This is a genomic window from Bradyrhizobium sp. MI1.11 (assembly GCF_055811255.1).
The window spans coordinates 1-201,429 of the sequence record NZ_JBVVPM010000010.1; the positions used below are offsets into that span (position 1 = coordinate 1).

The following is a 201,429-nucleotide window of genomic DNA, read 5'->3' on the forward strand; positions in this document are numbered from 1 at the left end:
CACCTCCCGCAGAACAAAAGCGGAAAGTGTAACCCATGTGTCCGGTACGAACTGTCACCTATGTCTCGGGTCGCTCAGCGATTTTGCATCCCTAATTACTATCTCCTGCGATTTTGTACTCCTGACCCGTAGCGGTCGGAGCCCCGCTTGCGGGACTGCGTTGTCCGAGAAAAAGCCTCGCGGAGCGTCCCGAACTCAGGAATCGTCATTTTTCCATCCCGGTCACGAACCAGGAGGGTGAGGAGATCGGGAAAGTGCCAATGGATGTCCTGCACTGAAATCCCGGCCTGACATGTTGACGAGAATCGGAGTGATCTCGGATACGCACGGCCTTCTCCGGCCGGAGGCCGAGCGCTGTCTTGCGGGAGTGTCGCATATCCTCCACGCCGGTGATATCGGCGCGCCGGAGGTTCTGGAGCGGCTTTGCCGAATAGCACCCGTCACCGCCATCAGGGGAAACGTCGACGTCGGCAGCTGGGCGAGGCGCTATCCCGAAACCGAAACGGTGCACCTCGGCGCTCGTTGCTTCTATCTTCTGCACGATCTCAAGACGCTGGCCATCGACCCTGCGGCAACCGGTGTGAACGTGGTGATAGCAGGACATTCGCATCGGGTGCAGGTCAACACGATCAACGGAGTGCTTTTCCTGAATCCCGGGAGCGCCGGTCCGAGGCGCTTCAAGCTGCCGATCACGCTGGCGACGCTCGATCTGGATGAGGGCGACCTGCGGCCCACCATCCATGAGCTCGACGCGTGAACGAGGTACGTGCGTCGCAGCTAGTGGGTATTCGATTTTTGCCACCGCTCCAGATCAATCGGGGGACGCTTTGGGTCGATCTGCTCCTTCTCGGGATTCCCTGCCAAGGCTGGTCCGTCTGCCGGTGGGTTGGCAAATCGGTCTGCTGTCGCGGATCGTCGACCGGGGTTTCTCTCGGATCGTTTTCAGGTTCTTTTGCTTTCGGCATAAGCTGTCCTCTCTACAATCCGTCGATGCGGCGGCACGCGATCAGCGTACTGGCGCGGCACGGAAGTACCGATCATCATCTCGAAATTCGGGCGATCCATCGCGGGGTCATGCGCTGATGAGAGGATGGAGCGGAGCTGTTCGCGCTGCTGATCGTTGAGGCAGCCGGCTCCTGTGGAGGGGCGGCCCAGATAGTCCGTTGCCCCGAACATCTGCGGGACGGCGAACCAGACGATGAAACCCACAAACAGGACCGCGGCCACTCCCGATCCCGCCATCATCAGCTTCCGGGTGCCGTCCTTCTCCGTTTCACGCGATAGATCCTTGACCATGAACAAAAAGCCGTCGGTAGGAACTGCGGGGTCAACACGGGCAGGAATCGTTCGTTCCTACGGGCATGTATCGGCCGCCGAGGCTGCCTGCGCTGTCATATGGGCTCGCAGGACCGAAACCCTCTCATCCGTGTTTTGCTGTCATGACGCACATCATCTTCAACGACTACCGCAATCCTGCTGCCGAACAGGCCTATGAGATCGCATGGGACTTTCTCGCCCGTAGTGGAGCGATCCACGATGAATTCGATGCGTGCGTATTTCTAGCCCAACGCATCACCATGATGGTCCAGGAAGGCCAGGAAAATCGGATCCGGATGGCGAACCGCGCGATCTCCGAATACCAGTACCATCTCGAGAACCTCTGCAAGTCGGTCCGCGGCGCGGCTGCTTCGCGGGCTTGAGGGCTCGCGAGGAGTTCCGCTGATCACTGCCGATCGGCGATCGTCAGCTTGCCGCGTGCCCCGGTACGTCCGCCCCGGCGCGGTGCAATGGCCGGAACGAGTGCCGGCGCTTCCCCGGCCATGCGCATGGCGAAATAGGCGATCGTCGCCTTGAGACCGTCTTTGAGCGCCACGCGCGGGCGCCATCCCAGCGCTCGAACGGCTGTGTCGATCACCGGTTTGCGGCGCTTTGGATCGTCCTTAGGCAACTCCTCGAACCGGAGCGGGGAAATTGATTCCGTGTACGCCAGCACGTCGCGCGCAATGGCCTCGATGGTGACCTCGTGGGGATTGCCCAGATTGCACGGACTCCATGAGGAGCTGGAGGCCGTGCACGAGATCGTCGACGAAGCAGAAGCTCCTGGTCTGCGTACCACCTCCATAGATCGTGATCGGCTCTCCGCGAAGTGCCTGCACGATGAAGTTGGAGACCACGCGTCCGTCATTCTCCAGCATCCGGGGTCCGTACGTGTTGAAGATGCGCGCGACCTTGATTTCGACCCCGTACATGCGATGATAATCGAACATCAGCGTTTCCGCGGCCCGCTTGCCCTCGTCGTAGCAGGCCCGGGGCCCGATCGGATTGACGTTGCCGAGATAGGTTTCCGGCTGGGGATGGACCTCCGGATCGCCGTAGACCTCGCTGGTTGATGCCTGCAGCACCCGCGCGCCTTTCCGCTGCGCGAGCTCCAGCATGTTGATGGTGCCGAGCACGCACGTCTTCATCGTGCCGACCGGATCCTTCTGATAGTGACGGGGCGACGCCGGGCAGGCGAGGCTGTAGATCCGGTCGATGTCGCCCTCGATCTCGACGGGATCGCGCACGTCATGTTCGATGAAGCGAAAATTCGGATGATTGAGCAGCGGCCGGATGTTGTCGATCCTTCCCGTAAACAGGTTGTCGAGGCAGATCACGGTGTGGCCGCGCTGCAGAAGCGAGTCGCAGAGGTGGGATCCGATGAAGCCGGCGCCGCCGGCCACCAGAACGGTGGGGGAGCGGCGGGACGCGTTGATGCGGGTCTGAAGTGTCATGGTGGTGCCTTTCAGATTTGAGCGACCTGCATGGGACGCGAGGCGGGAAGTTGCGGGGCTTTCCGACGGCGACGGACCGATGCCTCGGCATAGTAGGTCTCCACTTGCCGGGCGCGATGGTCGGAGGTGTGGTCGGCCAGAACGCGCCGCCGTGCGTTTTCCGCGATCGTGCGCCTTTGCTCCTCGGGCATGTCGCGCAGGATCTCCACGACGTCGCGGGGGGTCGATGCGAGCAGGATTTCCCGGAAAGGCTCGAAGACGGTCTCGATTCCAGGCCACCGGTCCGAGATGACGGGCGTGCCGCACGCGGCCGCTTCGAACAGACGAACGCTGGGCGAGAAGCCGAGCGCGCGCATGTCGGCGCGGGTGGCGTTTAGCGTAAAGCGTTGCTCTGCGTAAAAGCCCGGATGATGTCTCGGCGTGAGGTGCTCGATCCGGGCGACATTGGCGGGCCAGACCACCTCATCGGGATATTGCGCGCCGGCGACGACGAATTGCTCGCGTGACAGAGTGCGAGCGGGGGCGAGCAGCAACTGCTCCAGAACCGGTTGCCGGTCCTCGCTATAGGTTCCGAGATAGCCTAATGCCCACTTCTTCTCCACGCGTTGTGGCGCGTAGATGTCGGTGTCGGCACTGCAATACAGCACCCGCGCCAGCGGACTGCCATAGTTCTCCTCAATCATGCCGGGCACCGGGCCGCCGGCAAAGGACAAATAAAGGTCGAAGCGCGGGATCATCGCCGCGGAAAGATAGTCCAGGCCCTGCTCGAGCTTGGCAAGCGTGACCGGCGTGTCGATGTCGTAGAAGGCGGTAATCCCCCGGGCGTGGGTCGTGATCCATTCGGAGATCGCGATGCCGTCGGGCACGTAGGAGCCAATGACCACCAGATCGGCATCGCGGATTATCTTGCCGAAACGCTGCGGGATGTCCTTCAAGGATTGATAAAGCTCGACGGTCCAAGCGGAAGGCTTGGCAAGATCACGATGCTCGCGATACCAGGGGACGTCGCGTTCCAGAAACGTGACGTGGTGACCTCGTCGTGCGAGGGCTTCGATAAGGGCGCGGTAGGTCGTGGCATGACCGTTGCCCCAGGACGAAGTAACCGAAAGACCGACGACGACGATGGTGAGGTTCATTCTGCTGCCTCGATTCGCGAACTGCTTGCGGCAAAGAGATCGTTGAACTGGCGCGCGCGCTGCCCGTAGGTGTGATGGCTCAGAATGCGCGCACGAGCGCGCGCTGCGATCGCCTGAGCCCGGTCGAGGTGCAGTGCGGCAAGATGCTCTGCGACCTCGGCCCCGCTCGCGGCCACCAGCACCTCGCGATCTGGTTCGAGAAAATGATCGATGCCGTCCCACTGGTCGGTGATCAGGCAGGCTCCGGCACCGATGGCTTCGAACACGCGCGTTGGCGGCGAGAAGCCGTAGCGGGCCATGCTATCGCGATTGACGTTCAGCGTAGCCAGAGCGGAGCCGAAAAACGCGTTGTGGTCGCCGGTCCCGACATGCCCGACCTTGTGCAGATTGGCTGGCGTGTCTTTCGAGTCCCACCCCGATCCACCGAGCACGAACGTCTTGTCCGGCAATCGGCAGGCGACATCGATAAAGAACCGCTCGACGCGCTGCTCGCGATCAGGGAGGCGGTTTGCCAGCAAGCTCAGATCGCAGGTGAAGTGCGCATTGGGCGGCGCCGGAAAGTGCGTGGCGGGGTCGAGCGCATTGTAGATCGGCACGCAGTCTCGCGCGCCGATGCCGCGATAAGCGGATACGACAGCATCGCCGCCGCCATAGGTCAAAACCATGTCGTAGGACCGGATCGCATGGCGCAGATGATGGTCTGGATTGTCCGCCACCGACTCCAGCGTCGCGGGGGCATCGACGTCCCAGTAGATGCGCATCGCATTCGACGGAATTTCGGCGACCGCGTTCTCCAGCTCCCGATCGAAGACGCCGACGCCGCTGGCCTTGACCAGCATGTCGGCCGAGCGGGCCGCTTCCTCAAGCGAGCTTCGCCAGCCGTCGGGCGTCGCGGCGTAGACCACCACCTTCGCCCAGTCCGGATCGTCGATGTCGCGATGGGCCTGGCGCTCGAAGGCATCGGGCTCGAAGAATGTGACGTCGTGGCCGAGGGCCACAATCTCCTTCAGCATGCCGCGGTAATAGGTGGCAGCACCGTTCCAGTAGGATGAGACGAGGCTGGACCCGAAGAAGCAGATCTTCATGCGGAGGCTCCGATGTATCGCAGGGGCTTTTTGGAGTGGCCTGTGGCCCGGAGGTCCTGCACGATGCCGACAAGCTGCTCCGCCCGGTGACGGCAGGTGTGACGTTCCTTGATTGTCCGGAGTCCGGTCTCCACGGTGGAGGACCATAACTCCCGGTCATCGAGCAGCGCACGAAGCGCCCGCTTCATTTCGGTGCCGTCGGAGGCGCCGAGATAGGCACCTTCCGGGAACAGGCCTTCCGCATCCGACCAGGGGGCCGAGACCAGTGGAATGCCGCAGGCCATCGCCTCGAAGACGCGAATGGTTGGAATGCCCGGAAGCAAGCGGACATAGGGGCCGCGGGGAACGTGGACAGTCGCGCGTGCGCCGGCGAAAGCGATGGGAGCCCAGTGTGCGGGCAGCCAGCCGCCATACCGAATGCCTGCCGCCTGAATGGTGTCGAGCGCCCCGTCCGAATAGCGGACGCCATAGACCCCCGCGCGCAGCTTCAGCTCGGCCACGGGTTCGACCAGAAATTCGTTGAGCTCGGTGCTGCGTTCGCCGTCGCCCCAATTTCCGATCCAGACGACATCGTCGGTGCGCTCGACATGCGGCAGCGGATGGTACAGGGCGATGTCGGCCGCCTCGTGCCAGGTGAAGGCCCGGTCGGCCCAGCCGAGCTTCAGATAGATTTGACGAAGGACCTCGCCGAAGGCGAGCACACCGTCGAAGCCGTCGAGGTCGAACTGCGCAAGTTCGTCCGGTGCGCTAACGGCGCGATGATGGGTGTCGTGGAACAGCAGCGTGAACGGAGCGCCGTGAGCCCGTCTCGATCCGATGTCTGCGATTAGATCAGGCGAATTCCATTCGTGGACGACGACGAGATCGGCGCCGTGCAAGGCTTCATCGAGATTAAGGGAGGCATCGTAGCGGCGGAGGCCGATGCCGGGAAATAGCGTTGGAATATCCTCCATCGTTTGACTGCCACCCTCGCGGATCGCATTCAATCGGCTCCAGCCGTCGATCGGCTCGAACACGACGACCTCATGGCCGAGCGCGTGAAGTTCGCGGGCATAACCACGCAGGAAATGGGCATTGCCGTTGTTCCAGCAGGAGGTGAACGCGTGGTAGAACAGAACGCATTTCATGCGCGTACCTCCATGGGGGCGGGCGCGTGATGGACGGCAAGCAGCTCCTGGTAGAGGCTGAGATAGGCGCTCGTGGTCCGGGTCAGCGAGTAGGTCAGGGAATGCTCAAAGGCGGCACGTTGCAGCCGCACCCGCTCGCGATCGTCGGTGCACAGACCTGCGAGTGCTCGATGCAGCGCCTTGCTGTCGGTGGGATCGACGAACAGCGCGGCCTCGCTCCACAATTCCCTGAAAGTGGGAATGTCGGACAGGATGAGAGCGCATCCCGCCGCAGCGGCTTCCAGAACGGAGAGGCCGAACGGCTCATAGAGCGCAGGGCTGGCGAAGATGGCGGCGTGCTGCAAGTACGCGCGCATGGCTTCGTGAGACAACTGCCCGAGCCAGGTGACGGAAGCCGAAGGGCACTCGTCCGCCGGCCCGGCGACCTGAACGGGCCAGTCCAGCCCAGGCGCTGCAGCCGCCAGGACTTCGATGTTCTTGGCGCGGTCCCAGAGCCGGCCCGCCGCAAAGATCATGTCTTGCTTCCGTCCCGCGGGATCCTGAGGGGAAATTCCATTCCAGATCACGTTGCCGCGCGAGCGAGGCCGATAGATTTCCGCAACGTCATCGTGGAAGGACTGGCTGGGACAAACCCAGGCTTGTGCCGTGTCGAGTGCGGCCGTCACCCGTTCGGTGTAGCGGCGCCACTTCGGTTCGCCGAGCCAGCCCGTATCGCGGCAGGCGAGCCCCCAGGAGTTGACGCAGGAATGCGCGACGACCACCACAGGAGCGCGCCAGGCGAAGGTCGCCTCGCGAAAACTATTGAAGTGAACGACGTCAGGCCGGATTCCGGCTTCGAGCTTCGCAAGCACGCGCCTGGCCTGGGCCAGATCTTGTCCTTCCGGATCCTGCCATTCGAGCGCTAGGTCCGTTTCGATCAGGCGGACCCGCGAGCCACGGAGCATCTCAAGCTGGCCGGCCTGCGCGCGGGGGCCCATCGTCACCAGGGTGACGTCGGCGCCCTTTGCAGCAAGGGACGAAGCAAGAGAGGACGAGTAGGTCCAGACGCCCCCGACGGTATCGGTCGTCATCAGGATCCTGAGCTGCGAGCTGCGGCTCATGATGCCACCTGCAGTTCGAGAGTCTCGAGCGGGACCGGGCGATCGTTCTGCACGTCGCTGAACTGGTCGAACATCGCAAGATAATGCCGGTGTGCGCGCTCCCAGGCGAAATCGTCGGGCTCGCCCCACAGCTTCCGATAATCCGGCGAGCCCGGATAGGGATACAGCGGGACCGGATCGTTGGCCCAGATGCCGGCATCCTGCATGGTGCGGCGCCAGCGCTGCACGATGGGGTCATCGTCCTCGGGGACTTCGATCAAATTGGCCTGCACGAAAGGAACGTGACGGCGCGCTTCGACCAGGCGTTCGGCCAGCTGGTCGGTCGTCATCTTGCAGTTCTTGGCGAGCGCGGCGCGGCCCTCGACGGTCAGGCTCTCGATGCCGGCTTCAATCGAGACGCAGCCGGCGCGGCCGAGCAGCGCCAGCATATCCGGCCTCCAGAGGTCGATGCGGGTCTGTACCCCGAACTTCAGCCCGCGTGTCGTCAGCCCTTCCAGCAGTTCCGCGTTCGGTAGGAAAATCTCGTCGATGAAATAGACATACTCGATGCCCTGATGACGCAGGCCGTCGATCTCTTCGAGAACGATGGAGGGAGGCCGCTTGCGGTAGGCGTTGCGGAAGTTCTCCTTGGCGCAGAACGTGCAGTTGTACGGACATCCCCTGGATGATTCGACTTCGGCGCCTGGCGCCTGCGGCTCGGCTTCGAAGCGATGATGGTGATGATGGTGCCGCCGGATCATCTCCTCCGGCCAGTCAAGCGGCGGCTGATCCTTGAACGCGACCGCCTGCGGCCCCTCATTGACGCGTAGCGATGCGCCATCGGCGAAGCACAGGCCCGGAAAGTCCCGCTCGCCATTGGCGAGACGCAGCAAGGACGCCTCGCACTCGCCCATCACGACGATGTCGGTGCCGAGCTTTCGAAGCGCGGTCCTTGGCACAGTCGAGCCATGCGGGCCCACCGCGACGAGGATCGGAGCCAAATCGCGCACCGCCATCGCGAGCTCCTGCGGAACGCGGAGCTCGGGAGGGGCACAGCGCCAGAACAGATACGTCGGTGCCGTGGTGATGACGATCTGGTCGGGGCCGAACGCGCGCAGCTCGGCTTCGATATCGGCGAGGGAAAGATCGAACATGTGGGCGTCGAGCAGCAGCGTCTTGTGCCCGGCCGCCTTCAGGTAATGCTCGGAGATCCCGAGTTCGAGCGGAAGGTGAGGGGATCGGCAGCCGAAATAGATGCTGCCGCCAAAATCCCAGTTTGGATTGATGAGGGCAACACGCGTCATGCCAGCGCCTCGCGGTTGCCTTGTGACGATCCGAACCGGCCGTCCAGCCAGGTGTGAAGGGATCGGAGGCCGTCTGCGAACGAAACCTGAGGCGCCCAGCCAAGCGCGCTGGAGAGTGCGCGCGTGTCGGTGACGTACCAGGGCTGATCCCCCGGCCTCCAATCAGCAAAGCGATAGGCCACCTTGCGGCCGGTCAGATCGGTGATGCGGTCGATCAATTCCAGCAGACTGATTGCGTTGGCCGGACCGCCGCCGAGATTGAAGACGCGTCCACGGGCGAGCGCGATGCCATCGAGCACGGCGAGCCAGGCCGAGGCCGCGTCGGAGACGTGAAGCGCATCGCGGACCTGATGGCCGTCGCCATAGATCGTCAGCTCCTTGCTGCGGATGGCGCTCAGCAGGAAATGCGCGATCCAGCCCTGATCCTCGGTGCCGAATTGACGGGGCCCATAGATGCAGCTCATCCGCATCACCACGGTCTGGAGGCCGTAGACCCGCGCATAGTCGTGAACGTATTGATCCGCCGTTCCCTTGGAGCATCCATAGGGGCTGTAGAAGTCGAGCGGCGCATTTTCCGAGATGCCGGCGGCCAGCAGGCCGCTTGTCGGCGTGTAGCGGCGACCGGTGAGCGCGATGTCGCCATCGTCGATCAGGCGTCCGTAGACCTTGTTGGTCGAGGCGAACACGATTGGCGCGGCGTTGTTGTGGAGCCGCACGGCTTCGAGCACGTTCAATGTGCCACGCGCGTTGATCTCGAAATCGGCGGCCGGATCGCTCACGCTGTCGGTGACGGCGACCTGGGCGGCCAAGTGCAGCACGGCGCGGGCTTCGCGTACCGCGTCGATCACCGGGATCGGCTCGCGAATGTCGGCGACGGTGATTGTGACCCGGTCGCCATGCCGGGACTTCAGCCATTGCGCATTCTCCCGCACGCCGGCGCGGGCGAGGTTGTCCAGGATCAGCACCGGCTCGCCACGCTCCGCGAGGCGATCGGCGAGGTTGCAACCGATAAACCCGCAGCCGCCGGTGATCAGGACGGGTCTGTTGTCTCGTTCACTCATCACGCGACCAATCCTCGTTGCTGCAGCTCCTTGGTGGCTCGCTCGGCCTGATCGTCAGCGATCTGGTCGGCGAGATATTCCGCCAGCTCTTCGAGCCCGGCCCTGAATACGACGCGAGGCTCGAAGCCGAGCACGTCGCGGGATTTTCCCATGTCGGCGAAGCAGTGCCGGATATCCCCGGCGCGATATTTCCGCGTCAGCTCGGGCGCAATGTCGCGGCGCCCCATGACTTCGGCCAGATCCTCCGCGACCGACAGAATGGTGCGACTCTGGCCCGAGCCGACGTTGAAGACGTCCTGCGCGTGCTCCGCCTCCAGCGCCAACCGGCAGGCGCGGGCAACGTCATGGACATGGACGAAATCGCGGCGCTGCCGGCCGTCCTCGAAGACGAGGGGAGGGCGGCAGTTGAGCAGCCGGGCGGCAAAGATGGCCAGCACGCCGGTATACGGATTGGACAGGGCCTGACGAGGCCCGAACGCATTGAAGAAGCGTAGCGCCACGGTCGGGATGCCATAAGCCTTGCCCGTGATCAGGCACATGCGCTCCTGCGCATATTTGTTGAGCGCATAGATCGAGCTCAGCGAAGGCTGCTTTGTCTCCGGCGTAGGAACGGGGTCGAGCGGGTGGCCGGCCGCATCGCGCAGCTCCCAATCGCCGCGGCGAAGCTGCTCGACCGCCCGCTCCTCGCAGGCGACCACGCTCTGATCGGCGCTTCGGTAAAGGCCCTCGCCGTAGATGCTCATGGACGAGGCCACCACGAGCCGCGAGACCGGGCGCTTGGATAGCGTCTGCAACAGCACGGCGGTACCGAGCTCGTTAGTTCTGACGTAGGGTTCGATGTCGTACATGCTCTGGCCGACGCCGACCGCTGATGCGAGATGCAGCACCATGTCGGTGCCGCGCAACGCATGATCGACCGCGAGAGCGTCGGTGACGTCACCGACGACGAGCTCCGCGTCTTTGGCAAGATAGGCGGGACGCTGGCGGTTGCCTCCGTGGACCTGCGGCGAGAGATTGTCGAGCAGGCGGACTTCATAGCCGGCCGCCAGCAGCGCGTCGGCCGCATGCGACCCGATGAATCCCGCACCTCCAGTGATCAATACTCGCGTCATTCACCGCTCCGTGCCGCCGTGAGATCGATCCTGCGGGATCAATCCGTGATGAGAATGAAAGCGCGCTGCTGTTCTGGTCGGGCGACCGGCGCGCCAGTCACATTTGGAATTAGAAGCGATGCAAGGAATGTTCGTTCCTGCGAAACCTACAAACGAATATTTCTCTAACCTGGATCAATAACCCAGGTGAATCTGTCCGGTGCAGCGGACTAGAAATGCACGCCGTGACCCGGCGCCTGCAGTTCGAGATGGCTCGCGACCGTCGCGCCGATGTCCGCAAATCCGTCGCGCTTGCCGATCGGAGAAGTTGACCGCGTGCTCCACGCCAAAATCGGCACTTGTTCCCGCGTATGATCGGTACCGCTCCAGGTTGGGTCGCAACCATGATCGGCCGTGATGATCAGGAAATCGTCGTCGCGCAGGCGGTTCAGCAGATCCGGAACGCGTGCATCGAAGGTTTCGAGTGCCGCTGCATAGCCCCCGACATCTCGGCGATGGCCGTACAGCGTATCGAAATCGATAAAATTTGCGAACAAGATCCCGCCCTCTGCAAGAGAGGCCAGCCCATCGAGCGTGGCATCGAACAGCGCTTGGTTGCCGTCGCCGCGCAGGTTCCTCCCGGTGCCGCGATGGGCGAAGATGTCGTCGATCTTGCCGATCGTGACGATGTCACGGCCTGCGCTTTCGGCGAGATCGAGGATCGTCCGCTCCGGCGGCGGAACGGAAAAGTCCTTCCTGTGCGCTGTTCGCTTGAAGTCACCTGCCGACGTGCCGATGAAGGGACGTGCGATGACGCGCCCGATGTTGAGGGGATCGATCAGTCGGCGCGCAATGCGGCAGACCTCATAGAGGCGTTCGAGTCCGAACGTCTCCTCGTGCGCTGCGATCTGAAACACGCTGTCGGCCGATGTATAGCAGATCGGTTCGCCCGTTCTGATGTGACGCTCGCCGAATTCGGCGATGATCTCGGTGCCGGACGCGTGACAGTTCCCGAGGATGCCGGGCAATCGAGCCTGTTTGCACAGGCGCTCCATCAGGTCGCGCGGGAAGCACGGCTTGGTTCTTGGAAAATAGCCCCAGTCGAACGGCACCGGCACGCCGGCGATCTCCCAATGGCCGGATGGCGTGTCCTTGCCTTTGGAGATCTCGCTCGCGCAGCCAAATCGCGCATGCTCAGGACGGCCATCGAGCCCCGGCGGTACGCGCCCGGTGGCGAGACGGCAAGCCTGGCCAAGGCCGAGCGCGACCAGATTGGGAAGCCGAAGCGGCCCCTCCCGGCGTGGTCCGTCGGCATTGCCGGCCATGCACATGTCAGCAATGTGGCCGACGGTATCAGCACCCTCGTCGCCGTAATTGATGGCATCGGGCGCGGCGCCGATGCCGACGGAGTCCATCACCAGGATCAGGGCACGCATGTCGGCTCCGAGATGGCCGCGCGCGAAGACGCTGCGGACGGCGCGAGCCCGGTTTTCGCGCAATAGCGTTCGACCATCTGTGCGCAGAAATCCGCGAACTCGTTGACGTCGAGCGGCGGGCTGGTGTGATGAGGCTCGATACCCCGATGTTCCGGGGTGAAGCAGAAGGTCACCGTGACCTGAAACTCGGCCAGCGCGTCCATCTGCCGATCGAACCAGGCGAGCGCATTGGGACGGAAGCTGTCAGCCCAGGACAGGCCGGTCCTGAGATGCTGCACGCCGAGTCGGCGCATCCAGCGCACGGCGTCATCGAGGCGGTGGTCCTCGAAGTGAAACCACTGGCACAGGCCCATCGCAGGTGCATATTGGCCGAACAAGTCCGCGGCAGCTTTCGGCGTGCCGTCCTCGCGCAGCAGCCCCATGTGGAAATGCCGGTAGTAGGAGGAGCCTTCAGCTTCCTTGTGCCGCGTGGTCGCCTCCCAGCTCGAAGGCAGATCGTACAGGCTGTACCAGTGAATCCGCGGCGCCCGGCCAGTCAATAGCTCAGCGGTCCGCGTCAGTCCCCAGGCCTGCACCTCCTCGGCACCGAAGGACGAGACTCCCACCTCCGTCACCCAGACCGGTAGCGAGGTGACCGCCTTGATCTCCTCGATCTTGGCGGGCCATTCCGCGATCTGCCACAGGTTCCAGTCCAGCGGAAAGCCGTGCACGGCCACGGCATCGACATGATCGAGCACGCCGCGCGCCTGCATGTTGCGCATGAAGGACGGATCGATCGGCGACATGCCGCCAAGCACACGCGGGAGTGTGGGATGCGCGCTGCGGATCGCCTTTCCGGCAGCCAGCGCCAGGCTGGCGAACATGGTCCAATCCGGATCGATCAGGATGTCCCAGTGCGATTTGTTGTTGGGCTCGTTCCAGATCTTGGCGGCTTCGATCATCGGCCGGTCTCCCGCGACGGATAAACCGGACCTTCCGCCTGCGGCCTTGTCACCCGCTTGCAGAGATAGACTTCCTCTTCCGGATGCGCCGCGATCGCAAAGCCGGCGCTGCGCAGCATGGCTTCGGCGCAGGCGCGGTTCGGCACCCACCAATTGGTGGGGTCGTCGGCATATTTGTTCTCGATGAAGTGCAGCTTTGGATAGCCCGGGGAATCGAACTGATCGGTGGTCCAGAAGTCGTAGTTCTTGTCGAGGGAATCCACGCGGCTGTCGCCGCGCTGCATCGACTGGAACAGCAGGAGATCGCCGGCCACGTGCTCGTGGATCAGGTCGAGCGCCAGCAGAGGGTGCCGCAGGTGGTAGAGGACGCCCATGAAGATCACGAGATCGAATTTTTCGCGCAGCTGTCCGACATCATAGGCTGACATCTTGCGGAATTCGATCCTGAGCCCGTTCACCTCAGCCGCGAAGCGGGCTTGCGCGAGATATTCGTCGTCGGTGTCCAGGCCGAGGACGCGCTCGGCGCCGCGCCGCTTCATCTCCATAGCGTAGAAACCGGCATTGCAGCCGATGTCGAGCACGGTCTTGCCTTCGAGGCGGTCCGGAATGATCCCGGAAAAGCGGCGCCATTTCACGTTGGGATAGTCGCCGAGAAAGTGTGAAGGCGCTGTCGGCACGCCGTTGAGGTCCAGATTGTGAAACCATGGCCCGAGCGCATCGACGCGCTGGCGGATTTCCTCGCGGGAGAGGGCGCCACTGCTCATGCGGTCACTCCATTGTTCATTGCGGGGGCCGGGCGGGCTGCCTCCGGCGAACCGCCGGCCAGTAGTCGAGAGCGTCCGTTCCCGGGAGAGCTTTCCGCGAGCAACGCCATTGCTGTCCGGTAGCCGTCGATGGTGCCGACGTCGACATAGGATTCGCCAGCCTTGACGCCGAGACCCTGGCCGCCGGCCGCGATGTAGGCATTGACGAGCGTCCCGAAATATTCATCCCGGCGCTCGCGCTTTGTCCACAACGACTGGAGTTCGCGAAATCCGTTGCCGGACATCTTGAAGGCACCCCATATCCATTTCGACGCCGCATCCGGCTGCTTGACCTGGATTTCCGTGACGCGATCGCCGTCGAGCACGACGGCATCGAAGAACTCGGGGTGTTCGACTGGAAATAGCAGAAACGACAGGTCAGCGGCCGGCAATGCCTGCAGGGCCGCCTTTGGGAACCAGACGGTATCCGGAAGTCCGACCAGGATGTCTTCGTCGTGGCCAACCACCGTGCCCGCCCTGAACACGGCATCGCACAGCCCCGACGCATCGGGCTGCACGACATAGGCGAGCTGGGCGCTGCCGTAATGATCGCCGAAATATTCGAGGATGTCCGATTTTCCGGGGGAGATCACGAAGCAGATCTTGTCGGCGCCCCCAAGGATCAGCCGCTCCAGCAGATATTCGGAGACCGCGCACGGACGGTCGATGCCGTCGTCCCGTTGGCTTCCGACCGGAAGCAACTCCTTGGAGAAGGCAAGCGGCTGGATGCGGCTGCCGCGGCCCGCGGCCGGAACGATGCCCCACATGATCAGGCCTCCTCGGGTTGCTGTCGGCGCGCGCCAAGGGATGCCGTCTGCTCGAACAGCCAAATCAGTTCGGCTGCGCGCTTGTCGGATGTGTGCTGATCCATGGTCCGTTCATATGCGCGCCCGGCGATGTGCTGAAGCTCGGCGTCGGTCATCGTCAACGCGGCGAGCGTGTCCTTCGCATCGCGTGCGATCAGGATCTCCTGCCCGGGTACAAAGAATTCATCGAGTCCCGGCCAGTCGTCGCTGAGCAGCGGGGTCTTGCAGGCAGCGGCTTCGAACAGGCGGCCGGAGGGGCACCAGCCCATCTCCGCCATGGCCTGGCGCGTGACGTTGAGTGTCAGCCGGGACGACGCAAAGAACGACGCGTGCTCAGACGGCGGCAAGTGCTGCACGAAGTAAATGTTTGGCGACCAGGGAAAATCTTCCGGGTATTGTGCACCCCCGATCAGGAAGCGCCGATCCTGCCTGCTACGTGCGGGTTCGACGAAGAGGGCCTCGAGCGCGCGCTGGCGATCCTGCGAATATGTGCCGAGATAAGACAGATCCGCACGGTAATGCGGCTGCGACGGCACCGGCCGATGAATGTCCGTATCGACATGGCCGTAAAGCGGACGGACATTGTCAGCGCCAAGCCTGTCGCGAAATTCGTTGCAGATGCGTGGACCGCCGGTGAAGCTCAGGACCAGGGCGAAATCCCGCAGGCCGCGCGGCCCGATGTAGGGAACGGTCTCGCCAGCCATCAGCTTCGCCAGGGTGACCGGCGTATCGAGATCGTAGAACACGGGCACCGCCCGACCCTCGGACAGGACGAGCTCCGTCGCGGTGATCGCGTCGGGACAATAGGAGGTCACGATCGCGACATCGGCATCACGAATGTCGCTGCGCGCCAAAGGAAGCACATCGTCCCAGTTCGAAAACAGTCGCAATTGCCCACCGGGCAGTTCGTGCAAATCCCGCGCGCCGGCGTAGTAGGGCACGTCGCGCTCGAAAAAGACGACGCTGTGGCCGGCTCGCGCGAGATGCTTGCAAAGCCCTCGCCACAAGGTGGCGTGACCGTTGCCCCACGACGAGGAAATTGTCAGGCCGAAAATGACGATCTTCACGCTGGCACCCGTTGATTGATCCCGGTGATCTTGAGTCCGCGATTGTCCACGCTGAGGGTGCTGACGCTGCCGGGGTCGATCTCGATCGAGAGGAAGTCGTCGATCTGTTTCCGGGAATAGTGCAGCAGCGCCGCGCGGATCGGTTCGGCATGGCTGACGGCGACGACGACGGTGCCGCTGCCATGATCATTGCGCACCTGTTCCAGATGGGCGACGACGCGCTTCTGGAGCGACCGCATGCTTTCGCCGCCTGGCGGGCGGTTCGTTCCGCGTTGTTCGTTCCAGCGCGACCATCGAGGGTCCCCGGCGAGCGCCTCGAATGACAGTCCGGTCCATTCGCCGTAGTCGAGCTCGTCGAGTGCCGGCACGATCTCGACTGGCAAGCCGAAGCGCGCCGCCAGGATGCAGGCCGACTGCATGCAGCGCCGCTGCGGGCTCGACTGGACCATGCTCGGCGGCGGCGTGAAGGTATCGGCGCATCGCGCGATTTCTTCGCAGCCGAGATCATCGAGCTCTACGCCCTTCATCCGGCCACAGAGCGTGCGGCCGAGCAGGGCATGATGCCCATGGCGGATCAGATGAATGATCTCCGCCATCAGGCGTATGCCTTGTCGTCGATGAAAGCGCGCGTTCGCCGTCCGGCCTCCTCGTCCGTGAACTGCTGAGGCGGCGACTTCATGAAATAGCTCGAGGGGCCCGTCAGCGCGCCGGCCTGCCCGCGGTCCATGGCGAGCTTGGCGCAGCGGACCGCGTCGATCACGACGCCCGCCGAGTTCGGGGAGTCCCAGACTTCGAGCTTGACCTCCGCGCTCAAGGGAACACCGCCGAACGTCGTGCCCTCCAGGCGGATGAAGGCCAGCTTGCGGTCGGTCAGCCACGGCACATGGTCGCTCGGGCCGACATGGATATTGTCGGCATCCATGGGCACGTCGAACTGGCTGGTCACGGCCTGGGTTTTGGAGATCTTCTTTGACGTCAGCCGCTCGCGCTCGAGCATGTTCTTGAAATCTGTGTTGCCGCCGACGTTGAGCTGGTAGGTTCTGTCCAGCCGCACGCCGCGTTCGCGGAAGAGATTGGCGAGCACACGGTGCAGAATGGTGGCGCCGACCTGGCTCTTGATGTCGTCGCCGACGATCGGCAGGCCTGCATCCTCGAATCGCCGCCGCCAGTCGGGATTCGAGGCAATGAAGACCGGGATGCAATTGACGTAGCCGCAGCCGGCCTCGATCGCGCGCGCGGCGTAAAATTCGCTCGCGCGCTGCGAACCGACGGGAAGATAGGACACAAGCACGTCCGTGCGCGACGTCGCGAGCACCTCGGAGACGTCGGCTTCCGGAACATCCGCAATCGGAACGTCGTCCTTGAGATATTGGCCGACGCCGTCCATGACAGGGCCACGTTGGACCATGACGCCGGTGGGCGCGACGTCGGAGAAGCGGTGCGTGTTATTCGGCGCTGCGAAGATTGCCTCGGCCACGTCGCGTCCGACCTTGCCGGCATGGACGTCGAAGGCCGACGCGACCTGAATGTCGCTGATGTGGTAGCCGCCGAGATCGGCGTTCATCAGCCCAGGCACCGGCTCATTCGATTTGGCGTCCCGGTAATAGGAGAGCCCCTGAACGAAGGAGCTCGCACAATTGCCGACACCGACGATGCCGACGCGCACGCGCCGCCTGTCCTGAAGACGAGAATGCATGGATCTAGGCCCTCCGGAAGACGTGCAGCGTTAAGGCATGCAGTGTTGAAGACGTACTGTGTTAAAGACTTGCAGTGTTGAAGACTTGCAGTGTTGACGTAAGTACGTCGGCGAACGTGAGGAACGTATGTTCGTTCCTGAACTCACGGCACTACGTCAGATTCCGGCCAAAAAAATTTCGCGCCCTTAACCTGGGATAGAATCCCGAGCAGTTTGGCGGGAACTAAAAGCTTCCATGATGAAGATGAAGAAGATGATGCTCTGAGAGAGCCCGACACCACGAAAGAACAAATCCTTCCGTCCGGCGTTCACGGCGAACAGTCTGACGCGACGACCTATTCGTCGCTCGCTCTTTGTCAGCAGTCGAGGTGTGACATGTCAACCAAATCACAAACCAGCGAAGCCCAGCAGACCACCAGCCATGACGTGATCAGGAAATGGGCGGAGGAACGCGGCGGAAAGCCCGCGACGGTCAAGGCTACCGAGGAGGACGGACACGCCGGTATCCTGCGCATCGATTTCGATCCGCTCGACGAAGGTCTCGACCGGATCAGCTGGGACGAATTCTTCGCGAAGTTCGACGAGACCGGCATCGCGTTCCTTCACCAGGACCGCACCAAGGATGGCAAGATGAGCCGTTTTCACAAATTCGTGCGGCGTTGATCGGATCACCGCGAGTGTCGGTTAGTTGGACGGAAGCGATGCGGGCAGGCGACTTCGAACGTGCCTGGGCGATCAGCGACCGCGATCTGGCGATGCTTGCGTATCCACCCAAGCACACCGGGCCTCGTCACCTGCAGCGTATCTGGCGCGGCGAGGAGCTGACGGGCAAGGATGTGCTGGTCCGCTGCTACCACGGGCTCGGCGACACCATCCAGTTCCTGCGCTTCATGCGGCCGCTTCGTGACGTCGCGCGCCGGGTCACGGTCTGGTGCCAGGGCGAGCTTCTGCCGCTGGTCGAGCGAACGGCTGGCGTCGATCGGGCCTTTGCGCTCCATGATGGTACGCCTGAGGTCGACTTCGAAGTCGATGTCGAAATCATGGAGGTGCCGCATGCCATAAGGGCGGGGCGGGAGCACGTCGAGATGCGGGCACCTTACGTATCGCTGCCGCCGGCGGTCGCGCCAGCACTTGCGCAAGTGCGAGGTCTTGAACTTCGAGGTCTTGAAGTTCCAGGTCTTGAAGTTCCAGGTCTTGAAGTTCCAGGTCTTGAAGTTCCAGGTCTTGGACTGCGAAGGCTTGCCGTCGGTCTGGTTTGGGAAGTCGGCAACTGGGACAAACGAAGGACCATCCCGCCGTCCCTGTTGGGGCAACTTGACGTTCCCGGCGTGACGCTCTGCTCGCTGCAACGCGGGGCCCGAGCGCGCGAACTGGCCGAGATCGGCGCGAGGGACGTCAGCACGCCTGACATTACGGTTCTCGGTCATCTCCTCCAGCGGCTCGATCTGCTCATTTGCGTCGATACCATGGTGGCCCATCTCGCGGGAGCACTCGGCTGTGATGCGTGGGTCTTGTTGCATGCGGATTGCGACTGGCGCTGGCCGTCATCCGAGTCCCACTCCCTTTGGTATCCGAGCCTGCGGCTGTTTCATCAGAGGACGCCAGATAATTGGGATGATGTCATTGGAGAAGCGCGGCAGGCCCTGATTGCACGCTCCGCAATCCGTCAAGGTGTCGTCCGAAACGGGCTCAAGCGAGCGCAAGGTCCGCCGTAAGTGGCCTGAGACGCGAGGACGACGCATCGTCGCGGCTGGACGGAATCCCCAGATAAGTCGGATCGAATCTTGCGAGCCGCACGAGTCCCGGCCAGTCCGTGATCGTTACCGTCTTACCCTGCCATTGCAGGAGGTTGCATCGTCGCAGTTCCTGAATTGTGCGGTTGGCGTGCACTGGGGAAATGCTGCACGCTGCCGCAAGGTCCGATTGGGTAAAGGGTGATGGCAACCTGAGATCTCTCGCCAAGCCGACGCTTTGCAGGCGGGTAGTGATCTCGCACAGCAGATGCGCAACACGCGTCAATGCATCACGGCTGCCCAGGTTCACCGTCCAGTTGCGCTGAATGGCGTGGCTGGTGAGCAGCATCAGCAGCAATGCGCGAGACATCGCGGGCGAACGCGCGGACAAATCGTGAAAGAAGCGGTGTGGCACGAGAGCGACGATGGCCGGGCCGAGTGCGATCAGGTTGCCGTCAACGCGAGGACGATAAAGCGTGTGTAGATCGGCGATGTCCCCGGGAACATGGATTGACGTGATCTGCCCGTCCGCACTCTCTGCATCCTGCCAGGACAGATATCCCTGAAGCAGCAGGCAGCACTGGGTGGTATCATCGCCATGCCGCAAAACGGCCTGACGCGAACTGAGATGCGCGATTGTGCTTGCCATGTCCGCGAGCAGGTGGAGATCGTCAGCCGTTACGGGAGTGAGGCTCGCCAACCGGTCGGCGAGCTTGGAGAACGCAAATCCTGCCTGCATTGGTCGCCTAATAACTCAGAACCCGTCCCCAATTTGATCGATGAGAACGACAGAACGCATTAAACTTTGATAGTTTCGCTCCATGCAGGTGATTGTTTGTCTGCCCCGCACGCGCGAAAAAGGCGACGCGCCATCGGCGCCCGGGATCAGGTCTGCGTCGATGACGAGGTTCTTCTCCCGGTGAGGGCGGCGTATCCTGCCGCAATTGCGCGGAGCCGATCGACAAGCTAAGTCGTTGATCTCTTGAGCGGTGAAGCGGGCAAGCCTGATTGTTCGCGCACGTCTTCTGCCCAAGGGCTGTGACGGTCAAACCCGTACATCCGGCCTCGGCCTTCGTTCTGCGTGGCCGGTGCTGAGCGAACTTGGTGGCAGCTGTCCGCGAAAATCCACCATCAATGTGCCGTCCGTTTCGACTCAGGGAGGGCGCGCGGAACATCGCCGACATCGTCAAGGTCAGGCGCCTGGCCGTATCCCATGCGTTTCATCTGCTGATGTACCTGCGCCATTTCAGCGTCGCTGAGGCGCGGCGGCTCGCCGATAGCCAACGCATGGACATACATCTTCGCCAGCGTCTCCACCTCCACGGCGAGCCAAAGCGCCTTTTCGAACGTTTGGGCCGTTACGATCAAGCCATGATGGCCAAGGAGGCAAGCGTTGCGATCTTCGAGAGCCTTGAGGGCGTAGTCCGATAGTGCCTGAGTGCCGAAACAAGCATATGGCGTACAGTGCACATCGTTGCCACCCGCAACTGCAACCATATAGTGGAAGCAGGGAATGCGACGCTCATGAACGGCGAGAATCGTGCTGAAGGTGGAATGCGTATGCAGCACGACGTTGACGTCTTCGCGTGCTCGCAGAATATCGCGATGAAAGCGCCATTCGGATGAAGGCCGATGGTTGCCCTGGTAGTTCGCGGCAAAATCCATCGCGACAATGTCGTCTGGCCGCATCCGATCATAGGGCAGACTGGTAGGCGTGATCAGCATGCCGTTTGGAATCCGGTGCGAAAGATTGCCGGATGTGCCCTGATTGAGGCCGTTTCGATTCATCTCCCTGCAGGTATCGACAATGCCTTGGCGGAGATCGGCATGATTATGGTCTGTCATGAAGACGGCTCCGAGAAAGCGATCCAGGACTGGTAGGCGGCGGAAAGGTCGCGCGGTTCGAACCCATCGTTGCTGAGTGATGTGACGGCTTCAAGGATCACGCTCGAAACCGGCAGCGTACGCGAGAACCGCCGCCACAGCAGCGCAGCGCCAAGCGCCGTTCCGTCCGGAGACCGACTCACCCAGACGCTCTGCGAGGATCGCAAAGTCGCAAGGCAACGGGCGAAGGGCAGGTTTGCGGCAAAGCCACCATCGATGACTATGCGTTGTGAGCTCTCGAGCGCATCAAGACAGCGGTTTGCGCTGAATGCTGCGTAGAGCACCGCTAATGCCTGCCATTCGGCAGGCGTTTCGGGGGGCGGTCCGATGACCCGTCCGCGGCGAGCCGCGCCCGGAAACAGTCCATCATCGCCGACGAATGAGGGGAGCGCCAGGGTTCCCCTCGACAGCAGGGTGGGCAATGCGGCAAGGACGGCTGCATCGGAAGCACAATTGTTCCCGCGGATCAGGTCGTATTCGCGGCCGGTCGCGATCAATGTCGAAGGCGCATTCTCGCCATCGACATCGATATTGAGAACCATCGCGCGCGTGCAATCGAGTTTGTCCAGGGGGAGGCCGCGCTGAAAGCCGATCATCCAGGTACCGGTCGATAGGATCGTGGCATCGGCCATGCCGGCGGCCTTGTAGCGGAACAGGTTGGCGTTGGAATCATGGACGCCACAGAGGATCTCGGTCGATTGCGCCAGGCCGGAGCGCCTGGCTACGGATTCCGAAACTGTCCCTAGCACCTCGCCGGCGGGTACGCATTCGGGCAGCAGATGTGTCCAGCCGCGCTTGCGCATAAGAGAAGAAGGCTGCTGGTGGATGAGGTCCCAGATATGGCTCTGAGCCGCGAGCTGTGAGATTTCACTGGCCGCACATCCGCCAAGCCGCAAGGCAAAAAACTGCGCGGTGGTCAGATAGGTTTTTGCGCGGGCGAATTCGAGGGGATACGCGCTTTCCTGCCACAGCAGCTGTTTTCCTAGCCGCATCGCCCCTCCGATTCCGCAAAACACTTCATCGCAACCGGGCGCGATTCGCGCATATGCTTCATCGATTGCCGGTGGAGAGACGGCATCATAGTCCATCATCGGCAGCACTGGCGTATCACCGTCGACGAGAACCGCACCGCATCCATGCGCAGCCACGATCACGGCTCCAATGGCATGGCGTTGAGACACGACGGCAAGGGTATCGAGAAACCACTCTTCTAACCCGGCAAGGTCATAGGCGAGGTACGAGCCCTGAGTCATCGGCACATTTGGAAGCGCATGTGTTTCGAGCGGCCAGCCGTCCTCGCTCGCCACTAGCAGTTTGAGATTGGTCTTGCCAATGTCGAGAACTGCGATACGGGGCGAGGCGATCGAGCGCATCATCGCTGGCTACCGCGGCGCTTTGCCGGCGAAATGAGGAACCGCCGCGACGGCAATCAAGATTCCACCCCAGATCGCCAGCGTGAGGAATTGGCTGAGGTTCAGAAGGTTGAATGCCGATGAGATCACCTGAAGGATGATCAGCGCAAGCAATAGCCCGCCGACTTTGCCGAAGCCACCAAACGGATCGATGCCGCCGAGGACGGCCGCGAGAATGGTGACCAACAGATAGCTCTCGCCGTATGCTGCGTTGGCCGAATTGAAACGTGCCAACATGACCACCGCTGCCACGCCCGCGAGCAAGCTGGAAAACACATAGAGTTTGAGGAGGACGGCGCGGGTATCGACGCCGGAGTAGCGGGTCGCCTTCTCGTTCGAGCCGATCATGTAAACCTTTGCCCCGAACGGCGTCGCGTTCAGCATGAGCGCGACGGGCAAGGCGCAGAACACAAGTACGATCAAAGCAAAGGGTACCCCGAAAACCGTTCCATTGCCGATAAATACAATGGGCTCCGGAAATCCGGAGATGACGTTACCGCGCGACAGGCCGATCGCGATGCCCTTGCAGAGCGTCATCGTGCCGAGCGTGGCCAGGATCGGCGAAACGCCGAGATAGGCGATGACAAAACCGTTGAGGAGGCCGACCAATGCGGCCACTGCGAATCCTGCAGCGATCGCCAGCACCTGAATGCCGACCCAGGCAAGGCCCTGACTCCCCGGGATGTAGTGCGTCAGCAGGAAGGCGATGGTCAGTCCGGACAGATTGGCGGTCGCGATGATCGAAAGGTTGAGTCCGCCGGATAGCAAGGCCAGCATCATCGCAAGTGAGAGGATGCCGAGTTCGGGCATCTGGAAAGCCATGGATTGCAGCGTGTTGACCGAGAAGAACCGGTCGCCGATCGTGATCGCGAACGCCACCCAGAGCGCGAACAACAGCAGGGTGAGGGTGGTGACCGTGCCGCTGCCGGCGAGGCCGACCATACGCCGGCGAAGCGAGAGGGCGGGCGCATTGCTCATCGGCGCGCGCTCCGGGTTCGCCGCTCTCGCTGGGACCAGGCGGTCGCTGAGACCGAAATGAGAATAACCAAACCGACGAAGAACGGCGACCAGTAGGACGAAACGCCCAACAAAATGATTCCGTTTTGGAGCACCGCGAGCAGTGTCAGGCCCAAAAACGTGCCGAGGACTGTGCCGACGCCGCCCATCAAGCTGGCGCCGCCCAGCACGACGGCGGCGACCACATCGAGTTCCTTGCCTACCAGCACTGTCGGGGCAACGGATTGCGCGAGTTGTGCCTGGATCAGGGAGGCGATTCCGGCCATGACACCCATGTAGCAATAGACCAGTATGTTGAGACCGAAAATGTGGAAGCCGAGCCGCTGTGCAGCGTCGGCATTGCCTCCCATGGCATAGATTTGCCGGCCGATATTAGTTCGATTAAGCAGGAGCCAGGTGACGAGAAACGCCAGCGCGAGCGCAAGGATCTGCAGGTTGATGCCGTACGAGCTATCCTTGCCCCATTCGAATTCGAACCAGAATATTCCGGTCGCAAACCAGTCGGGCAACGAATAGATGTATTTGCCGCCGGTGAAGAAGATCAGAAGTCCATAGAAAATGTTCAGAGTTGCGACCGAAACGATGATCGATGGTATTCGAAGTTTCTGGATGAAGATCGCGTTGAGGGCACCCAGCGCACCGCCAATCCCAATCGCGATCGCAAAGACGCTGATCCAGTTCGCGCCGTAAGCATTGGCAAGCGAGAGTGTGACATATTGCGCCACCGACGCGGTGGCGGTGAACGAGATGTCGATACCCCCGGCGATCAGCACGACCAATAGTCCGAGCGCCAGGATGCCGACGAAGGCGTAGGAGGTCAGCAGATCAAACAGATTCTGCACGGTCAGGAATTGGGCATTCGCGAAGCCCAAGCTGGCGCAGAGCCCGAGGATTACCATCAGCAGCCAGAACTCATGGCTGCGACGAAACCTCCCAAATGATGCAATGCGCGATTCAGGCATTGACGGCCTGCCGAAGCGCATCTTCGGAAGTGGCTGCGGCAGCCACATCGGTTGTCAAACGCCCTTCCCGCATCACCAGCACGCGATGACTATGATAAAGGACCTCCGGGATTTCGTCTGATATCATCAGCACCGCAACGCCGTCGCGGGCCAGCCGCCGGATGATTTCATAGATTCCGTCCTTGGCGCTGATGTCGACGCCCACCGTAGGACTATCGAGGATAAGCACCCGCGGGCTGGTCGCCATCCATTTGGCGAGCACGACCCGCTGCTGATTGCCCCCGGAGAGGGTCTTCACCGCGTTGGCCGGGTTGGAGACCTTAATCCCGAGTTCGGCAACCCACCGAGCCACATGGCTCTGTCGCGCGCCTGCGGCAATCAGGCCGAATGCGCCAGCCAGACGTTCCAGCACCGTGAGCGTGACGTTCGCCGTGACGGACTGATTCAGGATGAGACCAAGCGTAAGCCTATCCTCGGATACATAGGCGATCCCTCGATCGATCGCCTCTGCATTTGTCCGGAGCGCGATCGGCTGCCCGTCAAGCGCGATGGTGCCGCGGTCGGGCGGCTTCATGCCGAACAGCGATAGCGCGAGTTCGGTTCGACCCGAGCCGAGCAGACCGGTGAGACCCACCACTTCCCCTGCGCGCAACTGCAAGCTTACATCCTCATACTCACCCTGGCGGCCAAGGCCCTTCACTTCCAGCACGACCGGGCCAGCCGCAAGCTCAGGCGCCTGTACCTGATACTCGAAGGACTTACCGGTCATCAGATGGCTGAGTTTCCCACCGTCGATTGTGTCTGCAGCAAAAGTACCGACTTTGGCGCCATCCCGCAGTACCGTTACGCGTTCGGCGATTTCAAGCACCTCGTCGAGACGGTGACTGACGAAAACGACGCAGATGCCAGCACGCTTCAGCTCCCTTACGAGCGCGATCAGGGCGTTCACCTCGTGGCGGGTCAACGATGCCGTCGGCTCATCCATAATCAGGAGTTTGGCATCCGCAGCCAAGGCGCGGCAGATCGCGATCAGCTGGCGTCCGGCAATGCTGAGCTCTGAGACTTTCGCGTCCGGGTCGAACTCGACGCCGATCCTTGCCATTGTGGTCTTCGCGGTGGCGCGCATTGAGGCCCAGTTCACCGAATGGAGGCCGCCAAGATGGTGCGCCATCGCGATATTCTCGGCGACGGTGAGGTTGGGGAATAGCGAAAGATCCTGGTAGATGACCTGAATGCCGCAATGCGTGGAGTAGACCGGGTTTAGTTTGGGATATTCCTTGCCGGAAATTGCGATACGGCCGCCAGGCTCCGCTGCCTCGACGCCCGAAATGATCTTGATCAGTGTGGATTTTCCGGAGCCGTTTTCACCGACCAGGCAATGCACCTCGCCGACTTCCAGAGTGAAATCGACGCCGCGGAGCGCGTGCACGCCGCCGAAGCGCTTCGATATGTCGGACATCTCCAGGAAAGTCGCCAAAGGTTCGCCTGCAATGGACGTTCGATCGTGCGATCACTCGAGTGGTACTGCATTCCCGACCGGAAGGGCCGGGAATGCAGCGCGATGAGGCGACTAAACGGGTGTCGGCCTAGAGCCCTCCGGCGATCAACCCGTCGATGGTTTCCTTGTTGATGCGCATGATCTTGTCCACCTTGATCTGCTTTCCTGCAACGTCGACGGCTGCCTTGCCAAGGCCGGGTACATCGACGCCATCCGTGATCGGTTTGCCATCGAGCACGAGTTTGGCCACCGCGACCATCGCGTAACCCGCATCGGTGGGATTCCACAGAAAACCTTCGCGGATCGTATCGTCCGCGATAAGCGACTTCGCCTGGCTCGGCAGCACGGTGCCGACCACGGCGATCTTCTTGCCAAGGCGTTGCTGACGCACAGCATTTCCGGCCCCGATAGGTCCATTCGAACCGAAGCCGAGAATACCACGCAGGTTCGGATAGGCCTTGATCACGTCGAGCGTCGTGCGTTGGCTGGTGTCGATCTCGTCGGCGCCGGGGAAGCGGTCGGCGACGAGCTTCATTTTCGGAAAATTCTTCTGCTGGTAGGCAATCGCGGCATCGGCCCATTTGTTGTGAAGCGGCGTCGTAAGAGTCCCGACATAGACCACATAATCACCTTCGCCGCCCATGTCCTTGGCGAGACGTTCCATCTGCACCTCGCCGAAGCGAACGGAGTCGATCAATTCCACATTCCAGTCACGACCTTCCTGTTCCGGACCCTCATGCGTGATGACCTTGATTCCGGCGGCCTGGGCGCGCTTCAGCACGGGCTCGCAGACTTTTACATCAAGCGGGACCAAGCCGATCACGTTGACTTTCTTGGCAATCAGATCCTCAAGGAGCTTTACTTGCTGTGCCGGATCGACGTTCGCCGGGCCAACCATAGTGGCATTAATGCTGAAGTCCTTCGCACCCTTCTGGATTCCCTTTTCAAGTGCGTTGAACCACGGAATTCCCGCGATCTTCACGACCGTGACCATTTCCTTTTGGGCTTGCGCAAAGGCAAGGCCCGGAAAACCGGCACCGGCAAACGCGGCCGTACCACCGATCAGCTTGAGCGTCTGACGTCTGTCCATTGTTCCCTCCCAGGAAACTATCTTGGATTCCGCACCCTCGATCTGAGAGTCGATGGGTGGGGGCAGTCGAGCCTGTTCTTGCTTGGGGGCAGAAAGAGTTGCCTGTCCAACCGCAGGACCTTGAGGGAGATTAGAGACCGGCACTCCAGAACGTGTCAAGCAAGCGAGATGTTCGCCAGCCACGTCGCAGTGCGATACCTGATCGCGTCTTCGAGCTGCTGAGTGAGGAGCTGCGAGCGATCGGCGTTCCTACAGCGATCATCTCAGCGAAGGAGCGCTACGCGACCCTGCCGGACGAAAGCAAGTAGTCCGGGCTTCTGGCTTCAACCCAGCTTCAGCAAGCGGGCTTCGTTCGGCTTCGCGTCGCGATTCACACTTTTCCCTGAGTGTCATTTTTTTCGTCACGCGCGTGGATGCCACCATGAAAGGCCGGCCACGGCCAGCTTCGCCGTTGCACAATCCCTTGCCGCCCACGAACATCCGACTGTCATTGTTACGTTTTCTGCTTCCCGCAATTGTCGTCGGTTGGCCGTGCGTGCAGATCGTGTCTCGCGCCGGAGCGTCCGCCCTCGGCTTGTCAGCATCGCAAGTTGCGTGCCATCCTAACGCAACACGCGCACGGGAAGGTCAATTCCCGGCATGGCTACGCGCCGCGTTAGGGTGGAACACAAACGCTCAGGGAGACACGACATGGTGTGGACGCTTCGTCTGACGGGGCTGGCTTGCGCCGGCTTGCTGTTGTCATCGGTGAGTGCTCTGGCAGGTCCTAAGGTCGTCTCCGGCCCGGGCGCCGACCCCGCCTGCTTCAAGCCATGGTCGTCCGAGACCAAATTCTTTCAGTGGCCCAAGAAGGCGGGCCCCTACAGGATCGCGCTGGTCAACGGTTTTGTCGGCAACACCTGGCGCATCCAGATGGTGAAGACTGCCAAGGCTTTCGCCGATCAGCCGGGTATCAAAGAGAACATCAAGGAGTTCAAGGTCGTTTCCACCGGGACCGATGTGGCGGCGCAACTTGGCGCGATGGAGGACTTCATCAACCAAGGCTTCGACGCAATCGTTACCATTGCGGTCGCTCCCGACGGTTTTGATCGCATCATCCGTCTTGCCGACAAGAACAACGTCGTGGTGGTGCCGTTCGACAACGTCCTCGACACCGACAAGGTGATGATGGTCAACGAGGACCAGAAGGAAATGGGCCGGATGTCGGCCAAATGGCTGATCGACGAGAGCGGCAAGAAATCCGGCGACATCCTTGAAGTCCGCGGCCTGCCGGGAAATTCCGTCGACCGCGACCGTCATCTCGGTTTCCGCGAGGTAATAGAATCGCCCGGCAACAGCTTCAAAATCACCGAGGTGGTGGGTAATTGGGACACCGGCACCTCGCAGAAGGTGACTGCGGATGCGCTAGCAGTGCATGGCCATTTCGATGGAGTATTCACCCAGGGCGGATCCGACGGCACCGTGCAGGCGCTGATGGCTGCCAAGCATCCCTTTGTGCCGATGTCGGGTGAGGGCGAGAACGAATACCGCAAGCAGATCGCCGATCACGCCAAGGACGGACTGAAGGGAATGTCCTACGGCCAATCGCCGGCGCTGGTGGCGATCGCGACCAAGGCGGCGATCTCGGCGCTGCAGGGCAACATTATGCCGCAGCTGATCTCGATCCCGATTCCAGTGGCGACCTACAAGGATCTCAAGCCCGGCACGAATTACTGGCCTGAGCTCAATGCCAACTTCTTCGCGCCGAATCAGTTCACGCCGTGCGGCGTGAACTTCACTGCGCCGGAGATCATGTCGCAGAGCGAGAAGAACACCCAGTGACGGCTCCAGCGATGTCTCTGTCACGGCCCGGCATTCGCCGGGCCGCCGTCGCGTGAAGGCCCGGGCATGCCGGTTGCCGACCCGACGCAATCCGCCTTCCTGGAGCTTGCCGGCATCTCCAAGCGCTATGCCGGCGTTCGGGCGCTGGAAGGGGTCGATTTCGCCTGCGAGCGCGGCAAGATCCACGCCGTGCTGGGCGAGAACGGCGCCGGCAAGTCGACCCTGATCAAGATCATTGCCGGTGTGGTGCAGCCCGACAGCGGCCGCATGCGCCTCGCGGGGAGCGAGGTCAGCTTCGCCACGCCGTCGGCGGCGAATGCAGCCGGCGTCGTCTGCATCTTTCAGGAGCTATCGCTGATGCCCGACCTCTCGGTCGCGGACAACATCTCCATTGCATCCCCGCCGCGGCGGTTCGGCCTGATCGATGCGAAGGCCCAGCGCCGCCGCGCCGAAGAACTGTTGTCCGAGATCGGCTGTGAGGACGTCAACCCCCTGAGGCGCGTGCGCGATCTGCCCCTATCGAGGCGCCAGGTGGTCGAGATCGCGAAGGCGCTCGGCAAGCGGCCGCAGTTGCTTATCCTCGACGAGGCGACATCGGCACTGACGAGCGCCGATGTGGAGAAGGTTTATGCGATGCTGGCACGGCTCAAGGCCGCGGGCGTCGCAATCCTGTACATCTCGCACCGCATGCACGAGGTCGAGGCGCTCGCCGACCGCGCCTCGGTGTTTCGCAACGGCCGCCATATCGAGACCTTCGACAAGGGGAGGCGTTCGACCGCCGATATCATCCAGCTCATGATCGGGCGTGACATCGCGGCCCAGTATCCGCCCAAGCCTGCGCGAAATGCCGCGAAGCCGGTGCTGGCGCTCGAGAACCTGTGCTGGGAGAGGCAGCTCGATCGCATTTCACTGAGCATCGGCGCCGGCGAGATCGTCGGGCTCGGCGGTCTCGACGGGCAGGGCCAGAAATCCCTGTTGCTTGCTCTGTTCGGTGTTTTGCGCGGCGTCACTGGTCGTCTCACGGTGGCGGATCGCGAAGTACGTCCCGGCTCCCCGGCGGCGGCAAAATCGGTCGGCATCGCGCTCGTCCCTGAGGACCGCAAGACCGAAGGACTGATGCTGCCGATGTCGATCGCGGACAATCTTGCGATCGCATCGCTCGACGCGCTTTCCACTGGCCCATTCATCGATACCGGCCGGGAACGCACCGCGATCCAGCGAGCCATCGCGAGGCTACAGATCAAGTTGGACGCAGCGAGTGATGCGGTCTCGACGCTGTCGGGCGGAAACCAGCAGAAGGTCGTGCTCGCCAAATGGCTGATGACCGATCCGCGCATCATCCTGCTCAACGATCCCACGCGCGGAATCGACGTAGGCACCAAGCAGGAGCTCTACCGGCTGATGCGCGAACTCGCCGACCAGGGCGCCGCAATCCTGTTCTACTCGACCGACTATGACGAGCTGATCGGCTGCTGCGACCGCGTCGTCATCATGTATGACGGCCGCATCGTGCGCGAGCTCGAGGGCGACGACCTCACCGAGACCAACATTGTCGCAAGCTCCCTGAATGTCGACACCGATACCGCAGCGGGGGCGGCGCATGCTTGACGATATCGCGATCAGGATCCGCCAGAACATCGGTCTGGTCACCGCCATCCTGTTGTTCTGTGCCCTCTACATTTTCTACAACGCCGCGCATCCCCGCGGTTTCTCCTCCGCCGTGCTGGTGCAGAATGGCGACGAAATCTTTGCGCTCGCCATGCTGGCGATGGCGCAGACAGTGCCGGTCTTGATGTCGGGCCTTGATCTCTCCGTCGGAGCGGTCATGACCATGGTGGGCTGCTTTGCGAGCTACCTCCTGACCGGCGCGGCAGGTGGTGCGCCGCTGCATCTCGACATGTTCGGCGTGCATCTCGGCCTCGGCACCTTTCCGGGCGGCGTGAGCGGCATTCTGCTCGGGATCGCCGTGTGCCTTGCGATCGGCGCGGCTGCCGGCTTTATCAATGGTTGCGTCGTCGTCTATGGGCGCATCCAGCCGATCATCGCGACGCTTGCGACCGGCGCGGTCTACATCGGCATCGCGCTTTTCCTGCGTCCGACCCCGGGCGGCAAGATCGATGTTGATCTGAACTGGGCGCTGACTAACTCGCTCGGCGATTTCGCCTCGACCGTGCACATCTTCGACGATGGCGCGGCTGCCTGGTTTGCGCCGTTCGCCTGGATCCCGGTGCCCTTTGTGCTTCTCGTTCTCATTCCGCTGCTGGTGTGGGTGCCGTTCCGCCGCTCCGTTCTCGGCCGCGCCGTCTATGCGATCGGCTCGGCCGAGGGCGCGGCTTATATGTCCGGCCTTCCGATCGAGCGCGCCAAGATCGCCGCCTTCACGCTCGCGGGCTTCTTCGCCGGCTGCGGCGGTCTCTTCCTTGCTATCCAGACTTCGTCTGGGAATGCGGACATTCCGCAGGCCGGCGCCTATACGCTCAACTCGATAGCCTCCGTGGTGATCGGCGGCACGTCGCTGCTTGGCGGAACCGGCAGTGCGATCGGGTCGATCTTCGGCGCCATGGTCTTGCGCGTGATTTCCTTCTTCTTCCGCATCTTCGACATTGCCCCTCTTCTGCAGCCGCTGTTCGAGGGCGTGATCCTGCTCGCTGCCGTCAGCATCGGCGCGTTGGGTATGCTGCGCGTCAAGAACACGTTGGAGCTGTTTCGATGACGGCGGCCTCATTCAGCCTCTCGCGCGACGATCGCCCGATCCTGATTGCGGCGGCGTTCATCGTCGTCATTCTCGTCGCGGGTACGGTTTACACATTCGCCCGTTTCGGCAGCGCTCCCCTGTTGTCTCCGGCCTATCTTCTGCAGCAATTGCAGATCGGTGCGTTCCTCGGGATCGTCTCGGCCGGCATGATGATCGTGATCCTGATCGCGCAGATCGATCTGTCGGTGCCCTGGACGCTCGCCGCCGCGGCCATGATGGCGACCTCGGTCGGCGGTCCTCTCGCAATTCCGGTCGGGCTCGGGGTCGGCGTTCTGGTCGGGCTCGTCAACGGCGTCGGGGTCGCGTATCTGCGGGTCCCCTCGATGATCTTTACGTTGGGCGTGAACGCCGTGATGCGCGGCCTGATGGTCGCGCATACTGGCGGCTACGCACCGCAGACCGGGGCGACCGACCTGATGCGGATGCTGGCGGGCGATCGTACGCTCGGCATTCCCAACGCGCTGTTCGTCTGGGCCGCGGTGTCCGTGCTGGTGGTCGTCATCCTGCAGCGCATGTCGCTCGGCCGCTACATCTACGCCATCGGCAACAAAGAGGCGGCGGCCTATCTGGCCGGCGTCAACACGCGCCGCGTCACGGTGGTCTGCTTCGTGCTCTGCGGCCTTGCTGCCGCGCTCGCGGGCGTGCTGCTCGCCGGCTATTCCACCAAGGCCTACCAAGGCATGGGAGACGCCTATCTGCTGCCCTCGATCGCCGCCGTCGTGATTGGAGGCACCAACATCCTCGGCGGCCGCGGCCGCTATCTCGGCACGCTGATCGGCGTCGTCCTGATCGTGCTCCTCAACAGTGTATTGTCGATCATGGAGATGCCGGAGGCGGGCCGCCAGGTGATCTATGGTCTCGTTATCATCTTCATGCTGCTCGTCTACGGGCGGGGCGAACGCGTCACGAGCTAGATGGCCGGCCTAAGCTTACACGGCCGCGCGCGTATTGAGGAAGATCGAATACAACGAGGTCTGTCCGCAAATGTACAGGCGGTTGCGCCGTGGACCGCCGAAACAGACATTCGCCACGATCTCACCGATCGGGATCGTGCCGATATGCGTCCCGTCGGTCCCGTAGCAGAACACGCTCCGTCCCGCCGACGTCCAGATGTTGCCATGGATGTCGCAGCGAAATCCGTCATAGAGCCCGTCGGGGCAGGTGGAAAACAGCGAGGGCTCAGCGACCTTGTCTCCCTGCACCTTGTAGGACCAGATCGTCGCGGGCAGCCCGTCGACGTGGGTCGCGCCGGTATCGGCGACATAAAGCAGCTTCTCGTCTGGCGAGAACGCCAGCCCGTTCGGCTGCACGCGGTCAGAGACGACTAGGCTGATCTCGCCGCCCGCTGGATCGATCCGGTACACGTTGGAGGCGCCAATCTCGGATTTGGCATGTCGGCCCTCGTAATCGCTGTCGATGCCGTAGGTCGGATCCGAAAACCAGATCGAGCCGTCCGATTTCACCACGACATCGTTGGGCGAGTTCAGCCGACGCCCTTCGAACTGCTCGGCAAGCACCGTGATGGAGCCGTCGTGCTCGGTCCGGGTGATGCGGCGCATGAAGTGCTCGCAAGTGACCAGCCGCCCCTCGCGATCGGTCGTGTTGCCGTTCGAGTTGAAGCTCGGCGAGCGGAACACCGACACCGATGAATCCGTCTCGTCGAAGCGCATCATCCGGTTGCTCGGAATGTCGGACCAGATCAAATAGCGGCCGGCCGGAAAGTAAGCGGGTCCTTCGGCCCAGCGGCAGCCGCTGGTGAGTTTTTCGAGATTGGCGTGACCAAAGACCAGGCGGGCAAAGCGTGGATCGTGCGTGACATAGGGGAGCATCGTTCCTCCTTCGTTGCCGCAGGTCGTGAAGTGCCCGCGTGCCGGTTCCGCTTTTCTTAGCAACCCGAATGTATGAGCGGAATAGTCTTGTACGAGACCCGCAATCCTCGCGTTGACACCCGACGGCAAATACATACGCTGCGCGTCGCTGCAATGAGACGAGCGCGCGATCAAGGCGCGAAGAAGGAAGAGCAATCCACCATGATTTCGCAATCAGCTTTGCCGCGCCGCACACTTGGCCGGACCGGTCTCGAAGTCTCCATCCTCGGGTTCGGAACCGCACCGCTCGGCGATCTCTTTCTCGAGCTCGACGACCACACTGCGATCGCCGCCGCGAGCCGCGCCTTCGAGCTCGGCATCAATCTGCTCGATACATCACCGCACTATGGCAACGGCCTGTCGGAGCATCGCTGCGGAACGGCGCTCCGGCGCGTGCCCCGCAAGGATGTGGTGCTTTGCACCAAGACGGGTCGCTGGATGGATCCGTTTCACCAGCCGGAGACTCGGTCCGGATTTGTTGGCGGACAGCCGCACCGGGCCGTCGTCGACTATTCCTATGACGGCACCATGCGCTCGGTCGAGCAGTCGCTGTTGCGGCTTGGCACCGACCGGATCGACCTGCTGCTAATCCACGATGTCGATGTGTGGACCCACGGCAAGGACGCGATCGAGGACCGGTTTCGCGAAGCGATGTCCGGGGCCTATGTAGCGCTGGACAAACTTCGTTCCGAAGGTGTGGTCGCGGGCATCGGGATCGGCGTCAACGAGGCCGAGATGTGCGTGCGCTTCGCGCAGGCCGGATCCTTCGAGGTGATGCTGCTCGCGGGGCGCTATTCGCTGCTGGAGCAGCCAGCACTCGAAGAGTTCATGCCGCTGGCGCTGAAGCAGGGCATCGCGGTGCTGCTCGGCGGCGTGTTCAATTCGGGAATTCTGGCGACGGGCGCCACCAAGGGCGCCAAGTACAATTATCAGGACGCACCGCCGCATATCCTTTCGAAGGTTGCCGAAATCCAGCGTATCTGCGCAACTCATGACGTAGCGCTGCCGACGGCCGCTCTACATTTTGCGCTCGGTCATCCCGCGGTCGCGAGCGTGGTCCTCGGGGCGCATAATGCGCAGGAGGTCGAGCGCAACGTGGCAGCGCTGACCACCACGGTGCCAGCCGCGCTCTGGAGCGATCTCAAGGCCGCGTCCCTGCTGGAATCGGAAGCCCCTGTTCCGAGCTAGACCGGATGAACGCGCTTGAATCGGTACAAGGCGAGGACTCGGATCACCTCTCTCCGCGGGGGAGAGGTGCACCGAATGATACGGTCGGAATCGTGAATTTTTGCATCGATGCGCGGGCGTGCGTGGACCGCGTAAGAACGGCGGCTTCTGGCGGGCTATCAAGGCACGAGGTCGGGGGTTAAGCTGCCCTCCGGTAAGCGAACAGCGCCTCCACAGTAGTGGGTTTGGCACCGTAGCGGTCTCCCGCTACGATTTCCCCGAGCTTCGCATGTGCGGCTTTGACCTATGGGAGGACTACCCGTCGGGCAAAACACCCGCCACTCCGTCAACCCCTCCCCACAAAAATATTCCACTTTACCGAAATTCGGTTTTGGCGTATGTGTCGCTCATCCCGGCTCATCCTTGAGGGGCGATCTTGTGGTCGTCACGTTCGCGAGCCGGGCTTGCGGTGGACGCGGCAGCGTTCGGGTGCGAGTGGCCAAGGGCAGGGCGGATTGCTCTCCGTGAGCCCAAGGCTTCGTTCCGACGAGCGGCGCTGCTAGGCTTCGTCTCGTCTGTAAGTTTCCGGCTCTGTCGACAGGGCTGGAAAAACTGCGGCGAAATGGCGAACCGTGCGTACGGCAAAACCGTGTGGTCCTGGCCGTCGTTGCTACGGTCAAGCCCTGGCGAATGCGGCATCTGCGTCAACCGGCGCGGTGCCGGTGAATTTCGCGAAGGCGAGGGAGGCCAAAGAGAACTCGGCTCCCGGGAGAGCACGGCATAAGCCGTCCAACCATCGCGCAGGGAAGGCCGAGTGATTGGCACCACCTGTATGCTGCTGTGCGGTTTCCTTGCGCACCATTTTCGCGCAGCGGACCGCGGGTGCGAGGTCAGCACCCGGCCTTTCCTGCGCCCTCTTGGCTTAGAGGGTGGAGTGACGAAGCAAAGCTCGGGCGAAATGCGCCGCGAGGATGCGAAGCTATGCCTGTTAGGCCGTAGGATGGGTAGAGCACTTGCGAAACCCATCATGCTTCCGCGCGGATGAAACATGATGGATTTCGCTTCGCTCTACCCATCTTACCAGCGCTGCTACAAGTGCGTGACTGGCTAGCTGCAGCTCAGCGGCACCGGCTGGCCGGGATGCAGCTCGTACCAATCATAGCAATCCGGACCGGCGCCGTAGAATCCATATCCGGGGCGGAAGCGGCCATCGCGGTGAAACGCGTGCTGGCCGAAGCCGCGGGTTGCGGCATGATCGCCGAAGCCTAGGTGCTCGCCGCCGAACCGGGCGCCGCCGCCGAAGCCGCCCTCGTGCCCCATGCCGCCGAAATGCGCGCCGCCGCCAAAGCCCGCATGTCCGCCGCCGAATCCGCCACCGCCAAATCCGCCGTGGCCGCCGCCACCACCACCGCCGCCGTGCGCGTCGGCCGTGCCGATGGCGAGCGTCGAGGCGAGCGCCGCTGTTGCCAGAATCATGATCACTCGTTTCATGGAAAACTCCTCTCGTGTTGAGCCCGGTCATCCCTGAAGCCCGCTTCCGCGTCGCGCGGTGCGCGCGAGGCCGCTTGATGGCTGGGCGTGTGACGCTGGAGAGGTAGGAGCGCTGCGCGGCAATCCAACTGAATTCGACGTCAGACATTGGGGTCAGACATCGGGCTCGCCGCGCACGAAGGTGATTGCGCCGCGCGTAGCCGCGACGCACGCAAAGGAGCGGGCTGACGAGATCAGTCCGCTCCCTGTCATTCGATACGCGTCCGGCCGGCGAAGTCACCCGGCCGGATGCGTTGGCGCGATCAGAAGAAGCTGCCGGTGCCGGGCTCGCAAGGCACGTTGTTGCCGGTCCACGGCGCGGTGGCGAAGGCGCCGACGCGCGGCGCCGGCACGCAGCCACGTTCGCCCTGATAGACCGGCGCGCTCGTTGCGACCGTGTCGGCCTCCATCGCGGGCTGCCGCACGAGGCGGTGATGCTCGCGCGCCATGGCGGGGCCGCCGAGCATGGCGGCCGCAATCAGTCCCATCGACAACAGTTTGGACGTGGTCATTCGCTCTCTCCTTTGATGACATCAGGCCGACCAAGCCGGCTGGTCGTCGAGGTGTGCGCGATCGGGCCCGATTCAAATGCACGATTTGCTCACCGCAATTCAACGGCCCGTGAGCCGATGTGACGTCGCAACCACGATCGTGCGAATCCATAACATCCGTTGTCCCCCGGACGACTGCGAGCGCGTCGAGCTCATATGTTCGATGCAGCGCAGTTCGGAGCGGAGCCCACAAGATGATCACGACATTGGCAACACGCGTCGCTCTTGCACTGGTGCTGCTCCTCAGGCGCGCAGCCGACATCATGAACTGCAATTCAATGGCGCCCCATGCGCCGCAAGCCTATCTCCTACCTCAGCGAGTGGCCGGCAACAGGCGACATCAGGGCCGCGCGTTCGACGAGCACGGGCATCGCACATGACCCAACGCGTCGCCGAGCCCACGCGCCCCTACCGCGCGCCGAGACGCCGCGTGGAACGTGGAGCGAGGGTCATGAACCGGATTCTCCTGATCGAGGACGATGCCGAGACCGCCGAGGCGATTGTCGCCGAGCTTGCCGACCGCGGGTTCGAGGTGCATTGGTCCGCCGACGGCGTCGATGGCCTCGACCGCGCGCGCGTGTCGAGCCCCGATGCCATGATCGTCGATCGCATGCTGCCGGGCATGGATGGGCTGACCGTCATCGAGGCACTTCGCAACGACCAGGTCAGGACGCCCGTTCTGGTCCTGAGCGCGCTCGGCGCGGTGGACGACCGGGTGCGCGGATTGCGAATGGGCGGAGATGATTACCTCACAAAACCGTTCGCGATCATCGAGCTGGTCGCGCGGATAGAGGCGTTGCTGCGCCGTCCGATCGACAGCCGCGAAACCATCCTGCATGTCGGACCGCTCGAGCTCGATCTGATCGAGCGGACCGCGCGGCGCGGCGAACGCCGGCTCGAGCTGCTGCCGCGCGAATTCCGCCTGCTCGAATACATGATGCGCCGGAACGACCAGGTGCTGACGCGTGCGATGCTGCTGGAGGAGGTCTGGAACTACAAGTTTGTTCCGGCAACCACGAACCTGATCGACGTGCATATGGGCCGGCTCCGTCACAAGGTCGACGGCCCCGGAGAGGTGCCGCTCATCCACAACGTCCGAGGCTCCGGCTTCGTCCTGCGTTCGCGGCAATAGGGGCCGGCGATGCGTCAGATCCAGCTGATCCGCTCCAGCACGTTCCTTTCGGCCCTGGCCATGGCGGCCGGCTTCGCGCTGTTCGTGGTCGGCCTGTTCGCATTCATCTACTGGAAGCTCGACAACTATCTGGTCGCGCGATCCGATCGCATGATTACCACCCAGATTCACTTCATCTCAGACCTGTCGCCGGCCCATCGCATCAGCGCGATCGCGGATCATCTCGATCAGGATTCCAGGGGCGTGCAATACGCGGGACTGTTCGATGCCGCGGGCACCCGCCTTGCCGGCAACATCGACCACGTGCCGCGCGAGCTCGGGCTCGATGGAGCGGTGCAGGGCGTGCGCCTCGATCTCATCAAGTCGCCGACGGTGCACAATCCTGTCGTCAGGGTGGTTGGCAAGCGCCTCGACGGCGGCGATGTCCTGGTGGTCGGACGGAATGTCGATGAGACACGCGAGATCTCGAGCGTGGTGGGGCAGGCGCTGGCCCTGGGCCTGCTGCCGGCCTTCAGCCTCTGCCTGCTGGCCGGTGCCTGGCTCAGCCTGCGCGCCCAGAGGCGCGTCGAGGAGGTGAACCAGCGGGTCCAGCGCATCGTGGCCGGCGAGCTGCGCGAGCGGCTTCCGCAGGACGGGACGGACGATCCGTTCGCGCGGCTCGCCGGGATCGTCAACGGCATGCTCGACGAGATGGAGGCGATGATCAATGCGCTCGCCGGCGTCGGCAACGACATCGCCCATGATCTCAGGACGCCGCTCACGCGCGTCCGCCTGGCGCTGGAGCGCGGGCGCTCCCATGCGGCCACGCTGGAGGAGCTGCAGGAGACCATCGACAAGGCCATTGCCGGCATCGACCAGTCGCTCGCGATCGTCACCGCCCTGCTGCGCCTGACCGAGATCGAGAACAACCGCCGCATGGCCGGCTTTGGCGAGGTCGCGCTCGACGAGATTCTGCGGGAGGTGTGCGATGTCTACGAACCCATCGCCGAAGACAAGCGCGTGGGGCTCGGTGTCGTCATCGAGCGCGATGTGCTTGTGTGGGGCGACCGGGACCTGCTGTTCGAGGCGGTCGCCAATCTCGTCGACAATGCCGTCAAGTTCACGCCGTCAGGCGGTCGGGTCGAGCTCGCCCTGGAAGCGGACGACGACACTGCGCTGGTGCGCGTCAGCGATACCGGGCCCGGCATCAGCGAGCAGGAACGCGAGGCGGTGCTGCGGCGGTTCTATCGCTCCGACAAGATGCGCCATACGCCGGGCGTCGGCCTCGGACTGAGCCTGGTCGCCGCCATCGTCAAGCTGCACGACTTTCGGCTGATCGTCGGTCCCGCCCCTGGTGGACGGATCGAGATCCTTGCCTGGACCGGACGGATGGGCAAGGCCGCCACGCGCCGGTCGCGGACATTGCTGCGCGCAGACGCAGACCAGATGGGATGAGCCACATGGTCCACGATGCTTTCGAGATTGATCAGCCGGCCTGGAGTGCGGGAGCGACAGATGCAGACTAGCCACGAAGTGATGAGGATCAATCCCCCTGCGACGCCGGTCGCACCGGTGTCGGCGCCGTTCCTCAGCGCATATTCCGCGGCCATCGGGCGCTACGACTTCCTTGAGCCCGGTCAGGAGCAGCAGCTTGCACGCCGCTGGCAGCAGACGAGGGACCGAAGCGCAGCAGACGCGCTCGTCACCAGCCATCTCCGGCTCGCGGCCAGGCTGGCGCGAGGCTACAAGAGATACGGCCTTCCGATGGTCGATCTGATTGCCGAGGCTAATCTGGGCCTCGTAATTGCAGCGTCACGCTTCGAACCCGGCCGCGGCGCGCGCTTCTCCACCTATGCGGTCTGGTGGATCAAGGCCGCCATTCACGAATACATCCTGCGGTCCTGGTCCCTCGTCAAGATCGGCACGACGGCCGCGCAGAAGAAGCTGTTTTTCAAGCTCCGCGGCGAGATCAGGAAAGCCACCGGCAGCGCGATGTCGGGGCTCACGCCTGACGTTGCCGAACTGATCGCCGGGAGGCTCGAGGTCACCGCGCGTGAGGTGATCGAGATGGACGCGCGGCTGCATGGCGACATGTCGCTGAACGTGCGCATCGGTGGCGAAGACAGCGGAACCGAGCTGGAAGCCTTGCTGGTCGACGGGGCGGTCGACGCCGAGACGGTGCTGGTCGATCACGAGCAGACCGAGCGGCGTGCCAGCGCCTTGCGTGTTGCGCTCAGCGGGCTCGCGGCGCGGGAACGTCGCGTCTTCGAGGCGCGGCGGCTGACGGAATGCCCCGTCACGCTCGATCGGCTGGCCCACGAACTCTCCATATCCAGCGAACGTGTCAGGCAGATCGAGATGCGCGCCTTTGCCAAGGTCAAGCGCGCCGTGATGCTTGCCGTGCAGGATGCGCCACGGGGCACCGCATGCAGCGTCTGAATTCGTTTTCATTTGAACGCAGGTCCGGCCGCTCTCATCTGTCCGACGATCCCGCGTAACTCCCTCCAGGCAGACCCCCATGGGAATTGTTCGCTTCGCGCTACGGCTTCCGCACACATTCTATGTGCTTGCTGCGCTGATCCTGTTCCTCGGCGGGATCGCAATCCGGTCGATGCCGACGGATATTTTCCCGGAGATCCGGATCCCCGTGGTCACCGTGATCTGGAGCTACACCGGCCTGTCCACGCCGGAGATGGAGCAGCGCGTCAGCACCTACAGCCAGTATTCGATCAGCGCCAATGTCAGTGGCATCAAGAATATCGAAGCGCAGACCCTCAACGGCCTCTCGATTCAGAAAATCTACTTCCAGCCGGACGTCAATCTCGATCTCGCGATCTCGCAGATCGTCTCGGGGACCAATGCCATCCGCGCCCTGATGCCGCCGGGGATCCAGCCGCCGATCATCGTGCAGTTCAATGCCTCGAGCGTCCCGGTGCTCCAGCTCAGTCTCCAGTCGAACAGCCTGAACGAGCAGCAGCTCTACGATTTCGGCATTTACCGCGTCCGCCAGCAGCTGGCTCCCGTTCCGGGCGTGACCCTGCCCACGCCTGCCGGCGGCAAATACCGCCAGATCATGGTCGACATCGATCCGAACAAGCTCCTGTCGCGCGGATTGACGCCGCTCGACATCGTCAATGCGGTGAACACCCAGAACCTGACGCTGCCGACCGGCACGACCAAGATCGGCGATACCCAGTACACCGTTCGAACCAATGCGACGCCGGCCACGATCCAGGATCTCAACATGATCCCCGTCAAGTTCGTGAACGGGGCCACGATCTTCCTGAAGGACGTCGCCCAGGTCCGCGACGGCGCCCAGGTCCAGCAGAACATCGTGCGCGAGGACGGCCACCGCGCCGTCCTGCTCAGCATCATCAAGAACGGAAATGCCTCCACGCTCGCTGTCGTCAACGGCGTCAAGGCGGCGTTGACGTCGATCCGCGCGGCGGCTCCGGCGGGGCTGAAGATCAACGAGCTGTTCGACCAGTCGATATTCGTGACCCATTCGGTCAATGGCGTGCTGCGCGAAGGTGCGATCGCCGCCGGCCTGACCGCGCTGATGATCTTGGTGTTTCTGGGATCGTGGCGGTCGACGCTGGTCGTCCTGATCTCGATCCCGCTGGCGATGCTGTCTTCGCTGATCGTGCTGTATTTCCTCGGCGAGACCCTCAACACGATGACGCTCGGCGGGCTCGCCCTCGCGGTCGGTATCCTCGTCGACGATTCGACGGTGACGATCGAGAACACGCACCGGCTCTGGACCGAGGAAGGCATGCCGTTGCCCGAGGCGACCCTGCACGGAGCCGCTGAAATCGCCATCCCGACGCTGGTCTCGACGCTCGCGATCAGTTGCGTGTTCACCTCGGTCGTGTTCCTGGAGGGCCCGGCCAAATACCTCTTCACGCCGCTCGGCCTGGCGGTGGTGTTCGCGATGTTGGCGTCCTACGGGCTGTCGCGAACGCTCACGCCGATCACCATCGGCCTGCTGCTGAAGGGCGAACGGCGTCATGGCGAGAGCGCGCGCCCGTCAGGCATCTTTGCGCGCGCCTCCGCTGCGTTCGAGCGCGGGTTCGAGCACCTGCGCGAGGGCTATTCCGATCTCCTGCAAAAGTTGTTGCGGCGTCGTGCCGTCGTGCCCGTCGTCGCCGTGCTTGTGCTGGCGCTCGGAGCCACCATGTTCGCCTATGTCGGCAGGGATTTTTATCCCGTCATCGACGGCGGCCAGATCCAGCTCCATGTTCGCGCGCCAGCGGGTACGCGGATCGAGCGTACGGAAGCGATCTTTCAGGCGGTCGAGGACAAGGTCCGCGAGGTCATTCCGGAAGGCGACCGGGCGTTGATCGTCGACAATATCGGTCTTCCGGCGCGGGCCTACAATCTCGCATTCACCGACGGCTCGACGATCGGAGTGAATGACGGCACCATTCTGGTATCGCTGAAGGATGGGCACAAGCCGACGGCGGATTACGTCAGGAAGTTGCGGCAGGTGCTGCCAGCGGCGTTCCCGGAGGACACCTTCTATTTCCAGGCGGCCGATATCGTCACGCAGATCCTGAACTTCGGGCTTCCCGCGCAGATCGATGTCCGCACGGTCGGTTACGGCAGCAACAATCTGGCCGTGGCCAAGGAGCTGCAGAAGAGCCTCGCGGCGATCCCCGGCGTGGTCGATGCGCATCTGCAGCAGGAGGTCGATGCTCCCGCGTTCTACGCCGACATCGACCGCACCCGCGCCGCACAGCTCGGCCTCAATGCGAGCACGGTGGCGACCAATATCAATGTCAGCCTCAGCTCGTCCGCGCAGGTCTCGCCGAATTTCTGGACGGACCCGACGTCAGGCATCCCCTATTACCTCGCGGTGCAGACACCCGAATACAGGGCTGATTCGCTGAACGCCCTGGGTAATACGCCGGTGTCGGCCTCAGCCGCCGCAAGCGGCCAGACGGTGCCCGGCTTGCTCAGCAATGTCGCGACCTTCAAGCGGGGGACCGTTCCCACCAATTCGAACCAGGCCAATGTCCAGCCGGTGTTCGACGTCTATGCGAGTGTCCAGGGCCGCGATCTCGGCAGCGTAGCGGCCGATATCGAGAAGGTGACGTCAGCCCTGCAGAAGCAGCTCCAGCCAGGCAATTCGATCCAGGTTCTAGGACAGATCCAGAGCATGCATCAGTCGTTCCGCGATCTCGGGATGGGACTGCTGTTCGCCGCTATCCTGGTCTACCTGCTGATGGTCGTGAACTATCAGAATTTTGGCGATCCCTTCGTCGTCATCCTGGCGCTGCCGGCGACGTTTTGCGGCATCGTGACGATGCTGTTCATCACCGGGACGACGCTGAACGTGCCCTCGTTGATGGGAGCCATCATGGCGATCGGCGTTGCCTCGGCCAATTCCATCCTGCTTGTGACCTTCGCGCGTGACGAGCAGCTGAAGGGGCATTCCGCGTTCCAGGCGGCGCTGAGCGCGGGCCGAACGAGGATCCGGCCCGTCTTGATGACCGCGGCCGCGATGATCGTGGGCATGATCCCGATGGCGATCGGCGGTCCGGGCGAGGAGCAGAATGCGGCGCTCGCGCGGGCGGTCATCGGCGGCCTGCTGTTCGCAACCCCGACCACCCTGCTGATCGTGCCTTATCTCTTTGCGATGCTGCGCAAGAGCAACGACGGCAAGCCTCGCCACGGCGTATTCGAGGAGCAACCGGAATGAGCGACGTTCGCGCAAGAACCGATGACGACGGTGCGAGAGATCGCCCCGGGGCGGAAAACCTCCGGGTTGTGGAGCTGCCGAGCAAGGGCGCACGATCCGGACGCCGTTATGGTGGGGCGCTGCTGGGCGGAGGCCTGCTCCTGCTGCTTGCGGGCGGTCTCGGCATCGGCGGCTGGCGGCACTACGAGGTTGCGCGTCAGGTGGCCGCCGTGGCCGAACAGGTTCGGACCAACATTCCGGAAGTTCGGGTGGCGACGGTCAAGCCCAGCGGCGACATCATGAAAGTCAGCCTGCCGGCGACAACGACCGCATTCGAAGCGGCGAACATCTTCGCGCGGACCAGCGGCTACATCGAGAAGCGCCACGTCGATATCGGCGATCGCGTCAAGAAGGGCGATCTCCTCGCGGAAATCACCGCTCCCGAGCTGGATCAGCAGATCGCGCAGGCGCAGGCGACACTCGCCCAGAATCAGGCTGCGCTTCAGCAGGCGCAGGCGAGCCGGGAGCTGGCCGACGTCACCAACTCGCGCGACAGCAATCTTGTCAAGCAAGGCTGGTTGACGGCACAGCAGGGCGACAACGACCGTCTCACCCTGCGCGCGCAGCAGGGGGCTGTGGGCGTCGCCCAGTCGAACATCACGGCGCAGGAGGCGCAGATTCGCGTTCTCCAGCAAGAGAAGTCCTACCAGCGTGTGGTGGCGCCGTTCGACGGTGTGGTCACGCAGCGGAACGTGGACAATGGCAGCTTGGTGCAAGCCGGCTCCACCTTCATGTTCACGATGATGCATTCCGATGTGGTCCGAACTCAGGTCTTCGTACCGCAGGACGAGGCTTTCGGAGTTGCCCCGGGCGTCGATGCGGACATCCGCGTTCCCGAGATTCCGGGGCGGACGTTTGCGGGCAAGGTCACGCGGATCGCAACCGCGCTGCAGCCGGGGAGCCGAACGCTGCTGACCGAGATCGACGTGCCCAATCCAGATGGTCTGCTCAGTCCCGGCATCTATTGCACCGTCGAATTATCGATACCGCGCAGGACGCCATCAATGACGATCCCGTCCGACGCGCTCGTCTTCGATCAGAATGGCCTCCACGTCGCGGTCGTGCGGAACGGCACGGTCCACTTACAGCAGGTCTCGATCTCCAGGGATTTCGGCACCACGGTGGAAGTGCGCGACGGCGTGCAGCCCGGCGATCAGGTCGTGCTCAATCCTGCGGTCACGCTGGCAGAAGGCAGCAAGGTCACCGTTCGCAAGCTTGAGACGAGCTAGGGACACGAGAGATGATACGGTTCGCGTTTGCAATGATGGTCGCTTTCCTGCTCGGCTTCTCTCCGGGCCAGGCACAAATCGCAACGACCGGCAGCACCGCAATGGATCTGCCGACGGTGCCGGGCGCGATCGTGATCTCGCCGCTCAACAGTCCGGGGCCGTTTTCCGCAACGACTGTGCCGGGTGCTCCGGATACGACGCTGGCGCCCGTTCCGCTGGCGTCGGATCCGGTGACGCCGGGGACAGTGGTCATCTGCGCGCCGCCATCGTCATCGCTGTCGCCGGTGCCGGCGACTCCAGCTGTATCGCCCACGGGTCTTTCGCCTCCGGGCATCGCGGCTCCGATCCTGCCGCTCACGGGACAGAGCGGTAGCTCCATCGGGACGATTCCCGCGGCCGCTCCGGCGGGAACAGGTGCAACAGTGGCCTGCAGTTCAACGCCGGGAGGACAGGTGACCAGCGCTGCGTCTCTGCCGCTTTCGATTTCGCAAGTGCCTGCAAGCCCCGCGCCCGGCACGATCCCGGCGGACGCCAGCAACGCCGGCGGCACGGGCATCGACCCGAACGCCACCGTCGTGCCGAGCCCTAACAGCTCGGCTTGCGCGGAAGGGGTCTCTATGAACCTGGCGGAGCCCGCGACGGTGGTGCCGGCGAACGCCTCAGGCGCTGCGCCGACGCCGGGCGTATCGCCGATCCTGCCGCCGGGATGCTGAGGTGGACTTGCAGGGCTTCCGTGTTATCGCATCACACGGCATTCGCCAGTCATATTGCCGGGCGCAACTTGCGGACTTCGGCATCCGGGGGAAGGACGCTTCCACCATCCCTATATTTCCAGTCTACCATGACGGCCTTGTTGCCCCTGATCGCGGTGCGACCGACGAATGTTCCCATCGTGCTTTGATGATCGATCGAACGCCAAATTGCCGGTCCAAACGGTGTATCGAAGCTGACATTGCCAAACCCATCCGCCATCGTTTCGGTATCGAGGCTCCCGAGCCGCTCGATCGGAGCCACGATGGAGCTGATCATGGCGTGACCGACCACGGAGCCCATGGTGGGAGCCTCGCCGTAGCGCGCGGAATAGGCCGACGCGAATGAACTGTTGGCCTGGTCCAGGATCTCGGTCACGGGATAGCCGGTCACGATCCATCCTGTCGGCGCGTCCTCTCCGAGCGGATGGAGATATTCGGGTTCGCCTGTCGTGAACGACACGACATCTCGTCCTTCGAACAGGCCGCGATCCTTTCCCTGCCGGACGAATTTGGTGAGATCGGACCCGAAGGTGATATTGAGGATCGCCTCGGGATTCTGCTGTGCGAGCGCGTTCACGACCACGCCGGCATCGATGGCAGCCAGCGGCGGCCACTGACTGCCAACGAACGCGACATCGGGGCGACGTTGGCGGAGAAGCTGCATGAACCACCTTACGGCCGACTGCCCGTACTCGTAGTTCGGAGCGATTGTCGCCCATCGTGTCGCCTTGAGTTGAGCGGCCTCCTCAACCAGCATCGCTGCCAGCATGTAGGTCGAGGGGCGGAGCCTGTAGCAATATCGATGTCCCCGCTCCCAGACGAGGGCATCCGTGAGCGGCTCGCTCGCCACGAACAAGACCCGGTTCTGCCGGGCGAAGTCGCTGATCGCGAGGCCGACATTCGACAGATATGCGCCAGCCAGCAGATCGACGTCGTTCCTGCGCACGAGCTCCTCTGCCGCGCGGATCGCGACGCTGGGTTTGCCTTCGTCGTCCCGGCTGACGACCTGCAGCTCGCGACCGAGAAGGCCGCCTTTGGCGTTGACCTGCTCGACCGCCAACTGCCAGCCGCGACGATAGGGCAGGGTGAACGCGGGGGCGCTGCTATAGGAGTTGATCTCGCCGATCCTGATCGGTCGCGTGCCCTGCGCACGGATGATGCCGGGCGAAAACACCGAAGCGCCGATGCCGCCCAAAATCTGTCGTCGAGAGATGTTCATCACGCAAGGTCCGGAAGATGGAGTGAAGGGCAGTGTCGGCCGAAAGGCATCGCAACCTAATGGCAGGTGCAGGATGGGAGCCGGTCGCCGTCGGATGTCGAAAGCGAGATGCCCGGTATTTCAGCCAGAGTGCGGGCAAAGGCGAGTGCGGGAATGTCAATCTCCTGATCGAACAGCGCGCTCACCGGGCCCACAAGATCAAGGGCCGTCTGCTGACGGTTCGATTTCGCCATGATCCCTGCCCACGCAGCCGCAACTTTCAACTCATAGAAGCGGCATTGCTGGTCCCTGGCGATGGACAGTCCCTCGGCGAACAGCACCTCGGCTCGCGAAAGATCGGATGGTCCGTTGGCCAGGAGAATCTCGGCCTTGATCCGCAATAGGTCCGCAAGGCACCACAATTGCCGGCCTTGCCGCGACATCGACAAGGCCTCTTCCACCGCGGCCAGGGCCTGCGCAGCCTCGCCGATCGCGAGCAGGCCTTCAGCGAGCGATCCGAGAAACTCGGGATTGCGCATCAGCCATCCGTTCTCGGTCCGCGCCTTCAAACCGCTGCGCAGCAGGGCTATTCCGTCGTGATGCTTGCCTTGCAGAACCAGCAATTGTCCCTTCAGGCAGGATGTCCAACTAGTCCAGAAAGCTATTCCCTCGCGTGTGACGAGTTCGAGAAGAGAGGATATCGCCTGATCGGCAGCGGCAAGATCATGCGTCATCAGCGCGATCGGGCAGACGGCGTTGCGGAGTGCATAGGCGATCGCAAGCTTGTCCTTCTCGCGCTGGGCCTCCTCGAGGCACTCGGCGGCCAGAGATCTGCTCTGGGCGATCTTTCCCTGCAGCAGCAGGACGCGCGCCAACATCGCCTTGGCGAGGACACTCTGGTTCAGCAAAAACCACATCTGGTTCGCACCGCCGTTCAATCCGTGAGCCGAATGGTCCAGGGACAGCGTCAGCTCGCGTCGTGCATCCTCCTGCATTCCAAAGAAATGCGTGGCAGCGCCGATCAGGCGACGGCCTACCGCCTCGTTGGCGGGATTTCCGGTGCGTAGCGCGATCTCGAGGTAGCGTTCGCCAACCTCCTTGGCCGCGGCATATTGGCCCGAGTTGAGATTATAGCTCCACAAGGTCCAGACCGCCTTGAGCTGAAGCTCGAGATCGGACAATTCCTCGGCGAGCACGAGACCGATGCTCAGCGCCGCCTTCATGCGGTCCGCTGTTCCCGCCGTGTTGAGAAGTGCGAAACCCAACGCGACATAGAGCTGCGCCTTGAGCTTCGGAACGCAGGTGAACCCGGGACCGAAATGCGCAAGCGCGTGCTCGATCCGCGTCGAGCATTCCACGAAAGACAGCAACTGCATCCATACCGGAACGAATCCGGCCGTCAGTTCGATTCCAAGCGCGGTCTCTCCACCGGGCGAGAACGCCCAGTCGAGCGCGGCGTGCACGTTGCCGATCTCCTGAGCGAAACGGGAGATGTCGTCGGGAGCGGGAGAGGCATCGCCGAGCGGTGCGATGATCTGCCTGAGAAAGCCGGCCTGCCGCCTTGCCGCCCGCTCGACGAGGCCTGCCTCTGCGAGCTTCTCCAGCGCATAAGCGCGGGTGCTCTCCAGGAGCCGCCATCGTCCCTCGAATGAGGGGTCCAGCGACACCAGCGATTTCCCGACCAGATTGAACAGGGTTTCAATGACGTCCGACCGCGACAGAGTGTCGTCCATCATTGCACTGGCCGCATCGAGCGTGAAGCCGGCCGGAAACACCGCGAGCTGGCAAAGCAGGTGCTGCTCTGCCGGGGTCAAAAGGTCGTAGCTCCAGTCCAGGGTCGCCCGCAGGGTCTGGTGTCGCGGCAACTGGTCGCGGCGGCCGCCATTCAGGAGCTCGAAGCGCTTATCGAGACGGAGCAGTACGGTGTCCACCCCGAGATTGGCGGCCCGGGCCGCGGCAAACTCCAACGCGAGCGGAATGCCGTCGAGGCGGCGAGAGATGGCGGCGATCTTCCGGAGCTCCTCCGCGCCCGCAACGAAGGTCGCACGTAGGGCCCGCGTTCGCGCGACGAACAGCTGCACTGCGCTTGCCCGCAGCAGCAAGTCGGGATCGTGCATATCGGGATCGGGAACCGACAGCGCCGGAATGGCCGCAACATATTCGCCGTCGATGCGGAGACCTTCGCGGCTGGTCGCGAGCACGGTGACGTTCGGACAATAGCGAAGCACGGCACTGGCAATCTGCGCGGCGACTTCGATCACATGCTCGCAATTGTCCAGGACAAGAAGCAGACGGCGGGTTCCGATGGCCTGCGCAATGCTCGCGGCCGAGACTTCCTTGTCGTTCGAGGCGAGCTTGAGTGCACGGGCGCATGCGGATGCCGCAAGTGCCGCATCCTGCAGGGTCGCGAGTTCGACCAACGCCACGGAATCGTTGAATGCGGGTGCGACGCTGCGCGCCAACTCGATAGCCAGCTTCGTCTTTCCGATGCCGCCGGGTCCGACCAGGGTCACGGCCCGATAGGCCGAAAGCACATCGACCAATTGGCTCATGCAATCCTCGCGGCCGATGAGAGGCGCGCGGATGCTCGGCAGGTTGTTGGTAAAGGGTGCGTCGGCCGCAATCGTTACCGGGTCGGCCGCAGGGTGCTCCAGATGCCCGCTTCGCCAACTCCCGGCGAGCGTATAGCCGCGGCCCGAAACGGTCTTGAGGAGATTGCGATCCTCGCCGAGTGCCTTGCGGACGGCCGAGATATGGACCTGAAGCGTGTTGTCTTCGACGGCCAGGCCCGACCAGACGCTTCCGATCAAATCATCTTTGGTGACCAGGAGACCCGCGGAGCCGACCAGCCTCTCGAGAACCTCAAACGCACGGCTTCCGATCGGCACCGTGACGTCGTTGTGCCTCAACTCTCTTCGTTGGCAATCGATATGCCATTGTCCGAAAGAGTAGGTGCGATCAACCGACATAAGGGGGCCCGTGAATCAATTCCGCCGCCGTGATCCGGGGGAAATCACGAGCCCGCCCCTTGAGGTCACCGATCCCTGGCATGGATTTGAAAGTGTCAATGCGGTTGGGTCTCCTACAGGGGAGATCGTCAGCGTGTTAAGAAGGCCCGCTCAGTCGCCGGGGCTTCGTTCATTATCAATGCTGACACCCGACACGTTGGTGATCGATACACGAATTCGTGACGACGTTCGGGCGCGTGTCAGAATGGAAAGGGTCCCTCGGAGGGAACCTGATGCCATCAAAGGAAGCATCATTTACTCGGCATCGCCGAGAATCGTCAGCGCAAGAACTCCGGAGCCCAAATGCTTCCAGGAGACGTGCACCAGTCGCAAGAACGGCGGCCTGGTCGTGAGCCGCCGTCCTTCCTTCCGCCGAGAGGTCAAAATCCGGAACGTTGAGGCGATCAACTTCCGGTCGGCGTCAACCGGACTTGCTCCGGTTCGCGAACTCAATAGCCCGAGGTGGGCTCGCAGGGCGGCCGGCGCCAGGGGGCGGTCGCGTACGCACCGACGTCGGGAGCACGGGCGCAGCCGCGCTTGGCGGAGGCCGGCACGCGCTGAGCCGACGCATAAGCCTCGACATTGGTACGCTTCGCGTTGCCTTCGCGGGCCATCGCGGGGGAGGCGATCATGGCCGCGACAACGAATCCGGCCGACAAGAACTTCAGTGTCGTCATCGAACATCTCCTTGAGAAAGCGACGCCAAGAACGCCTCGGCCCGCACCTGAGACATGTGCATGCGTGCGCCGGATCCGCAGTGTCGATCGAACGAACATTTTCCTCTTTGCACGAAGCCGTCGCGGTGCGTTGAATTCATACATCGACGGCTCATCCGACAGGAGGTTCGCGCGCTAGTTTGGTGAGGACGTCGCCTGGTCAGTGCGTCCATCCAGCAGTGGGCCAAACCATTCCCATCTTTCGCCGGTGAAGCGCATCATCCGGAGCTGCTCGATCGGACGAAAGTCCCTCGGTGATGTCTTTATGCGAACACCGGGAATGTAGGCTTCGAGGTCGAGATCGAGATCGGTGGCCACGCGCATGATCCTTTCGTGCGTGAGATCGTCGCCGCAACGCCTGATCACCTCCACGAGTGCACTCGACATGTTGAAGGCCACCAGCGGCCCGCTCTCCGATCGATCTGCCTCCGGATAGTATTTCGCCATGAACGCGCGAAAATGCTGCATGCCCGGATGGCTGTCCCACTGCGGATCAGTCACGTCCATCTGATACCCCGCGCTGAGAATTCCTTTCGCATTGTCCAGTCCGGCGGGCTTCAGCACCGCGCCGACCGAGACCGAGACGTTCGTCACGATGTGGATGGGATGCCAGTCCAGTTCGGCGAGCGTCCTGATCGCCTGCGCGGCGAATTTGGGTGTTGCGATGTCGATGAATATGTCGGGCGCAGCGGCCTTGATCGCGGCGACCTCGGAGTCGATCGTCGGGGTGCTGACCTCATATGATTGGCTGGCAATCACCATTTGCGCGTACTGGTCCTGCAGCACGTCCTTCAGGCCGAGCAGATAGTCGCGTCCAAAGTCGTCGTTCTGGTACAGGATACCGATCCTTGCCCCCGGATGGTGCCGCAGAATGTAGTCCGCATAGATGCGTGCTTCGGTTCGGTAGCTCGGTTGCCAGCCGATGGTCCACGGAAAGTGCTCGGGATCCGCCCAGCGCGATGCTCCGGTGATAACGAACAATTGCGGCACATGCCGGCTATTCATGTATTTCTGGATCGCTGCGTTGCTGACCGTGCCGAACGGAGCGAAGATCGCAAGCACCTCGTCGTCCTCGACGAGCCGTCGCGCTTGCTCGACCGCTTTGGATGGACTGTAGGCGTCGTCGTATGAAATGAAATTGATCTTCCGGCCGTTGATCCCGCCATTGTCGTTGACCATGCGGAAATACGCGCTCATCGTCCTGCCGATGATGCCGTAAGCAGATGCCGGGCCACTGTAGGGCATGATGTTGCCGATCCGGATCTCGGTGTCGCTTGCGCCGGGATCATATCGTGGCTCCGCGGAAGCGCTGCCGACTGCAAGCGCAGCGCAGGAGATGAAGAGCTTTCCCAGGCGCCACGCGTTGCCCGAAATCGAATAACCAGTCCTGCCTGCGATCAAGCGATGCCTCCATGGCGCTGCCGGTCTTTGCACATGCCAACCCTGACGAGGCGTGGCTCGGCCGCGCCCCGCTCGAGGCGGCGGACGAGCGTGCAGCAGTCGGCGTCGCGACTATAGCGCGGACGGCGCTGCGCGCCCGGTTGCGGATGCTGAAGAACTGTTAAGTTTCGCGGTTTTCGGGTCGGCTATCCGAATCGGTGCAATCGGCCCTGCCGCGAAGCCGGCAGGGTGCGCCGCATGGCGCGGTCGCACTCCCGGATTACGGGCACCATCATCCGCACCTGCAGGAAGCAGAATACTGGATTGTGGTATCTCGTCATCGATGCCAGTTGTGGTCGCGAAATTGGCCTATGCCGAAGACGGGCGCGGCACCGCCCGGCCGTTCGAGACCCATTCGCCCGGCGGGCGTCAGTGCGCCGCCATTCAGCACGTCGCGATCGGGGTACATCGATGCAAAGGCTGCCGGCTCCTGATCAGCGAAAGACCAGGCTGCGGACGCCGACGATATCGTTGCCGTTGAGAGTAGCGCCGCTGCGATTAGAATCTTGAATACACTCATAGCGATTCTCCATTGTTTGCTCCGTGCGGAGAGTCGCTTGGCGATGATCGCTGCTCGGCTGGTGGCGTTTCCGAAGTTTTTTTGATGAAAATGATCTAGGTCGTCGGAGCGGAAAGTCCCGGTGGATCTACATCACTCCTGCGGGAAGAGTCTGTCACGCTTGTCAGGATTCTCGCGCGTTTGTGCGTAGTCAAACGCGTCCGGTGTCCGTTTCTGGGAGGCGGATAGTTTGAATACCTGGAGTGTGAGCAATGAAATCATTTGCTGTTGTTTGCGTCCTCGCCTGCGTTGCGCTTTCGGGCACCGCGTCCGCCCGCGGCGGCATGGGATCGCATATGTCGATGGAGAGCGGCGGTGCGCTCGGGACGAGCGCCGCCGCGCCGGGCACGAACTCGCTGGGCACTGCGCTTTCGTCGTCCGACGGCGGTGGTCACGCAATGAAGGGGCCGTTGCTTGGCACAGACCAGACCATCGACAAGGAAGATGCCCGGCTTGAGAAGATGCTGGAAGGATCGATCTGCCGCGGCTGCTGAACGGCGCGCATTGCGAGACAGGGGCCGGCGGCCGCGCCGCCCGGCTACCTGTGTCTTTCGACAGGGTTGGTGCTAAGCTGGACTGAAGATGACGAAACCGCTTGGGGCTGTCCCAATGATGGCTGAGCCGGGCCAGCGTCCCGTCTACATTTGCGCGGAATGGGAAATCGATCTTGCCAGACGCGAATTGCGCTCGAACGGCGAACTCGTTCCGTTGGGGGGGCGTGCCTTTGAGATTCTTGCGGAATTGGTTCAGGCGCAGGGCCAGCTCGTCACCAGGGACGACCTGAAGCAGCGGGTCTGGCGGGGCGTCTTTGTCGAGGAGAGTGCACTTCGCGTGCATATCGCTGCGATCCGAAAGGCGCTCGGTTCCGACCGCGACATGTTGTCAACCAGCGTTGGCCGCGGTTATCGTTTGCTGGGAGCATGGCGGGTTCAGCATACGGACACCCCGCTACAATCTGCCGCAACCGGCCTGCTGCCGTCGATCAACATTCCCAGCGCATCATTCAATCTCATCGGCCGAACGGCTGCGATCGCACATTTGTGGCGGCTTCTGTCGGCCTATCGCATCGTGAGCCTGGTCGGGCCTGGCGGCATCGGAAAGACGTCGCTCGCGCTAGAGGTCGCCAGAACGCCGCCGCCCGGCTTTGTGGCTGACCGGTTGCTGGTCGAGCTGGCCCCACTGTCCGATCCGAAGCTCGTCTGCTCGGTCATCGCCAGTGTCCTCGGCACCAAGCTCGAGGGCGAGGAGATCTCACCTGATGCCATCGCGCGCGCGATCGGCTCTCGGCCATTGCTGCTCATTCTCGACAATTGCGAACATGTCATCGACGCCGTGGCGCAGGTGGCCGAGTTGGTTGTCAGCCACTGTGCGGGGACGGTCATTGTTGCGACAAGCCGGGAGGCGCTGCGTATCGAGGGGGAACATGTCTACCGCGTACCTCCTCTGGGCGTACCGCCTGAAACCTGGCACGAGCCCACTGACGCTTCTGCGTATAGCGCAGTGGAATTGTTCACGAGCAGAGCGAAGGCGCTGGGTTCGAGTTTTGTACCCGACGAGGAGAACACCGGCGCCATCGCATCCATCTGCCGCCGGCTCGACGGCATTCCGCTGGCGATCGAGTTTGCGGCGGCGCGCGCAGTCATGCTTAGCCCGCCGAAGATCGCGTCACTTCTCGATGACAGGTTCAAATTCCTGACGACCGGCCGGCGCACGGCGTTGCCGCGGCAGCAAACGCTACGCGCAACGCTCGACTGGAGCTACGACCTCTTGCCGGACGACGAGGCGTGGCTGCTCCGGCAGCTCGGCATATTCGCCGGCGAGTTCCAGCTCGATGCAGTGATTGCTGTTGCTGGCGAGAACATCGGCGATGTGACCGGCCAGCTTGCCAGGCTGGTGGCAAAGTCGCTCGTTCTCGCGGATATTTGCGGCGACAGCCCGCATTATCGTCTGCTGGATACGACGCGTGCCTATGCATTGGAGAAGCTGCGTGCCGGCGGAGAACATCCCGGCGCAGCCTACCGCCAGGCGAAATACTACTGCGGATTCTTTGCCAGCGCCGAAGCCGACAGCGAAGTGAGGCCGCAGGCGGAGTGGCTCACCCTCTATGGCCGACACATCGACAACGTGCGAACGAGTCTCGATTGGGCCTTCTCCCCCGGCGGGGACTCGCAAGTCGGGGCCGCCCTGACGGCGGCCGCGGTCCCGCTCTGGGTGCAATTGTCGCTGCTCGCCGAATGCCGCGAGCGGACCGAACTCGCTTTGGCGCGCCTCGATCCGTCGGCTGCAAACGCGCCGCGACTTCGGATGCAGCTGTCGGCCGCGCGCGGCTGGTCACTGATGTACGGTGTTGGCAGGGCCCGGGAGGCCGGTCCCGCCTGGGCTGCGACCCTACAGCTCGCCGAGCAGCTCGGTGACAGGGATTACCTGCTGCGCGCGCTGTGGGGGCTCTGCATCGATCAGTTCAATAACGGCGAATTCCACAAGGCGCTTGAATTTGCTAATCGCTTCGCGGAGGTCGTGGCCGATTCCGGCAATCCCGTCGATCGCATGATGGCCGACCGCCTTCTCGCAACCACGCTGCATTATCGCGGCGACCAGCGGCTCGCCTATCATCATATCGGCCGAACCCTGTCGCGGCTCTCGGAACTTGCGGCAAAGCCGCAGGTCATTCGTTTCCGGTTCGACCTGCGGGTCTCGACGCGCTATTTCCAGGCGCGGATCCTGTGGTTGCTCGGCCTCGCGGATCAGGCCTTGAGCGTCGTCGAGCACAACGTCGAGGAAGGCCGGACCAGTGGTCACGCACTCACGTTTTGCAGCGTCCTCGGCCAGGGTGCCTGCCCGATTGCGTTCCTGGCCGGCGATCTCGACGCCGCCGAGCGCTATTGTACGATGCTGCTCGAACACACCGAGCGACATCCGATCCGCCTGTGGAATCTGTGGGCGCGCGCCTTCAGAGGAATGCTGATCTCGCGCCGGGGTGACCTCGCGACCGGATTGCCCCTGCTGCGCAAGACGTTTGAGCTCGCGGGCGAGGCGCGCCACCTGCCGCGCTTTCTGCTTCCCCTCGGTGAACTCGCGGTATGTCTCGGCGACGCCGGCGAGGTATCGCAAGGCCTTGCGACCGCCGACGAGGCGCTCGCGCGATGCGAGGCCAGGGACGAGGGGTGGTACGTCGCCGAACTCTGGCGCATCAAGGGCGAATTGCTGCTGCTTCCCGGCGAGCACCGCTCGGCGATCGCCGCCGCGCAGGCCTTCGACAGGGCATTCGAGGTGGCGCGGAGCCAGGGCGCCTTGGCTTGGGAGCTGAGAACGGCGATCAGTGTGGCACGATTGAAAGTGAGCGAGGGGCATCCGGCCGATGCACGCCGTGTTCTCGCGTCCGCATACGGCAAGTTCACTGAAGGTTTCGAGACGGCGGACCTCCGCGACGCGCGTGCAATGCTGGCGAAGCTCGGATCGTAGGTCCTAGATGCCCCGGGAGCGGCATCCGATTCAACCAATCGGATGCCGGTGCAGCCTCGGCGAGCACCGCATCGGTCGGGGCAAAGGGCGCTTATGGATCAGGAGAGGGTCATTTGGCCGCAGACGCGTACGGGCGCGCCGGATTCAGCTCGGCAAGCAACGCTCTCGCCATCTTGAGGCTGCGCGTATCGAAGCCCTCGGTAAATCGCAGATAGACGGACGCAAGCATATCGTGCGCCTCCTGGCAGCGACCGCCTCGCTGCCATAGTCTCGCAAACCCGATCGCCGCGCGAAGCTCATAGCCCAGCGCTCCTTGATGACGAGCGAGGTCGAGCGCCTGCACGAAGCTCATCTCCGCCTGCGAAAGATCCGGATTGCTCTTGTGCATCAGCGCTTCAGCCCTTGCGCGCAGCATGTCGGGCATCTCCATCATGAAGTTGCAGTGCCGGGCCTGGACAATCGCCTGATCAATGGTGTCGAGGGCTTCGTCACCGTGACCTGTAGCCGACAAGGCATCGGCGAGGGACATGCGCAACCCTGCGACCGCACCGAAGCTCTGGCTCTGCAGCTTGTCGATCGAGCCTTTCAGCATAGCGAGCCCGATGCCGGTCTCGCTTCGGGCCAGCAGCGTGATCCCCTTCATCGCCTCGCCGACCATCTGGAGAATGGCGAGGTTGTGCCTTCGAGCCTCCACGACGAGCCTGTCGATGTGTTCTTCGCAATCCGCCAGATCGCCATTCCAGAAGAAGACGTCGAATGCCCATGCTAACGCTCGGCAGAACATGACCGGATGGTTCGTCGCGATCACGTCGGAGATCGCCCGGCGCACCATTTGCGCTGCTTGATCCGGATATCCCTGAAGCCAGAGGACGCGCGCAAGGGTGATTTGAGCGCGTTTAGGGTATTCGAGGGTGAGGCCGCTAAGGATGTCCCCATCCATGCCCGGATGACGCAACGCCGCTTCGATGTATGAGCGGGACTCAACGAACCTGCCGAGATATTGGTAGGAGATGCTGAGCAACACGCGCATGCGCGCGACGGCAATGGGATCGTTGCTGGTCAGCGCAACGGCTTCGCCGCGTTTGGCGGTGGCCAGTACCTCATCATATCTGCCGACGAACAATTGCAGCAGGTGCAACTGGTCGATCAAACGGATCTGCCCTGGCACGTCGCCGATCTTCTCGGTCAGTTCAAGCGCCCGGTTGAGATGATTAACGCCCACTCCGTCGAGCCGTCCCGTGAGCATGCGGGCGGCGCCCAGCGCAGTGTGAAGGACGAGACCCTGCCTGATGCTTCCATTGGTTTCATCCAGTGCTTCGATGGCGCGAGTGACCCAGAGTTCGCATTCCGCCAGGAGCGACAGCTTGAAAAACAGCGGAATCGATGCCGCAGCGAGCGCCACGCCGATTTTGCGGTCTCCCTGATCGGAGAAGCACCACGTCAGCGCGGCGCGGACGTTACCGAGCTCCTCGGCAACCGCCGAAAGGTCTCGGTTCGCTTCGCTCCCGATCCTTTCAAGGAGACCGCGAAAGTAGCAGGCGTGACGTCGCGAGATCGCGCCAGCGTCCCCGCTGGCGACAAGTTTCTCTTGCGCGTACGCCCGGGTCGAGTCGGCAAGGCGGTAGCGGGTTGGTTGCGAGCCGGTGTTCAGTGTAAGCATCGACTTGGCAACGAGGCCGTCGATGATCGCCAGGATCGTGTCGTCGTCCTCCGTGGCCGCGGCAATCGATCGGGCGGCGTCCAGGGTCATGCCGCCGACGAACACCGACAGCCGGCCGAGAATCACGCGCTCCGGTTCGGATAGAAGATTGTAGCTCCATTCGATGGTTGCGCGCAGCGTCCGGTGTCGGGGCAGTGCCGTGCGTCGCCCCTCCCACAGCAAATTGAGGTGCTGATCGAGGAGCTGGACCATCGCCCTCGCGCCGTATGCGCCCACATGGCCGGCGGTGAGTTCGATGGCAAGCGGGATGCCGTCGAGCCGACGGCAGAGGTTGCCGACGTCCGGGGCGTTCGCATCCGTCAGCGTGAACTCGCCGCCTCCTGCAGTCGCACGCTCCACGAAGAGTTTCACGGATGGGTAAGCGAGGGCGTTCGCGGCCGTCAGAACGGCCTTCTCCGGCGGGCTCGGGAGCGGCGGGAGACGGTATGTGAACTCGCCTTCGACGCGCAGCAACTCCCGGCTCGTGGTCAGGATGTGCAGCTCCGGGGCCGCCTGGTAGAGCCGCTCGGCCAGCGCCGCCGTTGCTTCGATGACATGCTCGCAGCAGTCCAGAATGAGCAGCATGCGCCTGTCGCGCAGGAATGCCGCCAGGCTGCTCGCCGGATCATTCGATCGCGCCGGCAGTCCAAGTGACGATGCGACGATCGCCGGCACCGGAGCGGCGTTGCCGGTTTCGCCGAGACCGATGAAGTGGACATGTCCGGCGAATTCCGCGAGCAGGGCGTGGCCCGCGGAAATGACGACCGTGGTCTTGCCGATGCCGCCGGGGCCGACAACCGTGACGAAGCGGTGGGCTCTCAGACTTTCCGAGATGTCCTGAATGGTATGCTCACGCCCCACCATCTGCCGGGGATGCGCCGGCAAATTGTGGACATAAGTCGGATTGGTCGACGCAGCTTGCCTCTGTTTGGGGCGTGAGACCGCGGCGACGAAGCAGTAGCCCTGGCCGGAGACCGTGCTCAGATATCTGGCGCCGGCATCGCCGTCTCCGAGTGCTTTGCGGAGTGCGGCGATATGGACACGCAGGCTGTTTTCCTCGACGTTGGCGCCCGGCCATGTCGTGGCTATCAGATCCGTCTTGCTGACGACGTTGCCGGCCTGCCGGACCAGCGCGAGCAGGATGTTGAACTCACGATCCGATAATCGGAGCGGGCTCCCGTTTCGTTCAATCCGTCGCTGCGAGAGGTCGAGGCGAAACGGCCCGAAGAGAAAGATCTCATGGGCGGACTCGTCTTGAGCGGAGCGGCCGGCTTGGGCCATCATGTCGTTGCTTTGCCAGCGGGGGACCATTTTCGGATATCAACCCGGCGCACGACTCGTCACGTTCTATGACTTGGAAGCACACCAAGACGTGTGAACGCAGTGGCCCTTAAACGGTAACATCCGGTAGTTTCGGGGTAAAGCATCGGGCTCTATCACTTTCGTCTGAGGCTTGGATGTGCGGCGCCACGATGCGCGCCTTATCCGATCAATGTCGGCTTGAGAATGTCTTCCAGTCCGATCCGGCGGAGCAGTTCCGCGCGGACGCTGTCGGCGACGGTGTCGACGGCTGCAGCCCCGTCGTCGTCCGGACCGAAATGAACGCGTAGCGGACGCTGTCCGAATGGCATATCGACGATATCGGCTATGGCGGTCGCGACGTCTTGCGGAGTTCGATCCTTCGCCGGAAGCTGCCCAAGTGCCGACAGCGCGATCTCGCTCAAATCGGCCGTCGGACCATCCGCGTATTCCTCTGCCCGAACGGTGTCCAGCGGCCGGCCGGAGCGAATGTAGTGGCCGGGCCCGAGCGCGCTGGGAACGACGATGGTTGTCTCGACACCCCAACGCGCGAGCTCGCCGGCATAGCCGAGCGCTAGCGCATCCAGGGCAGCCTTTGAGGAAGCATAGGCGCCCAGGAAAGGAACCGAGCCGCCTCGCGCGCTGCTCGACGAGACCCATATCAGCAGGCCATGGCCCTGCTTGCGCAACTGTGGCAACGCGGCCCGATTGAGCCGTTGCGCACTCAGCACGTTGGTGTCGTAGAGTTCGGCAAGCTGGGCCGGTGTAAAGGCCTCCGCCGGCCCGTAGAGGACCTGGCGGGCATTGTGCACGATCACGTCGAGGCGGTTGTTCTCAGCGACGATGGCGTCGATAGCCGAGTTGACGGAGGCTTCCGAGGAGACGTCGAACGCGATGGTTCGGAGGTCCGCGCCACGCTTGCCGTCCTCGGCTCCGCCATCCGCGCCGCCGTGCTCATCCACTTCCGGCATTGAAACGTAGACCGTGTGGCCGGCCTGTGCCAATTTCCTGCAGGTGCTTCGTCCGATGCTGTTCGCAGCTCCTGTGACGATGATCACTTTGCCCATTCGAATCCCAATCGCATTCCACCTTCCGCAAAGACACCAGCGCCATCGCGACACGTTCGTCGTTTGGCGATTGATCGCCGCCCTTGTGCGAAGAGTTCCTGAAATACAGCCGGGCGCAAGACGGGTCTTTCGAGCCCGGCGGCTGATTTCCAGATCGCACGAAATATTTCGAGAAAGCCCGAAAGCGGATGAGGACGGGTCTCCCGCGGACCCGGCAGGCTCGAACGTGCCTTCGCGAAATTGGCGTTGGCTTTCAGAAGATCGCGGCTGTGGCCGCCGGCTACAAGAGCCGCTCGACAGAACGGGCCGTGTGACGCGTCTGTGTCAGCTTGCTCGTTACGAGGAGAAGCGATGAATCAATCAGGCAAACTGCCGCGTTCGGGACTCGGACCGCTCGTGTTGATAGCGGCCATCCTCGGAGGCGGGGCTGCGGCGTTCGCGTACACTGCGGGCTGGCTCTCGCCCGGGCGCCTGACGCCGGAGCAGATGATTGCGGCGCTGACGCCTCCGAGCGGCGCACCGCTCGGGCACCGGCGAAATCATGCGAAGGGGATCTGCTTCACCGGCATCTTCGAGGCCAACGGAAACGGCGTAGAACTTTCGCGGGCCAAGGTCTTCGAACGCGGCACGTATCCGGCGCTGGGTCGCTTCAATCTCGGCACTGCGGATCCGAACGCCGTGGATGCAACTGTCCGTGTGCGCGGTTTGGGATTGCAGATCGCCGCAGCGGATGGCGAAGAGTGGCGGATGGCCCTGATCAACCCGCCGTTCTTTGCAGTGTCCACGCCGCAGGCGTTTCACGACCTGCTGATCGCATCCGCCGAGAAGGAGCCGGAGGCGATGAAGATTTTCATCCACGCAAATCCGGAATTTGCCGCCTTCGCGACCTGGGCGAAGACGGCGCCCTGGACCACCAGCTATGCGGAGGAGCCTTACCACGGGCTCAACAGTTTCATCTTCACGAACGCGAAGGGCGGGGAGCACGCGGTGCGATGGTCGCTGCTGCCCACTGTGCAGCCCGTTCCGGTTTCGCAAGCCGAGCTGGAAAAGCGCGGTCCGGATTTTCTCGAGCAAGAGATAGTGGAGCGAATCAGGACCGCCGGCCCGCAGCGCTGGACCATGGTTACGACGGTCGCAGATCCCGGCGATCCGATCGCGGACCCGAGCAGGCCCTGGCCCGAGGGGCGCCGTACGGTGCAGCTCGGAACGCTTGCCGTGCAGCGGATCGAACCCGAGCGGGATGGACCCTGCCGCGACATCAACTTCGATCCGACCGTGCTGCCGCGGGGAATCCGGCTGTCGGACGATCCTTTCCCGGCCGCGCGCTCGTCGGTCTACCGCAAGTCCTACGATTTGCGTGCGGCCGAAGCCGGCGACTATCCGCGAACCGAGTCGGCGAGGCCATGAGCAACGCTCCGCATCGTTTCGCCCTGATCCAGCGGCTGCTGCACTGGCTGATGGCAGCCTGTATCGTTGCCATGTTCTTCATCGGCGTCGGCATGGTGTCCACCGTGGCGCCGAAGTACTTGCCGCTCATCCTGATCCACAAGACGCTCGGCGTCACGCTTCTGGTCCTCGTTGTGATCAGGCTGGCGCTGCGGCTCCATTACGGCGCGCCGCCGTTGCCGGCAGATCTTCCGCCGGCGATCAAGCTGGGAGCAAGATTGTCGCATCGGCTCCTCTATGGCTTCATGATCGTCATGCCGTTGCTGGGTCTCGGCATGCTTTGGGCTGCGGCTTATCCAGTCGTCCTGTATGGCGGGATTCGAATTCCGGCGTTGCTGCCGCAGAGCGACCGCGTGCATACATTGCTATGGAATGCTCATTTTTACCTGGGCTTCGCGTTCTTTGCCCTCGTGCTGCTGCATCTGGCGGCCGGATTGTTCCACGCATTGATCCGCCGCGACGGCGTATTCGGGACGATCGCACCCTTTCCACCGCGGAACAGGACGACGCCGGCGGAATGAGCGCTTCGCGTGCCGGCGAAATCCGCACCTCAAATTTCTAAACCTCCAGCAAGGATGACGACAATGACCAAAGCAGATCTCCAAAGCCCGACGGATCTGGGGGCCAATGCGAACCGGGACGTTCCAGCCGCGCTCAGAGCGCTGCTGGCTGATGTCTTCGCGCTGTACCTGAAGACCAAGAACTTCCACTGGCACGTGTCGGGTAGGCACTTTCGCGACTACCACCTCATGCTCGACGAGCAGGCTGAGCAGATCTTTGCCATGACCGACGACATTGCCGAGCGGGCTCGCAAGATCGGCGGAACGACGTTGCGCTCAATCGGCCAGATCGCACGCGAGCAGCGCATTCTCGACAACGACGCCGACTATGTCGACCCGCAGGACATGCTGGCCGAGCTGCGCAGCGACAATCAGCAACTGACGCGAGAAATGCGCCGGGTCCACGAGCTCTGCGACGAATACGGCGATGTCGCTACCGCAAGCCTGCTGGAAAACTGGATCGACGAGACGGAGCGGCGGATCTGGTTCTTGTACGAGACCGGCCGCGACGGCCCGAACTCGTAAGCACCTGGCATGGGATGCGGCCGCAAAGCGAAGCGGGCCGCCGCGCAGCGACGACGCGGAAGCGAGGGAGATCCTCGCGTCCGCGTATTGCTGTCTGATCGTCTTCGCATCGATCGACCAGGGCGCACGCCACCTACCCGTCGGTCGTGAATCCCGCAGCAGCGTTTCACATCGTGCGGATGAAACAATGGCGCTGCATCCTCGAAAGATGACTGGACGCGGATCTCTATAGGCTTGACCGCATCCATGACCGGCAGGCCGGTCATACGTACAAGGGTCAAGCCATGACGGATATGTCGAACTCGAAGGCGTCGCTCGGAAGGGCCGTTCACGCGATCAGCGGAAAATGGGGCAGGTTCGTTGCGCTGGGGGTCGGTGAACTGATCCTCGGCGGCATTGCGTCGGCCAATCTGATGGCAGCAAGCCTCGCTTCCGTGCTCGTCATCGGCGTCACCATGGCAGTCGCCGGGATCTTCCAGATCGTGCATGCCTGTTCGGTGCACGGCCTGCGCGGCTTCCTGTTCTGGCTGCTCGCCGGAATCGTCTATGCCGCTGCCGGAGCCGTCATTCTCTATGATCCGCTGCTCGCGTCGTTCACGCTGTCGCTCGTGGTGTGCGCCTTCCTCGTCGTTGCCGGTGCGACACGGATCTGGGCAGGTTTCCATATCCGGCCGGCGGCGGGCTGGCGCTGGGTCGTGGCAGCCGGCGTTGTGACGTTCTGCGTCGGCGCCATGCTGATTGCGGTCTTGCCCGCCGTCGGCCTGTGGCTGCTCGGTGCGATGCTGGTCGTCGATCTGGTCTTCCAGGGTTGGGGCTTTATTGCATTCGGGCTCGCGCTCAGAAGTCGGGCCTCGCGGCATTCGGCCGAACCGGCGGCGGTGTGAGCCATGATGACAGGGTCGACATTCACGCGGCACCGGGAGATCGCCTGGCGCAGCGGTCGCACGAAATCGACATCGCGGCTGGTTGCCGAGGAGAGCGCCATCGCGCTCACCTACAACGGATCGACCCATGCCGTGATGATGGGAACGCCGGCCGATCTGGAGGATTTCGGTGTCGGCTTTAGCCTAACCGAGGCGATCATCGATCGCGCAAGCGAGATCAGGAGCATCGAGCTGATCTCGAACGAACTCGGCATGGAAGTGCGGATGTGGCTTGGGGGGGACCGCGTGACGACCCTGGCCGCGCGGCGCCGCGCCATCAGTGGTCCGGTCGGGTGCGGTCTATGTGGCATCGAAAGCCTTGAACAGGCGCGTCGCACGCCATCGCGGGTCGGAGGCGATGCCATTGCCTTTCACGCGCGGGACCTGCTGAACGCCATGCATGCGCTGTCTCCGTTGCAGGTTTTGAATCAGCACACACGATCCGTTCACGCGGCAGCCTTGTGGCGCCCTCGCACGGGCATTGCCGTGATCAGGGAGGATGTCGGCCGGCACAACGCGCTCGACAAGCTTGCCGGCGCAATCGCCCGCGACGGCAAGTCAGCCTGCGACAGCGCCGTGCTGCTGACGAGCCGCGTTTCGGTGGAGATGGTGCAGAAGGCTGCGATGATCGGCGCGCCGGTCGTTGTGGCCGTTTCCGCGCCGACCGCGCTCGCGATCCAGACCGCGAACGAGGCGGGAATCACGCTACTCGCCGTCGCCCGCGATGACGGATACGGCGTGTTCACGCATCCGCGCCGTGTTCTGCTGCCTGACGAGGCCGCGCCGCGCGCCGGCTGCTGACTTCAGCGGACCGGCGAATATGGCCATGCAAACTGCAGCACTGGAGCCCCTGGCCGGGACAAGCGTCGAAGCCTGTGCGCCGGAACGATCGCTGCTGGTTGCCTCTGTGCTGAGCATGTCGGGCGGTTTCCTCGACGCGTTTACCTGGCTGTCACTCGGCGTCTTCGCGAGTTCGCAGACCGGTAATGTCGTCTTCCTCGGAATCTATGCGCTATCAGGGCAATGGCAGCGCGCGCTTCATCATCTTCTTCCGCTCGTGGCCTTTGTCCTGGGAGCGTTGGTGGCGGTTCGCACCCGGGCGGCGTTATGTTGCCTCATCGGAGAGATCGTCTGTCTCGCCGCGACGATGCTGTTGCTTCATCGCGTTTCGGATGAGATCACGATCCTCGTCATCTCTTTTGGCGTCGCGCTGCAGTCGGCAAGCTTCAGACAGGTCGGTCACTGGAAATACCTCTCGGTCACGGTCACCGGCAACATGCTCCGCGCCATGGATCAGTTCGTTGCGGCGCCTGATCGCGATGCGGCGCGCGGCGCCGGAACCATGCTCACGCTCTGTTTGGCGTTCCTGCTAGGGGCGGCCGTCGGCGGTTGCGTGACGAAATGGTTGGGAACCTGGAGTCTCGCTCTGCCGATTGCATCGTCGGTGTACGTGCTCTGGCTCTGCCGCCAGCGAAGCCATTCGCGCTGACGTCGCGCTCGCTCGCTGCGGGTCGAGGCGTTCACCATGCCATTCGGCAAAAGGACGTTCCTTCGCGGAAGCGCATGCGCCGTCCCCGCGGATAAGCTCCCGGGTGCGGCCGCGGCCCTTAAGGTCGACAACATTCCGCAGCCGGCCGCACGCGCGCCGGCGGCCGCGAACCGGGCGTGAGCGAACGGGAGTCTATCCGATGGATCCGACGGCACTCCTCCTGTCGCGGCTGCAATTCGCCTTCACCATCTCGTTTCACATCATCTTCCCGGCATTCACGATCGGCCTTGCCGCCTGGCTCACCGTGCTGGAAGCGATGCACCAGTACAGCGGCAAGCCGGTCTACCGGACCCTGTTCGCGTTCTGGCTGAAGATCTTCGGCGTGGCATTCGGCATGGGCGTCGTATCGGGCGTGGTGATGGCGTTTCAGTTCGGAACGAACTGGAGCGTGCTCTCGAAGATGTCGGGTCCGATCCAGGGCCCGCTTCTGTCCTACGAAACATTCACCGCCTTCATGCTGGAGGCGGGCTTCTTCGGCATCCTCATCTTCGGCCGGCCCCGGGTGTCGCCGTGGTTCTACCTGTTCTCGACCGCGATGGTTGCGCTCGGAACCACGCTGTCGGCGTTCTGGATCATGGTCAACAACAGCTGGATGCAGGTGCCGACCGGCTACGTCCTGCAGAACGGCCAGTTTGTGCCTGATGACTGGGCGCAAATCATCTTCAATCGCGTGGTCTGGGTCCGGTTTCCGCACATGCTGCTGGCGTCCTACCTGACCGGCGCGTTCTGCGTGGCGGCGACCGGCGCGTGGTATCTGCTGCGGCGGACCTATCGCGCCGAGGCACATGTGATGCTGCGGATGGGCCTCGCGCTCGCGGCAGTGCTGCTGCCGGTCCAGCTCTTCATCGGGCATCTCGTCGGTGACTACGTCCACGACTACCAGCCGGCCAAGTTCGCCGCGATCGAGGCACGCTGGCATGACGAGCAGCCGGCCTCGGAGGTGCTGATCGCAATTCCCGATTCGAGCACCGAATCGAACAAATACGCGATATCGATTCCCGTGCTCGGCAGTATCATCGGCAGCATGAGCCTGACATCGAAAGAGGTCGGCCTGACCAGCTTTGCGCCGCAGGACCGGCCGCCGGTGACGATACCCTTCTTCGCCTTCCGCGTCATGGTCGGCTGCGGTTTCGTGATGCTGGGGCTGGCTTGGCTTGGGACTTGGCTCGGCCTCAAGCATCGGCTCGATCGGAGCCGCCCGCTGCTGTGGGGCATCTTCCTCAGCTTCCCGCTGCCGTGGATCGCAATTCTCACCGGCTGGTACACCGCGGAAGTGGGGCGCCAGCCATGGACCGTCTACGGCGTGCTCCGCACTGCGGACGCCGTGACGCCGTTCCTGACCGCGTCGGCTGCGTTGGCTTCCCTGATCCTGTTCGTCGCGGTCTACGCCTTCATCTTTTCGTTCGGGACGTATTACATCTATCGGCTGCTGCGTGCCGGCCCGGCGGGACTCGGCGGCAAGCCGCTCCTCGCTCCCGTGCCCAATCGGCCGATGTCGCTCGCCGATCAGGTGCCGACCGCCCGCAGCTATCTCGAGGCAGGAGAGTAACCATGGTGATGTACTGGGTTGCCCTTCTTGCCATCAGCATTCTGATCTATCTCCTCCTCGACGGGTTCGATCTCGGCGTCGGCATGCTGTTCGGTGTGGCCGGCAGCGAGGCGAAGCGGCATGCCATGCTGAGCACGGTCGCTCCGGTCTGGGACGGCAATGAGACCTGGCTGATCGTCACGGGCGTGATCATGTGGGGCTCGTTCCCCGTTGTCTACGCCATGGTGATGTCGGCCCTCTATATCCCTGTCGTCGTGATGCTGCTTGGATTGATCCTGCGCGGCGTGGCCTTCGAGTTTCGCGGCAAGGCCCTCCGTTCGCGCTGGGTCTGGGACGTCGGTTTCGTCGCGGGCTCGTTCGCCGCCAGCTTCATGCAGGGCGCGATGGTCGGCGCTCTCGTCGAAGGGCTTCAGTTCTCCAACGGCGATTATACCGGTGGAACGCTCGGCTGGCTGACCGCCTTTTCCGCCCTGTGCGGGATTGGACTCTGCTTCGGCTATTCGCTGCTCGGGGCCTGCTGGCTGGTGAGGAAGAGTGATGGTCCCGTTCGGGATGCCGCGCGGAGCCAGATCCCGCCGCTGGCGACCGGCGTCCTGGTGTTCCTGGTCGTCGTCTTTGCATATGCGCTTGCCGAGCATCTTCCGATTCTGCAGCGCTGGACCGACCGGCCCTATCTGCTCGTGTTTCCCGCGATCGGCGCCGGTGCGGCCGCGATGCTGGCCAAGAGCATCCTGGTCCATGACGATTATTGGCCGTTCCATATGGTCGCGCTGATCTTCGTGGCGGCTTTCGCCACGCTCGCTCTGTCGTTCTGGCCCTACATGATCCCGTTCGTCATCACGATCGACGAGGCCGCGGCGCCTCATGCAAGTCTCGCCTTCATGTTCTGGGGCGCCGGCCTGGTCGTATTCCCGCTGATGCTGCTCTATGTCGCCGTCGGTTATCGCGTTTTCCGCGGCAAGGCGGCCCCAGCGGCCGATCACCACTGACCGCTGCACGGCTCGAAAGACGAACAAAAAGAAAGGCGCCGGTTTCGGCGCCTTCCTCGTTCTGGTCCCTATGTGGCTTTGCTTCAGGATTTGGGCATGACACCGGGGCTACTGTCCGGCCATTGGGCGATCAGCTTCTCGTCGATGTTGAAATGCTGGGCTACCAGCGTGGCCGGCGTGTGTGTCAGCCAGTTGGAGAGCGACACCTCCTCGTAGCGGGGCGCACGGAACACGCCGACGAACTGCAATTCGGTGTCGCCGACATTCTCGACATAATGGCCGAGATTGCGCCGGACATAGCCGATGTCGCCGGCCGAGAAATCCGTCGTCAGCGCGTTGGGGCCGGTGTCGAACACCGTCATCCGCGCCTTGCCTTTGATGTAGTACTGCCACTCGTCGGCGTTCGGATGCCAGTGCATCTCCCGGACCGCTCCCGGCGGCATCGTCACCAGCGCCGCGGCGACGGTGGTGGCCACCTTGAAGTTGCTGCTGTCGGCGACGCGGATGCTGCCGGCGGAGCTCTCCTTCACCGGCGCCGAACTGCCGAGCGAATGGATGAACGGATAGGGCGGTGCTTCGGCATGCTTGGCGACTGCGGCACGATCGGCGGCGAGATCGCTGGGCAGCGTGCCCTGGAAGATCCATCGATTGTGCAGCGGGATCTTCGCGAAAGCGTCGGCGGGGACGCCGAAATTCTTCCCGAGTATCTCGGGCGGCGTATGGGCGAGCCAGTCCGTCACCAGCAGCGTGTTGAACTCATTGGCGTGGCCGTCGTCGAAACAGATCACGAATTCGCAACCATCAGGCCCCAGGCCTTGCAGCGAGTGCGGTGCGCCCGGTGGGAAATACCAGAGGTCGCCGGCCTTGAGGTCGCCGACATAGGGGCGCCCCTGCGTGTCGAGCACGGTGATGCGGCAGCTGCCGTAGGTCATGATCGCCCATTCGGCCGCCTGATGCCAATGCAGCTCGCGGATGCCGCCGGCGGACAGCCGCATGTTGACGCCGGAGATTTCCTTCGAGATGGCGAAGTCCTCGACGGTGACTTGCCGTGCCCAGCCGCCATTCTGGATGCGCCTCGGCGCATTGTTGAACGAGGCCCAATCCGTCGGCAAGCCACCGACGTCGGTCGCCGGCGGGCTTTGTGCGGAGGGGAATTGCTTGCCCAGTTCGGGATTCTGCGGACCGGGATCAGTCAGGCTTCCGGGGCTCTTGGCGTTGACGGCGCCTTGCGGCGGCTCGTCCGGATTGCCGAAGGTTGCGGCCTGCGCACTGGAACCGACCATGGCGGCGCCTGCCGCGGACATGGCCAGCAAATCACGTCGTGAAAACATCTTGGGTCGCTCCTGAAAACTGTCGAAAGCCCTCCCGTAGCGACGGGGCTCCGGCCGACAAACCTAGTTTCCGCTTGCCGCTTCTGCTTCCGCGAACGGCGCTGTTTTTGCCGGAATGCATGGCTGCTTCGGCCCGCCGCCCGGGATCGAACGTGTGCAATTGCGAAATTCGGCTTCGTTCTGAAAAGACGGCTCTGCCTGCGCGATCCTTAACTGAACCGGAGAATTGCCATATCGAGAGATATCGAGATGACCACGAAATCGGTTCGTCCCTATCGCGAGCCCGCCGGCGGCTGGGGCGCACTCAAGGCGCTCAGCGAGGCGCTTCTGGTGCAGCGGGCGCCGCTGAAAGGTGCAGCGACGCTCAGCCGGATGAATCAACCGGAGGGTTTCGATTGCCCCGGCTGTGCCTGGCCCGATCCGAAGCATACCTCGTCATTCGAATTTTGCGAGAACGGCGGCAAGGCGATCGCCTGGGAGACAACATCGAAGCGCTGCACGCCGGAATTCTTCGCCGAGCATACCGTCACGGAGCTCGCGGGCTGGAACGATTACGATCTCGAAATGGTCGGGCGGCTCACTCATCCGGTGGCCTACGACGCCGCATCCGACCGCTATCTCCCGGTGGCGTGGAGCGATGCATTCGACATGATCGGTCGCGAGCTCAAGGCCTTGCCGGATCCGAACATGGCGGAGTTCTACACGTCCGGGCGGACTTCGAACGAAGCCGCCTTCCTCTATCAGCTCTTCGTGCGCGAATACGGCACCAACAACTTTCCCGACTGCTCGAACATGTGCCACGAGGCGACCAGCGTCGGCCTGCCGTACTCGCTGGGCGTCGGCAAGGGAACCGTGCTGCTGGAGGATTTCGACAAGACCGATTGCATCTTCATCTTCGGCCAGAATCCGGGCACCAACAGCCCGCGGATGATGACCAGCCTGCGCAATGCGGCACGCCGCGGCGCGTCCATCATCTCGTTCAACCCGTTCCGTGAGCGGGCGCTGGAGCGCTTCCAGGCGCCGCAGAGCCCGGTCGAGATGATCACGCTGTCGTCGACGACGATCAGCTCAAGACTGTTCCAGGTGCGGGTCGGCGGCGACGTCGCCGTCCTCAAGGGGATCATGAAGATTCTGGTGGAAGCCGACGATGCCGCTCGTGCCGCCGAGCAGCCGGAGATCCTGGACTGGGATTTCATTCGCGGCCACACCATCGGCATCGAAGCGCTGATCGATGATCTCAAGCGCACGCAATGGCCGGACATCGAACGTCAGTCCGGCCTGACGCGCGAGGACATGGAATATGCGGCCGGCGCCTATATGAAGGCCGAGCGCGCCATCCTCGTGTACGGAATGGGCATCACCCAGCACTGGCGCGGTGCGAACAACGTCCAGCAGATCGCCAACCTCGCGCTGTTGCGCGGCAATGTCGGGCGCGATGGCGCCGGCGTATGCCCGGTTCGCGGTCATTCCAACGTGCAGGGCGATCGGACCGTGGGAATCACGGAAGTTCCCAAGGCGGACTTCCTCGAGCGCCTGGAGCAACGCTTCGGCTTCACGCCTCCGGCCGCGCCGGGACACAACGTGGTGACCGCGTTGGAGGCCATGATCCGCGGCGAGGTGAAGGCCTTTTTCGCGATGGGCGGCAATTTCGCCGCGGCCATTCCGGACTGGCAGGCGACGCGGGCTGCGCTTGGCAAGCTCGATCTGACCGTCCACGTCTCAACCAAGCTCAACCGCAGTCACCTGATCCACGGCCACGCCGCCCTGATCCTGCCGTGCCTCGGGCGCACCGAGATCGATGTGCAGCAATCGGGGCCACAGTCGGTCACGGTGGAGGATTCGATGTCGATGGTGCATGCGTCCGCCGGCCGCAACAAACCGGCATCGGAGCATCTCCTCAGCGAGATCGCGATCGTCGCCGGCGTCGCCAAGGCGACGCTGGGCGAGCGCACGGTGGTCGACTGGGACGGCTTCGTCGCTGATTACGACCGGATTCGCGATGCGATCGAGGCGGTGTTCCCGATCTTCCAGGGCTACAACGCCCGCATCCGCGTCCCCGGCGGCTTCCATCTTACCTCGACGGCACGCGAGCGCATCTGGGCGACGCCGTCGGGCAAGGCGAACTTTTTGGTCTTCCCGGGTTGCGGCGAGGACCCGCCGCAGAGCGATCCCGATTTCCTGTGGCTCACCACCATACGCAGCCACGATCAGTACAACACGACGCTCTACTCGATGTCCGACCGCTATCGCGGCGTGTTCGGCCAGCGCGACGTGGTCTTCCTCAACGAATACGAGATGAGCAAGCGCGGGCTTGCCGACGGCGACCGCGTCGACCTGATAACCGCCTCGACCGATGGCGCCGAGCGGATCGTGCGTAACTTCCGCGTGGTAGCCTATGCCTTTCCGACCGGCTGTTGCGCGGCGTACTATCCGGAGACCAATCCGCTGGTGCCGCTCTATGCCCGTGATCCCCTGAGCTTCACGCCATCATACAAGGGCGTCCCGATCCGCCTGGTGCGTGCGGCCGCGGCAGGGGAATAGCGGCACCGCCGGAGTCACATATCCGCGTGAAGGTCGCAGCGCGGCGGATCGACGGGGATGGCGATGGGCAGCGTAAACCAGAACCGGGCGCCACTCGTACCATTGCTTTCAGCGCCGATCCGGCCGCCATGCGCTTCGACGATTGACCGGCAGATCGGCAATCCCATGCCCATGCCGCTGTCCTTGGTCGTGAAGAAGCTGTCAAACAGACGATTTGCATGCTGGGCGGCGATGCCGGGACCGTTGTCCTCCACCGAGCAGCACAATGTTGCGGCGTCCTGTGTGACCGTGCTGATGACGATCTTGCGATCGTCATATCCGGCCTGCGTTATTGCCTGCGCCGCGTTGATAGCGAGATTGACGATCACCTGCTGGAGTTGGGTGCGATCTCCGAGAACCAGCGGCGCGCCCGGATCGGGCCGGTGCAGGATCGTCACGCTGCGGGATTCCATCTCGTGTTGAAGGAAAAGAAGTGCTTCGCGGATGATCTCGTCAAAGGACAGCAATGCCTGCTCGGGGGCTTTCCGGGAGGCCATCCCGTGAACGCGCGCCACGATGTTCGCGGCGCGCTGGGTATCCACGACGATGTTCTCGATGGTCTTGCGGATCTCGAGGATATCGGGCGTGGGCCTGTTCAGCCACCGTAGGCCGGCGGCGCCGTTGGTGGCGATGGCGGCCAGCGGCTGATTGACCTCGTGCGCGATCGACGCGGTGAGCTCGCCGAGCATCGAGACGCGCGCGGCATGCGCGAACTCGGCCTGTACCTGCTGGAGCTTCTGCTGGGCGCGAATGCGTTCGGAAATGTCGATGGTAACGACCAGGCTTGCTTCGAGATTGTCAATGGGGCCGACGCGAGCCGTCGTAAAGAGAACGTCGACGATGCGGCCGTCCCACGTGACCATCTGGGTCTCTTCCTCGAAATTCGTTTCTCCGCGGAAGCGGGACTCGATAGCCCGGCGGAACGTATCTGGACGTTGCTTCCAGGTCTCGGCCATGGAACGTCCGACATAGCCTTCCCCGAAACTCTGGATGGCCCGTTCGTTGGCCTCCTGAATCGAGAGTGCGTCCATGCAGGTCCGGAGGAAATCGGGATGGCTATCGAGATAGAGGCCCAGATCGGTAACGCCCTCGGCGCGCAACTTTCGGAACAGCGCCATCAGCCTGCTGGTGTCGAGCTGCCGAAGCGCGATCGGCATCCGGCTGAACAAATGGCGGTAACGCTGCTCGCTCCGCTCCAGCTCGGCATGGGCCTTCTTCTGCGCGGTGATGTCCATGACCGCGCCGACGAGCGTCAGCGAAGCGGCCAGAAAAGCGGCGAAGGCAATCGCCGCGAAATTGTCTCCGAGCAGCGAGCAGGCGAAGGACAGCAAGGTCAAAACAAGGCTACCCCAAGCCCACAGCAGAATCCGATCCTGTATTGTGTGGATCGGCAGCAAACGGCGCCACCATCGACGAGGCTGTACGGGGTCGGAGCCATCCAGGCATTCGAGCGTCATGCAAAAGGTTTACCGCCCCGCCGGAGGCCGGTCTTTTGCCTTTTCGTCGGCGCTTTGTCAAAACGCACGAAGCTGTGATCGAGCTGGCATCATGCCGCCAGTTAACTACTCAAGCGGATTCATGGCGCAATCCAGTATCCGCTTCGCGCGTGGCTGGAGTGGATGTCTCGGCCGACCGCGGCTTGCGTCCGGTGAGCCAATTGCTGAGCCGGTCCAGATAGAGATAGACGACGGGCGTCGTGTAGAGCGTCAGGATCTGCGATAACATCAGACCGCCGACGATAGTGTAGCCGAGCGGCTGACGCAGCTCGGCGCCGGTGCCGGAGCCGATCATCAGCGGTACGCCGCCCAGCAGCGCCGCCATCGTCGTCATCAGGATGGGGCGGAAGCGCAGCGTGCAGGCCTGGTAGATCGCCTCTTCCGGGCTGAGCCCGTGCTGGCGCTCCACCTCGAGGGCGAAATCGACCAGCATGATGCCGTTCTTCTTGACGATGCCGATCAGCAGGATGATGCCGATGATGGCGATGACGCTGAGATCCACGTGGACCGCCAGCAGCAAGAGCAGCGCGCCGATGCCCGCCGACGGCAGCGTCGACAGGATCGTAATGGGGTGGATCAGGCTCTCATAGAGCACACCGAGGATAATGTAGATCACGATCAGCGCCGCGCCGATCAATAGCGGCGTGCCCGACAGGGAGGACTGGAACGCCTGCGCATTGCCCTGGAACGAAGCCGTTAGCGAGGCGGGCTTGCCGGTGCTCTTCTCGATGTTCTGGATCGCCGCCACCGCGTCGCCCAGTGCGACGCCGGGCTTCAGGTTGAACGAGATTGTCACCGAGGGGAACAGGCTCTGGTGATTGATCAGGATCGGCGCGGGCTTGATTTCGCTGTGAACCAGCGTGCTCAGGGGGACCTGCTGGCCGGTGGCCGAGTTCAGGTAGATGTCCTTGAGCGCTTCGGGGCCGTACTGAAAACGTGGGTCGACCTCCATCACGACATGGTACTGGTTCAGCGAGGTGAACATCGTGGAGACGATGCGCTGGCCGAATGCGTCATCGAGCGTGTTGTCGATCGTCGTGGGCAGGATGCCGAAGCTCGATGCGACCTCGCGATTGACGGTGACCTCCAGCCTCGGGCCGGCATTGGCCTGGTCGCTCGCGACGTCGGTGATGAGGTCGAGCGCGCGGAGCTTCTCCAGAAAGATCGCCGACCAGTTGGTGAGCTCGTTGGAATCGGCGTCCGTCAGCGTGTACTGATACTGAGTCTTCGACAGCCGTGCGCCGATGGTGATGTCCTGCGCGGCCTGCATGTAAAGCCTGATGCCCTGAATATGGGCGAGCCGAGGCCCTAGCCGCTCGATGATCTGATCGGCGCTGGCCTTGCGCTCGGGCTTCGGCTTCAGGACGATGAAAATGCGTCCCTGGTTGAGCGTCGCGGTCGGGCCGCCCGGGCCGATATAACTCGCCACCGACTGGACCGCTGGATCCTTCGAGAGGATATCGACGACCGCCTGCTGGCGCTCGGACATCGCGGGGAAGGAGATGTCCTGTGCGGCTTCGGTGATGCCGACGATCTGCCCGGTGTCCTGCTGCGGGAAGAAACCCTTCGGTATGACGACGTAGAGGTAACCGGTCAGCGCGATGGTCGAGAGCATCACCAGCAGCGTCACGAAGCGATGGCGCAACACGATTCGCAGGCCTCTCGCATAGAGTGCCAGCAGTGCGTCGAAGCCGCGTTCGAAGGCGAGGTAAAGCCGGCCGTGCTTCGCCCGCGAGTCGTCCTTCAGCAGGCGCGCGCACATCATTGGCGTCAGCGTCAGCGAGATGATGAGCGACAGCAGCAGCGCGGCGGTGATCGTGACGGCGAATTCCTGGAACAGCTTTCCGACGTAACCGCCCATCAGGAACAGCGGGATGAACACCGCGATCAGCGACAGGGTGATGGAGACGATCGTGAAGCCGATTTCGCTGGAACCTTTGAGCGCGGCCTCCATCGGCGTCATGCCCTGCTCGAGATGGCGCACGATGTTCTCGATGACGACGACGGCATCGTCGACCACGAAGCCCACCGCGATCGACAGTGCCATCAGCGAGAGGTTGTCCAGGCTGTAGCCGAGCACGTAAAGCACCGCGAACGTGCCGACCAGCGACAGGGGAACCGTGATCGCCGGGATGATCGTGGCCCAGAAATTCCGCAGAAACAGGAATATGACCATCACCACGAGTGCGACCGTCAGCATCAGCGTGAATTGAACGTCGGAGACTGCGGCGCGAATGGTGGCGGTCCGGTCGGCGGCAATCGTCACCTTGATCGCGGGCGGAACGGAGGCTTGCAGTTGCGGCAGCAGCTTCTTGATGCGATCGACGGTTTGGATCACGTTGGCGCCGGGAACGCGCTGCACCGCCAGGATGATGGCGCGATCGTTGCCGTACCAGCCGGCCAAGAGGTCGTTCTCGGGCCCGTCGACCGCCGTACCGATGTCGCGTATCCGCACCGGTGAGCCGTTGCGATAGGCGATGATGAGGTCTTCATAGGCGGCGGGCTTGAGCAACTGATCGTTGGTGTTCAGCGTATAGGTAACGCGCGGGCTGTTGAGCGTGCCCTTGGGCAGGTCGACATTGGCGCCGGCGATCACGTTGCGAACGTCTTCGAGGCCGATGCCGCGCGCGGCAAGCGCCTGCGGATTGACGCGAACGCGGATTGCGGGTTTCTGCTGGCCGCCGATGCCGACGAGGCCCACGCCCGGCACCTGCGAGATCTTCGGCAGCAGGATGTTCTCCGCATAGGCATCGACCGTGGTCAGCGGCAGCGAGTCGGACGTCAGCGCGATCAGCATGATCGGCGTCTCCGCCGGGTTCACCTTCCGGATCGTCGGTGGGTAGGGGATATTCGGCGGCAAGAACGGGCTCGCGGCATTGATCGCGGCCAGCACGTCCACCGCTGCGCTGTCCACCGTGCGCGACAGCTCGAATTGCACCGTGAGCTGGGCCACGCCGAGCGCACTGGACGAGGTGAGCTGAGTGATACCGGGAATCTGGCTGAGCTGCTGCTCGAGCGGAGTGGCCAGCGACGAGGCAATCGTGCCCGGGTCGGCGCCGGGCAGTTGCGCCGAGATCTGGATGGTCGGGTAGTTGACGTTCGGCAGCGCGCCGACCGGCAACAGCGGATAAGCCGCAAGGCCGCACAGCAGCAGGCCCGCCATCAGCAGCGCGGTTGCGATCGGCCGCAGGATGAAGGGGGCGGAGATGTTCATGGGATTGCGTCCTGCACGGCGCTCTGCAGGTCGGCTTCACGCGCGGCCTTGCCGTGCAGCTCGAGAACCCGGCTGCCTTCCGTCAGTCGATACTGGCCGTCGACGACGACGACGTCACCGGATTTCAGGCCCTGGTCGATCAAGGCCTGGCCATCGGTGATCTGGGCGACGTGAACGGGACGCAAGGTAACCGTCCGGTCAGCGGCTACGACATAGACATAGCTGCCGTTCGGCCCCTGCTGCACGGCCGAGCCGGCGACAGTGAGCGCATCCTTCTGAATCTCGAGCAGCAGGCGCGCATTCACCAACTGGCCCGGCCATAGCCGGTGCTCATGGTTCGGAAACACCGCCTTGAGCTGGACGGTGCCGGTCGTTCCCGCGATCTCGTTGTTGACCAGCAGTAGCGTGCCTTCGTCGAGCTTTGTCTTGTTGTCCTGGCTGTAGGCGATGACCTTCAGGGCGCCCTTTGCGGCGTGCTCCTGGATCATCGGCAGGTCTGCCTGCGGCAGGGTGAACAGCAGCGAGATCGGCTCGATCTGGGTGACGACGACGAGGCCATTGGCGTCGGTCGGATGAATGACATTGCCGACATCGATCTGGCGAACGCCGGTGATGCCGGGAACGGCCGACGAGAGGCGCGTATAGCTCAGCTGGACGTTGGCCTCGTCGATCTGGGCCTGGTCCGCCTTCACGGCAGCCTTGAGCTGCGCCACCTGCGCCGTCTGCGTCTCGATCAATTGCGGGGTTGCATAGCCCTTGTCGCCGAGTTGATTGTAGCGGGAGAGATTGGCTTCGGCATTCGCGAGCTGCGCCTGGTCCCTGCCGCGATTGGCCGTCAACTGCTCGATCTGGGCCTCGTAAGGACGCGGATCGATCTGGGCGAGCAAGTCGCCGGCCTTGACGGCCTGTCCCTCGGTGAAGGCGATCTTGACGATCTGTCCTTGAATCTGGCTGCGCACGACGTCGGTGTTGTAAGCGATCACCGTGCCGATGCCGTGCAGATAGATCGGAACGTCCTTGCCCGTGACCGTGGCGGCGACCACCGGCACCGCAGCGGGCACGGGTGCGGCTGCCACGGCCGGCGATCGGTCGGTGCCGAAGAACCAGAAGCCCGCGCCGAGCATGATCGCAGCGAGAGTGAGGAGCGCAATGGTGAGGTTCCGTTTCACGGTGATGGTCCTTCTTGATCTCAGGGATTGCCGGAGCCGTCGATCGATGTCGTGCCGTTCAAGGACGTTGTGCCGTTCAAGGGCGTCGGGCCAGCCACCGGCACGGACGGACTGATTCCGGCGCCTCCGATTTCAGTGGCGCCCAGCGGAATTCCGACGCGGCCGACCGTCGATGTCGAGGGCAGGGACGGGACCGCTGCGGTGCTGCCGGCACAAGTGGTCGATGAGGTGCCGGACAACCCGCCGCCGTCGAACAATGCTCCGGTCGATGCGGCGTTGCCGGACCCGGCGCAGGCGCTCGTGCTTTGCGCAGGGTTGATCGGCGAGATGCCGGGCGTTACGATTTCGGTCGATCCCAACGGAATGCCCACTGGCCGCGTGGATTGCGGGTTGAGCGGCGACGTCGCAAGCATGCCGGCGGGAGGCTGCATTCCCGGCGCCGTTGTTTGAGCGATGGCCGCAGCCGGGACCAGCCACAGCATGGCGGTCGCAAGCATCACACCGTTGTATGTTGAATATTGTTGTCGCATGGATGAAAGCTCCGGCCGACTGCGATCGAACAATAGGAAGCTGCGCCGGCGCGGGTATTTCCAGAACGCACGCCCTGCTGCCCGGCTGCACGACGACGAGGCGAATCCGGTGCGTCGTGCATCGCATTCTGTCTTGCGCGACCACGTTCGACGCATCGCCTCGCCGTTGGCCTGAGATAGCCTTCGCTATCTCAGGATGGCCCGGGCGTGTGCGATCTCCCGACTGCACGCGGCGAGGTCGCCGCCGCGATTGGCGGTGCGCGCGCGATCGAGCGAGTCGAGCGCCTCGGTGAAATCGATGCCATTGCCACCAGCTGCTTCCGCGAGCGAGCGGGGCGTGGGTTGATGACCGCGCAGCGCGCTGAGGCTCTCCGGCTTCCAGCCGTGGGAGCCAGCGTCTCTTTCTATGGCCAGATCGAGCTGGGCCTGGGTTTGCGCGATGTCATCCGTGCAGGTTCCGGCACGAGCCGGCATTGTTGCGTACAGCAGGGCGAAGAGGGCCAAGCTGCACTTTGCGATGGATGTCATTGTTCGATCCTATGCTTGAATTTCGAGTGACGTCAGGAACGTTGCCTTGAATGACAGGGCGCGCATCGATCGTCTTTCGTGTACGAACGCCGGCCGTTCACGCTTGCGAGAGGTCATGTCATGAATGTCAGCGTACATAACGTGAGCCCCCAAAAATGCCTCGCTCAACGGGGCTACGTCCGGAGGATGTTCGAGCAGCGATCGTCGCAGCTCGCGTGTCCAGGCGTGCGAAGTGGCAAGGATAGTTGTTTGCGGAAATACGCAAGCAAGCCTTGAAATTAGTATCGCGTCATTCCAACCCGGAGTGATCCCGACATGAAACACATCAGCGCCAGCCTCGCCTTTGCCGCCGCTCTCTCCTTGTTCTCGGCCGTCGCCCCTGCGCGCGCGGAGCCCCTGAAGAACATCGTCCTGGTGCACGGCGCCTGGGTGGATGGGTCCGGCTGGAAGCCGGTCGACGAGATCCTGACCAAGGAAGGCTTCCGCGTCACCATGGTGCAGGAGCCCGAGACCTCGTTCGCCGACGACGTCACTGCGGCCAAACGTATTCTCGATCTGCAGGATGGCCCGACGCTTCTCGTCGGTCACAGCTACGGTGGCTCGATCATCACCGAGGCCGGCGTACATCCCAACGTCGTCGGTCTTGTCTACGTCGCCGCACATGCGCCCGACGTCGGCGAGGACGAATCGGCGCTGGGCAAGAAGACGCCGAGCGTGCTCGGGAAGACCGAAGGCGTCATCAAGATGACCCCCGACAAATTCACCTATCTCGATCCCGTGCAATTCCCGAAACTGTTCGCGCCGGATCTGCCGCGCGAGCGGGCTGAGTTCGTCGCGCGCTCGCAGGTCCCGGCCGCGACACAGGTCTTCAGCACGCCGCTGACGGCAGCGGCGTGGAAGACCAAGCCGAGCTGGGGCATCGTCGCCGGCAACGACCAGATCATCAGTCCGGATCTGGAGCGCTGGTACTATGAGCGCGCCAAGAGCCAGACCACTGTGATCCCCGGCGCGAGCCACTCGGTCTACGAGTCCCGTCCGAAGGAAGTGGCGGCGGTCATCGCCCGCGCCGCGCGCAGCATTCAGTCGCCGGTCACGCGCTGACCGTGCTTTTGCTGGTCCCGACGCACGACCGGCAGAAGGAAGGACGGCGGGAGTGACAGCACTCCCGCCGCCCCGAATATTCCATCCGGAGAATTCCCATGAAAATGATCGAGACGACCAGCTCCGCTCTGAACTGGAAGGTGACGACGGTGAAGCGGGCCGGACTCAGCCGCGACTTGCCGTCCGGCAATCCGGATTTGATGTGGGTCGCGAATTCGTCGACACTGATCTACGGCGAGCGGGATGCGGTCCTCGTCGACACGTTCCTTACCGCCGGGCAGTCGAAAACGTTGCTGGACTGGGTCGTTTCGTGCGAGCGAAATCTGACCACGATCTATGTCACGCACGGGCACGGAGATCACTTCTTCGGCCTGGCGCCGCTGCTCGATCGCTTTCCGCATGCGAAGGCCGTTGCAGTTCCCGAGGTCGTCGAGGAGATGAAGGCGCAGCTTGCACCTGAAGCGCTCGATGGCTTCTGGCGCAAGCGCTTTCCGGGCGAGATCGCAGAGCGTCTGGCCGCGGCTGCGCCCCTCGAAGGCGAGCTTACGCTCGAGGGACACAAGCTCGTCGTCGTCGACATGGGACGAACCGATACGGCCCGCTCAACTGCTCTTCATGTCCCCTCTCTCGACCTGATTGTCGCCGGCGACACCGTGTACAACGGCATTCATCCCTATCTGGTCGAAACCGATACGCAGAGCCGGCTGGAATGGATCGCCGCGCTCGGCCGGCTCGATGCCTTGAAGCCGCGCTTCGTGGTGGCCGGACACAAGAAGCCGGACAACGACGACGATCCGCGCAACATCGCTGAGACCCGTCAATACCTGCTCGATTTCAACCGCCTCGATAAGGCGACGACATCGCCGCGCGAGCTTTACGAGGCGATGCTCGAGCTCCATCCCGACCGTGCCAATCCGGGATCGCTCTGGAGCGGAGCCAACGCCGCAAAGGAGCTGAGGTCGTGACGAGCTGGCAGAACAATCGAGCCGCGCGCGATGCGCGCATTGCGGCAGGAGCCGGCCTTGCCCGCGGCAAGGTCGTTGAAGCGCACGACGTCACGCGCCTGCTGGAGGCCGTGGTCCGATCGGGAGACCGGGTTTGCCTGGAGGGCGATAACCAGAAGCAGGCGGATCTCTTGAGCCGCGCGCTGCTGGCGGTCGATCTGTCCAAGGTCAACGATCTGCACATGGTGCAGTCGGGTGTGGTTCTGCCCGAGCATCTGGACCTATTCGACCGCGGGGTCGCAAAGCGGCTCGACTATGCTTATTCAGGACCGCAATCGGCGCGCATCGCGCGCATGCTGTTCGGCGGCAAGATCGAGCTGGGCGCGGTTCATACCTATCTCGAATTGTTCGCCCGCTACTTCATCGACCTTACGCCGCACGTCGCGCTGATCGCCGCCGTCAGCGCCGACCGCGAGGGAAATCTCTACACCGGCCCGAATACCGAGGACACCCCGACCGTGGTCGAGGCGACCGCGTTCAAGGACGGCGTCGTGATCGCACAGGTCAACGAAATCGTCGACACCGTTCCGCGGGTCGATATCCCGGCGGACCGTGTCCATTTCATCGTCAAGGCCGACAAGCCGTTCTTCGTCGAGCCGCTGTTCACGCGCGATCCGGCGGCGATCACGGAAGGCCAGATTCTGACAGCGATGCTCGCGATCAAAGGTGTCTATGCGCCCTATGGCGTACAGCGGCTCAATCACGGCATCGGCTTCAGCACAGCCGCGATCGAGCTCCTGCTGCCGACGTTCGGCGAGAGGCTGGGGCTGAAGGGCACGATCGCGTCCCATTTCGCGCTGAATCCCCATCCCGCGCTCATTCCGGCGATCGAGTCCGGCTGGGTGCGGCAGATCCACTCGTTCGGGTCGGAGGTCGGCATGGACGACTACATCCGGGCCAGATCCGACGTCTACTTCACCGGTTCGGACGGCTCGTTGCGCTCCAACCGCGCCTTCTGCCAGACCGCCGGGCTCTATGCCTGCGACATGTTCATCGGCTCCACGCTGCAAATCGATCTGCAAGGGAACTCGTCGACCGTAACCACCTCGCGCATTGCAGGCTTCGGCGGCGCCCCGAACATGGGGGCGGATGCCCGCGGGCGACGCCATCCGAGCGCGCCCTGGCTGAAGGCCGGAGCGGAGGCCGATCCGGACAGCTCGGTACTGATGCGCCGTGGCCGCAAGCTGGTCGTGCAGATCGGCGAGACGTTCGGCGACAAGAACGTGCCGCTGTTCGTCGAGAAGCTCGATGCGATCGAGCTCGCCGAAAAGCTGAAGCTCGATCTCGCGCCGGTCATGATCTACGGCGACGACGTCACGCACATCATCACCGAAGAGGGCGTGGCAAACCTCTTGCTGTGCCGCACCGCGCAGGAGCGCGAACAGGCCATTCGTGGCGTTGCCGGCTACACCGACGTTGGCCGACGGCGGGACTACGGCATGGTCTCGCGCCTGCGCGAGCGCGGCGTGATCCGCAGGCCGGAAGATCTCGGCATCAATCCGCTCGATGCGGATCGCAGCCTGCTGGCGGCGCGCTCGATCAAGGATCTCGTGCGCTGGTCGGGCGGACTCTACGCGCCGCCCTCAAAATTCAGGAATTGGTGAGGGACCGACCATGGAAGATCTCAACTTTCAACACCAGGTTCGCGCGCGAGCCGGCGGCACCAGGCAACGCGCGATTGTCGGCGTGGTCGCTTCCGGAAATCTGGAAGTGCTGGTCGAGCGGAGCTTGCCGGATGCGGAATGCGTCGTGGACATCAAGACCGCGGCCATAGGCTTCGGAGCTGTCTGGAGCGCCGTGATCGGCGATTTCGTCGAGCGCTATTCGCCGGGCGGGCTGAAGTTCTCGATCAATGACGGTGGTGCGCGTCCCGATACGGTGTCGCTTCGGCTAGCGCAGGCGGTGCGATTGATCGCGGAGGCCGGCCAATGACCGCTCCGCTCAAGGACATCAGCCCGGCCGAACGGGCCCGCAGCACAAGCTTCTACGAGGCGTCGGCCCGCACGCGGCTGGACCTGCTGCTCGACGCCGGCAGCTTCGTCGAGTTCATTGGACCGGAGCAGCGCGAAGTCAGCCCGCATCTGAAGATATTCGACCTTCCCGAGCAGTTCGACGACGGCATCATCGTCGGTCACGGACGGCTTGATGGCTCGCCGGTGTTCGTCGCTGCGCAGGAAGGCCGCTTCATGGGTGGCGCGTTTGGCGAGGTGCACGGCGCCAAGCTGACGGGGCTCCTCCGCGCCGCGCGTCAGATCGGCTCGATCCCCGTCCTGATCCTGTTCGATACCGGCGGCGTCCGCTTGCAGGAGGCGAATGCTGGCGAGCTGGCCATCGCCGAGATCATGCGCGCCTTGATGGAAGCCCGCAGCGCAGGCGTGAAGGTCATCGGCCTGATCGGCGGCAGGTCCGGATGCTATGGCGGCGGCGGCCTGATCGCAGGCTGTTGCTCCGCTCTCGCCGTCTCGGAGCCGGGGCGTATCGCAGTGTCGGGCCCCGAAGTGATCGAGACCAATCGCGGCGTCGAGGAGTTCGATTCCCGCGATCGCGCCTTGGTCTGGCGGACCATGGGAGGCAAGCATCGCCGTCTGCTCGGTGCCGCCGATGTCTTCGCCGACGACAATGTGCAGGATTTTCGCGAGGCCGCGCTGGAGCTGCTCGGCCTGGTCGGACCTTTCGGTCTCGACAGACTGAGGGCCGAGCAGCGGCGGCTTGCCGACCGGCTGCGTAGCTTCGGTGACTGCGGCGATGCCGTGGACATCTGGACGGCGGAAGGCATCGCGCATGCCGAGGCCGTTCCAGAGCTGCCGGCCGATCAGTTCATTGCTCTTGCCAACCGCATCGGGAGGACCAGCCGTGACGCTCGATAATATCCTCGCTTCGCTCTTTCCCGACGGCCATGAGGTGAGGAACGACAAGGGCGTCATCCTCGGCTCGGCGACGCTGCGATCCGGCGGCCGGATGCTCGTGCTTGGTGTTGCAGACCGGACGGCGTTAGGCGTCGACGAAGCGATCAGGCTGTCGGGCCACGTCCTGGAGTCGATCGACCGGGACTCCGGGTCGATCCTGGTGCTCGTCGACAGCGACAGCCAGCGCATGAGCAAGCGTGACGAGCTGCTCGGGTTGAACGAGTTCCTCGCCCATCTGGCGAAGGTGCTGATCCATGCGGATATGAATGGCCACCCGACCGTCGGCCTTCTGTATGGTCACTCGGCTGCGGGCGCCCTGCTTGCGACGGGCCTAGCGACGCGCGTGCTGGTCGGATTGCCAGGGGCCGATCCCGCGGTGATGGACCTGCCGTCGATGGCGAAGGTCACCAAGTTGTCGATGGAGGCCCTGCAGGAAAAGGCGAAGTCGACGCCGGTGTTCGCGCCGGGCCTGTCCAATCTCGCACAGATGGGCGCCGTTCACATGACGTGGAGCAATGCCAGGTCGCTTGCCGACCAGTTGGAGGCGCTGCTGGCCGGCATGCCGGCCGTGCAGGATCGGCGGGATGCGCTCGGCAAGGAGCGTGGCGGCCGGCTGAAGGCCACGGAGATCGCGGAGCGCGTTCATGACCTCGCCCTGCAAGCACGGTGAGCGTCCACCGGGTCGTCACGACCTGGTCTTCATCAGCCCCGAAGGCTGGCGCGCGATGCTGGACGCGCGCGACGACCTCGCAGCCGATTCCCTTCTCGCGCGCTGGCCAAAAATGCGATGGCCGACGATCAGGCGACGCGCTCTGCCATGCGAGGCAACCGGCCTCGCGCTGGGCCTGCCCTTGCCGCCCTCTGCCGGCAAGAAACGGGTCTCTCTCGTGGTCGATATCGACCACGTCGCCTCGGTTGCGAGGCCGCCGCCGCTGCGGCAGGCGCGGGCCTACGCGCCGCGCAACTGGTGGTCGACGCTCGACCGGCTCGACGGGCTGGCGCTTCGCCATGCGGTGGAGGTGCGCGTGTTCGGCAGCCTGGCCTGGCAGTCGCTGACCGGGCTCGACTACGTGACCGACCGTTCCGATCTCGATGTCCTGTTCGAGTTTCACCGCGAAACCGACATCGATCGTTTCGTCGCCGACGTCGCTGCGATCGAGACTGATGCGCCGATGCGGCTCGATGGCGAGTTGATGGGCGCCGACGGCGCTGCGGTCAACTGGCGCGAATTCCACAGCGGCACCAGCGAGCTTCTGGTCAAGAGCCTCGCGCGCGTGGTCCTGCTCGGCAGGCATCAATTCATGTCGGGAGCTACGGGATCATGATCACCACGGCCGCAAGAGGCGTGGAACGGCCGGTTCTGCGCCGGGCGCAGATCGCGCCCGATGTCTCCGCGATCGGCGCCGTCGCCGCCGATTGCCTCGTCCAGGAGCTCGAAACCTGGCCGAAGCCGGGGCTGGTGAGCCATGTCGACAACGGCAGCCACGACGACATGGATGCGGGCACGTTTCGTCGCAGTGCTGCGGCCATCAGGCCCTACCTGCAACGCCTGGCCGATGCGGGCGCGCTTGGCTGCGGCATGGGGCGGCTGCGCATCATCGGCCTTGAAGCGGAGCGCGCCATGCTGGCGGCGACCGCGGGGGTCAACACGCACCGTGGCGCGATCTTCGGGCTCGGCCTGCTGTGCGCGGCGGCCGGCGCGAGAGCCGGCGGGTTGGTCGATCCCGGACTTCCGCTTGGCGCTGTCGTGGCGCGCCTGTGGGGCGACAGCATATTCGATGGTCCGGTGCTGCTGCACAGCCATGGCAGCGCAGCCCGCCGCCGCTTTCGTGCGGGTGGTGCACGGATGGAGGCCGCAAACGGATTTCCCAGCGTCTACCGGATCGGCTTGCCGGCCTTGCGCGGAGCGACGCCGATTGCGCTGGAAGATACGGAAGCCGCCCGGGTCGAGGCGTGCTTTGCGCTGATCGCATTCGTCGAAGACACCAACCTCCTGCATCGCGGTGGGCTTGACGGCCTTCGCTTTGCACATGACGCGGCGCGTCGCTTCATCGCTTCAGGCGGCGTCGGCGTGTCCGGCTGGCGTGCGCGGGCGCAGTCGATCCACGAAAGCTTCGTCGCCCGTCGCCTCAGCCCGGGTGGATCGGCCGACCTGCTTGCGATGACGCTCTTCGTCGACGCCCATGAAAGGCCGATTTCATGATGTCCAACGCGATCCTGATGGCGCTGGTGCCGGTCTTCTTGGTTCTGTTGCTGGGATACGCCGCCGGAAAATTCCATATCGTCGACAATCTTCACGTCGACGCCCTCAACGCACTCGTGATGGATTTTGCGCTGCCGGCCTCTCTGTTCGCGGCGACAGCCTCGGCGTCACGCCGTGAGATGATCGAGCAGGTTCCGCTCTTCCTGGTGCTCGGCGTGACGATGCTGCTGGTCTATCTCGCCTGGTATTTTACGGCGCGTGGGGTCTCCAAGGTGTCCCGGTCGGAAGCATCATTACAGGCGTTGACGATTGGCTTTCCGAATCTCGCCGGCGTGGGCCTTCCGATCATGACCTCAGTCGTGGGGCCGGCCGGCACTGTGCCGGTTGCCGTCGCATTGGCGGCGGGCTCGATCCTCATCAGTCCGCTGACCCTGATCATGGCGGAAATGGGCGCCGCCAAGGCTCGCGGCGAGCAAATGGCGGCACGGCAGGTCCTGACGGCAATTCGGCGTGCGATCACCAAGCCGGTGGTACTCGCGCCCGCGCTTGGCATCCTGTTCTCGTTATCGGATGTGAGCCTCGACGCGTTGGCCCGTGCAAGCCTCGCGCTGATTGGAAGTTCGGCTGCCGGCGTCGCCCTGTTCCTCACCGGAGCCATTCTGTCGGCGCAGTCGTTTCGGCTGGACTGGAAGGTCGTCGCTGCAACGGTGGCTTCGGACATCGTGCGCCCGCTGCTGGCAGTTGCGGTCATTTGCCTCATTCCGATGACGAAGGACGCGGCGAAAACGGCTATTCTGCTCGCCGCGACGCCGTCGGGCTTCTTCGGAATTTTGTTCGCGGTCAACTACCGGCTGGATTCCGCAAGGGCAGGGTCGATGGTCATCGCCAGCACCGGATTCAGCGTCGTGACCCTGGCGATTGCGATCGCGCTGCTCTTTCCCCACTAGGCCGCGGCGATGACGCTTGCGATCCTCTGCTCGGGCCAAGGCGGCCAGCATCGGGACATGTTCGCCCTCACGGGCGACGCGCCGGACGCCGCGCAGCTGTTTGCGCGTGCGGCGGCGTTGCTCGGTGGCAGGGATCCGCGCGAATTCGTCCGCGGCGAACCTGATGAGGCCCTGCACCGCAACCGTGCCGGCCAGATTCTCTGTACCTTGCAGCCGCTCGCTGCGGCGTGTGCGCTCGCAGATGTCATGCCGCGTGGCGTCATCATTGCCGGCTATAGTGTCGGCGAAGTCGCGGCCTGGGGTGTCGGCGGACTGTTCGATGCGACTGCCACGCTCGATCTCGTGGCGCGCCGCGCAGAAGCCATGGATGCGGCCACGCGCGCCGGCGACGGTCTGATCTTCGTCCGTGGTCTTTCGCGAGACGAGATCGGTCGCCTTTGCGAACGTCACGGCGCGGCGATCGCCCTCGTCAATCCCGGCGATGCCTTTGTCATCGGCGGCGGCCGGGAGGCGCTGAGCGGAATTGCCGCAGACGCGCGGGCGATACGCGGCGCAAGGATCGTCGCGTTGCCGGTTGAGGTGGCCTCCCACACTACACGGCTCGCCGCCGCGTCCGCCCTATTTCGTGAGACTCTGCGCCTGGCACCGGTGGTGTTCCCGCCGGGGAGCGGTGCGCGCATTCTGAGCGGAATAGATGCCACTCCGGTTGTGTCGGCCAACAAAGGTCTCGACAAGCTTGCCGCGCAGATTTCGCAAACCGTGCAATGGGCAGATTGCTTGCAAGCCTGTGTCGAAGCGGGCGCGACGGGGTTTCTCGAGTTGGGGCCGGGATATGCGCTCAGCAGGATGGTTGCCGAGATCGAGCCCGGGCTTCCGGCTCGTTCGCTGGACGATTTCAGGAGCCTTCACGGTGTCCGCGCCTGGATTACGCGTCACCTGAGCGCCCAAGCGCGATAAATTCCGAAGAGACAATCGCGCTGCGCGGTGGAAAAAAAGGGGCCATCCTTGGGGGAGGACGGCCCCAAAATGCTCGTATGCCCAGGGAGGAGAAAGAGGCTCGAGCCGTGACTTGGGGGTCTCAGTCACCTAACACACACAGCATCGCCGATCGCGCGGCCAAAGTATTTCACGAACCCCTGTTATTTCTCATTTCGCATGATTCACGTGATTTCCGCGGGCAGCGCGTGGGACACCGTCATGCGTGTCGCAGCGGGATCGCCGAGCCTGGACGAAGCCGACGCGTTCCGGCTGGCGCATCGCCAGCGCGCGGGGGTTTCACCTGTGATCCGCTTGAAGACGGTCGAGAAATGCGCCTGGGTGCAGAAGCCGACGGTCAGCGCCACCTCGGCGAGGACCGTGTCGGAATTCGACAGCAGTGATTTCGCACGCTCGATGCGCTGATGCAGCAGGTATTCCCGCGGTCGGTATCCCGTCGCGGCACGAAACTGGGCCGCGAAGTGCATCCGCGACAGTCCCGCCACCCTGGCAAGGTCGGACAGGGTGATGCCGTGGTCGAAGTTCGTCCCGACATACTCCTCGACGCGCCGCAGCCGCCATTTCGGCAACGCATTGACTTTCGCGTGAGGGAGCTCGCGCCGGGCAATGTGCATTGCCAGCGTCCGGCCAATGCAGCGTGCGAATTCCCGGTCGGCAGAATGGCCGCGTTCGGTCAGTGCTTTCGCAAGCTGCTCGGCAAACGGGTCGCGGAGCAGGACGAGGTCGTTGAGGCCTTCCGGCGCGGCGGGGCCTGCTCCAGGCCGTAGAGGCGGAAAATAACTGCCGGCAGAGACGTGGAAGTGCAGGAAATCGCACGGCGCGTAGAACTGCGCACTGAGCCGCTGCGACGGTGCGCCGATATACAGCGTGCCTGCCGGCATGACGCCGTCGAAGACGGTGTGGCGGCCTCTGGTCAGTTTGACCCGTGTTGTTTTCAAGGCGATGGCCAGGAAGTATCGGTCGCAAGGCGTCGCGGCTTCTTCGTGCCTTATGCCTGTTTGGGTCGAGGTCCAGCGCGAGATCGTGATGTCGTCGGACGCGGTGCCGCCATGTTGGCCGGGCTGGCGCCACCTTCGTTCGAGGGGAAATGCGCGAGACTCTTGCGGGGAAGCCGATTCGCGGCGGCTGGGTTGATACGTCACCCGGGCGCCGGCCGCTTGCATATCAGTAAGCATCGTTCGTCCCCATTTCCTGGATTCGGCTGCCGTCGGGACGGCAGCAGAATGCAATTGGTCCATGTTCGAACGATAGGTGCGACCGCGTCGGAAGGCTCGTTAAGGAAGCTGAAGCGGTATTAGATTTTGCAAGTGCGAGCGGGTGCGACCGCGTGTCGCGAAAAATTCAATTGGAATCAAAGGGATCAAGTGCATGTGTGGAGAGAACACACCGAACGAGGGTGCATGCGGTACTGTCATGTCCGGCCGGCCGTCTTCGTCTGATTCAGGGCAGGCGTGGCGAGGCGTCGAGGCCGGGTGTGAGGCCCGGTGCGATGGCAGCCGCTGGCGGAATGGCGGGTTCGCGCGAATACGGAACCGCTTCCACCTCGGGGGGCTGCTGGGATGTGGCCTGAAGGCAGTTCGCGCGAGGCGGACGTCCCGCGCCGAACAGATCGGCGACGGGATTCACGAAGTTCGTGCGGAATCGCTCAAACCGGCTTTGGGTTTCGCTTGAGGGCTGCCGGATCGTCACCGTCGCCGTCATGCCGGAGACCAGCGGCACCCCCGGAGGCACCGTGTCGATGGCGACGCGAACCGGCACGCGCTGCGCAAGCCGAACCCAGGTGTAGATGGGATCGACGTTGGGCAAGCCTTGGGTGCCGGATGCGGCGTTCGACACGCTGACGCCGCGGGTCACGGTTTTCACATGTCCCTGAAGCGGCTTGGAGTAGCCGACGAGCTGTGCCTCTGCGCGATCGCCCACGCACACGCCCGCCATCTTGGTCTCTTCGAAATAGCCGTCGATCCAGAAACTGTTGGCATCGATGATGGAGACGTTGCTGGCGCCGGTGGTAGCATAATCGCCGACGCGCAGCAGGAGGTTGGTGACGTAGCCGTCGACCGGACTCGTCACGTTGGTTCGTTTCAGGTTCAATTCGGCCTGAGCAAGCTGATGCGCCGCCGCCTCATACGCAGCCTTCGCTTGCAAGGCATTGCCGGCGAAGATCTGCTGTTCCTCCGGCGTCGTTGCGAGGTTGGACAAGCGCTGACGCCGGTTGAACTGGGCCTGCTTCACTTCGAGATCCGCCGCGCGCTGGTCGAGGACGGCCTTGCCGACATGGGCGGCCACCTCGAAGTCGAAGGGGTCGATGACGTAGAGCACGTCGCCCTTATGGACGAACTGATTGTCGGTCACCCGCAGTTCCACGATCTCGCCCGAAACCTGCGGCGCGACGTTGGCGACCTGGACGCGCACGCTGCCGTTCCGGGTCCAGGGCGCGGTGACGTAATGCTGCCAGGTCGCGAGCGATATCAAGACGGCGACCAGTGCAATGCCGAGGGTCGCAAGATGTTTGGCCGCGCCGTGGATGAAGCGGCGGGCGCCCTCGCGCAGCACCTTCGCGGAGGGAGCCGCCTGTTCCGGAGGTTTGACGCCGGCCGCGGCGTGATCGCCGGTGTCGCGCGCTACGGTCTCCGGCATGTTCGAACCGTCCACGGTGTCTGCGGCATCCACCGGCGCCTCGGTCGTTGGCTCGCCATGAAGCGGGGCGGCGTTGCGGGGCAGGGTGGCTTCCATGGCTTTTCTCCCTAGAAGAACAGTGCGAGCATGCCGAACATCGCCACGTAGAGGCTGAGTTCGGCCAGCGAAGGGTTGCTGAAGAATCTCGTGAAGCCGACGAAGCGCAGCAGCGGGCGCAGCATCAGGAACGCGAGCATCGCTGTTGCCGCATAGGAGACGATGGGGGCAATCAGCACGCCACCGATGACGAGTTCCCGATAGGTGTTCATCATGGTGATGTCCCTCGGCTGGAGCCGGTCGGAGATTGTGGCGGCATGAACGCCGCACTTGCCGCAATCAGCGCGGCGATGGCTGCACTGGTGGGCAGGTTGCTTGGCGCTCCCGCCTGGTGCAGCGCCCCGGCCGAAGCGAGGATCGCACCGCCGTCCCGCCGGACGAGGGCCTCTCGCGCGGCCTGCGCCGCTCCGGCGAGCGGGCCCTGGCCGACCCGGTCCAGTTCGGCACGGCAACGTCGCAGGGCGTCGGCCTTGTCGAAAAAATGCATGGCCGTGCCGGCGATCTGATCATTGATTGCGGAGGGGCCGTTTGCGGTCACCATCTGTTCAATCCGCGCCGCGTCGCGAAAGGCGGCTTCCTCCGGCGCGAGATGCCGGGCTGGCCCGCTGTCGCGGCGGCTCAGCTCGCGCCGGACCTCTTCCAACAGCAGCCGAATGCGCCGGCCGCATGACAAGGGAGGCAGCAGCAACTGCGCGGCAAAGACGAGGACGGACGAAAGGCAGGCAAAGAAGCTCGTCAGCAGAAACACCTCGGGGTCGTAGCTCTGCGGATTTGTCGGTGCGAGCACCGCGAGCGTGAACACCAGGACGAGACGGCCGAGGGAAGACAGCATCGGGCTCGGCAGCGAGACCAGCAGCGCGAGGCCGATGACGACAGGCGCAAGACCGATCGCCAGCAGCTGAAACTCGGACACCCCATTGAAGACGAGATACTTCAAGATGCCGGCCAGCACGCAGGCGATCGGCATCGCCATCACCGCCACCAGCGTGAAGCTGCGTGGCGCGGGCGAGGTTGAGCCGAGGCCTATGATCACGGCGACGAGTGAAAGGCAGAGCTCTGTTGTCGGCCAGCCCGCCAGCACGAAGAAGATTGCGATCAGCGTGAACGCGATCGCAGCCCGTGCGCCGGCTTCGGCCGCAATGCGGCGCGAACGATAGAGCGGTGCGTGCCATGCACGATAGGGACGCGTCCCTGCACGCAGCGCATCGAGGCTGCTGCGCACTTGCGCGTTCTTGCGGCTGATTTCGATGCGCAGCCAGGATCGGGAAATCGCGATCAGCCCGGCCGCATCCTGGTCCGGATCGTCACCATTCTGCGCCGGAGCGGACGTGGCGGAGAGCGCTGCCAGCATGCGGCCGAGAGAGAACGCGCTGACGAGATCGACCAGCGCGGAACGCGCGGCCGCGGCTCTTGTCGGGCCCACGCTCGATTCCGCCGCTAGGCTCGCGATGTCCGGGCGCAGTGCTGCGATATCATGCAACAGGCTCGCCGCAACGGGTGCGGATGGCGCTTGGCCGCGCTCGGCATCTTGCGCGAGATCCGTGACCCGCCGGTGCAGCGCCTCGATGCGGCTTGCCAGGGCCGGATGATAGTTCGGCGCGGCCAGAATTTCATTCACGAGCGCCACCGCGAGGACCCCGACGCTGATGGCCGCGCCCCGCGCGACGCCGGTCGGGAATACTTGCAGCGGGCTGTCGATCTGCTGAACGGCAATCAGCGCGACCGTGGTGCAGCAGAGAGACGCTGCATAAGCGCGATTGCCGTCGAGCATCCCGACGGCGTAGACGCAAAGGCCGATCCAAATGCCGAGCACCGCGAGCAGGAGACCGTCGGTTTGGGAAAACATGCCGGCGATCGCGATCGATGCCGCCACGCCGATGGCGGTTGCAAGCAATCGGTAGCCGGCCTTTTCCATGCCTTGACCGCGCGTGGGCAGTGCCAGGATCGCCACCGTGAGGGCTGACGACGAGGGCGATTCAAGCTCGAGCCAGAAGCTCACATAGAGGGCGAGAAGCATCGCGAGCCACACCCGCAGCGCAAAGGCCCAGGAGCTCGCCGGAAACCCGGCGAAGACCAATGGGCGCGCCGCGGCGGCAGCATCGGCATTGATTTGCATCGCGCGAGATCCCCATTTCCCTCGGCAGAACAGCCAGCCCCGCCAGTGCTGTGATACGCGCGCGAATATGAGGTGCGAGGGGCTCGCCGGTATTTCCGGTTCACCAACCTCGTTGCCGGATTGCACGTCGGGTTGAGGGAAAACGGCGCTCGTCCGCGCCAGCCGCGGGCCGGACTATTGCGGCCCGTTGCCTGCCAGCGCGTCTTCGAGGCAGCGGATGATCTCGTCACCGCTGGAAGGCTTGCCAAGATAGCAATGCGCGCCTGCGGCCATGACGCGCTGACGCACGGTTTCACTCGGAAACGCCGTCATGAAGATGATTGGAAAATGGCGGCCGGCGGCAACCAGCTGGGCCTGCAGCTCATCGCCTGTGATGACCGGCATCTGGACGTCGGCGATCATGCATGCCGGATCGTCTCCCTGCGCCTGCCGCAGGAAGTCCACGCCGGATTCGTAGGCCTGGGCCTCGTAGCCGACCGAACGCACGAGGCTCGCCAGCGATGCCCGAACGCCTTCGTCGTCGTCTACGATCGCAATCACCAAGCTTTTGGCCATGGGGGCGCCTAATCCTGGCCGCGGTGTTCCGCAAAGAAGAGCATCTCCCTCGACGCGGCCGATGGCGCTTTATGCACCTGGGGCAGTCCCGCCGGAATTATACTCAGGTTTGGTCCGAAGTCCTGCGGGTCTGGGAAACTCCGAGCGCCTCGGCCTTGCGAACGAGGTCGGCGAACGACCGGACCCCCATCTTGCGCATGACGTTCCCGCGGTGGATCTTGACCGTGATCTCGCTGAGGCCGATCAGGGCGGCGACCTGTTTGTTCATCAGGCCGGCGGTGACATGGCCCATCACCTCGCGCTCGCGCGCCGTCAGGGTCTCGTATTGGGCGCGGATGTCCTCCTTGGTCGCGGCTTCGGCCCGGTGCTGCGCATCGCGTTCGAGCGCCGCGGTCACGGCATCGAGCATGTCCTGGTCGCGAAATGGCTTGGAGAGGAAATCGACCGCGCCGGCCTTCATGGCACGCACGGACATCGGAATGTCCCCATGGCCCGTCATGAAGATGATTGGATAGCTGATGCCCTGCCGGACGAGCTGGCCCTGCAGGTCGAGCCCGCTCACGCCGGGAAGGCGGACGTCCAGCACGATGCAGCCGGGGCCGTCGGGCAGCGAGCCTCCAAGCAGTTCGGACGGCGAGCCGTACAGGCGCGTATCGAGGCCGACCGATCGGAACAGGCTGTCGAGCGAGGCGCGGATCCCTGCGTCGTCATCAACGATGATAACGACCGAGTTGAGCGATTGGGCGGGCGATTGCGCGTGGTCTGGTCGTGTCATGGTCTGATGTGTTCTTGGCTGTATGGCAGTGTCAGGCGGAATGTCGCTCCCGCGCCCGGGGTGCTCTCGACCGACAACTCGCCACCGTGAGCTTCCACCGTCGTTCGGCAGATCGCAAGTCCCATGCCCATTCCGCCGCGCTTCGTCGTGAAGAACGGATCAAACAGGCGTGGAATGTCGTCCGGCCGGATGCCGGGGCCGCTGTCCTGCACCGTGATGGCGAGTCTCTCGCCGTCGACGGCGCTGGCGCGCAGCATGACGGTACGGGAACCGCGCTGGTCCGACATGGCCTGGGCGGCATTGACCAGCAGGTTGACCAGCACCTGCTGAAGCTGGATCCGGTCGCCGCGAATTGGCTTCAGGCCAGGCGTCGTCTCGACAGTCAGGACGACGTCGTCATTCGCGAGCTCCCGCGCGACCAGAAGGGCCGCTTCCTGGATGATCTCGGCGATATCGAGACTGTCCTGCTGGGCAGGCGCCTTCTTCAGGAAGGTGCGGATGCGGGCCACGACCTCGCCGGCACGGCGGCCCTGCGCGACGACGTGAACGATCGTGGCCGCGACCTCCTTCAGATCGGGCACGTCGCGCCGCAGCCATCGCAAGCCGGCCTCGCCGCTGGTGACGATCGCCGCCAGCGGCTGATTGACCTCGTGGGCGATAGAGGCGCTGAGCTCGCCGAGGGTGGCAACGCGCGCGGCATGGGCGAGCTCCGCCTGCGCCGCGAGCAACGCATCCTGCGCCTGCTTGCGCTCGGTGATGTCGACGACGAAGGCGAGCACGTTGCGGTCGCCGTCAGGCCCGGAGGGGAAGGTGATCGTGAACAGCACCGGAACCTTGCGTCCGTCGAGCCTGACGAGCTCGGTTTCGCCTTCGTAGAACGGCTCGCCTTCCGCGAACGCGATCAACGCGCCGAGGAAGCTGCGGTCGTTCTCGCCGAGAAGCAGGTCCACATTCTCGATAAAAGTCGAGGCGCCGTTTGCGCCTGCCATCTTTTGCAGGGCCGGATTGACGTCGGTGATTGCAGCGAGCCGGCGGGCATGCCGGACGAAACCGGGATGCCGCGCCAGATGGTCGCGCAGGCTGGCTCCCGCGGTATCCAGCGATTGCAGTGCGGTTCGGAGTTCGCTCCAATCCTCTTCGACGACGCCGATCCGGCTTGCGTCGAACATCCGGCGGTATCGCTGTTCGCTTCGCACCAGCGCGTTGTGTGCGGCCACGCGGTCGGTGACGTCGGTGTGCGTTTCAAGGACTCCGACCGGCTTGCCAAGACGGTCGTGCTGCAAGGCCCATCGGGCATCGACGGTGAGCGCCGCGCCGTCTTTCGTTCGTTGCTGCACGCGGCCTTCCCATCGACCGGTGCCCACCAGGCCCGCTTCGATGACCTCGCGCCGGTCGGGATATCTGGTTTGCAGGAGCGCGTCGGCGAGCTGCCCGACCGCCTCGTCGGCAGACCACCCGTAGACCTGCTCGGCCGTCTTGTTCCAGAAGGTGATCACGCCGCCGCGGTCTCTGACGAAGATCATGTCGTGCGAGAGGTTGAGCAGGCGGGCCTGCGCGGCGAGGCGCTTCGTTGCCGCGTGATTTTGCAGCGCCAGCAAGGTCGTGATCCCGATTGCCGCGAGGCTCACCAGCACACGAAGGGCGGGTGAGGCGATGGTCCGCAGATCGTGCGACAGGAGATAGGCTGTTATCGTCAGGACGACGCAGCCGGCCGCGGCAACGATGGTGTCGTCGCGCCGGTTGGTCTTCGCCGCGAGCAGGATCGCCACGATATAGAGAACCGCCACGGCGCCCTCGAGCGGCGTCAGGACGTCAACCAGGAAAACCGCAAAGGCGAGGACGGCGGACAAGGACCGCAAGCCGGTGCGGCTCTTGGATGAGCCCGTGGTCAGATCATGACGCGTCATCGTCACTTGCAGTCGTTCTTCTCACATCAGCTATCAGCGCGTTGATGCCGCGATTTGATCGCGTTCACAACATCCACCCGCGCGATTTTCGTGCTCTCGTGGAAGACCTGTCGCGCGCTCGATGCGGTGAAACCGCCGGCAAGCGGCATTCCCCGGAAAAACCAGGGAGCTCGCGTGGTCCCGCCGGCGGATGGTGCGCAGAAAGCGCGTCAACTTACCGCAGGCATCGCGCCGCAAGTTGTGCCCGCAGCCGCGATCCCGCTGAGACGTCGCATCGGTGCGCTCACCCGACGAACAGGTCGTGATCATACCTAGGTATGACGCGGTCAACCCGAGAACCTATAGACGCACCCGCGGGTAGAATGGATCGCGCACACCGCCGAATTACTCTGCTCCCATGGCATTCGGGCAAGCCGGTCAGGCCAGGCCGGATCGAAAACGGGACAAGGAGATTCGACGATGTCGCTGCAGATGTCACGCTCACAGGCGATCAAGGATCATGACGTTCGCGCGATCGATATCTCGGCAATCGATCGCGATCCGCTCGGGCTATCGAAACTTCCTGACCGGTTCGACGAAGGCGGAACAATGCTGTCTTTCGTCCATCTGGACATGGCCCTGGCGGTCGAGCATGCGGCGGACGCCGGACGTTCTGCCGCTCGCGGGCCCCGCTTCAGGCTCTCCGCAAAACTCCTAGCACCGCCGCCTGCCGAGAGCGAACGGGCCTTCGCAGGAGGAGAAGCCGCTGATCCGGTGATGCGGCGCCTGTCCGATGCGCTCGCGGCGACCGAGGCCACGCACGATACCCATTCCGCCATCATGGCCGACGCCCTGCGGCTTGCGATCCTCACCCGGACGTTCAGTCGGCAGGCTCCCAGCGCACGGGCCGAGCTCGATCAGGCCGACGCCATTCGCGAGGGGGATGCTGGAAGGACCGTACGGTCGCTGCAGAATTGGCGTCTCAGGCGGGTCCTGCAATATGTCGACAAGAATCTGACTGCAAAGATAACGCTTCAGGACATGGCCGCCGTCGCCGGCCTGAGCAGGATGCATTTCGCCGGGCAGTTCCGTGCGGCCGTCGGCGTGCGACCTCATGAATATCTGCTGAGGCGCCGCATCGAGCGCGCCCAGGAGCTGCTCAAGCAGGCCGAAATTGCGCTCGTGGATATCGCCCTGACCGTGGGTTTCCAGACCCAGGCGCATTTCACCACAGTGTTCAAGCGCTTTGTCGGCGATACGCCGTATCAATGGAGAAGCGCTTATCTCGCGCAAATTATGCCGCTGCCGTGCGCAGGAGCGGGTCCGTCATGATCAACATTGGCATTCAAGCCCTGCTCCTGTCGCACGCCAGTCTTCATTTGACGCTGACGCATCATGAATTGATGGAGATGATCGAAATTCTCCGTGCTCTCGGCAATTCGTACCGCCTCGCTGCGTCAGAGCCGGGAAGCGGTTTTCTCTATGGACGCCTCGCCTTCAACTTCTGTCGAGGCGCTGTGATGTGGGCCGCGCGGTAGGCGGCACTTCGGTGGTACCCCGGCGTCGGGTATCTACGGCAGCGACTGTTTGCTGTGCGTGCCCATATCATTCGACCCTTGTGCAGACCATCAGGCTCCGGATTGTGAAGAGGATATGCCTTATTCAGATGCCTTGGCGAACTGCGGCACCTTGGTCTCGGATTCTGCCAACCAGATGCTCGCAAGCAAGACGGTCGCTGCCAAAGCCGCTGTCACGCCGAGCAAGAATTGCCAGCCCGCCTGCTGGAGCAGCCAACCGGATAGAAGCGCGCTGATGGCGGTTGATAGGAATACTGTTTGATCGTGCAGCGCTTGAGCCTTGGCGCGCTCTGAAACGTGATAGTTTCCGGTCAGAAGCGTGCTTCCGCCGACATAGAGAAAATTCCAACCAACCCCCAGCAGCACCATCGAAACCCAGAATGCACTCACGCCAGTTCCAAGAAGTGCGGCCGCGGCAGCGCAAGCGAGCATCAAAAGTGCGCCGAGCCGGATGATCGTGGTCGGGCCTGCGCGCTTGATCAATGACCCCGTCGCCAAGGATGGGGCGAACATTCCCAAGGCATGCCATTGGATCACGAACGCAGCGTCGGCATATGTGTGATGATGCGAGATCATCGCGATTGGAGCCGATGTCATCAGCATATTCATGCCGGCATTTCCGAAGGCACTGCTGAGAACGGCCATGATGAACCCCGGCTGGCGCGCGATCTGCGAAATCGGGCGGCTTTCGGTTTGCTCCGACTCATCGTGGGATGGCAGTAAATTCAGACGAGCCTGAACCATCAAAGCGACAAGCGCCAGGCAGGCGAGAAACAAGTATGTCCCTGCGAACTGGACCGCAAAAGCCGCCGGCTACAAGACTCATGGGTTTGTGGAGAGGCGGCGACTCAAGCTGTTCTGGTGCGCTTCGATGGAAAGCTAGATTTGTCGTTCGAGCGGGTAGGTTAAATTGGTGGGCTTTTCCGTTCCTTTGGCCAACTCTCGCCTGTCGAACCGACGGTCTGTCTCGCAACGCTCCAGCCCTGTGTCGCCCCCTGTCAATCCGCTCACGCAAAAATATTCCACTTTACCGAAATTCGGTTTTGGCGTATGTGTCGCTCATCCCGGCTCATCCTTGAGGGGCGATCTTGTGGTCGTCACGTTCGCGAGCCGGGCTTGCGGTGGACGCGGCAGCGTTCGGGTGCGAGTGGCCAAGGGCAGGGCGGATTGCTCTCCGTGAGCCCAAGGCTTCGTTCCGACGAGCGGCGCTGCTAGGCTTCGTCTCGTCTGTAAGTTTCCGGCTCCGTCGACAGGGCTGGAAAAACTGCGGCGAAATGGCGAACCGTGCGTACGGCAAAACCGTGTGGTCCTGGCCGTCGTTGCTACGGTCAAGCCCTGGCGAATGCGGCATCTGCGTCAACCGGCGCGGTGCCGGTGAATTTCGCGAAGGCGAGGGAGGCCAAAGAGAACTCGGCTCCCGGGAGAGCACGGCATAAGCCGTCCAACCATCGCGCAGGGAAGGCCGAGTGATTGGCTACACCTGTATGCTGCTGTGCGGTTTTCCTGCGTGTGCATTTCGCGCAGCGGACCGCGGGTGCCAGCCGGCACCCGGCCTTCCCTGCGCCCTCTTGGCTTAGAGGGTGGAGTGACCAGGCAAACCTCGGGCGAATTTCGCCGCGAGAACGCGAAAACGTGTCCTGCGGGTTGCAATGCGTGTCGGAGGACTGCGATGTCTTCCACCAGATGTCGTTTTCATTTTAGAACGACGCTTCATGATCAGAAAGAAGCGTGACGGCACAAGCCGCCAGCCCGATAACGAAACTCCAGTGTTGTCAGCCTCACGCATCTTGCGGCGCGGCTGCGCCGGCGGTCCGTCGCCGTGCCGGCAGGAAAAACGCTGCAATCGCGCCGGCCAGCGACAGCGCTGCGGCGAGGCTCATCGCCGCGGCAAATCCGCTCTCGAAATGAGCGGCCGAATCGACCCCGCCATGGGCCGAGAAGTTCGCCACCAGCGCGGCGATGCCGAACATGCCGCCGAGGAAGCGGCCCATGTTGAAGATGCCGGACGCCTTGCCCATTTCGGCCACCGCGACCGAGCTCAGGATGGCGTTCTGTGCTGCCGGCATCGCCATCGAGACACCGACGCCGGCCAGCACCAGCGGCGCGACCAGAGCGGAGTAGGTAACCGCGGAGCTCACGATCTCCGCGATCCAGCCGAGGCCGATCGCCTGCATCAGCAATCCCGTCACCACCAGCGGCCGCTCGCCGAACCTGTTGACGACCGCGCCGGCGATCGGGGCGGTGACGAACAGCGTCGCTGTCCAGGGGAGCAGGCGAAGTCCGGCGCCGAAGGCGTCGAAGCCCAGCGTGGTCTGGAGGAACTGCGGCAGCAGGAACAAGACGCCATACATCGCGGCGTAGAACAGCACGCTTGCGGACATGCCGGAGGCAAGCGCCCGCGATGAGAACAGCCGCATCGGCACCATCGGCGCGGCCGCGCGCAATTCCCAGAGCACGAAGCCGGCCGTGAACACCAGGCCCGACATCAGCGTGGCGATGATTTCGGCGCTCGCCCACCCCACGGCGTTGCCGCGCAACAGGCTCCACACCCACGCCAGCGCCGCCAGCGCAACAAGCGCCAGTCCGGGGATGTCCAACGCGGCGGCCGGGCCGAAGCTTTCGCGCAACCGTGCCAGCACCAGGGTGATCGCGATCAGGCCGATCGGCAGGTTGATCCAGAACACCCAGCGCCAGCCGAAATGTTCGGTGATGAAGCCGCCGATGGCGGGGCCGATGATCAGCGCGCAGCCGGTGATGCTGGCGAAAATGCCGAGCGCGCGGGCGCGCTCCTCGCGGCCGAACGTGCCGCTCAGGATCGCCATGGCCAGCGGCATCACCAGCGCAGCGCCGGCGCCCTGCAGCGCGCGGGCGGCGATCAGCGCGGTGGCATTGCCTGCGAGCGCACAGGTCGCCGATGCAACGACGAACAGGGCGAGCCCGGCCGCGAACATGCGGCGGCGACCGAAGCGGTCGCCGAGCGCGGCACCGGTCAGGAGCAGCACGGCAAAGGTCAGGTTGAAGGCGTTGACGGTCCATTGCAGCGTCTCGACCGGGCTGCCGAATTCGGCGCGGATGGTCGCGAATGCCGTCGTGATGATCATGGCGTCCAGCGCCATCATGAAGGATGCCAGCGCGGTGACGCCGAGCACCCAGTTCTGCGCGGCGCGATTGGTCGGGGTCTGCATCGCCCTCTCTCCGTGTGTCGCGCCAGCCTGTCGCGGCGCGTTCTGCGGGCTAGACGAGGGCTGAGCGGCAAAGGATGCGCCCAAAAATAATTGTTTCCGGGCCGCATCCTTCGCCGGTCGGCAAACGTCCTAGGGGTGATGCGGCCATGTGCGCGATTTTGAGCGAACCAGGTCGCGACATGAGCAAGGAGCGCGCGATGAGAAGGACGTTGATCAGGTACAAGGCTAGGCCGGAGCTGGCCGATCGGAATGCTGAGCTGGTTTCGGCCGTATTTGCCGAATTGAAGGCGGCCGGGCCGGACGGTGTGCGCTATCTGACGCTGCGGCTGGAGGACGACACCTTCATCCATCTTGTCGAGGCCGCGGCCGAGGACGGCTCGAGCCCGATCCCGAAACTCAAGGCATTTCAGACGTTCCAGGACGGCATCCGTGACCGCTGCGCGGAGCCGCCGCTGGTTCGTGATGTGAGGATTGTCGGCAACTATCGTATGCTGGACGAGTCCTGAGCAGGCGAAGCGGAGGAGCAATGGCGCCAGACCCCCTGGCCACCGTCGATGTCGAGGCCCTGCTGGCGCGGATGCGGCCGAAACTCCATCGCTACTGCGCGCGCATGGTCGGCTCGGTCATCGACGGTGAGGATGTGCTGCAGGATGCGCTGATCAAGGCGATGGAAGCGCTGCAATCGGTCACGCCTGTCAATATGGAGGGCTGGCTGTTCCGCATCGCGCACAACACCGCGCTGGATTTCCTGCGCCGCCGCAACCGGCAGGAGGCGCTGCATTCGGCCGAGGAGGTGGAGATGATTGCCGACCGGCTCGATGATGTGGAAAGCCGCCAGATCGCCGCGACCAGCCTGCGCACCTTCATGCGGCTGCCGGTGGCGCAGCGCTCCAGCGTGATCCTGATGGACGTGCTCGGCTGCTCGCTTGCCGAGGTCTGCGACATCATGGATTTCAGCCTGCCGGCGGTGAAGGCCGCGCTGCATCGCGGACGCACGCAGCTGCGTGAGTTCGCCGGAGAGCCGGACGACGTGTCGCAGCCGGGCCTGTCGGAAGCCGATCGGACGCGGCTCAGCGCCTATGTCGGCCATTTCAACGCTCGCGACTTCGACGCGATCCGCGCCATGATCGCCGACGACGTCAGGCTCGAGCTAGTCAACCGCACCAGGCTGAAAGGCAAGGCTGAGGTGTCGAACTATTTCGGCAATTATTCGAAGGTCAGCGACTGGCACCTGGTGACGGGGCAGGTCGAGGGACGTCCCGCGATCCTGGTGTTCGATCCGAACGAGCCAGCCGGGCGGGCGAAATATTTCATGCTGCTCGACTGGTCCGCCGGCAAGCTCGCCACTATCAGGGATTTTCGTCACGCAGCCTATGTTATCGATGGTGCGGAGTGCGTGGTGGATAGAGGGTGAACTTGCCTATGTGCTTTTCGCGCAGCGGACCGCGGGTGCCAGCCGGCTCGCGCGAAATGCGCCGCGGGAACGAGAGTTCATGTCCGTTTGAAAGATCAGTCGCATCACTTCCGGGGATATGTCGAACGTTGCTCGCGCTACGCAGCCATCTCACGCGGCGCTGCGGTGGGCCTTTGTCTTTGCCCTTGTCTCTCGCTTTGCCTTCGGCTTCTCCGGCGCCGGGGTGCGTCGAGCACCAGGGCCGGGGTGAGTATGAACCTCCTTGGCCAAAAGCGGCTCGCCGCATTCGGAGCAAACCATGACCGGATCGAAGTCCTTGCCGCATTTGCGGTGTTGATGCAGCAAAGGTCGTCCGCGCGCGTCGACCATATGAGTGTCGCCCCAATGCACGATTGCCATCATGATCGGATAGAGATCGAGCCCCTTCTGAGTGAGGATGTATTCGTGCCGCTTGGGCGAGTCCTGATAGGGGATACGCCGCAACACGCCTTGCCGGACCAGCTTCTTCAGCCGCTCGGCGAGCAGGTGGCGCGTGATTCCGAGCGAAGACTGAAAGCCCTCGAAACGGCGTGTGCGCAGGAAGCATTCACGCAGGATCAGAAGGGTCCAGCGGTCGCCGATCACGCCGATGGTTCGGGCCATCGAACACGGCTCGTCCTCCAGCTCACCCCATTTCATTCCAGATCTCCACTCTGCCCGCGGCTTCCGCGCGAATATCGTTCAGGAAGCCTTTGGTTCAGATACCATTCTAAATCGGTACCTACTGCGAGACAATGTCTTTGCTAGAGCACAAAATCTACTCGAATTGACAGTTCGGTTTTAGAACTGTAAGACAATCTGCGGTCTGAATTATGATCCGACGACCGGATCCAGACCTGACCGGGAGAAGTCCCATGCAAAAGAGAAACGCGACCGTGGCCGTGATCGGCGCCGGTGATTTTATCGGCAGCGAGATTGCAAAGAAGTTCGCCTCCGAGGGCTTTACGGTGTTTGCGGGACGCCGCGACGGCGCCAAGCTCGAACCGCTCGTCAAGGAGATCGAGCAGGCCGGCGGCGAAATTCACGCGCGCGCGCTCGACGCGCGCAAGGAAGACCAGGTCATCTCGTTTCTCGGCGATGCCGACAAGCACGCCCCGCTCGAGGTTTGCATCTTCAACGTCGGCGCCAACGTCAACTTTCCGATTCTGGACACGACCGAACGGGTGTTCCGCAAGGTCTGGGAAATGGCTTGCTATTCCGGCTTCCTCGCCGGCCGCGAGGCCGCGCGCCTGATGCTGCCCCGTGGCCAGGGCAACATCTTCTTCACCGGTGCGACGGCGAGCTTGCGCGGCGGCAGCGGCTATGCGGCCTTCGCCAGCGCCAAGTTCGGCCTGCGGGCGGTCGCGCAAGCCGCGGCGCGCGAATTGGGCCCGAAGAACATCCACGTGGCGCATCTGATCATCGATTCCGGCGTCGACACGGAATGGGTCCGGCAACGGCGGATCGAGGCGCTTGGTCCGAACGCGCTGGATAATCCCGACCTCCTGATGCCGCCATCATCGGTCGCCGAATCCTACTGGATGCTCTATCAGCAACCCAAAAGCGCCTGGACCTTCGAGCTGGAGATTCGTCCCTTCGGCGAGAAATGGTAGCGAAGCCGGTTCACGACGGCCCGTGCAAGGGTTCTGAATGAAGAGGGTTCAGGATCAATTGCCGAAGCGGTGTTCTGGAAGTCCCTGTGCGATGCCCTCAATGGCCAGAACATGACCCGCTTGGGGTTCGCGGCTCAATTGCTCACGATCTAGAAACTTTCGCGCCGTCGTCACGAACAAGGTCTTCAGATCGGCTCCGCCGAAGCACACGCAGGTCGGATTGGTCGCCGGCACCGGAATGACGGTGTCGATCCGGCCGTCCGGCCGATAGCGCACCACCCGGCCGCCGGAGAAGAATGCGGTCCACAATCCGCCGGCGACGTCGATACAAGCGCCGTCGGGCCTCTCCCCGGAGGCGCTGCAATCCGCGAACAGCCGCCTGTTTCGGATCACGCCGTCATCGAGATCGAAGTCGAACTGCCAGGTGCGGTAACGCCTGGTATCCGTGAAGTAGAGCGTGCGATTGTCGGGTGAGAACGCGATGCCGTTCGTTACGATGACATCGCCGAACATGCGCACCGTCCGGCCGTCGGCATCTACGCGATACAGCGCTCCGTTCGGTCGATGCAGCTGGTTGTCCATGGTGCCGATCCATAGCCGGCCCCGGGCGTCGACGCGCCCGTCGTTGAGGCGGTTGTCGAGGCCGCTTTCGACCTCGCAGAGCTGAACTGGACGACCGTCATCGGACGCGCGGCGATAAAGTCCCAGATCCTTCGCGAGCAGGTGGGAGCCATCCGCCGTCAGAGCCTGACTGCCGAGAAAGTTGCATGCGTACGGAACAACCTGATGAGCGCCTGTCGCCGGATCGAACGATTGATGCAGCCGCCGGTCGACGTCGACCCACCACAGCTTACGGGAGCGGTCACACCACAACGGCGTCTCCCCGAGGATGTCGCCTGCGGCGACCGCGGTCTCGACCCGATATGCGGGGATCATGTCGGCGGTCATTCCGATATCCGATTCCAGCCGCGAGCCGGGCGATCAGTCCTCGTTCCAGGAGGCGAGGGCGTGCGCGACGCACCCGTTGATGTGCTCGGTGAGCACGGTTTTGGCGCCTTTGATGTCGCGCTTGAGGGCGCATTCGAGCAGCGCCTTGTGCTGGTTGATCGTCTCCGCGCCGCGGTAGCGCAGCGCATAGCGGAAATATTTGTCGAACACGACCGCGTGGGTCTGCATCAGCTCGCGCGAACCGCAACTCGAGATCAGCGCCTGGTGGAATTCGCCGTCGTAGCGTTTGCGCAGCTCGGGATCGTCACCCTCCTTGAGGACGGTGCGTTCGGTGGCCGCCAGCTTGTGATGCGCGGACACCACGCGGCCCTCCCACTCGACGTCGCCGGCACGAAACGACTCGGCCATCGCGTGATGCTCCAGCAGGATGCGCAGGCCGGCGAGCTCACGCAGGTTCTGGATGGAGATCGGCGCCACCTCGAAGCCGCGCTGGCCCTCGGCAACCACGAAGCCCTCGGAGGTCAGACGATTGAGGATCTCGCGCAGCGTGGAGATGCTGACCCCGTAGTCCTCCTTCATGGCGTCGAGCTTGAGGCGTCCGGATGGCGTGAGCACTCCGAAAATGATGTCGGCCCGGATGCGCTGATAGCCGCTGTGGCCTGCCGACAGGGGCCGTTCCTCGACTGACGTCATGCCTTCTGATCCCGCCTGTCCCGATCATCGGCCACTTCGGACGCGGCCGAACCATCAATGTTGCCAGCACCTATAGCAGATTTCAGATGTATGACAAATCATCATATGAAATAGATATCGTCATTTGACACGGAAATATATGTGTGATGTCTAAATAGGCTGAGGGCACGAAAAATAATGGCTTAAGCCGCCGGTCGTGCCCGGTCGAACAGGGAGGAAACGATGAGCTTGTTGGTACGGGCGCTGTCTGCGACGGCGATCTGCGTGGCGCTGACGGTCGGCGCATCCGCTGAGGACATTCAGGAGCGCACGATCAGGTGGGGACACCTGAACAACACCGATCACCCCGTCAGCGCGGGGGTGCAGAAATTTGCGGAGATCCTGCTGGCGAAGAGCGGGGGCAAGATGAAGATCCGTGAGTTCGCGGCCTCGCAGCTCGGCAACGAGCTGCAGCAGCAATCGGCGCTGCGCGGCGGTACCCAGGAAATGCTCTCGGCCTCGACGACGTCGCTCGCAACCGTCGTGCCGGAGTTCGGCCTCATCGACTTTCCATTCATCGTGAAGACCATCGAGCAGGCCGACGCGCTCGGGACCGGAAAATTCGGCACGTCAATGCTCGATACGCTGCCGTCGAAGGGGCTGATCGGTCTGGGCTATTGGGGCCTCGGCTTCCGCAACGTCACCAACAGCACGCGGCCGATCACCAAGGTCGAGGATTTCAACGGCCTCAAGCTTCGCGTCATTCCGAACCCGGTCTACCTTGAGACCTTCGGATCGTTCAAGGCCAATCCCGTTCCGATGGCCTTCGGCGAACTCTACTCGGCGCTGGAGACGCGCACCGTCGATGGCGAGGAGAACCCTTTTACGGTCATTCTCTCCAACAAGTTCTACGAAGTGCAAAAGTACGTTTCCGCCACCAATCACACCTTCACCCTGAACATCATCCTGGTGAGCAAGGCGTTCTGGGACAAGCTCTCGCCGACCGAGCAGCGCCTGATGCGCGAGGCGTATGAGGAAAGCCGAGGCTATCAAAAGGAGCAGACACGCCTTCAGACCGAAAAGGCGCTGTCGGAATTGCAGGCCAAAGGCATGCAGTACAACACCGTCGCGCCGGAAGAGCTCGATCGCATGCGCAAGACGGCGCAGCCGGTGGTCGACAAGATTGCCGCCAATCTCAAGCCGGAAGCGGTTAAGCTCTTCAACGACGAGCTCGATCGCATCCGCAAGGACGTGAAATAGTCGACCTCGTCAGCATGCAAGACGCAGAGCCGTCCAGTCGGCCGGCTCTGAACCCGACTTTGCCCGGACGGCACGTATGGCGCGATTTATCGACCTGTATTGCACCCTGCTGAAAGGCATCATCGCCGCATTTCTCGCGGTGATGGTGGTGCTGGTGTTCGGCAACGTGGTTCTGCGCTACGGCTTCAACTCCGGTATCGCGATTTCCGAGGAGCTGTCGCGCTGGCTCCTGGTCTGGCTGACTTTCCTCGGTGCGGTCGTGGCAATGCGTGAGCACGCCCATCTCGGCGTCGATAGCCTTGTGCGGATGCTGCCGGCTTACGGCAAACGCATCTGCTTCATCGTCAGCTACGTCCTGATGCTGTTCGCCGACTGGCTTCTGCTCTCGGGAAGTTGGCGGCAGACGATCATCAATCTCGACGACCGCGCGCCGGCGACCGGCCTGTCGCTCGGCATCTTCTATGGCGTGGGCGTGATCTTCGGCGTTTCGGCCGGCGTGATCCTTCTCTACGATCTGTTCCGCGTCATGTCCGGACAAGCCAGCGAAGCCGACATGGTGGCCGTCAGGGAATCGGAGGAGCACTGATGCTGTCTCCCAATATCGTGTCGCCCGGCGCTCACATCCTGAAAATCTCCGGGATCACGCCATGACGATTGCCGTCTTCACTTTCTCGCTGCTCGGCGCCATGGCGCTGGGCATGCCGATCGCCTTTGCGCTGATCGTCTGCGGCGTGGCCCTGATGAGCACGATCGACATGTTCGATGCCCAGATCGTGGCGCAGAACGTCATCAACGGCGCAGACAGCTTTCCACTCATGGCCATTCCCTTCTTCATGCTCGCCGGCGAGGTCATGAACAAGGGCGGTCTGGCCAAGCGAATCGTCAATGTTGCGCTCGTCGCAGTCGGACATTTTCGCGGCGGACTCGGTTACGTCACGATCCTCGCGTCCTGCATCCTCGCGTCGCTCTCGGGCTCCGCGGCGGCCGACGCCGCAGCGCTGGCTGCGCTGCTGGTGCCGATGATGGTGGCGGCGGGCCACAAGAAGTCCTATGCGGCGGGTCTGGTGGCGGCCGGCGGCATCATCGCGCCTGTGATTCCGCCCAGCATCGGGTTCGTCATCTTCGGTGTCGCCGCGGGCGTGTCGATCTCGAAGCTGTTTCTGGCCGGGATCGTCCCGGGGCTGCTGCTCGGGGCTGGGCTCTGCCTGGCCTGGTGGTGGGTGGTGCGCCAGGAGAACCTGACGCCCCCGCCAAGGGCATCGCTCTCGGAGATGGTAAAAGCCGTGGTCGACGGCTTCTGGGCGTTGATGCTCCCGGTCATCATCATCGTCGGCCTGCGCTTCGGCATCTTCACGCCGACGGAAGCCGCAGTGGTCGTCGCCGTCTATTCGCTGTTCGTCGCGACCTGCATCTATCGGGAATTGAAGCCGTCGCAGCTTTATGAGGTGTTTGTCTCCTCGGCCCTGACGACGAGCATCGTGATGTTTCTGGTGGCAGCGGCGCTGGTATCGTCCTGGCTCATCACCGTGTCCGAGATTTCGGCACAGATCGTCACCCTGCTGAAGCCTTTCATGGGCAACAACACGCTCCTGATGCTGGCGATCATGGTCGTGGTGGTGATCGTGGGAACGGCCCTCGACATGACGCCGACCATCCTCATTCTCACGCCGATCCTGATGCCGATCGTCAAGGCAGCGGGCATCGATCCCGTCTACTTCGGCGTCCTCTTCATCATCAACAATGCGATCGGCCTCATCACGCCGCCGGTCGGTATCGTTCTGAATGTGGTTTGCGGCGTCTCCAGGATCAGCATGGAGGACATCATCAAGGGCGTCTGGCCCTTTTTGATTGCACAATTGATCGTCCTGTTCGCGATGGTGCTATTCCCGGGACTGGTGACGATCCCGGCCAAATGGTTTGCCGGCTAGACCCGTCGGCAACAAAGGAAGGACAAGCGAAATGGCCGCAAGGATCATGATCCTCAACGGACCCAATCTCAATTTCCTCGGCATCCGCGAGCCCCACATCTACGGCTCGACGACGCTCGGGGAGATCGAGGCGAGCTGCAAGGCGCTGGCCGATCAGCTCGGAGTTTCGATGTCGTTCCATCAAACGAACATGGAGGGCGAGCTCGTCAGCCTGATCCAGTCCGCCCATGGCAACGTGGAAGCCATCATCATGAATCCCGCGGCCTATTCATTCACCTCGATCGCGCTGATCGACGCGTTGAAGATATTCGAGGGTGTGAAGATCGAGGTGCATATCTCGAACATCCACGCGCGGGACGAGCTGCACCGCCACTCGATCACGTCGAGTGCCTGCACGGCTGTCATTTGCGGCCTGGGTCCCTATGGTTATCTCGCGGCGATGCTCGCGGCGGTCCAACGGCTGGGGCAAATGCCTGCGACCATGGCACCGGCTCTGCGCGGGCTTCCGGCCGGCGGCAAGGCGTAGGCATGGAGGGCGGAATGCGCGGCACGGGATTTCTCGCCATCTGGAGCGACGTCGAGGCTCACGACCTGACCGACTACCGACACTGGCTGACGCGTGAACACACGACCGAGCGCGTGACGACGAAGGGCTTCCTGGCATCGCGTGTCTTCCGCGCGGCAAGGGACGACATCGACCGCTTCTTCATTCTGTATGAGCTGGAGACGCCGGAGGTCCTCGACGGCGAGGCCTATCTGGCGCGCCTCAACGCACCGACGCCGTGGTCCCAGCGCATCATGCCGAAGCTCGGCAAGTTCATGCGGGGCGGCGGCGTCATGATCGCGCGGGCGGGGCGAGGCGAGGGCGCATCGATCGTGGCGCTCCAGATCGAAACGCTGCCGAAGGATCCCCAGGGTCTCGCTCAGGCGTTCGTTGCGTGCGATGGGATTGCCGCCGTGCAGATCGGCGCGACCGACGAGGCGCGGACATCAGTGCGGACGACGGAGAAGGGCATGCGGAAGAATGAGGGCTTCTTCGCGGGGCTTTTGCTGATCGAGGCGCTCGACGTCGCCTCGTTGCAGGCTGCCTTGCGGCGGGCGAGCGAGCTTGCGCCCGACGTCATGGTCGGGGCGAGCGAGCCGGAAGTTTATCAAAGCATGTTTGCGCTCGACGCCCGTATCGCGGATTTCGGCTGATGACAACGTTCTCGCTCGCCGCGTTGACCGTGCTCGAGCTTGCGCCGCCCGAGATGATCGAATTGGCGGCGCATTGCGGTTACGAAAAGGTCGGGCTCAGGCTGTTGCCCGCCACGCCTGGCAGTGTTGCCTATCGCCTGATGGACGATGCGCCGCTCCTGCGGGAGACGCTTCGGCGGTTGGAGTTGACGGGGGTGTCTGTCGCCGATCTCGAGGTCGTTGCGTTCAGACCGGAAACCGAGATTGCCTCGTTCACGCCCTTCTTCGAGGTGGGCGCGCGCCTCGGCGCCAAACACATCCTCGTCGCGGCCTACGATCCGGACCTGGCGCGGTTTTCGGATCGCTACCAGCAATTTTGTGAAGCGGCAGCAAGCTATGGCCTGACCTCCGACCTCGAATTCATGCCCTGGACCAGCGTTCCGGACCTGAAGACCGCAATGCGGATCGTCGGCGACGTCGATCATCCCGGTGCCGGCATTCTGGTCGATGCACTGCATTTCGATCGGTCGCAATGTTCGCTTGCGGACCTCCGCGCTATCCCGGCGCAACGCTTTCACTACTGGCAACTTTGCGACGGCCCGGCCGAGCGCCCGGCGACCACGGAGCAGCTCATCCATGCCGCTCGCGAGGAGCGGATGTTTCCGGGCGAGGGCGGAATAGACCTGATGGGGCTTGCAAGCGCGATGCCGAATGATCTGACGATCAGCATCGAGGTTCCGACCGTTCAGCTGGCCAAGAGCGTCGACGCCGCGACGCGAGCACGCCGGGCGTTGGCGGCAGGCAGAGCCGTTGTCGAGCGGGTGCGCAGCGAGAGGTGAGAATTTCGGGACGAGAAGGGTAGTGCGGGATGTCGCAAGCCGATCGCTCCTGGGACGTCGAGACCGATCTTCTGGTCGTCGGGGCGGGTGCCGCCGGCATGACGACGTCGCTGGTGGCCGCCCTCGAAGGGCTCGACGTGATCCTTTGCGAGAAGTCGGACACGGTTGGCGGCACGACCGCGACCTCCGCCGGCACCATCTGGATTCCGGGCAATCGGCAGGGATTGCTTGCAAGGATCTCAGACTCCACCGAGGCGGCGCGGGTCTATCTTGAAGCATTGCTCGGCGAACACGCCGCGGACGCGCGTGTGGATGCGTTCCTCCAGACGGGTCCAATGATGCTCGATTATCTCGAGCAGAGGACGAGCGTACGGTTTGCGGCGCCGCCGGTCCATCCCGACTACAAGAATCTTCTAGGGGCAGCGATCGGTGGTCGTGCTCTCGGCGCCGTTCCGTTCGACGGCCGCAAGCTTGGCAAGGACTTCGAGCGCATAAGGGCCCCGCGGCGAGAGTTCATGGTCCTCGGCGGCATGATGGTCGGAAAGGCGGACATCCCGGCGTTGCTGGCGCCATTCCGCAACTGGACGAATTTCAGGCATGTCGTTGGTCTGCTCGGTCGGCATTTGCTTGATCGACTTCGCTACAACCGCGGAACGCGTCTGATCACGGGCAACGCTCTCGTCGCGAGGCTGTTTGACAGCCTTCGTCGTTCCGGCGTGGATCTGCGATATGAGACCGAGCTCACTGAGCTCATCCGTAATGGCGACGCAGTCGTCGGGGCCGTTTTGTCATCGCCCTCAGGAGCATTGGCGGTACGTGCCCGCAAGGGCGTGGTGCTGGCAACGGGAGGCATCGGCTGGAGCCGCGAGCTTCGCGACAGGTTTTTCCCCGAGGCCGCGCGCCGATTTTCACTCGCGCCTTCGTGCAATACCGGGGACGGCCTGCTCGCGGCCGAACGCGTCGACGCGGTGATTGAGCGTAATTTCGATAGCCCCGCCTTGTGGATGCCGAGCTCGGTCATGACGCAGGCGGACGGCTACGTCTCGGTATTTCCGCACATTATGCTGGATCGTGCCAAGCCAGGACTGCTTGCGGTGAACAAGTCGGGCCGCCGTTTCGTGAATGAAGCCGACTCCTATCACGACTTCGTGGAAGCGATGTTGCGATCGGACTCGTCTTCGGTATTGGCAACGCCAGCTTTCCTGATTTGCGATCGCGCCTTTATCGGCGACTATGGCATTGGTCTCGTTCATCCCGGGACGAGGGATTTGGACAAATTTCTCAAGGCTAAATATTTGCTGGCGGGCGAAACGATTGAAGCACTGGCCGAAAACATCGGGGTCGATGGCGGCGAGCTTGCTCAAACGATCGAGCGATACAATCGCTATGCCGAGAGCGGTGTGGACGAAGAGTTCGGCCGCGGTTCAAGCGAGTTGAACCGGTTCAATGGTGATCCCCGGAACGTGCCAAACCCGTGCCTGCGGCGGGTCGGTCCTGGGCCATATTATGCCGTCGCAGTATGGCCGACGGATCTCGCTAGCAGCGCCGGCTTGTGCACGGATTCAACCGCCCGCGTCTTGTCTAGCCGTGGGACCGCCATACCCGGACTCTACGCCGTCGGTACCGATTCATCCTCGATCTTTCGAGGCACTTATCCGGGCCCGGGCACGATGATCGGGCCTGCGATGGTATTCGGATGGTGCGCGGCAATGCATGCCGCGGGCGCTTCAGCTCAGGACGAAGGTAACTGAAAGCCGGATCGTTCGCCGCTCAGGGCTAGGAACTCTGCGCACCATCGAGGCTTGACTCAGCGGGCCAGCGTCGCCGCCGATTTGCTGGCCTGCACGGCCCCGCCTCCAAGCCCCCATACCCCCCAGGGTGGGGCCGTGTCTCTCGTCGCAGGAGATGCAATGCCGGAGCCGACCGATCACGACATCAGAGAACGCGCGCACCGCTTGTGGGAACAGGCGGGCAAGCCGGAAGGCCGCGAGGAAGAATTCTGGCATGCGGCCGAGCAGGAGTTGCGCAACGAGGACAAGTCGAACCCCATGCGGACGCCGGATACGCTGTGACCGACAAGAGATGCCCATTCTGCCACGGTCTGGGATGGGTCTGCGCAAACCATCCGCTCCGCGCCTGGAGCGAGGAACTGGGCGGCTGCCGCTGCGGTGAGGGAATGCCCTGCACCTGCAACACGACGGAAGATCCCGAAGCAAGGGCGGTGGTCGTCGAAGCGGACACGACGTGGCACTAGCTAGACCTGGCATTGACGGCGGAACAGAGCCTTCCAGCAGGAATTGAGGTTGTGAGCAGCACGGGCTGCGACGCAGGCCCGTGGCTACGGCGGGGTTTGCGGTGGACGAGCGGCAAAAGATAGAGCACCAGATCGAACTCGCAACGCGAGCGGCAGCCCTTGTCAAAGACGAAACCACCGTCCAGCGATTCAGGACGTTCGCCGAGGAGCTGAAGCAAAAGCTGCTTCGCATGATGCGGCGCGGAAAGGTGCGAGCGCGCGCCTACGAACTCTGGGAGCAGGCCGGTCGCCCGGTCGATCGGGACGTGGAGTTTTGGCTCGAGGCCGAACGGCAGATCGACGAAGAGCGCGATCAGCGGAGGCTCTCGGATTCCTCAGACAAACGGTAGAGGTTCCGGGAGCCACATCGGCAGCGAACAAGCTTCGGCCGCGCGTTCCCTGGACAGAGAAAAAGCCGCCGAGTTCTTCACCTGGCGGCTTCAAAAGTCCGTAGCTGTCGGTCGCCTTTCCAGCCTCGTGCGTACCGCCGTTACCTTGTTTGCGGCCATGCAAGTTCAGTTTAGGCCAAGGCGCTCGATTCTGCTGTGACCTGAAGCACACATTGAAAAGACAATGTCGGGAAGCTTGGGAGGGCGCCGACTTTGATGGGATTGCCCCGCCATGGCGCTACGCGCCGGCCGTGACACCCAGGCGGCCTATGCCTGGAAGCTTCAGCGCGGGGCGGCGGATGTCGAGGCCGAGCACCGCGCCGAGGAAATTGATCTCGACCCCTTCGACCCAGCCGATGGTCATGCCGAGATAGCCCGACAGCGAGGCGTAGAGCCCGGTGCCGGACGCCGTGATGCCGGCCCAGCGTCCGCTGTAGGGAAAGTCCTTACCGATGGCGGTCGGCGGCAGCACGGCGCGCAACTCGGGAACGGCGTCAAGCGCCGCCTGCACGAAGGTGTTGGAATTCGGCCCCGGCCAGGCGCTGTAGTCGCCATAGGCGCGGAACTTATAGTTCTCGATGACGGTGCGGATCTTCGGAATCAATGCTTCTGCCCGCGCGCCGTCGACCGCCACGACCGTTTCCGGCATCGCGCCGAACCAGCGGCCATCGGGCGCAAAGCCGTTGCTGCGAACAGGGTCGCCCCAGGCCGTGTAATCGTATCGGCTGTAGGTCGCGGCGCCCTTCTCCTTGACGACGATCCAGGTATGGACAGCAAAAATACTGCGCCAGCGCACCGTGCGCGCGGCGAACACGCGGATCAGCGCGTCCGGATTGGCGGACGCGGGCGGCAGCAGGCCGGCGCTGGAGCGATCCGCCGTCTGCCAATTGCCGCGGCCGTCGCCGCGCAAATAATAGCGGCCGGCCGACACGGCGATCGGCAGGAAGATCAGCAGCAGGAACAGAATCAAGGATTTCCTCAAGGGCAAACGGCGGTCAGGCGGGACGATGCCACCAATATAGTTCGCAAGGCACGCCGCGCCAGCGCTCTCCTGCTCTTGCATTCGGATGGTGCGGCCATATGTTGCGTCCATGAGGAAGTTGTCGCTCGTCGAGGACCAGGCCATCCAGGCGCGAATCGCGTACATCGCGGGCGCCGAGATTTTCGATCGCCTGTTCGCCGGCATCCGGTTCGACGAAATCGACGGCAATCTGCTGTTTGCCATTGCCAGCGACGAAGACTGCGCGGCCGAGATCGAGGACGAGTTCTCGCACCAGCTCGCTGTGGTCGCAACGCATATCCTCGCGCAAAGCGTGGATGTGGTCGTAGTGCTGCCGAAGGTCCTGCAATAGCCCGCTAGCCTTCTGGCCGTCCAAGCCGCTTGCCTTCACGCTCTGTCTCTGCTTTTCAACGCAATTGCAAAATTGTAATGACGTCATTGGGCGCTCAGGCCCGAGGCGCGTTATCGACGGAGCTCAACGGGAGGGCTCGTCGTCGCTCGCCTCTATTTGCGAAACAAAGTTGGATACACATTGGCGCCCACCAGGAAAGCCCGGGCCACGACCGGCGCGATAAAGACACAAAGCAAGAGCTCAAAAAGCAAAGGCTCGCTAAGCAAGAGCGCGAAAAGCAAGAGCACGAAGAGCACAAGCTCGAGAAGCAGGAGCTCGACAAGCAAGCGTCCGGACAAGAGCGCCTCGCGTTCCGCGGTCGCCTCCTCATCGCCGCTCGGCATGCTGGCGCTGCATCTGCTCGAGCAGTGGGAGAAGTCCGACGGCCTCGTCTTCCTCTGCGACGACGAGAGCAGGGCGGAGCGGCTGGGCGGCGTGATTCACGCTCTCGATCCCTCGGTCGACGTGCTGGTGTTTCCGCGCCTGAACACGCTGCCCTTCGACGGCCTCGAGCCATCCCGCGAGATCGCGGGACGGCGCAGCTCGGTGCTGCGGCGTCTCGCCAAGGCAAAGAAGCCCGTCTTCCTGGTGTCGACCGCGGAAGCCATCATGGAACGGCTGCCGCTGCCGGCGAGCTGGTCGCGGTCGAGCCTCACGCTGAAGGTGGGCGCGCCCTATTCCGGGCCCGAGCTGGAGACGCGGCTGGAGGCTCTCGGCTACGATCTCGACGAAGAGGCGGAGTATCCGGGCGGCGTCCTGTTCCACGGCAAGACGTTCGAAGTGTTTCCCGCCGGCGCGCTCGCTCCCTTCCGGATCGAGCATTCCGGAGACACGATTCGCAAGATCGTCGCGGTCGATCCGATCGAGCACGAGGTCGTCTACGAGACCGCGGAATTGATCATCGATCCCATGTCCGAGCGGATCGCGCTGGGAGCTACGCGCGGACAGCGGGCGACGCTGCCTGATTATTGCAGCCGCGCGCGGTGGATCGCGGATGCCGGGGTATCGACCCACGCCGAGAGCTGGCAGGCCACGATTGAGGACGCCGCCGGCCGCAGGGATGCGGAGCGCGAGTATCTGGGGCAGGCGGATTGGAAGCAGCTGAAGAAGCGCATCAGCGTGCTGCCGCGCAAGGCCGCCTTCATCTCGACTCCGGAGTTCTCGAAGCTGGCCTCGCCGCGCAAGGCGCTTCGCGCCTTCGTCGCCGACATGCAGCGCGGCGGATCGCGGCTGCTGTTCGTCGCGGCCGTCGAGGACGACCTTCGCGCGATGGAGCGCATGAGCGGCATCAAGGCGGAGCGCCTGGCCGATTGGAGCGAGGTGGCGAAGGCACGGAGCCGCGAAGGCGCGCTGCTGGCCGATTTCGACGCGGGGTTCATTGGCGCCGGCCGCAAGCCGCTTGTCGTCGTGACCGCGTCCGACGTGCTCGGCAGCCGGGCCCATCATCCCCAGCCGATGGCGCGCGCATGGAACCCGGCGTTCGATCATCCCGATGTGCCCGAAAAGGGCGCCGCCATTGTCCATCTGCAACGCGGGCTAGCCGTGCTCGATGGCTTGCAGACCCTCGATATGGGCAAGGGATCGCGACGCGAGATGATCAGGCTCAAATTCGCGGGCGACAATGCCGTGCTCGTTCCACCGGCCGATCTTGCGGTGATCTGGCCCTATGCCGGCGAACCCGGCAAGCTGACGCTCGACAAGGCGGACGGCAGCAGCTGGTGGGCGCGGCGTACCGAGGCGGAAGCGGAAATCCAAGTCGCCGCCAAGGCGCTCGCCAAACACATCAGCCAGCGCCTCCGCCGTCGTGCACCCAAACTGGTGCCACCGGGGCCGGCTTATGAAAAATTCGTCGCACGGTTCCCCTATTTCACGACAGCGGACCAGGGCCAGGCCATTCAAGACGTCCTCGACGATCTTGCGGCGGGCCATCCCATGGACAGGGTGATCTGCGGTGATGTCGGATTCGGCAAGACCGAGGTCGCGCTGCGGGCGGCGGCGGCCGTGGCGCTGTCCGGCAAGCAGGTGGCGATCGCGGCGCCGACCACCGTGCTGGCGCGGCAGCATGTCGAAACCTTCCGCAAACGGTTCGGCCCTCTTGGGATCGAGGTGGGAAGCCTGTCGCGAGCCAGTTCAGGCCCGGAGACGAGAGAGACGAAAGAAGGACTGCGGCGCGGCACGCTGAAAGTCGTGGTCGGCACGCAGGCTCTTGCGGCAAAGGACGTGAAGTTCGCCGACCTTGGCCTCGTCATCATCGACGAAGAGCAGCATTTCGGGGCGGCGGAGAAGGCGAAGCTCTCAGGCCTCGCCAAGGGGGCCCATTCGCTGTGGATGAGCGCCACGCCGATCCCGCGCACGCTCGCGGCGGGTCTTGCCGGCTTCAGGGACCTCAGCGTGATCGCCTCGCCGCCGGTTCATCGCCTTCCCATCGTGACCAGGATCGCGCCGCTGTCCGACGCTGCCATTGCCGCGGCGCTGCTGCGCGAGCGCAGGCGGCACGGTCAGAGCTTCCTGATCTGCCCACGCATCCAGGATCTGGAGCCGATGCTGGCGCGCGTGCAATCGGTGGCGCCGGAGCTGCGCATCGTCTGTCTTCACGGCAGGTTGCCCGTGGACGAGATCGACGACCGCATGATGAGTTTCGTCGACGGCGAGGCGGACGTGCTGTTGGCGACCAATATCGTGGAAAGCGGGCTCGATATTCCGCGCGCGAACACCATCGTGGTGTGCTGGCCCGAAAAGTTCGGGCTTGCGCAGCTGCATCAGCTCAGGGGACGGGTGGGACGCGGCGGCACGCGCGCTTTTGCCCATCTGCTGACGGAATCGACCTCAGAGCAGTCCGAGAAACGTCTGGCGGTACTGGAGGAGTTCAGCAAGCCGGGTGCCGGCTTTGCGATCAGCGAGCGCGACCTCGACCTCAGGGGCGCCGGCGATCTGTTCTCGGAACAGCAGTCCGGCCATGTCCAGGTGTTCGGACCGGTGCTCTACAGTCATCTGCTGAAGCGGGCGTCCGAGCGAGGCAGCGACGCCGGCGCCGATCTGTGGGTGCCCGATCTCAATATGCCGTTGGCCGACATGCTGCCTGAGGGCTACGTGCAATCGGAAGCGGTCCGGCTCGAGATCTATGGCCGCGCTGCCCGATGCCGAAGCGACGACGATCTGGAAGATCTGGAGGAGGAGATCTCGCGTCGTTTCGGTCGGTTGCCGCCGGAGGCCCGCGACTTCTTCGCATCCGCCAGGCTCCGGATCGATTGCAAACGGCGCGGCATCGTCAGGCTCGATGTCGGGCCCGAGGCGGTCGCCGCGACGTTCCTGCCGGGGCGGCTGCGGAAATCCAGAGGAAAGTCGCAGACGGGAGCGCTGCAGCGCGACGGCGACCGCGTCGTTCACGCCGGCCGCCGCGACGCGGATCCGTTCAGCCGGGTCGAGGAGTTTCTCGACCTGCTGGACGGCTAGGGATCATTCGGTCTGCTCGACTGCCGCGGGCATTTTCGCCACCGACATCAGCGAGCGGGCCACCTGGTTGAGGAGCTGATCCGCGTTCTCCTCCTCCGCGAGTGATTTCGACAGCAGGGCGACAACGGCGCTGTGGCGAAGCTGCTGGGCGAGGTTGCGCGCCGTGGTATAGCCTGCGATCTCGTAGTGCTCGACGCGTTGCGCCGCGCCAATCAGCGCGAGGTCGGCCGCCGCATCCTCCTTGTCCTCACCCTCGGCCATGATCTCCTGGCCCTCCTCGACGAGGCCCATCATGCCCTTGCAGGGCTTGGCGCGGGCGGATTTGCCGAGCATCTCGAAGCATTCGTTGATGCGCTCGACCTGTGCTTCGGTCTCCGCCAAGTGCTGCTCGAACAGCTCGCGCAACTGGTCGAAGCGGGCGGCCTCCGCCATCTTGGGAAGCGCCTTGGTCAATTGCTTCTCGGCATGCAAGATATCGCGCAGCTCGTTGATGAGCAGATCGCCGAGACCCGCTTCGTCGGCCGGCGGCGAGCTCTCGGTGACGATGGCCGAGGCCGGACCCGGTTCGCCCGCCTGGATCGCCGGCGACTCCGTGAAGACCCAGTCGCCGCCCTCGTTCCAGGGGCCGCGCGTGTCGATCTCGCCATGGTCGCCGGCGCCGGTGGAATCGTTGAAGAACTGGTCGACAAGGCCGGGCGTCGGGGCGATGCGGCCGATGCTGAAGGCCGGCTTGCCCATGCTCTCGAGCGCCAGCGCGAACGCCTTCATGTGCGTGATCTCGCGGGTCATCAGGAACTGCAGCGCGTCCTTGCTGCCGGCGTCGTCGCAGAAATTGATCAGCCGCTCATAGACGATCTTGGCCCGCGCCTCTGCGGCGATGTTGCTGCGCAGATCGACGTCGAGCTCGCCGGTGATCTTCAGATAGTCGGCGGTCCAGGCATTGCCCTGCGAGTTGAACAGATTGACTCCGCCGCCGCCCGCGATGGCGATGAGGGGATCGGCTTCGGCCGCCTGGCGGTCGAACTTCGAGGGCTTGAGATGCATCCGCGCCAGCGTGCCCACCACTTCCAGATGACTGAGCTCCTCGGTGCCGATGTCCATCAGCAGGTCCTTACGATCGGGATCCTCACAGTTCAATCCCTGGATCGAGTACTGCATCGCGGCGGCGAGCTCGCCATTGGCGCCGCCGAACTGCTCCAGCAGCATGTTGCCGAAGCGCGGATCCGGCTCGTCGACGCGAACGGTGAACATCAACTTCTTGACGTGATGATACATGGCGGGACTCTCGGATTGGGAGGGCAGGAAAAGAAGATGTCTTCCGAACGGGCGGCTTCAGTGTTCGTTCCTAGCGAAACGACCTGCGCCGATCAGGCGCAGGTCGTTCAAAGACGATCGGCAGGATTGTGGACGTACTCGCTCAGCGTTGGTCCGGACGCTTGGCGGGCGGCCCGCTCTTGTTGCCCGGTGCGCCCTGAATATGCGCCGGGTCCTGCGATTGCACGGCGGTGTTGCCGGTGGAGTTTGTCGAACTTGATCCGACGGTTTCACCGGGCTTGGCGGCCGGACCGTTCTTGTTGCCGGGCTGTCCGGCAATGCCGGCACCCGAATTCTGCGCGCTCGGCGCGGACGAAACGTCAGGCTTGCTGGCCTGCGCCCAAGCTGCACCAGGCAGCGCAAGAGCGGCGAGGATAACGGCACCTGTGAACTTCATCTCGGTGTTCTCCGACTGATGCCCCATCTACTCGAACGCCGGTGACCTGCGTGCGTTCCCTATTGTCATCAACTCGAAAGCATCGGCTCGCCTGATCGTGGCGACTATCCCGGCAGCGGCGCCTCCACGACGTCGAGCAGCGCTCCCAGGCCCTGGCGCAGGCGGCGGGTGGCGATGCTCTCGGTGGCGAGACCGAACACCACGAGGGATCGCCCGGTCATCACATAAACATGCCCGAAGTCGAACGCGGGCATCTGCCCCTCCGGTTGATTGGTGTCGATCAACCCGACCCAGCTGCGTCCCTCGGCGACGGCGGGCAGGGTGAAATGGACGACGTCGTGATGAGCATTGTAGATCAGCAGCATGGTTGCGTCCGAGCCGCGGCGCTTGATGCCGGTCTCCTGGGCGCGGCCGTCGAGCAGCAAAGCGAAACATTTGGCGTTGCCGTCCTGCCACTGCTCCGTCGTCATTTCCTCTCCGGACGGCGCGAGCCACGTCACGTCCTTCACGTCCAGCTCTTCATTGTGCGAGCCGACCAGGAAGCGGCTGCGGTAGAGAATCGGAAATGCCTTGCGCGTGGCGATCAGCTTTCGGGTGAATTCGCGCAGGCTGCGGCCGTTCGCGGTGATGCCCATCCAGTCGAGCCATGTGGTCTCGTTGTCCTGGGCGTACGCGTTGTTGTTGCCGTGCTGGGTGTGTCCGAATTCGTCACCGGCAAGCAGCATGGGCGTGCCGTGCGACAACAGCATGGTTGCCAGCAGATTGCGCTTCTGGCGCTCGCGCAGCGCAATGATGTCCGGATCGTCCGTCGGTCCCTCGGCGCCGCAGTTCCAGGAGTGATTGTTGCTGTGGCCGTCGCGATTGTCCTCGCCATTGGCTTCATTGTGCTTGTCGTTGTACGAGACGAGATCGTTGAGATTGAAACCATCATGTGCGGTGACGAAGTTGACGCTGGCCCACGGCCGGCGGCCGCGCTTGTTGAAGAGATCGCCGGATCCGGACACGCGCTTGGCGAAGTCCGCGATCGATCCCTCGTCGCCCTTCCAGAAGGCGCGCACCGTGTCCCTGAACTTGTCGTTCCACTCCGCCCATCCCGGCGGAAACTGGCCGACCTGATAGCCACCCGGACCGATGTCCCAAGGCTCGGCGATCAGCTTGACGCTGGAGAGCACGGGGTCCTGGCGGCAGGCATCGAGAAAGCCGCCGCCTTCGTCGAACCCGTAGGGCTCCCGTGCCAGGATGGTGGCGAGGTCGAAACGGAAGCCGTCGATCCTCATCTCGGTCGCCCAATAGCGCAGGGAATCCGCGACGAGTTGCAGCACACGCGGGTGCGACAGGTTCACAGTATTCCCTGTACCGGTATCGTTGATGTAGTAGCGCTGCTGGTCCGGCAGCAGGCGGTAATAGCTAGCGTTGTCGATGCCCTTGAAGGACAGGGTCGGGCCGAGTTCGTTTCCTTCAGCGGTGTGATTGTAGACGACGTCGAGGATGACCTCGATGCCATGGGCGTGGAACTGGTTGACCATGGCTTTGAATTCGTTCGCGAACGGCGTCTTGAGGTAACGTGGCTCCGGCGCGAAGAAGGCGAGGGAGTTGTAGCCCCAGTAATTGCGCAGGCCTTTCTCAACCAAATAGCTGTCGTCGACGAAGGTATGGATCGGCAGCAATTCTGCACTGGTGATGCCGAGCGATCGCAGATAGGCCGGGACCTCCGAATGCGCGAGGCCGGAGAACGTGCCGCGGTCTGCGTCGGGCACCAGCGGATGCAGCTGGGTAAAACCCTTGACGTGCATCTCGTAGACGATCGTCCGCTCCCATGGCACTTCCGGCTTGCGCGCGGCGCCCCAGGTGAAGGCCGGGTCGATGACGCGGCATTTCTGCATCAAGGGCGCGCTGTCGCGTTCGTCGTAGGAGAGATCCTTGTCGGCATGGTCGAGCTGGTAGCCGAACAGCTCCGGTCCCCAGCGCAACCGGCCGACCAGCTGCTTGGCGTAAGGATCGAGCACGAGCTTGTTGGGATTGAAGCGGTGTCCCGCGTCGGGTTCGTAGGGGCCGTGAACACGATAGCCATAGATGGTGCCGGGACGGGCCGCGGGCAAATAGCCATGCCAGACTTCGTCGGTATATTCCGGGAGTTCGATCCGCTCCAGTTCGGTCTCGCCGTCGTCGTCGAACAGGCAGAGTTCGACCTTGGTGGCATGGGCCGAAAATAGCGCGAAATTGACGCCGAGCCCGTCCCAGGTGGCGCCGAGCGGAAACGGCTTGCCCTCGCTGATGCGGGAGCGGCGCAGGCGCGAAGCCGCCCGCGTCAGGGCGTCGTCTGGATGTACTGTTTGATCCATCGCTGCCCCGAAAAGTCGTTCAAGAATTTGGTGGGATTGCCGTCACTTCCGTCGTCGCCTGCTCGCCGACGGTCGCCGAAGCGATCGCGGCGGCGGGAGGCACATCGTCCGGCTTGGGCAGCGTGGTTGCCCTTTGCAGCGCCGCCTCCTTGCTGATGGCCGCAATCGAGTTGCCGGTCCGCTCGACGATGCTGGTCAGCTCCGCATCTGACAGTCCGAGACGCTTTCTGACGAGCCGCACCTGAGTACGGTCGGCAAGATCGAGCTTGTTGCGGATCGGCTGTGGCTTCGAGCGGCGCATGGCGAAAACTCCCGTGTAGAATTGCAACCGTCGCCGAGGCGATTCCGTTCCCTGTTTGCAACAGTGATCTTCCCCAACCATCGTCGCCGCACCTCGGCCCAAAAGTGCACACAACGCGCACGGCGCATCGGTGTGGCGCCGGCCTGAGGAACGAATGCCTCCATCTCGGCTTCTCCCGTCCTGAGCATGCTCGAGCGATCGTAAAATCGAGCCTCGCGAAGCGTGCTGTTACTTCCAGCCACGCAAAGGCGGCCAGGTTTGAGTCACAGATTGGGAATGGCCGGGCAAGCGCGACACCACGGCCCTCGATGCCTCGATCACGGGGTCTGCTTCAATCTCTGGGCGCCGACGGCGCAATCGGTCGAATTGCTCGAAGCCGGCCGGCCGCCACTCCGGATGACGCGCGACCATGATGGCTGGTACCAGTTGTTGAGTCCCACCGCGCATGTCGGCACGCGCTATCAGTTCAGGATCAACGAAGACCTGGTCGTTCCCGATCCCGCCTCGTTCTTCCAGCCAGACGACGTCGGGGCGCCGAGCGAGGTGATCGACACCGCGACGTTCCGGGACTCGGTGCTCTATCCCGGCCGCCCCTGGGCGGAGGCCGTGATCTACGAGTTGCATGTCGGCACCTTCAGTGAGGAAGGCACCTATGCCGGCGTCGAGAAAAAGTTGCCCTATCTGCACGATCTCGGCATCACCGCAATCGAGCTGATGCCGCTCAATGACGTCCCCGGCCGGCACAATTGGGGCTATGACGGCGTGCTGCTGAATGCGCCAAATGCGCGCTACGGCAGGCCGGAAGACCTCAAGCGGTTGTTACGCGCGGCGCATGCCCTCGACATCATGGTCTACCTCGATGTGGTCTATAACCATTTCGGGCCGCAGCTGAACTATCTGCACCTCTATGCGGAAAGCTTCTTCACCACGCGCCATAGCACCGGCTGGGGCCCTGCCGTCAACCTCGAGGGACACGACGGCGCGTTCGTGCGCGAGTTCCTGATCGAGAACGCGTTGATGTGGCTGCGCGACTACGGGTTCGACGGCTTGCGGCTCGATGCGGTTCACGCGCTCAAGGACGATTCCGACCGCCATTTCCTGATCGAGCTTGCCGAGACGGTTCGCAGTCAGCTGCCGGGCCGACGCGTGCATCTGATGCTGGAGAACGAGGCCAATCAGGCCCGCCTGCTCGACCGTGCTCAAGGGCGAACCCGGCTCTATGACGCGCAATGGGGCGATGATTTTCACAACGCGCTCCACGTCCTGTTGACGGGCGAGGACGAAGGCTACTATCGCGCCTTCGCAGACAGGCCGCTCGAACATCTCGCGCGAGCGCTCACCGAGGGCTTTGCCTACCAGGGCGAAGTCTTTCCGCTGCATGACGAACCGCGCGGCGAGCCGAGCGCGCATCTGCCGCCCGAGGCCACCATCTTCTTCGCCCAGAACCACGACCAGATCGGCAATCGCGCGCTCGGGGAGCGGCTTTCCGCGCTGGTCGGTCCGGAGAAACTGGATCAGGCCATGGCGCTGGTTCTCTTGAATCCGCACATTCCGATGTTGTTCATGGGTGAGGAAGCCGCGGCCGAGACACCGTTCCTGTTTTTCGCAGACTGGTCCGGCGAAGCTGCCGAGCTGACACGGGAAGGGCGGCGTAAGGAGTTCGCGCACTTCAAGGCGTTCTCGACGCCCGACATACGCGCCAGGATTCCGGATCCGTGCGATGAAAAAACCTTCGCGGCATCGAAGCTCGACTGGACCGGCATCGACCGCTCTCCCGCCAGCGCCAGGTTTCGCAGCCTAACATCCCGATTGCTGAAGATACGGCGCGAGAAGATCGTTCCGCTGATCAAACGGGGTTTCCTTTCGGCTCATTGCAAGTTGCTGGGGGAGAACCAGCGTAAGGGCGGCCTGGATGCCCGTTGGCGGACGGCGAACGGAGACATCTTGCAGATCGTCGCCAATTTCGCGGACGGCGAACTGCCCATGCCGGCGCTGGTTGCGGGCGAGAGCCTATGGCGATTGGGCGCCGCCGACGCGCCAGCCCTGTTGCGGAGCGACATCATCGTAAGGCTTGGCCACGAGGCGTGATGGAACAGCGAGGAACGCTTCCGAAAGCTTTCCGTTAGCGGAGTAAATCTCTGGAGCCGCTTCATGACCGAATATCCAAAGCCGCCTTTCCCGCCGCAGCAGCAATCGATGCCCGGTTCGACGCGCGCGATGAACCCGCGACCGGATCATGGCGAGGAAAGTTACAGGGGCGCCGGGCGCCTGACCGGAAAGAAGGCAATTATCACCGGAGGCGACAGTGGCATCGGCCGCGCGGTCGCGATCGCCTATGCCAGGGAAGGTGCCGACATCGTCATCGCCTATTTGAACGAGGACGAGGATGCCGCCGAGGTCAAGACGCTGGTGGAGCGCGCAGGACGCAAGGTCGTCCTGATCCCCGGCGACATCCGCAATCCCGATCATTGCCGCGCGATCATCCAGCGCACCGTCGAGGCGTTCGGCGCAATAGACATCCTCGTCAACAACGCGGCGCATCAGGACACGTTCAAGGAGATCGCTGACATCAGCGACGAGGAATGGCAGCGGACGTTCGAGACCAATATCCACGCCATGTTCTATCTCACCAAGGCTGCGGTCCCCCACATGCGCCCGGGAGCGGCGATCATCAACACCGCGTCGGTGAACTCCGACATGCCGAATCCGACTTTGCTGGCCTATGCCACGACCAAGGGCGCCATTCAGAATTTTACCGGTGGGCTCGCCCAGATGCTGGCGAGCAAAGGCATTCGGGTCAATGCGGTCGCCCCGGGTCCGATCTGGACGCCGCTGATTCCGTCGACGATGGCGGAGGACACTGTGAAGAACTTCGGCAAGCAGGTGCCGATGCAACGGGCCGGCCAGCCGGCCGAACTCGCGACAGCCTATGTCATGCTCGCCGATCCGCTCTCGAGCTACACATCGGGAGCGACCCTGGCGGTCACCGGCGGCAAGCCGTTCATCTGACCGAACGTGCGACGAGAACGTGGCAGCCCTGCGAGCAGGGCCGCCACGCCCAGCATGTCTTCACCAGTACGCCTCGACCGGCGACGAGGTCCTTGTTTGTCGCCTTATCGATCATCTTCGGCAGCGCCTTGAGGATCTGCTGTTCCGCGTAATAGATATCCTGCAGCCCGTGCAGCAGCAGGTCTTCCATCGATTTGATGTCCTTGGTGAAGAATCCAGTAAACGACGTCTCCTTGTCAATGATGGAACTGGAACGCCGCACAGCTGCAGCTGTTCCATTCCCGTGACCAGATCAGGAGAGCCGAATGAGCGATGGAGCGGATCATCTTGCGAGCCTGCTCGGACGAGCGGCGATGGACGTCTGGGGTGACATGCCCCGCGACATCCAGGAAGCGCTGTTCGAGACCGCCATGAAGGGACGGCCAGCGGAGCGGGAAGAGCTCGCGCGGCTGCTGCACGAGCGGCATCCCCGTACGCTTCATCCGGCGCGGCCTGGCTGAGCCGTTGCAGGAACGATCGGGCAAGAAGCCGATTTGTAAAATGGGCGAGGCGCGGCGAATGGGATTGGACGAGGCCCGTGAGCCGTAGCTCCGCCCAGGATCAAATCGGTGAGTCGATCGGCGTGACTGAAATGATGATCGGAAAATGGTACGACCCGATCTCCCAGAGATGGATCGTGCCGCGCGAAACGCACCCGGTGGCGGGCCACTCGCAGTCCGACCCGGAGAAGGGGCTCGAAGCCCGCAAGCCGGCCGAGGCGCAGCGGATCTGGGACCTGTTGGTCGATTGCTGCGCGCGCGGGTGATGTCCGAGCCGCACCATCATTGGCTTCTGCTGTCGGCAATTCACAGAGTGATGACATAGACCGCGAAGGCAATGATGAGCGCCAGGCTTACGACGGCGGTGCTGATCAATATCTTGCCCATGGCGCGTCCGTGCTGTCTCGCCGCGTCAATGTAACAGCCGTCATTTTCGTTCCGGACCGGCAGCTGAAGGCAGCTCCGACTGTTCACATGTGCACAAAGGGCGTCGGTACCAAATGGCTTGAACTATATCATTTGATGCAGACATGGCTGCGCTCGCTCTTATCATCGGCCATGCGGAAAGGCACCGCATGGTGCCATGACATGGAGACCCGATCGTGCACAGGCGGCGTCGCGTTCAGCAAACCACCACGCTTCAAGAGCGGCTTGCAGAGTTCACCAGGACCATCCGCGAAAAGGCCGAGGCGTTGCCCGACGGCAAGGAGCGGGATGAGCTGATGAAGCGGCTGAGAAGCGCAGACACTGCGTCAAACCTCGACCGTCAATTCGCCGGCAGGGATTGAGCTCGCAAGGATTGAACTGGCAATTGAGCTGGAAAGCGTCAGCTGCGGTACCAACTCGCCAGATTCCAGGTCGTGACGTCCCAGCCTGACATGTCGACCATGAGATTGTTGACCCCTGCGTTGACGATGTTGCGGGATAGAAGCGGCAGGAACACGTTGGCCTCGCAAAAAGTTTCGTCGACCTTGATCAGCAGCGCGGCCCGCTTGACCGGATCGAGCTCGTTCTGGGCGGCCTTGTAGGCCTTGTCGGCCTCGGGATCGGACCAGCGCGAGACGTTGCGGCCGAGCCATTTGTTGTCCTTGTTGGAAATCTCCCAGGAGACGCATTGGTTCAGGAAGCGCTCCGGGTCGGGCTGCGGCTGCGTCGTGTTGTACATCTCCATGTCGGCATAGAACTTCGAGTAGGTGTCGGGGTTGCCGACGTCGGACGAGAAGAACACCGATGCCGTGACCGCCTTGATCTCGATCTCGATGCCGGCCTTCTGGCAGGCCTGCTTGATGATGGCCTGCGTCTTCTGACGCGGCGCATTGGTCGAAGTCTGGAAGACGAATTTGAGCTTCTTGCCGTCCTTCTCGCGGATGCCGTCCGCGCCCTTTGCCCAGCCGGCGTCATCCAGGACCTTGTTGGCCTTGTCGACGTCGAACTCGTATTTCAGCTTGGCCGACTTGAACTGTTTGGGTGCGTTGACGAAGCTCGCGGTGGCGACGCCGCCGCGCCCGTAAATGAACTTCTGGATCGACTCGCGGTCGATCAGCAAGTTCATCGCGCGGCGAACGGCGGGATCGGACAGCGTCGGGTGCTTGGTCTTGGGGCTGGAGCGCTCGCCGTCCACCTCGGTCCACGGATCGGTCGTGTTGAGGATGATGAACTCGACATTGCCTGACGGCGTGACGTCGAGCTTGCCCTTGCCGCTGGCCTCCATGCGTTTGAGGACCTCCTCCTCCACTTGCATGTTCCAGGCGTAGTCATATTCGCCGGTCTGCAGCACGGCGCGCGCCGCGGATACCGCATCGCCGCCGCCCTTGATTTCGAGCGTGTCGAAATGCGGCTGGTTCTTGACGTGATAGTCGGGATTGCGTTCGGCCCGGATCAGGTCGCCCGGCTTGAACTCGACGAATTTGTAGGGACCAGTGCCGACCGGCTTCAGATTGCCGGGCGCTTCGCGCGACTTCGCGCCGACATAATCGCCGAAATGATGCTTCGGCAGGATCGGACCGACCGAGCCGACGAAGGGATCGGCCCAGAACGGCGTCGGCGCCTTGAACAGCACCTTGATGGTGTGGTCGTCGATCTTCTCGACCGTGATGTCCTTGTAGGAACCCGTGGTGTACGCCGCGGTCGCGAGATCCGAGGCGTATTGCCAGGTGAAGACGACATCGTCGGCAGTGAAGGGCTTGCCGTCATGCCACCTCACGCCCTGTTTCAGTTTCCAGGTCACGCTCAGGCCGTCCGGCGAAAGGCCGCCGTTCTGCTTGGATGGAGCCTCGGCCGCGAGGCAGGGGACGAGGTTGCCCTCCTTGTCCCAGCCGGCGAGCGGCTCGAAGAAGACGCGCGAGGCGATCTGGTCCTTGGTGCCGAGCGCGAAATGCGGATTGAGCAGCGTCGGGGCCTGCCAGAGCAGGATCTTGAGCGGGCCGCCGCCGCCGGCCTTGGTCGGCTTGTAAGGCAGCGTGGCGTCCGCCATCGCCATGTCATTCCAGACCAGGATCTGGCTCGCGACCGGCGCTGCGATCCCGATCGCAGCCATCGTCTGCATGAACGAACGTCGCGATAGCTTGCCTTGCTTCACCTCAGCGATGGACTTGCGGATTTCGTTCTCGTTCATCGGATGATCCCCACTTCACAGACAAGTCGTCACCGGCCAAGGCCCATCATGTTTCATCACGGGCGAGGCGGCAATGCCGACAGGGTGAGAAAACCCTGCGGCGAAATGACGAACGTAGGGGACGGCAGCTATGGCTGCCAAGGGGCGCTAGCTGGATCGCCGCGCGAGAGACCCAAGGCGGCGATCCAATGCGAGCTAGGGGAACCGCCCATTCGCAAGCGCCAGCGCAGCTCCAACCGCGTTCTCGAGAATTTCCTCCGACAATTGCCTGTCGCTCACCGCGCGCGACAATTGCAGCGCGCCGACCATGGTTGCGTAGACCGAAATCGCGCGTCGTCGACGCTCCGCAACCGGACCTTCCGGCATCTGCGCCGCCATCAGCGCGATGATCTCCGACGTCTTCTCGGTGAAGGCATCACGCGTCGCCTTGGGATGTCGGGCGATTTCGGCGACAAGGGCTGCGGTCGGGCAACCGGCGCCCGCGCGGTCGCGATGGCGCGGGGAGAGGTAGTCGCGGATCGTTGCCTCGAGCGCGACGCCGTTTGCAAGATTGTCCTTGTGCCTCTGCTCGCGCCGCTCCAGGGCGTCGATCAGCACCGCGCGTACCAGATCCTCCTTGGAAGCGAAATGCGTGTAGAAGGCGCCGTTGGTCAGGCCCGCTTCCGCCATGATGCCGGCGAGGCCGACCGCGGCGATGCCGCTCTCGCGGAACTGCGAAGAGGCGACGTCGATGATGTGCCGCCGCGTCGTGTCCCTGTGTCCCTTGTCGTAGCGCGCCAATCCCGCCTCCTGCGCGACCCCGCCACAAAATCGTGAGGCCGGGCCCATTGCATTATGATCATAATAATACATTATGAACATAATGCAATGGGCGGCCGATCGGCGGCGGCCCTTCGGGACCCCAGGGATCGAACCCATGTCAGTCGAGGATGCCGCCGCGCCGGCCTTGTCCGCCCCGCAGATCGTGGCTCGCGCCACCGCTCCGCTCCGCCAAGTGGCGGCATCAACACCAGGCGCGGCCGAGCAGCGGCGCGCAGCGCTGCTGACGGCGCCGATCCTGCCGACGCTGCTCCGGCTCGCGCTGCCGACCGTGACCGTCCTGGTGGCGCAAACCGCGGTCAACATCGCGGAAGCCTATTATGTCGGCTTCCTCGGCACCGATGCGCTGGCCGGTGCGGCGCTCGTGTTCCCGATCTTCATGCTGATGACCATGATGTCGAATGGCGGCTTCGGCAGCGGCGTTGCCTCCTCGGTCGCGCGCGCGGTCGGTGCCGGCCGCCGCGACGATGCCGAAGCCGCGTTGTTTCATGCCGTGGTGCTCGCGATGATTGCCGGCGGCGTGTTCACGCTCGGCGTCATCGTCGGCGGTCCGCATCTCTACCGCGCCCTTGGCGGCGCCGACGGTGCCCTCGCTGCGGCCACCACCTATTCCAACTATCTGTTCGCCGGCGCCATCCCGGTCTGGATCGTCAATCTCCAGGCGGCGGCGCTACGCGGCGCGGGCAATGTCAAGGTGCCCGCGCTGGTGACGCTGGTCGGCGCGATCGTGACGATTCCGGTGTCGCCGGCGCTGATCTTCGGTCTGGGACCGATCCCGCGGTTCGGCATCGGCGGCGCGGGCATCGCCTTCGGCCTCTATTACGGCGCGGCGATGCTGTTTCTGCTGCGCTACATGGCCTCAGGCGCGACCGGCCTCAAGCTGCACATCGTGCCGCTCCGCGCAAAAATCTTCGGTGACATGCTGAAGGTCGGCATTCCCACCGCCTTCAATGCGGTGCTGACCAATCTCACCGTCATTCTCGTCACCGGCGCGGTCGGCCTGTTCGGCACCTCCGCGCTCGCCGGCTACGGCATCGCCTCGCGGCTCGACTACATCATGATCCCGCTGCTGTTCGGCATCAGCACCGCGACGCTAACGATGGTCGGCGTCAACATGGGCGCGGGACAGACGGCGCGGGCACGTCGCATTGGCTGGATCAGCGGCGTTGTCGGCATGGTTATGACCGGCACGATCGGCCTTTTGGTGGCGATCTTCCCGACGGCCTGGCTCAATCTCTTCAGTCACGATGCCGAGGTGGTGGGCGAAGGCATGACCTACTTGCGCATCGTCGCGCCGGCCTACGTCGCACTCGGCTTCGGCTTCGTGACGTCGTTCGCCGTGCAAGGCACCGGCCGCGCCATCGGCCCGCTCGCGTCCTCGGTCGCGCGCATCCTGATCGCGGCCGGCGGCGGCTGGATCGCGGTGGCAAGCTTCGGCGCCGGCATGGCGGGGCTCGCCACCATGGTGACGGCATCGCTCGCCGCCTATGCCGTGATCTGCTTCCTGATCATGCTGTCGCCGTCGACCTGGCGGTCCGAGTAGGCGCAGATCATCTGATGCTGGCAACACCGACAACCAGCACCGAAATCCCGGCTGGATTGCCTGCTGCTATCTCGCCGCCATTTCGCTCCCCGGCTGTTGTTGCGCCGTGATGCCCGTCACGATTGCGCAGAGCATTCCTAATCTCTGTGAATTCGTTTCCCGATTGGTATCGAATTGAGAAGGTGTCTGCCGCTGCCGGCATCCAATATGGATTTCCATTTCATTGATTTCGCCACATAGAGAAGCGAATACGGTTCCAGTCGTTGCCGCTGAGTCATGGAGACCAAGATCATGGAGACCAAGATGTCGTTTCGCCTCCCCCTGATCCTTTCTGCCGTCCTCGTCGTATGGTCGGCGGGCGCCTCGGCCGAGACCATCAAGATCGGCGTGACGCCGGGGCCGCACGCCCAGATTTTCGAGGCCGTGAAGCCGATCGCCGCCCAGCACGGTCTCGACATCCAGCTCATCGAATTCTCCGACTACGTCGTGCCGAATGCCGCGCTCGATGCCGGCGAGATCCAGGCCAATTCGTTCCAGAACCAGCCTTACCTGGACAACCAGAAGGCGGACCGTGGCTACAAGATCGAAGCCGTCGGCTTGACCGTGAATTTCCCGATCGGTGTCTATTCCAAGAAGCACAAGGCATTCGCCGACATCCCCGAGGGCGGCAAGGTCTCGATCCCGAACGATCCGACTAATGGCGGCCGCGTGCTGCTGCTGCTGCGCGACAAGGGCGTGATCAAGCTGAAGGACGGCACGGGCTTCAAGCCGACGGTGCTTGATATCGCCGAGAATCCAAAGAAGCTGAAGTTCATCGAGGTCGACGCGGCGCAGGCGCCGCGCGCGCTCGACGACGTCGACGCCGCCGCGATCAACACCAATTATGCAACCCAGGCGGGCCTCGATCCCGTCAAGGATCCGATCCTGCGCGAGGACCCGAAGGGTCCCTACGTCAATCTCATCGCCGTTCGCACGGCCGACAAGGACAAGCCCTGGGTCAAGGTGCTGGTAGACAGCTATCACACGGCGGAGGTGAAGGAGTTCGTCCTGACCAAGTTCAAGGGCGCGGTACTGCCGAGCTGGTAGGCAGTCTGCCCAGCCAAAGTTCAGCTCAGGGCGATCCCGGCGGGCAGCGTACGAGCCCTGCGCAATGCCCGCTTGTCTGGAGCTGCGGCAACCGACATCATCGGGGCCTATCCTCGTCCGACAGGGGTCGTATGAAACGCTTAGCAAACCTGAAACGCCTGGGGTTTTTCACACGGCTTCTCGACGAGGCCCCGCCCGCCGATCGATATCGCTTCGCGGCCGAGCAGATCGTGCGCGCCGAGAAGGCGGGCCTCGATTCCGCGTGGATCGCGCAGCACCATTTCCACGAGCGCGAGGGCGGTCTGCCGTCCCCCTTCACCTTTCTCGGCTACGTCGCAGCCCAAACCTCGCGCATCCGGCTCGGCACCGGCATCGTCACCTTGCCGCTGGAGAATGCGGTGAGGGTGGCGGAGGACGCCGCGGTGCTCGATCTGCTCTGCAACGGTCGCTTCGAGCTCGGTGTCGGCACCGGCGGCAATCCCTCGGCCTTTGCCGCCTTCGGCCTCGACAGCGCCCAGCGCAACGAGATTTTTGCGCGCAATCTGGAAATCGTCCGCACGGCGCTGACGGGCAAGCCGCTCGACGGTGGCGACACGCTCTATCCGCAGCGGCCGCAATTGGACAACCGGATCTGGCAGGCGACGTTCTCTGTCGCGGGCGGCGCGCGTGCCGGCAAGGCGGGCGACGGCCTGTTGTTGTCGCGCACCCAACCTCGAACCAAGGAGGCGCCGAAGGCAACGCTGGCCGAGATTCAAAATCCGGTCATCGATGCCTACCTCGAAGCACTGCCGCCGGGACGCGAACCCCGCATTATGGCTTCGCGCACCGTCTTCGTCGCCGACGACCGCGCTGAGGCGATGCGCCTTGCCGATATCGGGCTGCGGCGCGCGCTGCCGCAATTCCTCAAGGGCGGCCACGCCAAGCCGGGCGAGACGCTCGAGGAAATGATCGCGGCGTTCGACACCCATGTCGGGGCGGCCGACGACGTGATCGCCTCGCTCCGCAGCGACGCCACGCTGGAGCGGGTGACCGATCTCGTCTTTCAGGCGCATTCGGTCGATGCCCCGCATCCCCATATCCTGCGCTCGATCGAGCTGGTCGCGGAGAAGGTCGCGCCGGCGCTGGGCTGGGCGCGGACGGCGGCGGATGTGGCGCTGGCGTGATAGTCGGAATGAACGGAATCGCGTTGCACCAGGTGCAAGAGGCTGAATGATGGCTACGAAAGATATCATCGACACGCTCGCCGGGATCGAACCGGGTTCGTCCCTCGACGCCATTCGCGCGCGCCGCCTGCAGGCGCGCGACAACGCGCAGAAGAGCTATCTCTCTTTGTTCGAGCCGATCGATGCCGGTGATGTCTCGCTTGTCGAGCGGGCGGCAGTCGCGTTCTTCGTGATCGGTCTTCACCGCGAGCCGACTGTAGCTGCCTTCTATCGGGCGAAGTTAACTGCGATCGCCGGTGCGCGCCTGATTGAGGCAATCGAGGCTGAAATCGCGCGGGGCGAGACTTCGGGCCCTTACGGCGCCTTTCCGGCCGGGCCGCTGTCGGTCGAGAACAAGGCCGGCTTGGCCTACCGCGTCAGCGCCGAGCGCAAGCCCGAGCTCGGCGCCCGGCTCATTGCGGCATTCGAGCATGCGCATCTGCTGGTGTTCCGCCCGCGCGATGCGGCCGTGGCCGACATGAAGGCGCTGCTCGCCGCCGGCTGGTCGAACACCGGAATCGTCACGTTCTCTCAGCTCGTTGCGTTCCTGTCGTTCCAGGTGCGCGTCGTCACCGGACTGCGCGTGCTCGGCGCCTCGCTTGGCAGCGCAAACGCTGCGGCCGGCGCCTAAGGAGATCGCGATCATGAGCGCTGCAAACAACGTCAATCCGCCCGTCGTCTTCACCCAGGATGAACTCGGCTGGGTGTCGTGGATCGATCCGCTGCCCGAAGCCGAGCTGACCGAGCGGCATTTCGCCGGCCTCGTCGATCGCTCCCGTTCCAAGTCCGAATATTTTCGACTGCTGGTGCGCGATCCCGAGGTGCTGGAAGCCCGCACCAAGACTGACAAGGACATCTTCTACAACGTTGCCGACGGCCTGCCGCGCGCCGAGCGCGAGCTCGCAGCGGCTGCGACCTCGCGCTACAACGGCTGCATCTACTGCGCCTCCGTGCATGCGCGTTTCGCCAGCACTTATTCCAAGCGCCGCGACGATGTGCAGCGGCTGCTCGAGGAGGGCGTCTGCGCCGATCTCGGCGAGCGCTGGAATGCGGTCGTCAAGGCCTCGGTGGCGCTGGCTGCGACGCCGATCGCGTTCGGCCCCGACAATATCGATGAGCTGCGCTGCGCCGGTCTCGACGATGCCGAGATCGTCGACGTCATCAACGGCGCGTCGTTCTTCAACTGGGCGAACCGGCTGATGCTGTCGCTCGGCGAGCCCTCGAAATAGCCAACCTCACCGGCATGGAAATTGCTGGTTGTTTCAACACCTGACAGGATGGAGCCGTCCATGAGCAACATCGATCGTCGTACCCTGGTCAAGGGCTCGCTTGCCGCCATGATGGCGGGAGCGGCCTTCTCGCGCGCCGCGCTTGCTCAATCGTCCGAACCGATTTTGCTGGGCGTCAGCGGTCCGTTGACCGGCCCGAATGCACAATATGGCACGCAGTGGAAGCAGGGCTTTGATCTCGCGCTCGACGAGATCCAAGCAGCAGGCGGCATCAACGGCCGCAAGCTCGCCTACAGCTTCGAAGACAGCCAGAGCGACCCGCGCCAGTCGGTGGCGATCGCCCAGAAGTTCGTCTCCGATCCCAGGATTGTCATGGAGCTCGGCGATTTCTCCAGTCCCGCCTCGATGGCGGCCTCGCCAATCTATCAGCGCGGAGGGCTGGTGCAGTTCGGATTCACAAATTCGCATCCCGATTTCACCAAGGGCGGCGACTTCATGTGGAGCACCTCGGTCAGCCAGGCCGACGAGCAGCCGCTGCTGGCGGCTTATGCCGTGAAACGTCTCGGCCTGAAGAAGCTCGCCGTGCTGCACCTCAACACCGATTGGGGCCGCACCAGCCGCGACTATTTCGTCAAGGCCGCGAAAGAACACGGCGCCGAAATCGCCGTCACCGAAGGCTACATTGCGGAGGAGCGCGACTTCCGCTCCACGCTGGTGCGCGTCCGCGACGCCAATCCGGACGGGCTGATCCTGATCTCCTATTATTCCGACGGTGCGCTGATCGCGCGCCAGGCACGGCAGGTCGGGCTGAAGCAGGTGATCTGCGCCGCGAGTTCGGTCTACTCGCCGAAATTCCTGGAGCTCGGCGGCGAGGCTGTCGAGGACGTCCATGTCGGCACGCGCTACTTCCCGGAAGATCCGCGCCCCGAGGTGCAGACGTTCATCGCGGGCTTCAAGAAGAAGTACAACGGACAGGAGCCCGACGCGTTCAATGCCTACTCCTATGACGCGATGAACATGGCCGCCGCCGTGGTGAGGATCGGCGGCGCCGACCGGCGCGCGATCCGCGACGCCTTCACGAAAGTGAAGGACGTATCGAGCGTGATCTTCGGCAAAGCGACGTTCGACGTCGAGAGCCGGCGCGTCAAGGGCGCCATGAACGCCGAGCTCGTCGTGCGCAAGGGCCAGTTCGCCCTCTGGGACGGCAAGCCGACCTGAGGGGATTTCTGCGTGTCTTCCTGGCTCGACTACACGATCAACGGGCTGATCGTCGGTAACGTCTACGCCCTCGTTGCGGTCGGGCTCGCGCTGATCTTCGGCGTCAGCCGGTTGATCAACTTTGCGCAAGGCTCGATCTACCTCGTCGGCGCCTATATCGGCTGGGTCGCGGTGGTGCAGCTGCATACGCCGTTGCCGCTCACCATCATCGTGGTCGCGGCGGCGGCGGCACTGGTGGGCCTGATCATCGAGCGGTTCGGCTTGCGTCCGCTGCAGAACTCGGTGCGCATCGCACCGCTACTGGCGACCATCGGCATCAGCTTCGTGCTCGATCAGCTCGTGATGCTGACTTTCTCGCCCAATCCGCGCGCGCTGCCGAGCCAGTTGCCGGATGTCCGCTTCCAGATCGGCGGCGGCACGATCGGACCGCTCGATCTGCTCATCGCTGGCGTCGGCATCACCAGCGCGCTGCTGCTGTTCGTGTTCCTGCGCTACAGCAAGCTTGGCTGGGCCATCCGCGCCACGGCCCAGGATCGCGACGCCGCGATGCAGATGGGCGTCGACGTCAATCGCGTCAATCAGGCGGTGTTCGGCATTGCGGCTGCGCTCGGGGGCGTCTCCGGCCTGCTGGTCGGCATGTACTACAACCAGATCGACACCGCGATGAGCCTGCAGGCGACGCTCAAGGGCGTCGTCGCCGAAGTCGTCGGCGGCGCCGGCAACGTGCCGGGCGCGGTGATCGGCAGCCTGCTGCTCGGACTGGTCGAGAGCTACGGCGTCGCCGTGTTCGGCACCAGCTACCGCAATCTGTTCGCGTTCCTTCTGCTGGTGGTGGTGCTCGTGCTGCGGCCGAACGGCCTATTCGCAAGCGCACGGCAGGCGCCGCCCGAGCCGCTCACCGGCACTTTCATCGCGCCGAGCCGCCCGGTGCGCATTCCGCGCTGGGCTCTGCTGATCGCGACCGCCGTCTTCGCGATCCTGCCGCTGTTGCCTGTGTCGTTCTACGTGCTCCAGACCCTGATCAACGCCTGGCTGCTCGGCATGCTCGCGCTGAGCCTCACCCTGGTTGCAGGCACGATTGGTCAGGTCTCGCTGGGACACGCCGCGCTGCTCGCGATCGGCGCCTACACCTCCGCGCTGCTGTCGCTCACGTTCGGCATCCCGGTCGGCCTTGCCATCATCGGCGGCGGCTTGATGAGTGCTGCGCTCGGCACTGCGCTGATCTCGCCGTCGTTCCGGCTGCGCGGACATTATGTGTCGATCGCGACGCTCGCGATCGGCGAGATCGTCTCGCTGGTGATCCTGAACTGGGAGAGCGTCACGCGCGGGCCGATCGGCATCTCCGGCATTCCGCCGCTGCCTCTGTTTGGCTATGAGCTGGTCAGCCCGATTTCGATCTACTGGTTCAGCTTCATCGTGATGGTCGTGCTGGCGCTGCTGCAGGGACGCCTGCTCGGCTCGCATCTCGGCCGCAGCTTTCGCGCCATCCGCGACGACGACATCGCCGCGCGCGCCTATGGGCTCAGCCTGAATCGCTACAAATCGCTCGCCTTCATCTTCGGCGGCTTTGCCGCCGGCGTCAGCGGCGGCATCGCCGCGCACCTCTATTCCTACATCAACCACGAGACCTTCAACACCCAGCAATCCATCCTGGCGCTGACTGTGGTGATCCTCGGCGGCCTCGGCAATGTCGTCGGAGCGATTCTCGGGGCGGTCGCGCTGGTCGGCCTGCCGGAAGTGTTCCGCATTGCGGCGGAGTATCGCATCCTGATCTACGGCATCGTGCTGCTGCTGCTGGTGCGGTTCAGGCCGCAGGGCCTGTTGGGGACGATGTGATGAGCACGACCATGCTGTTCCTGCGCGGTCTGACGCGGCGTTTCGGCGGCCTCACCGCCGTCGACGCCATCGATCTCGATCTCGCCAAAGGCGAACTGATCAGCATCATCGGCCCGAACGGGGCCGGCAAGACGACGCTGTTCAATCTGGTGACCGGGCTTGACCTGCCGGACGCCGGGACGGTTCGCTTCGAAGGTCAGGACATCACGGGTCTCTCGCCGGAGCGGCTGGCCGCCGAAGGTATCGCGCGCACGTTCCAGCTCGGTCGCGTGTTTGGCAATCTCAGCGTCATGGACAACGTCTTGATCGGCGCCCATACGCGGCTGCGTGCCGTCAAGCCGGCCGTGCCGCTGATCGGCCCGCTGCTGGAACTGGGTCTGGCGCTGCTGCGCCCCGCCAGCGTCAAGGCCGAGGAGGAGCGGCTGCGCGAGGAGGTGAAGGTCATTCTCGCGCGCTTCGGCGAGCGGCTGCTGCCGCGCATCGACCAGCCCGCCTACAGTCTCTCTTACGCCAACCGCCGCCGCGTCGAGATCGCCCGTGCGCTCGCCTTGAGGCCGCGCCTGCTGCTGCTCGACGAGCCGACCGCCGGCATGAATCCAACCGAAACCACGGAGATGCAGGGGCTCGTCGCCGAGCTGAAAGCCGAAGGGCTGACGATCTTGCTGATCGAGCACAAGCTCGAAATGGTGATGCGCCTCTCCGATCGCGTCATCGTCATGGACGAGGGCAAGAAAATCGCGGAAGGCCCGGGTGAACAGGTGCGCGGCGATCCCAAGGTGATCGAGGCCTATCTCGGCCACGGCCTGACGACGAAGCAGGAGAGCGCGGCATGACGAACCCGCCTTCCGATGCGCTGCTGACGCTCACCGACGTCAACACCTTCTACGGTCAGGCCCAGGTGCATTTCGACCTGTCGATATCAGTTCCGCGCGGCCACATCGTCTGCCTGCTCGGCGGCAATGCCAGCGGCAAATCGACCACGATGAAGATCATTTTGGGCCTGGTGAAGCCGCGCTCGGGCGAGGTGACTTTCGACGGTGCCTCGCTGCTCGGACTTACCACGCCGCAGATCGTCCGCCGCGGCATCGCCTCGGTGCCGGAGGCGCGACGGCTGTTCGCCGACATGAGCGTGCGCGAGAACATCCTGATGGGTGCGTTCGTGCGCAACGACCGCGAGGCGATCGCGCAGGATCTCGACAAGATGCTCACGCTGTTCCCGAAGCTCGGCCAGCGGCTGTCGCAGCGCGCCGGCTCGCTCTCGGGCGGCGAGCAGCAGATGGTCGCGATGGCGCGCGCGCTGATGAGCCGTCCCAGGATGATCGTGATGGACGAGCCGACCATGGGCCTGTCGCCGCTTTACGTGGACCGCGTGCTGGAGCTGATCCGCACCATCAACCAGGAGGGCGTCTCGGTCTTCATGGTCGAGCAGAACGCCAGCCTCGCGCTCGAGATCGCGCACGAGGCCTATGTGCTCCAGACCGGCAAGATCGTTCTCTCCGGCTCCGCCCGCGCGCTGAAGGACGATCCCCGCATCCGCGATGCCTATCTCGGCGGCTCCGAGGCCGCGTAAGGGGTCCGCTGTCGTCTCCTCCCTCCCGCAAATCCGCATATGCGATCATCGGGTGGAAGTCGAGTCTGGCCAGTATGACCACCTTATGAAAAGATCATACCGCTCGTGCGATGGGCGTGCGCAGTGGACCGAATGATTGACGTGACGAGATTATCTTTGCGGGCGGTCGAGCCCGGGATGGTGCTGCTGTTCGGCGGGTTGATCGCGGCCAACATCGGGGCGTGGGCCTGGGCCTTCGCGGCGTTCGGTGACCGGCCGACGGTGATGGCGACCGCGCTGCTCGCCTGGGTGTTCGGCCTGCGCCACGCCGTCGATGCCGACCATATCGCGGCCATCGACAATGTCGTGCGCAAGCAGATGCAGGCAGGCGGCACGCCACGTAGCGTCGGTCTGTATTTCGCGCTCGGCCATTCCACGATCGTCGTGGTCGCGACCATGCTGCTCGCGCTCGGCGTCGTGACCCTGGGTGGCGACAGCCTGCTCAAGGAGATCGGCGGCTTCATCGGCACGTCGGTCTCGGCGCTGTTCCTGCTGGTGATCGCGGCCATCAATCTCGTCATCTTCGCCGGCCTGTGGCGGACGTTTCGCACCGCACGGGAGCAGGGCATTCACGACGCCGAGGGCCTCGACGCCCTGCTCGCCAGTCGCGGTCTCCTGGCGCGGCTGCTCGGCCCGATGTTCCGCCTGGTGACGAAACCCTGGCACATGTATCCGCTCGGCTTCCTGTTCGGGCTCGGCTTCGACACCGCAACCGAAATCGGCCTGCTCAGCATCTCCGCCGGCGAAGCCGCGCGCGGTGCTTCGTTTGCCGATGTTCTCGTTTTCCCCGCGCTGTTCGCGTCGGGCATGGCGCTGGTCGATACCGCCGACTCCGCGCTGATGGTGAGCGCCTATCGCTGGGCCTTCGTCGATCCGCTGCGAAAGCTCTGGTACAACCTCACGATCACAGGAGCTTCCGTGGCGGTGGCGCTGTTGATCGGGGGAATCGAGGCGCTCGGGCTGATCGCGGACCGGCTCGGCCTGTCCGGCGGCGCGTGGGCACTGGTCGACGCGCTCAACGACTCGCTCGCCAATGTCGGCTTCGCCGTGGTCGCGCTGTTCGCGGTCGCCTGGCTCGTCTCAGTCGTGCTCTATCGGCGCATGTTTGCAGTTGAGCGGCGGCGCGCGGCCGATGCGCTGATCGGCGCCGATGTCACCGAAGCGGCCTGATCGACAATCCGCTGGCTCAAGCCGAAGCCGCGCTCGGAGCCTGCTCCGCGGGTAAATCATCAGCATTGGGATCGCCCGGCGCGGTGGCCCAGGCCAGTTCTACCAGCGTCACGATCCGGCGGCCGGCGCCGTCGAGCTGGCAGACGATCAGACCCTGCTCTTCCATGTAGCCGAGCAGGCGCTGCGCCCGGCGCAGGGAGTGCGAGCCGTAGGCACGGGCGATGGCGGCGTCGCCGGGACACGGCCAGCCTTCTTTCGCCGCGCGCGCGATCATCATGAACACGCCCTGCATGTCGTCGGGAAGGATCGAGGCGCGGAGCGACACATCCTGCCAGGCGTCGTCCTCGGCATGCTCGGCGCCGAGCCCGGCGCGTGCGCGCGTCAGCATGCGGCGGAATTCGGTGAGGTCGGGCACCGCCGAGCCGAGGCCCTCGATGCGGCAGCGGACCACGAACTCCTGGTACAGCACGCCGACCGCGCGGAAACCGGCGTCGGGCGCGGCGAGCACGGCACGAAGGGTCCGATCCACGCGCTCGCGCCGTTCGGCGAGCTCCTCGGCGCTGACCGGAACCTCGATCATTTCGGGCCCGATCTCCGGTGCCGCAGCCTTCGCGGCGCGGAGCTGCTCGAGCAGATCGGGCGCGGGCCGGCGCTGCGGCCGGCTGGCATCGGGGGGCGGCGCGGCCAGGATCACGGCGCGCATGTTTTCGAGTGCGGCTTCGGGCATCGGCATCAGCCGCGGCGTGGAATTGCGCGGCTGGGTTTCGGTCGTGCCGATATTCAAACGCAGGGGCCGTCGCGACAGCGCGGGGCCGAGCGCCATGAATTGTCCGCGTTCGAGATCGCGAAACGATTCGGCCTGCCGCCGCTCCATGCCGAGCAGGTCGGCGGCGCGCGCCATGTCGATGTCGAGGAAGGTGCGGCCCATCAGGAAGTTGGACGCTTCCGCCGCGACGTTCTTGGCGAGCTTTGCCAGCCGCTGGGTCGCGATGATCCCGGCGAGCCCGCGCTTGCGGCCGCGGCACATCAGATTGGTCATCGCGCCGAGCGAAAGCTTTCGCGCTTCGTCCGAGACTTCGCCCGCGACCGCAGGCGCAAACAGCTGCGCCTCGTCGACGACCACCAGCATCGGATACCAATGGTCGCGGTCCACGTCGAACAGCCCGCCGAGGAAGGCCGCGGCGCGGCGCATCTGGTTTTCGGCGTCGAGCCCTTCGAGATTGAGCACGGTGGAGACGCGATGCAGCCGTGCGCGCTCGCCGGCAACCTGAAGGCCGCGTTCGGTGTGATCCTCGGCCTCGATCACGAGATGGCCGAAATGCTCCGCCAGCGAGACGAAATCGCCTTCGGGATCGATGATGGCCTGCTGCACCCAGGGTGCGCTCTGCTCCAGCAACCGTCGCAGCAGATGCGATTTGCCGGAGCCCGAATTGCCCTGCACCAGGAGGCGGGTCGCCAGCAGTTCCTCGAGGTCCATGGCGGCCACAGCGCCCGCCGTGGTCTGCCCCATCTCGATTGCAACCGTCATGCCCGACTCAAGTCCTATCATTCGCGGACAGGGACTTAACAACCCGGTCGCGGCGCGTCGAGCACCATGGCGGAAATCATGCGTTGTTGCCCACGGCGGAGTTCAGGCGTGATTCGATTGCCGTAGAAGTGCGGGCCGATAGGCGCTTGCGGATCGTCGTCCTCATCGGAAGGAATGGCGCAGGAGCCGAATTCCTGCCTGATCCGCTCGATCTCGGCGATACGCTCGTGCAGCCGCTGCAGATGCTCCGGGGATGTCGCCCGCCAGAATCGAAATGTGTCGGCGGTGAGCGGCATGAACGCGGTGCCGAACAGCGTTGGCTCGGGAACGACGGTGCGCCCGAGCAGCAGGAACCGGTCGGCGCCGGAGACGACGAGCGTCGCGTAGCCGCGATTTCCGATTCGCTTGATGCCGTTCAGCGACCACTCGGCGAGCTTGCTGAAATAGGGCTCCTCGCGCCAGCGATCAGGGCAAGGATCATCGACGGTGACGTTGACGGCGTCCTGGCTGAAAGGCACGATGATGCCCGACTTCGCGGGAAACCAGTGGTCGTCGAGATGGCCTTGCAGCCAGGCGCAGACGAATGAACGGCACATCTGGGGACGGCGCTCCTAGATGGTGCAACCCGTGCCCGTCTGCCAATGCTTGCACAGCTGGTTCACCGGCTTGTCGACGGCGGCGACTTCGAGGATGTCGCAGCAGGCATTGCACGAGCCGCATTGTCGGGCAGGCTGGGCTGTCCTGGTCGGGCCGGTTCCGCGAAAACCCTGGCCGTCGCGGACCAGCAGCTTCTGCTTCTCCAGCGCGTTCAACGCACGTTCGATTTTGAGACGGGACAGTCCGGTGGCGTCGATCACGCCCTTCATCGTCGTCGCGCCTGCCTCTACTGCGCGGACGACGCTCAGCATCGCCTGGTCCATTGCTTCTTTTTCTTCGATTTTTCTTGTCTGGATCCGAACGCGGGGACTGCAAACCGTGTCTGGAAAAGCCGTAAAGACTGTCTTGCAAAGCTATGTTACTCAGGCACATCCGCCAGACAAGACGGCGAGCCTGGCGCGCGCGCATGCGGCGTTTGCGCAAATGAAGGATCTCGTCCGAAGCGTGCGACCTCGTTCGAGCGCGCGGCGGACAAGGATTGTGCGCTTTGGTTCAGTTCGAGCGGAAATGCCGCATTTTCACGCTGCGCCACGTCTAGAAATGACGAGCCACATGGGCTCTGTGTCATTCAGGCGTGATATTTGCGGTGAAAACAGGAGGGAACTGAAAGCGACACGACCGCGTGATCGATGACTCGCGATCACTCCTGTTGAGTTTGCGTCACACCAGGAACAGTGCCGCGCGCGATCATTTGCGTGAGAGCATGGTGGCAGCCCCAGGCGCGACGCTCAGCCCCGGTGTCTTGGGAGCGTAAGCGCCGACGCGTCCGATCGCGAATGGAAGCGCCCGTTACAGCGCGCCCGATCCGCCCTGCACGATCTTCTCGTTGAGCTTCAGGTCCACGGTCTCGACAGTGCGGTCGATCTCTGCATTGGGCGCGCCGAGCTGATGCGAGATCAGCTTGACCAGCAGGTCGACGCGCTCGATGAAGGGCGCGCCGCCAGCCACCGCGCGTGCGGCCGATGACGGCTTCAGCAGGCTCTCGGCAGCCTTGGCGTATTTCGCGAACGGTACCTGGTCCTGCGGATCGGCGCCGAGACGCCGAGCGATGGCGTCGACATGCTCGTAGATCGTCTGCGAGCGCGCGAGATCGCCGTGCACAGCGTCGCGGATCGACTGCGGCTCGTGCGGCGTGATGCAGCGGTAGTTGCCGGTCAGCAGCATCGACCATTTCGCCAGCGGCACGAACAGAGAATCGAATACCTTCAGCTTCACCGGCACGTCGTGGCCGTCCAGGGTCACCGCGTCGATGTCGGCTTCGAGCTCGCGCAGCACCTTGTTGTGCTTCTCGTCGGCGAACACGGATGCCTTGAAATTCGTGGGCAGACCGACGTGAAGCACGTTCGCAGCCTCTTCCGGCGGACGGAATGCCTGCGGGTCGGGCGAGCACAGGGTCACCAGCCCGGGCTCGAAGCGCTCCCACACCTGCGCATTGGTGTAGGCCTCCTCGAGATCCATGTCTGCGAGCGAGGGGATCCGCTTCAGATAGGGCAGCGGCGGCATGTTCATGATCGACAGGCACGGCAGCTTCGCCGCGGCGATCCTGACCATGAGAACGCGCACCGTGTGGTTGGTGTATTGCGGCTCCTGCATCGCAAGGCCGACCATGTCGTAACGGGACAAGTCCACATTGGCCGGCGTCACGGCGTCGAGCTTGCCGGGCAGGTCGCGCGAGAAGATGGCGCGGTGAACCGCCTCGTCGCGCAACTTGATGCGCACCTCGGTACCCTCGCGGTTGATCAACTCCGCGGTCTTGGCGCGGCAGACCAGGGTCACGTTGTGCCCCGCCATCAGCAGCTTCGTGCCCAGCAGGGAGCCGTAGGAAGCCCCGAGAATCAGGATGTTACGCGCCATGTCTCGTCCCTTTGACAATTTGTGCGATTTTTGAGCCCCGGCCGTCATCCGCGGGCGAGTTTGGCCGGCATGTAAGGCAAAGTGCGTGGGGATGGCAACTGGGATAATGGATACAAGGCACGGAAGGCTCAGCAGGCGGCCCGGCGTGTTGCTTGACGCCGAAAGCGCGACGGCGCCTCACCGGCGACGGGTTCTGGATGTCCATGAGTTGCTCAAATAACTGGCTTACCGAAGTAAGAAATGTTGCACGCCTCAATCGCCGGGCTCGCCCAGAACGCGATCATACCTCGTCACGTCTCGCGCGCCGGGTGCGGATGAGCGGCATCGAGGATTTCGTCGCGCGGGTTTTCCTGCGACGTCGACCGCGGGAAAGTCCCGTGGCGAAGGGCGTCGGCATCGATCAGGCGGCAACCCGCCGCATCTTTTGTCGCTGGCGTGATTGGTGGCACGGCGGATCGGCGTCATCAGGAATTCATGATGGAAGCCGACACAGGCGATGCCTTCTCCCTCGTTAAATGAGCTCCAATTTTAGTCGTCCACCGCAACAAAAAACTGCAAACGCGGAATAGCAAAAAATGGCAGAGTGGTGCGGGGCCTAAACTGTGTATCAGCAACGGAGCTGAGACGTGACGATTGAGTTGGAGTCGGCGTGAGACTTGCTTTGCGACCGGTTCGTTCGGACTGTAGTCCGTCTGGTCCAGTGCCCCCGCCCGCGAAGGGAAAGCGGAACGATCATCGGGACGGCAGACGCAAGCGCGATCACGCACGCGTGATATCGCATCGAGCAGACATGCAGGGCGTTGCGCTGACAGCGCTGCGCCGAGTCCAAGCAACCGCCGACGCGCCGTTCGGGGACTGTCATGGAACATGATCATTGGCCTCACGGCACGTGCGACGGCGCCGGTCGAAGCCTGGCGTGCTTGCGGAAACGCGCGTCCGATTTTTTCGAAAGCTTGTCCGTCACCGAACTCGTGCGCGAGGCGCACAGGCATCGGTGGATTTCGGACTGGTTGAGGATCTCAGGCGAGTACCGGATCTTCGCCGAATCGGTGCGCGCAGCCGGTTCAGCTCAGATCGCGCGGGAAGCGTGGCTGTGCTCGCTGACGGCCCTTGAAGTCGCGAGGAACCTGTCTTGGCCCGGAGATCCCGGGAGTACCGACCTCGTAGACAAGGTCGGACTCAGCCTGAGGGGCTTCGAGGAGGACGCCGGTTCGGCGATCGAGCGCGTGGAGATCGACTGCTTTGATCAAGGCTCGCTTGCGGGCTACTTTCTGCCGGCGTTCCCCGATCGGTCTTTCGCACCCGCGGTTATCTGTGTCAGCGACGAGGACATCACCCTGGGCTCGATGATGAGCAGGCTGTTGCCGGCCTCCGGGCGACGGAACATGTCACTCCTGCTCGTTGATACCGGCAATTCATCCGGTCGCAGCCCCTTCAAGCCGGCGCATATTCTGCAATGCTGGCTGGATTACCTGGAAGCGCGTCCGGACGTCGATTCGCAGCAGATCGCGGTCTACGGCGAGGGGGCGGCCGCCAGTCACGCATCCCGTCTTGCCCTCCTGGATCGCAGGATGGCTGCCGTCGTGGGCGACGGCGGCATTGCGACGCCGGTCATGCGCCGGGCATCGCTGCGCTGGATGATCGGCGTCGAGCAGACGGTCCGTGACGGGACCTCAACGGGTTCGTTGCCGCCGTCGCGTCGGATCCCTTGCCCACTTCTGATGGTCGTCGGGAGCCGCTCAATGGTTTGGGAGGAGGATGCTCTCGAACTGCAAGCCGGCTATCGGCAGGCCGGAGCCGATTGCGCGACCGTCGTGCCGAACTGCATTCCGCACCCCCTGGGCGAGGTCGAGAATTTCATCGCGGTGGACGATTTCATTTTCGAATGGCTCGACAGCAAACTCGGAATTGCCCCCCAGCTGGGCTCTGTGACCTACCTCTGAGCCGCGCAAGAGATTGGGAAGGCGAGAAGAGATTGGGGATTGATCGAGGCGCACGTTCCGCGTCTGAGGTCAGGGGGTCAGGAGGCGTCGATGGCCAGCAACCGTGCGGCCAACCGGGCATTCTTCGCAATCGTTGCGAGCGCGGCATTCAGATCGGCCAAGGTCTTCTCGTCGAGCTCGTTGAACATGGTCGAGTTCAAGGCGAGCTTTCTCTTGGACAGCTTTTCGATCTCCGAGGTCGCCTTTGCGGTGAGCGACATCAGGACGTAGCGTGCGTCGTCTGCTGCCGGCCGTCGCGATAGGAAGCCGCCCTTTTCGAGGGCCTTGGTCTGGTTGGTCACGAAGGCCGGGTGGACCCGCAGCTTGTTTGCGATGTCGATTCCGGCGACACCTCGCCCCTGGTCCAGTTCAGTGATTGCCATCAGGATCAGCCACTGCGGCTCGGTAATGCCCAGCAGTCCGGCCCAGCTGGTGTGGATGTCCTCCAGCTGGGAATGAATTTCAACGACGTTCCAGATAAAGTCCGTAATCGCCCTGTCGAGTTTCTTCTCGATCATGTGGCTCCCTCCCCATTTGTTCTATGAGCCATCTTTAATGGGATATCTTGGAAGCGTCTCGAAAATCGCGCGCCGACGACAGGGAGATACCGCGCAGCTGAAATCACAGGACAAATTATTGCTTGCAAAGAACAATTAATTTTATTATCGACTATCGTACTCTATTTCGCTGCTCTTGACCCGCTCGATGGACAGCGATGCGAGACCTCCAAGAAGCCCTCGGGATGCCCCCTGAGGGCTTTTCTTGTTTGGTTATATGGAATCTTCGCTACCAAAGCCGCCGCTGTTGCTCTTAAGCCACATCCCGGCCGGAACTGTCGATTCATCAAATCAATAAATTGAGGCAGTTGTTTTTATAAACTATATGTGAAGCCACGACGGAGGGGGGGCACCTCGCTGTCGTTTCAGTCCGGACCTTCGTGCGGATCTGAATTGATCGAAATTGAGAGGGTAAAGCGGCGTCCATCGAGGACCCGAGCCCCCTGAACCGACCTGGAGGTTTACTAATGAAGTTGACGAAGACACTCTTTCTCGGCTCGGCTGCCGGCCTGATGGCCGCCTCCGGGGCGTTCGCAGCCGATCTTCCCGTGAAGGCCAAGGCGGTCGAATACGTGAAGATCTGTTCGCTGTACGGCGCCGGCTTCTACTACATCCCGGGCACCGACACCTGCATCAAGCTCGGCGGCTACGTGCGCGCTGACGCGAACTTCAACACCAACTCGGACTTCAATCCGAACCAGGGCGGCACTGCCGGTGCTCGCAACCGCCTGATGAACTACTACACCTTCCGCGCTCGTGAAGACCTCAACATCGACACCCGCACAGCGACCGAATACGGCGTGGTCCGCACCTTCTTCGACGGCGTCTTCACCTGGACGAGCGGCAACTATACCCCGACCGGGTCGGCAACGGGCGCAACCCAGTACAGCGGTACGCTCGGTCTCAACGCTGCCGGCACCGGCCTCGTTGGTTCGAATGGTAGCGGCTCGGTCAACGGCACCGACGGCAACACCTCGGGTGGCGCACTCGGCGTGTACTACGCCTTCATTCAGTTCGCCGGCTTCACCATGGGTAAGGCCGTGTCGCAGTTCGACGCGCCCTGGACCAACTATCCCGGCAACATCACCGACAACCTCGTCGGCGGCAGCGGCACGGTCACTGGTGTCAACCAGTTCACCTACACCGCCGACTTCGGTCAGGGCATCACGGCGTCGTTCTCGGCTGAAGACGTCTCGGCCTACTATCAGGCCGGAAACGTCAACATGACCGGCGCGACCGCGGGCGGCATGATCGGCGGCTCGTACGGCACCAACGCGATCGGCGGCACTCGTTCGCCGAACCTTGTTGGTACGGTCCGTGTCGACCAGGCCTGGGGCCTGTTCCAGGCGTCGGTGGCTGCGCATGACAACCACGTCGGTTATTACGGCGCGACCGAGCCGACCGGCCACCCCGACGACAAATGGGGTTGGGCGGTTCAGCTCGCTCTGTCGATCAAGAACATCCCGACCGGCGCGGGTGACACGATCAACATCCAGGGCGTCTACACCGACGGTGCGACCCGCTACAACTTCCAGAATCTGTCGGGCAGCAGCTACGCGCTGTACGGCAATTCGGGCATTGCTGGCTCTTACGGCAGCATCGGCTTCGCCAGCGCTCCCGATACGGTGTTCGTGACCGGCAGTTCGCAGGAAACCGTCAAGACCTGGGGTTTCCGCGGCGCTTACACCCACAACTGGGATCCATACTGGAACTCCTCGCTGTACGGTGCCTACGCACAGGCCCAGTTCGGCACGCTGGCCAAGACCACCCTCTGCGGCGCCGGCGGTGCTGGCGGCGTGTTCGGCGGCCTGGCCGGTGTGACGGGTTGTAACCCGGACTTCGCCATCGGCCAGCTCGGTGTCGTCACCCGCTGGACCCCGGTCAAGAACCTGACGTTCTCGGCTGACGTCTCCTGGACCCACCTCGACCAGAAGTACTCCGGTACGGTTGGCCTCGTCCCGAACGTTATTACCGCTAAGCCGGCCGCGGTTTACGAACTGAAGGACCAGGACTCGATCGCCATGATCCTCCGCGCTCAGCGCAACTGGTAAGATCTGTCGAAACACATGAACGAACACCCGGCGGGAAACCGCCGGGTGTTTTTTTTGCGCAAAGCAGATGATGTAGGACGGCGAAGCCCCGGTGCCCGGATGGAGCGCAAGTGCGATCCGGGGCCGCTCGCGCGGTGTCTGGCACCTTCCCGGATTACGCTTGCGCTCCATCCGGGCTACGGGACCGCGCCTGTGTCGCTCCTCTGTCAATCGTTGGCCGCAAAAATATTCCACTTTACCGAAATTCGGTTTTGGCGTATGTGTCGCTCATCCCGGCTCATCCTTGAGGGGCGATCTTGTGGTCGTCACGTTCGCGAGCCGGGCTTGCGGTGGACGCGGCAGCGTTCGGGTGCGAGTGGCCAAGGGCAGGGCGGATTGCTCTCCGTGAGCCCAAGGCTTCGTTCCGACGAGCGGCGCTGCTAGGCTTCGTCTCGTCTGTAAGTTTCCGGCTCCGTCGACAGGGCTGGAAAAACTGCGGCGAAATGGCGGGCCGTGCGTACGGCAAAACCGTGTGGTCCTGGCCGTCGTTGCTACGGTCAAGCCCTGGCGAATGCGGCATCTGCGTCAACCGGCGCGGTGCCGGTGAATTTCGCGAAGGCGAGGGAGGCCAAAGAGAACTCGGCTCCCGGGAGAGCACGGCATAAGCCGTCCAACCATCGCGCAGGGAAGGCCGAGTGATTGGCTACACCTGTATGCTGCTGTGCGGTTTCCTTGCGCTACATTTTCGCGCAGCGGACCGCGGGTGCCAGCCGGCACCCGGCCTTCCCTGCGCCCTCTTGGAAAAGAGGGTGGAGCTACCAGGCAAAGCTCGGGCGAAACACGCCGCGAGGACGCGAAGCCGTGTCTGCGGCTACACACTCCCTGTCATCGCCCGGCTTGACCGGGCGATCAGTATTCCGAGACAGTTTATGACTGAACCGAGAAGCCGCGGCGCACTGGATTCCCCGCTTTCGTGGGAATGACAGTGGTGCTGGGAGGACGAAGCCGTCGTCTCATACGCCGTCATTGCGAGCGCAGCGAAGCAATCCAGTCGGCCGCCGCGGAGGGATTCTGGATTGCTTCCGCCTTCGCTAAAGCTTCGGCGGACACGTCGCTGCGCTCGCAATGACGGTTTGACGGAGTGTGCGCCACATTTCGTTCTCGCCAACGCTGCGCAATCTTCCGCAAGTAGCGCAGAATCCGCGCGCGGAAATAACGCGTGCCTTACCCTTGGTTCGCGACGCGCGCGCGGTCGAGGTGCTCCTCGATCTTGGGACGGTCGCGGGTGCGCTCGAAACTGGTGCAGAGCAGTTCGGTCTCCTCCAGCGAAACCGGCGCGCGATACAGCCGGCACATGAATTCGGCCGTTGCGCGTCCCTTGCCGGTACCCGGCCCGCGTTCGGCGAGAAACATGCAGTCTCGGCAGATGCTGGCATCGAGCCGCTGATGCGCCGCGTCGAGGTGATTGAGGATCTCGCGCAGCGAATCGCGCAGCCTGACGCACTCGTCGGGTCCGAGCGCGGTGACCGCGTTCAGCACGTGATTGATCGGATCGTGCTGGCTCAGGCACTTCTCGCCCTGCGCAGTGACGTGCAGCACGACAGAACGCTTGTCTTCGTGCGACGGCTTTCGCACCAGGAAGGATTTGCCCTCCAGCGTCTTCACGATCTGCGATGCAGTGGCCCTGGTGGCGCCGATGAAGCCGGCCAGCGCGGACGGCGTGCGCGAAAACCTGTTGGCGCGGCCGAGGAAGCGCAGCGCCATCCATTCTCGATCGCGCAACCCATGCTGATTGCCTTCGAAATACCAAGCCCTCGCCGCCTGAACCAGCAGCTCCACGGCTTCTCTTGCCAATGGCATGAATTCCTACCTTGCCCCGGGAAAAACGTTTGCGGCGCCCCGGAGCCGCCTTCGATCGTTGCGCACCAGCCGTTCGCGAGAAGCTGCAGCACCGGCAATGTCCGATACATGCACCGTGCTCTTCTCTCGCATGAAGGCACGGACTGCCCGGGGCCCGACCCGGACCGATGGGCATTGCAAGCTATGGCGCGGGAAGCGGTGTTGCTGATGGTATGCCATTCGCGGCGTCGTCGCACGGGAGCCCGAGTAGCCGTCGCCAGCAGACGATGGATCGGAGTAGTTCAACCGAAGCCCCTAAGGTTCAAGTCACACGCAGACGTTTCTTATCTTCGACGAAACGATGAATGAGCTTCTCAACAAAATCAAGTAGAGACCCTCTCGGAGACAGGATGTCGTCGCAGGCGAATGTAACGTTCAAGACAATCTCGCGCTTCGGGGACACATGATGGTGAACGCAATACGCTGTCCCACCAGCAACATGCACGCGACTATGCGACAGTTTTATTGCACGGCCCATTGTTGGCAGTCGTTGATGCAAGTTGATCGAAGCTTGTGCACGACGACGATGTGCGTCGGCATGTCATCCACAACTTGTGCGTTCTGCCAAGAATTGTCCGAGGGAACTCACAGGAAGTACACGCGGCGGTTGTCCGGGCCGGAGGATGGAGTCGCATTCGGCGCGGCTGCCTCACCCGAACGGTGGAGAAGATCACGGCCGAAACCGGAGACGGTCGCGCAGGCGCATGCGCTGTAAGCGTGGCGGCATGCACAATCGCCTGTCGAAAACAACGCGCAAGGTGCGATCGCGGGCGCCTCGCGGCCGACCCAAGTTGAGACTTGCTAGTCGCCCTTGAGCATATCCCGCAGTTCGCGAAACGGATCGGCGCTTGGCGCAGCCGAGGCGTCCTGCCTCATCGCGCCGTAGATTCTCGGAACCATGTCGACCGCCTGATCGAGCCCCGAATCACGTCCCGTTTGGTATCCGCCCATCAGGCGAAGGTCGCGCGTGTCCTCGTATTTGGCGATCATGGCGCGCAGCTTGCTCACCAATTCGCGCTCTTCGGGATCCCAGACGTTATGGGCGAGGCGGGAGACCGAACCCAGAACGTCCACCGCCGGGTAGCGCGCCTGGTCGGCGATGTGCCTGGAGAGCACGATGTGTCCATCGAGTGTGCTGCGGATGGTATCGGCGATCGGCTCGTTGTGATCGTCGCCGTCCACCAGCACGGAGAAAATCCCGGTGATCGTCCCGGACCCCTCCTCGCCGGGGCCGGCGCGCTCCAGAAGGCGCGGCAGATCGGTGAAGACGGTGGGTGCGTAGCCGCGTGCGACCGCGGGCTCGCCGGCGGCGAGCGCAACTTCACGGGCTGCGTGGGCGAAGCGGGTGATCGAATCGACCATGAGCAGGACCGATTCGCCGCGGTCGCGGAAATATTCGGCGACCGCCATGGCCGTCTTCGGCGCCAGTCGTCGCATCATCGGGCTCTCGTCTCCCGTCGACACGATCGTGACGGCGCGGTGACGATCGGCGCCCAGCACGTCCTCGATGAACTCGCGCACCTCGCGGCCGCGCTCGCCGACCAGCGCCAGCACGACGGTGTCGAAGCCCTGACTGCGGGCGAGCATCGCAAGTAGCGTCGATTTACCGACGCCGGAACCGGCAAAGATGCCGACGCGCTGGCCGGCGCAGATCGGGGCGAACAGGTCGATGACGCGTACGCCGGTGCGCAGCGGCTTGTGGACCCGCGCGCGCTTCATGGCCGAAGGCGCCTCCGCCTCGGCCGAGACCGGACGCGACCCGGGGGTGAGAGGGCCCTGTCCGTCCAGCGGCGCTCCGAGCGCGTTGATGACGCGGCCCTTCCAGCTCGGATCTGGCGCGAAGGACAGTGGGGGCATCCGGTAGGCGACCGAGCCGAGGCCGCCGGCGAACTGCCGGTCGAACGGCTTGGCGATGATGCCTTCGCTGTCGATCCGCACCACCTCGCCGATCTGGGGCTTGCCGCCGGAGTTGACGCCGATCAGTTCGCCGAGCCTGACGAAGCGCGACAGGCCGGAGACGCGGAAATGTGTCGACGCGATCTCGGAGATCGCGCCGCTGACGCTTGCCAGGGGAGTGCTCTGCTGAAGCTCCAGCAGCGCCCACTCAAGTTGCCGAAGAGCGTTCAAGGAAACCGTCCAACCTCATTGCGCGCGGAGCGCAGTCTATTTGCCGGGTTCGCCCAGCGTCCGGATTGCGTTCTGGAGCGAGCTCTCGGTGCCCTCGATCATCGAATTGGTGCCGTCGAAGGCGCGCGAGGCCGCGATCAGCTTCGTCAATTCCATCATCGGATTGGCGCCGGAGCCCTCGACATAGCCCTGCTTGAAGCCGTCGCGGGAGAAGTCGGCGATGGCTGTCGCAGGCCGGTTGGGCGTGACGCCCGAATTGCCGTAGCGGTCGAGATTGGCGTCGGCGGGAATGTTGAACAGGCCGATGGTGCCGATTTCGTTGTTGTCCTGGGTGATCGCGCCGCTGCGCGCGATCGAGACCGGTCCGCCGTTCGGATCGAGGGTGATCTGCGCGCCGCCGGAATCGATGACCGGGAAGCCGGACACGGTCTGAAGGTCGCCGTTGGCGGCGATCTGGAGGCGGCCGTCGCGCGTATAGACCGTGCCGTTCGGACCGGCGAAGGCGATCCAGCCCTGTCCGACCACGGCGACGTCGAGCGGGTTGCCGCTCTCGGTGATGCTGCCCATCTCGCGCGAGATGATGTTGTCGCCGGGCGAGGAAAAGGCGACCGGGTTCGCGCCCGCCTTGGACAGCACCGTCTCGAACTTCACCACGTCGGTGCGGAACGCCGCCGTGTTGACGTTGGCGACGTTGTTGGCGATCGTCTGGAGGCGCTTTTCGAGGGCGACCTGCGCCGACAATCCTACATAGAGGGCCGATTGCATGACTTACCTGTTGAACTTGATGTTCTGAAGTGTCGTGAGCACGTTGCTATCCATGCTGATCAACGGTGCGGCGCCGCCGATCAGGACCAGCGCCGGGTTGGTCGAGGTGTCGCTCTGGGCCTGGGTCGCATCCCACATCGCCGCGAAGCGCTGCACGAATTTGGTGACCTTGGCCGGGTCCTGGAAATCGGTGAGCTTGATCTTGCTCGTGATCATCTTGGCCTGGGCATCGATATCAGCCGAACTGATCGTCGACGGCAGGCCGAGCGCCGTCTGGACCACCTGCGTCATCGCCTTGTCCGCGAGGATCTGGTAGGAATTGGTGATCGTGGAGGCCTTGCGCGTGAAATAGAGCGCCAGCCGCAGGCCCTCGTTCTGGTCGCCGGCCTTCTCCTCCATCGTCTGCGTGACGTATTGGGTCGCCGTGCCGGCCGTGGCCGCGGCGGTTTGTGTCGCCTTGTCGCCAAGGGCGGCGAAATTGAACGCGGCGGCGAATTGCCGGTAGCGGGTGTCGGTCAGCTTGTTGGCGAAGGTCTTGTTATCGGCGATACCCTCGGTCAGCACCTTGCGCATGAACGCCTTGGCGTAGGTCATGTCGCTGAGGCCATATGCCTTCATCGCGTAGGAATAGAGGCGATAGTCCTTCAGGAAGTCGTCGATGGTCTTCACGTTGCCGATGTGGCTGAGGAAGTAATCGGTATCGCGGCTGACATCCGGCTGCGTCGCGACCTGTGTCAGCGACTTGCCCATGTCCTTGGTCAGTCTGGTGTAGTCCGCGATGGTGGATAGCATGACCCGCGCCCCTCTGGCCGCTCTCGCGACGTCGTCCCAAGCTGCCGTGAATCGCTTGCGCGAGGCTGGCGAGGGGGAAGCCAGCCTCGCGCAAGGCTCGCCGACTAGATATTCCCGATGGGATCGGTGATGGAGCGGCGCGTTGGGCAGTTTCGTGGGGATCGTCATCACGGTAGCGGCACTGCTGGGCGGATTCGCCGCCATGGGCGGGCATCTGGGCGTGCTCATGCAGCCGTGGGAGTTCGTGATCATCATGGGCACCGCGGCCGGCACCTTCATCATGGCCAATCCCTGGAAGACGGTCGCGGATACCGGGCTTGCCTGCGTGCAGGCAGTGACGGGGGCGGTGCCCGGCCAGCGCTACTATCTCGATCTGCTCGGCGCGCTGCACGCGCTGATGCGGGAGCTGCGGGGCAAGGGCCGCAACGAGGTCGAGGCGCATATCGACGATCCCGCGTCCTCCGAGATCTTCAAGGCGTTCCCGAGCGTGCTCGGAGATCCGTCGCTGCTCCAGTTTATCTGCGATTACGTCCGTCTCATCATCATGGGTAATGCGCGAACGCACGAGATCGAAGCGCTGATGGACGAGGAGATCCACACCATCGTGAAGAGCAAGCTGGCGCCCTATCACGCGCTGGTGGTGGTCTCGGAAGCTCTGCCTGCGCTCGGCATCGTCGCCGCGGTGCTCGGCGTCATCAAGGCCATGGGCGCACTCGACCAGTCGCCGAAGCTGCTGGGCGGCTTCATCGGCGCCGCCCTCGTCGGCACTTTCGCCGGCATTTTCCTGTCCTACGGCATCATTTCGCCCTTCGCGATGAAGGTGAAGATGACGCGCGAAAAGCGTTGCCGGCCCTACATCATCGTCAAGCAGACGCTGCTGGCGTTCATGAACGGCGCCATGCCGCAGATCGCCGTCGAGCACGGCCGCAAGATGATCGCGAGCCCCGAGCGGCCCTCGATCGACGTCGTCGAGAACGAGACGATCGCGGGGCCCAAGCCGGTCGTGACCGAGGTTGAACCGAAGGCTGCGCGCGCATCATGATGGAAGCCCTCGACGTCGATCAGCGCAAGCCGCTGCCGAACTATCTGCTGGACGCCGCCGGCATCTCGATCGAGCGCATGCCGATGCTCAATGTGATCTTCGATCGCATGGCGGCATCGTGCACGGACAGCCTGCAGCCGATGGCTGGAACGCCATGCTATTTCTCGGTCAACGGCATCACCAACGACCGTGTCGGCGACATCGTCAAGGACTACGAGGCCAACGCGGTTGCGGCCGTGCTATATGCCGAGCAGTGGGACTCCCGCATCATCATCATGCTCGACCGCGACTTCGTGTTCACGATGGTCGAGGCGATGTTCGGCTCCGATGGCGCCGAACCGCCGCTCGACGTCGAGCGCAGCTTCTCGAACATCGAGATCCGCCTGGTCCAGGCGCTGTTCGAGCGGTTCGCCAAGGCGCTGCAATCCGCTTTCGCCGGCACCTCCAACGTCACCTTCCGCGTCGAGCGGGTCGAGACCGCCATGGCGTCGCTGGCGATCGGGCGCAGCGGCAACATGTCGATCTGCGCGAACATCATGCTGCAGGCGCTCTACCGCGGCGGTCAGATGTTCCTCATCATTCCGCACTCCGCGCTCAACCCGCTCAGGCAGAAGCTTGCGACCGTCGTCGTCAGCGACGGCCGCGCGGCCGATCCGCGCTGGCGCGAGCAGATGGAGACCGAGGTTCACCGCACCGAGGTGACGCTGAGTGCCGTGCTGGACGAGAAGATGATTTCGCTCGGCGACGTCGTGAAGTTCCAGGTCGGGCAGGTGCTCGAGCTCGAAGCCACGCCGCGCACGCTGGCCCGGCTCGAGAGCAACAACCAGGTGCTGTTCTGGTGTCAGATCGGCCAGCTTGATGGCTATTACGCCATGCAGGTGGCAGATCCCGTCGATCAGAAACGGGAGTTCGTCGATGATATCCTATCTCGTTGATGCCGTGCTACTGATCGCGCTCGCCTTCACCAGCATGCGGGTGACCCGGATGCATCGTGAGCTGGCGCGGCTGCGCAGCTACCAGGGCGAGTTCTCGACGATCGTCCAGGAGACGGCGGGCACCTTCGACACGGTCATCACCGCGGCGCATGATTCTACCGCAAATCTCGGGCGGCTCGCCAACGTGCTGAGCACGAAGATCGATCAGGCCCACGAGGCGATCGCGGCGCTCGATGCGAGGAGTGGGCTCGGATCCGCGGCGACCGCGGGCGGCGCCGACGTGAACAAGCATTGAAGCCGAAACCGGCGGAATAAATACGGTCGGAACGTCGCGGCGCTCCGGGAGTGGAAATACCAAGAGGCGATACCAGATGGCGCAATCCTTCGATTATGAGTCAGCATCGGCGTCCGACGAGGGGCATACCGAGACATCTCCGCTGGAGCGGCTGGCGGAGATCGCCGCGCGCACTGCGGAGGAGACCGGCAAGTTCGCCAATGTCGATGCCATTCTGCGCATTCCCGTGACCATGCAGGTGGTGCTGGGATCGGCCACCATTCCGGTGGCAAATCTGATGAAGCTCGGCCGCGGCGCGGTGGTTCCGCTCGACCATCGGGTCGGCGAACCTGTCGACGTCGTCGTCAACGGCCGCGTCGTCGCCCGCGGCGAGGTGGTCGTGGTCGAAGAAGACAATTCCCGCTTCGGCGTCTCGCTCACCGAAATTGTCGGGCCGTTGGGACAGGGTGATACCTGACCATGGCGGCACAGGTCGGCATGGCTCCCATCAAGCAGCGAGGCGTTGCCACGCTGGGCGGGACGGAGAAGGTCGCGGCACTCCTGCTCGCCATGGGCCGGCAGGCGGCCGCGAGCGTGCTCGCGCAGTTCGAGCCGCAGGATATCCGCACCGTTACAAAGGCCGCGGCCGAGCTGCGGCCGATCACGGCGCAGGAACTCGAAGCGATCGTCGAGGAGTTCGCCCAGCAATTCTCGATGGGCGCCAACATTCTCGGCACCCTCGGCGGCCTGGAAGCCGTGCTCGGCGACGTGCTTCCGGCCGACCAGGTCTCGGCCATCATGTCGGACCTGCTCGGCAATTCGAGCCGGTCCGTGTGGGACCGCGTCTCGTCGGTGTCGGAAAACTCGCTGGCAAGCTACCTGTCCAAGGAGCATCCGCAGACCGCGGCGCTCATCCTGTCCAAGGTCAAGCCGTCCTGCGCCGCCAAGGTCATGAGCCAGCTGCCGTCGAGCCTGCGCAACGAGCTGATGCGGCGCGTGCTCAGCCTCAAGCCGATCGTCGACGACGCCCTGAGGGTCCTCGAGAAGACGCTGCATGAGGATTTGACGCTGAACTTCGCCCGCAACCTCGGCGCGGACACTTATGCCCGCGTCGCCGACATCATCAACAAGATGGAGCGCGGACACATCGAGGACATGCTCAAGAGCCTGTCGGAGAAGCGGCCGAAGTCGGCCGAAGTGCTGAAGGAGCTGCTCTTCACCTTCGACGACGTGACCAACCTGACGCCGAAGGCGCGCACCATGATCTTCGACCAGGTGCCGACCGATCGCATCGTCATCGCGCTGAAGGGCACCGACAAGCACTTCCGCGAGATGATCCTGTCCTCGGTCGCCTCGCGCGTCCGCCGGGTTGTCGAGCACGAACTCGCCATTGGCGAACCGTCGAACCAGCGCGACGTGCTGGAGGCGCGGCGCGTGATCACCGACCTCGCGCTCGACCTCGCGGAAAAGGGCGAAATCGAGCTCAACCCCGAGCAGGAGGATGAGCTGGTCTTCCGCTGACCGCTGAACCGGCATGGCAGAAACAACCGATCAGGAGAGCAAGACAGAAGAGCCGACCGAGAAGAAAGTCCGCGATGCGCTCGAACAGGGCAAAATCCCGGTCTCTCGGGAGGCTTCCATCTTCGCGTCGATGGCGGCTCTGATGGTGATCCAGATGTTTCTGATCGGTCAGGGCGTGCAGCAATTGACGCCGATGCTGACGGGCTTTCTCGACGATCCCGACGGCTTCCCTCTCAGCACCGGGGCCGACGCCCTCAATCTTCTCACCGTGGTAGGCCTTCAGGCATTGCGATTCCTGGTGCCGCTAGTTGTCACTCTGTCGGCGTTCGGGCTGGCAGCCTCGCTGTTGCAAAATGCTCCCAGCCTGGTGCTCCAGCGCATCACGCCGGATCTATCGCGAATCTCGCCGCTCAGCGGCTGGAGCCGGCTGTTTGGATCGCAGGGCCTTGTCGAGTTCGCCAAGTCGCTGTTCAAGCTCGCCGCGGTGACTATCGTCGTCGTGTTCGTTCTGCGCTCGTCGGAAGCGAAGGCGTTCGAGGCGATGTACACTGATCCGGTCGCGCTGCCGGAGATGATTCTCAATATCGCCATGCGAATCGTCTCGGCGATCTGCATCGCGACCATCGTCCTGGTCGCGGTCGATCTCGCCTGGGCGCGCTTCCACTGGCGGCGCGAGCTGCGCATGACGCGGCAGGAGATCAAGGACGAGCACAAGCAGGCCGAAGGCGATCCGCTGATCAAGGCGCGCCTGCGCTCGCTGGCGCGCGACCGCTCGCGCCAGCGCATGATCGCCTCCGCATCGCGCGCGACGTTGGTGATCGCGAACCCGACGCACTTCGCGATCGCGCTGCGCTACAATCGCGAAGAAAATCCGGCCCCGATCGTCGTGGCGAAGGGCATGGACGTGATTGCGCTGAAGATCCGCGAAGTCGCCGAGCAGAACCGAATTCCGGTGATCGAGAACAAGGCGCTGGCGCGCGCGCTCTACGAGGCGGTTCAGGTCGACCAGGTGATTCCGGCGGAGTTCTTCCGGCCGGTCGCCGAGATCATCTACTTCCTGCAGTCCAAGCAGACGCCGCGATCCGAGAAGGTCCAGTAGAATTCCGAGGACGGCGTCTGTTCCATCAGCCTGACGAAAGCTTGCGACCCTAAGGTTACACCGTCTGAACCAGAATGGTGCTGCCGTGGGACCGCTCTATCTCTTCGAACTCGCATCGTCGCAGGCGCGATACCTCGAGCTCCGCCAATCGACGATCGCCACCAACGTCGCCAACGCCAACACGCCGGGCTTCAAGGCGCGCGACGTCGAACCCTTCAACAAGGTGCTCGACGGCATGCCAGTGAGACTGGCGACCACGTCGCCGTCGCACCTGCAGCTCTCCCCAGGCGAGAGCGACACGCGGGCGACCGCGAAGAAGGACAGCTGGGACGTGGTTCACTCCGGCAATTCCGTCAGTCTCGAGCAGGAAATGATCAAGGGCAGCGACGTCAGTCGCGACTACTCGATGAACTCGGCTATCGTGCGGTCGTTTCACCGCATGCTGCTGTCGAGCGCGAAGACCTGAGGTGAACTGACATGCTGGACTCACTGCAATCCTCGTTGACGGTCGCGAGCTCCGGGCTCGAAGCGCAGTCGACGCGCATGCGCATCGTCTCGGAGAACCTCGCCAACGCGACGTCGACGGGGCGTGCCGCCGGCGCCGATCCCTATCAACGCAAGACGATCACCTTCGATGCAGCGATGGACCGCGCCTCGGGCGCGCAGCTGGCGAAGGTCAAGGAAATCGGCGTCGACACCACGCCGTACCGCGTGGAGTACGAGCCGGGGCATCCCGCTGCCGACAAGGCCGGCTACGTCAAGCTGCCGAACGTCAACATGATGATCGAGATGGCGGACATGCGGGAAGTCAACCGCTCCTATGAAGCCAATCTCCAGGTCGTGAAACAGGTGAGGTCGATGCTGGGCATGACCATCGACCTGCTGAGGAGCTGACAATGCTTGAAGCGATTTCATCGACTGCGATCTCAACTGCGCAGGCGGCAAGCCGCGCGACCGAGACGCAGGCCATCTCGCCGGCGGCCACGCCCGCGATCCAGTCCGGCGGCGACGTCGGATTCGAATCGGTCATGAAGCAGGTGACGACGGACGCGATCGGGACGCTGAAGGCGGGCGAGGCGGCCTCGATCTCGGCGATGCAGGGCAAGGAATCGACGCGGCGCGTCGTGGAGGCACTGATGTCGGCCGAGCAGGCCTTGCAGACGGCGGTCGCAGTTCGCGACAAGGTCGTGCAGGCCTATCAAGAAGTCGTTCGGATGTCGATCTGATCAAGGAGTGACGCTGTGAAATCGCTTGCTATCGCGGCCACGGGCATGAACGCCCAACAGACCAACATCGAAGTCATCGCGAACAACATCGCCAACATCAACTCGACGTCGTACAAGCGGGCGCGTGCCGAGTTCACCGATCTGTTCTACCAGATGGACCGCATGCAGGGCGTTGCCAACACCAGCGGCTCCTCGCCGATTCCGGAAGGCGCCAATCTTGGGCTCGGCGTCAAATCGGCGGCAATCCGCAAGCTGCACATCCAGGGCGCGCTCACGCAGACCGGCAATCCCTACGACATGGCGATCAACGGCCGCGGCTGGTTTCAGGTGCTCGGCCCGAACAACGAGGTGCAGTATACCCGTGCCGGCTCGTTCAACACCAATGCCAACAGCCAGCTCGTCACGACCGACGGCTATCTGCTGGATCCCGCCATCACGGTGCCGCAGGGAACGGTCCAGGTCACGGTCAACCAGACCGGACAGGTGTTTGCCAAGCTGGATACGGAAGTGAACCCGAGGCAGATCGGCCAGCTCAACCTCGCCAATTTCGCCAACGAGGCCGGCCTCGAACCGCTGGGCAGCAATCTCTATCGCGAAACCACGGCGTCCGGCACGCCGGTCGTCGGGCTGCCCGGCGATTCCGGCTACGGCAAGATCAACCAGCAATATCTCGAAGCCTCGAACGTCGACCCGGTCAAGGAAATCACCGAGTTGATCTCTGCCCAGCGTGCCTACGAAATGAATGCCAAGGTCATCCAGGCCTCGGATGAAATGGCCCAGACGGTCTCGAAGGGCATGCGCTAGTTCCGGTGTATCCATGTTGAACAGGATGGGCTCGATCATACGCGGGTTGGCCGCCGTGCTGCTGGTTCTCGTCTCGGCGCGTCCCGCCGCGGCCGAGGAGAAGCGGCTTCCCGTGCCGGCCGTCTCGATCCGCGCCGGCGAGCTGATCCGTGACGACATGATTACCGAGCGTGCCTTCGCGCCGAACGTGCTCGGCGTGGCCATGTTCATCGAAGGACGCCAGGTCCTGGTCGGCCGTATGGCGCGTCGCGCGCTGCTCCCCGGCCAGCCGATCCCGACCAACTCGGTGGAGGATCCCTGGACGGTCGCCCGCGGCGCGATGGTCAAGGTCGTGGTCGAAGACAGCGGCCTGTCGATCGTGACCTACGGCGCAGCGATGCAGTCGGGTGCGCCCGGCGCGCTCATCCCGATACGAAATACCGATACGGGCGTGATCATCAGGGGCGTCGTCCAGCCGGACGGCACCGTCAAGGTCGTGGACGGGTCATGACCAGAGTCCTGCTTGCGCTCGTCCTGCTCGTTTCCGCCGCCAGCGCCCAGGCCGCCGTCCGCATCAAGGACATCGCGGACATCAAGGGATTGCGCGAAAACCAGATCGTCGGCTACGGCCTCGTCATCGGCCTGAACGGCACCGGCGACACGCTCCGCAATGCGCCGTTCACGGAGCAGTCCCTGCAATCGATGCTCGAGAACATGGGCATCAATGTCCGGAACGAGACCACGAGCACCAACAATCCGCCGCGTCCGACGACGCTGCGCACGCGCAATGTCGCGGCCGTGATGGTGACCGCGGACCTGCAGCCCTCGATCGGTGCGGGCGAGCGCATGGACGTGACCGTGTCGTCGCTCGGCGATGCGACCTCGCTGCTCGGCGGCACCCTGGTGATGACGTCGCTGCGCGCGGCGGACGGTGCGGTCTACGCGGTGGCGCAAGGCGCGGTCACGGTCGCCGGTTACAGCGTGGGCGGTCAGGCCCAGAACGTCAGCCAGGGCACGCCGACCGCGGGCCGCATTCCGAACGGCGCGCTGGTCGAGCGCGAGGTGCAGGGTAGCCTCCACGAAATGGAGTATCTTGTGCTGGAGCTCAAGAACCCCGACTTCGTCACCGCAACGCGAATCCTCGACGCCATCAATCGCTACGCGGGCGGACGCTACCGCGCGCAGATCGCCTTCGAGCGCGACTACCGCACCATCGTGCTGTCGAAGCCGCGCCATATCGGACCGGTCCGCTTCCTCGCCGAAATCGGCGAGCTGACCGTAGAGCCGGACACGCCGGCGCGGGTCGTGATCAACGAACGTACCGGCACCGTGGTGATCGGACGCGACGTACGGATATCGACCGTTGCCGTGACGCACGGCAATCTGACGGTCCGCGTCACCGAGCTTCCCGTGGTGTCGCAACCGGCGCCCTTCTCGAAAGGGCAGACGGTGGTCGTGCCCCAGACCGTGGTCGAGGCCAACGAAGCCGGATCGCAGGTGGCGATCCTGAGCGGCGTCGATCTCCAGCGCCTGGTGCGCGGCCTGAACCAGATCGGCCTGAAACCATCCGGCATCATCGCGATCCTCCAGGCGATCAAGACGGCCGGCGCCCTCCAGGCGGATGTCATCGTGCAATGACGCGTAAGCGCCGTGCAAGCTTGGTCGCTCAATGCTCTCTCGACCGAGAATCGTACGCGGGCCGATGTTGAAGCTGGATCATAAAGCCAAACTCCTCCTCTTGGTCGCGGCCTCCGCGCTCGCGAGCGCTTCGCCCGTTCTGGCGCTGGATGAGGCCAAGCCGTCGAAGCCGCTCAACCTGCTGTCCTTCGCACGCGCCCGCGCGCCTGGCCCGCAGAAGCCGATCTCGTCGATCCCGAGCGACAATGCATCGATGCGAGCGACGGCGTGGGCAGCCGAAGATTCGGGACCCGCGACCACGGGTGCCGTGCCGGCCTCCGAGAAGCCCGCGCCGGCAGCCACAGCCGCGCCGCGACCGGCCAAGCCCGGCAGCGTCACGGCGCCGCCGAAGCCGGTACCGCCCCAGGCCGCTGCAACCGCGGACAACGAAGTCGCCCTGTTCTGCAGCAATGTCGCCGACCCCGCCGTCGATGCAAGGCTGGCTTGGCAGCTCAAGGAGCTGGAAAAGGCCGAGAACCAGCTTCGCGAGCGGATCGCCGAGGTCGAGGCCAAGCGCGCGGAATATGAGAAGTGGATGGCATTGCGCGACGACTTCCTGAAGAAGGCCGAAGCGAGCGTCGTCGAGATCTACTCGCGCATGAAGCCGGATGCCGCCGCAACCCAGATCGCCGGAATGGCAGACGAGACGGCTGCGGCCGTGCTCGCAAAGCTCAGCCCGAGGAGCTCGAGCGCAATCTTCAACGAGATGGAGACGGGGCGCGCGGCGCACCTCGCCGATCTGCTCGGCGGAATGCGTCGCGTGGACGACGGAAAGACCAAATAGATGAAGAACCTGATCCTCATCCTGTCGCTGTTCTCGCTTGCCGGATGCGTCACTGATCCGGCCGAGGTCCTGACTGGCCCGCGATTGTCGCCGGTCGGGAGCGGGCTGAGGACGCAGGCCGATCCGATTCCCGTGACGCCCCGTATGCACTCGCCCGTCAGCTATCGCTCGACCTGGGACGATGGCACCGACCTCTACCGCGATCCCCGCGCCCGGCGCGTTGGCGACGTCGTGACGGTGATCATCTCGATGCAGGACAAGGCCAAGCTGGACAACAAGACCGGCCGCTCGCGAGATTCGCAGATCAAGTTCGGGCTCGACTGGCTGATGGACGTTGCGGGATGGCAAGACAAGGGCTCGACGAGCGCCAACCTCAACACCAACACCCAAATCAAGGGCAACGGCCAGATCGACCGCACAGAGGATATCAAGCTGTCGATCGCGGCCATCGTCACCGACGTGCTGCCGAACGGCAATATGATGATCAGCGGCTCGCAGGAATTCAAGGTCAACACGGAAATGCGCGTGCTCAACGTCGGCGGCATCGTGCGTCCACGTGATATCTCGAGAACCAACACGATCTCCTACGAGAAGATCGCCGAGGCACGCGTGGCCTATGGCGGTCGCGGAAATCTCTCTGACGTGCAGCAGCCTGGATGGGGGCACCGGATCTATGACGCCGTGGCACCGTTCTGAGATGCGCGACCGTCGGGCCGCGTCGCGGGGGCAGGGGACGTCATGCGCCTGATTGCAGCCATCCTGGTGTTGACCCTGATCGCGATCGGTGCGGGCGCGCTCGCCGGCCTGCATCTGTTTGCGGCCGCCGAGCGCGTCGCCGATGCGAAGAAAACCGCCACGCCGCCGCCTCTTGCCTCGAGCTACGCCGGCAGCGCGCGGCTCAGGAAGCTGTCCCCGATCGTGACCAATCTTGGCGCGCCGGCCAACAACTGGGCCCGCATCGAAGCCTCCATGGTGACCGAGAGCATGAGCGACGAGGATGCCGGCATCCTGGCGGCCCATGTCAGCGAGGACATCGTCACCTATCTGCGGTCGGCGACGGTGGCGCAGTTCGAGGGATCGCGCGGGCTTCAGCACCTGCGCGACGACCTGACCGAACGCGCCAATATCCGCTCCTCGGGCAAGATCCGCGAATTGATCATTGAGACGTTGGTGATTCAGTGAAACTGAGAGTCCTGCTGCTTGCGTTGCTCCTGGTCGTGCTGCCCGAAGTGGCACTGGCCCAGATTCCGGACCTCAATTCGCTGCTGCCGCCGGGCAACGGCTCGACCAGCGGCCGGATCATCCAGCTGATGGCGGTGATCACGGTGCTGTCCGTGGCGCCGGGACTGCTCATCATGGTGACGAGCTTCACGCGATTTGCGGTGGCGCTGTCGTTCCTGCGGGCCGGTCTCGGCCTCCAGACCACGCCGGCAAATCTGGTGCTGATCAGCCTCGCGCTGTTCATGACCTTCTACGTGATGGCGCCGACCTTCGACCGCGCCTGGGAAACCGGCATCCAGCCGCTGATGAAGAACGAGATATCGGAGGAAGAGGCCTATCTGAAGATCACCGATCCGTTCCGCGAATTCATGCTGGCCCATGTTCGCGACAAGGATCTGCAGACGTTCGAATCGCTGGCCGCGGAGAGCTTCCGCAGGAAGTTCGACGACAAGCGCGTCGACATGCGCGTCATCATTCCGGCCTTCATGATTTCCGAGCTCAGGCGTTCGTTCGAGATCGGATTTCTCATCATCCTGCCGTTTCTCGTCATCGACATGATCGTGGCGACGCTGACCATGTCGATGGGCATGATGATGATGCCGCCGACGATCCTCGCACTTCCGTTCAAGATGCTGTTCTTCGTGCTGATCGACGGCTGGAACCTGCTCGCCTCCGGGCTGGTGCGGTCGTTCTCGTAACGGCAACGAGCGCCAGAGGGATGGTTATGGTTAGCGAGAAGTACCGCCCTATGGTTAGCAATAGGTACTGTTAACCATCTGATTTTACAGCGTAATTCAAGCCGATCTTAATCTACGCGCAAGATTCGGCGTGTTAGCAATGCGGCACGGCGGGTTGGACCCACCCATATCAGTCCAAAGGCATGATGCCGCCCCTCCGTACCGGTGAAAGCCCGGTATGTCCCCTCGTGAAAATGTAACGCGTACATAAAGGGACATTCGCAATGTCAAGCCTGCTTACGAACTCGACCGCCATGACCGCACTCCAGACCTTGCGGTCTGTGAGCTCGCAGCTCTCCACCACGCAGACCCGCATCTCCACCGGCCAGCGCGTCTCGACCGCCTCGGACAACGCTGCCTATTGGTCGATCGCGACGTCTATGCGCGCCGACAACGCCGCGCTCTCGGCGGTCTCCGACTCGCTTGGTCTGTCGGCCGCGACCGTCGACACCGAATATACCGCTCTGACCACGGTCATCGGCGACAAGGACTCCGGGCTGACCAAGCTCCAGTCCCTGCTGGTCGAAGCCAAGACCGCCGGTATCGACCGCAGCAAGATCCAGGCCGACGTCACCCAGATCCAGCAGCAGATGAAGGCGACAGCCAGTGCGGCGACCTTCAACGGCATCAACTGGCTGAGCACGACCGCCACGACGCCGACGACCTTCAGCCTCGTGTCATCGTATTCGCGTATCGGCGGCACGCCCACCATCGGCTCCATCACCGTGACGACCGCCAACTACTCGCTCTACACCTCGGCGCAGGGCGGCATTCTGGACACGGCTGGTTCGACCGCTCCGTCGATCGACACGATGAGCATCTCCGCGCTGACCGACTCGGCAGCTGACCAGACCACGCTCGATGGCTACATCGCGCAGGTCACCGCTGGCATCAACTCGGTTGCCTCGGCCGCCGCCAATCTCGGTGCCGTCAAGAACCGCCTCTCGACCAACACGGACTTCGTGAAGTCGCTGATGGACTCGGTGGACCGCGGTATCGGTCAGCTCGTCGACGCCGACATGAACCAGGAGTCCACCCGGCTGTCGGCCCTCCAGGTCCAGCAGCAGCTTGGCGTGCAGGCGCTCTCGATCGCCAATAACAGCAGCCAGAGCATCCTGTCGCTGTTCCGCTAAACCTCGAACCATCCGGGGCGGGCCGCGCTTCTCGCGACGCGCGGCCCTTTCGCTTGGCCGTGACGTCGCGCGCCGTAATTTCGGCTGCCCTGTTGCGGTCAAGACACAGGGCCACAAGCCCCGCACAAGCTTCGCGGGCTATCGTCGCCGTTACGACAGGTTGGGCCTTGACGCTTTTGCGCAGCCCAAAGGCATGATGCCGCCCTGCCGTACCGGTGCAAGTCCGGTATGTCCCCAGCTCAATCCAATCTCCAAAGGGACATCAAAATGGGTTCTAGCCTCCTCACCAACTCGTCTGCAATGACCGCGCTGCAGACCCTTCGCAACGTCAGCTCGCAGCTCGCGACGACGCAGAACCGGATCTCAACCGGTATGCGTGTTTCGACCGCCTCAGACAACGCCGCCTATTGGTCGATCGCGACGTCGATGCGCTCCGACAACGCAGCGCTTTCCGCGGTTTCCGACTCGCTCGGTCTGTCGGCTGCGACCGTCGACACGGAATATACTGCTCTGACCTCGGTCATCGGCGACAAGGACTCCGGCCTGACCAAGCTCCAGGCGCTGCTGGTCGAAGCCAAGACCGCTGGTATCGACCGTACCAAGATCCAGGCTGACATCACCCAGATCCAGCAGGATATGAAGCTCAAGGCCAACTCGGCGACCTTCAACGGCATCAACTGGCTGAGCACGACCGCCACGACGCCGACGACCTTCAACCTGGTGTCGTCGTACTCGCGCGTCGGCGGTACGCCCACCATCGGCTCCATCACCGTGACCACCGCCAACTACTCGCTCTACACCTCGGCGCAGGGCGGCATTCTGGACACGGCCGGTTCGACCTCTCCGTCGATCGACACGATGAGCATCTCCGTGCTGACCGACTCGGCAGCTGACCAGACCACGCTCGACGGCTACATCGCGCAGGTCACCGCCGGCATCAACTCGGTGGCCTCGGCCGCCGCCAATCTCGGTGCCGTCAAGAACCGCCTCGCGACCAACACTGAGTTCGTCAAGACCCTGATGGACTCCGTGGACCGCGGTGTCGGCCAGCTCGTCGACGCCGACATGAACGCGGAATCGACCCGGCTTCAGGCGCTCCAGACCCAGCAGCAGCTCGGCGTTCAGGCGCTCTCGATCGCGAACCAGAACAGCCAGAGCATCCTGTCGCTGTTCCGCTAGGCCGCGGCTTCGAAAACGACCGTGCTCCTCAGGGAGCACGGTCTCCGCCATGAACGGCGGATCTGACGGCACACGACGTGCTCACATCGACCTCCTGACGCCACCTTCCAGGCAACACGCCGTCGCCGATCGCACCGCGATGCGACCGGCCGTCCGCTTGTTGCCGACGCGCGCGATTGCGTCACTCAGTCTCTTGTAAAATTGCAACGCCTCGCCTGCGAACCGACACATTCGTGGTCTCGCGCAACCTTCAGACAAGGTTGGCAGCAGAGTGTCCTCTACGTTCGCATTGGTATGAGGTCACATGCTGTTCAGTCGTGCGCAGATACAGCAACTGCTCAACAATCTGCTGGAGCTTGGGCCGCGACGCCTGATGGCCTTGGGATTGATCGGTTTCGCCGTTCTCGTCACCGTCGTGGGCGGCGCCTATTATCTGAGCCGGCCTGAATTCGAAACGCTCTATACGGGCCTTTCCCGCGAAGACGTGACGCGCATGGGTGCCGCGCTGCGCGAGCAAAACATTACCTTCGACGTCAACACCGCCGGCGACGCGGTCTCGGTGCGTCCGAGCCAGACCATGCAAGCGCGGATGCTGCTCGCCGAGAAGGGGCTGCCGACCAGCGCAAATTCCGGCTACGAGCTGTTCGACAAGATCGGGTCGCTGGGTTTGACCTCGTTCATGCAGGAGGTCACCAAGCTCCGGGCGCTGGAAGGCGAAATCGCCCGCACGGTGCAGTTGATGAAGGGCGTGAAGGCGGCGCGGGTGCATATCGTGATGCCGGTGCGGGGGTCGTTCCGCGCGACGCAGCAGCCGCCTTCGGCATCGGTCGTGCTGCGCACCGACGGCGCGATCGAGGCACGCACGGCGCAGTCGATCCGTCATCTCGTCGCGGCGGCCATTCCGGGCATGACTCGCGACAAGGTCACGGTGCTGGACGCCGACGGTTCGATGCTGCTTGCCGAAGAGGACGAGGCGACTGCTGCTCCGACCAAGATGGCGAGCCTGCAGAAGACGGTCGGCGGGATGGTGCAGGAGAACATCCGCAAGGCGCTGACGCCGTATCTTGGCCTCGACAATTTCGAAGTGAGCGTTGCATCGCAGCTCTCCACCGACAAGCGGCAGATCAACGAAACCGTCTACGATCCCGAAAGCCGCGCCGAGCGCTCGGTCCGGAATGTCCGCGAGAACGAGAAGTCACAGAACGCGGATCGTTCGCAGCCGACCACGGTGCAGCAGAATCTTCCCGACCAGCAGGTGAACGCCGGCGGCACCAAGAATTCCAGCGAGGACAAGACTCGCCGCGAGGACGTCACCAATTTCGAGGTCTCGTCCAAGACCACGACGACGGTGAGCGACGGCTATTCGGTGAAGAAGCTGTTCATTGCCGTGCTGGTGAACCGTGGACGGCTCATTGCCGACCTCGGCGACAAGAGCAACCAGGCCATCGTCGACAGCAAGCTCGCCGAGATCAGCCAACTCGCGGCCACGGCCGGCGGGCTGGACAAGGCGCGCGGCGACCAGATCCAGGTGACGGCCGTCGATTTCATCGAAGGCTCGCGCGAACTGGCGCCGGTGCCGCCCATCAGCTTCGTCGAGATGATCAACAAGCAGCTCGGCAGCGTCATCAACGCGGTCACGATCCTGGCCGTCGCTTCGATGCTGGTGTGGTTCGGACTTCGTCCTGCAGTCAACGGCATTTTGACCCATCGTGCGGCGCAGGAGCAGACCGAGGCCGCGGAAGCTGCCCAGCTCGAGGCGGCCGCCGGCGCCCTTGCATTGGCAGACAGCGAGGAGAGCGAGCTCAACCTGGTCGAAGACCTCGAAGGCAAGATGCAACGAACGCCGCAGAAGCGGTTGGAGCAGATCGTCCGTCTCGATCAGATGCAGGCGGCAGCGATCCTTAAAGACTGGATGCGACGCGAGGAGGCGGCATGAACGCGGCAATCGGAAAGCTCCTGACGCAGTTCGACGCGAACGGGCGGGTCAAATCGCCTCCGCCTCCACCGCCGCCCAAAATCCAGGATGTGCTGACGAGGCCGAAGGAAGCCCGGCGCGAGCCTCAGCCGCAGCCCCAGACCCATTCGCAGCCGCAGCTTCAGTCGCCGCCTCCGGCGCCGAAGGCGGAAGCCCCGGCGGCCAATCTCCTGGATGATGCCTTTCGGCGCGGGCATGCGGCCGGCGTCGCGGAGGGCGAGTCCAGGATCGCCGAGGAAAGAGTTCGCAGCGCGATCCGGCTCGGCGAAGAGCGGGCCAAGTGGTCCGACCAGCAGGCGGTGGCGGTCGTCAGCGGCTTCGAGACGGCTTGCCGCGAAATCGAGACCAACATCGCGAGCTCCGTTGCGCGGATATTGCTGCCGTTCCTCGCCGATGCGGTCCGCGACAAGGCGATCGGGTCGCTGGTCGAGCAGATTGCGGCGCTGACCGGCAATTCGCCGGTGCCGGTGTTCAAGGTCACCGGCCCGAGCGAACTGCTCGACCTGGTGAGGACGCAGCTCGGGACGGCGCGGCGAACCGGCTTCGAGTATGAGGCCGCCGATACTTTCGAGGTTCGCGTCGTGGCCGACCAGACCGTGATCGAGACGCAGATCACAGCCTGGAGCGAGCGCCTGAAAGAGGCGCGCCGGTAGTCCGTCATGAATGAGGTCAAGTCAGAACTCGTCATCATCCGCCGGCGGAGCGCCTTCGACGACGAGAAACCGCACGGCGGCGTCTGGAAGATCGCCTATGCGGACTTCATGACAGCGATGATGGCGTTCTTCCTGGTGATGTGGCTGATCAATGCACTCAACCAGGATCAGAAGCAGGTGGTCGCGAGCTATTTCAATCCGATCAAGCTCGCGGAGAACGCACCTGCCCCGAAGGGACTCAAGGATCTCTCCAAGAAGGAGCCGTCGTCGTTCGACGGCCAGGACGGCAGGCGCCAGCCGGGAGGACCGAGCGAGGAACGTCGCGGTGACTCTCCGACGGCCGAGAAGCCGCCCTTCTACGAGGAGAAGGTCCTGTTCCGCGATCCCTATACGACGCTCGCCGAGATCGCCAGCAGTGCGAACCAGGCCTCGGGCCAGCGGCGCGCCGGCGCCCTGACGTCCGCCGAAGAGGATGGCCTCAAGGGAGGCGACGCCTACCGAGATCCGTTCGATCCCGGCTATTGGAAGCTTGCGCCGCAGGCGACCAAGGATGCCGATCGCATCATCGAGGGCGAACCCAAGCCCAAGCCAGAGCCCGAGTTCAAGTCGAATGCGTCCACGCGCGACACTGCGTCCGGGACAGGCCAGGGCGAGCCGCAGGCACGCCGAGCCAGGCAGGACGATGCCGGCGGAAGCGTGGCTCCGAACGGCGACGCGTCGTCCGGAAGCCTGTCGCCTCTGCTGCCGCCGGGGCCCGCGTCGTCGCTGTTCTCACGCGAAGGGAGCGCGCAGCCGGGTGCCCAAGCTGGTAATCAAGCCAATGCCGCCGCGCAGCCGCGTCCCAACGATGCGACGAAGGAATCCGAGCCGCGCGACGCGGTTCAGGCCCAGCAATTAACGGTCAAACAGCTTCAGTCGGCGATCGCGGATGCGCTGTCGGACGTCAAGGCCGGCGCGGGACCGGTGGCCGAGGTGCGTCAGGTCGAGGAAGGCCTGCTGATCAGCCTAACCGACGATGCGAACTTCGGCATGTTCGCGGTCGGCTCGGCTGAGCCGCGGCCCGAACTCATCCGTGTGATCGACAAAATCGGCCCGCTGCTGACAAAGCGTCCCGGCGTGATCATAGTCCGCGGCCACACCGACAATCGGCCGTACCGTTCGGAGACCTACGACAACTGGCGGCTGTCGACGGCCCGTGCGCAGATGGCCTATTACATGCTGGTCCGCTCCGGCGTCGATGCGCAGCGCATCGAGCATGTCGAGGGTTATGCCGATCGGCGGCCGAAGCTTCAAAACGATCCCGCGGCTGCGCAGAATCGCCGGATCGAGATCATGGTCCGGGAGAAGCGTCCTTGATCTGGCCTCTTCTCCGCGCCGCGCTGCTGATGCTGCTGCCGTTCACGGCGGCAGGCGCATTCGCCGAGCCGGCACCGACGCCAGCCCCGGCGGCATCGACATCGAGCGCGCCGTATGAGCTCGTTCGGGCGTTGCAGACCGTGCAGGACGGCATCGCCAACGGCGATAGTGCGGCACACGGTAGCCACGGCGCATTGATCCGGCAGATCGGCGAAAAATTTCTCGCCGCCGATCCGGGCGTGTGGAGTAGTTCGCAGAACGGCCAGGCCGCCGTCATCTATCTGCTCAGCGGCGGCGCACCGCAAATCATCCGCAAGCTGCCGCGAGACAAGCTGAACGTCGATGGACGGCTGTTCGATGGCGCGCTTGCCTATGTCGAGGGTCGTCAGGACGAAGCGCGCGAACTGCTCAAGGACGTCAAGCCGCGGACGATTCCGTCGGGCCTGGGCGGACAGCTCGCGCTGGTCCAGGGCGCGCTGTTCGCACGCGCCGAGGCATCGCTTGCAATCGAGCGTCTGGATGACGCGCGCCTGCTCTTGCCGGGCACATTGGTGGAGGAGGCAGCCCTGCGGCGAGAGATCTTGCTGGTCGGGCAAGCCGAGGATTTCGACAAGTTCGAGTTCCTGGCGCTGGCTTATATCCGGCACTACCACAACTCGGTCTATGCGGGGGACTTCTGGCAGCGTTTTTCCACGGGTCTGACGCAGTCGAGCCTCGCGCTCGACGAGCGTCGGTTTGCGCGGATCAGCACTTTGCTGGAGCAGATCGACCGCGCGAGCCGCCTCAAGCTCTATCTCGTGATCGCGCGCACCGCGATGGTGCGCGGAGGGCTGACCGTGACCCGGCTTGCCGGCGAACGCGCGCTAACGCTCAGCGCCGATGCCTCGGCGGATCGCGAACGGGCGCATTTGTTCCGCGGCCTGTCGCGGACGCTCACCGACGAATATGACGGCGGTCTCGCCGAGTTGAAGGCGCTCGACCGGTCGAAGCTGCCGGAGCGCGACATTCCCTTTCTCAATGCAACGGTGCAGCTCGCACTCGACGTTCGCAGGCCGTTCGCTGGCGGATCCGCCGCCGCAGCCGACAAGCCTCCGGTCACGCCGGCGCGTCTCGACCTCGCGTCGTCGACCGCAACGCTTGCTCGCGCGCAGAAGCAGCTCGGCGAGCTCGAACTCCTCACCAGGGATCGCCGTCCATGACGAAGCTCAGTGGAACCTCCGGACAGGTCTTTTCGGGTCTCGCCGAAAGCCTCAACATGCGGGGCACATCGCGCTCCGGCAAGAGCGCCGGGGCGAAAGCGCCGGCGGACTCGTCCTTCAACGATCTGCTGCACACCGTCTCGAATCTCGCGAAGCGGGCGCTCAACGACGGGGGCAGCGACACGGCCGTCAAAGCCGGAACGCTGCGGACGCGCCTGGCGCACCAGAGCGGGAAGGACAACGCGAGCGACGAGGAAGAGCCCGGATCCAGCGAGAATCTCACCGAGAAATCTTCCGACAAAAAGGTCGACAAACCCTCCGGGAAACATGGACTTCTCGATCATACCGAGCACACCGACGTCCAGGGCCGATCGAGCATTGCCGGGATCATCGGGCAGGAGAGCGTCGCCGGGCCGCAGGTCGTGATGCCGCAGATGCAAGCACCGGCCGGCGACAAGAAGGGTGCGTCCGGGCGCGACGAGCGGTCTGCCACGACGAAGCGCGACGTTCAGGCCATGGGCACGTCGAAGGCGACAGCCGAGCTCCCATCTCCGGTGGCTCCAGCCGCCGCGCATTCGCAGGCCGCGACTTCGCACGCCGGAGTTACCGACCAGGCGTCATCGCCGGAAAGCAGTGTGCCGCCGACGGCAACGGCACCCGGCTTCGAGGCCATCGCGGCCAATGTCGAGCGTGCCGCCAAGGCTTCGGCGCGGGATGCATTGCCCGGAACGACCAAGGTCACCGTGGTTCAGCAGGAGACCCATCTGCCGCCGGCGCAGTTCAACGCTCCGCAGCAGGTTGCCAACGCTGTCGTCGCCGAGCTGAAAGAAGCTCCGGCACCGACGGCGTCCGCAGCTCCAGATCTTACCACGTCCCAAGCCAATGCGCCGGATCAGCCGCTCAAGATCCTGACCATCAATCTCGAGCCGGCCGCGCTCGGCAATGTCACCGTGCGCCTTCGTCTCGTCGGCAACGAAGTGTCCGTCCACCTCGCCGCCGAGCGCAAGGACACGAGCCAGATGCTGGACCAGCAGCGCGATTCGATCCGCGACCTGATGCAGTCGGCGGGCTACGTCGCCGATGTTGCACCCGTCCAGCACGGCTCGCTGGATGGTTTCCAGAGCGGCTCCGGCCAGTCGCAGCCGCAGCTTTCGGGCCAGCAACAGCCCTCGTCGCAGTCGCAAGGCACGTTCGACGGTACGAGTAATTCGTCGGGACAAGCGGACGGCGGCGCGAAGCAGGCCCGACAGGAGCGCCAGTCCAACCAGGAGACGCGTCATGACCAAGACGTGGCGCCGCAGACTCGTCGCGGCCCTGTTTATCTGTAACGCCGGCGCTGCGGCTGCAGCAACCGACAATTCGCGCCCGTGCGAGCGCGAGATGGCGCGTGCGTCCCAGCAGCACGGAATCCCGCTCGGCATTCTCTACGCGGTCGGCTTGACCGAGACCGGGCGGCGCGGCGCACTTTATCCTTACGCGCTCGGCGCCGAAGGACAGACCGTATTCGCCAAGGACATGAACGACGCGATCGCCAACTTTGAAGCCATGCGAGCCAAGGGGATCAAGCTGATCGACCTCGGCTGCATGCAGATCAACCATTACTATCACGGCGACAAGTTCGCCTCGGTGCGGGCGATGTTCGATCCCGCAGGGAATGTCGACTACGCCGCGCGCTTCCTGAAGGAGTTGAAGCAGCGCGAGGGCAGCTGGACCATGGCTGTCGCCCGCTACAATGCAGGCCCCAACAACCAGCCGGCACAGAAGCGCTACGTCTGCCACATCGTCGCGCATCTCGTCTCGAGCGGCTTCGGCGCGTGGACCGACAAGGCGCGCTCGTTCTGTCAGCCGAAGACGACCTGAAGGGCCGACACCAAGTTGTGCATTGGCCTCCATCATCAGCCCCGCGCAAGCAACAGCCTCCATTGTAACTGCAACCTACCAAAGGAGCCTAATTCATGAGCCTGTATGGTGTTATGCGCACCGGCGTTTCCGGGATGAGCGCGCAGTCCAACAAGCTGTCGACGGTTTCGGACAATATCGCGAACGTCAACACCACCGGCTACAAGCGGGCTTCGACCGAGTTTTCCTCGCTGATCCTGAAGAGCGGCTCGGGCAATTACGATTCCGGCGCGGTCGAGACCACGGTGCGTTACGCGATCTCCGATGCCGGCAATTACCAGTTCACGACCTCGGCGACGGATCTCGCGGTTCAAGGCAACGGCTTCTTCGTGGTGCAGGATCCGAACGGCAACAACTTCCTGACGCGCGCCGGTGCGTTCGTGCCCGACAGTACGGGCAATCTCGTCAACGCCGCCGGCTTCCAGCTGATGGGCTACAACATCCAGAACGGAGCCGTGCCCAATACTGTCGCCAACGGTTTCGGCAACCTGCAGGTCGTCAACGTCAACCAGATGGCGCTCCAGGCGTCGGCTTCGACCAAAGCGACGGTGGCTGCCAACCTGGATCCCAGTGCTGCGGTCGTCGCGTTTCCGGCCACGCCTGCAGGTCCGGGCAACTATACGTCGAAGACGTCAATGGTGACTTACGACAACATCGGCAACCCGATAACTCTCAACGTCTATGCGGCAAAGACAGCGGCCGATACATGGGATATCGAGGTTTACGATCCGACGGGAGCTATGATTTCGACGCCGGGTCCTGCTACGACTTTCACTTTCGACGTCACAGCCGTCGGCAAGGGTGCGCTCGCTGCGGCGAGTACAAAAACGATGCCTCTGACCGTCCCCAGCGGTTCGACGAGTTTCCCTCTCACGATCGACCTCTCGGCGATGACCCAGGTCGCTTCCAGCTTCGACTTCAAGGCCACGGTCGACGGCAACGCTCCGTCCGCGGTGGACAAGGTGAACATCGACAGCAAGGGCGTGGTCACCGCCGTCCTCAAGAACGGCACCACGCTGCCGAGCTTTCAGATCGCGCTCGCGACCGTTCCGAGCCCGGACCATCTGACGCCCGAAGTCGGCAACGTCTATTCGCCGAACCTGGATTCTGGAAACGTGCAGGTCGATGTGTCTGGCAAGAGCGGGCTCGGCACGATCCAGTCCGGTGCTCTGGAAGATTCCAACGTCGATCTCGCGGACGAGTTGACCTCGATGATCGAGGCGCAGCGAGGTTTCACCGCGAATTCGAAATCATTCCAGACCGGCGCCGATCTGCTGGACGTCGTCGTCAACCTGAAGCGCTGAGTCTCTCAGCGCTCGTTCCCGGCAAGAGCAGATCATGAACCTTACCGCCGCTCTCGAATCCGCCCGCTCCTCGCTGATGGCGTCGGGCATCCAGTCGTCGGTCATTTCGCGCAACATAGCCGGTGCCAGCTCCACCGGCTATTCGCGCAAGATTGCCGTGCTGGACAACCTCCCGGGAACCGGCGTCTACGTGGCGGCGATCCAGCGCGCCGCGAGCTCGGGTCTCTACACCAACGTGCTGACCGCAACCTCGACGTCGGCCAAGCAGAGCGCGATCCTTGACGGTCTCCAGAAGATCGCATCTGCCACGGTGGACGATCCGGAACTCGACCAGTCGCCGACGGCGCAGCTCAACGCGCTGAAGAAGGCGCTCCAGCAATATGCCAACGCCCCGGACAACACCACGCTGGCGCAGGCAGCGGTGACGTCCGCCAAGGACATGGCGACCGCGCTCAATCAGGCGACTCTGACCGTGCAGTCGGCCCGTGAGGGCGCGGATGCCGACATGCAAACGTCGGTTCAAACCATCAATCGGTTGCTCTCCCAGTTCCAGACCGTCAACACCGCGATCGTGAAGGGGACGATCTCCGGCGACGACATCACGGACTACCTCGACCAGCGCGACAGCATCGTCTCGCAGATGTCGCAGGAGGTCGGGGTCTCGATGTCGCTCCGTCCCAACGGCGACGCGGCGCTCTATACCGACAGCGGCGTCGTGCTGTTCGACAAGACGGCGCGAACGGTGAGCTTTGCGCCGACGAACGCCTATACGGCCGGCACCACCGGCAATACCGTCTATATCGACGGCGTTCCGGTGACCGGCGCCAATTCCGTGATGCCGCTCAAGTCCGGCAAGCTAGCTGGCCTGGCCCAGCTGCGCGACAACGATACGGTTACGTACCAGAGCCAGCTCGACGAAATAGCGCGTGGCCTCGTCGACGCCTTCAAGGAAAGTGACCAGTCGCCTGTTCCGACGCTGCTCAACGTTCCCGGTCTCTTCACCTATCCCGGCGCGCCGGCGATTCCGGCGAGCGCCACCGTCTTGGTGGGCCTCGCTGGTACCATTTCGGTTGCTGCATCGGTCGATCCGGCCCAGGGCGGCAATCCTAATCTGCTGCGCGACGGCGCGATCAGCGGCAACGTCGCATACCAATACAATACCGCCGGCAATGGCGGTTACTCGGCCCGGCTGCAGCAGCTCATCGGCGCCATGGATGCGTCGCAGCCGTTCGATGCGACCACGCAAGGCAAGCCGAACGGCAGCTTGATCGATTTCGCGTCGTCGTCGACGAGCTGGATCGAAAACCAGCGCAAGACCGCGGACTCCAACGTCACCTACCAGAAAACGCTGCTCGACCGCAGCACTGCGGCGCTGTCGAACGTCAGCGGCGTCAACATGGATGACGAGATGTCGTTGATGCTCCAGGTCGAGCGCACCTATTCGGCCTCGTCGAAGATCATCTCGACCGTCGACGAAATGTTGCAGAGTCTGCTGGCTGCCGTGGGAAATTAAGTCATGATGAGCGCGAACTACATCTCGACCTTGATGCTGTCTTCGTCGTTGAGATCCTCGATCACCAACAATCAGGCCGCGCTGGCCAAGGCTTCGAAGGAAGCCATCACCGGCCGCTTCGCCGATGTCGGCCTCGAGCTTGGTGCCACGACGGGAGGCGACGTCACCCTGCGGGCGGATTTGAGCTTCGCCGATCAGCTCGTCGATACCAATGGGCTCGTCGCGGGGCGACTGGACATAACGCAGAGCCGGATCACCCAGCTTGGATCGACCGCGACGGACTTCCTCAAGGACCTGATCGCGGCGCGCAGTACCGATGGCGGCGGGCGCATCATCCTGCCACCTGCGTCCTCCAACCTCCAGGATCTGATTGGCGCGCTGAACGTCTCCTATAACGGCTCGTCTCTCTTTGCGGGCATCAACACGCAGAACACGCCGATCACGGCCTACACCGCGGGCTCGGCCAGCAAGAACCAGGTCGACGCCGACTTCCTTGCGACCTTCGGCTTCTCGCAATCATCGCCCAGCGTGAACACCATCACTCCTGGCCAGATGCAGACCTTCCTCGACACCACCTTCGATGCCGAGTTCGCGAGCCCGGCCTGGAACACGAATTGGTCATCGGCGACCGACCAGGTGATGCAAAGCCGTATCTCCACGACCGAGATCGCCGATACCTCCGTCAGCGCCAATCAGACAGGCTTCCGCAAGCTCGCCGAGGCCTACACCATGATGGCAGATCTCGGGAACGCGAACCTGGACCAAGCGACGTTCCAGGTCGTCGTGGATAAGGCCATCGGCCTTGTCGGAAACGCCATCACGGACCTTGCGACCCTCGGCGGCGACATCGGCACGGTCCAGCAGCGGATCACCTCCGCAACCGACAAGCTCAAGACGCAGCAGGATATTCTGAACAATCAGATCGTCGGTATAGAGAAGGTCGATCCGACGGAAGCCTCCGTGAGGGTCAACACCTTGCAGACGCAGATCCAGACGGCGCTTGCGCTCACCTCGCAGCTCCAGAAGATCAGCCTCATCAACTATCTCTGAGTCCAGCTCCTTCGTAAGGCGCGTAACCCTTGTCTTGTTGTTCAGTCTCCTGCGCAGAGTTGTCCTGATGACGTTTGAAGCCTATGAATCGGTCGTCGACGAGAGCGGCTATGAGGCGCGGGGCCGCGAGCGGCAGGCGCTCAGCCTCGGCATCGACCGGCTCGAGCGGATCCAGTCGGACCGCTTCAGCCTCGAGGATCTGGTCGAGAGCCTGCTCTATGTGCGGCGGCTGTGGACGATCTTCATCGAGGATCTCGCGCATCCGGAAAACGGACTTCCGGAAAAGCTGCGCGCCGACATCATCTCGATCGGCCTGTGGGTGGTCAAGGAAGCCGACCGCCTTCGTGAAGAAAAGTCGAACGACGTTATCCAGCTCATCGAAATCAACCGCCTGATCCGAGACGCACTTTGATGAAGATATCCTTGCGTGCGGGCGAACGGGTCTACATCAACGGCGCGGTGCTGCGCGTGGACCGCAAGGTCTCCGTCGAGCTCGTCAACGACGTGATGTTCCTGCTCGAAGGGCAGATCATGCAGGCCTCCGACGCCACCACGGCGCTGCGGCAGCTCTATTTCATCGTCCAGCTCATGCTGATGAATCCGACCGACGTCCGCGATGCTTCGGCTCTCTACGCGCAGCATCACGCCGCCCTGCTCGCGGTGTGCGAGAGCCAGGAGATGCTGGTCGGGCTTGGCACGGTCGACGACCTGGTCGGAGCGACCCGTTACTTCGAGGCGCTCAAGCGGATCCGGGCACTGTTTCCAGTGGAGCAGGCCATCCTGGCCGGCGCCACGATCGATTCCCCATTCGAGGCTGCCTGACAGGAGAACTACATGAACGTCACCAGCGCGACCGATAGCACCAGCAAGTCGTCCAGTTCGACCAGCTCGACGACGCCGAAGTCGAGCACCGGCGTCGACTACAACACGTTTCTTCAGCTCCTCATCGCGGAGATGAAAAACCAGGATCCGACCAATCCGATGGATACCTCGCAATATATGAGCCAGTTTGCGCAGCTCTCGTCGGTCGAGCAGGCGATGCAGACCAATACCAAGCTCGACGCTCTGCTGTCTTCGCAGTCGCTGTCGCAGGCCGACGGGCTGATCGGAAAGACCGTCAGCTTCACGGACGCGACCGGAGCGAGCTTCAGCGGCAAGGTCGCTTCGATCTCCATCAACAGCGACGGCTCCGTCGCGACGCTCGAGAACGGCACGAAAGTCGCGATCGGCCCCGGTCTCACGATCAGCCAGTCATGAACGAACGGGATGCTCTCGACATCGTCCAGGCGGCGATCTGGACCATCATCGTCGCCTCCGGGCCTGCCGTCGGTGCCGCGATGCTGGTCGGCACCATCATCGCGCTGATCCAGGCGCTGACCCAGATCCAGGAGGTGACGCTGACCTTCGTTCCGAAGATCATCGTCATTCTCGTGGTCGTTGCCGTCTCCGGTTCCTTCATCGGAGCCCATCTCTCCACCTTCACCGAGATGGTCTATTCGCACATCGAGCACGGCTTCTGATCCGGACGGTCCCAGCCACCTCTGCCGCCCCTGCCACCACCACCCCCGCGTAAGCTTTGCACGGCAGATTACGGGCCGGATCCTCTGCCGGTGACCCATGTCCGATACGTTAGCCGCTAGCCTGCCGACCCCGCGACGATTGGGCGCCGATGCCTTTTTCGCAGGCGGCATCGTGGCCATGCTCACGATCCTGTTCCTGCCCATACCGCCGATCCTGATCGATCTCGGCCTCGCGTTCTCGATCGCGCTCTCGGCACTGATCCTGATGGTCGCACTGTGGATCCAGCGGCCGCTTGATTTTTCTGCCTTCCCGACCGTGCTCCTGATCGCGACGATCCTGCGGCTTGCGCTCAACGTCGCAACGACCCGTCTCATCCTGTCGCGCGGCGGGGAGGGGGAAAACGCCGCGGGCCATGTCGTTGCCGGTTTCTCGAAGTTCGTCATGGGCGGCGACTTCGTCATCGGCCTGATCATTTTCGCGATTCTGGTCACGGTGAACTTCGTCGTGATCACCAAGGGCGCGACGCGTATCGCCGAAGTCGGCGCCCGTTTCACTCTGGATGCCATCCCCGGCAAGCAGATGGCGATCGACGCGGATCTGTCCGCGGGCCTGATCGACGACAAGGAAGCCCAGCGCCGGCGCCGCGAGCTGGAAGAGGAGAGCGCGTTCTTCGGCGCCATGGACGGTGCCTCGAAATTCGTTCGCGGCGACGCCGTCGCCGGTTTGATCATCACCGCGATCAACATTTTCGGCGGTATCATCATCGGCGTGACGCATCACGGGTTGACGCTGGCACGCGCCGCCGACGTCTACACCAAGCTGTCCGTGGGCGACGGTCTGGTAACGCAGATGCCGGCGCTGATCGTGTCGCTGTCGGCGGGCCTGCTCGTCTCGAAGGGCGGCACCCGGGGTTCGGCCGAGCAGGCCGTGTTGCGGCAGCTCGGCGGCTATCCGCGCGCGGTGTCGGCCGCCGCGTTGATGATGTTCGTGCTCGCCTTGATGCCGGGGCTGCCGACGGCGCCCTTCCTGCTGCTCGGCGGCGTCATGGCCTTCGTCGGGTATTCGCTGCCGAGGCGGCAAGCAGCCCTGAAGCAGAAGGAAGATGCGCGCAAGGCCGACGAACGTGCCCAGGTCGATGCCAAGGAATCCGTCAAGGAATCGCTCAAGACCGCGGAGATCGAGCTGGCGCTCGGCGGGCACCTCTCGGTCCATCTGCTCGGGTCGCGCAACGAACTGGCGCACCGCGTGGCCAAGATCCGCAAGAAGTTCGCCAAGCAGTACGGCTTCGTGGTTCCCGAGATCAAGCTCACCGACAATCTGTCGATCGATCCCAAGGGATACCAGATCCGGATCCACGACACCCGCGTCGCCCAGGGCGAGCTCCGGCTCGGAGAAGTGCTGGTCCTCGTCGACAAGGACGGCAAGCCCGACGTTCCCGGCGAAGAGGTGATCGAGCCGGCCTTCGGCATGAAGGCGCTGTGGGTGACGGACGCGTTCACCGACGAGGTCAAGCGTCAGGGCTGCAAGCCGGTCGACAATCTGTCGGTGCTGCTCACGCATCTGAGCGAAGTGATCAGGGCCAACCTCGCCCAGCTGCTGTCCTACAAGGACATGCGCGGCCTGCTCGACCGGCTCGATCCCGAATACAAGCGCCTGGTCGAGGATCTCTGCCCGTCGCAGATATCGTATTCGGGGCTGCTGGCGATTCTGAAGATCCTGCTGGCCGAGCGCGTGTCGATCCGCAACCTGCATCTGATCCTCGAAGCCATCGCCGAGATCGCGCCTCATGTGCGGCGCTCCGAGCAGGTGGCAGAGCATGTGCGTACGCGTCTTGCCCAACAGATTTGCGGCGATCTCTCCGACAACGGCGTGCTCAACGTCGTCCGTCTCGGCAACCGCTGGGATCTCGCGTTCCACCAGAGCTTGAAGCGCGACGCCAAGGGCGACGTCGTCGAATTCGACGCCGATCCGCGCCTGATCGAGCAGTTCGCGACCGAAGCCAGCGCCGCGATCCGCAAGTTCACCGAGAACGGCACCAGCGTGGTGCTGGCCGTGACCCCGGAAGCGCGTCCCTACGTCCGGATGATCCTGGAGCGGGTCTTTCCGACACTGCCGATCCTGTCGCATGTCGAAGTCGCGCGCAGCACCGAAATCAGGGCCCTCGGAGCCATATCGTGATCAGCGGCCTCACCGACAGCGTGCTGGTGACGTTCATCGTGTTCTGCCGCATCGGTGCTTGCCTGATGCTGGTCCCCGGCTATTCCAGCGTCAATGTTCCGGCCCAGGTCCGCTTGTTCGTCGCGCTCGTCACGACGTTTGCGCTAACGCCGATCCTGGCCGCCGTCCTGAAACCGCTCACGGACAACGCGGCGCCGCTGTCGCTCGCGCTCCTGATCTGCTCCGAACTCGTGGTCGGAGCCGTCATCGGGCTCGGCGGTCGCGTGTTCTTTCTCGCACTCCAGACCATGGCCACCGTGATGGCCAGCGCGATCGGGCTGAGCAACATCCCGGGGACGCCGGTCGGCGACACCGATCCGGCGCCGGCCCTGGTGCCGCTGATCATGACGTCGGTCACGACGCTGTTCTTCATGACCGACCAGCACTGGCAGGTCCTGCGCGGGCTGATGAACTCCTACGACGTCTGGCATCCCGGCGACCGGCTCGGCGGCAGCATGCCGCTCGACCAGCTCGTCGGCCGGCTATCGGAGGCATTCGTGCTGACGCTGCGGATCGCCAGCCCTTTCATCGTCTATTCGGTCGTCGTCAACCTGGCGGTCGGCCTGATCAACAAGCTGACGCCGGCGATTCCGGTCTATTTCATCTCGGTGCCCTTCGTGCTGTTCGGCGGCTTCCTGCTGCTCTACCTCACCAGCGACGAGCTCCTGAGGCAATTCATGCTCGGCGTCTCATCGTGGCTGGCGGAGTGATCGCCATGACGTCGCGCGCGGACAAGCTCGGCCGGATGGTCTCGCTCGTGAAGCTCCAGCTCCGGTTGTCAGAGTGGCAGCTCGCGCAGCTGCGGCAGCAGGAGCGCAGCTTGCAGGACGAACAGGAATGGCTGGTCGGAACTCTCAACGAGGGGAAGCCGCCGGCGGGATCATCGAGCGAATCGATCGCGCGGCGCCTGACCAGAACCAGCGTCGGCGCGCGCGCGATTCAGGCCCAGGCCTCGCAGCAGCTCGACCAGGTTCGCGCGGAGAGCCGCCGTGTGAAGCAGTTCGAGCAGGTCGCGAAGGCGGCGCTCGCGGACAAGCTTCGCGACGTCGAGAAGCGATCGCTCGAGGAGATGACGGGAACAAGCCTCACCGTGCGCGAGTGGACGCCACGGCCAGCCAATCGGACCAAGACATGATCGTGACCGCGACACCCGACCTCGTTCTCGACGTCCTTGACGCCGCCGATCCCGTGACGCAGCGCGCGGCCACAGCGAAGCTCGACGCGCTCAAATCATCGGACACGGATTTCGCCGCCACGATGGATGCGGAGGTCGGCAAGGCCAAGGCGGCGGCCGCCGCCGAACAATCCGCGACGAAGGTTTCGGAACCGCAGTCGGGTGCGGTGAACGGGGCGCCGGTGCAGGTGATCAAGGCGCCGGCATCCGGCGAGGTGTACCGCAAGTTCGAGGCCTTCATCCTCCAGACCTTCGTCGAGACGATGTTGCCGAAGGAGTCGGAGGAGGTCTTTGGAAAAGGCACGGCCGGCGGCGTCTGGAAGTCGATGCTGGCGGAGCAACTTGGTGCTCAGCTGGCAAAGGGCAAGGGCATTGGCATTGCCAAGCAGCTCGCCGCCGCGCATCCGGCGGGGCCGGATGCTACGGGCAAGGCCGGATGACGATCCGGGAATGGATGACAGAAGTTGAAGGGTGACTTTCCTATGCAGGCACAAGAAGGCGCGGCGGCCATGGTGATGGAACAGCCGGCCGTGGACACCGAGGCGACGACGATGGCAGCCGTGTCGGGCGATGGGCTGTTGCCCGTCCTGCTGCCGAATGTCGGTGGTGAGGTGGCGAACGACGGTGCGGACCCGGCGAGATCGGACGAGGTACGCGGCCTGTTAGCCGCGATCCGCCGGCTCGAAGCCATCGTCGAAGAGGAGACGGCAGCGCTCGCGACGGGCAAGAAAATCGACTTCGACGAGTTCAGCGCCCGGAAGAGCCGGAGCATGCTGGAATTCGTCCGCCTGATGCGGGCACGAATGCACCTCGGCGGCGAGGTCGAGATCACTCAGGAGATCCAGCGGCTGCGCGAGAAGCTCGAGCGAAACCGTTCCATCCTCGAAATGCATTACGATGCGGTGCGCGAGGTCGCGACCATCATAGTCAAGGCCATCAAGGACGCCGAGTCGGACGGCACCTATACCGGTCGCGCAGCACAGGACGGAAAATGATCAGACTCGTGCTAGCCGGGCTCTGGGTATGCATCCTCACCGCGGGAACGAGCTACGCCGTGGCCTATTGGAAGGAAAATGGCAGCCTGCTGCCGGCAAAGGACGAATACCTTGACGGGCTGCAGTACCAGAAGACGCGGGCGCTGAGCGTGCCCATGGTCGAGGGTGGCAACGTTCAGGGCTACATCGTCGCGCGCTTTGTCTACACCGTTGAGGCGCGAACCATGCACCAGCTCAACGTGCCGCCCGAGCCGTTCGTCGTCGATGAAGCCTTCCGCAGGATCTATGCCGACGACCGCCTCGATTTCAGAAAACTCGCTCGTTACGACCTCTCCATCCTCACGACGGCCATCAAGCAGCGTGTCAACGAGCGAATGCAGGCCGAAGTCGTCCAGGACGTCCTTGTCGAGGACTTCAATTACGTGTCGAAGGAAGAATTCCAGCAGAAGCCCTAGGGCATTATCGGTTCTGATTGAATCGGAAGCGAGCCTCTAGAATTATACTTAGACGCGAGCCGCAGCGCCGGTACTGCCGCGGCTCTGTTCGCCGTTGACGTCGCCGAAACTATAATGGCCTCTGCGAAGATGGTTCGCAGAGGCCGTTATCGGTTGCGTGGCAGCGCCCTGCCGATCAGTTTCCGGCTGGATACGCCACTGGGGCGGTATGCGCCCTGTTCAGCAGGATGCCGACCTCGTCGAGCTCCTGCATCGGCACGTCGATGGTTTCGCCGGCCGGGATGTCGAGGCGGTACCCGACGTAACGGCGGGCCACGATCGCATCGAAGCCGAGGCGGTCGCGGAGTTTCTTGCGCAGCTTGCTGACGTGGCTCTCGATCACGCTCTCGTCGAACGTCGCTTCGAAGATGCCGTAGACCGCGTTGAAGATCTGCGTCTTGGTGACCCACTTGCCGTGGTTGCTGACCATATATTCGAGAATGCGCAGTTCGCGGCGGGGCAGGGTGAGAGCGTGGCCAGCGATCTCGGGGTCACGTCCGTTGAAGAAGACCTGGATCCTGGTCTCGCAGGGCCGCGGCAGTTCCCCGACCCGGCGGCGCGCAATCGCGGCCGTTCGGGCGAGGATCTCGCGGAGGTGAATCGGCACGTGGACGACGTCGTCGACGCCCGATTCGAAGAGCTCCAGCGTGTTCTTGAGCATCTTCTGGCCGCTCATGGCGATGATGGGAGCCGAGGAGCGCTTGCGCATCGCCCGCGGCAGGCTTCCGCGGGTGTCGCAATCCCCGAGGAGGAAGGCGTCCACCGCGGCCAGATCCGATTCACTCGCAGATTGCAGCCAGTCCCAGAATTCTCCGGAGGAGAAGCCGATCGACGATACACCTTCGCGAACGAGCCCTCCGACATAGCTGTTCGTGACGCTCTCGCGATCATCAACGATAATATACATCAGTTTTTCGCCCCTGTTTCGCACTTGTTACGGCCGGTTGGTTGTTGTGATGCCCGGCTCGGCAACTGTGCTGTTTGACGATATTCCTTCCCGCGAACCGTTATTATGGTTTCGATATTCGCGGGCAGCCCTACGCATTCAGTGCCTGCGTCTCGCAGGCCTGCTACTTCGACTCGATACTGAACGCTTACTGCGTGAGGCTCGGCGGGTGTCTTGCGGATCACCTCGCGGAGCGGATTGAGAAAGCGACCTAGAACAGTTGCGCCAAGTTGCTCATGCGTCCGAACGCCACTGTACTTTGTCGATCTCCTCGCTAACTGGCGAGAATCACTTGAGTAGGACCGTAACAATTGCCGATTTCCGATCAAGCGTGCGCAACTAAGCGTTTGCTACACGTGCTTGATGCTGTTGATTCGTTTCGAGTTGTTTCTTTGTATGTTCAATCGCATCAGTTGATTTGGAATTCGAACTAGTTTTGCACCTTGGCGGTTCTAAAGTTCCGCATCCCCGTATGATTACAGCTATTTTGGGCGGTGCTGCGCTTCATGCAGATTGAGGGACTTTCAACCCCGGATTGACCCCCGTCATCGTCTTTCCACGTGCGACAATTCGACTCATGTATGGCGAGGCGACTCCAGCTTGGCGAAATCTTGGCGAGGGTGTGTCTTTCGAGTCGCACTCTCGCCACGTGCGTGACGCGTTTGACTCATGTGACGTCGCACCGCGCGTGATGAAAAGTTTTGGATGCGCACGTTTCAGGCAAGCTTCGGCAAATAACGTCACCGTTCGACAGATCGAACCGAACGGAGCATTCTCGCATGTTGTCCGATGGACAAGCTCGTCCCAACGCGACCGTGGATGTCCCCGCAGCGGCGAAACCGGCTGCGGAGACGCGCGATGCCAAAGACAATGCGGCGCCGACGGCCAAGCCTTCTGCAAATACCAAGCTTTTTGCAAACACCAAGCCTTTTGCAAATACCAATCCTTCCGCGACTACCAAGCCTGCTGCGAACACCAAGCCTGCGCCGGCAGCAGCGAGTGATGAAACTCTGGCGAAAGAGGCGCTCGAGGGTCTGAAGCGTATTCGCGCCAAGGCGCGCCTCGACAAGATGGCAATCCCCAAGCCTACGCCCATCGTGATCAAGCCGGCCGTGATCGTGGCCAAGCCGCCGCCGCCGCGTCCGACATGGGTCGCGCCGCTCGCGACATTGGCGGTCGCTGCGATCCTGGTCGTCTGTGCCTGCACCGGCGTGATCGCCTATTTCGCCATGCAGCCCGCCCAAAACAACGTCGCGGCCAATACTGAGATCAGGAATCTGCGCGAGACTGTGGCACAACTGCGCAGGCAGGTGTCGGGGGTGTCCGACAATCTCGACGGCCTGCGCACCGCGGTCGATCAGTCGAGCAAGGCGACCAATGACCGTTTTGGCCGTTTTGGCGAGAATCTGGATCGCATCGAACGGGTGAGCTCGTCCTCTACGGTGAAGCTCGATAAGCTTGCCCAGGTGCAGGCCCAGGCTCCGGCGCCCGTCGCTTCACAGCCAATGCCGATGATGGCCTCGGCCGCTACGCCCGAGGTCACGGGATCGGTAGCACCGTCCGAGCGCATTTCGGCTCCGCGCAAGACGGTCAAGGGCTGGTCGGTCCGCCAGGCCTATGAGGGGATTGCGATCCTGCAAGGCCCGAACGGCGTCATCGAAGCGGTGCTGGGACAGCAAGTGCCCGGCCTTGGCCGCATCGAGGAGATCAGAAACGAGAACGGACGTCTGGTGGTCGAGTCCAGCGGGGGCGTCATCTATTCGTCACGCAAGGCGACGCCCTGATCGAGGGCCGCCTTCTATTTACGGTGATGCTCGAAACTGGTGCATAGCAGATCGACCTCCGCCTCCGCGATCGGCGCGCGAAACAGGCGGCAGCTGAACTCGGCAGTCGTCCTGCTGTCCGTGGTGCTGCGATCTTCGCGGAGGAAGATGCATCGCTTGCAGACGTCGGTATGGTGCCGCTGTTCGGCTGCGTCCGACTGATCCAGCACGTGGCGGAGCGCGTCGCGGAAGCCGACCTTCGCCTCATCCTCCAGCACGCCGATGGACTCGATGAGGACGTTGACGGGATCGCGCACCAGGAACTTCTTGCCCTGTTGTGTCACGCTCAGCATCACCGACCGCTTGTCCTGGACCGAGCGCTTTCGCTCGAGATAGCCGAGCCGCTCCAGCTCGCCGATGATGAACGAGGCGGTGCCACGCGTGGTGCCGACGTAACTCGCGAGCGCCGACGGCGTCCGGGAAAACCGGTTGGCGCGGGAAAGGAAACGTAGCGCCATCCACTCGCGGTCGCGCAAGCCGTGCTTGGCGCCTTCGAACCACAGGATACGGGCGACCTGTTCCAGCAGTTCGATCGATTCGCGAGCCAAGTTCATTTCACTTCCAGGTCGGATAAATCTTGATTCAATTGAGCTTTTGGTAGCGCAATCCGGGCGGCTGATAATGAAGATCCCGAGGGAAGCGGAACCTTCCGACCGTGGAACTAGAGCGTCACGAAGAAAGTTCGAGTAAATCGCCCGGCTCAACTCTTCTGAAAATTTCAGTCAAATGACCGCGGCTTGCATGCAAATTCCGCTAACGCGGGATGTGCGTGCGGCATGATGTGACATTGCGACCACCGCAAAGCCCATTTGTTGCGCGGTGCGCCTCGAATTGCGCGAGCGGACGGGTCGGCCGCAACTCGGGCAGCGGAAAAGGGGACGGGGGAACCACCGTTTTCGGTTAATGAATGTTGCGTTGCAATGCGGCCAGGCGGTTAAATCGAAATAGGATCGAGCCCGGGAATGCCAGAGTGTCGTCCGTGATCGAGCAAGTGAAGCCGTTCAGCGTCAAGCGCGCAGCATTGGCCGCCACCGTCGGCAACATGCTCGAATTCTACGACTTCATCACCTACAGCTTCTTCGCCATCCAGATCGGCCATACCTTCTTCCCGACGGGAAGCGAGTACGGCAGCCTGATGCTGTCGCTGGCGACCTTCGGCGCCGGCTTCGTAACGCGGCCGATCGGCGGAATCGTGCTCGGGATCTATTCCGACCGGATCGGCCGGCGGCCTGCCATGCTGCTGAGCTTCGCGCTGATGGGGCTATCGATCCTGACCATCGCGCTCACGCCGTCCTATCAATCGATCGGCCTTGCAGCGCCCGTCATCGTGATCGCGGCGCGTATGGCGCAAGGCTTTGCTTTGGGCGGGGAGGTTGGACCGACCACCGCCTATCTGATCGAGATCGCCCCGCCCCAGCATCGCGCGCTGGTGGTGGCCTGGCAGCCGGCGAGCCAGGAGATCGCCGCGACCGCGGGCGCACTCGTCGGCGTCATCCTGAGCAGGACGATGGCGCCAGAGATGCTCGACGCCTATGGCTGGCGGGTGGCGTTTCTGATCGGGGCGGTGTGCCTGCCGTTCGGCGTCTGGATGCGCCGGACGCTGCCCGAGACGATCCCGCAGGCCCAAGCCGGTGTCCGCGCCGTCGAGCACACCAGTCATCTTTCGCAGGCGAGACGGCATCTTGGCGTCATCGGACTTGCACTGATGATCCTGGCAAGCGGCACGATCTCGACCTACGTCACCCAATATATGACGACCTATGCGCAGAACACGCTGCATGTGTCGTCGACACTGGCTTTCGCCGTGTCGCTGGTCAGCAATGGCATCCAGTTTGTCGGTGCGCTGGTCGGGGGCTGGCTGGCAGATCGTCTCGGTCGCAAGCCGGTGATGATCTGGCCGCAGCTCGCAACGCTGCTGCTGACCTACCCGACCTTCCTGTGGATCGTCCATGCGCCCGGCGCGTTGTCGCTCCTGGTTGGTTTCGGTGTCCTGTCCGTCATCGGCTCGCTGCCGTTCACTGCGTTCTACGCGACCTTCATCGAGGCGCTGCCCCAGAACATCCGCGGCGGTGTATTCGCGACCGTCTATGCGGTCGCGATCGCCAGCTTCGGCGGTACGGCGCAGCTCGTAGTCACCTGGCTCCTCCACGTCACCGGCAATCCGCTGGCGCCGGCCTGGTACCTGCTGCTTGCGGCGATCGTCGGACTAGTCGCGATGAGCCTCATGCCCGAGACTGCACCAGTGAAACAGCATCAGAACAAGTCCTGAAAGCGGCGCGCTCGCAGGCTGGTGATTTGCGTTTCGCTGGCAATTATTGGCGAATGCGCGCCTGACAGATCAGGGCCGCACATCAGGAAGGATGAACCCATGAGTATCGAGACCACCATGACATCCGACGTCGTCGGGCTGACCAAGGTCGCCCCTGTCTCGCGCCGCGGGTTCATGAGCGCGACTGCGGCCGTCGCCGCCGGCTACACGCTTGCAGCCGGGCCCGTGCGCGCCGAGGCGATCACGACCGACACCGGCGGCCTCCAGACCGGCGACGCCAAGATCAAGGTCGGCTCCGAGCAGATGCCTGCGTATTTTGCCCGCCCCGCCGGCAACACCAAGGCGCCGGTGATCATCGTGGCGATGGAGATTTTCGGCCTGCACGAATACATCAAGGACGTGACGCGGCGCCTCGCCAAGCTCGGCGCATTCGCGATCGCGCCCGACTATTACTTTCGCAAGGGCGTCGATTTGACCAAGGTCACCGAGATCAAGGACCTGCTGCCGATCGTCAATGCCAAGCCGGACGCCGAGCTGCTGTCCGATCTCGACGCGACCGTGGCGTGGGCGGGATCGCAAGGCGGCGACACCGGTAAGCTCGGCATCATCGGCTTCTGCCGCGGCGGACGCACCGTGTGGGAATATGCCGCCCACAGCGGCACGCTCAAGGCCGGCGTCGCCTTCTACGGTCCGCCCGTCGATCCAGCCAATCCGCTGTGGCCGAAGAGCCCGATGCAGCTCGCGCCCGAGATGAAGGCACCGGTGCTCGGCCTCTATGGCGGCGCCGATACCGGGATTCCCGTCGCCCAGGTCGAGCAGCTCAAGACAGCCTTGGAGCAGAACAAGAAGACGGCCGAGTTCAAGATCTATCCGGAAGCGCCGCACGGCTTCCATGCCGACTACCGCGGCAGCTACCGCAAGGACGCCGCCGAAGATGCCTGGAAGCAGGCCCAGGCCTGGTTCAAGAAATATGGCGTGTTGAGCTGAGGTCGAAGCATGATCCTCGTTCCCCCGCTTGCCACAACGCCTCTAGGGCGTGACGGTAGGTCGGATAAGCAAGCGTGACGCCGAGCTCGCGCTTCATTTTCGCGTTGGAGACGCGGGCGCTGCTGGCATAGAAGCTGCGGGCCATCGCCGACATCTCGGCGGTCTCGAACGGCTCTTCCGGCGGCGGTGCAACGTTCATCAGCTTCGCCGCGTAAGCGATCACGTCCTGCGGCGGCGCCGGCTCGTCGTCACAGACGTTCCAGATGCCGCCGCTCGGGTGATGAATCGCGGCCATGATCGCGCTTGCGATGTCGTCGACGTGGATGCGGTTGAACACCTGTCCCGGCTTGATGATGCGCCGGGCCGTTCCAGCGCGCAGCGTCACCAGTGCGTTACGGCCGGGGCCATAGATACCCGCAAGCCGCAGGATCGCGGCGTCGCCACCGGTCGTGTCGGTCCATGCCTGTTCCGCCGCGACCCGCATGCGCGTGCGGTCGAGGCCGGCCTGCGGCGGCGTGCTCTCGTCGACCCAGCCGCCGGCGTGATCACCATACACGCCGATCGTGGAGAGATAGATGATCCTGCGGTGGCGGTCCGCCGCCAGCACGTCCGAGAAGGTCGCGATGGCAGGATCGCCGGCGCTGCCAGGTGGGATCGATATGAGAAGGACGTGGGCGTCTCTCATACGTTCGACCGTCTCGCGTGCCGGACTGCTCCCGGAGAAGGCGTGTACCTCGATGCCGGCGAGGTCGCCCCGCTGCGCGGGATCGCGCACCGTGCCGGCGATATGCGAGAAGCCGCCACCGAACAGGCGGACGAAGTGCCGGGCACTGTAGCCGAGACCAAGGATAAAGAGCCGCATACGTCTTCCTTGCAGGTCGGAGTTCCCGTCCGCGCCGCAGCGCGCCCTCCGCTCATAAGAGATTTTTGGGTCCGGCAAAAGATATTGCGATTTGTCCCGCCCGCCTGTGCAGGCGATGGTCGCTCGTCGGAGGGACGCATCGAACATGCAGGCAGAAGCGCCCGCCATAATGGTATCTGACGCGGCTGAGCTGGTCCGCCGCGCCGCCGCGCTGATCTTCGATGTCGACGGCACGTTGGCCGAGACCGAAGAGCTGCATCGGCAGGCCTTCAACCATGCCTTCGCCCGCCACGGTCTCGACTGGCAGTGGGACCGGGCCGTCTACAAGGACCTGCTGCGGGTCACCGGCGGCAAGGAACGGATCCGCGCCCACCATGAAAGGCTGAGGATCGCCGCGCCATTATCGGATGTGGACATCGCGGAACTCCACCGCATCAAGACTGCGCATTTTGCCGAACTGGTCGAGACCGGCTGCTGCCCCTTACGGCCCGGGGTGACGGATCTGTTCGCTGCTGCCAAGGCGCGCGGCCAGCGGCTCGCGATCGCGACGACCACGTCACACGGCAATATCGATGCGCTGCTGTCGCGGGCCTTGGGAAAAAGCTGGGCCGCGGATTTTGATGCGATCGTGGCCGGGGATGACGTGCGGCATAAAAAGCCTGCGCCGGATGTCTATTTCGAGATCCTGGCGCGGCTGAAGCTCAACGCGTCCGACTGCATCGCGATCGAGGATTCCGCCAACGGCCTGATCGCGGCCTCACGAGCGAACATTCCCGTGCTCATCACCAGAAGCATGTTCTTCCGGGACGACGATTTTAGCCAGGCGCGGGTCGTGCTGGATGATCTGTCCGGGCTCGGGTGAGGCCAAAACAAAAAAACTGAAAAACAACCCCATGCACAGTAGAATGTGCCTGCGGGCCGGACGCCCTCAATGGACGCGGTGGCTCGCTCTATCGTCCTCAGCTTGCTCGACAATCTGCGCGATCGGGCTCGACTGGTGGTGCACCAGGCGCCAGTCGTTGCCGACGCGCCGGAAATGGTTGGCCGCAGCCAATGCCGTGCCGTCGACGATCTCGATGCAGAGCACGCGCGCGCTGTCGCCATCGACGATGGCCTGCGGTTCCGCGCACACGATCTGCGGCCGTTCCGGGCTCTGCAGGATATCGCGCCAGCTTCCGATCACCGTGGCCCGGCCGATGATGGCCGGCCAGCCGGGATGAATGCAGGAAATGGCGTCATCGTCCGCCCACATCCGCTCCATTTCGTCGAAATCGCCGGTCGAAAAGGCGGCGTAGAACGCTGCGTTCGCCGCGATCACCTTGCTGTCCTTTGCCATGCCTCTCGGGTGGGGCAATGACAGACAAAAATCAAGCAAGACTTCCGTCGACTTTCCGTTCGATCTGGACCGCAATGCAGCATTGCTGCCCGTTTTGTGGTCACGCCGAGACCAGAGTCTCCACCGCACGCCGCGCGCCATCCTGGTAGAGTCGGCCGAGTGCTCCGGTCACGGCCTCGCGCAGGCGCGGCTCCGCGCCCAGCGACCCGAACACTTTTCCGACGCCGAGCAGCGCAGGCGCCAATCGTTCGGCGACGGGACCTGCCTCGCGCGCCAAGCCAGCGAATTCGGCGGCGAGCGGATCGCGCACGTCGATGGTGCGGCCGTTCTCGTCGAGGCCGGTGACGTAGCGCATCCAGCCGGCCACCGCGAGCGCATGCGTCGCGATCGGCAGGTTGCTGGTGAGACGATCCTGGATCGCGCCGAGCAGGCGCTGCGGCAGCTTTTGCGAGCCATCCATCGCGATCTGCCAGGTGCGGTGATGCAGCGCCGGATTGGCGAAGCGCTTGAGCAGCGAGGCGCGATAGGCGGCCAGGTCTGCGCCGGTAGGCATCGTCAGCGTCACCGCGGCCTCTTCCATCACCTGCGCGGCGAGGCGCGCGAAATGCGGATCCTGCATGGTGTCGGCGATGGTCTCGTGGCCGGCGAGATAGCCGAGATAGGCCAGCGCCGAATGGCTGGCGTTGAGCAGCCGCAGCTTCATCAACTCGAACGGCTTGACGTCACTGACGAGCTCGACACCCGCTGCGGCAAGATCGGGCCGGCCCGCCGTAAAGCGATCCTCGACTACCCATTGCGTGAACGGCTCGGTCATGACGGGCCATGCGTCGCGCAAACCGAGCGCCGACGAAACCGCGTCGCGGTCACCATCCGTCGTCTCCGGCACGATGCGGTCGACCATGGTCGAGGGGAAGGCCGCCGTATCTGCGATCCACTTGCCGAGATCCTTCGAGCGCAGCGCGGCGAATTGCGTCACGATCCGCTGCACGGTGTGGCCGTTGGCGGCGAGGTTGTCGCAGCTCAGCACGGTGAAAGGCGGCGCGCCCAGGGCCCGCCGGCGCGCCAGCGCAGCGACGATGAAGCCGGGAGCCGAGCGCGGCGCGTCGAAATTGTTGAGGTCGTGCACGACATCAGGATGCCTCTCGTCGAGATCGCCGGTCTGCGGCGTGTGGCAATAGCCTTTTTCGGTGACGGTGAGGGAGACGATGCGAATGGCGGGATCGGCCATTCGCTCGACCAATCGTGCCGGGCTTTCGCGCGCGACCCCGCTGTCGAGCAGCGCACCGATGATGCGGTGTTCGGTGCCTTCGGCTGCACGGACGGCAACCGTGTAGAGATGATCCTGCGGGGCGAGGGCGTCGCGTGTGTCAGGGCTGCGCAAGCTTGCGCCGACGATGCCCCACGAGGTGGCGCCGGCCGCAAGGCAATCGTCGATGACCACGGCCTGGTGGGCGCGATGAAACGCGCCAAGGCCGAGATGCACGATGCCGGGCGTGACCCGCGAACGGTCGTAGGCCGGGCGGCGGATGCCTTGTGGCAGCCGGTCGAGATTGGCGCGGCCAAGGCGCGTTGGATCAGGGCGCATGGTCGTCTCTCCCCTTGTTTGGCCGCTGCTTGACATGGCGCCTGTCCTCGGTCAATGCTGCGGTCAATTGGTAAGACCAATTTCCCAAAATTGGCGGGCCGCGGGCAGCGAGAGCTGCCGGCATGACCCTTTCGGGAGGACCAGCGTGCCGCTGGAAGCTGTGGAGGCGAGACGGCTTTATCGCCAGGTCGCCGATCAATTGCGAAGCCTGATCGACAGCGGCGAGTACGCGGTCGGCAGCCGCTTGCCGACCGAGCGCGAACTCGCCGAGCAGCTCAAGATATCCAGGCCGACGGTGCGCGAAGCCCTGATCGCGCTCGAAGTCGAGGGCCGCCTTCGTATCCGCGTCGGTTCCGGCATCTATGTGATCGAGCCCGCGGCGGTTGCGGCGACCGCGCCTGCTTCTGTCATCGAGGGCCCGTTCGAGCTGCTGCGCGCCCGCGAGTTCCTGGAAAGTGCTATCGCCGAAGAAGCGGCGCGCGTGGCGACGAAGGACGACGTTGCCCGCATCGATGCGTCCCTTGTCGCGATGGAGAATGTAGAACATCCCGGCGAAGCCTCGATGGTCCACGACCGCGCGTTCCACGTCGCGATCGCCGGAAGCCTCGGCAATGCCGTTCTGGTGCGTGTGGTCGGCGAGTTGTTCGACCAGCGCCTCAATCCCTATTTCGCGCAGCTTGCGCATTATTTCGAGAGCCCGGGCACGTGGCGCACTGCGCTCGACGAGCATCGCGCGGTGCGCGACGCGATCGCGGCGCACGATCCCGGGGCCGCGCGCGATGCGATGCGCGATCATCTCGCGAGATCCCAGGAGCGCTTTGCGCAGAACTTCGGCGCCGAGAAGGTGGCAGGACCGTCGTCCGGGCGGGTGGCGCGATCGACGGCAAAGCCGTCAAGACCGCAACGTGCGCCGAAGAAGAAGCGAGTCACGAGCAGCAGCGCGCGACCGCGATGAGATTGTGCGGCCCGCACCCGCGTCGGGGGCGGGCGGACAAGAAGCAGATTTAAAAGAAGCAGACTTGAAAAATGGAGGAAAAGTCAGTGTTGAAAAAGATGACAATGGTGCTGGCGGTCTCGGCCGCGGCGATGATTGCGACGACTGGCGCCGGCATGGCGCAGACCAAGCTCAAATGGGCCCATGTCTACGAGACCTCGGAGCCCTTCCACGCCGCCTCAGTGTGGGCCGCGCAGGAAATCGGCAAGCGCACCAATGGGCGTTATGCGATCGACGTCTATCCGGCGTCGCAGCTCGGCAAGGAAGCCGACATCAACCAGGGCCTTTCCCTCGGTTCGGTCGATATCATCATCTCCGGCTCGAGTTTTGCCGCGAAGAGCTTTCCGCCGATCGGCGTGACCTATTATCCCTACACCTTCCGCGATGCCGATCATCTGCTCGCCTACACCAAGAGCGACATCTTCAAGGAACTCACCAAGGGTTACGAGGACAAGAGCGGCCACCACATCCTCGCGGTGACCTATTACGGCGTGCGCCAGACTTCGTCGAACAAGCCGATCAAGACCTGTGCCGATCTCAAGGGCCTCAAGATGCGCGTGCCCGACGTTCCCGCCTATCTCGCGATGCCGCGCGCCTGCGGCGCCAACACCGCGCCGATCGCGTTTGCCGAAGTCTATCTGGCGCTCCAGAACGGCACCGTCGAGGCCCAGGAGAATCCGCTGACCACGATCGAGGCCAAGAAGTTCTACGAGGTGCAGAAGCACATCGTGCTGACCGGCCATATTGTCGACCATCTCAACACGGTGGTGGCAGGTGCGCTCTGGAAGAAGCTCAGCGACGAGGACAAGAAGATATTCACCGATGTCGCGCAGGAGGCCGCCGCCAAGGCGACCGAGGAGATCAAGCAGAATGAGGCCAAGCTGGTTGCCTTCTTCAAGGAGAAGGGCCTGACCGTGACCGAGGTCGACAAGAACGAGTTCCGCGACACCGTTCTGAAGAACGTCGCGTTCGAGACGTTTGGCTATCGCAAGGCCGACTGGGAACGCATTCAGGCGGTGAAATGACGACGTAGTCGTCATCCCGGGGCGGTCCGCAGGACCGAACTACGGTGCGCAATCGCGCACCTGAGAATCTCGAGGTTCCGGGTCTGGTGCTAACGCACCATCCCGGAACGACGTGATCAGTTTGAGGAGCACACCCATGTCCACCGCCGAAACGCACCGGCAGATCACCGCGGACGAGATCGCCCATACCTTTGAGGAGGAGGCGACACCCAAGGTCGATCTCGGCGTCTACGCTTTCGAGGACTGGGTGGCGCTGGCGATCTTCTGGGTGATGGCGCTCGCCGTCTTCCTGCAGTTCTTCACCCGCTACGTGCTTAACGACAGCTATGCCTGGACTGAGGAGATCGCGACCTACTGCCTGATCGGCGTGGTCTTCATCGGCTCCTCGATGTGCGTGCGGCTGTCGCGGCACATCCAGGTCGATCTGATCTACCGCTATCTGCCGCATGTCGCGGCGCGCGCTTTGTCGACTGTCATTGATCTGATCCGGATCGTCTTCTTCGGCTATGCCATCAAGCTGGTCTGGGTCTACATCCAGATCATCGGCGACGAGTCCATGACCACGATCAATCTTCCCAAGGACTACGTCTATTACGCCGTGCTTGCCGGCTTTGTGCTGATGTTCGTCCGCTCGGTGCAGGTGGCCATCCAACATTTGCGGCAGGGCTACTCGATCCTCGAACGTCCCGGCGCCTACGACGGTTTTGAAGGGTAATCCCATGTTGCTGTTGCTTGGAGGCTTTCTTATCCTGATGCTGCTCGGCGTGCCCGTGGCGATCGCCATGGCTGCGTCGTCGCTGCTCTACATCCTGGTCAGCGGGGTGACGCCCGACGTCACGCTGGCGCAGCGCATGATCGCCGGCGTCGAGAGCTTTCCGCTGCTTGCCGTGCCGTTCTTCATCCTGGCCGGCAATCTCATGAACATTGCCGGCGTCACCGGGCGCATCTACAAATTCGCCGTCGCGCTGGTCGGCTGGATGCGCGGTGGCCTCGGTCACGTCAACATCATCGGCTCGGTGATCTTCTCCGGCATGTCCGGCACCGCGATCGCGGATGCTGCCGGCCTTGGCACCATCGAGATCAAGGCGATGAAGGATCACGGTTACACCACGGAATTCTCCGTCGGCGTCACCGCGGCGTCCGCCACGCTCGGCCCGATCATCCCGCCGTCGCTGCCTTTCGTGATCTACGGCATGATGGCGAACGTCTCGATCGGCGCGCTGTTTCTGGGGGGCGTCATTCCAGGCGTCGTGCTGACGCTGCTCATGATGGCCACCGTCACCTACTTCGCGCACAAGAACAAATGGGGCAGCGATACGCCGTTCTCCTGGCCGCAATTGGGATCGGCGGGGCTCGAGATCCTCGTCGTACTGAGCTTCCCGATGGCCGTCTGGCTTCTGACGGTCGCCGGCCTCTCCACCAATTGGGCCGTTGGGATTGGCCTGGTCGCGCTGCTCGCGCTCGACTGGTACTTCGATTTCTCGGCGGTCATGGCCTTGATGGCGCCGGTGATCCTGATCGGCGGCATGACGCTGGGCTGGTTCACGCCGACGGAGGCTGCCGTCGCCGCCGTGATCTGGTCGCTGTTCCTTGGCCTCGTGCGCTACCGCACCATGACGCTGAAGACGGTGGCGAAGGCGACCTTCGACACCATCGAGACCACGGCCTCGGTGCTGTTCATCGTCACCGCTGCCTCGATCTTTGCCTGGCTGCTCACGGTGTCGCAGGCAGCCCAACTGCTGTCGGACTGGATGCTCGGCATCACCCATAATAAATGGGTCTTCCTGGCGTTGGCCAACGTGCTGATCCTGTTCGTCGGCTGCTTCATCGACACCACGGCGGCGATCACCATCCTGGTGCCGATCCTCTTGCCGATCGTGCTCAAGCTCGGCATCGATCCCATCCATTTCGGCCTGATCATGACGCTGAACCTGATGATCGGCCTGTTGCACCCGCCGCTCGGCATGGTGCTATTCGTGCTGGCACGCGTGGCAAAGCTCTCGGTCGAGCGCACCACGGTCGCGATCCTGCCCTGGCTGGTGCCGCTGATGCTCGCGCTGATCGCGATCACCTACATCCCCGAACTGACCCTCTGGCTGCCAAAATACATGGGACTTTCCAAATGACCTCCACAGCTCTCGCCGCAACCCTGTTCGGCCCCGAAGACCTGCGCATGGTCGAGCATCCGCTCGACAAGCTCGCTTCAGGCATGGTGCGCATCCGCTTCGGCGCCGGCGGCATCTGCGGCTCGGACATGCATTACTTCCGCCACGCCCGCACCGGCGATTTCGTCGTGAAGTCGCCGCTGGTACTCGGCCACGAGATCTCGGGCGAGGTCGTGGAGATCTCCGGGTCTGCCGCCAATCTGAAGCTCGGTGACCGCGTCGCCGTCAACCCGTCGCGCTGGTGCGGCCATTGCGTCGCCTGCCGCGAGGGCCGGCCGAATCTGTGCGAGAACATCTACTTCATGGGCTCGGCGTCGAAGACGCCTCACATGCAGGGCGGCTTCGCCAACTACTTCGACGCCATCCCGGCGCAGTGCGTCAAGATTCCCGATCACGTCTCCTATCAGGCCGCGGCGCTGGCCGAGCCGCTCGCGGTCTGCCTGCACGCGGTCGCGCGCGCCGGTAACATCGAGGGCAAACGCGGCATCATCTTCGGTGCCGGCCCGATCGGGCTTCTGACCATGCTCGCCGCGCACCGCGCCGGCATGGCCGACATCACGGTGGCCGACATCGCGCCGGCGCCGCTGGCCTTTGCGATCCGGCTCGGCGCCTCTCACGTCGAGAATGTCGCAGCCGGCGAGGAAGGCCTGAAGGCGCAGGCCGCGTCGCGCCCGTACGATGTCGCTTTCGAAGTGTCAGGCACGGCTGCAGGCCTTGCCAGCGCGATCGGTATCGTCAGGCGCGGCGGCGTTGTGGTGCAGATCGGTAATTTGCCGGGTGGCCAGATTCCGGTGCCGGCGAATGCGGTGATGGCCAAGGAGATTGACCTGCGCGGTTCGTTCCGCTTCGGGCTCGAGTTCATGACGGCGGTGGAGCTGATTGCGGACGGCAGCGTTGACGTGCTGTCGCTGGTCACTGCCGAGCGGCCGCTGTCCACCGCGCCAGACGCGCTACGGCTGGCGCTCGACCGCTCGCAGAGCGTCAAGGTCGTGCTGACCGCGAACTGATTGGAGAGGCCGCATGATGCTCGAAGGATGGCGCTGGTACGGGCCGGACGATCCGGTCTCGCTCGATGATGTCAGGCAGGCCGGCGCGAGCGATATCGTCTCGGCGCTGCATCAGGTGCCGATCGGTGAAGCCTGGACACGCAAGGCGGTCGAGGAGCGCAAGAACTTCATCGAGAACGGGCAGCCCGGCCGCTCGCAGCTGACCTGGTCGGTGGTGGAATCGATTCCGATCCCCGACGACGTCAAGCGTCTCGGGGCTAAGGCAACGCGCTCGATCGAGACGTGGATCGCCAGCCTGGAGGCGGTTGCCGCGGCCGGTATCAAGATCATCTGCTACAATTTCATGCCCGTCGTGGATTGGTGCCGCACCGATCTCGAATGGGAGCTGCCGAACGGCGCCCGTGCCATGCGCTTCGACCAGGACCGTTTCGCCGCCTTCGAGCTGCACATCCTGAAGCGGCCGGCCGCGACCGCCGAGTATTCGCCGGAGCAGCAGGGTCGCGCGAAAAAGCTGTTCGACCAGATGAGCCAGGCCGATATCGATTACCTCGTCATGGTGATCGCCAGCGCGCTGCCGGGCTCGACGACCGAGCCGATGACCATCCCGCAATTCCGCGACCGGCTTGAAACATATCGCGACGTCACGCCAAAAATCCTGCGGCAACATCTCGCCGAGTTTTTGGGCCGCGTCACACCCGTCGCCGAGCAGCTCGGGGTCTCATTGACACTGCATCCGGACGACCCGCCGCGCCCGCTGTTCGGGCTGCCGCGCGTCGCGTCCAGCGCCGATGACTATCAGGCGTTGTTTGATGCCGTACCGTCAAAGGCGAATGGTATCTGCCTGTGCACAGGGTCGCTCGGCGTGCGCGCCGAGAACGATCTTGCCGCGATGGCCGAACGCTTCGGTCCGCGCATTGCCTTTGCGCATCTGCGCGCGACCAAGCGCGAAGCGGATGGTCTGTCCTTTTACGAGTCCGATCATCTCGACGGTGACGTCGACATGGTCGCAGTGCTGAAGGCGCTGCTGAAGGAGAACGCGCGGCGTTCGCCCGACAAGAGGATTGTGTTCCGGCCCGATCACGGCCACCGCATGCTGGACGATCTCGCGGCGACCAAGCGCACCAATCCGGGCTACACCGCGATCGGTCGCCTCCGCGGCCTGGCCGAACTGCGCGGCGCGATCCGCGGGATCGAGCATCAATAGAGGCCAAAACTCTATCCGCACCGTCATTTGGCGGGGCGCCCCCCCAGAAAACAAAACCCCCCCCGGGAAGAAAGGGGTTTTGTGTTGGGGGGGGGGATTAGGGGGTGG

At 63.6% G+C, this 201,429-nt stretch carries 186 protein-coding genes and 4 pseudogenes; 118 read left to right on the plus strand and 72 right to left on the minus strand.

The genetic code is table 11. The annotated features are described in order from the left end of the window. Positions 1–292 precede the first annotated feature (292 nt). Positions 293–757, plus strand: coding sequence for a metallophosphoesterase family protein (locus AC0L30_RS12645; RefSeq protein WP_007596150.1), 465 nt, complete (start codon positions 293–295; stop codon positions 755–757). Between the two features lie 185 nt (positions 758–942). Here AC0L30_RS12645 and AC0L30_RS12650 read toward each other — a convergent pair whose 3' ends face one another. Then, the gene (locus tag AC0L30_RS12650; protein WP_007596148.1) at positions 943–1,296 is read right to left on the minus strand and encodes a hypothetical protein; all 354 of its coding nucleotides are present in this window, start codon (positions 1,294–1,296) and stop codon (positions 943–945) included. Positions 1,297–1,439: 143 nt separating this feature from the next. Here AC0L30_RS12650 and AC0L30_RS12655 point away from each other — a divergent pair, with 143 nt between their 5' ends. Then, complete coding sequence (locus tag AC0L30_RS12655) at positions 1,440–1,700, plus strand: hypothetical protein (protein WP_219681643.1); 261 nt, start codon at positions 1,440–1,442, stop codon at positions 1,698–1,700. Positions 1,701–1,723: 23 nt separating this feature from the next. Here AC0L30_RS12655 and AC0L30_RS12660 read toward each other — a convergent pair. The 15 genes and pseudogenes from AC0L30_RS12660 to AC0L30_RS12730 form a co-directional block, all read right to left on the minus strand. After that, positions 1,724–2,771, minus strand: a pseudogene (locus tag AC0L30_RS12660) (UDP-glucuronic acid decarboxylase family protein). Between the two features lie 11 nt (positions 2,772–2,782). Further along, on the minus strand, positions 2,783–3,907 hold the full coding sequence (locus tag AC0L30_RS12665; protein WP_473404392.1) for a CgeB family protein: 1,125 nt from the start codon (positions 3,905–3,907) through the stop codon (positions 2,783–2,785). Continuing rightward, the gene (locus AC0L30_RS12670; RefSeq protein WP_473404393.1) at positions 3,904–4,992 is read right to left on the minus strand and encodes a CgeB family protein; all 1,089 of its coding nucleotides are present in this window, start codon (positions 4,990–4,992) and stop codon (positions 3,904–3,906) included. Before AC0L30_RS12670 ends, AC0L30_RS12665 begins: the two co-directional genes overlap by 4 nt. Next, entirely contained in the window at positions 4,989–6,119 is a 1,131-nt protein-coding gene (locus AC0L30_RS12675; protein WP_473404394.1) for a CgeB family protein, read from the minus strand. Before AC0L30_RS12675 ends, AC0L30_RS12670 begins: the two co-directional genes overlap by 4 nt. Beyond that, positions 6,116–7,219, minus strand: coding sequence for a glycosyltransferase family 4 protein (locus AC0L30_RS12680; RefSeq protein ID WP_473404395.1), 1,104 nt, complete (start codon positions 7,217–7,219; stop codon positions 6,116–6,118). Before AC0L30_RS12680 ends, AC0L30_RS12675 begins: the two co-directional genes overlap by 4 nt. After that, complete coding sequence (locus tag AC0L30_RS12685) at positions 7,216–8,502, minus strand: TIGR04295 family B12-binding domain-containing radical SAM protein (RefSeq protein WP_473404396.1); 1,287 nt, start codon at positions 8,500–8,502, stop codon at positions 7,216–7,218. Before AC0L30_RS12685 ends, AC0L30_RS12680 begins: the two co-directional genes overlap by 4 nt. Continuing rightward, positions 8,499–9,563 (minus strand): GDP-mannose 4,6-dehydratase, encoded by a 1,065-nt coding sequence (locus tag AC0L30_RS12690; protein WP_219681637.1) that lies wholly within the window; start codon positions 9,561–9,563, stop codon positions 8,499–8,501. Before AC0L30_RS12690 ends, AC0L30_RS12685 begins: the two co-directional genes overlap by 4 nt. Beyond that, positions 9,563–10,675 (minus strand): NAD-dependent epimerase/dehydratase family protein, encoded by a 1,113-nt coding sequence (locus AC0L30_RS12695; protein WP_219681636.1) that lies wholly within the window; start codon positions 10,673–10,675, stop codon positions 9,563–9,565. The genes AC0L30_RS12690 and AC0L30_RS12695 overlap by 1 nt, the downstream gene beginning before the upstream one ends. A 209-nt stretch (positions 10,676–10,884) precedes the next feature. After that, positions 10,885–12,090, minus strand: coding sequence for a phosphopentomutase (locus AC0L30_RS12700; RefSeq protein WP_473404397.1), 1,206 nt, complete (start codon positions 12,088–12,090; stop codon positions 10,885–10,887). After that, a complete protein-coding gene (locus AC0L30_RS12705) occupies positions 12,078–13,031 on the minus strand; it encodes a glycoside hydrolase 5 family protein (RefSeq protein WP_007596137.1) in 954 nt (317 codons plus the stop codon). The genes AC0L30_RS12700 and AC0L30_RS12705 overlap by 13 nt, the downstream gene beginning before the upstream one ends. After that, positions 13,028–13,795, minus strand: a complete 768-nt coding sequence (locus AC0L30_RS12710) for a TIGR04290 family methyltransferase (protein ID WP_007596136.1) — start codon at positions 13,793–13,795, stop codon at positions 13,028–13,030. The genes AC0L30_RS12705 and AC0L30_RS12710 overlap by 4 nt, the downstream gene beginning before the upstream one ends. Beyond that, entirely contained in the window at positions 13,792–14,601 is an 810-nt protein-coding gene (locus tag AC0L30_RS12715) for a nucleotidyltransferase family protein (RefSeq protein ID WP_007596135.1), read from the minus strand. The genes AC0L30_RS12710 and AC0L30_RS12715 overlap by 4 nt, the downstream gene beginning before the upstream one ends. A 2-nt stretch (positions 14,602–14,603) precedes the next feature. Further along, positions 14,604–15,707 (minus strand): CgeB family protein, encoded by a 1,104-nt coding sequence (locus AC0L30_RS12720; RefSeq protein ID WP_473404398.1) that lies wholly within the window; start codon positions 15,705–15,707, stop codon positions 14,604–14,606. Further along, on the minus strand, positions 15,704–16,303 hold the full coding sequence (locus AC0L30_RS12725; RefSeq protein WP_473255903.1) for a histidine phosphatase family protein: 600 nt from the start codon (positions 16,301–16,303) through the stop codon (positions 15,704–15,706). Before AC0L30_RS12725 ends, AC0L30_RS12720 begins: the two co-directional genes overlap by 4 nt. Further along, the gene (locus AC0L30_RS12730; protein WP_007596132.1) at positions 16,303–17,403 is read right to left on the minus strand and encodes an inositol-3-phosphate synthase; all 1,101 of its coding nucleotides are present in this window, start codon (positions 17,401–17,403) and stop codon (positions 16,303–16,305) included. The genes AC0L30_RS12725 and AC0L30_RS12730 overlap by 1 nt, the downstream gene beginning before the upstream one ends. Before the next feature lie 375 nt (positions 17,404–17,778). Here AC0L30_RS12730 and AC0L30_RS12735 point away from each other — a divergent pair, with 375 nt between their 5' ends. Then, positions 17,779–18,066 carry a hypothetical protein gene (locus AC0L30_RS12735; protein ID WP_473404399.1) on the plus strand — a complete coding sequence of 96 codons (288 nt, stop codon included), beginning with the start codon at positions 17,779–17,781 and terminating at the stop codon, positions 18,064–18,066. A 5-nt stretch (positions 18,067–18,071) separates the two neighbouring features. On the opposite strand, the gene AC0L30_RS12740 is transcribed toward AC0L30_RS12735, so the two are convergent. The 8 genes from AC0L30_RS12740 to AC0L30_RS12775 all read right to left on the minus strand — a co-directional run bounded on the left by AC0L30_RS12740 (position 18,072) and on the right by AC0L30_RS12775 (position 26,999). Continuing rightward, positions 18,072–18,881, minus strand: a complete 810-nt coding sequence (locus AC0L30_RS12740) for a hypothetical protein (protein WP_473404400.1) — start codon at positions 18,879–18,881, stop codon at positions 18,072–18,074. A gap of 211 nt (positions 18,882–19,092) precedes the next feature. Further along, a complete protein-coding gene (locus AC0L30_RS12745) occupies positions 19,093–19,875 on the minus strand; it encodes a Crp/Fnr family transcriptional regulator (protein ID WP_007596129.1) in 783 nt (260 codons plus the stop codon). 392 nt (positions 19,876–20,267) lie between these two features. Continuing rightward, a complete protein-coding gene (locus AC0L30_RS12750) occupies positions 20,268–20,981 on the minus strand; it encodes a class II aldolase/adducin family protein (RefSeq protein ID WP_473404401.1) in 714 nt (237 codons plus the stop codon). Next, positions 20,978–22,396 (minus strand): FGGY-family carbohydrate kinase, encoded by a 1,419-nt coding sequence (locus tag AC0L30_RS12755; RefSeq protein WP_473404402.1) that lies wholly within the window; start codon positions 22,394–22,396, stop codon positions 20,978–20,980. The genes AC0L30_RS12750 and AC0L30_RS12755 overlap by 4 nt, the downstream gene beginning before the upstream one ends. Before the next feature lie 6 nt (positions 22,397–22,402). Then, positions 22,403–23,410, minus strand: coding sequence for an ABC transporter permease (locus tag AC0L30_RS12760; protein ID WP_007596126.1), 1,008 nt, complete (start codon positions 23,408–23,410; stop codon positions 22,403–22,405). Further along, complete coding sequence (locus tag AC0L30_RS12765) at positions 23,407–24,411, minus strand: ABC transporter permease (protein WP_007596125.1); 1,005 nt, start codon at positions 24,409–24,411, stop codon at positions 23,407–23,409. Before AC0L30_RS12765 ends, AC0L30_RS12760 begins: the two co-directional genes overlap by 4 nt. Next, a complete protein-coding gene (locus AC0L30_RS12770) occupies positions 24,404–25,888 on the minus strand; it encodes a sugar ABC transporter ATP-binding protein (RefSeq protein WP_473255908.1) in 1,485 nt (494 codons plus the stop codon). The genes AC0L30_RS12765 and AC0L30_RS12770 overlap by 8 nt, the downstream gene beginning before the upstream one ends. Before the next feature lie 109 nt (positions 25,889–25,997). Beyond that, on the minus strand, positions 25,998–26,999 hold the full coding sequence (locus AC0L30_RS12775) for an autoinducer 2 ABC transporter substrate-binding protein (protein WP_219681623.1): 1,002 nt from the start codon (positions 26,997–26,999) through the stop codon (positions 25,998–26,000). A gap of 690 nt (positions 27,000–27,689) precedes the next feature. Here AC0L30_RS12775 and AC0L30_RS12780 point away from each other — a divergent pair. The 4 genes from AC0L30_RS12780 (at position 27,690) to AC0L30_RS12795 (ending at position 32,489) form a co-directional block, all read left to right on the plus strand. After that, entirely contained in the window at positions 27,690–28,820 is a 1,131-nt protein-coding gene (locus AC0L30_RS12780) for a sugar ABC transporter substrate-binding protein (protein ID WP_473366489.1), read from the plus strand. Between the two features lie 66 nt (positions 28,821–28,886). Continuing rightward, complete coding sequence (locus AC0L30_RS12785) at positions 28,887–30,428, plus strand: sugar ABC transporter ATP-binding protein (RefSeq protein ID WP_219681621.1); 1,542 nt, start codon at positions 28,887–28,889, stop codon at positions 30,426–30,428. After that, positions 30,421–31,533 (plus strand): ABC transporter permease, encoded by a 1,113-nt coding sequence (locus tag AC0L30_RS12790; protein WP_007596118.1) that lies wholly within the window; start codon positions 30,421–30,423, stop codon positions 31,531–31,533. Before AC0L30_RS12785 ends, AC0L30_RS12790 begins: the two co-directional genes overlap by 8 nt. Continuing rightward, positions 31,530–32,489, plus strand: a complete 960-nt coding sequence (locus AC0L30_RS12795) for an ABC transporter permease (protein WP_007596117.1) — start codon at positions 31,530–31,532, stop codon at positions 32,487–32,489. The genes AC0L30_RS12790 and AC0L30_RS12795 overlap by 4 nt, the downstream gene beginning before the upstream one ends. A 15-nt stretch (positions 32,490–32,504) precedes the next feature. Here AC0L30_RS12795 and AC0L30_RS12800 read toward each other — a convergent pair whose 3' ends face one another. After that, positions 32,505–33,404 carry an SMP-30/gluconolactonase/LRE family protein gene (locus AC0L30_RS12800; RefSeq protein ID WP_473404403.1) on the minus strand — a complete coding sequence of 300 codons (900 nt, stop codon included), beginning with the start codon at positions 33,402–33,404 and terminating at the stop codon, positions 32,505–32,507. Between the two features lie 201 nt (positions 33,405–33,605). Between AC0L30_RS12800 and AC0L30_RS12805 the strand changes: the two genes are divergently transcribed. After that, positions 33,606–34,631, plus strand: a complete 1,026-nt coding sequence (locus AC0L30_RS12805) for an aldo/keto reductase (RefSeq protein ID WP_473366487.1) — start codon at positions 33,606–33,608, stop codon at positions 34,629–34,631. A 1,086-nt stretch (positions 34,632–35,717) separates the two neighbouring features. Here AC0L30_RS12805 and AC0L30_RS12810 read toward each other — a convergent pair. Beyond that, the gene (locus tag AC0L30_RS12810) at positions 35,718–36,101 is read right to left on the minus strand and encodes a hypothetical protein (protein ID WP_007596113.1); all 384 of its coding nucleotides are present in this window, start codon (positions 36,099–36,101) and stop codon (positions 35,718–35,720) included. A gap of 302 nt (positions 36,102–36,403) precedes the next feature. Then, positions 36,404–36,652, minus strand: a complete 249-nt coding sequence (locus tag AC0L30_RS12815; RefSeq protein WP_007596106.1) for a hypothetical protein — start codon at positions 36,650–36,652, stop codon at positions 36,404–36,406. Between the two features lie 490 nt (positions 36,653–37,142). On the opposite strand from AC0L30_RS12815, the gene AC0L30_RS12820 reads away from it, so the two are divergent. The 6 genes from AC0L30_RS12820 to AC0L30_RS12845 all read left to right on the plus strand — a co-directional run bounded on the left by AC0L30_RS12820 (position 37,143) and on the right by AC0L30_RS12845 (position 45,484). Further along, positions 37,143–37,823 (plus strand): response regulator transcription factor, encoded by a 681-nt coding sequence (locus AC0L30_RS12820; RefSeq protein WP_035993491.1) that lies wholly within the window; start codon positions 37,143–37,145, stop codon positions 37,821–37,823. A 9-nt stretch (positions 37,824–37,832) separates the two neighbouring features. Continuing rightward, complete coding sequence (locus tag AC0L30_RS12825) at positions 37,833–39,257, plus strand: sensor histidine kinase (protein WP_007596103.1); 1,425 nt, start codon at positions 37,833–37,835, stop codon at positions 39,255–39,257. 60 nt (positions 39,258–39,317) lie between these two features. After that, positions 39,318–40,241: an RNA polymerase sigma factor RpoH gene (rpoH, locus tag AC0L30_RS12830; protein ID WP_473404404.1), complete on the plus strand. Its 924-nt coding sequence runs from the start codon at positions 39,318–39,320 to the stop codon at positions 40,239–40,241. A 79-nt stretch (positions 40,242–40,320) separates the two neighbouring features. Then, positions 40,321–43,503 (plus strand): efflux RND transporter permease subunit, encoded by a 3,183-nt coding sequence (locus AC0L30_RS12835; RefSeq protein ID WP_007596100.1) that lies wholly within the window; start codon positions 40,321–40,323, stop codon positions 43,501–43,503. After that, positions 43,500–44,771 (plus strand): efflux RND transporter periplasmic adaptor subunit, encoded by a 1,272-nt coding sequence (locus AC0L30_RS12840; protein ID WP_473404405.1) that lies wholly within the window; start codon positions 43,500–43,502, stop codon positions 44,769–44,771. The genes AC0L30_RS12835 and AC0L30_RS12840 overlap by 4 nt, the downstream gene beginning before the upstream one ends. An 11-nt stretch (positions 44,772–44,782) precedes the next feature. After that, positions 44,783–45,484: a hypothetical protein gene (locus tag AC0L30_RS12845; RefSeq protein WP_007596098.1), complete on the plus strand. Its 702-nt coding sequence runs from the start codon at positions 44,783–44,785 to the stop codon at positions 45,482–45,484. Between the two features lie 49 nt (positions 45,485–45,533). Here the strand turns inward: AC0L30_RS12845 and AC0L30_RS12850 are convergent, their stop codons facing one another. From AC0L30_RS12850 to AC0L30_RS12865, 4 genes are all read right to left on the minus strand, one after another. Further along, on the minus strand, positions 45,534–46,742 hold the full coding sequence (locus tag AC0L30_RS12850; protein ID WP_473404406.1) for an ABC transporter substrate-binding protein: 1,209 nt from the start codon (positions 46,740–46,742) through the stop codon (positions 45,534–45,536). Between the two features lie 56 nt (positions 46,743–46,798). Continuing rightward, positions 46,799–49,630 carry an ATP-binding protein gene (locus AC0L30_RS12855; RefSeq protein WP_473404407.1) on the minus strand — a complete coding sequence of 944 codons (2,832 nt, stop codon included), beginning with the start codon at positions 49,628–49,630 and terminating at the stop codon, positions 46,799–46,801. Positions 49,631–50,178: 548 nt separating this feature from the next. Beyond that, positions 50,179–50,406 (minus strand): hypothetical protein, encoded by a 228-nt coding sequence (locus tag AC0L30_RS12860; RefSeq protein WP_219681611.1) that lies wholly within the window; start codon positions 50,404–50,406, stop codon positions 50,179–50,181. Positions 50,407–50,580: 174 nt separating this feature from the next. After that, positions 50,581–51,846, minus strand: a complete 1,266-nt coding sequence (locus tag AC0L30_RS12865; protein WP_007596093.1) for an ABC transporter substrate-binding protein — start codon at positions 51,844–51,846, stop codon at positions 50,581–50,583. A gap of 11 nt (positions 51,847–51,857) precedes the next feature. On the opposite strand from AC0L30_RS12865, the gene AC0L30_RS12870 reads away from it, so the two are divergent. From AC0L30_RS12870 to AC0L30_RS12880, 3 genes are all read left to right on the plus strand, one after another. Further along, entirely contained in the window at positions 51,858–52,010 is a 153-nt protein-coding gene (locus tag AC0L30_RS12870; RefSeq protein WP_473404408.1) for a hypothetical protein, read from the plus strand. A gap of 646 nt (positions 52,011–52,656) precedes the next feature. Continuing rightward, a complete protein-coding gene (locus AC0L30_RS12875) occupies positions 52,657–52,938 on the plus strand; it encodes a hypothetical protein (protein ID WP_007596089.1) in 282 nt (93 codons plus the stop codon). A gap of 115 nt (positions 52,939–53,053) precedes the next feature. After that, on the plus strand, positions 53,054–55,906 hold the full coding sequence (locus AC0L30_RS12880) for an ATP-binding protein (RefSeq protein WP_473404409.1): 2,853 nt from the start codon (positions 53,054–53,056) through the stop codon (positions 55,904–55,906). Positions 55,907–56,015: 109 nt separating this feature from the next. Here the strand turns inward: AC0L30_RS12880 and AC0L30_RS12885 are convergent, their stop codons facing one another. Together AC0L30_RS12885 and AC0L30_RS12890 are read right to left on the minus strand one after the other, a co-directional pair. Next, complete coding sequence (locus tag AC0L30_RS12885; RefSeq protein WP_473404410.1) at positions 56,016–58,886, minus strand: ATP-binding protein; 2,871 nt, start codon at positions 58,884–58,886, stop codon at positions 56,016–56,018. A gap of 200 nt (positions 58,887–59,086) precedes the next feature. Then, positions 59,087–59,971 (minus strand): SDR family NAD(P)-dependent oxidoreductase, encoded by an 885-nt coding sequence (locus AC0L30_RS12890; RefSeq protein WP_473366480.1) that lies wholly within the window; start codon positions 59,969–59,971, stop codon positions 59,087–59,089. Between the two features lie 351 nt (positions 59,972–60,322). Between AC0L30_RS12890 and AC0L30_RS12895 the strand changes: the two genes are divergently transcribed. From AC0L30_RS12895 to cydB, 8 genes are all read left to right on the plus strand, one after another. Beyond that, entirely contained in the window at positions 60,323–61,378 is a 1,056-nt protein-coding gene (locus AC0L30_RS12895; RefSeq protein ID WP_473404411.1) for a catalase family peroxidase, read from the plus strand. Beyond that, positions 61,375–61,938, plus strand: coding sequence for a cytochrome b (locus AC0L30_RS12900; protein WP_473404412.1), 564 nt, complete (start codon positions 61,375–61,377; stop codon positions 61,936–61,938). The genes AC0L30_RS12895 and AC0L30_RS12900 overlap by 4 nt, the downstream gene beginning before the upstream one ends. 63 nt (positions 61,939–62,001) lie before the next feature. Continuing rightward, positions 62,002–62,502, plus strand: coding sequence for a Dps family protein (locus AC0L30_RS12905; protein WP_473255420.1), 501 nt, complete (start codon positions 62,002–62,004; stop codon positions 62,500–62,502). A 284-nt stretch (positions 62,503–62,786) separates the two neighbouring features. Then, positions 62,787–63,386, plus strand: coding sequence for an HdeD family acid-resistance protein (locus AC0L30_RS12910; protein WP_473404413.1), 600 nt, complete (start codon positions 62,787–62,789; stop codon positions 63,384–63,386). A 3-nt stretch (positions 63,387–63,389) separates the two neighbouring features. Further along, positions 63,390–64,226 carry a formate dehydrogenase accessory sulfurtransferase FdhD gene (gene fdhD, locus AC0L30_RS12915; protein WP_035993483.1) on the plus strand — a complete coding sequence of 279 codons (837 nt, stop codon included), beginning with the start codon at positions 63,390–63,392 and terminating at the stop codon, positions 64,224–64,226. Further along, positions 64,150–64,914 carry a YoaK family protein gene (locus AC0L30_RS12920; protein WP_473404414.1) on the plus strand — a complete coding sequence of 255 codons (765 nt, stop codon included), beginning with the start codon at positions 64,150–64,152 and terminating at the stop codon, positions 64,912–64,914. The genes fdhD and AC0L30_RS12920 overlap by 77 nt, the downstream gene beginning before the upstream one ends. A 199-nt stretch (positions 64,915–65,113) precedes the next feature. Then, on the plus strand, positions 65,114–66,523 hold the full coding sequence (locus AC0L30_RS12925; protein ID WP_473404415.1) for a cytochrome ubiquinol oxidase subunit I: 1,410 nt from the start codon (positions 65,114–65,116) through the stop codon (positions 66,521–66,523). A gap of 2 nt (positions 66,524–66,525) precedes the next feature. Continuing rightward, on the plus strand, positions 66,526–67,512 hold the full coding sequence (gene cydB, locus AC0L30_RS12930; protein WP_473404416.1) for a cytochrome d ubiquinol oxidase subunit II: 987 nt from the start codon (positions 66,526–66,528) through the stop codon (positions 67,510–67,512). 83 nt (positions 67,513–67,595) lie between these two features. On the opposite strand, the gene AC0L30_RS12935 is transcribed toward cydB, so the two are convergent. After that, the gene (locus AC0L30_RS12935) at positions 67,596–68,843 is read right to left on the minus strand and encodes an oxalate decarboxylase family bicupin (protein WP_473404417.1); all 1,248 of its coding nucleotides are present in this window, start codon (positions 68,841–68,843) and stop codon (positions 67,596–67,598) included. A gap of 249 nt (positions 68,844–69,092) precedes the next feature. Here AC0L30_RS12935 and AC0L30_RS12940 point away from each other — a divergent pair, with 249 nt between their 5' ends. Continuing rightward, positions 69,093–71,384: an FdhF/YdeP family oxidoreductase gene (locus tag AC0L30_RS12940; protein ID WP_473404418.1), complete on the plus strand. Its 2,292-nt coding sequence runs from the start codon at positions 69,093–69,095 to the stop codon at positions 71,382–71,384. Between the two features lie 14 nt (positions 71,385–71,398). Here the strand turns inward: AC0L30_RS12940 and AC0L30_RS12945 are convergent, their stop codons facing one another. Further along, positions 71,399–72,523, minus strand: a complete 1,125-nt coding sequence (locus AC0L30_RS12945; protein ID WP_473404419.1) for a sensor histidine kinase — start codon at positions 72,521–72,523, stop codon at positions 71,399–71,401. On the opposite strand from AC0L30_RS12945, the gene AC0L30_RS12950 reads away from it, so the two are divergent. Continuing rightward, complete coding sequence (locus AC0L30_RS12950; RefSeq protein ID WP_473404420.1) at positions 72,476–72,958, plus strand: hypothetical protein; 483 nt, start codon at positions 72,476–72,478, stop codon at positions 72,956–72,958. The genes AC0L30_RS12945 and AC0L30_RS12950 overlap by 48 nt on opposite strands. Before the next feature lie 31 nt (positions 72,959–72,989). On the opposite strand, the gene AC0L30_RS12955 is transcribed toward AC0L30_RS12950, so the two are convergent. Together AC0L30_RS12955 and AC0L30_RS12960 are read right to left on the minus strand one after the other, a co-directional pair. After that, positions 72,990–76,133: an efflux RND transporter permease subunit gene (locus AC0L30_RS12955; protein ID WP_473404421.1), complete on the minus strand. Its 3,144-nt coding sequence runs from the start codon at positions 76,131–76,133 to the stop codon at positions 72,990–72,992. After that, positions 76,130–77,302, minus strand: coding sequence for an efflux RND transporter periplasmic adaptor subunit (locus AC0L30_RS12960; RefSeq protein WP_473404422.1), 1,173 nt, complete (start codon positions 77,300–77,302; stop codon positions 76,130–76,132). The genes AC0L30_RS12955 and AC0L30_RS12960 overlap by 4 nt, the downstream gene beginning before the upstream one ends. A gap of 27 nt (positions 77,303–77,329) precedes the next feature. Between AC0L30_RS12960 and AC0L30_RS12965 the strand changes: the two genes are divergently transcribed. Continuing rightward, positions 77,330–77,752: a hypothetical protein gene (locus AC0L30_RS12965; protein WP_246648717.1), complete on the plus strand. Its 423-nt coding sequence runs from the start codon at positions 77,330–77,332 to the stop codon at positions 77,750–77,752. Between the two features lie 266 nt (positions 77,753–78,018). Here the strand turns inward: AC0L30_RS12965 and AC0L30_RS12970 are convergent, their stop codons facing one another. Then, complete coding sequence (locus tag AC0L30_RS12970) at positions 78,019–78,360, minus strand: hypothetical protein (protein ID WP_007596049.1); 342 nt, start codon at positions 78,358–78,360, stop codon at positions 78,019–78,021. A gap of 315 nt (positions 78,361–78,675) precedes the next feature. Here AC0L30_RS12970 and AC0L30_RS12975 point away from each other — a divergent pair, with 315 nt between their 5' ends. The 10 genes from AC0L30_RS12975 to AC0L30_RS13020 all read left to right on the plus strand — a co-directional run bounded on the left by AC0L30_RS12975 (position 78,676) and on the right by AC0L30_RS13020 (position 87,478). Further along, positions 78,676–79,461: an alpha/beta hydrolase gene (locus AC0L30_RS12975; RefSeq protein ID WP_473404423.1), complete on the plus strand. Its 786-nt coding sequence runs from the start codon at positions 78,676–78,678 to the stop codon at positions 79,459–79,461. Positions 79,462–79,559: 98 nt separating this feature from the next. Further along, complete coding sequence (locus AC0L30_RS12980; protein ID WP_219681589.1) at positions 79,560–80,426, plus strand: MBL fold metallo-hydrolase; 867 nt, start codon at positions 79,560–79,562, stop codon at positions 80,424–80,426. Beyond that, entirely contained in the window at positions 80,423–82,069 is a 1,647-nt protein-coding gene (gene mdcA / locus AC0L30_RS12985) for a malonate decarboxylase subunit alpha (protein ID WP_473404424.1), read from the plus strand. Before AC0L30_RS12980 ends, mdcA begins: the two co-directional genes overlap by 4 nt. A gap of 10 nt (positions 82,070–82,079) precedes the next feature. After that, positions 82,080–82,397 (plus strand): malonate decarboxylase acyl carrier protein, encoded by a 318-nt coding sequence (gene mdcC, locus AC0L30_RS12990; RefSeq protein ID WP_007596039.1) that lies wholly within the window; start codon positions 82,080–82,082, stop codon positions 82,395–82,397. Beyond that, a complete protein-coding gene (locus AC0L30_RS12995) occupies positions 82,394–83,332 on the plus strand; it encodes a biotin-independent malonate decarboxylase subunit beta (protein WP_473404425.1) in 939 nt (312 codons plus the stop codon). The genes mdcC and AC0L30_RS12995 overlap by 4 nt, the downstream gene beginning before the upstream one ends. Then, the gene (gene mdcE, locus AC0L30_RS13000; protein WP_473404426.1) at positions 83,319–84,041 is read left to right on the plus strand and encodes a biotin-independent malonate decarboxylase subunit gamma; all 723 of its coding nucleotides are present in this window, start codon (positions 83,319–83,321) and stop codon (positions 84,039–84,041) included. Before AC0L30_RS12995 ends, mdcE begins: the two co-directional genes overlap by 14 nt. Further along, positions 84,016–84,696 (plus strand): malonate decarboxylase holo-[acyl-carrier-protein] synthase, encoded by a 681-nt coding sequence (gene mdcG / locus AC0L30_RS13005; RefSeq protein WP_473404427.1) that lies wholly within the window; start codon positions 84,016–84,018, stop codon positions 84,694–84,696. The genes mdcE and mdcG overlap by 26 nt, the downstream gene beginning before the upstream one ends. Then, the gene (gene mdcB / locus AC0L30_RS13010) at positions 84,693–85,574 is read left to right on the plus strand and encodes a triphosphoribosyl-dephospho-CoA synthase MdcB (RefSeq protein ID WP_007596034.1); all 882 of its coding nucleotides are present in this window, start codon (positions 84,693–84,695) and stop codon (positions 85,572–85,574) included. Before mdcG ends, mdcB begins: the two co-directional genes overlap by 4 nt. After that, entirely contained in the window at positions 85,571–86,521 is a 951-nt protein-coding gene (locus AC0L30_RS13015) for an AEC family transporter (RefSeq protein ID WP_473404428.1), read from the plus strand. The genes mdcB and AC0L30_RS13015 overlap by 4 nt, the downstream gene beginning before the upstream one ends. Positions 86,522–86,530: 9 nt before the next feature. Then, the gene (locus AC0L30_RS13020; protein WP_473404429.1) at positions 86,531–87,478 is read left to right on the plus strand and encodes an ACP S-malonyltransferase; all 948 of its coding nucleotides are present in this window, start codon (positions 86,531–86,533) and stop codon (positions 87,476–87,478) included. Positions 87,479–87,681: 203 nt separating this feature from the next. Here AC0L30_RS13020 and AC0L30_RS13025 read toward each other — a convergent pair whose 3' ends face one another. The 7 genes from AC0L30_RS13025 to AC0L30_RS13055 all read right to left on the minus strand — a co-directional run bounded on the left by AC0L30_RS13025 (position 87,682) and on the right by AC0L30_RS13055 (position 95,603). Further along, on the minus strand, positions 87,682–88,692 hold the full coding sequence (locus AC0L30_RS13025) for a helix-turn-helix domain-containing protein (protein ID WP_007596031.1): 1,011 nt from the start codon (positions 88,690–88,692) through the stop codon (positions 87,682–87,684). Positions 88,693–88,957: 265 nt separating this feature from the next. Then, positions 88,958–90,250, minus strand: a complete 1,293-nt coding sequence (locus tag AC0L30_RS13030; RefSeq protein ID WP_473404430.1) for an HlyD family secretion protein — start codon at positions 90,248–90,250, stop codon at positions 88,958–88,960. Between the two features lie 11 nt (positions 90,251–90,261). After that, on the minus strand, positions 90,262–90,465 hold the full coding sequence (locus AC0L30_RS13035; RefSeq protein WP_007596028.1) for a DUF1656 domain-containing protein: 204 nt from the start codon (positions 90,463–90,465) through the stop codon (positions 90,262–90,264). Beyond that, positions 90,462–92,366: an FUSC family protein gene (locus AC0L30_RS13040; RefSeq protein ID WP_354127214.1), complete on the minus strand. Its 1,905-nt coding sequence runs from the start codon at positions 92,364–92,366 to the stop codon at positions 90,462–90,464. The genes AC0L30_RS13035 and AC0L30_RS13040 overlap by 4 nt, the downstream gene beginning before the upstream one ends. A gap of 174 nt (positions 92,367–92,540) precedes the next feature. Then, positions 92,541–92,921, minus strand: coding sequence for a response regulator transcription factor (locus AC0L30_RS13045; RefSeq protein ID WP_007596023.1), 381 nt, complete (start codon positions 92,919–92,921; stop codon positions 92,541–92,543). Between the two features lie 103 nt (positions 92,922–93,024). Beyond that, positions 93,025–93,696, minus strand: a complete 672-nt coding sequence (locus AC0L30_RS13050) for a response regulator transcription factor (RefSeq protein WP_007596020.1) — start codon at positions 93,694–93,696, stop codon at positions 93,025–93,027. Next, positions 93,693–95,603, minus strand: a complete 1,911-nt coding sequence (locus AC0L30_RS13055; protein ID WP_473404431.1) for a PAS domain-containing sensor histidine kinase — start codon at positions 95,601–95,603, stop codon at positions 93,693–93,695. Before AC0L30_RS13055 ends, AC0L30_RS13050 begins: the two co-directional genes overlap by 4 nt. Before the next feature lie 459 nt (positions 95,604–96,062). Here AC0L30_RS13055 and AC0L30_RS13060 point away from each other — a divergent pair, with 459 nt between their 5' ends. Together AC0L30_RS13060 and AC0L30_RS13065 are read left to right on the plus strand one after the other, a co-directional pair. Then, positions 96,063–96,914, plus strand: coding sequence for an AraC family transcriptional regulator (locus AC0L30_RS13060; protein ID WP_354160374.1), 852 nt, complete (start codon positions 96,063–96,065; stop codon positions 96,912–96,914). Beyond that, positions 96,911–97,120 (plus strand): hypothetical protein, encoded by a 210-nt coding sequence (locus AC0L30_RS13065; RefSeq protein WP_007596015.1) that lies wholly within the window; start codon positions 96,911–96,913, stop codon positions 97,118–97,120. Before AC0L30_RS13060 ends, AC0L30_RS13065 begins: the two co-directional genes overlap by 4 nt. A gap of 120 nt (positions 97,121–97,240) precedes the next feature. Here the strand turns inward: AC0L30_RS13065 and AC0L30_RS13070 are convergent. Together AC0L30_RS13070 and AC0L30_RS13075 are read right to left on the minus strand one after the other, a co-directional pair. Further along, positions 97,241–97,939, minus strand: a pseudogene (locus AC0L30_RS13070) (MFS transporter); the annotation flags it as partial. Positions 97,940–98,937: 998 nt separating this feature from the next. Beyond that, on the minus strand, positions 98,938–100,344 hold the full coding sequence (locus AC0L30_RS13075) for a DHA2 family efflux MFS transporter permease subunit (protein WP_473404432.1): 1,407 nt from the start codon (positions 100,342–100,344) through the stop codon (positions 98,938–98,940). 197 nt (positions 100,345–100,541) lie between these two features. On the opposite strand from AC0L30_RS13075, the gene AC0L30_RS13080 reads away from it, so the two are divergent. Together AC0L30_RS13080 and AC0L30_RS13085 are read left to right on the plus strand one after the other, a co-directional pair. Beyond that, on the plus strand, positions 100,542–100,850 hold the full coding sequence (locus tag AC0L30_RS13080) for a hypothetical protein (RefSeq protein WP_473367692.1): 309 nt from the start codon (positions 100,542–100,544) through the stop codon (positions 100,848–100,850). Between the two features lie 20 nt (positions 100,851–100,870). Next, positions 100,871–101,758 carry a sigma-70 family RNA polymerase sigma factor gene (locus AC0L30_RS13085; protein WP_007596009.1) on the plus strand — a complete coding sequence of 296 codons (888 nt, stop codon included), beginning with the start codon at positions 100,871–100,873 and terminating at the stop codon, positions 101,756–101,758. A 150-nt stretch (positions 101,759–101,908) separates the two neighbouring features. Here the strand turns inward: AC0L30_RS13085 and AC0L30_RS13090 are convergent, their stop codons facing one another. Continuing rightward, a complete protein-coding gene (locus AC0L30_RS13090) occupies positions 101,909–102,436 on the minus strand; it encodes a winged helix-turn-helix transcriptional regulator (RefSeq protein ID WP_473367694.1) in 528 nt (175 codons plus the stop codon). Between the two features lie 215 nt (positions 102,437–102,651). On the opposite strand from AC0L30_RS13090, the gene AC0L30_RS13095 reads away from it, so the two are divergent. Next, positions 102,652–103,389, plus strand: a complete 738-nt coding sequence (locus AC0L30_RS13095) for an SDR family oxidoreductase (RefSeq protein WP_219681557.1) — start codon at positions 102,652–102,654, stop codon at positions 103,387–103,389. A gap of 54 nt (positions 103,390–103,443) precedes the next feature. Here the strand turns inward: AC0L30_RS13095 and AC0L30_RS13100 are convergent, their stop codons facing one another. After that, positions 103,444–104,337 carry an SMP-30/gluconolactonase/LRE family protein gene (locus AC0L30_RS13100; RefSeq protein ID WP_473254741.1) on the minus strand — a complete coding sequence of 298 codons (894 nt, stop codon included), beginning with the start codon at positions 104,335–104,337 and terminating at the stop codon, positions 103,444–103,446. 33 nt (positions 104,338–104,370) lie between these two features. After that, positions 104,371–105,030: a GntR family transcriptional regulator gene (locus AC0L30_RS13105; protein ID WP_007596002.1), complete on the minus strand. Its 660-nt coding sequence runs from the start codon at positions 105,028–105,030 to the stop codon at positions 104,371–104,373. Positions 105,031–105,252: 222 nt separating this feature from the next. On the opposite strand from AC0L30_RS13105, the gene AC0L30_RS13110 reads away from it, so the two are divergent. The 9 genes from AC0L30_RS13110 (at position 105,253) to AC0L30_RS13150 (ending at position 112,855) form a co-directional block, all read left to right on the plus strand. After that, positions 105,253–106,269, plus strand: coding sequence for a TRAP transporter substrate-binding protein (locus AC0L30_RS13110; RefSeq protein ID WP_018453915.1), 1,017 nt, complete (start codon positions 105,253–105,255; stop codon positions 106,267–106,269). 76 nt (positions 106,270–106,345) lie between these two features. Next, positions 106,346–106,855 (plus strand): TRAP transporter small permease, encoded by a 510-nt coding sequence (locus AC0L30_RS13115; protein WP_473404433.1) that lies wholly within the window; start codon positions 106,346–106,348, stop codon positions 106,853–106,855. Positions 106,856–106,916: 61 nt separating this feature from the next. After that, positions 106,917–108,197, plus strand: a complete 1,281-nt coding sequence (locus AC0L30_RS13120) for a TRAP transporter large permease subunit (protein ID WP_007595995.1) — start codon at positions 106,917–106,919, stop codon at positions 108,195–108,197. 31 nt (positions 108,198–108,228) lie between these two features. Continuing rightward, positions 108,229–108,723 (plus strand): type II 3-dehydroquinate dehydratase, encoded by a 495-nt coding sequence (locus AC0L30_RS13125; protein ID WP_473404434.1) that lies wholly within the window; start codon positions 108,229–108,231, stop codon positions 108,721–108,723. A 14-nt stretch (positions 108,724–108,737) separates the two neighbouring features. Beyond that, a complete protein-coding gene (locus tag AC0L30_RS13130) occupies positions 108,738–109,394 on the plus strand; it encodes a hypothetical protein (RefSeq protein ID WP_473404435.1) in 657 nt (218 codons plus the stop codon). Continuing rightward, entirely contained in the window at positions 109,394–110,212 is an 819-nt protein-coding gene (locus tag AC0L30_RS13135) for a sugar phosphate isomerase/epimerase family protein (protein ID WP_007595992.1), read from the plus strand. The genes AC0L30_RS13130 and AC0L30_RS13135 overlap by 1 nt, the downstream gene beginning before the upstream one ends. Before the next feature lie 29 nt (positions 110,213–110,241). Beyond that, positions 110,242–111,963, plus strand: a complete 1,722-nt coding sequence (locus tag AC0L30_RS13140) for an FAD-dependent oxidoreductase (RefSeq protein WP_473404436.1) — start codon at positions 110,242–110,244, stop codon at positions 111,961–111,963. A 159-nt stretch (positions 111,964–112,122) separates the two neighbouring features. Beyond that, positions 112,123–112,284, plus strand: a complete 162-nt coding sequence (locus AC0L30_RS13145; RefSeq protein ID WP_007595988.1) for a DUF2934 domain-containing protein — start codon at positions 112,123–112,125, stop codon at positions 112,282–112,284. 283 nt (positions 112,285–112,567) lie between these two features. Beyond that, on the plus strand, positions 112,568–112,855 hold the full coding sequence (locus AC0L30_RS13150) for a DUF2934 domain-containing protein (protein WP_007595986.1): 288 nt from the start codon (positions 112,568–112,570) through the stop codon (positions 112,853–112,855). A 277-nt stretch (positions 112,856–113,132) separates the two neighbouring features. On the opposite strand, the gene AC0L30_RS13155 is transcribed toward AC0L30_RS13150, so the two are convergent. Beyond that, on the minus strand, positions 113,133–113,864 hold the full coding sequence (locus AC0L30_RS13155) for a DUF3750 domain-containing protein (RefSeq protein ID WP_007595984.1): 732 nt from the start codon (positions 113,862–113,864) through the stop codon (positions 113,133–113,135). A gap of 121 nt (positions 113,865–113,985) precedes the next feature. Between AC0L30_RS13155 and AC0L30_RS13160 the strand changes: the two genes are divergently transcribed. Then, a complete protein-coding gene (locus tag AC0L30_RS13160) occupies positions 113,986–114,246 on the plus strand; it encodes a hypothetical protein (protein WP_007595982.1) in 261 nt (86 codons plus the stop codon). Positions 114,247–114,398: 152 nt separating this feature from the next. Here AC0L30_RS13160 and AC0L30_RS13165 read toward each other — a convergent pair whose 3' ends face one another. After that, the gene (locus AC0L30_RS13165) at positions 114,399–114,629 is read right to left on the minus strand and encodes a hypothetical protein (RefSeq protein ID WP_219681540.1); all 231 of its coding nucleotides are present in this window, start codon (positions 114,627–114,629) and stop codon (positions 114,399–114,401) included. Here AC0L30_RS13165 and AC0L30_RS13170 point away from each other — a divergent pair. Then, positions 114,628–117,738, plus strand: coding sequence for a DEAD/DEAH box helicase (locus AC0L30_RS13170; RefSeq protein WP_035993472.1), 3,111 nt, complete (start codon positions 114,628–114,630; stop codon positions 117,736–117,738). The genes AC0L30_RS13165 and AC0L30_RS13170 overlap by 2 nt on opposite strands. A gap of 3 nt (positions 117,739–117,741) precedes the next feature. Here the strand turns inward: AC0L30_RS13170 and AC0L30_RS13175 are convergent, their stop codons facing one another. From AC0L30_RS13175 to AC0L30_RS13190, 4 genes are all read right to left on the minus strand, one after another. Beyond that, on the minus strand, positions 117,742–119,013 hold the full coding sequence (locus tag AC0L30_RS13175) for a DUF892 family protein (RefSeq protein WP_007595978.1): 1,272 nt from the start codon (positions 119,011–119,013) through the stop codon (positions 117,742–117,744). Positions 119,014–119,155: 142 nt separating this feature from the next. Continuing rightward, entirely contained in the window at positions 119,156–119,449 is a 294-nt protein-coding gene (locus tag AC0L30_RS13180; RefSeq protein WP_007595967.1) for a hypothetical protein, read from the minus strand. 104 nt (positions 119,450–119,553) lie between these two features. Further along, positions 119,554–121,791, minus strand: a complete 2,238-nt coding sequence (gene glgX / locus AC0L30_RS13185) for a glycogen debranching protein GlgX (RefSeq protein ID WP_473404437.1) — start codon at positions 121,789–121,791, stop codon at positions 119,554–119,556. A gap of 19 nt (positions 121,792–121,810) precedes the next feature. Beyond that, positions 121,811–122,092, minus strand: coding sequence for a DUF3606 domain-containing protein (locus tag AC0L30_RS13190; RefSeq protein WP_354127220.1), 282 nt, complete (start codon positions 122,090–122,092; stop codon positions 121,811–121,813). A gap of 276 nt (positions 122,093–122,368) precedes the next feature. Here AC0L30_RS13190 and treZ point away from each other — a divergent pair, with 276 nt between their 5' ends. Further along, positions 122,369–124,180 carry a malto-oligosyltrehalose trehalohydrolase gene (treZ, locus tag AC0L30_RS13195; RefSeq protein WP_354127221.1) on the plus strand — a complete coding sequence of 604 codons (1,812 nt, stop codon included), beginning with the start codon at positions 122,369–122,371 and terminating at the stop codon, positions 124,178–124,180. Between the two features lie 63 nt (positions 124,181–124,243). Beyond that, positions 124,244–125,101 carry an SDR family oxidoreductase gene (locus AC0L30_RS13200; protein WP_473367701.1) on the plus strand — a complete coding sequence of 286 codons (858 nt, stop codon included), beginning with the start codon at positions 124,244–124,246 and terminating at the stop codon, positions 125,099–125,101. A gap of 76 nt (positions 125,102–125,177) precedes the next feature. Here AC0L30_RS13200 and AC0L30_RS13205 read toward each other — a convergent pair. Beyond that, a pseudogene (locus tag AC0L30_RS13205) lies at positions 125,178–125,291 on the minus strand (DUF892 family protein); the annotation flags it as partial. A gap of 115 nt (positions 125,292–125,406) precedes the next feature. Between AC0L30_RS13205 and AC0L30_RS13210 the strand changes: the two are divergent. The 3 genes from AC0L30_RS13210 to AC0L30_RS13220 all read left to right on the plus strand — a co-directional run bounded on the left by AC0L30_RS13210 (position 125,407) and on the right by AC0L30_RS13220 (position 126,428). Continuing rightward, the gene (locus tag AC0L30_RS13210) at positions 125,407–125,601 is read left to right on the plus strand and encodes a hypothetical protein (RefSeq protein WP_027519884.1); all 195 of its coding nucleotides are present in this window, start codon (positions 125,407–125,409) and stop codon (positions 125,599–125,601) included. A gap of 77 nt (positions 125,602–125,678) precedes the next feature. Then, a complete protein-coding gene (locus AC0L30_RS13215) occupies positions 125,679–125,906 on the plus strand; it encodes a hypothetical protein (RefSeq protein ID WP_354127223.1) in 228 nt (75 codons plus the stop codon). 336 nt (positions 125,907–126,242) lie between these two features. Continuing rightward, entirely contained in the window at positions 126,243–126,428 is a 186-nt protein-coding gene (locus AC0L30_RS13220; protein ID WP_007595953.1) for a hypothetical protein, read from the plus strand. A 38-nt stretch (positions 126,429–126,466) separates the two neighbouring features. On the opposite strand, the gene AC0L30_RS13225 is transcribed toward AC0L30_RS13220, so the two are convergent. Together AC0L30_RS13225 and AC0L30_RS13230 are read right to left on the minus strand one after the other, a co-directional pair. Further along, positions 126,467–128,254: a peptide ABC transporter substrate-binding protein gene (locus AC0L30_RS13225; protein WP_473404438.1), complete on the minus strand. Its 1,788-nt coding sequence runs from the start codon at positions 128,252–128,254 to the stop codon at positions 126,467–126,469. 195 nt (positions 128,255–128,449) lie between these two features. Further along, positions 128,450–129,034 (minus strand): TetR family transcriptional regulator, encoded by a 585-nt coding sequence (locus AC0L30_RS13230; protein ID WP_035993465.1) that lies wholly within the window; start codon positions 129,032–129,034, stop codon positions 128,450–128,452. 136 nt (positions 129,035–129,170) lie between these two features. On the opposite strand from AC0L30_RS13230, the gene AC0L30_RS13235 reads away from it, so the two are divergent. The 10 genes from AC0L30_RS13235 to AC0L30_RS13280 all read left to right on the plus strand — a co-directional run bounded on the left by AC0L30_RS13235 (position 129,171) and on the right by AC0L30_RS13280 (position 139,966). Next, complete coding sequence (locus tag AC0L30_RS13235) at positions 129,171–130,616, plus strand: MATE family efflux transporter (protein WP_473404439.1); 1,446 nt, start codon at positions 129,171–129,173, stop codon at positions 130,614–130,616. Between the two features lie 291 nt (positions 130,617–130,907). Beyond that, complete coding sequence (locus tag AC0L30_RS13240) at positions 130,908–131,702, plus strand: MetQ/NlpA family ABC transporter substrate-binding protein (RefSeq protein WP_473254732.1); 795 nt, start codon at positions 130,908–130,910, stop codon at positions 131,700–131,702. A 131-nt stretch (positions 131,703–131,833) separates the two neighbouring features. Then, positions 131,834–132,865 carry a putative FMN-dependent luciferase-like monooxygenase gene (locus AC0L30_RS13245; RefSeq protein ID WP_473254731.1) on the plus strand — a complete coding sequence of 344 codons (1,032 nt, stop codon included), beginning with the start codon at positions 131,834–131,836 and terminating at the stop codon, positions 132,863–132,865. 49 nt (positions 132,866–132,914) lie between these two features. Further along, positions 132,915–133,535 (plus strand): CMD domain protein, encoded by a 621-nt coding sequence (locus AC0L30_RS13250; RefSeq protein WP_473254745.1) that lies wholly within the window; start codon positions 132,915–132,917, stop codon positions 133,533–133,535. Between the two features lie 13 nt (positions 133,536–133,548). Next, on the plus strand, positions 133,549–134,133 hold the full coding sequence (locus tag AC0L30_RS13255; RefSeq protein ID WP_473404440.1) for an alkylhydroperoxidase domain protein: 585 nt from the start codon (positions 133,549–133,551) through the stop codon (positions 134,131–134,133). A 60-nt stretch (positions 134,134–134,193) separates the two neighbouring features. Continuing rightward, positions 134,194–135,351, plus strand: a complete 1,158-nt coding sequence (locus tag AC0L30_RS13260; RefSeq protein WP_473404441.1) for an ABC transporter substrate-binding protein — start codon at positions 134,194–134,196, stop codon at positions 135,349–135,351. Between the two features lie 12 nt (positions 135,352–135,363). Further along, a complete protein-coding gene (locus AC0L30_RS13265) occupies positions 135,364–137,187 on the plus strand; it encodes an ABC transporter permease (protein WP_473404442.1) in 1,824 nt (607 codons plus the stop codon). After that, positions 137,187–138,020 carry an ABC transporter ATP-binding protein gene (locus AC0L30_RS13270; RefSeq protein WP_473404443.1) on the plus strand — a complete coding sequence of 278 codons (834 nt, stop codon included), beginning with the start codon at positions 137,187–137,189 and terminating at the stop codon, positions 138,018–138,020. Before AC0L30_RS13265 ends, AC0L30_RS13270 begins: the two co-directional genes overlap by 1 nt. Then, positions 138,017–138,757, plus strand: a complete 741-nt coding sequence (locus AC0L30_RS13275) for an ABC transporter ATP-binding protein (protein ID WP_473254730.1) — start codon at positions 138,017–138,019, stop codon at positions 138,755–138,757. Before AC0L30_RS13270 ends, AC0L30_RS13275 begins: the two co-directional genes overlap by 4 nt. 177 nt (positions 138,758–138,934) lie before the next feature. Then, on the plus strand, positions 138,935–139,966 hold the full coding sequence (locus AC0L30_RS13280; RefSeq protein ID WP_354127290.1) for a HoxN/HupN/NixA family nickel/cobalt transporter: 1,032 nt from the start codon (positions 138,935–138,937) through the stop codon (positions 139,964–139,966). A 16-nt stretch (positions 139,967–139,982) separates the two neighbouring features. Here AC0L30_RS13280 and AC0L30_RS13285 read toward each other — a convergent pair whose 3' ends face one another. From AC0L30_RS13285 to AC0L30_RS13295, 3 genes and pseudogenes are all read right to left on the minus strand, one after another. Next, entirely contained in the window at positions 139,983–141,494 is a 1,512-nt protein-coding gene (locus AC0L30_RS13285) for an ATP-binding protein (protein ID WP_219681516.1), read from the minus strand. Between the two features lie 102 nt (positions 141,495–141,596). Further along, positions 141,597–142,414: pseudogene (locus AC0L30_RS13290) on the minus strand (YkgJ family cysteine cluster protein). 526 nt (positions 142,415–142,940) lie between these two features. Then, positions 142,941–144,005 (minus strand): ketopantoate reductase family protein, encoded by a 1,065-nt coding sequence (locus AC0L30_RS13295; protein ID WP_007595931.1) that lies wholly within the window; start codon positions 144,003–144,005, stop codon positions 142,941–142,943. A gap of 860 nt (positions 144,006–144,865) precedes the next feature. On the opposite strand from AC0L30_RS13295, the gene AC0L30_RS13300 reads away from it, so the two are divergent. Then, entirely contained in the window at positions 144,866–145,948 is a 1,083-nt protein-coding gene (locus AC0L30_RS13300) for an alpha/beta hydrolase family protein (RefSeq protein WP_473367709.1), read from the plus strand. Positions 145,949–146,025: 77 nt separating this feature from the next. On the opposite strand, the gene AC0L30_RS13305 is transcribed toward AC0L30_RS13300, so the two are convergent. After that, entirely contained in the window at positions 146,026–146,505 is a 480-nt protein-coding gene (locus AC0L30_RS13305; RefSeq protein ID WP_007595922.1) for a MarR family winged helix-turn-helix transcriptional regulator, read from the minus strand. Positions 146,506–147,011: 506 nt separating this feature from the next. Here AC0L30_RS13305 and AC0L30_RS13310 point away from each other — a divergent pair. After that, complete coding sequence (locus AC0L30_RS13310) at positions 147,012–148,595, plus strand: porin (protein WP_007595920.1); 1,584 nt, start codon at positions 147,012–147,014, stop codon at positions 148,593–148,595. 1,203 nt (positions 148,596–149,798) lie between these two features. Here the strand turns inward: AC0L30_RS13310 and AC0L30_RS13315 are convergent. From AC0L30_RS13315 to AC0L30_RS13330, 4 genes are all read right to left on the minus strand, one after another. Continuing rightward, positions 149,799–150,434, minus strand: a complete 636-nt coding sequence (locus tag AC0L30_RS13315) for a MarR family winged helix-turn-helix transcriptional regulator (protein ID WP_007595918.1) — start codon at positions 150,432–150,434, stop codon at positions 149,799–149,801. 840 nt (positions 150,435–151,274) lie between these two features. Continuing rightward, positions 151,275–152,600, minus strand: coding sequence for a flagellar protein export ATPase FliI (gene fliI / locus AC0L30_RS13320; RefSeq protein WP_007595917.1), 1,326 nt, complete (start codon positions 152,598–152,600; stop codon positions 151,275–151,277). Positions 152,601–152,636: 36 nt separating this feature from the next. Beyond that, the gene (gene flgF, locus AC0L30_RS13325) at positions 152,637–153,365 is read right to left on the minus strand and encodes a flagellar basal-body rod protein FlgF (protein ID WP_007595915.1); all 729 of its coding nucleotides are present in this window, start codon (positions 153,363–153,365) and stop codon (positions 152,637–152,639) included. A 3-nt stretch (positions 153,366–153,368) separates the two neighbouring features. Further along, on the minus strand, positions 153,369–154,157 hold the full coding sequence (locus AC0L30_RS13330; protein ID WP_473404444.1) for a DUF1217 domain-containing protein: 789 nt from the start codon (positions 154,155–154,157) through the stop codon (positions 153,369–153,371). A gap of 142 nt (positions 154,158–154,299) precedes the next feature. Here AC0L30_RS13330 and motA point away from each other — a divergent pair, with 142 nt between their 5' ends. From motA to AC0L30_RS13515, 37 genes are all read left to right on the plus strand, one after another. After that, positions 154,300–155,199, plus strand: a complete 900-nt coding sequence (gene motA, locus AC0L30_RS13335) for a flagellar motor stator protein MotA (RefSeq protein ID WP_007595905.1) — start codon at positions 154,300–154,302, stop codon at positions 155,197–155,199. Continuing rightward, on the plus strand, positions 155,196–156,134 hold the full coding sequence (locus AC0L30_RS13340) for a flagellar motor switch protein FliM (RefSeq protein WP_007595903.1): 939 nt from the start codon (positions 155,196–155,198) through the stop codon (positions 156,132–156,134). The genes motA and AC0L30_RS13340 overlap by 4 nt, the downstream gene beginning before the upstream one ends. After that, positions 156,115–156,429: a hypothetical protein gene (locus AC0L30_RS13345; RefSeq protein ID WP_219681289.1), complete on the plus strand. Its 315-nt coding sequence runs from the start codon at positions 156,115–156,117 to the stop codon at positions 156,427–156,429. Before AC0L30_RS13340 ends, AC0L30_RS13345 begins: the two co-directional genes overlap by 20 nt. Before the next feature lie 76 nt (positions 156,430–156,505). Then, entirely contained in the window at positions 156,506–156,886 is a 381-nt protein-coding gene (gene fliN, locus AC0L30_RS13350; protein WP_007595899.1) for a flagellar motor switch protein FliN, read from the plus strand. 2 nt (positions 156,887–156,888) lie between these two features. Beyond that, the gene (locus AC0L30_RS13355) at positions 156,889–157,929 is read left to right on the plus strand and encodes a flagellar motor switch protein FliG (RefSeq protein WP_007595897.1); all 1,041 of its coding nucleotides are present in this window, start codon (positions 156,889–156,891) and stop codon (positions 157,927–157,929) included. 13 nt (positions 157,930–157,942) lie between these two features. Then, positions 157,943–159,028 (plus strand): flagellar biosynthesis protein FlhB, encoded by a 1,086-nt coding sequence (flhB, locus tag AC0L30_RS13360; protein ID WP_354127232.1) that lies wholly within the window; start codon positions 157,943–157,945, stop codon positions 159,026–159,028. 85 nt (positions 159,029–159,113) lie between these two features. Continuing rightward, a complete protein-coding gene (flgB, locus tag AC0L30_RS13365; protein ID WP_007595895.1) occupies positions 159,114–159,494 on the plus strand; it encodes a flagellar basal body rod protein FlgB in 381 nt (126 codons plus the stop codon). 11 nt (positions 159,495–159,505) lie between these two features. Beyond that, positions 159,506–159,922 carry a flagellar basal body rod protein FlgC gene (gene flgC / locus AC0L30_RS13370; RefSeq protein ID WP_007595894.1) on the plus strand — a complete coding sequence of 139 codons (417 nt, stop codon included), beginning with the start codon at positions 159,506–159,508 and terminating at the stop codon, positions 159,920–159,922. A 2-nt stretch (positions 159,923–159,924) separates the two neighbouring features. Then, positions 159,925–160,254 carry a flagellar hook-basal body complex protein FliE gene (gene fliE / locus AC0L30_RS13375; protein ID WP_219681287.1) on the plus strand — a complete coding sequence of 110 codons (330 nt, stop codon included), beginning with the start codon at positions 159,925–159,927 and terminating at the stop codon, positions 160,252–160,254. A 15-nt stretch (positions 160,255–160,269) separates the two neighbouring features. Continuing rightward, the gene (gene flgG / locus AC0L30_RS13380; RefSeq protein ID WP_007595892.1) at positions 160,270–161,058 is read left to right on the plus strand and encodes a flagellar basal-body rod protein FlgG; all 789 of its coding nucleotides are present in this window, start codon (positions 160,270–160,272) and stop codon (positions 161,056–161,058) included. Positions 161,059–161,071: 13 nt separating this feature from the next. Further along, the gene (gene flgA, locus AC0L30_RS13385) at positions 161,072–161,548 is read left to right on the plus strand and encodes a flagellar basal body P-ring formation chaperone FlgA (RefSeq protein WP_354127233.1); all 477 of its coding nucleotides are present in this window, start codon (positions 161,072–161,074) and stop codon (positions 161,546–161,548) included. Further along, positions 161,545–162,675 (plus strand): flagellar basal body P-ring protein FlgI, encoded by a 1,131-nt coding sequence (gene flgI / locus AC0L30_RS13390; RefSeq protein ID WP_007595884.1) that lies wholly within the window; start codon positions 161,545–161,547, stop codon positions 162,673–162,675. Before flgA ends, flgI begins: the two co-directional genes overlap by 4 nt. Before the next feature lie 64 nt (positions 162,676–162,739). Further along, a complete protein-coding gene (locus AC0L30_RS13395) occupies positions 162,740–163,498 on the plus strand; it encodes a MotE family protein (RefSeq protein WP_354127234.1) in 759 nt (252 codons plus the stop codon). Beyond that, complete coding sequence (flgH, locus tag AC0L30_RS13400) at positions 163,499–164,194, plus strand: flagellar basal body L-ring protein FlgH (protein WP_219681280.1); 696 nt, start codon at positions 163,499–163,501, stop codon at positions 164,192–164,194. A gap of 42 nt (positions 164,195–164,236) precedes the next feature. Continuing rightward, complete coding sequence (locus AC0L30_RS13405) at positions 164,237–164,680, plus strand: flagellar basal body-associated FliL family protein (RefSeq protein WP_007595878.1); 444 nt, start codon at positions 164,237–164,239, stop codon at positions 164,678–164,680. Beyond that, positions 164,677–165,417, plus strand: a complete 741-nt coding sequence (fliP, locus tag AC0L30_RS13410; RefSeq protein WP_007595877.1) for a flagellar type III secretion system pore protein FliP — start codon at positions 164,677–164,679, stop codon at positions 165,415–165,417. The genes AC0L30_RS13405 and fliP overlap by 4 nt, the downstream gene beginning before the upstream one ends. A 263-nt stretch (positions 165,418–165,680) precedes the next feature. Beyond that, positions 165,681–166,589 (plus strand): flagellin N-terminal helical domain-containing protein, encoded by a 909-nt coding sequence (locus AC0L30_RS13415; protein ID WP_007595876.1) that lies wholly within the window; start codon positions 165,681–165,683, stop codon positions 166,587–166,589. A 267-nt stretch (positions 166,590–166,856) separates the two neighbouring features. Beyond that, complete coding sequence (locus tag AC0L30_RS13420) at positions 166,857–167,768, plus strand: flagellin N-terminal helical domain-containing protein (protein WP_007595875.1); 912 nt, start codon at positions 166,857–166,859, stop codon at positions 167,766–167,768. 304 nt (positions 167,769–168,072) lie between these two features. Continuing rightward, entirely contained in the window at positions 168,073–169,704 is a 1,632-nt protein-coding gene (gene fliF, locus AC0L30_RS13425; protein ID WP_007595874.1) for a flagellar basal-body MS-ring/collar protein FliF, read from the plus strand. Then, positions 169,701–170,396, plus strand: a complete 696-nt coding sequence (locus tag AC0L30_RS13430) for a hypothetical protein (protein ID WP_354201317.1) — start codon at positions 169,701–169,703, stop codon at positions 170,394–170,396. The genes fliF and AC0L30_RS13430 overlap by 4 nt, the downstream gene beginning before the upstream one ends. Before the next feature lie 6 nt (positions 170,397–170,402). Then, a complete protein-coding gene (locus tag AC0L30_RS13435; protein ID WP_219681277.1) occupies positions 170,403–171,752 on the plus strand; it encodes a MotB family protein in 1,350 nt (449 codons plus the stop codon). Further along, a complete protein-coding gene (locus AC0L30_RS13440) occupies positions 171,749–172,951 on the plus strand; it encodes a chemotaxis protein (protein WP_473404445.1) in 1,203 nt (400 codons plus the stop codon). Before AC0L30_RS13435 ends, AC0L30_RS13440 begins: the two co-directional genes overlap by 4 nt. After that, on the plus strand, positions 172,948–174,279 hold the full coding sequence (fliK, locus tag AC0L30_RS13445) for a flagellar hook-length control protein FliK (protein ID WP_473254999.1): 1,332 nt from the start codon (positions 172,948–172,950) through the stop codon (positions 174,277–174,279). The genes AC0L30_RS13440 and fliK overlap by 4 nt, the downstream gene beginning before the upstream one ends. Next, positions 174,230–174,811, plus strand: coding sequence for a transglycosylase SLT domain-containing protein (locus AC0L30_RS13450; RefSeq protein WP_219681273.1), 582 nt, complete (start codon positions 174,230–174,232; stop codon positions 174,809–174,811). Before fliK ends, AC0L30_RS13450 begins: the two co-directional genes overlap by 50 nt. A gap of 95 nt (positions 174,812–174,906) precedes the next feature. Continuing rightward, complete coding sequence (locus AC0L30_RS13455; protein ID WP_354201319.1) at positions 174,907–176,154, plus strand: flagellar hook protein FlgE; 1,248 nt, start codon at positions 174,907–174,909, stop codon at positions 176,152–176,154. A gap of 34 nt (positions 176,155–176,188) precedes the next feature. Beyond that, positions 176,189–177,667 (plus strand): flagellar hook-associated protein FlgK, encoded by a 1,479-nt coding sequence (gene flgK / locus AC0L30_RS13460; protein WP_473404446.1) that lies wholly within the window; start codon positions 176,189–176,191, stop codon positions 177,665–177,667. Positions 177,668–177,670: 3 nt separating this feature from the next. Continuing rightward, on the plus strand, positions 177,671–178,717 hold the full coding sequence (locus tag AC0L30_RS13465) for a flagellar hook-associated family protein (RefSeq protein WP_473404447.1): 1,047 nt from the start codon (positions 177,671–177,673) through the stop codon (positions 178,715–178,717). Between the two features lie 67 nt (positions 178,718–178,784). After that, positions 178,785–179,129 (plus strand): flagellar biosynthesis regulator FlaF, encoded by a 345-nt coding sequence (flaF, locus tag AC0L30_RS13470; protein WP_007595854.1) that lies wholly within the window; start codon positions 178,785–178,787, stop codon positions 179,127–179,129. Then, a complete protein-coding gene (gene flbT, locus AC0L30_RS13475; RefSeq protein WP_007595853.1) occupies positions 179,129–179,539 on the plus strand; it encodes a flagellar biosynthesis repressor FlbT in 411 nt (136 codons plus the stop codon). The genes flaF and flbT overlap by 1 nt, the downstream gene beginning before the upstream one ends. Positions 179,540–179,551: 12 nt before the next feature. Beyond that, on the plus strand, positions 179,552–179,974 hold the full coding sequence (gene flgD / locus AC0L30_RS13480) for a flagellar hook assembly protein FlgD (RefSeq protein WP_007595852.1): 423 nt from the start codon (positions 179,552–179,554) through the stop codon (positions 179,972–179,974). Then, positions 179,971–180,237 carry a flagellar biosynthesis protein FliQ gene (gene fliQ, locus AC0L30_RS13485; RefSeq protein ID WP_007595851.1) on the plus strand — a complete coding sequence of 89 codons (267 nt, stop codon included), beginning with the start codon at positions 179,971–179,973 and terminating at the stop codon, positions 180,235–180,237. The genes flgD and fliQ overlap by 4 nt, the downstream gene beginning before the upstream one ends. A 97-nt stretch (positions 180,238–180,334) precedes the next feature. Continuing rightward, the gene (gene flhA, locus AC0L30_RS13490) at positions 180,335–182,416 is read left to right on the plus strand and encodes a flagellar biosynthesis protein FlhA (protein WP_007595850.1); all 2,082 of its coding nucleotides are present in this window, start codon (positions 180,335–180,337) and stop codon (positions 182,414–182,416) included. After that, on the plus strand, positions 182,413–183,165 hold the full coding sequence (gene fliR / locus AC0L30_RS13495; protein ID WP_473404448.1) for a flagellar biosynthesis protein FliR: 753 nt from the start codon (positions 182,413–182,415) through the stop codon (positions 183,163–183,165). Before flhA ends, fliR begins: the two co-directional genes overlap by 4 nt. Positions 183,166–183,170: 5 nt before the next feature. Next, a complete protein-coding gene (locus AC0L30_RS13500) occupies positions 183,171–183,590 on the plus strand; it encodes a hypothetical protein (protein ID WP_035995241.1) in 420 nt (139 codons plus the stop codon). Further along, positions 183,587–184,069 carry a rod-binding protein gene (locus AC0L30_RS13505; protein ID WP_473404449.1) on the plus strand — a complete coding sequence of 161 codons (483 nt, stop codon included), beginning with the start codon at positions 183,587–183,589 and terminating at the stop codon, positions 184,067–184,069. The genes AC0L30_RS13500 and AC0L30_RS13505 overlap by 4 nt, the downstream gene beginning before the upstream one ends. Positions 184,070–184,111: 42 nt before the next feature. Further along, positions 184,112–184,624, plus strand: a complete 513-nt coding sequence (locus tag AC0L30_RS13510) for a flagellar biosynthesis protein FlgN (RefSeq protein ID WP_473404450.1) — start codon at positions 184,112–184,114, stop codon at positions 184,622–184,624. Further along, the gene (locus AC0L30_RS13515) at positions 184,621–185,079 is read left to right on the plus strand and encodes a hypothetical protein (RefSeq protein ID WP_007595846.1); all 459 of its coding nucleotides are present in this window, start codon (positions 184,621–184,623) and stop codon (positions 185,077–185,079) included. The genes AC0L30_RS13510 and AC0L30_RS13515 overlap by 4 nt, the downstream gene beginning before the upstream one ends. 175 nt (positions 185,080–185,254) lie before the next feature. Here the strand turns inward: AC0L30_RS13515 and AC0L30_RS13520 are convergent, their stop codons facing one another. Further along, complete coding sequence (locus AC0L30_RS13520; protein WP_007595845.1) at positions 185,255–186,025, minus strand: response regulator transcription factor; 771 nt, start codon at positions 186,023–186,025, stop codon at positions 185,255–185,257. 818 nt (positions 186,026–186,843) lie between these two features. Between AC0L30_RS13520 and AC0L30_RS13525 the strand changes: the two genes are divergently transcribed. Then, positions 186,844–187,848, plus strand: coding sequence for a hypothetical protein (locus AC0L30_RS13525; protein ID WP_219681261.1), 1,005 nt, complete (start codon positions 186,844–186,846; stop codon positions 187,846–187,848). Positions 187,849–187,862: 14 nt separating this feature from the next. On the opposite strand, the gene AC0L30_RS13530 is transcribed toward AC0L30_RS13525, so the two are convergent. After that, the gene (locus AC0L30_RS13530) at positions 187,863–188,441 is read right to left on the minus strand and encodes a MarR family winged helix-turn-helix transcriptional regulator (RefSeq protein ID WP_473404451.1); all 579 of its coding nucleotides are present in this window, start codon (positions 188,439–188,441) and stop codon (positions 187,863–187,865) included. 425 nt (positions 188,442–188,866) lie between these two features. Here AC0L30_RS13530 and AC0L30_RS13535 point away from each other — a divergent pair, with 425 nt between their 5' ends. Beyond that, positions 188,867–190,156, plus strand: coding sequence for an MFS transporter (locus tag AC0L30_RS13535; RefSeq protein WP_473404457.1), 1,290 nt, complete (start codon positions 188,867–188,869; stop codon positions 190,154–190,156). A 99-nt stretch (positions 190,157–190,255) separates the two neighbouring features. Then, complete coding sequence (locus AC0L30_RS13540; protein WP_219681260.1) at positions 190,256–191,143, plus strand: dienelactone hydrolase family protein; 888 nt, start codon at positions 190,256–190,258, stop codon at positions 191,141–191,143. Here the strand turns inward: AC0L30_RS13540 and AC0L30_RS13545 are convergent. Beyond that, positions 191,118–192,005 carry an SDR family oxidoreductase gene (locus AC0L30_RS13545; RefSeq protein ID WP_473404452.1) on the minus strand — a complete coding sequence of 296 codons (888 nt, stop codon included), beginning with the start codon at positions 192,003–192,005 and terminating at the stop codon, positions 191,118–191,120. The two genes, AC0L30_RS13540 and AC0L30_RS13545, sit on opposite strands and share 26 nt — an antisense overlap. Before the next feature lie 145 nt (positions 192,006–192,150). On the opposite strand from AC0L30_RS13545, the gene AC0L30_RS13550 reads away from it, so the two are divergent. Next, positions 192,151–192,867, plus strand: coding sequence for an HAD family hydrolase (locus AC0L30_RS13550; protein ID WP_219681255.1), 717 nt, complete (start codon positions 192,151–192,153; stop codon positions 192,865–192,867). Positions 192,868–192,933: 66 nt separating this feature from the next. Here AC0L30_RS13550 and AC0L30_RS13555 read toward each other — a convergent pair whose 3' ends face one another. Next, the gene (locus AC0L30_RS13555; protein ID WP_007595837.1) at positions 192,934–193,341 is read right to left on the minus strand and encodes a nuclear transport factor 2 family protein; all 408 of its coding nucleotides are present in this window, start codon (positions 193,339–193,341) and stop codon (positions 192,934–192,936) included. A 100-nt stretch (positions 193,342–193,441) separates the two neighbouring features. Then, positions 193,442–194,926, minus strand: a complete 1,485-nt coding sequence (locus AC0L30_RS13560; protein ID WP_473404453.1) for a mannitol dehydrogenase family protein — start codon at positions 194,924–194,926, stop codon at positions 193,442–193,444. 145 nt (positions 194,927–195,071) lie between these two features. Here AC0L30_RS13560 and AC0L30_RS13565 point away from each other — a divergent pair, with 145 nt between their 5' ends. The 6 genes from AC0L30_RS13565 (at position 195,072) to uxuA (ending at position 201,321) form a co-directional block, all read left to right on the plus strand. Further along, the gene (locus AC0L30_RS13565) at positions 195,072–195,881 is read left to right on the plus strand and encodes a FadR/GntR family transcriptional regulator (protein WP_007595834.1); all 810 of its coding nucleotides are present in this window, start codon (positions 195,072–195,074) and stop codon (positions 195,879–195,881) included. A gap of 104 nt (positions 195,882–195,985) precedes the next feature. Then, positions 195,986–196,945 carry a sialic acid TRAP transporter substrate-binding protein SiaP gene (locus tag AC0L30_RS13570; RefSeq protein ID WP_473404458.1) on the plus strand — a complete coding sequence of 320 codons (960 nt, stop codon included), beginning with the start codon at positions 195,986–195,988 and terminating at the stop codon, positions 196,943–196,945. 136 nt (positions 196,946–197,081) lie between these two features. After that, the gene (locus AC0L30_RS13575) at positions 197,082–197,660 is read left to right on the plus strand and encodes a TRAP transporter small permease (protein WP_473404454.1); all 579 of its coding nucleotides are present in this window, start codon (positions 197,082–197,084) and stop codon (positions 197,658–197,660) included. A gap of 4 nt (positions 197,661–197,664) precedes the next feature. Further along, a complete protein-coding gene (locus AC0L30_RS13580; RefSeq protein ID WP_007595829.1) occupies positions 197,665–199,071 on the plus strand; it encodes a TRAP transporter large permease in 1,407 nt (468 codons plus the stop codon). After that, complete coding sequence (locus tag AC0L30_RS13585; protein WP_473404455.1) at positions 199,068–200,117, plus strand: L-idonate 5-dehydrogenase; 1,050 nt, start codon at positions 199,068–199,070, stop codon at positions 200,115–200,117. The genes AC0L30_RS13580 and AC0L30_RS13585 overlap by 4 nt, the downstream gene beginning before the upstream one ends. 13 nt (positions 200,118–200,130) lie before the next feature. Then, on the plus strand, positions 200,131–201,321 hold the full coding sequence (gene uxuA / locus AC0L30_RS13590) for a mannonate dehydratase (protein WP_473404456.1): 1,191 nt from the start codon (positions 200,131–200,133) through the stop codon (positions 201,319–201,321). Positions 201,322–201,429: the final 108 nt, after the last annotated feature.

What these genes read in the sequence shown, in the direction of transcription:
- AC0L30_RS12645 (WP_007596150.1), top strand. Translation starts at nt 293, where the DNA reads ATGTTGACGAGAATCGGAGTGATCTCGGATACGCACGGCCTTCTCCGG.
- AC0L30_RS12650 (WP_007596148.1), bottom strand. Translation starts at nt 1,296, where the DNA reads ATGGTCAAGGATCTATCGCGTGAAACGGAGAAGGACGGCACCCGGAAG.
- AC0L30_RS12655 (WP_219681643.1), top strand. Translation starts at nt 1,440, where the DNA reads ATGACGCACATCATCTTCAACGACTACCGCAATCCTGCTGCCGAACAG.
- AC0L30_RS12665 (WP_473404392.1), bottom strand. Translation starts at nt 3,907, where the DNA reads ATGAACCTCACCATCGTCGTCGTCGGTCTTTCGGTTACTTCGTCCTGG.
- AC0L30_RS12670 (WP_473404393.1), bottom strand. Translation starts at nt 4,992, where the DNA reads ATGAAGATCTGCTTCTTCGGGTCCAGCCTCGTCTCATCCTACTGGAAC.
- AC0L30_RS12675 (WP_473404394.1), bottom strand. Translation starts at nt 6,119, where the DNA reads ATGAAATGCGTTCTGTTCTACCACGCGTTCACCTCCTGCTGGAACAAC.
- AC0L30_RS12680 (WP_473404395.1), bottom strand. Translation starts at nt 7,219, where the DNA reads ATGAGCCGCAGCTCGCAGCTCAGGATCCTGATGACGACCGATACCGTC.
- AC0L30_RS12685 (WP_473404396.1), bottom strand. Translation starts at nt 8,502, where the DNA reads ATGACGCGTGTTGCCCTCATCAATCCAAACTGGGATTTTGGCGGCAGC.
- AC0L30_RS12690 (WP_219681637.1), bottom strand. Translation starts at nt 9,563, where the DNA reads ATGAGTGAACGAGACAACAGACCCGTCCTGATCACCGGCGGCTGCGGG.
- AC0L30_RS12695 (WP_219681636.1), bottom strand. Translation starts at nt 10,675, where the DNA reads ATGACGCGAGTATTGATCACTGGAGGTGCGGGATTCATCGGGTCGCAT.
- AC0L30_RS12700 (WP_473404397.1), bottom strand. Translation starts at nt 12,090, where the DNA reads ATGCGTGCCCTGATCCTGGTGATGGACTCCGTCGGCATCGGCGCCGCG.
- AC0L30_RS12705 (WP_007596137.1), bottom strand. Translation starts at nt 13,031, where the DNA reads ATGATCGAAGCCGCCAAGATCTGGAACGAGCCCAACAACAAATCGCAC.
- AC0L30_RS12710 (WP_007596136.1), bottom strand. Translation starts at nt 13,795, where the DNA reads ATGAGCAGTGGCGCCCTCTCCCGCGAGGAAATCCGCCAGCGCGTCGAT.
- AC0L30_RS12715 (WP_007596135.1), bottom strand. Translation starts at nt 14,601, where the DNA reads ATGTGGGGCATCGTTCCGGCCGCGGGCCGCGGCAGCCGCATCCAGCCG.
- AC0L30_RS12725 (WP_473255903.1), bottom strand. Translation starts at nt 16,303, where the DNA reads ATGGCGGAGATCATTCATCTGATCCGCCATGGGCATCATGCCCTGCTC.
- AC0L30_RS12730 (WP_007596132.1), bottom strand. Translation starts at nt 17,403, where the DNA reads ATGCATTCTCGTCTTCAGGACAGGCGGCGCGTGCGCGTCGGCATCGTC.
- AC0L30_RS12735 (WP_473404399.1), top strand. Translation starts at nt 17,779, where the DNA reads ATGTCAACCAAATCACAAACCAGCGAAGCCCAGCAGACCACCAGCCAT.
- AC0L30_RS12740 (WP_473404400.1), bottom strand. Translation starts at nt 18,881, where the DNA reads ATGGGCCACCATGGTATCGACGCAAATGAGCAGATCGAGCCGCTGGAG.
- AC0L30_RS12745 (WP_007596129.1), bottom strand. Translation starts at nt 19,875, where the DNA reads ATGCAGGCAGGATTTGCGTTCTCCAAGCTCGCCGACCGGTTGGCGAGC.
- AC0L30_RS12750 (WP_473404401.1), bottom strand. Translation starts at nt 20,981, where the DNA reads ATGACAGACCATAATCATGCCGATCTCCGCCAAGGCATTGTCGATACC.
- AC0L30_RS12755 (WP_473404402.1), bottom strand. Translation starts at nt 22,396, where the DNA reads ATGATGCGCTCGATCGCCTCGCCCCGTATCGCAGTTCTCGACATTGGC.
- AC0L30_RS12760 (WP_007596126.1), bottom strand. Translation starts at nt 23,410, where the DNA reads ATGAGCAATGCGCCCGCCCTCTCGCTTCGCCGGCGTATGGTCGGCCTC.
- AC0L30_RS12765 (WP_007596125.1), bottom strand. Translation starts at nt 24,411, where the DNA reads ATGCCTGAATCGCGCATTGCATCATTTGGGAGGTTTCGTCGCAGCCAT.
- AC0L30_RS12775 (WP_219681623.1), bottom strand. Translation starts at nt 26,999, where the DNA reads ATGGACAGACGTCAGACGCTCAAGCTGATCGGTGGTACGGCCGCGTTT.
- AC0L30_RS12780 (WP_473366489.1), top strand. Translation starts at nt 27,690, where the DNA reads ATGGTGTGGACGCTTCGTCTGACGGGGCTGGCTTGCGCCGGCTTGCTG.
- AC0L30_RS12785 (WP_219681621.1), top strand. Translation starts at nt 28,887, where the DNA reads ATGCCGGTTGCCGACCCGACGCAATCCGCCTTCCTGGAGCTTGCCGGC.
- AC0L30_RS12790 (WP_007596118.1), top strand. Translation starts at nt 30,421, where the DNA reads ATGCTTGACGATATCGCGATCAGGATCCGCCAGAACATCGGTCTGGTC.
- AC0L30_RS12795 (WP_007596117.1), top strand. Translation starts at nt 31,530, where the DNA reads ATGACGGCGGCCTCATTCAGCCTCTCGCGCGACGATCGCCCGATCCTG.
- AC0L30_RS12800 (WP_473404403.1), bottom strand. Translation starts at nt 33,404, where the DNA reads ATGCTCCCCTATGTCACGCACGATCCACGCTTTGCCCGCCTGGTCTTT.
- AC0L30_RS12805 (WP_473366487.1), top strand. Translation starts at nt 33,606, where the DNA reads ATGATTTCGCAATCAGCTTTGCCGCGCCGCACACTTGGCCGGACCGGT.
- AC0L30_RS12810 (WP_007596113.1), bottom strand. Translation starts at nt 36,101, where the DNA reads ATGAAACGAGTGATCATGATTCTGGCAACAGCGGCGCTCGCCTCGACG.
- AC0L30_RS12815 (WP_007596106.1), bottom strand. Translation starts at nt 36,652, where the DNA reads ATGACCACGTCCAAACTGTTGTCGATGGGACTGATTGCGGCCGCCATG.
- AC0L30_RS12820 (WP_035993491.1), top strand. Translation starts at nt 37,143, where the DNA reads ATGAACCGGATTCTCCTGATCGAGGACGATGCCGAGACCGCCGAGGCG.
- AC0L30_RS12825 (WP_007596103.1), top strand. Translation starts at nt 37,833, where the DNA reads ATGCGTCAGATCCAGCTGATCCGCTCCAGCACGTTCCTTTCGGCCCTG.
- rpoH (WP_473404404.1), top strand. Translation starts at nt 39,318, where the DNA reads ATGCAGACTAGCCACGAAGTGATGAGGATCAATCCCCCTGCGACGCCG.
- AC0L30_RS12835 (WP_007596100.1), top strand. Translation starts at nt 40,321, where the DNA reads ATGGGAATTGTTCGCTTCGCGCTACGGCTTCCGCACACATTCTATGTG.
- AC0L30_RS12840 (WP_473404405.1), top strand. Translation starts at nt 43,500, where the DNA reads ATGAGCGACGTTCGCGCAAGAACCGATGACGACGGTGCGAGAGATCGC.
- AC0L30_RS12845 (WP_007596098.1), top strand. Translation starts at nt 44,783, where the DNA reads ATGATACGGTTCGCGTTTGCAATGATGGTCGCTTTCCTGCTCGGCTTC.
- AC0L30_RS12850 (WP_473404406.1), bottom strand. Translation starts at nt 46,742, where the DNA reads ATGAACATCTCTCGACGACAGATTTTGGGCGGCATCGGCGCTTCGGTG.
- AC0L30_RS12860 (WP_219681611.1), bottom strand. Translation starts at nt 50,406, where the DNA reads ATGACGACACTGAAGTTCTTGTCGGCCGGATTCGTTGTCGCGGCCATG.
- AC0L30_RS12870 (WP_473404408.1), top strand. Translation starts at nt 51,858, where the DNA reads ATGGCGCTGCCGGTCTTTGCACATGCCAACCCTGACGAGGCGTGGCTC.
- AC0L30_RS12875 (WP_007596089.1), top strand. Translation starts at nt 52,657, where the DNA reads ATGAAATCATTTGCTGTTGTTTGCGTCCTCGCCTGCGTTGCGCTTTCG.
- AC0L30_RS12880 (WP_473404409.1), top strand. Translation starts at nt 53,054, where the DNA reads ATGATGGCTGAGCCGGGCCAGCGTCCCGTCTACATTTGCGCGGAATGG.
- AC0L30_RS12885 (WP_473404410.1), bottom strand. Translation starts at nt 58,886, where the DNA reads ATGGCCCAAGCCGGCCGCTCCGCTCAAGACGAGTCCGCCCATGAGATC.
- AC0L30_RS12890 (WP_473366480.1), bottom strand. Translation starts at nt 59,971, where the DNA reads ATGGGCAAAGTGATCATCGTCACAGGAGCTGCGAACAGCATCGGACGA.
- AC0L30_RS12895 (WP_473404411.1), top strand. Translation starts at nt 60,323, where the DNA reads ATGAATCAATCAGGCAAACTGCCGCGTTCGGGACTCGGACCGCTCGTG.
- AC0L30_RS12900 (WP_473404412.1), top strand. Translation starts at nt 61,375, where the DNA reads ATGAGCAACGCTCCGCATCGTTTCGCCCTGATCCAGCGGCTGCTGCAC.
- AC0L30_RS12905 (WP_473255420.1), top strand. Translation starts at nt 62,002, where the DNA reads ATGACCAAAGCAGATCTCCAAAGCCCGACGGATCTGGGGGCCAATGCG.
- AC0L30_RS12910 (WP_473404413.1), top strand. Translation starts at nt 62,787, where the DNA reads ATGACGGATATGTCGAACTCGAAGGCGTCGCTCGGAAGGGCCGTTCAC.
- fdhD (WP_035993483.1), top strand. Translation starts at nt 63,390, where the DNA reads ATGATGACAGGGTCGACATTCACGCGGCACCGGGAGATCGCCTGGCGC.
- AC0L30_RS12920 (WP_473404414.1), top strand. Translation starts at nt 64,150, where the DNA reads ATGACGGATACGGCGTGTTCACGCATCCGCGCCGTGTTCTGCTGCCTG.
- AC0L30_RS12925 (WP_473404415.1), top strand. Translation starts at nt 65,114, where the DNA reads ATGGATCCGACGGCACTCCTCCTGTCGCGGCTGCAATTCGCCTTCACC.
- cydB (WP_473404416.1), top strand. Translation starts at nt 66,526, where the DNA reads ATGGTGATGTACTGGGTTGCCCTTCTTGCCATCAGCATTCTGATCTAT.
- AC0L30_RS12935 (WP_473404417.1), bottom strand. Translation starts at nt 68,843, where the DNA reads ATGTTTTCACGACGTGATTTGCTGGCCATGTCCGCGGCAGGCGCCGCC.
- AC0L30_RS12940 (WP_473404418.1), top strand. Translation starts at nt 69,093, where the DNA reads ATGACCACGAAATCGGTTCGTCCCTATCGCGAGCCCGCCGGCGGCTGG.
- AC0L30_RS12950 (WP_473404420.1), top strand. Translation starts at nt 72,476, where the DNA reads ATGGCTATCGAGATAGAGGCCCAGATCGGTAACGCCCTCGGCGCGCAA.
- AC0L30_RS12955 (WP_473404421.1), bottom strand. Translation starts at nt 76,133, where the DNA reads ATGAACATCTCCGCCCCCTTCATCCTGCGGCCGATCGCAACCGCGCTG.
- AC0L30_RS12970 (WP_007596049.1), bottom strand. Translation starts at nt 78,360, where the DNA reads ATGACATCCATCGCAAAGTGCAGCTTGGCCCTCTTCGCCCTGCTGTAC.
- AC0L30_RS12975 (WP_473404423.1), top strand. Translation starts at nt 78,676, where the DNA reads ATGAAACACATCAGCGCCAGCCTCGCCTTTGCCGCCGCTCTCTCCTTG.
- AC0L30_RS12980 (WP_219681589.1), top strand. Translation starts at nt 79,560, where the DNA reads ATGAAAATGATCGAGACGACCAGCTCCGCTCTGAACTGGAAGGTGACG.
- mdcC (WP_007596039.1), top strand. Translation starts at nt 82,080, where the DNA reads ATGGAAGATCTCAACTTTCAACACCAGGTTCGCGCGCGAGCCGGCGGC.
- AC0L30_RS12995 (WP_473404425.1), top strand. Translation starts at nt 82,394, where the DNA reads ATGACCGCTCCGCTCAAGGACATCAGCCCGGCCGAACGGGCCCGCAGC.
- mdcG (WP_473404427.1), top strand. Translation starts at nt 84,016, where the DNA reads ATGACCTCGCCCTGCAAGCACGGTGAGCGTCCACCGGGTCGTCACGAC.
- mdcB (WP_007596034.1), top strand. Translation starts at nt 84,693, where the DNA reads ATGATCACCACGGCCGCAAGAGGCGTGGAACGGCCGGTTCTGCGCCGG.
- AC0L30_RS13015 (WP_473404428.1), top strand. Translation starts at nt 85,571, where the DNA reads ATGATGTCCAACGCGATCCTGATGGCGCTGGTGCCGGTCTTCTTGGTT.
- AC0L30_RS13020 (WP_473404429.1), top strand. Translation starts at nt 86,531, where the DNA reads ATGACGCTTGCGATCCTCTGCTCGGGCCAAGGCGGCCAGCATCGGGAC.
- AC0L30_RS13025 (WP_007596031.1), bottom strand. Translation starts at nt 88,692, where the DNA reads ATGCTTACTGATATGCAAGCGGCCGGCGCCCGGGTGACGTATCAACCC.
- AC0L30_RS13030 (WP_473404430.1), bottom strand. Translation starts at nt 90,250, where the DNA reads ATGGAAGCCACCCTGCCCCGCAACGCCGCCCCGCTTCATGGCGAGCCA.
- AC0L30_RS13035 (WP_007596028.1), bottom strand. Translation starts at nt 90,465, where the DNA reads ATGATGAACACCTATCGGGAACTCGTCATCGGTGGCGTGCTGATTGCC.
- AC0L30_RS13040 (WP_354127214.1), bottom strand. Translation starts at nt 92,366, where the DNA reads ATGCAAATCAATGCCGATGCTGCCGCCGCGGCGCGCCCATTGGTCTTC.
- AC0L30_RS13045 (WP_007596023.1), bottom strand. Translation starts at nt 92,921, where the DNA reads ATGGCCAAAAGCTTGGTGATTGCGATCGTAGACGACGACGAAGGCGTT.
- AC0L30_RS13050 (WP_007596020.1), bottom strand. Translation starts at nt 93,696, where the DNA reads ATGACACGACCAGACCACGCGCAATCGCCCGCCCAATCGCTCAACTCG.
- AC0L30_RS13055 (WP_473404431.1), bottom strand. Translation starts at nt 95,603, where the DNA reads ATGACGCGTCATGATCTGACCACGGGCTCATCCAAGAGCCGCACCGGC.
- AC0L30_RS13060 (WP_354160374.1), top strand. Translation starts at nt 96,063, where the DNA reads ATGTCGCTGCAGATGTCACGCTCACAGGCGATCAAGGATCATGACGTT.
- AC0L30_RS13065 (WP_007596015.1), top strand. Translation starts at nt 96,911, where the DNA reads ATGATCAACATTGGCATTCAAGCCCTGCTCCTGTCGCACGCCAGTCTT.
- AC0L30_RS13075 (WP_473404432.1), bottom strand. Translation starts at nt 100,344, where the DNA reads ATGCAGACCCCGACCAATCGCGCCGCGCAGAACTGGGTGCTCGGCGTC.
- AC0L30_RS13080 (WP_473367692.1), top strand. Translation starts at nt 100,542, where the DNA reads ATGAGAAGGACGTTGATCAGGTACAAGGCTAGGCCGGAGCTGGCCGAT.
- AC0L30_RS13085 (WP_007596009.1), top strand. Translation starts at nt 100,871, where the DNA reads ATGGCGCCAGACCCCCTGGCCACCGTCGATGTCGAGGCCCTGCTGGCG.
- AC0L30_RS13090 (WP_473367694.1), bottom strand. Translation starts at nt 102,436, where the DNA reads ATGAAATGGGGTGAGCTGGAGGACGAGCCGTGTTCGATGGCCCGAACC.
- AC0L30_RS13095 (WP_219681557.1), top strand. Translation starts at nt 102,652, where the DNA reads ATGCAAAAGAGAAACGCGACCGTGGCCGTGATCGGCGCCGGTGATTTT.
- AC0L30_RS13100 (WP_473254741.1), bottom strand. Translation starts at nt 104,337, where the DNA reads ATGACCGCCGACATGATCCCCGCATATCGGGTCGAGACCGCGGTCGCC.
- AC0L30_RS13105 (WP_007596002.1), bottom strand. Translation starts at nt 105,030, where the DNA reads ATGACGTCAGTCGAGGAACGGCCCCTGTCGGCAGGCCACAGCGGCTAT.
- AC0L30_RS13110 (WP_018453915.1), top strand. Translation starts at nt 105,253, where the DNA reads ATGAGCTTGTTGGTACGGGCGCTGTCTGCGACGGCGATCTGCGTGGCG.
- AC0L30_RS13115 (WP_473404433.1), top strand. Translation starts at nt 106,346, where the DNA reads ATGGCGCGATTTATCGACCTGTATTGCACCCTGCTGAAAGGCATCATC.
- AC0L30_RS13120 (WP_007595995.1), top strand. Translation starts at nt 106,917, where the DNA reads ATGACGATTGCCGTCTTCACTTTCTCGCTGCTCGGCGCCATGGCGCTG.
- AC0L30_RS13125 (WP_473404434.1), top strand. Translation starts at nt 108,229, where the DNA reads ATGGCCGCAAGGATCATGATCCTCAACGGACCCAATCTCAATTTCCTC.
- AC0L30_RS13130 (WP_473404435.1), top strand. Translation starts at nt 108,738, where the DNA reads ATGCGCGGCACGGGATTTCTCGCCATCTGGAGCGACGTCGAGGCTCAC.
- AC0L30_RS13135 (WP_007595992.1), top strand. Translation starts at nt 109,394, where the DNA reads ATGACAACGTTCTCGCTCGCCGCGTTGACCGTGCTCGAGCTTGCGCCG.
- AC0L30_RS13140 (WP_473404436.1), top strand. Translation starts at nt 110,242, where the DNA reads ATGTCGCAAGCCGATCGCTCCTGGGACGTCGAGACCGATCTTCTGGTC.
- AC0L30_RS13145 (WP_007595988.1), top strand. Translation starts at nt 112,123, where the DNA reads ATGCCGGAGCCGACCGATCACGACATCAGAGAACGCGCGCACCGCTTG.
- AC0L30_RS13160 (WP_007595982.1), top strand. Translation starts at nt 113,986, where the DNA reads ATGAGGAAGTTGTCGCTCGTCGAGGACCAGGCCATCCAGGCGCGAATC.
- AC0L30_RS13170 (WP_035993472.1), top strand. Translation starts at nt 114,628, where the DNA reads ATGCTGGCGCTGCATCTGCTCGAGCAGTGGGAGAAGTCCGACGGCCTC.
- AC0L30_RS13165 (WP_219681540.1), bottom strand. Translation starts at nt 114,629, where the DNA reads ATGCCGAGCGGCGATGAGGAGGCGACCGCGGAACGCGAGGCGCTCTTG.
- AC0L30_RS13175 (WP_007595978.1), bottom strand. Translation starts at nt 119,013, where the DNA reads ATGTATCATCACGTCAAGAAGTTGATGTTCACCGTTCGCGTCGACGAG.
- AC0L30_RS13180 (WP_007595967.1), bottom strand. Translation starts at nt 119,449, where the DNA reads ATGAAGTTCACAGGTGCCGTTATCCTCGCCGCTCTTGCGCTGCCTGGT.
- glgX (WP_473404437.1), bottom strand. Translation starts at nt 121,791, where the DNA reads ATGGATCAAACAGTACATCCAGACGACGCCCTGACGCGGGCGGCTTCG.
- AC0L30_RS13190 (WP_354127220.1), bottom strand. Translation starts at nt 122,092, where the DNA reads ATGCGCCGCTCGAAGCCACAGCCGATCCGCAACAAGCTCGATCTTGCC.
- treZ (WP_354127221.1), top strand. Translation starts at nt 122,369, where the DNA reads ATGGCCGGGCAAGCGCGACACCACGGCCCTCGATGCCTCGATCACGGG.
- AC0L30_RS13200 (WP_473367701.1), top strand. Translation starts at nt 124,244, where the DNA reads ATGACCGAATATCCAAAGCCGCCTTTCCCGCCGCAGCAGCAATCGATG.
- AC0L30_RS13210 (WP_027519884.1), top strand. Translation starts at nt 125,407, where the DNA reads ATGAGCGATGGAGCGGATCATCTTGCGAGCCTGCTCGGACGAGCGGCG.
- AC0L30_RS13225 (WP_473404438.1), bottom strand. Translation starts at nt 128,254, where the DNA reads ATGAACGAGAACGAAATCCGCAAGTCCATCGCTGAGGTGAAGCAAGGC.
- AC0L30_RS13235 (WP_473404439.1), top strand. Translation starts at nt 129,171, where the DNA reads ATGTCAGTCGAGGATGCCGCCGCGCCGGCCTTGTCCGCCCCGCAGATC.
- AC0L30_RS13240 (WP_473254732.1), top strand. Translation starts at nt 130,908, where the DNA reads ATGGAGACCAAGATGTCGTTTCGCCTCCCCCTGATCCTTTCTGCCGTC.
- AC0L30_RS13245 (WP_473254731.1), top strand. Translation starts at nt 131,834, where the DNA reads ATGAAACGCTTAGCAAACCTGAAACGCCTGGGGTTTTTCACACGGCTT.
- AC0L30_RS13250 (WP_473254745.1), top strand. Translation starts at nt 132,915, where the DNA reads ATGGCTACGAAAGATATCATCGACACGCTCGCCGGGATCGAACCGGGT.
- AC0L30_RS13255 (WP_473404440.1), top strand. Translation starts at nt 133,549, where the DNA reads ATGAGCGCTGCAAACAACGTCAATCCGCCCGTCGTCTTCACCCAGGAT.
- AC0L30_RS13260 (WP_473404441.1), top strand. Translation starts at nt 134,194, where the DNA reads ATGAGCAACATCGATCGTCGTACCCTGGTCAAGGGCTCGCTTGCCGCC.
- AC0L30_RS13270 (WP_473404443.1), top strand. Translation starts at nt 137,187, where the DNA reads ATGAGCACGACCATGCTGTTCCTGCGCGGTCTGACGCGGCGTTTCGGC.
- AC0L30_RS13275 (WP_473254730.1), top strand. Translation starts at nt 138,017, where the DNA reads ATGACGAACCCGCCTTCCGATGCGCTGCTGACGCTCACCGACGTCAAC.
- AC0L30_RS13280 (WP_354127290.1), top strand. Translation starts at nt 138,935, where the DNA reads ATGGTGCTGCTGTTCGGCGGGTTGATCGCGGCCAACATCGGGGCGTGG.
- AC0L30_RS13285 (WP_219681516.1), bottom strand. Translation starts at nt 141,494, where the DNA reads ATGACGGTTGCAATCGAGATGGGGCAGACCACGGCGGGCGCTGTGGCC.
- AC0L30_RS13295 (WP_007595931.1), bottom strand. Translation starts at nt 144,005, where the DNA reads ATGGCGCGTAACATCCTGATTCTCGGGGCTTCCTACGGCTCCCTGCTG.
- AC0L30_RS13300 (WP_473367709.1), top strand. Translation starts at nt 144,866, where the DNA reads ATGGAACATGATCATTGGCCTCACGGCACGTGCGACGGCGCCGGTCGA.
- AC0L30_RS13305 (WP_007595922.1), bottom strand. Translation starts at nt 146,505, where the DNA reads ATGATCGAGAAGAAACTCGACAGGGCGATTACGGACTTTATCTGGAAC.
- AC0L30_RS13310 (WP_007595920.1), top strand. Translation starts at nt 147,012, where the DNA reads ATGAAGTTGACGAAGACACTCTTTCTCGGCTCGGCTGCCGGCCTGATG.
- AC0L30_RS13315 (WP_007595918.1), bottom strand. Translation starts at nt 150,434, where the DNA reads ATGCCATTGGCAAGAGAAGCCGTGGAGCTGCTGGTTCAGGCGGCGAGG.
- flgF (WP_007595915.1), bottom strand. Translation starts at nt 153,365, where the DNA reads ATGCAATCGGCCCTCTATGTAGGATTGTCGGCGCAGGTCGCCCTCGAA.
- AC0L30_RS13330 (WP_473404444.1), bottom strand. Translation starts at nt 154,157, where the DNA reads ATGCTATCCACCATCGCGGACTACACCAGACTGACCAAGGACATGGGC.
- AC0L30_RS13340 (WP_007595903.1), top strand. Translation starts at nt 155,196, where the DNA reads ATGATGGAAGCCCTCGACGTCGATCAGCGCAAGCCGCTGCCGAACTAT.
- AC0L30_RS13345 (WP_219681289.1), top strand. Translation starts at nt 156,115, where the DNA reads ATGATATCCTATCTCGTTGATGCCGTGCTACTGATCGCGCTCGCCTTC.
- fliN (WP_007595899.1), top strand. Translation starts at nt 156,506, where the DNA reads ATGGCGCAATCCTTCGATTATGAGTCAGCATCGGCGTCCGACGAGGGG.
- AC0L30_RS13355 (WP_007595897.1), top strand. Translation starts at nt 156,889, where the DNA reads ATGGCGGCACAGGTCGGCATGGCTCCCATCAAGCAGCGAGGCGTTGCC.
- flhB (WP_354127232.1), top strand. Translation starts at nt 157,943, where the DNA reads ATGGCAGAAACAACCGATCAGGAGAGCAAGACAGAAGAGCCGACCGAG.
- flgC (WP_007595894.1), top strand. Translation starts at nt 159,506, where the DNA reads ATGCTGGACTCACTGCAATCCTCGTTGACGGTCGCGAGCTCCGGGCTC.
- fliE (WP_219681287.1), top strand. Translation starts at nt 159,925, where the DNA reads ATGCTTGAAGCGATTTCATCGACTGCGATCTCAACTGCGCAGGCGGCA.
- flgA (WP_354127233.1), top strand. Translation starts at nt 161,072, where the DNA reads ATGTTGAACAGGATGGGCTCGATCATACGCGGGTTGGCCGCCGTGCTG.
- flgI (WP_007595884.1), top strand. Translation starts at nt 161,545, where the DNA reads ATGACCAGAGTCCTGCTTGCGCTCGTCCTGCTCGTTTCCGCCGCCAGC.
- AC0L30_RS13395 (WP_354127234.1), top strand. Translation starts at nt 162,740, where the DNA reads ATGTTGAAGCTGGATCATAAAGCCAAACTCCTCCTCTTGGTCGCGGCC.
- flgH (WP_219681280.1), top strand. Translation starts at nt 163,499, where the DNA reads ATGAAGAACCTGATCCTCATCCTGTCGCTGTTCTCGCTTGCCGGATGC.
- AC0L30_RS13405 (WP_007595878.1), top strand. Translation starts at nt 164,237, where the DNA reads ATGCGCCTGATTGCAGCCATCCTGGTGTTGACCCTGATCGCGATCGGT.
- AC0L30_RS13415 (WP_007595876.1), top strand. Translation starts at nt 165,681, where the DNA reads ATGTCAAGCCTGCTTACGAACTCGACCGCCATGACCGCACTCCAGACC.
- AC0L30_RS13420 (WP_007595875.1), top strand. Translation starts at nt 166,857, where the DNA reads ATGGGTTCTAGCCTCCTCACCAACTCGTCTGCAATGACCGCGCTGCAG.
- fliF (WP_007595874.1), top strand. Translation starts at nt 168,073, where the DNA reads ATGCTGTTCAGTCGTGCGCAGATACAGCAACTGCTCAACAATCTGCTG.
- AC0L30_RS13430 (WP_354201317.1), top strand. Translation starts at nt 169,701, where the DNA reads ATGAACGCGGCAATCGGAAAGCTCCTGACGCAGTTCGACGCGAACGGG.
- AC0L30_RS13435 (WP_219681277.1), top strand. Translation starts at nt 170,403, where the DNA reads ATGAATGAGGTCAAGTCAGAACTCGTCATCATCCGCCGGCGGAGCGCC.
- fliK (WP_473254999.1), top strand. Translation starts at nt 172,948, where the DNA reads ATGACGAAGCTCAGTGGAACCTCCGGACAGGTCTTTTCGGGTCTCGCC.
- AC0L30_RS13450 (WP_219681273.1), top strand. Translation starts at nt 174,230, where the DNA reads ATGACCAAGACGTGGCGCCGCAGACTCGTCGCGGCCCTGTTTATCTGT.
- AC0L30_RS13455 (WP_354201319.1), top strand. Translation starts at nt 174,907, where the DNA reads ATGAGCCTGTATGGTGTTATGCGCACCGGCGTTTCCGGGATGAGCGCG.
- flgK (WP_473404446.1), top strand. Translation starts at nt 176,189, where the DNA reads ATGAACCTTACCGCCGCTCTCGAATCCGCCCGCTCCTCGCTGATGGCG.
- AC0L30_RS13465 (WP_473404447.1), top strand. Translation starts at nt 177,671, where the DNA reads ATGATGAGCGCGAACTACATCTCGACCTTGATGCTGTCTTCGTCGTTG.
- flaF (WP_007595854.1), top strand. Translation starts at nt 178,785, where the DNA reads ATGACGTTTGAAGCCTATGAATCGGTCGTCGACGAGAGCGGCTATGAG.
- flbT (WP_007595853.1), top strand. Translation starts at nt 179,129, where the DNA reads ATGAAGATATCCTTGCGTGCGGGCGAACGGGTCTACATCAACGGCGCG.
- flgD (WP_007595852.1), top strand. Translation starts at nt 179,552, where the DNA reads ATGAACGTCACCAGCGCGACCGATAGCACCAGCAAGTCGTCCAGTTCG.
- fliQ (WP_007595851.1), top strand. Translation starts at nt 179,971, where the DNA reads ATGAACGAACGGGATGCTCTCGACATCGTCCAGGCGGCGATCTGGACC.
- flhA (WP_007595850.1), top strand. Translation starts at nt 180,335, where the DNA reads ATGTCCGATACGTTAGCCGCTAGCCTGCCGACCCCGCGACGATTGGGC.
- AC0L30_RS13500 (WP_035995241.1), top strand. Translation starts at nt 183,171, where the DNA reads ATGACGTCGCGCGCGGACAAGCTCGGCCGGATGGTCTCGCTCGTGAAG.
- AC0L30_RS13505 (WP_473404449.1), top strand. Translation starts at nt 183,587, where the DNA reads ATGATCGTGACCGCGACACCCGACCTCGTTCTCGACGTCCTTGACGCC.
- AC0L30_RS13510 (WP_473404450.1), top strand. Translation starts at nt 184,112, where the DNA reads ATGCAGGCACAAGAAGGCGCGGCGGCCATGGTGATGGAACAGCCGGCC.
- AC0L30_RS13515 (WP_007595846.1), top strand. Translation starts at nt 184,621, where the DNA reads ATGATCAGACTCGTGCTAGCCGGGCTCTGGGTATGCATCCTCACCGCG.
- AC0L30_RS13520 (WP_007595845.1), bottom strand. Translation starts at nt 186,025, where the DNA reads ATGTATATTATCGTTGATGATCGCGAGAGCGTCACGAACAGCTATGTC.
- AC0L30_RS13525 (WP_219681261.1), top strand. Translation starts at nt 186,844, where the DNA reads ATGTTGTCCGATGGACAAGCTCGTCCCAACGCGACCGTGGATGTCCCC.
- AC0L30_RS13530 (WP_473404451.1), bottom strand. Translation starts at nt 188,441, where the DNA reads ATGAACTTGGCTCGCGAATCGATCGAACTGCTGGAACAGGTCGCCCGT.
- AC0L30_RS13540 (WP_219681260.1), top strand. Translation starts at nt 190,256, where the DNA reads ATGAGTATCGAGACCACCATGACATCCGACGTCGTCGGGCTGACCAAG.
- AC0L30_RS13545 (WP_473404452.1), bottom strand. Translation starts at nt 192,005, where the DNA reads ATGCGGCTCTTTATCCTTGGTCTCGGCTACAGTGCCCGGCACTTCGTC.
- AC0L30_RS13550 (WP_219681255.1), top strand. Translation starts at nt 192,151, where the DNA reads ATGCAGGCAGAAGCGCCCGCCATAATGGTATCTGACGCGGCTGAGCTG.
- AC0L30_RS13555 (WP_007595837.1), bottom strand. Translation starts at nt 193,341, where the DNA reads ATGGCAAAGGACAGCAAGGTGATCGCGGCGAACGCAGCGTTCTACGCC.
- AC0L30_RS13560 (WP_473404453.1), bottom strand. Translation starts at nt 194,926, where the DNA reads ATGCGCCCTGATCCAACGCGCCTTGGCCGCGCCAATCTCGACCGGCTG.
- AC0L30_RS13570 (WP_473404458.1), top strand. Translation starts at nt 195,986, where the DNA reads ATGGTGCTGGCGGTCTCGGCCGCGGCGATGATTGCGACGACTGGCGCC.
- AC0L30_RS13575 (WP_473404454.1), top strand. Translation starts at nt 197,082, where the DNA reads ATGTCCACCGCCGAAACGCACCGGCAGATCACCGCGGACGAGATCGCC.
- AC0L30_RS13580 (WP_007595829.1), top strand. Translation starts at nt 197,665, where the DNA reads ATGTTGCTGTTGCTTGGAGGCTTTCTTATCCTGATGCTGCTCGGCGTG.
- AC0L30_RS13585 (WP_473404455.1), top strand. Translation starts at nt 199,068, where the DNA reads ATGACCTCCACAGCTCTCGCCGCAACCCTGTTCGGCCCCGAAGACCTG.
- uxuA (WP_473404456.1), top strand. Translation starts at nt 200,131, where the DNA reads ATGATGCTCGAAGGATGGCGCTGGTACGGGCCGGACGATCCGGTCTCG.